The sequence below is a fragment of the Edaphovirga cremea genome (assembly GCF_003332275.1).
Taxonomy (GTDB): Bacteria; Pseudomonadota; Gammaproteobacteria; order Enterobacterales; family Enterobacteriaceae; genus Edaphovirga; species Edaphovirga cremea.
This window is the reverse complement of record NZ_QOVA01000008.1, coordinates 1-222,130: the sequence shown is the minus strand read 5'-3', so window position 1 is coordinate 222,130 and position 222,130 is coordinate 1. Positions and strand designations below refer to the sequence as shown.

Genomic DNA, 222,130 nt, shown 5'->3' with positions numbered 1-222,130 from the left:
TTCTCACGGCTGAGCACCTGCCCGTTGCGGTTCACCAGGCGGATTTCCACGCTGTAGAAGCCGCCGGGCAGCAGGTTGTAGTCAATCTCGTTACGGCCAATCACCGCCGGTACCCGGCGAATAAGCCGCCCGTCGCGGTAGAACTCGTAGTCACCGTCGCTGGTGGCGAACAGCACCAGCTTGCCGGCTGATTTTTTATCCTGGTTGAGGTTGTCCTGGCTGCCCAGGGTGACAAACTGGTCAAAGCTCGGGTTCAGCGAGGTATTGACGCTGCCCGCCGCCGCATCCCGGGTGTCCTGACGGCCACCGCGCAGGTAGGTGGAGGCAAAGTTTTTCTGCAGATACCAGGTACTGATCCCCTGATCTGTCTGTCGGGTGTTGTAGTTTCGGTTCTGGCTGTAGTACCAGCTCAGGTAGCCGTAGCTCTGCGCGGGTAGCCCCAGGTAGCCCTGGCCGAAAGCGGACACCGCACGGTATTCCTGCGAAGACGCACGCAAATCCAGCGACTGGTTGTGGATAAAGCTCAACATGGTCACGGGTTGGACATAGCGCGAACTGCCATTGCTGATGGTCAGGGACTTTTTCACCTTGTCCAGCGACACGTTCTGGCCACTGAGGGTGTAGTCACAGCCATTTTCGCAGACGGCATAGGGAATTTGGGGGAGCACCTTGTTCAGCGTAGCGATCTGCCCGGCTGAGATACCGTTCTGGCGGTAAAGGTTTTCATCAAACGTGAGCTGATTTTTCTCTATAGACCAGCTTACCGGCCCTGGCAACGGCGTACCGTCCAGTGTGGCCAGAAACTGCATGGATTTGTCCTGATCGGATTCGGAAAACCCTGCGGGCACCTGATATTCAATCTGGACATCATTTGCATATGTTGCGGCTGACGGTGCCAATAGCAATAAGGAAGTTGCCCATCCTGAGATAACTTTTGCCATGGAGAATCCGTTCCATAAGTAGAGTAAACAACACTGCCAATAATTAATGTGTTAACAATCGACAGAACTGGCACTCTTAATAATTAACATAATAACAACCAACCAGGATAAAGGGCTTAATAAGCAATATAATAATTAACCCATATGCCGTATTGGATCCCAATGATGAGTCAGATCGTAAGTAAACTGGCAATATCTGTTAATATGTTTACGGTACTTTAATTAATGCCTGGTTCCTGGCTTTAACCTAAACACTGTAAGAGGAGACACGATACCCATTGAGATAAATAATAGGGTCATTATGCATAACCCTATTATTATCAAAACCATTGCTCAGGATATTACAGCAAGATCAGATTATACCGTAGGTTCAAACAGCATGACCAGTTCACCCTGGTATTGGCCATTGTTTGACTCAACAGTCGAGGCGCCAGGTGCATCAGCCAGGATTTGCAGGTCATAGATGTTGTCATAACCGCCGTTTAACGAGGTAGTCTGGGTAATGGTCGTGACATTACCCGGTTCAGGCAGCTCTGCACCCGCGAAGTTGACTACAACGTTCTGGAACTCGGCACCGTTATCCTTATGAATAACAACCGCCTGCACCAGAGAAACAGCTACTTTTTCAGCTTTGCTGAAAATACGCACTGGCAGAACGTTTGATGCAAATTCAGTCTGGGTATAGTCCTTGGCATAAAGCTCTTCTGTAGTATACCAGGATTTGCCATCAGGCTTGGAAACATAGATTGCGTCGTTAATGGTAGCAACGAGGTTAATCTTTTTTTCCACGCCATCAGCGGCATGCGCCATACCGGTAGACAGAATTGCAGCGGCAACAACAGACAGAAGAATCTTTTTCATTATAACTTCCCTTATTATATCAATTAGTACGACGCCCTTAATCATTAAGAAACGCCAATAATTATCCGTTCCATAATGAACTTTATTCAAATAACCCTTTGGAAAAGGTTATTTGGAAGCAATCCATAAATGAACAGATTCAGACTCAGAGGTTAACTATAAAAGCCGTAAAAAATGTCACCAATATAAGTCAGTTTATGTACCAATGGCTTCATCATAGAGAAAATTCTTAGTCCGAGGGAGATGCGTTTTGTTTATAGACTATGCGTGTTTGTTATTTCATCAGCAAAAAAATTAGGAATTTTCTCAAGAAAAAACCTACAAAACCTTACCCAGAGCCACTCTCTATGATTTATCTCAGAAAAACAGGAAAACTCATTTCACATCAATTTAAGTCGTTTTTTTAAAAACTTTACAAATGATAGGGATATTCCTTCCCTGAAAGGAAGAAATTGTGTGATGTCGATCCATCTGACTTTTAGGGATAAACATCGTCAATCGCCATTTGACGCACTATGCATTCAATGAGAAACCATAGAATCCACAAAAGCAAGAGTAGATCAATTTACATTGTTTATCGCTCACGGAGGTCGCTATCGGAGAGAAAAAATGCCTCAGCATAAACGGCGGTTACAGAATGAAAATGTGTATACCGCTACCACTGAGACAAAACCCGCCCACTCGATTAAAAAGGAGGGGCAGGTTCGGGATGACAAAGTAGAGGGAAATGAATGGGGAAATATCAGGATATTTTATGGGATATGCTCTCCACCTACCTGATTGGCGAAAACTGCCACCAGGTTTAAGGAATCGCAGTTTTGTAGAAAGACCCTCAGCATGCCCTCTCAGTTCAATGTGAAACCGCTGATCGGATCATCGAGCAAAACTATGCAAAAAGTCGGCTAACTTATTGCATGCAATTGTTTTTACGATTATATATTAATAACATTGATAGACTAACAACGTCAGGCACAGGAATTGCGAGGGATTAAAATGAAAGGGAAACGTCTGCATGTTACCGGGTTAGCATGTCTCATCTTACTGAGCGCATGCACTCCCCAAACTAGCGCAGAACGTCATGCACGGAGCTATATCTATAAGGCAAAAGATGATTTTGATCCAAACTTCCGCACTGATATCTCGGGTTCGGTGAAACTCATGGCACCGGTCTTTGAGGGTTTCTATCAGGAAGGTAAGAAGGATCGTGCCGCTGGCATGTCTCTCGCGGATGCAAAAACCAAAACCACGGAATTACTGAATAACGAAAGTCACTCCAATACTGAGCGCTATCATATATTTATGGGAAAAAGTTACTCCATGGGTTCAGATGCCAAAAAAGAGAAACTTTTGATCAAGGAATGCATTGATGCCTACTGGGATGGCTTCAATAATAATTAAGTAAGACAATTCCAATTCACTGACTTACGCGCTGGCATAGATCCTATGCCAGCACAGGCCAAAGATTATTTTCTATAGAAGCCAGATCCCGCGCCTGAACGATTGATACTTTTTTTACCCTCAACCATTCACGACAGCTTCGTGATGGAATCCTGCAATATAGTCGATGAAAAAAGACATATTCTCGGCATTACGATTTTCAAGATCGTAGAGATTTAACATCAGTTGCATTTCATAGCCGGGTGACTGACTGATGGTTCTTATTTTTCGGTCATTAATGAAGAAATCAATTTTTTCACCTGTCCACTCAATGGCATAGGTATTGAATATTGTGACATCAAGATCAAAGGTCTCTTCGTAGAACTCTTCGACAATTCTCGCATCGCCAAAAGGATGTACGCCATAGCCAATTTTGGCGCATTCGTCATTTACGTTCGTGCCTTTGAGCTCGAAGATACAAATCTCTGCCGATCTCTCCGGCAGATCCTCATAGCCTATCAGCCATAAGGCCGCGACATTGTTCGCTGAAATCTTACATTTGGCTCGCAGTTCGAGATAGCCATAGCGGGGAAGGTACTTTTTCTCAGCAATCTGTTCTTCGCGTACCAGACATTGCGGCGAGAAGCGATGCTGTCCAATCCGTGAGCCAACTGAACCGGAGTAAACCCCTGTTTGTAACGAGGAAACCCTGACATTCCCGTTGAACTCCGGGCACCACGGTTTTTGATCTTTTTGAATTTTCAGAACAAATCCATCATCAGAAAATTCGAATCGAGGCGCAGACAATTCCCGACTGCTCCACTGAGGGAGGTAATAGGGAAGCCAGTGCGTTTCCTCGATATAGCCGCGATCAAAGCCATCATAAAATTCCAGCGTGTATGTTTTTCCATCAATGATTTTGCAGGGTGCTACTTTCATTCTCATCTGCCTGAAGTAAAGACGTTACCTGAGGCTAAATAATAATCCCTGGCGTAAATTAACCAAATCATATTTTTGGGGGAGTTAATTCAGGTCTTTTGGTCCTGTTATTTTTATTAATACGTTGATTACGAAAAAGAAAAAGCCAGAGAGATAAGCGTGTGAGATAGGCAAATAAAATCGTAACGGCAAAGAAATCCAGATAGAAAAGTTTCTTTGACTCTTCAAAGTCGAAAAAAGCAAAGTCCACCTGGATGAGGAGATAGGGCAGCAGGTTGCGATGAATAAAAACATGCAGGCCGTAAACGGCAATGCTGAGGAAAAAAGCGGGCATCAGACGTGTCGCCAGAAGAGAATAGGGCGAAATATTCCAGACTTTACAAAAAAAGTTGGCCAGCATTTTCCAGTGCATGCCCAAATGAACGGCAATGATAATTTGCCCCCAATGAACACTGGTCATGTGGATCTTTCTGACGACATCGGATGAACTGTGAATCGGCAAATCGGGCAATACATGCTTTGAAAGCATCAGCCCACTGATAATGGCGGATGAAAGTAGCAGTATCAGTAAGAGATTAACGGTGACTTGCATGAGCCTGAAAGCAGAATATTCTCCCTGGGAGAGTTTCCTGAACCATTGAAAATTCAGGCCATTATGGAGCAAGATGAACAATAAAAATGCAATGCCCAACCACTCATGGGTACTTTCTCCCCACAGGTGAAAGCCCATCAGTGATAACAGAATAATCATCATCACTGTGTCCTGCACCACCTGGAGTTTATATTTTGCTTTCATTCACTGGCCTGCTATCACGGCATGTTCGGTAATGTATTTAGCCAGTCAATGATTTCCTTTGGCGTATCATCATCTGTCACATCATCTCTTGAGATGGCGAGGCCCTGCATGAGCAATTGTGCGTTGGGCTGAAGGCGTTTGATTTCGCGCAGAGAGTCAGAGAATCGACTGCCGCCATGGGTGGTAAAAGGAATAAGCGTTTTTCCACTAAAATCATGCTGTTCAAAAAAGCTGTACATCACCATCGGCATCTTGTACCACCAAATGGGATAACCAATGAAAATCTGGTCATAGTCAGCAAGATTTTGTATTTTGGCTTTCAGTACTGGCCGAACCCCGTCTTTCAGTTCTCGTTCAGCATATTTCAATAAGGGGTCATGCTGGCGCGGGTAGGGTTTAACCGTTTCAATGCGGAACAAATCACCACCGGTTTCTTTCTGGATAATCTGGGCCACATACTGGGTACTTCCCATAACAACACTGTTTTTTTGCAATATGCTCGCACCTGAAACACCATCCACCCCGTCTAATTTCACCTCCTCAGGTTGAGAAAAATAGACAATCAGGATCCGCCGGGCATTGTTGTCTGCCGCCTCGGCTAGCGCACTCAGGCTACTGAAAGCAATCGCCAGAAATATAAGCAGATGTTTAGTCAGTGAAGTGAATCGTAATTTATTCATAGCGTTCGCCAAGGGTTAAAGTGAGTTATTCGTTATTAACAATTTTCTTCGTGGTTCAGCCGTAAAACTTACCGTGCGGATGCCACAGAGATAACGGTGGCATCCGGCATGACTTACGACGGTATACATCTCTGCGCTAGAGTTGGCGCTGGGTAAAAGATGATTCAACAACGTTTTTTCTTATAAGTTTTTCCCGTAGAACTGATCCAGTTTACCCATCGCCTGATTCACATATTCCGGCTTCCAATAGGTTTCAATATGGGTGGCACCGTCAATCAGGAACAGTTCTTTATCTTTCGCATTGCTGGCACCTTTAAATGCCTTTTCACTCATATACAGGGAATCGGCTTTACTGCCTGCTATCATCAGTAACGGCTTATCAATTAAATCCATATTGCTTGCCGCATCGAATCTCATTAAGTCGAGCAAACTGCTGGCGGTGTATCTGAAGGTTGAGTTGGGATGAGCGTGCGTCTTGCCATAGTACTCAAAACCCTGCCGATAGAGGTCAAACGGCAGCTTGGCAATTTGCTCGTCCGTCAGTTTGGCATCCCCGACATAGGTCACTTCACCGCCCGCCGCTTCTTTTGCTCGCGCATCAGAGGCTTGCTTTAAACGTTCTTGTATCGTGGATATCTGCGAATCCTGATAGCCGTTACGCCTTACCAAACCGGAATCAAACATGCTCAACGTGGCGATGGCGCTGAAGCGTTTATCGGTTTGCCCGGCCTTCAAGGAGTAGCCTCCCCCACCACAAATACCCAGCAGACCTAAACGGACCGTGTCCACACCGGGATATTGGGTGATGAAGTCTGCCATGCCGTGTATGTCTTCAATCCGGTAAGCCGGTTTGTCTACATTACGGGGCAAACCGCCGCTTGCACCCTGAAACACCGCATCCGCAGTAATGGTGATGTAGCCTTGTTCTGCCAGACGCTGGGCATACAGACCAGCAACCTGTTCTTTCACGCCGCCATTGGGGTGAGCCACCACCACGGTCGGGTATTTTTTAGCGGGGTCATAATTCGCAGGGGTATATACGTTGGCAGCAATGTCCAAACCATTCAGTTTGTAAGTGACCGGATGAATATTGACTTTACCTTTCACATTTTCGGTAATCGCGCCATCATAGGTCAACGTAAACGGATTTGATTTATAGTCTGCTGCCATTGCGCCCCCTGTTGAAAGAGTGATAACTGCCGCTAACAATGTTGTTTTAAAAACCGAAGTTGTTTTAAAAACCGAAGCTGTTTTAAAAACCGATGCTGTTATAAAAACCGATGGTGCGTTGAAAACGTTGTGTTTCATTTATAAAACCCTCCAGATATGGAAAATAAACAACGTATGACCTTGATGCTCTCCTGGTTCTTATTCGTTAGGGGAACAGGCTTAGAGGGAGTTTAGGAGTGACGCGCTGACATCAACATGACGGCCAGATAACATTTCTGTCAGGTGGAGAGAAATTTTTCCCTGACAAAAATGTCAGGGAAATGTCAGTCTGGTGTTGGTCGAGCATGGGTAAAATAGCAGTAACATGCGTAATATTGCCCGCAGGGCAAAGGGAGAAACAGACATGCGGCTACTCTTGGTGGAAGATGAGGAGAAAACCTCTTCTTATATCAATCGCGCACTCAGTGAGTTGGGCTTTACCGTAGACATCGCGGCCAACGGCACGGAGGGCCTGTATCTGGCTCTCGAGTACGATTACGATGCGATTGTGCTGGATGTTATGCTGCCCGGCATGGATGGTTACAGTGTTCTGCAGGGCCTGCGGGCCAGCAAGCAGACTCCCGTCTTGATGTTATCTGCGCGTGGTTCCGTGGATGAGCGCGTCAAGGGGTTGCGCCATGGCGCTGATGATTATCTGCCTAAACCTTTTTCCCTGATTGAGCTGGTTGCCCGTATACAGGCGTTGTTGAGGCGTCGTCCCAGCGACGGCGCGGATGTCACGCAATTACATATTAACGATCTGCATCTCGATCTCCTGGCAAGACGCGTCACCCGAGCCGGGGATCGTCTTGAGCTCACGGCAAAGGAGTTTGCCCTGCTGAGCCTGCTGGCCAGACATCAGGGAGAAATTCTGTCAAAAATGATGATTGCAGAACAGGTCTGGGACATGAATTTTGACAGCGATGCCAACGTCGTTGAAGTGGCGATAAAACGTCTCAGGGCGAAAATTGATGCGCCCTACGCGGTCAAACTGCTGCATACGGTACGCGGCATGGGGTATGTCCTTGAAACCCGCCCCGAGCACCAGACAAAATAGAGAGGATTGTCATGATTAAACGTTCCATCTCAGGACGGCTGGCGCTGATGTTTGCGCTTGCCTCCGTCATGATAGTCTCAGCATTCGGTATTGTGCTGAGGGGCTCCCTGCATGACTCATTGCAAAAGCAGATGCATAACGAATTGCAGTTCAGGGAGTCGCTGATTGAGCCCTGGATCCTCTCGCGCATCACGCTGGATGGCTGGCAGACACTGGCAGCTAAATTCACCGATTTGGCCGCGGCTGAAGGTGGACGCGTGCAGTACTGGATCCTCAGTGATAACCCTGAACTTCAGGTGGGCGGGCCACCGCCAAGCGGCGTAACCTGGGCTTCGCTGAGCAACGGATTCAGTAAAGTTCCCGGAGCAACAGAAGAGTCATGCTCTCTGTTCCTGCTGATGTCGGAAATTCCGGCCCAGGGTGAGCGCCCCGCTTTGCGCTATGTGGTTGCCATCGACTCCACGCCGTATATGGGTACCCTGAATGAATTTACCCGCACGCTGATCGTCATTAGCGCGATTGGCGTCTTATTGGTGGCCCTGCTGGGATTTGTGATTGCCAGAATAGGCATGCGACCCGTCAACAAACTTAGCGATCAGGCACATCACCTTGCTCCCGGGAATCACGGACAGCGTCTGGATACCTCTACCCTGCCGGATGAATTGCAAAAGCTGGCCGTCGCGTTCAACGGTGTGCTCGAACGGCAGGAAATTGCCTGGCGACAGCTTGAGAGTTTTAATGCCGATGTCGCACACGAACTGAGGACGCCGTTGACCAACCTCATGGGACAAACCCAACTGGCCCTGTCATGTCAACGCGAAACGCATGAACTTGAGGAGTTGCTGGAATCCAATCTGGAAGAGCTTGAGCGCATGACTTCAATCGTCAACGACATGCTGTTCCTTTCCCATGCCCAGGCCGGGGAACACGCAACCCAGTTAACGGAAGTCTCCCTTCGTGAAGAGACGTACAAGACCACGGAATACGTAGAACCTTCATTTGCGGAAAAAAACCTGTCTATCCATGTGGAGGGGGATATCACTGCACGTATCGACCGGCGACTGTTCCACCGCTCTCTGGCGAATCTGCTGGAGAACAGCGCCCGCCATGCTGTTCCAGGCACCACCGTTACGGTGACAATCGCAAAAGAGAATGATCTGGCATCAATAGCGGTCGCCAATATTGGGGAACCCCTTGCTACGGAACACCTGAAACGGGTATTTGAGCGTTTTTATCGCGCGGATCCCTCCCGTACCCGCAGTGATACACACCATGGACTCGGGCTTTCAATAGTCAGGGCGGTGGCGATCATGCATCGGGGAGATGTCTTTGCCAGTAGCCAGAATGGAATTAATACCTTTGGCCTGACCCTCGCAATGGGAAATGTTTCTACTGGGAGAGAAAAAGGCACTGACCGCGTTGTGAAGTCTGGCATAGCCGAACAGGTTAAAATCTAATATCGCCGAATAGCAAAGTTACGTGTGAATTCCTCAACAATTCACATATCGAAAATATCGCTGACGGGAATTCTGACAAGCATGTCAGGGTACTGTCAGCCTGACGACATGAACCCTCCGGTAAACTCAATTCATTCTGAATGACACGACATACTCTTTTTCACAGTGCCAATAACAAAGGAATGAATGATGAAAAAAATGATTCAGCAGTCTCTTTTTTGCACCTCCATCCTGTTTGCGGGTTCAATCGCCTCCATCGCCTACGCGCAGGATACGACAGAAAAGAAACCGTCACGGGCGCAGCAGTTGATGGGTGATATCGCCCCCAAGATGGCGCAACTCACTGACGATGTCCTGTATGCCGATATCTGGGAGCGCCCGCAGCTCTCCAAGCGTGACCGGAGTCTGGTGACGGTCAGTGCACTGGTGGCGATGGATCGCCCCGACCAGTTGCGATCTCATCTGCGTCTCGCTCGTCAGAACGGTGTCACAGAGGAAGAGTTGGTTGAAGCTATCACCCAGCTTGCCTTCTACTCAGGCTGGCCGACAGCGGTAACAGCGATCTCCATTGCAAAAGAGGTATTTAAAGAAGGGAAATAATTTTTATCTTCAATGGATTAATTGGATCTCACGCGTTAAAGGATGGATTGAATATGAAAGTTTTCCTTATCAAACTCGCTGCACTTTTACTGCCTGGAACGCAGGCTATCGCCGCAACGCAGGAGGCGGTGACTGTCAGTCCTGCGGGCTCACAACCCACAACTATTGGTGCACCAGAGTATTTTACCGGTACGGCAAAGATACCGCCTAATCGATACCGCCGCCTCTTATCAGAATGAGACACAAGTGGGTAATGCACTGAAACAGAGCGGTATTGCACGCAATGAACTCTTTGTTACCACCAAGCTCTGGCTGCAAGACACCAGTTAATACGCCAAGAGTGTCGGCCAGGTAATCCTGCGCTGGATCTACCAACGTGGCATTGTTTCGCTGGCTAAATCCGTTCGCAAAGAACGCATGATAGAAAACTTCAACATCCTGGATTTTGAACTCAGCGCGATGGAAATGACGCAGATAGCGGCAATGGATACGGCCACCAGTGCCTTCTTTTCCCATCGCGATCCGGCAATGGTTGAGTGGCTGGCCCATCGGAAACTGGATGTTTAATCACCAACAAATTCCGTTCCACAAGAAGGATTCATCACATGCAAAAACGTATTCTTGGCAACTCAGGTCTTGAAGTCTCTGCATTAGGATTGGGATGCATGGGGCTGAGTCATGGTTATGGCCCTGCAACTGACACCCGTCAGGCGATAGCGTTGATTCGAGCCGCTGTCGATCGCGGCGTCACCTTTTTTGATACCGCTGAAGTGTATGGGCCTTATATCAATGAAGACGTTGTCGGTGAAGCGCTGAAACCTGTGCGCGATCGGGTAGTGATTGCCACAAAGTTTGGTTTTACCTTTGGTGAGGACAACAAACAGCAAATCCTGAACAGCCGCCCCGAACATATCCGCATGGCCGTTGAAGGTTCCCTCCGCCGGTTGAAAACGGATGTGATTGATTTGCTCTACCAGCACCGCGTTGATCCGGATGTGCCTATTGAAGACGTTGCCGGGACAGTAAAAGATCTGATTGCGGAAGGGAAAGTGAAGCACTTCGGTTTGTCAGAGGCGGGCGCGCAGACCATCCGTCGGGCCCACGCCGTTCAACCGGTCACTGCGTTACAGAGTGAGTATTCGATGTGGTGGCGTGAACCCGAGCAGGAGATCCTGCCAACGCTTGAAGAACTTGGTATAGGTTTCGTTCCGTTCAGTCCCTTGGGCAAAGGTTTTTTAACGGGGACGATTCAGGCGGGTTCCACGTTTGGCAATGACGATTTCAGAAGCCAGGTACCGCGTTTTGCTACCGAAGCACTCGACGCGAACCAGCGCTTGGTGGCTCTGCTCAATGGCATTGCCAGCGCAAGAGCTGTCACACCCGCACAAATTGCCCTGGCATGGTTACTGGCGCAAAAACCCTGGATCGTGCCGATCCCGGGAACAACCAAGCTCCACCGCCTGCAAGAAAACCTCGGCGCGGTTGAGATAGTGCTGAATGAACGCGATCTTCAAAGTATTACCGCCGCCCTGGAAACCGTTCACGTTGAAGGGGAACGTTATCCTGCCGCATTGCAGGCGCGAGTCGGACGTTAATCACGGAGAAATACCCTAACGTTGATGCCCATCTATTATTGATGGGCGCCACAGGGATCATCACTGTTTTTTTACACCGAAAATTCAGGGACTAACCGTCGACCCCGGTTCAAAAAATTGCCGTTCTTAGAATTTCTTTTCTCACCGGCCATACTTCAAACATATTCCTTCCACCCAGTTTAAGGAAAGCATTGCGTCGGTGTGCATACACTGTTTTTATTGAAATACGCAAAAACTGACCAATGGAGTAGGCATTCATTCCATTAATGGTATGAAGCAGGATGACTTTTTCTCTTTCGGTCAATTTATCTCGCATAAAATCCAATGCAGAGACCTCATCTACCTGACTTTTAGTTATCTTATCCCTAATAATTTCAATGCCGGCATAAGCATCCAGAAAAGTATGTCTCCTAAAGGCGCTATTAAACTTTACCTTGCTGTTCGTTGGAATGAAAATCAGCCGCCCTGCGAAAGAATCCCTTGAAATCAGGAAGGAAAGCTCATCAAGATAATTTGACGTGTAAAAAATAAAGATATCCTCCTCCTTAAATCTGCTTCCTGGGAGGTTTTTTAATTCATCCGGATTGATCCTGCTCACCATCCAGTCATCGTCCTGGAGATGTTCCTTAATCCCGATATAAAAATAGGCGTTTTCAGTCACTATATTAATATTTATGGTCATATCCATAGTCCTTTTTTAGATACCCTGATATCCATTGATAGCAACACTACTCAGACAGCGTTGCCAATACCCCCCATGTATTGAGTTTTTATAATAAGTGACGATACGCAGACGCTTTATCTTGCTGGTATCGTCTTTTATTTATTAATAATAGTTAATGGTGAACTCCACTTTGCCATTCGCTTTTCCCGGCGTCGGTGTTGTCGCCGTTTGAATATAGCGGGCCGACAGCGGCACGCGGATCGTCGAGGTACCGTCTTTAGGTAGCGTCATGGTTTTTTCTGCTAAAAAATCAAACAGTATTGGTGTTTGGCTATTTGATCCCCACCCGAGTTGTATACCCACGCCCGATGCGGCACCAGAGACTGTCGGGTCAATAGCCATGATCCCATTGGCTGAATTAATAGTATCGCCTACGGGTGTCAACCGCACACCAATACTATTACTTGTTGATGTCGCGACTATTCCCTTGCCGGTGCTGTAGTCAAACATGAGCGTGCTGTTGGCCGCATTATAAAAACCATAGAATTTAGGGCAATTGGTCAACATGATCGATGCATCAATCCACGGCGTTGTTGAGCCTGTACCGGTAAAATTATGCTGTATATCATAACTCCCCAAATTAACATTTACGTGCGGCGTGGTGCAGGTTTGGGTATTTACCGTCATTTGTCCCTGAAACTTGACGATAATCGCCTTGATGGGGAGCCCAGTCGATGTTATCGGATGCCTCAGCGGATTAATAAGCGTTATATTGGCGCTGGGCAGTTTCACTGCTTCAAGGTTATGACTTCCCGCGTTCATGGGACCGATTTTAATCAGCGAAACAAAGATGTTGTTATCAGCCAAATAAGGCTGATAAAATCCCGACGTTAATAGAGTGTTAAAATCGTTGGGGTATTTATAAACCGGTTGTCCCAATGTTGCCCCACGGCCATCACTGCCTTGCGAAATTGCAATGCCTACGCCTTGAATACCCGTCTCGTACACCGCGCTACCAAAAGAACTGCCCGTCCAAGAGGAAAGCGGCAAAGGTGCATTCTCGAGACCCCAGGCAACATTAAGCCAAAACGAGGTATCCACAGGTGATGCGCAACTTATGACACTTTTACCAACGATAGCACCGCTATACCAGCGCCCCTGATAAATCACCGTTCCCAGGGGAATATCTTCACCCGCTGAAATATTGCCCGGGCTCAGTTGAACGATATCGGTTCGCGGTGAGCCATTCATTGGTGTACAGACGATCGCAGCCCATGTGGTTTCAGTGGTTGCCAGAAGTAAAAGCAGCCCGAAAGTACTCTGTATTATTCTCTTCATTGGGTTCACCCTAGTCGGCCTCGCAAACGGTGTTGAAGCGTTGAATAGTCAAGTCGATACTGTTTTTGGCTCGCGGCATCAGCCTGTAACCCACGGTGCACTGCGCTTCGCTATTTTGACCCCATTTCACCTGCAACCGGCCCTGATCTTCCGCCACCCGTGCATACAACTGCCCGCCCTGACCCACCGAGCCCACGCTGTTGCCTTTGCCGTCAAAGATATCCGCCCCAAACGGCACCGGTTCACCCTGATAGGTGGAATTGATCAGAATAAGCGTCCCCTGCCTGGCGTTGTATTTCACTTTCACCACCGCCCCGGAATACGGCGCCACTTTCTGGCTGGTGTTGTCCAGCTCCACGCCCGCCGCCGTCCCCTGCGGATCGATGATAATGTCATTCATCTGGTACGGGTTCAGGTAAGGCACCACCGCGTAGCCGCGTGAATCAACCGCCACCCCCGGATACGACGACACGCCCGCCCCTTCCGCCCCTTTGGCCTCAATCAGCGCGAAGGTATCTGAGGTGTATGGCGTAAAGGTCAGGCCACCCGCATGCCCAATCACCGTGCCGTTCAGGCCAGCGGAGGCGCTGTGGTAGCCTTCCCCGGTGCTGTAGGTGCCGCTCATCGCGGTCGCCGGACTGCGGTAGTTGCCGTTTACCGACCCGCTGGTGCCGACCCCCTGATTGGCGTTCATCGCCGTCACGCCGTAGCTGAACTGGTTATCAGCGCCGCCCGTACCGGACACGGTTGCCTGCTGCCCATAACGGCCACTGCTGTCATGGGAAAGATCCATACGCAACTGCGGGATATTTCGCTGGTCATCACGTCCCAGCGGCACGCTGAAACTGAGCAGGTAGTTGGTCTGGGTCGAGCCCAGGCTGGAATAGCTGCGGCCCACGCTCAGCCCGTAGGACAGGCTCTTGTAGCGGTTGTTGTAGCCCATCTGGTATTGCTTCTCGGTGCCCTCTTTGTTCCAGTAGTTCTGCACCGAGCCACTCAGATACAACTGCCCCCACGCTTCGGGAAGCCCCTGCCCGTAGGTGACCGTCAGCCGGTTTTTGGCCCGCCATATCGAGTCCGCTGGGAAGCCCTGTTCCACCGCTTCGCGGGTCTGCATCGCGGTCATGAAGTCCATGTAGCCGTCGGTGGAGAAACGGTAGGCCGCCAGCGACAGGTTGCTGTTGGTCTCGGTGATCATCTTGCTGTAGCTGATCTGATAGCTCTGGCCGCTCATCGCCTTGTCATGCCTGTTCGGTCCATCAGTGCCTTTACCCAGATGCATGCGGGCCTGGGTGGCATCAAACGCCACTGCGCCGATCGGCGTACCGATCGCGGCACCGACCTGCAGGGCATAGTAGTTCTGGCTGAGTTGCATGCCGCCGTAACCGGTAACGCTGTTGGTCAGCCCACGCTGGTAGGTCGCCTGGTAGAGCGCCGAATTATGCCGCAGGATTTCACTGCGCAGTTCACCCATGGTCAGCGAATAACGCGACGACCCCGGCCGCAGCAGTTGTGCTACCGAGGCATACGGCACCAGGAATGTCTGCTGCGTGCCGTCAGACTCCCGCACGGTGACCTCCAGATCCCCGCCGTACCCGGTCGGGTACAGGTCATTGATCAGGAACTCGCCGGGGGTGACGGTGGTTTCATACAGCACCTGGCCGCCCTGGCGCACGGTGACCCGCGCATTGGTGCGGGCAATCCCGCGGATCTCCGGCGCATAGCCGCGCACCGACTCCGGCAGCATCCGCTCGTCGCTGGCCAGTTGGATACCGGTGAACGGCAATGTATCGAAAAGCATCCCCAGCGTGTTGGACTGGCCCATCAGCACGCGACCCTTGATGATCGGAATATCGCGCTGCACGTAGGTATTGAGGGTGTTGTACTTCTTCGGCCCCTTGTTCGATCCGCTGTAGGCGCCGTTATGGCGTAAATACCAGGCACCGACGTTCAGCCCGGCGTTCACGCCGGCATACAGGGAGTTGTAATTCGTGCCGCGCGATTCACTGGTGTAGCCATTGACGTTATAGCCGAGCAACAGTGCCGGGACGCCACTGTCCCACAATTCGGGGCTCACCGTGCCCCGGGCCGTCGTCAGCATATATATCTGCGGAATAACGATATCCAGGCGCTGTTCATTACTGTCATAAGTGACCCGCGCCTGCGGCAACTTCTTTTCCAGGTCAAGACACTGGTCAGCGTTGCCTGACGGAATTAAAAAATCCGCCGGCAGTTTCTCGTAATTGAACGCAATGTTTTTAATAATCTCACGGGTCAGGCAGGGATATACCGACTTGTCTGCCCGCATCTTGAATTCAATATCGGTATTGCGCACCAGTTGGCTGTTAATATACAGGGCGGTTTTGTACACGCCGGGCAGCGCCGAGGAACCATGGGCAAAGCGGCTGAGGTCCACTGAGCTTTGATCATCAACATTCAGGAATGAAGAATCAAACTCCAGATTCTTTGCGGTCTCTGGCTGGGGGGTGACTGTATTTTCAGCGCGCGCATTCCCCACGAAAAAAGTCGATAGAATGGCTAGCGCCAGAGGGGAGAATTTACTCTGCGATCCACGTTGCAAAGATTTTGACATAAAGCATCCCTTCAGAATTCATTCCTGAATATTGACAATCCTGTCTTTTTAAACAGAGCGCTAATTTATACGGAATTATTATTTAATGATGGCGTCAAAAGAATTGACTGCCCCGTAATCATTAACGAACTCCCCACTCACTTTATTGCCCGCATTCGCCGGCAAAGCAAATATCTGGTTTCCCCGGGGTGCCACCATCAGACCGTCAACTTTTTTACTGTTCACCATCACATTCGCAAAAGAGACATAATAGGGTGTCGGATTGGTGGCCTGGAGTGTATTCCCTTTTGCGCTCCAGGTGACGGCTTTGGCGGCATCATTGGCGTTACCCGTCAGCCCGGCGGGGCGATAAAACAGCTTGATGCGCGAGCGGAAGGCCATCTGCAGCGTATTCTCATCGGCTTTGGCCGCATTCTTTGCCGGGACTTCAAGGACGTTGAGCCAGAATACCGACTCTTTGTCCATCGGCAGTGCGCCACCGGCATAGCTGATACGCAGGGTCTGGCCTTTACTGGGCTCAACGCGGTTTATCGGCGGGGTCAACACAAAAGGCACCCGAATGGCGGACGGTTTGGCCGTGGAATCACCGGTATCGATCCAGCTCTGGATCAGCACGGGGGTCGAACCGACATTGCTGAGTTTGACGCTCACCTCTCTGGCATCAGACGGATAGATCACCCGCGTACCGCTAATCACCACGCTGGCCAGGCTGCTGGTACTGAAAAGAACCACGGTCGCCAGGCAGAAGACCTGATGGGGGATCCGGGAAAAAAAAGACATGATAAGCTCCCTGCAAACAGTCTAAATGGGGAGGGTTGTGCCCTCCCCCAAACGTATTACTTGTACTGAATGGAATAAACAACATTACTGGCTACGGTACCGGCGGTGGTCTCACCTTCGGCATAGTATTCCACGGCATACGGCAGGGTGGCGGTGCCTGAAGTGGTGTTATAAGCCACATACTCGGTATCGTCTATTTGACTCTGATCACCGGCTTTGATCACCGCCTGGGAAGTACTTGACCCGTCACGCAGTTGCAGGCTTACCAAGCCAGCAGTTCCGGTCATGTTTTTCAGACGCCCGGTGGTCTGCTCAACAGAGCTACCCGCTTCGAAGAAAGCAGAGGCCGTGGGTAGCGTGCCTGCACAGTCGCTCAGTGCCATAACGAAGCCGGTACGACCTGCAGTCTGGGTGGCGCCTGACAGTTGGCTGGTACTGATGGTTGGCAGGGTGATTGTCGCGTCCGCACCTTGACCGTCAACATTGACGTTGCAGGTGGTTGCAGTCAGTTCACCATTGAACGTGATAGTACCGGTAGATGCAGCCTGAACCATACCAACAGAACCAAATACAGTGACCAGAGATGCAACGATTGCTAACTTTTTCATATATATTCCTACATACCTTGTATTATTAATACCATTCTAATATCCATTAAAATGGTGGTGGCTATCCATGTCATATGGATATATTGATATCTGCTCTATGAATTACAGAACAAAAATTACTTTATGAATAACGACATGACCCTGCGGTTATCTACGGAGTAACCAATGCCGTGTACATTCGTTATAAAATCTTCCGGGAGCCCCATAGCCGAAAGTTTTTTCTTTAATTCGTTTAATGCGTGCCACAAACGCTGATTGGAAGATGATAAATTAATTTCATCCCAAACGTGTTTCATTATGTCACTCTTATATATGATGGCATCTTGGCTATTGGCTAGTAAAAAGTTCAATAATCGCGTTTGAATCTCATTCAAGGAAATAACTTTAAAAAAAAGAGTATGCTCAGAAATCTCCTCGTAATAACGAAAAATTCTCCGATTACAAATATCGAACTGAATATCACTGTCTATCAAGAATCCATAAGCTTTACTTTCCATATATATCTCGAATTATTATTTCGTTTAAAAAACAATAATAACAAGCTCCCCTTTGCCGCCCATTATAGGATCATTCCTATCGATGGCAACCTTGCTATACCTATCACTTTGGCACTTGCAATAACTCGATAACAGTTATTAATATCATAAGAATATTAATTCTTAGAGTTTAAAACTAACAAAACAAGGTTTTCTTAGGGTTTTTAATAGGAGTTTCCTTAGAAAATTTCAAGTAGTCATAACTTTCAAAGAAAAAATATACTCAACATTAATGACTGAAATTATTTTTTATTATTAATATTCAACAACATATCAGATTTTTCCCTTTTAGAAAAAATTAAGCAAATAGTTCGTTAAAAAGACCGTCCAGATCAATTTTCATTAAAAATGCGCCAAAATTGGGGGTGACGTTACGTGTTCATTCTGCTTTTAACAAGGACAAGGAAAACATCAAACACTGTAGCTTAGCTGGGTAAACCGTAAGTAAGGATGACTTAAAAGACTTTCGTACCTGATAAATTTAGCGCTCTCACGCCAGCCAGAGGAAAGTAGAATATTCACAGTACGATTCCTTCTTGTTGATGGAGAGTCAAAATGGAAAAAATCACGCTAGGCTATATCGGGCAACGCCAGTCAGTACTGAAACAGCACTATCTTCTTGGGAATGGCTACCGAGCTTTTAATCCCTTGTTGAAACGCTTTTCTGCATGGGATAGTGCGAGCCCATTTGGTGTTGGCGGAACGAATGGTTATGCATAGAGGTCTGACGCTCAGTGGAACGAAAACTCACGTTAAGTAGTATCTTCCTCCTCTGACGTCTCTTTTAATTGCCTCAGATGGCCCTTTATCACCTGTTCTGCCAGCGTAAAGGAATAATGGCCGAGCATATTTACATGCCCGTGGCAGTCCGGTTCATCGATGACGGGCTCGGCACCGATGGAGAAATGGGAAAAATGGTGGTCACTATTCTGTCAGCTGTAGCCCAGGCAGAACGTCAGCGCATACTGGAGCGTACAAATGAAGGGCGACAGGAAGCTAAATTAAAAGGTATTAAGTTTGGTCGAAGACGTACAATCGGCAATAATGATAATAAATGTTTTTCAGGCATCAGGTGGCACTTCTCGGGGAAATGCGCGCGAAACCTCTTTATTGATGCCTGAGTTGTGCGTCATTGTGCCATTTAGAATAAACACTATACTGAGCGGCAATGGATCCCTTCTCAGGAAAGAGCGAACATGCCATTAACCATCAGTGTGTTACTGGAAAACCGGCGCACCGGTAGCGTAAAAAAATCGCTGCGGGCTAAAGCCGGATTAAGTCTGTTGATTCAGGATGAAACTACCGCAATTTTGTTCGATACCGGCCCTGATGGCAGTTTCCTGCATAATGCGGCTCTGATGGGCGTCGATCTGTCCAGGTTAACCGCTACGGTGCTCTCACATGGTCATTATGACCATTGTGGTGGTGTCCCATGGTTACCTGATAACAGCCGAATCATCTGCCATCCACAGATAGCCAATGAGCGCTACTCGACAGTAAGATTTGCTGGTTATACTAGAAAAATCAAAAAATTATCGTTGGAAATTGATTACTCGCGTCACCGTATGGAGTATACCTGTACGCCATTGCATATCAGCGAACGCTTTATGTGGTCAGGGGAGATCACGGTGGCCAAACCGCAGGCATACGGTGTTATTAGCGGCAAAACTGCGGCTTTAGACTATGTCATTGACGAGGGGGTACTGATTTATAAATCCGATCGGGGGTTGGTGATTATTATCGGTTGTGGGCATCGTGGGATCATTAATATCGTACGCCATTGTCAAAAAGTCACGGGGATAAATCATATCCATGCATTATTCGGTGGTTTCCATCTACGCTGTGCGTCACCGCATGTATTATGGCAAGTTAGGCAGTTCCTGAATCAGCAAAAGCCAGATAAAATAATGGGTTGCCATTGTACCGGTGCATGGGGCCGGTTGTGGTTGCCGGAGGTAATAACTCCAGCAACAGGGGAAACTTTTGTTTTGGAATGAAATGTAATATGCACCTTAAATAAGCAGGGTGGTCTACGTTTTATCGATTTGATAAAGAATCCGGTTTTCATTCCAGGTCAACGCCTGAGAGTAAATGGCAACCTATCGCCAGATTAGATCCCATAACCAGAATGATTTATGAATCAAGACTTCTTGCTTAGAGCCGAGGACACCGGAGCTTAAATCGGAAAGTTCAGTATGGTATGCGTCTCCCTTAATTAAAGGTCACCAGCACTTCTGCTGAAGCATCGACGGGACCGGTAGGCAAGCTTGCCCCGCCAGAACATAGCCGCCAGGTCACCTGATTACTGAGGATCCTGGTGGCATCAGCCAGACCAATACTCCCTACCTGAAGCTGGGTACCGTCAAGAGGGATCCCGGCAGTTCCGTTGCAGGCCCCGCTACCCGTGACACCATTATTGATTTCACCGGTGATATAGCCCCCACCCTGCCTCAGCGTCAGCCGGGTAGGCGCGCCCTCATGCAGGCCGGTGATAGCCCGGAATTGCACATTAATGTTGGCGTTAATCCGGTCTGAAAGCTGTGAACAGGTGACAGTGAGCGGATAAGACAAAATACCCAGTTCGGATCCGAACTGGGTATTACGCCGGACACTGCCAAAGTTGATATTTGTCGTTGTTTCAACCGCGCAGGACAATGTCGAGATACGCAGTGTGATTGCGGACGGTAAAATAACCGCAAACCGGTCTCCGCTAAGCACTTGAGAATAACTGCCGGCATACATGGCCGGAATGATGATTTCGCTGCTGGTCTGAGTACCATCCGTCACCATGACCCAGTTTCCCGACAGCGTCGCCGTTCGGTTGGCGTTCACGTAGAAAAAATTCGCCTGAGCGGTCATTCGTGGCGGAATGCACCATGTTGTGTCCGCGATGGGGTTGGTAATGATGAACCCTGAACTTGTTTGCCCGCGACTTTCAGGTAATCCAATCGTGCCCACCAACGTTTCCAGCCATCCGCTGGCCAGATAGTATTGCGCGGAGCCCGTTGCCCGGGGGATTAACCCCACACCCGGAGCAATTCTTAAAGCCTGATAGCCCGCAATGGTCGTGAGGTTGGAGGGATTCAGGCACGTGTAATTGAGATTGGATATGGCTATCAATCCGAATCTGTTTATACCCCATATGTCCCCCAAATACGCGCTGTCCATCGGGCCACTCATCGTCACATTAAACGGCAACCCCTCCCAGATTATCCCCACGCCCTTCCCTATCGTGACCATCTCGGCCCGGGATGGCGGTGCCGTTACCATCAGCAGAAGCATGAGTAGGCACTGTCCGATCCTGCCAGGGCGACGCTGACGCCATGTTGCGCATGTTCCTTTCATCATTTTCCTGCTCCTGTATTCACATCCTGCGCCAGTGTCTTCCATTGCGGGGAGAACTCAATCTGCCAGCCCTCACTCACAGCGTGCTGCCAATAGACGTATCGGATTGTTTGGCGAAGATGCCGAAACGTTAATCAGGCTGAACGACGCCGCGCACTGTTGGCTCGCGCCATTCCCCCATTTGACCCGCAACCGCCCCTGTTCCGGTAACCCGCTCAGGTAAACCTGACCTGCATCGCCTACAATCCCGGTATTGGGTTCACTGCCTGTTGTGTTTTCGACCGTCACCAGCGCACCGAACGGTACTGGCGTCTCTCCCTGCTGCAATGTCACCAGCGCCTGATAACCAATTCGCGTGGTGAAGTTCGCCATCACCACCGCCCCTTTGGTCGGATATACGTTCAGACTCGACTGGGTGATATCCACATCATCCGGCAATGTCGAGGGGTTCAGGCTGATGCTGTTACTTTGGTAATTCGACAGATAAGGCACCACGGCATACCCGCGGCTATCCGTTTGTATGTTGCCGTTCATCACACGGACACCCGCCGCGCCCGGAGCACTCACCACGACGATGGAACTGCCCAGCATCTGGCTTAACGTCACCCCTTCGGGGTGCACGACGATGGCACCGTTGCCGCCCATATTCAGCGAACGATTCTGGCTGCTGTAGCTATAACCCAGATTCGCCATGCCCTTGCTGCCCTGATAACCGGCATTCAGTGTGCTGGTACTCTTGGTCTGACTATTGGACCAACCCTGCATCACGCTATAAGACAGTCGGTCATCCAGGGCACTGCCATTGATGCCGGTCTGCTGTTGCACTTGCCCCTCGTTATTGTGGGTCATCTGGTAACTGGCATAGGTGTTGTTGAGCGCAGGTGTGGGACTGAATAGCCTGAGTGGGATCTGCACGTTCAGCGACAACTGGCGGTTCTCCGGCCAACTGCCATCATCACGTTTAATCCGGTCAATGCTGTAAGCCACGCCGTAACTGATCCCGCGAAAGCTGGCGTTATAGCCCGCTGAAACCGTGTTCATGACTTTGTCATTGCCCCAGTAATCATTGCGCGTTCCCGACAGGTAGAGCGATCCCAATGAACCCAACTGTTGGCTGAGTCGCACCTGGAAGCTGGATCGCTGGCGCTCCAGAGCCCATGGCACCTGATCCTCATTGAGCTGGTAGCCCAGGTTGTTGAAGTCGGCAAAACTGTAATAATGACGGGTGGAATAACGGTAGGCCGTCAGGTCAACCGAGGTGCCGGTGCTCAACAGGCTTTTGGCGTAGCGCACCCGGTATGAGGTGCCCTGCTGGCGCTCATTTTGCCCCTGCAATTTGGCGCTTGACGTCGTGACATCCGTTGACAGCGCGCCAAATTTCCCCAGCGATAACCCGGTTCCCGCCACCAGCGACGTGTAATCCCTGGCCAGCAAGGCACCGCCATACAGGGTCACATCATACGGCAGGCCATAAATAGCCGTGCCCGACACGAAAGTCGCCTCCTTCGAACCGACGGTTATCCCACCGTTATACCGCCCCGCCGTCAGTTCATATTTAAGGCTGCCCGGACGTCGCATCACCGGTAACGATGAAAATGCCACCGACTGAGTACGGACCGTGCCATCAGCCTCGGTAATGGTCACCGTCATGTCACCACTCTGACCGTTCTGGAACAAATCATTGATGCGAAAAGGCCCCGGAGCCACATAGGTCTGGTAAACGACGTTGCCGTTCTGGCTCACCGTCACCCGCGCATTGGTCTGGGCAATGCCGCTGATGACGGGGGCAAAACCGCGCAGGCTGTTGGGCAACATATCTTCGCTGGAGTTGAGCCTGATCCCACGGAAAGGGATGCCGTCAAACACATCACTGTCGGTACTGTTCTCACCCGCCAGCACTTCCGAGCGCCAGACCGGGATATCGCGTTGCACGAAAGTATTGGAAAAATCCGTTCGTTGGGTAGTCTGCGACCCCCCATTCATCAGGTCGCTGGTATTGCGGGTATACGTCATATCACTGCGCAGCCGCCAGGCCTGCAAGTTGATGCCGCCGCGCACGCTGGCAAACAGGTTGGTCTGGGTACTCTTGTCTATCCCTGCCTGGGCATTCTGCCAGTTTCTCCCCCCGTTCAGGTTGTAATTGAGCAGCATGGCGGGCACCCCGTTATCCCACAACGCCGGGTCAGCCGAACCCTGGGCATTCGGCTGCATCGCTATCTGTGGAATACTGAGTTCCAGACGCAACTGGGCAAAATCGAAGCGGATCTGTGACTCAGGAATAAGGGCAGCAAGATCCTTCACCGGCACCTCTTGCGGCAGACCGGCAAAGGCCGGCAGTGCCTGGGTATTGATACCCAACTCATGCAGGAAAGCGGGCGTCAAATCGGGTTGTATTTTCCCATGACCCTCTTCGCGAAATTCCAGCTTGTGCTGCCCCTGATCCCTTTGATTGACAAACAAGCTCACCAGATAGGTACCCGGCGGGATTTGCCCTGCCGTTTCAAAAGCACTCAAATCTGTCGTAGCGGATTGTGCACCTCCCAATGACAGCAGTCCGGGATCAAAATAGTCCCGGGCGATTGCAGGACCACCGCCAGCAAGCAAAACCGCTCCAGCCAGCACAGGAAAGAGTGAGAATTCAGTATGTTGTGATTTAATGGTTTTCATTGTTATCGCGTCCATAACGAAAATCCGGGTGTCACCTTCCCGTGAGCCGTTTTAAAAGAACTACAAAGGGCGCTCCTCAACTGGCGTATCCCAGCCATCTTCATCAATCAGTTGCCAGGCCACGCTGGCCGAATTACCGGCTGGCAGGACGTAGCTCTGCTGCCCTTTGGGCGGCACCATCAGGCGCAGTTGCTCCTTGTCGAGCGCATGTTCACCCACTATCAAGCGGGAAAAGGTCAGCCAATAGGGGGTAGGGTTGCTGGCGATCAATCGGTTCCCTTCACGCCGGAAACGCAGTTGCGTGGCTACATCAGCCACCGCTCGCCTGGCAAGTCCTTGCGGGCGATAAAACACTTTGAGGTTATTGACCAGCGTCAGCACCATCGTCCCGGTCTGTCCGGTCTTGTCGGAAGGGTCCTGCGCGGGAATAGCCTTCATCGAGATAAAGAACACCGACTCACGGTCTGCCGGTAACGGCTCGCCATTGCGGCGGATGCGCAGTGTCAGTTCACCCTTTGCCTCCAGACGCGCCAAAGGTGGGGTGACGATAAGCGGCATGGTCGGGAGTCCTGTCGTGGTCAGATCCACGTTGCCGGTCGCCATCTCGACGGGACGTATCCAGGACTGCATCAGAAATGGCCCCGACGTTTTGTTGTAGGCTGTCAGGGTGACGCCCTTTTTTTCACCCTCGGGATAAACCACCCGCAGCACATAAAAAGTGATGCCCGCGGGTTCAACAGCAGGCATCCGGGCAAGGACCAGACTGAAATTGGCCGTTAACATACATAATGCCAACGCGACCAGGGGAGAGAAAACGAAAGAACTCAGGCTCATAGTGTTTCCTGTATAGATGAAACCGTCTGCTGACACTGAACGGATAAACCACCGTAATCGGTGATGGTCTGCCATTCTGCCGATGTCACTGCACCCGCCGATGAATAGGTCTGCGCGCTCAACGGAGCCAGCATGTCGGGCTCGGTGTTCAGGTTGACCGCGACGCGATTGAGCGACAATTTTGCCAACGTCTGAAAATAAGGGGTGGGGTTGTCGATGCGGATCCCCTGCGGTGTCCGGCTAATACGCAGGCTGCAAGCCTTCTCCTCGGGATCCATCACCAATCCTGCCGGGCGATAAAACAGCTTGAGCATAAAACGCACACCCATGGATAACTGTACGGGGGCGTTTTCCTTGTCTGCCTTGGCGGGAATGGCCAAAATCGTAATGTAAAACAGCGACTCCCTGTCAGCTGGCAAGGATGCCTCCTGTGACACAATGCGTAATAGTTGACGGCTGTCAGACTTAAGTGGAAACAGCGGTGGCGTCACAATGAAAGGCGCGGGCGCAGTATCGTCGGGTGAACGCTGCACGCGACTCTGAATCAGGAAGGTTTGGCTCCCGGTGTTTTTCACCGTCATTGTTTGCGCCTTGTCCGTGGAGAGAAAAACCACCCGGGTTTGCCCCAGGCTGACACCGCCACTTTCAGCGGCCAGCGCAACGAACGGCAATATCAACAGGTTCGCCATGGCAACGGGCATCAGATTACGCAAAAAAGACATCTCCACCTCAACGATAAGCGAGGTTAAACAGAACCCGCGCTGTCAGTGTTCCCGCGCCCAATTGCGCACTGGCACACCCGCTACTGCCGCCGCAGGTGACCCCGGCATAAAACGTGAGATTCTGGTTGAGTGGATCGACCCCCACGCCCGCCAACGGGATGCCATCACCGTTTTTTATTTCGGTATCGCTGTAGCTGGGAGGGGTGCTTTTATTCACCAGCATAACGCCCACACCAGAGGCAGAAGAGTCGCCGCTGCGAAACAGCCATTTACTGTCCCGGGTTATTCCATCACCGCTGACGTTGACCACCGGGGTCAAACTGGCGTCGGTTCCGCTGCAATCCTGAACGATTAAGGTAAAGGGTCTGGTCACCAGCAGGGTCGCGGGCTGCAGTTGTGACAGCGACAGACTTCCCAGCACCAGCGTGCTTTTGTCCAGACTGAAAGTGCACGTGCCCGGTGTGAGCGTGGCGGAGAAGTTGAGCACCAGCGCCTGTAACGGATTAACGATCACCGCAGACAGGCACAGCACGCCCAGCAAAAAAAAAGCCTTACGGCAGTTCACGACTGAACGCATTGATGCCTCCCTCGTCATTAATGGTCTGCCACTTCACGGGACCCCGCAGGGCGGTGGCCGGATAAGTGTGCGAACCGAACGGCATCAGCATCAGCGCCTCGGAGGTGTCCAGCCTGAGTTTCTTGCCCCCCACGCTAATGCTGGCGAAGCTGACAAAATAGGGCGAAGGATTACTGACCTGAAGTCCCCCTTGAGCCCGCGAGAACTGCAAGTCCTGCTGCGCGGCGGTCGATGATGAAGGCAGGTCGGCAGGACGATAGAAAAGCTTGATAATATTGCCCACGCCAAATTGGGCAGTCCCATGCACCCCGCCGCCCTGATTGCCTGACGTTGGCGCGGTACTGGCCGGAATGGCACTGGCCTGAAAATAGAATACTGATTCACGGTCTGCTGGCAGTCGGCCTCCCTGTATAGCAATGCGCACCTGATTGACGCTGCCCGGTTCCAGACGAAATAACGGCGGCGTGACCAGAAAGGGGGCGGAGACATGCCCGCTCTGCGCGCAACTCACCCCGACCTGCACCAAATAGGGGGCGGTGGTCAGGGTATTACGCAACGTAACACTGATACTGCGCGCCTCCTGCGGATAAATCAGTCGGGTGGCATTGATACCAAAACCGCTGGCCTGCACCAGAACGGGGGTCGCCAGCAAAGCGATCAGCACGGAAAACAGCGAAACAAAACTGGGCATCCAACCCCTCCTGAGCAGCAAAAAAGGCGAGCCTAGGCCCGCCTGCGAAGGAAGAAAATCAGTTGTAGGCAAAGCTGAACAGGATAGGCGCGTTCACTGCACCAATATTGACGCCGTTAGCGGTGGCATTAGACGCCAAACCGGCCTGTAAACTCAGGGATTTGCCGTTAAAGTCGCCAGCTTCCGGGGTTAAACCCGCCGTTGCCAACAACAGTTTGTCACCGTTGCTGATATAAGTCGTTGGCGTGGCAATCTGGCTCAACATCACACCGGTGTTTGTGCCGGTGCTGTTAAACATGTTGGCGTTTCCCCCCAGGGTCTGGCCAGTGACCACCAGGTTGGCAGTATCGTTTGCAGCTAAAGGGGCCTGACAGTTATTGACACCTACTGTGAACTGTTTCTGGCTGGCAGCAACAGGTGTCGCCACGGCGGTAAACTGCGCAGGGGTGTAGTTACCCAGATCCAGGTTATTGGTGGACAGGCTGACGTCGCAGGTAGCAGCAACCACGGTACCCGTAATCGTGATTTGGGCGTTGGAGGCTGCGTAAGCACCCCCGGTCACAGCAAGAAGTAACAGCGCAACCGGAGTAAGAGTGGGAAGAGTTTTGCGCATCATATTTCCTCATTTAGATAGATCATGATATTTCCGATTTTCCGGAAAGTTTGTGGCATAAATAAACCACGAACTACATGCATAACATCCATCAACCCCGAAGGAGTATTTTAATGAGAACTATTTTCGGAAAAACAACATTTCACAAAAATAGGAAACTACTTATCTTTACCTTCGGTTTTTATTCATTTTAATCGCCCATAGAATATCTAACGCCATGAGAATCACCTTGGATTTTCAATGGGTGACGCCTATTATTCAGAACGCGCCTATAGATATTTTATCTTTAAAAACATCACCTTGCATAATCACCTTCTTATTAACTCCGTGATGGATAGCTCATTTTACATTGTTATATAAAAAGGACTTTCAGAAAATACACTTAATTAGAAATGACTATTGGAAAAGATCGTTCATTACTATCAATAGGGTGAACGTTATAAAATGAATTATGCGAAATCCCCCTAAGATGTTTCCAATATTACTTGATGACCCATCAAAAGTTAAATTATTTATAACTTGCAATGAATTATTTTCCACAGGAAAAGCAAATAAACACCCCCACTGCAAGTGAACTGCACCCCAAAAGCGGTGGTTATAGATCTTTTTACCCGTAACGTGGGGCGCTGATCGATGACGCGCGAACTGGCACTGGTGCGTATGTATTGACGTGTTTTACAATCGTACCCGGCGCCACAGTCATCTGGGGGGCGTCAGCCCAGAGGCCTTCGAAAAGGCCTCACCGTGAGGACAGAAAATGTCTAGCGGTATGGGGCACTCCATTTCACAATGACATTATTCTCTTGGCCAAGATTGATCGGATACTACCGCACCAATTTTGCCATTCAAAAAATCATCCTGAGTATCCCCAAACAACTCAGGCAAAAATATGCCCAATTCGTCAACAGTGACAGGCTGATTATGTTCTGGTGACAAATAGCATACTGCATTTTGTGGGTTCCCCTTCCAATCAGATGCCGGATCCCGATACCTAATCACAATCGCATGGTTCGGATCTCCTAACAGATAACCTTTATAATTACCCCATGTCATAACAGGTGGTGTTCTTGGAGGGGTACCTTGATCTATCACTTGCTGTTGAGTAAATGAAGTTGGGGCAAAGAAGACATAGGCATAACCATCATTATCAACATATTCATTTAGCATCCGACTGCTAACCGTCCAAAAATCAAGGAGGGGATCGACGCTGGTTGTAGATTCAATATTTGCACCCACACTCACTTGCCTGCATTGGTAGCAGCCGAATGTTAAATCAGGCGTGGCACTTCCAATAAACGTTGTTGGCATCTTAATCCTTAAAATTAGCACTTGCTGGTTTTCTGGATCATCTTTAGTTGCTGAAAGATATCCTTTACTGCATCCATCAGAGGCCATTTCATCAGAGAATCCCATAGCAGAACGTTCAGCATCGGCACGGAAAAACAATATCTCACCCTCTCGCTTTCCCACGTTAATAGAGCATTGATTATGGGAAGAAAGTGGCGACATTTCTTTTTTGTTACTATCCCATTCAGACTCAGTATAATATATTACACTTGGATTACCTTCTATATATGGATTTGAATCACAGGGGATGGATTTCATTTCCCTATCCAACATTTCATACTGGAATCGACCTTCAGCACCAAAATCAAGCCCCAAGTAAACGGTAATACTAAAATATCCCGCAATTTGATAATTACCCGTAACAATTAATTTGGCATCATAAGGAAGGGCATTGAATGACTGCTGGTAATACTGAGAATGTTGATCAAATCCCCCTTGGCTTTGACCATTAATATAGTCTTCCTGATTAAATCCATCAGGCTCTACCTTGGAGACGCTGTTTGCCGAGAACCAGAGAGCAAGTTCGATGACGTCACCATCCAGAATAACGTGAGGCGGAGTAACAGGCTGTTGCCATCCATCGAGAGAACCATCCCCCCAGACATCATAAAAGCGTGCAACAATAATACCTCGCTGTCCCGCTGGAATGGTAAATTCAGATTTATATTCTGGTGTCATAATGTTATTCATAAATTATCCTTGGTGATTAATGGAAAGTTTTTTCATTCGATGAAATATAATTCTTCCATAAATCCCATGCAGACAATCGTGAATTTTTTGAAGAAATAGCACGCATTGATTGCATTTTCGGTTTTATCCTTAAAGTACCGAACTTTCACTCCCGAAAAACAATAGGTACTCTTAGCTCATTCATGAGTGTTAATTGAACGCTTATATGATTTTTTCAGCTCAGAATAAACATGAAATAAAAGATAATTTATAAAAAACCATGGTGGAAATTAAAAACAAAATAAATCATTAAGGAGCATAAAAGGGAAACACCGCCATGTTTCCCTTTTTACTTTTGGAGGGTATCAACGCATTAACAATGAAGAATGATTCGATTTCCTGGGACTAATTCACTTCACCTGTGGCTTCGTCCTTATTCTTGCTCTCATCACTCCCCTCTTTCCTGGTTTCCTGTTCCTCCTGGGTTTTGAATTTTCCATGTTGTTCAAACCAGGCAAATTGTTCTGCACCGTACGCCGACATTTTCTCACCGTTATGCCCAACGCCTTTCAATGTGGTGAATTCCCAATTGAACGGAACCTTGTAGCGCTTGGCTTTCTGCTTGGCGGTCAGGAAATAGGTTTCTGCACGGGTCAGTCTGCTATCGCCCTGGGTCATCGCGGCGTAAGAACGACGCAGCAACGGATGGTACGGATCGTTATCCTTGCTGCCCACCGTAATTAACACCGGTTGAGCAAAGTAATCGGCCAGCTGTTTTTGGGTAACGTCAACCGGGGCACCATCCAGGCCATAGGGCCATGGATTCTCGATGTCAGGCATGGTCCACCAGCCCGCCGCCGCACACATCGCCGCTTTCACCTTCGCTTCGGGAACAAACGTCAGCATCCGGTGCGCAAACTGGCAGCCCGCGCTGTTACCAAACAGATAGTACTCTTTCTGCTGGGTAATCCCTTGTTTTTGCAAGTTAGCAAACAGATCGTCGATCACCGTAAACGCCCACTCCCCGCGAGGATTGACCTTACCGGTTTTCGCGTTTACCAGATTGCCCAGATTGTAACCATCATTGCCCGGATAATCTTTCTCGCTGTAACGCGGAGCGATCACGATCAGTTTGTTCTTGGTCGCGTTCTCGACCCAGGAATCGCGATATTTGTCCGCATCACGGTTCAGACCGGCGAGAATAAAGACTACCGGGGTCTGGGCATTGGCGCCCGGCGGTTGATAGGTGAAGACCTCCATCTTTTTCTGGGTCTGTGGCACAACAAATTCAAAACTTCCGCTCCCCTGCGGTAATGAAGCCGCATGACCCAGTCCGCAGGATAATAATAATGCGCTCAATACACTTAATTTAATTTTCATGGTATTTTTCCTGATGGGTAGTTATCCTTGATGAGTAGTTATCCATGATGGAAAGTTATCCATGATGGAAAGTTATCCATGATGGGCTGCTATTCATAATGGACAGTTAGAAATCGTAACGCACGCCGAGAACCCATAAATTCTCTGGGGACTCATAATCGTCACGCTCATCGCGGATATAGGTCGTTGACAGATGAATATCCTTCTTCAACTTATACTCTGCTTCTATCAACCATTGTTTCCGGTGGGCGTAGTCGTCGTTTTCTTTCTCGATCAGTTGTGAATAACCACCGCGCAAGGCGACTTGTTTGGTGAACCAATATTCTGCCAACGTATCCAATGCATCATATTTTCGATCGGACGCATTCAACCGTTCATATTTCTGCTTACCTACGTTCACCCCTAAATAGGCTTTATCATAGCTAACACGAACACCGACACCTTCCTGGATATAATCGGTATAATTACCCGACAAGGTGGTGTTTTTAGGATCTTTGGTTAACTTCTGCCAGGCAATAACCGGTTTAATCGTCAATGCCTTATCAAAAAGTGTGGTTTTAATGGTGTAACCAAGGCTTCCCATATAGCCGTTATCAACGGTACTGTCACCCGCGCCATTACCCATCAGGTAGGCCGCGCGCAAGTCCACGTTGTGCCCCAGATATTCATACTGGATGGTGCCATCCTGACGGTTCCACTGGTAGGAGGAATCGATACGGGTCCCAACCCAGTTGGAGTAGACGTTGGAAGTAAAATTCATGTAGCGATCGGTGATACTCATCCATTGATACATGGGGTTACGCGTTCTCCCGATCATGGCTTTACCGTATTTATTCGCCTCGACACCGGCATAGGCGTAGCGAATTTTCCAGGTATCATCAGAGGATTCAGTATCATTTTTTTGCGTATTCACCTGCCATTCCATCTTACCCAGCACGGTAAATGTATCATCTATTTTTTGCTGTGCGTCGACGCCTAAACGCCCGGTAAGATTCGCTGCACTGTTATGCTCGGTGGTCCATTCATTGCCTATTTTTGCTTCCACGCGGCCATAAAGATCCAGCTTGGTACCTTCTTTATTGCTATATACCGTCGCTGCCTCAGCAAAGCCCGTCATAATTAATGAAGGGACGAGAACCGGTAATAATATCTTTTTCATGGACTATTCCTTTGAGGTAAACATTCCCGCACCTCTTTTTGTAGAGGTGTTTTTATACACACGATTCTTTCGATCACTGCTTTACTTTATTTTTTTCAATATAATCCCCGACGAAAGATAAAATCGTCAAAAATATATCATGAGACAGAAAAGAGTGATCTCCTTAAAAAACACGACAACGATTTCATTGCCATTTATTTATTGAAGAAATCAAACTTACCCCACTGCTTTTACGGATAGTACATTCAGAGGAATACCATTTGAAAAGGGAATCAAAAATTCCCATGACGAATTTGTGAGCAATCACACATGAAAGGAATTTATTATGCGTTTAAGAAGGGGATATAAATTTTTTTCTCGGAAAATTCTGTAAAAAAATAACGATCGCCATCAAATTTTTATGCAACTACACTCTGCTGGCATTTACGAATAGTCTTGTTTTGCTATTTAACGTCCATGCGTTATCCTTTAATGCGCGGTTAAAGAGAGATAACGCGTTCGCATAAACGCTCACTCAGCGCCCTATTGTGTGTTACGACCAACACCCCCATCCCTCTTTGCTCGGCGACCGTCATGATCCACCGCCACAGCTGCGCCTGAGTGATCACATCCAGCATGGTTGAAATCTCATCGGCTATCAGAATCCGCGTTTGCGGACTCAGGGCGCGGGCGATGCAAATGCGCTGCAATTCACCCGCAGAAAGCTCGTTCGGCCAGCGATCCAGCCAGGCGGGTTCAATCCCCAACGACAGCAACGTCTGCTCGTCGCATTCCCAGCCCTCATTTAGGGTATCGCGCAAGCGCCAACGCGGGTTCACTGCCTGTTCAGGATGCTGATAGATCAATTGAACCGGGCGGTAACCCTGGGTCGGCAACGGCGTGCCATTCCACAGAATCTCCCCGCGATGCGGCGTCAGCATACCGGCCAGCATTTTACACAGTGTCGACTTGCCGCAGCCAGATGCACCGACCAACGCCACGCGCTCCCCGCAACGGATACTGAGATCAAAATCATCGATCACGGATGCGCGATGTTCGTAACCAAAACCCAGCCCGCGTGCCTCAAGTTGCATGTAAACACCTCACCAGCCCCTGACGCAGCGGACGCAAAGAAACCGACGCATAGTGGCACTGTGTCGAGCGTTGGGAACAGCGTGGAGCAAAGAGACACCCTTGCGGGTGTTGTCCGGCACAAGGCTGTACGCCCGGCAACGGCATAAAACCATTCTGCGGTAACGCCGCGATCATTGCCTTGCTGTATGGGTGGCGCAACGCCTCTGCTCCCGCCTCGAAATCCTGGCGCGGTGCCAGTTCCAGAATAGTGCCCGCATAAAATACAGCAATGTTATCAGCGACCTGCATCGCCAAATCCAGATCATGGGTAATGAGGATCACTCCGCGCCCTTCGTCAGCCAAGCGACGAAAATTCTGCATCACCTCCAGCGCCATTTCATGGCTCAGACCGGGCGTAGGCTCATCGGCAATCACCAGTTCGGCATTCTCAATCAACGCAGTGGCAAACAGCACGCGGCGCGCCATGCCACCCGACAGGGCAAAAGGATACAGGTTAGCGACATCCGGCCCGAGTCCGTACTGTTCGAACACTGCCTGTTGCGCCGCCTCACTGCCGCGAATACCGCGCACCTGTTTGCCTACTTTCATCATCGGATCGAGGTATTGCACCGACTGCGGTACCAGCGCTATTTTTTCACCGCGTAACGCCCGTAACGTCGACGATGACAGAGGCTCACCCTGATAGTGCAGCGCACCACTCACCGTCGCATTATGCGGTAACAACCCCAGCACGGCATGGGCGAGAAGGCTTTTACCGGAACCGCTGGAGCCAACAATAGCCAGCATTTCCCCTGCTTTCACCGTCAGACTGAGATCGTCGATCACCCGGGTCGTGCGTTGTTGCAACCCTTTTTCGTACTGTAGGAAATCAATCGACAGGTGCTCAATGGATAACAGCGGCACATCGTGATTCTGGGAACGTGTTTTCATCAGCATCACCTATGCGCGCTGCGCGGATCGGTCAGCAGGCGGACATTGCTGCCGAGGGCATTAAACAGCAGGACAACCATCAGCAGCGCCAGCCCAGGAAACAGCGCCAGCCACCACATGCCGGTTGCAAGATGCTTCATGGATTCCGCGAGGATTGAGCCAACGGCGGGCATATCCAGCGGCACACCAAATCCGACAAACGTAATCGCCGCTTCATGCAGGATGGCATGGGGGAACATCAGAATCAGACCGACGATGCATTGCGGAAGTATCTGAGGGAATATGTGTTTCCTCGCCACCCAAAAGCGGCCACGCCCCAGCCCACGCGAGATGTGGACGTAGGGAGCAGAAAGGATCTGCATGACCTCTGCGCGGATAATGCGGGTCAGCGGGGGCCAGTGGGTGACCGCGACGGCGATGGCGACCCCTTTTATTCCCCCGCCAAGCATGAAGGAGATCAGGATCAGTTGCAGCAGGTGCGGGATCCCCATGGAGAGATCGACCAGCCAATTGACCAAGCGGTCAACGCCGCGACCCAGCGTCGCCGCCAGAATTCCCAGGGTGATCGCAATGGTCGCGCTGACCAGCGACGCCGCAAAACCGATCTGCATACTCACTGACAACCCTTTCAGGGTGCGGGCAAACATATCACGCCCCATAAAATCGGTGCCAAACAGATGGGAAAGTGAGGGCCATAACTTCTTGGCGGCATAGTTCGGCGCATAGTCATCTGCATTCATCAAACCGCCGACGATCACCACCGTCGCCAATACCAGTAACGTTAAGGCGATCAATCCCAGCGTGCGCGTGCGCAGATTTATCCGCAACATGTCACGCCGGACTTTGGCGATACCGGGCAGGCTAATGAGTGACATCGCGCCTCCCCTGAGAAATTCGTGGATCCACCAGCCCGTAAATCACGTTGGCCAGCAGATTGCCGGTAAATACAAACAGTGCGCTGAACAACGTCACGCCCAGCAGCAGAGGAATATCGCCTTTCAAACCTGCCAGCGTGGCGGCACTGCCCAGCCCAGGATAAGAAAATACCTGCTCAGCCAGAATACTGCCGCCGAACAGCTCCGAAAAAGAGGCAAACTGTAACGTGATCGCCGGTAGCGCGATATTTCTCAGCCCGTGGCGCATGACTGACCGCCACCGCGATTCCCCCCGCGCCCAGGCAAATAGCATGTAATCACTGTTCAGCGCCGAGATCATTTTTTCCCGCGTATGCAGCGTAATGTTGGCGATGCCCCCCACGCTCAGTACCAGCGCCGGTAACACTAAATGGTATAACCGATCACCCCATGTCACCTCGGACGCCAATTTACCGGCGGGAACCGCCATCCCCATGGGAAACCATTGCAGGCTGACCGAAAAAATCATCAGGGCCAATAGCGCCAGCCAGAAGATCGGTGCGCTCGCCAGTGCCAACGCGATGGCGTTAATCAGGCGATCCGGCCAGCGCTGGCGATAAAAACCCGAGACCACGCCAAGGGTAAATCCCAGCACGCCAGATAAAACCCATGCCGTTCCCATCAGCATCATCGACGCAGAAAACCGTTCAGCCAACACTTCACTGACCGGTTTGTGGAATATGACTGAGGTGCCCATCTCTCCTTGCAGCAAATTCCCCATCCACTTCAGGTATCGCACCGGGCCGGGATCGTTGAACCCCCAATGTTCCGCGATATTTTCTTTCTGCGCTTCACTCACTGTGGCATCGGCCCCGACATACGCCGTGACCGGATCGAAAGGTGAATAGCTGATCAGGGTAAACGTAATCAAGGTGACGGCCAGCAGCAAGCTGACCATGCGCAGCAGGCTTTGCACGATGAACCCCAGCCGACCCTTGGGGCGAATCCGGCCAGATAGAGGCAAAATCATCAAGCGTCCCATGTCCAATACTGCAAGTTGCCCACCACCGGCCAACCGTGTCCGTGTGGATGCAACCGTTGGTTGCCAAGTTTCAGTCCCTCAGCAACAAAATAGGTGTGATCGATATTTACCAGCCAAAGGAAAGGCATATCGCCCTGCTCACCATCCGGGCCGGTTTTGCCATCCCATTGGCAGCGCTGCCACTCTTCTATGGCCTTCGCATGATTGGTCGATGCCAGCGCTTTATCGATCCACGCATCCACCACCGGATTGGCGTAGTGAGAAAAATTATAGCTGCCCTGACTGTGATAACCACTGTACAGATCCTGCGGATTGTAGTCGCCGAATCCCCAACAGCAGGGTTCGTAGGCGGCTTTCTCTTTGCATTCGCTCCATGGCCGCGCCTGCGCATGCAGCAGAATACCGAGTTCACGCACGTTCTCCGCCAGTGCCAGCGCCAGGTTGTAGCGCTGTAAATCGTCGGTACGGGCGTTGAAGGTGATTTCGGCGCGCAGGCCATTCTTCACCCTGACGCCATCGCTGCCACGTTGCCAGCCCGCCGCGTCGAGCAACGCGTTGGCCTCGTGGATGCGATTATCCTTGAAGTGTGTCGCCGCATTCGACCAGGGCAATTGATCCACCCGGGAAAACGCCGGGGTGCCGATGCCATTCAGCGCATTGTTGATAATCCACTGGCGATCGATACCGATATTCATTGCCTTGCGGATAGCGTGATCGCACAACACATCATTGCCGATGGGCTTACCGCTCTTATCGCTGCCGCGCGGGATAACGGGCAGGTTAAAACCGCGATTATCCACGGTACGCACGGTCAGTAATTGCATGCCTGCCACGGACTCTTTGGCGTATTCCGGATTGACCATCACCACGTCCAGTTGCCCGGATTTGGCATTGGCCAGCGCCGTCTCTTCATCAAGAAACAGCAGGGTGATTTTTTTGAAGGGCGAAGGGACGCCATAATAGTGCGGATTGGGCTCAATGATAATCTGCTGGCCTTTATCCCACTGCACCAGTTGGAAAGGTCCGCTGCCTACAGGTTCCTCGCGGTAACGGCCCGCATGATAGCGTTTGGCTGGCACGATACCGAGCTGTGCGGTCAGCGTCACAAAGGTCGACCACGGCTTATTCAGGGTAAACACCACCGTGTGGCTATCCAGCGCTTCCACGCTGCGCAGCATGGTCAGGTCGACCACCGATCCGCTGTTTTTTGCGGTCTGGTAGGTGAACACCACATCAGCGGCGGTTAATGGCGTGCCGTCAGAAAACAGCACATCCCGGCGTAATGTGTAGGTGTACGTCAGCCCGCTATCAGCGACCTGATACCCCGTCGCCAGATCGGTGATCAGGTTGATGTTGGCATCAAAATCCAGCAAGGCCGATTGGAACAGGCGATAGCCGTTAAATCCCCAGCCAGTGCAAGGGTCGAAACCGGCTTCCGGCTCGGCACCCACGGAGATCATCAGGGACTCTTTCGCGGGACGTGGCGTCTTTTTACGGGCATAAACCCACGAAAACGGTTGAGCAAATCCCGCCATTATGCCGGTGGCGACAGCGCCTTTGATCAAACTGCGTCGACGAAGGCTGAAAGCATTTTTTTTATACATTCTGGTTTTCCCGGTTCGTCAAATTGGCGGCGGCAATCAGCGCCTGACCCAACGCAATACCGCCGTCTCCAGCGGGTAAATTCACATGCTGCAAAACCTGTAATCCCTGCAATTGTTCTGTCAGTAATTGGCGCAATAACACGTTATGCATTACCCCGCCGGACAACACGATGGTGTTGACGCCAAACTGTTGTGCCGCCCGCCGGGCCAATACGGTAAAACCTTGCGCCAACGCATAATGAAAGGCGTATGCACGTTCGGCGGGTTCTGCACGATAACCCAGCCATTCTCGCCAAAAAGTCGCAAGATCAAGTTCATCCCCGAGCAGTGGCATCGTCACGGGTGGCGTATGTGGCCGACTTTGCTGCGCCAACGCCTCCAACTGACAGGCTGCGCCCCCCTCCCATCCCACATGATCAGGGGAAATATTCAACGCCGCCGCGACCGCATCAAATAACCGCCCGGCAGACGACGCCAGCGGGGCGTTGATTCCCCGGCTTATGGCGCGCGCCAGCACCTCGGCTTGCGGGCGGGGAATCGCGTGCGCCTCAGGCAACGAGGCCCAGTCAGGGACGAAACGCAGCAGATGGGCGAGCAGATTGCGCCAGGGCTGTTGTGATGCCAGATCGCCGCCGGGGAGTGCCACCGCAGGCAATCCACCCAGATGCTGGCAACGGGCGTAATCCACCAGCAGGCATTCTCCGCCCCACAGGCGGCCATCGCTGCCATATCCCAGACCGTCCAGCGCCAGCCCAATCACCGGTCCCGCATTGCGCGGCCACTGCCGTTCGGCCAGACAGGAAACAATGTGCGCGTGGTGATGAAAAACCGCCACGCAGGGAATTGCCCACTGCGCCGCGAGCGCATGGCCCATCTGATGGCTGACATACCCTGGATGCGCATCCACCACCAGTTGCTGGGGAGTGAAGTCGTACAGTGAGCGGAACAGCGCCAGCAATTGCGCCTGCTGCCGCTGGATATCCAGATCGTCCAAATCACCGAGATGCTGACTAAGAACAGCGTGGTTATCGCGCAATAGACAAAACGTATTCTTCAGATCGGCACCCAATGCCAGAATCGAAGGTTGCTGCGCAAATCCCGGCGGCAATCCCAAGGCATCAGGAACATAGCCACGGGCGCGACGGAGCATCTCCGCGCCTTGCGGGGTGAACCGCACCAGTGAATCATCCGCGCGCTGAACAATGTCACGGTTATGCATCAGCCAGAGATCGGCGATCGGCTGTAACTGATCCAACGCCTGCGCATTGCTTAATGCGGGTGGTTTGCCGCTGGCGTTGCCAGAGGTCATCACCAGAGGACGCGCAACGCGCTGCATAAGCAGGTGTTGCAACGGATTGGCGGGCAGCATGACGCCAATTTCGCTCAGTCCCGGCGCAATGGCCGAACACAACGGCGAGGATTCACGCAGCGGTACCAGAACAATCGGTGCTGCCGGGCTTTTCAGCAGCGAAATCAGCGCCGACAGGTTCGGTTTGGACACGCAGCGTTGCAGCCATTCGACGTCAGGAACCATAACCGCCAACGGTTTATCGCGGCGATGCTTGCGCTGACGCAGACGTTGCACGGCGGTCAGATTGGTGGCATCACAGGCCAGATGAAAGCCGCCGATACCTTTAATGGCAACAATCTCACCCGCCAAAAGCGCCCGTTCAGTCTGTTGCATGGCGGCTTCCCCACTCGCCAGCTCGTCGCCATGTCTGTCACATAGCCAAACGTGCGGCCCACAATCGGCACAGGCATTGGGTTGGGCATGGAAACGACGATCGCCGGGATCCTGATACTCCGCCAGGCATTGCGGGCAAAGCGGGAAATCGCGCATTGAGGTATAGGGGCGATCGTAAGGCATGGAGTGAATGACGCTGAAACGCGGACCGCAGTGGGTGCAGTTGATGAACGGATAGTGATAGCGGCGGTTATCGGCAGCGTTCAGTTCTCGCAGACAGGCATCGCACGTAGCGGCATCCGGCACCACCTGCGTATCCATCTGCCCATGACCGCTGTGAACAATAGTGAAATCCTGTGGCGGTTCCGGCCAATTGAACGGTGACGTCTCCACACTGTCGATCTGCGCCAGCGGTGGACAATCGGCGTGCAATTGCTCAAGGAAAATCGCCACATCCGGCGTTTGCCACAAATGAATGTCGACACCCGCACCATCATTACTGACATCCCCCAGCAGACCGAGACGGTGGGCTAATTGCCAGACGAAGGGTCGGAACCCCACGCCCTGCACTTTCCCTTTGATGCGTAATTGTAAACCGTTAGGATTCACTCGTTCATCCTGCTGTATGGGTATTCATTTACTGTTTGCGCGGAGGCTAGCAAATCCTGGGTAGAGGCTCAAAATGCGGAAGTTCCAATCGTCTCGACACGCCAAACATGCCACATAACCTGACCTGTCTGGCCTCGATCACTTCACCGATGGCTATCGCGTCATGCCCCAATGGATGGGCATGCAGCGCCGCCAGCACCTCGGCTTCTGCCTCGGGGGCAACAACGATCACCAATTTGCCTTCATTGGCGAAATTCAGGGCATCCAGTCCAAGCAATTCGCAGATCCCGCGTACAGCCGTTTTCATCGGCAACGCCGGTTCGTGGATCTGCATGCCGTAACCGCTGGCCTGGGAAAATTCGTGCAAAATTGCCGTCACGCCGCCGCGCGTCGCGTCGCGCATGGCGCGTACCCCGGCAATGGCGCGCAAAGGAGCAATCATCGGCGCAAGCGAGGCGCAATCGCTCATCAATTCGGATTCCAGCCCCAGCTTCTCGCGCAGATTGAGGATGGTGGCACCGTGATCGCCGAGCGTGCCGCTGACGATAATCCGGTCGCCCGGACGAAGATCGGCTGCCGCCCAACGCACGTCAGCCGGTATGACACCAATCCCCGCCGTGTTGATGAAAATCTTGTCCGCTGCGCCACGGGGTACCACTTTGGTGTCCCCGGTGACGATCTGCATCCCGGCGTCACTTGCCGCCTGGGCCATGGATTGGACAATCCGTTGCAGGTCAGCCAGCGGGAATCCTTCTTCAAGAATAAACCCGCAAGAGAGATAAAGCGGTACCGCGCCACTGACGGCGACGTCGTTGGCCGTGCCGCACACCGCCAGTTTGCCGATGTCGCCACCGGGAAAAAAGATCGGGTCGATCACGTAGCTGTCGGTGGAAAACGCCAGGCGATCGCCCAAGGCGTTCAGCAGGCTGAGTGGCAGACGCGCCTGATCTTCGCGTTCGTTGAGTGCCGGATTGGAAAAGGCATCGAGAAACAGGCTCTCTATGAGCGTCTGCATCGCTTGCCCGCCGCTGCCGTGCGCCAGCGTGATTTGTGGTTCATTTCCCTGACGCATTTATGCTGCCCCACGACGATATTGATAATAAGCAGCGCAGGCACCTTCAGAAGAGACCATCAGGGCACCAAACGCATTTTGCGGTGAACACCGGTTGCCAAACAGCGGGCAATCGGCAGGTTTACACCGTCCGGTCAGAACATCACCACAGCGTGATTGCGGATCGTCGGCCACTTTCTGTTGCAGAGGGTTAAAGCGTATTTCGGCATCGAACTGGCGATAATTCTCTGCAAGTTGCACACCTGAATTTTCGATTTCGCCAAGCCCACGCCATTCGCTGAGCGCTTTTATCGAAAATACCTCGTCCATCGCCTGTTGCGCCAGCACATTGCCCACGTCAGGCACGATGCGCCGGTACTGATTCTCCACCAGGCAACGTTCGTCACGCATTTGTTCAAGCAGCATCACTATCCCCTGCAGGATATCGAGCGGCTCAAACCCCGTGACCACCAGCGGTTTATGGAATTCATCACTGATAAAATGGTACGGCGTAGTGCCGATCACCATGCTGACGTGACCCGGTGCCAGAAAACCATCGATGCGCACATCGGGTTGCTGCAACAGGCTGCGTAACGTCGGGATGATGGTGATGTGTTGGCAGAAAACCGTGAAATTGGTGATCCCGCGCAGGCGCGCCTGTTGCAAGGTCAGCGCGGTGGCGGGCTGGGTAGTTTCAAACCCCAGCGCGAAAAAGACCACCTGGCGATCGGGATTCTGCTCCGCCATCGCCAGCGCATCCAGCGGTGAATAGACCACCCGCACATCGGCACCCTGCCGTTTCGCATCAAGTAGCGAGCCGCCGCGCCCCGGAACGCGCATCGCGTCGCCGAACGTACAGAAAATCACTTCAGGATGCGCCGCAATCTCCAGACAGGCGTCGATCCGCCCCATCGGCAGTACGCACACCGGACAACCCGGCCCATGAACGAATTCGATGTCGTCTGGCAATAACTGGTCGATGCCAAATTTGAAAATGGCATGGGTATGCCCGCCGCACACTTCCATGATTTGCAGCGGACGCCGATAGTGTGTTGGGATTTGCGGCACCAGCTCGGCAATACGCTCGAACAAGCTTTTTGCCAGCGCCGGATCGCGAAATTCATCCACAAAACGCATCGTTATCCTCCAACCCGTGAGGACTCGTGATCCAAATCCAGACCGACAGCCTGCATGCTTTGTAGCGCCGCCAACGTGTCCTGCGCTTCCTGTTCATCAAGCAAACTCATGGCAAAACCCACATGTACCAACACCCATTGTCCCAGAAGCTCGTGCGGGTCGCCTTCGCAGACCAGCCCGATATTGATCGCCCGTTTTACGCCGCACACATCAACCCAGGCCAATTGGTGAATATCGTCGCCAACTTCCACGACTTTGCCAGGAACACCTAAGCACATTGTTGAGCCTCCAGCCAACGGAACCAGTCGGCCATGCCTTCGCCGGTTGTGGCAGAAAGTTTGATCACCTGAATATCAGGATTGACCTGACGTGCAAAGGCGATGCAACTCTCAATATCGAAATCCAGATACGGCAGCAGATCGACCTTGTTGATGATCATCAGCGTCGCGGCGGCAAACATATGGGGGTATTTCAGCGGCTTGTCTTCACCTTCCGTCACCGACAGCACCGCCACCTTATGGCGCTCACCCAGATCAAATCCTGCCGGGCAGACCAGATTGCCGACGTTCTCGATAAACAACAGGCTGTTGTTTTGCAGCGGCAAGTGTTTGGTTGCATCCATAATCATCTGCGCATCAAGGTGACAGCCTTTGCCAGTATTCACCTGAATCGCGGGGACACCCGTCGCACGAATACGGTCGGCATCGTGGGTGGTTTGCTGATCGCCTTCAATAACCGCACAAGGAATTTGCGAGGCCAACTGCAATAACGTTGTCGTCAACAGCGTGGTTTTGCCCGAGCCCGGACTGGAAACCAGATTCAGCGCCAGAATATTGCGCGCCGCGAAATCCTCGCGGTTATGCGCCGCCAGATGATTGTTCTTGCCCAATACATCCATTTCAATTTGCAGCATACGGCGCTGGCTCATACCCGGTGCATGGGTGCCCGCTTCACCTTTTCCGTAGTGCAAATCCTGTTGCTGCTGGCCATTATTCTGTTGACCATTTCTTTGACCATTTTGTTGCACTTCTGGAACCTGGCGCTCCGCCAAAGGCGAGGACTCAGTGGTTTTTTCCGGTGGCAGCGTGTGGTAGTGATGATGCACGTCACCCGTGTGGTGATAATGGTGATGCACAATCGTTGTTCCGGGCGCAGACGCGATCATGGCGTGCGAATCCAGCTTTAAGCTTTTGAGTTTCTTTAAATGTTTCAGGTTCTTGAGTGGGCCGCGAACGCAGGCATGGTCATGAGCATGTGAATGGTGATGATCGTTTTCATGGCCGTGATCATGGTCATGATCGTGGCTGTGATTATGGCCATGCGAATGACTGTGATCGTGTGCATGGTGATGATCGTGCTGGTGGTCATGTGGATGCTCGTGATCAGCGTCGTGATGATCATCCACCCCTTCAATACTTCTCTCCCCGCTACCGCAACCGCAAGTCGTACACATAGGAAATCACTCCTCAATTATTCCACTTCCATCTGTTTAATCTGCAAACTGTCACCGCCTTCAATGCGCAGACGGTGACCACTACAGACAGGACACGGTGCATCGTGGCGGGTAACTGCGACTTCTTGACTGCAATCCCAACACCAGGCGCGCGCATTCCGGTAACTCAGATGTAATTGACATCCCTCCGCCACGGTGTGGCGGCAGACGCTTTCAAAACAAAAGGCCAGCGCACTCTCTTCAACACAGGAAAGTACGCCAATTTCTATCCACACCGCCGTCACCCGTTGTGCACCATGGTTTTGTGCCTGCTGTTCAATCAGCTCCAACGCGCTCTGGCAAAGGGATATTTCATGCATCAGCTCATGCTCCGCTTAGGACTGAATAATGCACGGCGACTGCGATTGACGGGATGATCCGCATCAACCAAAGGCAAAGAGAGCGCCATTTTGGCACTTTGTGTTGCCAGCAATACCGCCTGCTCCGCCGACATCCCTTCTTCCAGCGGTGACATCAGGGAACGGCTCAGGTATTGACCGCCGGCCTGCGTTTCACTGACGGTAAAACTGACATTCCCACACGGCAGCGCCAGCGCCTGACGCTCACCGACGACCCGGCGGACCCAGAGTTGCCCCGGCCCCGGTAAAATCACCAGGCTTAGCATCCACGGCGTCAACATCGCACCAAACCACTGGCCTTCAAAGAGTGCCATTCCGCAGGCACGAACCGGAATGTGTCCCTGATAAAAAGGCAGGGAATACATCTGGTCGTCAGCGATCTCGGTGAAGATATTTTCCAGCAGCGTGGCGGGGTTTTCTTCATGCCCCAATACGTCGTCAGACATGATCGACCTCCTTCTCAGTCACCGTTACGCCGCTGGTACGCAAGGCAGCGACAACCTGATCAAGCGCGGCATCAAGGGAACGCGATATCGTTCCGGTCAAGCCGATACCTACTGCCAGTGATTCAGGCTCGACACCAACGAGAGTCAGGCGCTGCGGGAATTCACCGGTCATGTGCAAAGCCATCAGTACATCGGCCAGCCCCAACTGGTGCGGAGAAATTTTGCGGGTATAAAGCGCAGGCACTTCACCGTCGCGCAGCACCGTGACGGTACCGGGAGGACTTCCGGTAAGTATAGCGTCAGCCACGATCAGATGTTCGCGGCACGCCATATCACCCATCAATTCCATTCCCGAGGTGCCGCCATCCATCACGTCAACCTGCGGGGAAAGGTTGAAGCGCTGTTCCAGCGCTTCAACAATTCGAACACCAATAGCTTCATCACTGAGTAGCAAATTGCCTATACCCAGTACCAATATATTCATTACAACACCTTAACCTTGGTGACTTCACCGCCGGTAGCATCAACGACGTGAACCGCGCACGACATGCAAGGGTCAAACGAGTGAATGGTTCTGACCACCTCAAGCGGTTTGGTGATGTCTGCAACCGGGGTGCCAATCAGCGATCGTTCATACGGCCCCGGCACTTCATCATTGTTGCGCGGCCCGGCGTTCCAGGTCGAAGGAACCACGGCCTGATAGTTCTCGATCTTGCCGTCCTTGATCACCACCCAGTGCGACAACATGCCGCGCGGAGCCTCTTCGAAACCCACACCGCGGATTTCGCCTTTCAGCGGGATATCCGGTTTGATGAAGGTCTGGTGATCGCCGTTACCGATATTGGTAACAAGCGCCTGCCACTGTTCCGCCAGCGTATCTTTCAATACGCTACAGTGAACGGTACGGCCAATGATGCGCCCGAGGGTGGAATGGAGATGCTCGACGCCGAGCGTATTGCCGGTCACCGCTTTGTACGCCTTGGCGACCTGATTAAAGTGCTCGGTGGTGCTCTTGTGACCCGCTGCCAGCCCACAAAGCAGGAATGCAACCGGCCCCACTTCAACCGCTTTACCGTAGAAAGTCGGTGCCTTGACCCAGGAGTATTTACCGTCTTCCTGCCAGCCGGTGTATTTAGGGCGCGTCAGCCCTTCCCACGGCGCCAGCGGCTCGTCGTCCTCATACCAGGCGTGTTTGCCACTCTCTTTGATTCCGTCCATCAGGAATTTGTCCTGATGCGTTTCGATAGGACGGTAGCGCGAGAAGTCACCATTTTCGAGGTAACCGCCTGGCAGCAGGAATTTCTGGTTTTTACCGTCGATAGGCAGTTCAGGGACGCTGAGATAATGATCCGCGCCTTTCCCCAGCGACAACCATTCCGGGTAGTGCGCAGCAATAACCACGGCATCAACTTTATAAACCTGCTCGATAAAGTCACCCAGCCGATCGATAAAGGATTTGATGTACATCAGGCGCTCAAGGTTGAGCACGCTCGGCGCATCAAGATTGATCGGGTTGGCTACACCGCCCACCGCCAGGTTCTGGATGTGCGGGGTCTTGCCACCAAGAATGGCGACGATGCGGTTGGCATCACGCTGGCATTCAAGTGCTTGCAGGTAGTGCGCCACCGCAATCAGGTTAATCTCCGGCGGCAATTTCATTGCCGGATGACCCCAATAACCGTTGGCGAAAATACCCAGTTGACCACTGGCAACCAGATCCTTGATTTTCTGCTGGGTCTTGCTGAATTCTGCCGCGCTGTTCAGCGGCCAGGTGGAGAGCCCCTTCAGAATGGCTGCCGCTTTTTCAGGATCGGCTTTCAGCGCGGAGGTCACGTCAACCCAATCCAGCGCCGACAGTTGGTAAAAGTGAACGATGTGATCATGGATGCTGTGCGCCGCCACGATCAGGTTGCGGATATATTGCGCGTTGATCGGAATAGCCATATCAAGCGCATTCTCCACTGCCCGCACGGAGGCAATGGCGTGAATGGTGGTACAAACACCGCAGATACGCTGCACGATCATCCAGGCATCGCGCGGGTCGTTCCCCTTGAGGATCTCTTCCATCCCGCGCCACATGGTGCCCGATGACCAGGCTTTGACAACTTTGCCCTGCTCAATTTCGCAGTCAATCCGCAGGTGTCCCTCGATTCGGGTTACGGGATCAATGGTGATTCGTTGGCTCATGCTCTACCTCAACCTTATAGTTTTTATGGTCGCGTTCCATCGCTGGAAGCACCGGCAACAGCCGGATCAATAATATGTATGCACAGATCTCGATGGCGACGAAGCTAATGGAGATCAGGATTTCTGGTGTGGTGGGGAAATAGTGGTAACCGGCACCGGGGTCCAATGCCAACAGTGAATAGTTGATGCGCCACAGCGCGCCACCAAACACCATGCTCAAGGCACCGAGGAACAGCATGCGGGAATCCTCGCGGCTGCGCTTCCAACGGAACACCACCAGCGGGAACAGCATGAACAGGGTTTCTACCCAGAACATCACGGAGTAGCGATCGAGATGCGCCAGATAACCCAACTTGCCGTGCATTGCCAGTTCGCCGAAACGCAGGCAGATAAACACAATGAGGAACACCTCAATGAGACGCATCAGCCGGGAGAACAGCGATCTTTCATCAGGGCCGCGGCCCAGTAAACCGGCCTGGGTCAGCGAGCCTTCGAAAACCACCATTGAAAAGCCAAGAATAAAGGCAGTCAACAGCGAGTAGACCGGCAGCAGCTCGTAACTTTGCCACAGTGGATGTACTTTCACGCCAGCAACAATCATCAGTGAACCCATCGATGACTGGTGCATTGTCGGTAACAGCGCGCCCAGGGCGATGATCAGGAACATCACTTTGTTGATCCGCTTGAGTGAGACTTTCCACCCCAGCCTTTCAAACAGCACCGGTGCAAATTCCAACGCCATGACACCGATATAGATCGTCATACAGACGGCCGTTTCAAACAGTACCGAGGCAGTATTGAAGTGGCCCGGCAGAAAGAAGTACGGCAAGTTCCAGTAACGGCCTACGTCGATGGTGATTGACAGTCCACCCAGTGAATAACCGAACAGGCTGGCCAGCAGGGCCGGGCGCACCAACGGATGGTATTCACCGCGGTTGAAGACGTAAACGGCCCATGCCAGCGCCCAGCCACCGCACGCAAGGCCGGTGCCGATCAGTAGGTCAAACGATATCCATAACCCCCACGGATAGCCGCCATTCAAACCTGCGACCGAACCGATACCCATCACCAAACGTCGGATAATCAGCATGACGCCAATGATGACGAACGGTCCAAAAAACATCATCGGCCAATTGACCAGGCGTCCACCCAGCGGGCTGGTTTTATGCGTCGTCATGATCATCCTCCTTATTGTCATGATCGCGGGTATTGCGGTGCACCAGTACGGAGAGACCGGCAAGAACCGCCAGAGGTAAAACCATGCCTTTATACAGCGTGTGCTGGACGTATTCCGAACGCGCACCCGTGGAGAGATCGGCCAGAGGCGGGAGATCCAGATTCTGGGAAGGGACACCTGCCAATACCAGAACCTGTGTTCCACCGCCCTCTTTTTCACCATAGACGTGAAGATCGTACTTGGCGACCGGGTGTTCGTAGGTGTCGTTGGCACTCAGTGTCTGGCGCGGATAACGGTAGTTTTCCCCGCTCTTCAGCGTCAGCCGGTGTTTGGCTTCGGCCAGCAATTCCTCGCGGGTGCCATAAATCACCGCACCGGTTGGACAGACTTCCACGCACCCCGGCAATCCGCCCTGATCGAGCCGCTCAAGCCCTTTCTGGTTGCACAGTTCGCACTTGTGGATTTTGCCAAAGGGATTTTCGTAGTCGTATTTGGGCACGTTGAACGGGCAACCGATCATGCAGTAGCGACAGCCGGTGCATACATCGGGATCGTAATGAACGATACCGGTTTTGGGATCTTTCTTCAGCGCAGTTACCGGGCAAACGGAGACACAGTTGGGATCAACACAGTGCATGCACTGCTTTTTGATGTAGGCGTAGCCATTTTCCAGCTGATCCTTTTGTGTGCCGTCGCCGCTCGTCCAAACCTGAATAATATTGTTGGTATAAGGACTCAGCTTGTCGTTGTTCGACCAGATCGCCTCACCCCCGGCATAAATCTTACTCTCCGGGTTGTATTCAGACTGGTTGAGTTGCTGGCATTTACTGACGCATGCCTGACACCCCACGCATAAGGTAGAGTCATAGAGCATGCCCAGTGAACCGGGAATGGGCGGTCTATTCTCCGCGCCCGCCCGGCTGACCGACGGCGTTCCGACCAGCAGGGCACCGGCAGAAGCGAGTTTAAAAAAGTTGCGTCTGTTCACAGCTACTCCTCCCGAGAAGAGCGTTCGGCATCCTTGCGGCGCTGTTTTTGTTGTCGGCCCAGTTCACGGACTGTCATCAGGCTAACCCCAACCACCACCCCAATCGCCCCGCCAATCAGACCGACAGCGGTTGTCGATACCTCCCCGCCTTCGCGCATCTGCACATTCGGTTTATTGTCTCGCGGAGTAGGATTCACCACGCCGGCAAGTTGGAAAATACCTTTGGTGAAACCGATTCCCTCCTCATTGCAGCCGTAACAAGGGTGGCCGATACCGACAGGCCAGATACCACCGCCCACATCGCAAAACTCCAGCGTGGAGCAGTTGCCGTAGGTTTCCGGTCCTTTACATCCCAAATGGTAGAGACACCAGCCCTGACGATGCCCGTAATCGCCAAACTCCTTGGCGAAACGACCGGCGTCAAAATGCGGGCGGCGTTCGCAGTTTTCATGGATCAAGCGGCCATAGGCAAAGGTTGGTCGCCCTTTACTGTCCAGTTCAGGCGGACGCTGGTAGGTGATGATATGCGCCACGGTGGCGAGGAAGTTATGCGGGTTGGGAGGACATCCTGGGATGTTGATCACCGTTTTACCCGGCAGGACATCTTGCAGGCTGACCGCACCGGTCGGATTGCCACCGGTGGCTGGGACACCGCCCCAGGCAGAACAGGAACCGATCGCAATGATCGCAGCCGCATGCTCGGCAGCCTCACGGATATGATCCACAATCGGCTTACCCGCCACCATGCAGTAGATGCCCTTATCCTTCAGAGGAATAGAGCCGTCTACGACCAGAACATATTTGCCCTTGTACTGTTCTATCGCACGGTGTTTGTTTTCCTCGGCCTGATCGCCAAATGCAGCGGACAGCACTTCGTGATATTCCATCGAAATCACGTTGAGGAGCAGGTTTTCTATGGTCGGATGGGTGGCCCGTAACAGGGATTCAGTGCAACCCGTACACTCCTGGGCACCGATCCAGATTACCGGGGGACGCTGGGGCGAACTGACAGACTTGGCCATTTCCGCCGCAGCCGTTCGACTCAGACCCATGGTGGCAGCCATGGCTGCACAAAGCTTCATAAAATCCCTGCGGCGCAACCGCGGGAGAAGTAGGTGATTGCTCAAGGTGTACATCTCCTTCATTATTATATTACAGCGACTCCGCGCTATTTTTTCGGCTTCGCCGTTTCTACTGGCTGATTTAAGCAATATGACTTAGAAAATTCTTAGAAAGCCCCTGCAAAACTCCCGCATGAACCAAATCAAAAACTTCGAGTCAATCCCGGTTCTTTGACCGTTTATTTGTCATTTGCATTTATGCAATAAGTCGTGAGTCCTCTACGTTGTGAGCGCTTCACCTGCGCCAGAATCCTTTCCTGATAACGAAATAATAGATCTCTTGAATGCGCGCATCTTTGTCTAAAGTCGTCTTTTCATACCTTTCTTAAAATTGTTTTCACCATTACATTGACGTCACTTATGGAGTAGTCAAAGCCTTATCTCGCACCGTAACGGGTAACTTATTGATCCTTTGGTTGTTCACCGCTAAGCCCTTCAATACCCAGTTCAGCCAACATCCGGGAACATTCTGCGGCACAATAGCCAGTTGTTAGATCAATTACCGTGATTGCCGCCAAAGGGTTTATCACCTTTCCCTATAGAAGCTAAGGTTATTCATCAAGAAGCGTTTCAGCTCTCTTTCCAATAGTTTTTTGGCGGGAAATGTGGTCGATTTTTAGTCAACCGACCATGCCGTTAACTACATGGTGGTTTTCCATAAGCCGTGCTCATTGCAATAGGCATAAGCGGTGAAACCACGCTTACAGTTGAATTTGCAGCGATTGCCCTTGCACACCAGGCGATCGCAATAGACATAGGCATCTTTGTCTGACAACGCAAAGGTGGCTCCGGCCACGTTTTCCGTTGAGATGAATTTGATTTGCCCACCCTGGAAGGTATGCAGGTAGATCCATTCCAGATGATGTTCGGCCTGCATCGGGTGTGCCGGTTCACCCACGGTGACCGTCATGACGTTGGCATCAAACCCGCCGGAAATCACCATATCGACACGGTGTGCGGCGGCATCAGCATCCGTTTCATCGCGGGCAGTCAGTTTTTGCATCGACTGACCGCAGCAGCGAATATCGAGATCGCTGTCGGACGGGTTTTCCTCAACGAGCAACCGATGGCATGCATCACAAAGATAAAATGCTGGCTCGGCCACGACGAATTTGGGCTTGGTGCTGTTTTTGATGCGGGTGGAAACCCGCGGTGGCCGGTGAGTACGCTGTTCTGTGCGGTTTTCCATCCACTGCCTCCCCCTACTGTTGTGTCCAATGGAGGCTATGTGGCTGGAGGGAAACGCTTGTTGCCAGGCATTCCGACGCGTCACCTTTCTCCTGTTCAAGCTTGCAGAAAATATCTTGCCGCAGCTGGAATTTTTTAATCTTTCCCGATCCGGTGCGCGGCAACTGTTCCACCAACTCCAGACGTTCCGGGTATTTGTATTTCGCCACCCGTTTGCGGCGGAAAAAGTCCACCATCTCCTCAAACGTCAGTGGCGTTTCATCCTCTTTCAGCACCACGTAGGCGCAGGCCCGCTCGCCGAGCCGCTCATCGGGCATGGCGACAACCCCGGCATCACGAACTTTGGGGTGCTGCAACAGAATCTCTTCCACTTCCCGGCTGCTGATGTTCTCCCCGCCACGGATGATCATGTCCTTTTTGCGGCCCGTGATCTTGATATAACCGTCGGCGTCTTTGCGACACAAATCACCGCTGTAATACCAGCCGTCCTCATCCAGCATCCGTGCGGTCAACTCCGGTTCATGCAGGTAGCCGACGAACACATTGGGCCCGCGCGACGCCTCTTCGCCTTCGATGCCGTCCGCCACGTTTTGCCTCACCCTGTCGACCACTTTGACCTCGATTCCGGGTGCGGCAATACCATCCGTGTTAATCATCCGGGAGAGGGGATCGTCGAGTTTCACCATCGTATGCGGTGCACTTTCCGTCGCGCCATACACGCTCAATACTTTGAATCCGGCTTTCAGGCACTCTTTCACCATTTGCCGTGGCACCGTCGCGCCGCCACTGAGGAAAAAGCGCAGCGATGAAATGTCATAAGGGTGTTTCTTTAACTCACAAAGTACGTCGAAAACGAACGGCGTCGCGCCCATGATGCAGGTGCACTTTTCCCTTTCGAGCAGCGTCAGGCAAGCCTGTGGCGTGAAGATATCGAGAATGACACTGCGCGCGCCAATCAGGAAAGGAGCCGTTACGCCGTGCAAAAAACCCGTGGCATGCGCCAGCGGTGCAGGCATCAGAATCGTGTCGAGATAGGTGATATTCAGCGCCGCGCAGTAGGCCCGCTCGCTGGCAATAATGGTGTTATGGGTCAGCATCACCCCTTTCGGGACACCTTCGGTGCCGGAGGTAAATAACACTGCCGCCAGATCGTCACCGTGTGTTTTTACACAGCCGTCCATCGGTTCATACGCTTGCAGCAGTTGGCTCAGGGTCGTGAAGTCACAGGCTTTGGGCGTCTTGTCCACTGCAATCACCCGTTGCAGATGCGGCAATTCCGGCAGCAGCATGCGGATTGTTGCCGGTGGGTCATATTTTTTGAATTCGACAGGGATAAACAGAACGCGCGCGGCACATTTATTCAGAATGTAGGCCAGCTCGGTTTCGAGATAATTCGGCATCAGCGGCACCGCCACCGCGCCGACTTTGAGACAGGCGATATAAATCGCAGTGAACTCCGCCCAGCCCGGCAGTTGAAAAGCAACGCATTCGCCAGGCGCGATACCGAAGTCCAGCAGGCTGGTGGCAATCCGCGCAGCCATCTGATCCAGTTCAGCGTAGGTGTATTCGCTGCCCTGCCAATCCGTGACGGCGACTTTATCGGGTGAAACACGCACCGCCATCTGCCAGTAATCCGCCAGCGATGCGTCCCCCCAATGCCCTTCTTTACGGTACTGCGCTCTTCGCGCTTCATTTAACCTGACGGTGACGGACATATCCTCAGTCTCCTTGAATTAACGCCAGAACGAGACAACAGCTCGTCTGGCGTTAATAACGTCAATGACGGAGTTAGCCGAAGCGAAACTCAACGCCTAGGGTACCTTGCGGATACTCCCACTTTTGCAGGATGGTATTGCCACAAAGCACCCGGCAGGTTCCGCACTCCAGACATCCGGCATAGTCAAAATGCACCGTTCCGTCCTCGGTCAGTTTGTAGAGGTTTGCCGGACAGGCTTTAATCAGCTTGGCCAGTTCCTTGCGATCGGGGTTATCCACCAGCACGATGTGAGGATTCTCTTCATCCACCCGGAATTTATTCACCCCCAGTTTCACATCCACATTCAGCGCACTCATAGCGATCGCACCCCTCTGAAACCGTCTTTCAATAGATTGAACAGACCCACTTGCTTGCCATGACCCAGCATCTTGTTGAGGATTGGACGGCTCGGTTGACCATCAATCACGAACAGATCGGCCATCAGTCCAGCCGCCATTTGTGGGTACTGGGTGAACATGCGCGGGTTTTCCAGGAAAGCAGGCAATTTTTGATACAACTTCATATCTTTCAATACGAAACTCTTTTCCAGACGCTTGCGATACCCCGCCAACCCTGACGCGGTGAAATCCTGTTTTTCTTTAGCGTCGATCGCCGTCAGCGCGGCTGCTTCGGCAGAGGCGATCGCCAGATCCATGCCGCGAATGGTATAGCCGAGATTGAGGCACATTCCTGCCGCATCACCGACCACCATCGCCCCGTTGGCACTGAGAATCGGCAGCATGTTCATCCCGGCTTCCGGCACCATGTGCGCAGAGTATTCCACCATTTTTCCACCCTGAATCAGCGGACGGATTGCCGGATGCTGTTTGAAATCTTCCAGCATCTGCGGGACGCTTTTGCTCGAATTTTCAATGCCTCCCAGACCGCATACCACGCCAAGGGAGATCGAATCGCGGTTGGTATACAGGAATCCGCCACCCAGCATTCCATCGGTTGGCGAACCGGCAAACATCCACGCCGTGCCTTCACCCGGTGCCAGATTGAAGCGATCCTCCAACTGCGACTGTGGCAACTCGATTAACTCTTTCACGCCGACGGCGACGCTATGCGGCGAGATATCGCCCACCATGCCCGCCGCTTTGCCCAGCAACGAGTTCACGCCATCCGCCAGAATCACAATGTTGGCTTCCAGCGCGTCATCACCGGCCTGCACGCCATAAATCTGGCCGTTTTCCATCAGCAGCGAATCAACCCTGACGCCCGGAATAAATTGCGCCCCGGCGGCTTCTGCCTGTTCCATCAGCCATGAATCGAAACGGCTGCGCAACACGGTGTAGGACGCCTGGAGCGGCACATCCGGTTGCTCTGAGTGATAATCGAGCGTGACGGCACTGTCCTGAGTCAAAAAGGATATTTTTTCCCGGGTGACTTTACGTTCGATGGGTGCCTCTGCGGCAAAACCTGGCATGATCTTTTCCAGACTGTGCGCATAAAGGCGACCGCCGGTCATGTTTTTGCTGCCCGCAAAGTTACCGCGCTCGATAACCAGGACGTCAAGTCCGGCCTTCGCCATCACATAACCCGCAACACAGCCTGCCACCCCGGCTCCCACCACGATGGCATCAAATCTATCTTCTGACATATTGTTTACCTCGGGAGCGGTAGCGACTGCCGGTGTAGGTCAGTCGCTACCCTTGCTAACGGATGCTTGCAAAAAAACGCTTAGCGTTTGAGTTGCTCAACCAGCGCAGGAACCACCTTGTAGATGTCACCCACCAGGCCATAATCAGCAAACTGGAAAATCGGGGCGTTTTTATCTTTATTGATCGCCACGATAGTGCGTGCGCCGTTGCCGCCCACCATGTGTTGGATTTGACCGGAGATCCCCAGCGCAAGGTAGAGATCGGCCTTGAGCAGCACGCCGGAAACGCCGATATAGCGTTCGCGTTCCATCCAATGTTCCCCTTCCGCGATGGGGCGTGAACAACCCAATTCGGCTTCCAGGACATCGGCCAGCGCCTGTACCATCTTCAGATCGTCCTGGGCAGCCAGGCCGCGCCCAATTCCCACTACGCGTTTTGCTTTGCTCAGATCGACACTGCTGCCCTGTTTGGCGCGACGCTCCTTGCACACCAGCGCGTTGGCGGGCGTCACGTAGTCAGCCTGGACAACCTGCGCTTTACGTTGCGGATCTTCTGCCAGCGGCTCAAAGACGCCCGGCATCAGGGTGACAATCGCCAATGGCGACGACATGACTTCGTTGCCAAACGCCAACCCACCATAAAGCCGGTGTTGCGCGCAGATACCGCCCGCATCCAGACTTAACGTGGTTGCATCGTTGACCAGCGCCACATCCAGCAACACACTCAGTCGGGCCGCCAGCGCCTTGCATCTTTTGGTGGCGCTGAACAGTAACAATGTGGGCTGGGGCGAACACTGGCGCACAATGGTCGCGAGGGTTTCGGCATAATTTTCAACCATCGGTTGCGAGGCTTTTTCCCCCAAGGCATAGACACAACTTGCGCCCTGACGTGCCGCCATGGCGACATCGTCATCTGATCCAAATACCGCCGCAGTGACGTTGTCACTTAGTTGCGTGGCGGCCGCCAGAAGTTCGGCATAGCGATCTTTCAAATCGCTGAAAACCAATACGTTTGCCAATTTGCTCATTACGTTTTCTCCTCTGGCTTAATTCAGCGCTTTGCGCAGATGTTCCGCCAGCGCGCTAATGGCTTCTGGTGAATCACCTTCAATCATCACCCGTTTACGATCTGTCTGTTCCGGGGCATACACTTTGGCAAGCCGAACCTGCTCGGCAACCGGTGCCCAGCCAACGTCCGCCGCGCTCCATAGGGTTACCGGCTTCTTGCCTGCACCCAGAATCGCCTTCATGGTGGGAATCTTCGGTGTATTGATGTCTGACGTGACGCAAAGCACTGCCGGAAGCGGTACTTCGATGACTTCAATCTCATCTTCCAGGGTGCGTTCTACCAACACTCCGCCGTCAATGGCGGTAATGCGGCTGACCGCATTCAACGTAGGGAGCTTCAGCAGTTCGCCTACCAGCAACCCCACCTGTTGGGCATAGAGATCGCCAGAACCTTCGCCGCACAGCAGGAGATCAAACTCTACTTTGCTCGCCGCTGCCGCCAGCGCCCTGGCCGTTTGATACGGCAACGCCTGTTCCAGTTGGGCGTCCTGTACCAGATACAGCGCCTGCGGCCCGCGCGAGAGGATGTCTTTGCGCGCTTTGGTGTTATCCAGCGCTTTGCCGCCGGCACTCAGGGCGATAACTTCACCTCCTTCGCCCGCCAACTGCACGCCCGCTTCTACCGCGTTCAGGTCAAACTGACTGATTTTTGTTTCGGCACGGTCGAAATTGAGGCTGCGATCGCCAGCCACGACAATGTCCTGCTCTTCTGGCACCAACTTGTAGCAAGTGATTATTTTCATCGTGTCCCCTACTTATTTTCGTATTGTTTGAGGATTTGCCGACCGGCGATATAGACCATGATTTCGTCGGTGCCGCCGCCAATACGGTTAACACGGGTATCACGCCAGAAGCGCGAAATACGGCTGTCGTCGGTATAACCCAGGCCACCGAGGATCTGCATGGCATCGTCAATAACTTCGCAGGCTGACTGCGCACAATAGATTTTGCACATTGGCGAGGAGAGTCGCATCGGCAGGCCGTTGTCGCATTCCCATGCCACTTTGTAGACAAAGTTTTTCATGTTCTGAATTTTGATCGCCATTTGGGTCAGCTTGAGTTGAATCATCTGGAACTGACCAATGGTTTTACCGAATTGAACGCGTTGATTGGCATACTTGGCTGCATCTTCAAAAGCACATTCCGCCACGCCCAGTGAGTGCGCAGCGATAACCAGCCGCTCGATGTCGAAGTTTTGCATCATGTGGATGAAGCCAAAGCCTTCTTTACCCACCATGGCGCTCTCTTCTACTTCCACATTGTCCAGGAACACTTCGCAGTTGCTGACCATGTGCCAACCCACTTTGTGCAGGTTGTTGAGCTTGACGCCCGGTGCCGTAGGTTCGATCCACCACAGCGTAAAGCAGCGTTTGGGATCTTCAGGTTCAGGGTTACGTGCCAGAACCAGCATGTAAGGGAAGTCCTTCGCGCCGGTGATGAAGGTTTTCTGACCGTTGAGATAAACTTTGCCGTTTTTACGGGTATAGGTGGTGGCAATGCGATTGTTGTCCGATCCCGCCTGCGGTTCAGTGAAGGCCAGCGAATAGGCTGGAATGCCCGTCAGCCCGGCTTCTGCGGTTTTTGCCAACTGCTCTGGGCTGCCAAAGGTCTCCATGTTATGAATACATTGGCCTTCAGTCATTATGTAGGCAGGGGCACCCATACGGGCGATCTCTTCCAACACCAATACCTGAGTCATCATGTCTGCAGGTACGCCGCCCAATTCCTCAGGGATGCCGAGTAAACCAATGCCGCTCTCAGCCAGTGCTTCGAAAAATTCACGCGGGAATTTGCGTGCTTCGTCACAGGATCTGAAATATTCATCGGGAAAATCACGCGTGATTAATTCGCGAATACTCGCTAGCAGTAATTCTTGCTCTTCGGTTAAACTGAAATCCATGTTACCCCCTGTTTATTGCCTATTTTGGAAGCCCATTACGTCTCCACTCGATAAATGGCAATGGTGATGGCGAGATGTTGGTTTTATTAGTGGTAAAGTGACATGCGAAGATATTCAATGAAGCAACAGGCAAGCATGCAGATTAAATTAACCAGCGCGCTTACTCGTTAATCTGGCGGGTTCATTGAGTTATTTTTGCATATCCTCCTCAATAATATGGCTGCGAGTATATGTCCCATGAAAAAAATCCAACACTGACAATTCCAGCCATTAGCAGGACAAAACGCACACCCGGTTAAAACCGGCCTGCTTTTATTTATCTGGCCATTATTACGTGTATTTGAAAACAGCAAATAAATCAATTAAATTACTTAAATTTCAATCACATAACACACATCATTGACGCAAGTATGAAAAAGTTGATCTCTGTCGCATTACGCTAAAAAAGAGGATAATTCGAACTCATCACGTTTTTACGGGGAAGTTTTCAACATTTGAATTAAAAGCCGTACAGATCACTTAACGTCACCTTTGCACGATTTGTCCTTCTATTTGCTTAATATGTCAATTCTTTATCTGTCAATGACGAGCCTATACTCACTGCGAATTGCACCACACCTCAATTTAATGGATTTAAAACCGAGATCAATATAGAGGTTAAACATGGCCATATTATCAGCGAAAGAACTTGCTGCGTTAAAGATGAAAGTCCGCAACGTTACCGAAACCGAACTCGAAGAATTACAACTCGAAGTTGAAAGAACTAACGTATTTCCAGACGCCTATTATGATGTCTGCCGTAAAAACGATCTATTCCGTTTAGCAATCCCTGAAGAATATGGTGGTTTGGGCCTCAACTGCGAACAATTCTTTTCTGTGATGGAAGAGTTCTGCCGCGGCCCTGGCGGTATGCGTATGAACCTGCACCACGCCAACGGCCTTAACTGGCGCATCCTGCGCGACCATGGCCCAGAAGATCTGAAAGCAAAATGGTTACCGCTGCTGGCCAACAAAGATTTCTATATTAACTTCGCGTTGACGGAAGCAGACTGCGGTTCTGGTGCCGATATTCGCACCACCGCCGTGAAGAAAGGCGACCATTATGTACTGAACGGCACCAAGACACTGATCTCGCACACGGATATCTCCGATGCCAGCTACGTGATTGCCGTGACTGACGAAACAAAACGCAAGAAAGGCGGCTTGACGGCGTTCCTGATTGAAACCAAATCGCCGGGTTATTACATCGACCCAATGCCACACATGATGGGTTGCCGCGGCGCAGGTCATGCTTATCTGCGTTTTGAAAACCTGGAAGTGCCTGCGCATAACATTATGGGTAAAGAAGGCGACGGTCTGGATATCTTTATGGATGCCCTCGCCCACTCCCGCGCCATGATTGCCGTCACCTGTCTGGGTATGTCACAACGCTTCCTTGAGTTGGCGATTGCCAGAGCGAAAGATCGCGTTACTTTCGGCAAACCACTGGTTGCGCGTCAGGCTATTCAGCAGACTCTCGCCGACATGGGAACCCAGGTACACGCCCTGCGTACCATGCTGACAGATTGCGCCCGCAAGTTTGACCGCGGGGAAGATATCGAAATGGTCTCCGCAATGTGCAAATTGCACGGCATCGACACGGTTCGTACCGTCTCCGATGGTTGCCTGGAGATCTTCGGCGGTATCGGCTACTTCGAAGATAACCCGTATGGCCCGGTAGAAAGAATGTACCGCGACGCCCGCGCATTATGGTTCGAAGAGGGTCCACGCACCGTACAACGTTTGACTATCGCCCGCCCACTGATTGCCTGTGGTGGCGATATTAAATAACGCGTACGTGTCCACATGAACCTACAGACTGCAACGGCTACATCTCTCTCACTAAGGTGTAGCCTTTTCTGTTTTTACTTATCCGTTGTTAACTTTTCCGTTTTGAACAAACGGGGAGCCACAAATGAGTACATCGATTGGTAATAGACGCTGGGGCATTGCCGTACTGCTGATTATTGACTATTTCGTTATGTTCGTGGCCAGAACCGGTATGTCAATGTGCGGACCGGCACTCATGGCCGAGTATGGCTGGACCGCTACCCAATTTGGTTGGGTCTCCACCGCATTTTTCATCGGCTACGCAGTGACCATGCTGCCCGCAGGTGCGCTGGCAGACCGCTTCGGTGGCGGTATTGTGCTGGTCACCGGTACCCTCTGGTGGGCCTTCTTCACCTTCCTCACCCCTTTCGGCGAGACCCTCGGTTTAATGATGCTGGTGCGTATTTTTGTCGGGATCGGCCAGGGATTACTGGTGCCCGCAAACTTCTCACTGCTGGCGAACTGGGTGCCGAAAAGCGAATCCGGCAAGGCGACGGGGCTTTTGCAGATTGGTTGTCCGGCAGGGATTGCGGCCTCCATGTTAATCGCCGCCTGGATTATCCAGATGTGGGGCTGGCGCACCGTGTTTTACTCTTTCTCGGTGCTGGGTCCCATCTGGTGTCTGCTCTGGTGGCGTTTGGGCAAAAACAGTCCGGCACTTGATCCCAATATCAGTGCGGCTGAATTGGCCTATATCCAGGCCGGTCAGGGGAAAACGGCGCAGAGCCCGGTCTCAACGGCACCTGTTCTGTCGAAAAAAGATATCTTCACTACCCCTTCCGTCTGGGGATGTGCAATGTGCTATTTCTGCACAAACTATCTGTTCTTCCTGTTCATGACCTGGCTACCCACCTATTTCGCGATGGGTCGCGGTATCGATCTCAAACAGAGTGCCATTTACTCGATGATGCCGTATCTGGTGGCAATATTCGCTTACCCTCTGGGCGGATTGATCGCCGATAAAGCAGCCAAAATGTTTGGTGAAAACGCGGGTCGTAAATTGTGCCCACTGATCGGCCTGCTCCTCGCTGGCGTGTTCCTGGTTCTGGGAACCCGCGCAAGCAGCTTGTGGACGGCAACCGGTCTGATCTCCGCTTCCAACTTCTTCTTGTGTTTAACCATGGCTTCGCACTTCTCCATTCCCATGGTTTTCTCGCAGAAAAATACCGGAATCATTGTGGGTCTGAATGGATTCTTTGGTACCGCCGCAGGGATCCTCTCCCCGGTGTTCTCAGGCTTGATTATTGATATATCAGGTAAATATGAATACGCACTGTATCTGGGAGCGACCATGGCCATTATCGGTGCGGCCATTATGCTGATGACCCGAATACGGCCAGTAGAGCGGCGGGAAGAGCGGCACTCTGGTGGTGTGACAGCAAGTTCATAACGTCGGTTAGCCGGGAACCCGATAGACCGGGCCACAAAAATGCGATGACTGTCCTCAATTCTGCTGACAGGTTCGATTTGTCCATTTACTGGCTCGGTTTGTCGGTGTTTTAAGCGAATCAGACAATTCTATACTTCAACTACCTCTCTGACCCACCTTTGTAGTGTCAAGACTGGATGCGACAGGGCGTGGTCAGCTCAGGTGTTTAATCATTGTAAGGAGTAGATTCAATGCGACCACTGGAAGGCATCAAGATCATTGACCTGACTTCGTTTCTTGCTGCGCCAACCGTTCCCCGGATCCTGGGGGATTGGGGCGCAGACGTCATTAAAATTGAGCCACCCGCCGGCGATCCCGGGCGTACGCAAGCCTCAGTATTCAACATGCCGTACAGTGATGAGGAAAATCCGGCGTTTGATATTGCCAACGCCAACAAACGTTTCCTCTGCCTTAATCTGAAAAATGAAAAAGCCAAAAGTGTCGCCTATGAACTGCTGGCAACGGCTGACGTTATCGTCACCAACTATCGAACCAATGCGCTGAAAAGATTGGGTTTCTCGTATGAAGAATTGAGCCTGCGTTTTCCGCAGATTATTTTTGCGCAAATTTTGGGCTACGGTGAAAATGGGCCGGAGAAAGATACTGCCGGTTTCGATGCCACTGCCTATGTGTGTCGCGGCGGTATTTTGGGCTCCACCAACGAACGCGGTGAAACGCCTATTAACTCTGTCAACGGATTCGGTGATTTCCAGGCGTCGATGTGCCTGGCTGCGGGTATCTGTGCTGCACTGGTCTCCCGTCAGAAAACCGGCAAAGGCGATAAAGTGACGGTGAGTTTGCACCACACCGCGCTGTTTATGATGAGTATTGCCGTCACCTCTTCGCAATATGGCAACGTTTACCCCAAATCACGCAAAGAAGTCGCCAACCCGTTCAACAACACCTATAAGACCAAAGACGACCGCTGGATGGTTATCTGTATTCCTGAATACGATCGCTACTTCAATAAATTCATGACGCTGCTTGAAAGAGAAGATCTGCACGATAATCCGGATTATTGCCGTATCGGCGATGTGAACCTGCATGGCAAGAACAGCGAAATCATTGAGATCATCAGCCAGCAGGTGGCGAAAAAGACGTTGGCCGAAATCACCGCCCTGCTTAAAGCCAATGACTTTGCTCATGAGAAAGGTTACACACCGGATGAAATTCTGCAGGATGAACAAGCCTGGGCCAATGATTGTCTGCGCTGGGTTGAATATCCTACCGGCAATAAACGCATCATGACCACGCCACCGGTAAACATCAAAAGCATGGGGGAAGCCCGCATTATTCCTTCACGTAAACTTGGTTACCATTCGCAGGATATCCTTCTTGAATACGGGTATTCGCAAGCAGATATTGACCTCCTTAGAGAAGAAGGTGCTGTCGTTATTTCATAATAAATGGCCTCATCGCCCTACTTTGTAAGTAGGGCGATGAATTTTTCAACCAGTTCTTTCTATCAACCTTTTCTTATTAATAGTAAGTGATACTTGGGAGGGTGACCTCCGTAACACCTGTAGACCGTAAAATTTTATAGCATGACGTGTTCCACGCGTAACCTGGGCTGCGAGTTTTGATGGGGCTTAATAAGTTGAAATAAAACGAATTACTATCTCCTACCTGTATTCAATGATAATTAACCGAACGCTCGGACAGAGAAAAAGGGAGAAATGCCATGACTACGACGATACCGACGTATGCACTATATGGTGAGCCGTCTGAACTAAGCTGGGATAATTTTTTCAATCTTGAATGGATTTCCGAGCGATCCAAAATACATAACTGGAAAATTCATCCCCACGTCCACGAAAATCTTATCCAGGTTCTGTTCTTGCAGCGCGGCAGCGTAGATGTGCTGCTTAATTATTCCAAGCAGACCGCCGTCTCCCCTTGTCTGATTCTGATCCCGGCACAAACTGTCCATAGCCTGCACTACACGTCAGACACCGAAGGTCTGACGGTAACCATTTCGCAGAAGGCATTGGAATCGATGATTCATTTGCTGATCCCTAATCTGTTGCCGCTGATCCACGAACCGCGCATCACGCCGCTCAATAGAAATGGGCATAACGATGAGCGCGTTTTGCAGTTGTACATGGCCATTGAACAAGAATTATCGATGCCTGCGCTGGGCCAGACCGCGATGTGTATGTCGTTGGTATCGGCACTTTTTATCCAGATACTGCGCCTCAGCGATATTTTACCCAAGGCCAACCAGCAAGCGTTGTTTTCCCGCAAGGCAGAACAGATCGATAAATTTCTGAAAATCGTTGAGCAGAAATTCAGGATGCGGCTCTCTATTGATGACTACGCCAACGAGATGGGAATGACACCGGGACATCTGTCGCGACTGTGCCGTTTGGCTCTGGGGATTTCGAGCCTTGACGTGATCAATATGCGGGTCATTCAGGAAGCGCAGCGGGAATTGGTCTATACCTCAAAAACCATCAAGCAGCTCGCAGCGTCATTGGGGTTTGTTGATGAAGCCTACTTCACCCGTTTCTTCCGCAAGCACGTGGGTGTGAGTCCTAAAAAATTCCGCTCTTTGGCCATCACTCAAATTTTTCAGGCTGACGAGAGCCAGCCAGTGGAGAGCCGTACTCCGCATGAATCAGATGTAAAAATGTTCGGGCATATTTTCTGATTGGGTTATCGGGACCAAAATTACCTCATCTGATTTTTTGCAATAAGCCCTTTGATGTTGGTGTCGATACGTTCCTGAATAGTACGGAGTGTTGCACCTGAGATCTGCTTTCGGAACATCCCTTCCGCCTTTAATGAAAAGCTGGCGGCGACATCGCAGATTCTCTCAATGATGGAGGCTATCTGTTGAACTGTAAGTTCCGTCTCCTCTTCCCCTAGGGACATGATGTGTTTTCGTCTGATTTCCAGCGCTTCCCCCATCACGTCCATCTGATGATAGCCCCCAGGGCCTTCACAATAGGTAACGTCGTAGGCTGGTGCCAGTTTCCATTGGCCAGCAGATGACATGAGGTACGAGAAATTTTTGGGGTGATCGTCGCGGTTGTTGAAAGCGATGTTAAAGACGATCCGTTCAAATGCCAGTGACTTCTCACGCACGTCGTTAGTACACATCTGTGTCGCGCGCAAAAAATTGCTGTAATCGAGAGCCCCAGGAGACTGGTAATCCGCGCTGGTGAAAGCCGCGAGGCTTTGCATGGGAACCCTCATACCCCTATGTCGATCGAAACGTTTTGTGGCGAATGCTGCCTGCCCGTTGGGCAAACTAAAATATTGCGTGTCTGGGGTTTGGATATTGCAGTCCCGCAAGCATTGCGCATATACAGCCTCGATCGCACAAACTTCCGGATGCTCTTGTCGAGCCGGAAACTTGATTAACCAGTTTTCGAAACCGGCTACAGATTTTGTCGTGAATTTCCCTGATTGAGGATCTCGACAAAGTAGGGCTTTTGGTCTGGCGCCCTGGGGAGAGCCGCCAATTTGTATCAGCCTTTGCAAAAACTCGCCCCCCTCACCATCAAGCACCTCCTGAACTTCTGAGGCTAACTGGTTGAGAGGAATATCCTTTTGCGGGGGGGATGCTTCGGGTTCCGCGGGCTGGAATGACATCGCCCCCATCGCATTGGCTCCGACATAGGTCAATCGTTCCAACGGACCGATTCGTGCAGCATTAAGACCCCGCTGCTTAAATAAGCGATCCATCAGCAGCATGCCCCACCCATCAGGGAGCGCATCATAAACCGGCCCTGGAAGCCCTAGCTGATGAGAAGGAAAGTCTCTGCGTAACTTGGGGCCACGCAAAGGTAATCTGAATGAGGACAATTCGATCCCTTGCCGTATCGCTTCATCACTGTATTCAAACATGATGAGTGGGCGACCGGTGAGTGCGGTTGAGGACATCAATGTCCCCCATTTCCAATGTTCTCCCCAACCTTCGTAATAGACATCGACTTTATTAGGCATTATGGGTCTTCTTTTTTACACGCTGACGCTTGGCGCTTTCCTCATAACGAAGAATGTCATCCAGAGTGTCTACCTTTGGTTTGAATAGCTCTTCAAGCTCTTTGACCCGTCCAAGCACCATCGCCACTCTTACGACATTATCGAATCCCACATTCCGTCCGGATTCAAGATTGGACACGGTGTTCACTCCGATACCAGCCCGCGCAGCGACTTCAGCCTGCGTCATCTGCTGTAACAGGCGCTCCTTACGTAGTCGATCACAAAGGAGTTTAACAATTTCGCTTGGCTTACTGAGGCTTAAATCCATCATATCGTGTTCTATCCAAGAATAGTTGACTTAATATACAATATTACAGATTTAATGGCATCGACACCGATGGATTACATAAAACACTAAATTCTGTATTTAACATCTATCAGTGACAGATAAGTCACAGCTTAATGGAGTTATGTACGATAAAAAATTGAGTATTGGCCGCAAACACAGCGACTTTCGTTAAGCGAAACGCTTCATGGTGTGTAATACATTCTCAATGAGGTAAGGAGTTAAAGAGTTTCTGACAGACGACCCTCCCAACTTCCATGCTTTTGAGGAGCACGGTTAGTTAATTTGGCCTGCAACGATTTTTTCACGTCGGGCCATTCTGTATCGATGATACTGAAGCGAACTGAATTGCGCTTTCTGCCATCCGGCATGATGCGTTCATGGCGAACAATCCCTTCCTGTTTAGCGCCGATGCGCAATATTGCTGCCCTGGATTTTTCATTCAGCTCATCTGTGGTGAATTGAACGCGAATGCAATCCATCACTTCAAACGCATGCATCAAGAGCAAATACTTCATTTCAGTGTTGATGCCAGAGCGCTGCACCGATTCACTCAGCCACGTGTGCCCTATTTCCAGTTTTCGATTGATGCGATCGACCTTCCAAAAACGCGTGCTACCTACGATGCGACCACTTTCGCGTTGGATAATGACAAAAGGTATCACGGTACCGCTCGCTCTCGCGGCCAGAGCAGTGGAAATATACTGTTCCACTGTTTCTGGCCCGGGTATCGCGGTTACCTTCAGATTCCACAACGAACCGTCTGCGGCAGCTTCCAGCAAACCTGGCGCGTGCTCACGGTGCAGTGGCTGAAGTTCGACGATATCTCCTGAAAGCGAAAATTCTTCCTTTTTATCTGAATAACTCATTCTGTCGATAACTCCTTCTTACATTAATCTTCGCTAAAGTCGATCGCACCGCGTAGATAGCTATCTTTAAAGCTGGACGAGTTCAGGGATCTCTACGTTAGCGGCTACATCAGCCTCGTAATCGACACCTTCAATGCCGAATCCGAACAAGTGCAAAAACTCTTTCTTGTAGCCAGCGAAATCCGTTATTTCATAGAGATTTTCGTTGTTCACTTTATCCCAAAGTTGCTGAACGCTATTTTGAATTTGCGTATCAAGCTCTTTGTAATCTGCGCGCAAGCGGCCCTCTTCATCTATTAACGGTGCACTGCCATAGAGACTTTCTTTGTAGAGACCGTACACCTGCTCAATACACCCTTCGTGGGTTCCTTGCTCTTTCATCACTTTAAATAACAGGGAAAGATACAACGGCATCATGGGAATAGCAGAGCTGGCCTGGGTAACAACAGCTTTCAATACAGAAACCCGAGCGTCACCACCCTTTGCATTTAAGCGGTCGCGAATGGTGAGAACTCTTTTATCGAGGTCTTTTTTGGCCGCACCAATCGAACCGTTCCAATAGATGTCGTGGGTGATTTTTTCACCAAGATAAGTGAATGCCGTGGTCTTGGCACCTTCAGCCAATACATCTGCATCAAGCAGCGCATCAATCCACATCTGCCAATCTTCACCGCCCATAACGGCGACAGTACTGTTAATCTCTTCCTGCGTCGCAGGTTGCAGAACCGAGTCTTTGATAACTTCTTTGTCAGTATCCAGACCACGGATGCTGATCTCTTTGCCGATAGGTTTTAACGTTGAGTTAAAGACCTCACCCGTTTTCGGATGTGTGCGTCTTGGTGATGCCAGGCTATACACCACGAGATCAACCTTGCCCATATCACGCTTGATGATTTCAATTGTCTTCTTTTTGAGCTCATCTGAAAAAGCATCGCCATTGATGCTTTTGGCGTACAGACCTTCTGATTTGGCAAATTTTTCGAAGGCCGCTGAGTTATACCAACCGGCTGTGGCAGGTTTGTTCTCTTCGCCAGCACGTTCAAAAAAGACGCCCAGCGTATCAGCATCACAACCAAAGGCCGCTGTGATTCGAGCTGCAAGGCCGTATCCCGTTGAGGCTCCAATGACCAAAACCTTTTTAGGTCCTGACGTGATTTTTCCATTTTCTTTGACGTAGTCTATCTGCTTCTTAACGTTGGCTTCGCAACCAGCAGGGTGTGCCGTAACACAGATGAAGCCACGTATACGCGGTTTTATAATCATTTTTGCCTCAACAATAAAATCCAATAATTAAATGTCATGAGTAGGATACCGCTTGATTCATTTTCAGCAAAGTCTAATACCCGCCCTACCCTTCATGCAGCAGATATCTTGTTCAGTATGGTTTTTTTTCAGTGAAGATATAGGGGGTGCTAAAATCTTGAAATCTTGAAATCTTGAAATCTTGAAATCTTGAAATCTTGAAATCTTGAAATCTTGAAATCTTAGGATTATAGAATCACGTATGGCAACTCAATAATTACAGCAATTTCAATACATAACAAAAGAATCATGGGATTATATAATCCTGAAATCTTTGTATCTTTGTATCTTTGTATCTTTGTATCTTTGTATCTTTGTATCTTTGTATCTTTGTATCTTTGTATCTTTGTATCTTTGTATCTTTGTATCTTGGGAGCTTGGGAGCTTGGGAGCTTGGGAGCTTGGGAGCTTGGGAGCTTGGGAGCTTGGGAGCTTGGGAGCTTGGGAGCTTGGGAGCTTGGGAGCTTGGGAGCAAGCGTTCCTGCGATCGAATGCCGTGTCAAACGTTTTTGCAAGTCTTCTGTTCAAGGCCAGTTGGGCTATGTGATAATTTTGAAATCTCAGGATTACAAAATCCTTTAATCCTTTAATCCTTTAATCCTTTAATCCTTTAATCCTTTAATCCTTTAATCCTTTAATCCTTTAATCCTAGCATTTTGAATATATAGTTGATAAACAAGTATTTTTTACAAATCATGTCACAACACCTCGAATAAATAGCCGACGCGCCACCATCTCAACATCTCAACATCTCAACATCTCAACATCTCAACATCTCAACATCTTGTGATTCCAGGCTCTTAGGATGCAAGAAGTGGTGGCTTTGAATAACGACACGACACAATCTAAAGATTGGGAGATGTCAGGATGTTGAGATTATAGGATTCTATAACCCTGTGATTCTACAATCCCCATGTGATGAGAATGAGCTCATGGACTCATGGGTTAGTAAAAAACAAAATTAGAATCCTGTGATTGTACTATCCCAAGATTATGCAATTAAAGTAGTAGGAAGATTTTATAATTACGTAATCACAGGATTATGAAATCACAAGATTCAAGGATTAGCACATGCCTAATCTTGTAATCTTGTAATCTTGTAATCTTGTAATCTTGTAATTCGAGCATCATGGAAATTTAATATAACTCAATGGTATTCAATTACTTAATCATAATAAAACCAGAATGATTAGAAGGGCAGGGGGCTTAACTCACTTTTTACCAGAGAATTATGCAAATTTCTCCTTCTTGAAAAGCAGTGAGAGCGTCTGAATAACACCACGCGAAATCATCAATTATCATCCGGTCTGTTGCAAGAAGAATGCTATCTGATCGGCAAAACTTGCTGCTGTATAAACATAACGACGGGAGCCGTGAACTGAGACGACAAGAAATGCCGACGGGAGTTCGGGATAGGCAGGAAAGCAGGGATGACCTTCTGGATTGAAGAAACCATCAGCAGAACGACATCCGCCAGGGTTTTCCTTTCGATCCCTATGCCAGCAACTTGTCGCAATATATCTCGATTCTTTTACCTACGAGTAGCACTCATCGCAGGTTAGTCGTGGTATGAAAACGTCGCGCAAAGCCAAATCCCAGAATCCTGAGATTATATGATTTTATAATCATATGCATTGAACTCTCTTTTTTCAATGGTATAGTAGCGAGATTCAGTAATCCTATAATTATAGGATTTAATAATTTCACAATCCTAGAATCCTAAGATTCGCGAGGTGTCCTCCATGGCAACCAAGATTATTTCTTTTCTGAACGGTAAAGGCGGGGTAGGTAAAACAACAACATCAATCAATATTGCAACATGCCTTGCGCGCAAGGGACACAAGGTTGTAATGGTTGATACCGACCCACAAGGCAGCATCAGCAACTGGTACGAAGAAGGGAAGTGTCTCTTTGATCTGGCTGAAGCAGCTTCCGAAAAAGAAGTCTATACAGTACGTAAGCAACTTAAAGAATATGATTTCGTCGTAATCGACGGAGCAGCAGCGATATCCGCTATTTCTTCCGCAGCGGTCATGGTGAGCGATTTGGTGCTTATCCCTGTTACTCCATCACCTTTGGACTTTGCGGCCTGTGGTGCGATTCTGGCGGTCGTAGAAGCACGTGAAAACTTACAGCCTGTGATTGCCCGCTTTCTCATTACGAAAAAAGTCGCTTCTGCAAAAATGCTGTCGGTGCTGAAAGACTCAATTGCCGATACCGGTGTTCCTGCTTTGAGAACAGGAACAACACAGCGGCAGATTTACATCAGAACAATGCTTGATGGCGGCACAGTGTTCGATACGACTGACGGCAATGCCAGGGGTGAAATTGAAATCATGACTAATGAAATCCTGGAGTTATTGAAATGAAAATGAAGCTTGGTACTCACAAACAGTTGTCTTCAGCGCTTGATGCTGTTTCAAAACCCCCAGTGGCAATGAAAAAGCTTCAAACCAACATTGATGAAGATCTCCACAAACGCTTTAAAACGTCATGTTTTCTGCAAGACCGTGAAATGAAAGATGTTCTAACAGAACTGATTGAAGCCTGGCTAGTCAACAATGAAAAAAAGTGAGTAGACCCTCCGTGGAAAGGATCGCATCTGAGATAGGTTCAACCGATCCGCTTTTTGGATCCTGCCATCAATGCGATCCGGCTGGATCTCGGTACTTCGTGGGAAAACAGTTAGTAGATGTCGTCAGTAAACAATTGCAGGATAAGAGGTTTTGTTGATATTAGCGTCAAATTCAGGGGAGGGGAAAGGGAGTTGATCTGTATTTGGATCCAAAGATCAAAAATAGATCCTTTGTTTCTTTTTAAGTTTAAGATCTTTAAACCTTTAAGGGGGGTTTTTTCTGTTAATTTTCAAGATATTACAAGAAAATTTGTGGAGTGATTTCCTGATGAATGTGGATATATTTCCTGAACTAAGTGGAATGATTTCCTGAGAAATGTAGAGTTTTTTCCTGTGGGTAACTTTAGCATTATCAAAACGTTATGAATGTGGAGACTTTTCCTGTGGATAACATATTGATCTCCACCTGCTCTGGATCCTCCGATAACTCTCTTTTCACTTCTTTTGTGATCCTGATCCCGATTAAACGTGGAAAGATTTCCTGTAGTAATAAACACGCTAGAAACAGCTAAAATCTGCAAGTGCAAAAAATGTGACACCGTCACGCCATCACTTATGCGATATGTGGAGCAATTTCCTGTTACTCCCTATTGTCCAAAGCACTCATTCTTCCGATAAATTAACCAATCTCATACCCAATACTGATTTTACTAACGTGGAAGGATTTCCTGTTACGCATTTTTTGCGTCAGCCAACCTGCATGTTGCAATGTCCAGGATAGTCAAATGTGGAGTAATTTCCTGTTGCGATTTCAAGATTAAAATTATTATAAATCATATACATAATTCTTATTCGTCATATGCTGAATCTACATGTGGAATGATTTCCTATCATTGGGACTTCGCATATGTGGAGTGATTTCCTGTTTGTCTTTTTATGGTCAGGGGGAGGCAAAAAAGGACACTGTCACCTCTTATGTGGAGTAATTTCCTGTACCTTGCGATCACCTTTAATGTGGAATGATTTCCTGAACGGATAGGGCGGTACGAAGTAAGGATCTTAAAAATTCACAGTTGATGGGCTGAGTTCCCTTGATTAGAGCGAGAAGCGCTACCCGTTTTCGACTTATCTTATGTGTGGAATGATTTCCTGTATCTATAGTAGGGAAGGTGGAGTGGATGCCGCAAGACAATGCTGGCCTGAATAACCCCTATGTGGAAGGATTTTATGTAGTGATGGAAGATCAAAATTCATTGAAAACATATATTTATGAATAATTTTTCGAAAAAATGTTCAATGTTTTTAGCTTTGAATATGCTGTGACAGCCTAAAAAGATGCGCTGATCCACATTTATCATATGTGGAGAAATTTCCTGCCAAGCCAAAATAAAGTGATTGAAATCAAAGAAGTGACGATGTCACTTTTACGAGGCGTTCTTCTGCTTATGTGGAGTAATTATCTGTTTAATGTATACGTTTCAATAAGGCGAAAAGGCGGGTCAGATTGACCAGGAAAAAGCATATGTGGAGAAATTTCCTGTTCCTATTTTTTCATTTTCCTTTTTAATGTATATTAATCAATAACTTATTTGATAACATTTTTGCTTTACCTTCATATTTTTTATGTGGAATAATTAAAACTCATTCCACCTATGGATCCTGCTACATGGAACTCAATAAACTTACCGTTGTTCAAGGTAACGACCTTTTGGAGGGTGCATATAGCGTCACGCTCGATGAGATGCGTTTACTGAACCTCGCTTTGGCACAAATTGATAGCAGGAAACCTCAACCCGATGCCTTGTACCTCCTTTACCCGAATGATTATCAGCGGATCTATGGTGTGAATCCGACGAGTAGCCATCGCCAATTGCGTGAAGCTGCAGAGAGTCTGATGAAAAAACCTGTAACGATCTACAAACCTGATATCAAGACGGGAAAGATCCGCACTGTGCAGCTCTCTTGGTTCTCCCGCCTGGAATATGTCAGTAATGATGAGCATAGCGCGGTTGTACTTCGTTTCGGGCAGGACGTTGCGCCTTATCTGTATGAGTTAAAAGAGTCATTCACCAAACTCAATTTTGCCAATATCGCCAAGCTGGATACGCCATTCTCAGTCCGGCTGTATGGTTGGTTGATTAAAGCAAAAAATCTCTATGGACGCCGTTCCGGTAAAGCGATTGAAGTTACCCTGGAACTGGAATGGATGAGAGAGAAGGCGGGCCTGACGGGTAAATATGAAGATTACCGCGATTTTCGCCAGAAACTGTTGGAGCCAACCATTAACCGTATAAATGCCAATACGGATATCTCTGTGATATGGGAGCCCGTTAAAAAGGGCAGAACGGTTATTGCCATCCAGTTTTCTTACATTGATGAATCCTGTCCCGAAGCCAGCAAACCGCTTCGCCCAAGGCTGCCACGCCGCCCTAAAGTGGTTGCAGGTTCGGATCTCGAAGGAAAGTGGGCGCGTCGCTGCATAGAGATCTTCGCCGAATATCGCACCAAATTAGATGCTTACGACGTTGATGAGAAATTGGCGCTGACCGATCTTCGAAAACTGGTCGACTGGTACAAGGTAATTGGCGACAAAGCGGGGATGAAGGAAACAATGGCGGAAATCACCGCACGGAAGAAAAGAACGCCTGCAAAAAATACCTAATTGATTTTTAAAGGAATTCATTTTATCCCTGATGTCTACGCAATAATCATTCACAGGGTTATCCCCCGTTTCTGTGGGTAACTTTGCGTAGCGTCTCGCGGATTTGGAACAGTTCACTCCTTTTTTGCCCAATCACCGCGCAGGAAATTACTCCACATTAGTCCTCAAAAGCCAACAAACGAAAAGTCACCTTCAGTAAAAAAAACGAAACGCCTGCACTTTGATATCCATGATCCTTTTTGTTTTGTTCTCAAAGATCGAAAGCATTTATCTCTCCGAATGGTAAGTGAGCACTTACATTTATTGTTTTTTTGCTATGGAGTGGCTAACAAACCACTCGGCAAATTTTCTTTGAAGAGGTGAACATCAGCCAGGACGTTTGAGAGCATTCTTATCTACGTTTCTGATGTCGCCAGCCGGACAGCCAGTGAGTCTTTATCTTTAACATTTAAGCCACAACTCATACCAGGTAAACGTGCGAAACTGTATGAAAAATATTGCTATTCTGAATGATTAGCACGGCTTAGAAAGTATTTACGGTGTATATTAGTAAGCTTGGTTTACTAAGTGACCGCTATATGGATGGTGCTGTCTCTTGCTGATGCATTTGTTGTTAATTTAATGAATAACTTTGAGGGGAATATATGGATATATTGTTAACTATCTTGGTCTTAGCTTTGGTCGTATCTTTATCAAGCATTATTACACGCATCGCTCCCTTCAATATCCCATTACCTTTAATGCAGATAGCTGCAGGCACGCTGCTGGCGATGCCTATTTTTGGCCTTCACGTTGAATTCAATCCTGAACTGTTCCTGTTATTGTTTATTCCCCCATTACTGTTCTCGGAAAGTTCACGCATACAGACCAAAGATTTCATTAAGCATGGCCGTGAGATCGTCGGGCTTGCCTTGATACTCGTACTCATCACGATTTTTGGGGTCGGCTATGTCATTCATATGATATTGCCGAACATCCCTCTTATTGCAGCATTTGCACTTGCGGCGGTATTGTCGCCGACTGATGCTGTAGCGCTGTTGGGGATCGTGGGTAAGGGCAAAATACACAAGAACATACAGGAGATACTGGAAGGTGAGGCATTGATGAATGATGCTTCGGGTCTGGTCGCTCTGAAATTTGCTATTGCTATTACCATGGGCACGATGGAGTTCAGCATCCATGGCGCAACGATTGAATTCTTCTGGGTCGCATTGGGGGGAATAGTCGTTGGTGTCGCGATTACCTGGCTCTATGGCAAAATCCTTTTGTTGATTAGCCGCTATGCACAGGATGAGCCGTCGATTCAAATCGTGTTGATGTTATTGCTGCCTTTCATTGTCTATTTGGTGGCCGAGCATGCGGGATTATCTGGTATTTTGGCGGCAGTAGCTGCTGGATTAACCATGAGTAGTATCGGTGTCGTGCATCACGCGCCGTTACGTTTGCGTCTGAAAGCGCGAAGTACCTGGTCGATGCTTGAGTATATTTTCAATGGCATGGTGTTCCTGATCCTGGGGTTGCAATTACCCGAGATCGTAGCTGAATCCTTTACGCGTGCTGAAATCGATCCCACGGTTGAGACCTGGTATTTGGTTCTGGATATCATCTGGATCTATTGTGCCTTGATGTTTTTACGATTCAGCTGGTTGTGGGTGATGCGTCAATACAGCCTTAAAGTGAAAAGCAAACATCCGATGATTTTTGCCCATTACAGTACCCGCGACTTACTGGTAGCGACATTTGCTGGCGTGCGTGGTGCGATTACTTTGGCGGGCGTGCTCTCAATTCCTCTGTTACTTCCTGACGGTGAACTTTTCCCCGCACGTTATCAATTGGTTTTCCTCGCCGCAGGGGTGATCGTGTTTTCATTGCTTTGCGGCGTGGTTTTGTTGCCGCTGTTACTGGGTAAGAACGTCACGATCATCAGCGATAAACTGCAAAAAGAGGAGAAAGCGGCGCGGATGTTCATGGCCAAAGTAGCCATTGTTACCGTACAGAAGAAGCAGGAACGCCTGCTCACTGACAGCACGGAAAATATCGATAACGATATCATTCTGGAGACGGGGGCGCGGGTGATTGGTTATCTGCGGCGCGGCGAAGATGAAAGTATCACTGAGGAGATTAATCACCAACGTGAAAAGTTGGAACGTGCGTTTACCCTTGCTGCACTCAATGCCAAACGGGCTGCTATCTACCAATTGAGAGCTAAACAGGAAGTGAGTGACGAGACAATGGCCAAGATTGTTCAGGAGATCGATCTGCTCGAAGTACTTATCGCTGAACATTGAGTTTGGATTCCCCCGGCAACACGGTGTCGGGGGATATCCTGAAACTCTGGAACGTTACGTCTGCTTTTCAGGGCGATAACGCCATAGCCAACGACCCGTGGCCATTCGTCGATAAAACAGGATGCCGCGCACGATCCAGTCAGCAAACATTCCCATCCAGACGCCAATAACACCAAATCCCAGCATCACGCCGAGAACATAACCTACAACCACGCGACATCCCCACATGCCAGCCAGCGCAACCCACATGGTATAACGGGCATCTTTTGCCCCTTTCAGTCCTGCAGGCAGCACCCAAGCCGCAGCCCAGACCGGTGTAAACAGCGCATTGAGCCATATCAGGTGCTTAACAATCCTTATCACTCCGGGCTCGTCGGTATACAGGGAAGCCAGAAATCCTGCGGTCGGAATGGAAAGGAAAGCCACAAAACAGACACCAACATTGGAAAGCCAAAAGATATGCTTTATCTGGCGGATTGCCTGCAGGAGCTGACCTTTACCCAAGCGGGTACCGATAATAATCGTCGACGTCGAACCCAAGGCATTTCCTGGCAGGTTGATCAGCGCCACGATCGAAAATGCGATAAAGTTTCCCGCAATGATCTCGGTTCCCATGCCCGCAACAAAACGTTGGGTAATCAATTTGCCGATACTGAACATCACAGACTCAATACTGGCGGGGATCCCAATACTTAACACCTCCAGAAGAATAGCGGGGGTGAAGGGGGAGAAATAGGCTTTGAGTGGGATCCTTAGCGCATTTTTAACGCCGCTCATCAACACCAGAATGATGATGAGTGCGCCTATATAGCGGGAAATCGCAATGCCAATTGCAGCACCGATAAAACCCATTCCTTCCCATCCCAGACAGCCGTAAATAAGGAGGTAACTGATCGCAATATTAAGGATGTTCATACCGATATTGATGAACATCGGAATCTTGGTGTTACCTGCTCCCCGTAATGCAGCACATCCCACCAGCGTTATCGCCATTGCTGGATAGGCCCAAACGGTAATCTGGAGATAGATCAGGGCCATTATTTTGACCGGTTCATCGGCCTGGAACGCGATGAGATCAATGATCCCCTCACCAAAAAACTCAACCAGCAGCACCAGCAGAAAAGAAACCAGAACCAACATCGATATTGATTGCCTTGATGCCGATCTGGCCTGTTTTCGGTTTCGCTGACCTAGACTGAAGGCGACAACCACCGATGTTCCCAGGGCTACCGACATGAAAAATGCACCCACCAACATATTGAAACTGTCTGCGAGTCCCACTGCCGCCATGGATTCTTTACCCAACCAGCTCACTAGCAGTGTGCTGAAAACCCCCATTAAAACGACGCATAGCCCTTCAACGAAAATCGGTACCGCAAGAGGGCTGATTTCACGCCAGAATAGAACTCGGTTAGAACGTCGTTTTTTGTACCATGCACTGTCCCGGAAGAAATTCTTGCTTGCTATCCCGGAAATCCCTTCCATTTGACCAGACCTCGTATCCCTAAGTTAGGGTATGACATATTTAGTTACAGGGCGGAGATAATAACACAGCTCACCACCATAAGAAGTCAGGTTGCTGGGCGTGCTATTCTCTACAAAAAACTTTGCATAGTTGCGCATCTCTTATCATCCTGATTTAAGTCACTTCTCGTTTTTCACAAGCTGGAACCATCTTGCAAAACCTCAGAGTCTCTCTGCACCACGCTATCGCGCGTACGCCGTGGTATCAGAAGCGTCATTCCTATCGGGTACTTTTCTGGCGCGAAATTACCCCATTGGCTGTACCCATCTTCTTCGAAAATATGTGTGTTCTGTTGATGGGCGTCCTGAGCACATTCCTTGTGAGTTGGTTAGGTAAAGAGGCGATGGCTGGCGTAGGGCTGGCGGACAGCTTTAATATGGTCGTCATCTCATTTTTTGCGGCGATTGATCTTGGTACCACGGTGGTGGTGGCATTTAGTCTGGGGAAACTCAACCGAGAAAGGGCGCGTGCTGCTGCCCGCCAGTCTTTGGTATTGATGACCCTCTTTTCAGTTGCGCTCGCACTGGCTATTGAGCTTTCCGGGCAAACGATCATTAATTTGATAGCGGGCAATGCATCACCGGAGGTGAGGAGGCTGGCATTAAGTTATTTGCGGGTAACCATATGGAGCTATCCAGCCGCAGCGATCGCGCTGATTGGATGCGGAGCCCTGCGCGGGGCGGGCAATACTAAAATCCCCATGCTAATCAATGGTGGGATGAACATCCTGAATATCGCGATTAGCAGCGTACTGATCTATGGTTGCTTTTCGTGGCACGGTTTGGGTTTTGTTGGTGCTGGGCTCGGGCTGACGATTTCCCGCTACATTGGCGCGGCAGCGGTCATTTACGTGTTAATGATTGGCTTCAATCCGGCGCTAAAAATTTCGCTTAAAAGTTATTTCACTCGGCTGAACACCAACATACTGAGGGAGGTTTTAAGCATTGGCATTCCGGCCAGCATTGAATCGGTTCTGTTTAATGGCGGAAAACTGTTGACGCAAATTTTCGTGGCAGGAATGGGCACCAACGTTATAGCGGGGAATTTTATCGCTTTTTCGATCGTTTCACTGATCAATTTACCCGGGAATTCGCTGGGTTCGGCGTTAACCATCATTGTTGGTACTCGCCTGGGGAAAGGGCAAATCGGGCAGTCTGAGCGTTTACTCAGGTATATATTCTGGTTGTCCACCATCGGGTTGTGCGTGCTTGCTTTTATATCCGTTCCCTTTGCGGGTCTCTTTGCGTCGTTTTACACCCGCGAGGAAGACGTTATTGAAGTGGTGAAAACGCTCGTCTGGTTAAATGCCGCATTCATGCCTTTCTGGGCTGCATCCTGGGTCTTGCCGGCATGTTTGAAAGGCGCTCGCGATGCGCGATTCACCATGTGGGTATCGATGTTAGGGATGTGGGGATGCCGCATTGTATTCGGATATATATTGGGCATTGTGTTGGGATTTGGTGTTGTCGGCATTTGGCTGGGCATGTGTCTTGACTGGATCGTCCGCGCGCTGTTTTTCTATTGGCGCATGGCCAGTGGTCGCTGGCTGTGGAAGTATCCGAAGCCCGTAAAGCCATCGAATACATAAATATTCACTCAAGGATGTTGACGGCTCCCCCGATCACGGGGGAATACAGCCGATGTTTTTAATGATGATAAAAAACTCTAACAAGAAAAAATTAAAAAAGCAGAAATTAATGTAAGGAATGGTGTATTTGATCATTTATTCTCTAGAGAGGATAGATAATTTAATAACCTCAACTCACAAAAAAATTAGTATTTACAGTGTGGTAAAAATATAAATCCGTGGTTAAATAAAACCCCGATTAATTATTGGTAATATTATGCATACATAGAGAGAAATAATGCGAAGAATTTACAATAATATTTCCACCTAACATATGCCCGTTTATTTTGGAAATTTACCGCCCGCTTTTTTGTCTCGTGATTATCCTCTAAATAATTTAATCATCTCTAATATTTTTGATCATATCCAACAATAAAGAACTTCCTCCCATTTCCAAGAAATTGCTCACCCCCTGCGTGCGCATATAAATTATCGATTGTCGCCATAAAACCGGTTTATTCATATGTTCTGAAAGATTTTGCATCACAGATTGTAGACTATATGGTCGGCCCGTTCTATTTGCAATGACAGGTATTAGTGGGTCTGAAAATGAGAAGTTTTTCACATATTCACTAAATTTTACAGCTGCAGCATTTAGCATTGAACTATGAAACGCACCGCTCACTTTCAGTACAACATATTTAACTGCGTTGTTGTCATAAAACACGTCCTCTGCAAGATGAATACTCTCAATGGGTCCTGATATAACTATCTGAAAGTCAGAGTTTAAATTGGCAATTGAGAGGTCAAGGTGACGATTTTCAGCAATAATGTGCATCACTTCTTCTTCATTAAGCCCCATCACAGCAGCCATGCCGCCGCCCATAATTTCAGACATTAGCTGTGCTCGTTTATTTACAATACGTAATCCAGTTTCAAAATCGAATACACCGGCAGATTGTAATGCATTAAATTCCCCAAGTGAATGACCAGCCAGAAAAATGGGGGTGGTTTTACATTTTTCAATATATTGTAGATAATACAAGGCATTAATGGTGTATAATGCAGGTTGAACGTAACGAGTATTCATGAATTGCTCGGTGGGGCAATGCAGAAAGAAATCCCGAATACTAAATCCTGAGAGCTCTTCAGCCTTTTCCAGTAATTCTGGCCAGATATCAAAGACTACTGTCTCCATCCCTGAGCGTTGTGCTCCCTGACCTGGGAATAATATTGCCTGGTTTGAAGTCACATTCAGCTCTCCCCGTCCGTCGTAACGCTGCATTGTAAAAACTCTAATCATTGAGGATATATTTATCCTTATTTATGAAGCTCTTGCACCTCTGAACTGCTTGTTACAAACAGATCTATCAAGCCATTGATAGATTTGATGTTTTTGAGTTCCGTACGTGGGACTTTTATTTTCAACTCCCTCATGCTCCCCGAGACAACGGAAACAATATCTAAACTACTTGCTCCATAGTCTGCCATCGATTTTTGTAAATCAATTTCCGATTCATTGATGTCGTTGACTGCGTTGATAATATGCTTTTTTACAACTTCAACGATGTGTTCTCTGTTCATGCTATCCCCCTGACTCATTACATTATTCATTGCGATCTCATTATTTATAGTCGTTTTTTTTGTAACTATCAACCTGTCGATACTTATTTCTTTTTTTGCTGAAAATCCTTTAATATTCAATATTTTTAGAGGATATCATCACTGATAAGTGCAGTTATTTCACAATTTTTACAAAATACGCCATTGGCATTTCTGATAACGCACTATATACTTTTTGAATGCAAGAAGCTGATCATCTGCAAGGACATGCTCCCTAACTAATCAGACAAGATGAATATCATGTCCACTGTTACCTGCTACTCTATTTATGCTGTCTGTGGAACTTGTGACCACAGTTTATTTGTTGATTATGTAGATGGGTCGCTTTATACCCATGAAACCGATTTACTGCAGCAAATAGAACGCTGTTCACACCAGACACTCCACGCTTGGCAAATGCAACATCATCCTCAAATTTCTGAAATATTTGAAATAGAAAATGTTTTTTCTAAAGAAGCTGCTGAAGAAGCAGTCTCATTTTGGAAGGCCTATTTTAGTTCGCTTGGAAAAAATGTTATTGACAGTACGCACGTATGTGAGGTGTTCAATGGATACCAATAACAGGAATGCTTCGCACAAAGACGGCAGCATAATGGAAAATAGGCTCCTCTCAATTTATGATGCAACATATCCCAACCCTCAGGATTTAAAACAAATTCAACTCAATCAGTTGAAAGTGAAGTTATTGTTTTCCGACAATGTCGCTAATGATCTGAAACAATCATTCGACCAGCGACAGATAAAAAAAATGATACCGCACCGAGAACCATTTCTCCTGGTCGACAATGTGGAGTTAGTTAATCTCCAACTCAGATTAATCAAAGCCACAAGAAAAATAGATAAAGAAGATCCGGTGTTTAGGGGACACTTCCCTGATTATCCCGTATATCCTGGGGTGTTGCAGCAAGAAAGTATGTTTCAAACCGCCCTTATATTATTGTATTTCCTACTCAATGAAACTGCCGAGCCTCCTGTAGAGGAGCAGGTTACTAATGCTGTTGGCACACGCATATATGATGTTTTTCATTTGTCAGCGGTGCATCCTGGGGACTTAATGACTATTCGATGCGGCATCATTGAATATGATTCACTGATTGCGACCGCCATTGTTCAGATCACAGTCAACGATAAAATCGTCACCATCGGAAAAGGAGAATTTTGTGTCATCTAACCGCATAGTAATAACAGGAATCGCCATTAATACCCCTCTTGGTGACACATTAGATAATGTGGGCAATAATTTATTGTCTGGAAAATCAGCCATTGGTTACTGGCGCAGTGTCGATACCAGCAAAATCTATTCCAAGATTGGTGGGCAACTCCCTGAGTATGATACTGAAGACAAGCTGCGCGCATTTGATGGTCGCATTTCCGATGCCGTAGTTGCTCGTGCTGAGCGGGTCTTTAAGCAGACCAACAAGAACGTGCAACTCTCCGTATTGATGGCAATGGATGCCTGGCTTGACGCCGGGCTATTCGAGCAAACCCTTGACCCCTACGAATGTGGAGTAATTTGTGGGGGGCATAATCTGTCTGATCACTATTTACTTACTCAACAAGCTGTTTTTCTCGATGAACCTGAATTTATTGATGCCTTTTGTGGATTGAATTCGCTCGATACTGACCATTCATCCTCTGTGGCTCAAGTGTTGAATGCAAAAGGACTGGCCTATCTCATCGGGGGCACCTGTGCTACAGGAAACGTCGCTATGCAGGCGGCAATCAATGCGATCAAAGTGGATAAAAAACAGGTGGTGGCCGTCGTTTGCCCAATGGCATCTTTCCACCCGCTGATGCTGCACTCCTTAACGATTTTGGAAGCTATCTGTTATAGCCAGTATCAGGATGCGCCAACCAAAGCCAGTCGTCCTTATGACATAAACCGGAGCGGTTTCCTGCCCAGTGAGGGAGGGGCAGTGTTAATCCTTGAAGAGGCCGAACATGCCAAAAGCCGTGGCGCGGAAATTTATGCAGAACTTCTCGGTGCAAGTATTAACTCGGATGCTAACCACCTGGGTGATCCTTCTCATGAAGGGCAAGTTCGAGTCATTCAGGATGTACTGAAAAAATGTCATATTGCCACAGAGCAGGTCGATTATGTCAGCGCCCATGCCACTTCCACAAAAATAGGTGACATCGTTGAACTTAATTCGATTAGAAAAGTGTTTGGCAGCCATGCGGAAAAACTGATTATCAATGCACCTAAATCCTTGCTTGGACATACCATGTGGGCGTCTGGTGCCGTGGAAGCGGCCATTGCTATCTGGCAAATGAAACGTGGGGAATTTCATCAATCACATAATATTGAAACCCTCGATCCCGCTGTCGATCTGAATGTTTGCGCTACCGGCAATGTAAAAAAAGACGTTGATATTTTTCTGAACAACTCTTTTGGTATGGGGGGCATTAACAGTGCCAGCCTGTTCAGGCGGTATTATGACTGACATGAGCCTTTTTATCAGTGGCGGAGCCAGTGGTATTGGGCGAGCGGTGGTCATTGCCGCGCTGAGCAAAGGTTGGAATGTCGGTTTTAGCTACCACCGCAACAAAGAGGGTGCACAGCAGATCCTTGAGATTGCGCGAGCAGAATTTCCTCAGCAATTATGTCATGCCTATCCGCTAGATGTGGTGGACAGCGAAGCAGTGGAGTCGACGGGCGATTGCGTTATTGCTGATTTTACGAATATTGATGCGGTAATTTGCAATGCAGGCATGGATTTACCCTGCAATCTGGTGTCAATGACTGATGAGGATTGGGCACTGGTGCTCAATACCAACTTAAGCGGTACCTTTTATCTTATTCGTTACTTTCTACCGCTATTTATTACCAATAAATATGGACGGATTGTCACTGTTTCCTCTCTCGCTAAAGATGGATCGTCAGGACAAGCGGCTTACGCTGCATCAAAGGCTGGCCTGGTCGGATTAACCGGAACTACAGCCAAGGAGTATGGCCGTTTTGGTATTACAGCCAACGTGTTGGTACCCGGCTTAATTGATACTGAAATTATTGGTAATGACGTTAAAGGTATCTCACAGTTTTTTGCGCAGCACTCTCCGGTAAGGAGACTTGGCTCAACCAGTGAAGTAGCGGAAGCCATTTTGTTTCTTGCCAGCAGAGAGAGCAGTTATATCAACGGGGCTGTCTTCAATGTGACGGGTGGGATTGATTGGGTTTATTAATTGCCGGGGGATCAGATGAACGATATTGGTATTGAAAAAATAAGTATTTACCCCAGCAGCCTTGCCTTGGAGATGTCTGAACTGGCGCAAGCACGAGGTGGAGACAGAAAATATATTCAGGAAACGTTGATGGTTTCGACGCGTAGCTTGGTGCCTTTGTGTGAAGATGCCGTCACCCTTGCCGTTAATAGCGCCAGAGAGATGCTAACCGATGTGGATCGCTCGGATATCGGCTTGTTTATCATTGCAACAGAGTCTGGTTTAGACCAGGAAAAGGCATTAAGTACCTGGGCCCATCGCTATCTGGATTTACCTGCTGCTTGTCGTGTTTTTGAATTGAAATCTGCCTGTCATGCCGGTGCCGCTGCGTTGAAGGTGGCTGAATCATGGATATCCTCCGGTCTGAATCGCGACAAAAAGGTTCTACTGATCAACGTCGACATCAGTAATAACATGACCCGTCACGGAATGATGGAATATAGTCTTGGCGCTGGGGCCATTGCGTTACTCATTTCAAATAAGCCACTTTTTGCCGTGATTGAAACGGGTAAATCGGGTGTTCATACTCATGAAGTCACCGATGTCATACGCCCTCTTCCCTGGAAAGAGATTGCCTTTGATGTAGAGGCGAGTCTTTTTTCCTATATGGATGGCGTCGAAAGTGCTTTCGCAGAATATTGCCAGCAAACACCAGAAGCGAGGGATCCTGTTTATTTCGATTATAATATTTATCACCTGCCTTTCCCTGGAATTAGCAAAGAAGCACATAAAGTCTTGCTCGAGCTACAAGGCGTATTTGAAAAAGAGGCATTCGTCACTTCATTTAAACAAAAGGTCGTGCCTTCCTTGTATTATTCGCAGCAAATCGGTGCGACTTATTGCGGCAGTATTTTTCTTTCCCTGTTCTCGCTTATATCGCAGGCACCAAAACTTAAATCAGGGGAACGCATAGGAATCTACTCCTATGGTTCGGGTTCCTGCGCGGAATACTTTAGCATGCTTGTCGGGGAGCAAGCGTCAGAGATCGCACAGCAACAAGCCATGAGCCTCGATGCACTACTGGCTCAGCGGCAAGTTATGGATGTGACAGCATACGAGCAGTTGGAAGAAGCCCGAAGTGCACAAATGCAAGGGCAAAGTTACCGAGCAGACAGAGACAATTTGCAGGACTGGTATGCTCACCACTACGGCGGGAGCGGCCATCTCATTCTTGAACGTATCGATAATTACTTGAGGAGTTATCGCTATGCATGAATATGTCATGGTACCCATAAAATTTAACCCCGACTTATTAGCCGACTTCGAAAGCCGGTTTACCTCCGCGTTAAATAACGAGCAATGTCATGTTATCGTGCTCACTGGGGATCTCAACTGGTTTAGTATGGGCATGGATCTTGATTATATCTCTACAGATTACGAACCGCTCTTTATTTCGCAATTCTGTAATATACTGAAAATGGTCAAAAATAGTCCAAAACCCGTTTTAGCCAGAGTTGAAGGAGATGTTATTGCAGGGGGAATAGCGCTGATGTGTGTCGCGGATTATATTATTTCTTGCGAAACAGTTTCGTTTAGCTTGCCAGAATCCACCTTTGGAATAACGCCAACAATCGCGATGTCCTGTTTACTTGAACGTATCACTCCTCATCATCTTAAATTCCTCGTATGGAGCGCAACGGCTATTTCTGCCAGAAAAGCCCTTGAGTGGGGCATAGTAGACAAAATAAGCACGACGGAAACAATAGAGCAGGATGTTCGGGCGATGAGCAATAAACTTTCCCATATCCCGGCGTCCATTATACGAGAAAGTAAGCTGCTTTTGGACTGGCATTCCTCTTTTGATAAAACATTGGATCTGGGTTCTCATCTTCTTGGGGAGAAATTAAGTGATCCCCAGATTATTGAAAAAACACGTCATTATCTGGAATGCATCAGTTTGTTTAATGATGAATATGCGGATCATCAATATGAACAAAATTAATTTAGAAGTTCATTCTGAGGGGGTTGTTTTTTTCCATATTAACGACCCGGTAAACAAAAATGCAATTGATGATGAATTCTGCTTGCAACTTTATAGTATTGTAGAAACGATAAAAAAAGACAAAAGCATCAAGGTCATTATCCTGACCGGGTTACCCGATATATTTTGCACCGGTGGAACGGAAGCGTTTTTACAAAGCCTGATAACTCACTACAAAACCAATATTGAGCACGAGTATGCGAACCATCTCAAGCATCTTTTGGATATACCCATTCCCGTGATTGCAGCGATGGAAGGAAGCGCTACCGGCGGTGGATTGATATTAGGCTTATATGCAGATATTTTAATCGCAGCAGAAGAGAGTCGTTATGGACTCTCGTTTATGAACATGGGTTTCACTCCAGGGATGGGTTCAACCGCTATGAGTCAAGCGGCTTTTGGTTACTATACGGGTTTTGAGATGATGGTCACTGGTAATTATCTCAAAGGCAATGAGCTGAAAGGAAAATGCTGTTTTAACTATATATTACCCCGCGCCGAGGTCTTGGATAAGGCGATTGAATTGGCCACAGCCATTGCTGAGAAGCCTCGCCATAGCTTGGAGTTACTGAAAAAATACCTGTCAATAGAAAGACGTAAAGCCCTTGAGGAAACGAGCACTATCGAAGCATTTATGCATCATATTTCATTTAATCAGCTTGATATTGAAAAAAATCTACACGACAATTATACGGGTTAATTATGATGAATAACTTCACTGAAATGGTTGTATTAATCACTGGTGGCACAAAAGGCATCGGCCATGCCACTGTTGAAAGTTTTGTGAAAGCCGGTGCGAAGGTATATGGTACTTATTACTGGGGTGATAATTTAAATGAGCTTGAAAAATATTTTTCTCACTATTCCAATCCTCCCGTTTTTGTACAGGCAGATGTTCGTGATGAAGATGCCACGCGCCGTTTAATTGAAACTATCGCGAAGGAAAACAAAGGTCTTGACATTCTCATTGCCAATGCTGCTTTTGCTCCTCAATTTAAAGATAGTTATGAATACCGCGATTTTCTGGATAGCGTTGAACACAACGCCTGGCCTCTCATCAGTTATATCGATACTATTAAAAAGTGCTTTGGCCAATTTCCCCGTTATGTTGTGGCAATAACGTCAGAAGGTCACCGCAGTTGTCATATAGGAGGATATGATTATGTCGCGGCATCGAAATCCGCGCTGGAAACATTTACTAAATATATTGCAGCGCGAGATAATATTATTATTAACTGCGTTTCACCTGGTGTGGTTGACACTGAAGCCTTTGAATTGGTTTTTGGCAAAAAGGCACAAACTTTTCTCAGAAAATTTGATCCGGATTTTATTGTGCAACCTGAAGCCGTCGCAAATGTGATAGTTGCCCTGTGCAGCGGCTTAATGGATGCAGTCCGCGGACAGGTCATCATGGTAGACAATGGCAAAATGTTTACCGATAATTTCACAAAATGGATTAAAATGATTGGTGTACATTTCGATGATAAATAATTCAGGCGCACCTTGGTTTCGACATTATTTAGCCTGATTTGGTAATAACACTATTTATTGTATGTAAAAAGGGGGAAATTATGTCTGATATCAGCAATAATCCATTTTTAGGCCGCTGGAAACTGGTGTCCTGTATAGGAAAAAATGGCGCTAAAAATATCTATCCCTTAGGGGAACTCCCTTTTGGTATGCTAATATATACAGAACAATATATGATGGTTTTTATTTCATCCAATGAGAGAAAGAAATTTAGTACGAATGATATTCGTGCAATAGAACCTGAGCAGGTAATGTCAGATTTCTCCAGGTTTGAGACGTATTGTGGTAGTTATGATATCAATTTTAATAAAAAAATTGTTACTCATTTTGTAGAGAACAGCAAAATCCCCAATCAAATTGGTACACAACTTTGCCGATATTTTAGCTTTGAGCAGCAAAAACTAATGCTAAGATCTACCGATAGTCTGTTGCTTAATGGCGAGCCATGGTTGGTTGAACTTATTTGGGACAAGCAGGAATGAACCACCGCCGCCTTATCACTATCAACGCTTGCTTTTCTTTAATAGTAGGCCCCGCGGTGGTGTAACTGCCAAAACTCCCCGTCTGTGCGCGAGGGTTTACGGGACAAATGCTAAATGCTCCCTTTACCTCACAACCAACACTGACGTCATCGCGTGGCGTACAATCGCTGAGGCATTTGAGCCGAGTAAGTAAGTGGTTACGCTCGGTCGACGAGAACCGACGACAATCAGATCCGCGCCTATTTCCTGAGCCAGTTCCAGCACGCTGTCACGGGCAGCGCCAAAACTTACGCTGCACGTCACCCGGTCAGAGGGAATATTTACGTTCTTGATCATCTCTTCAAGGGATAGTTTCGAATGTTTTTCAATGTCATCCCGGGATACCAAAGGAATTAAACCTCGTTCACCGACATACGCTGATATGTCATAAATTGCGTAAAAGAAATGGACCTTTGCCTGTGAGAATTCTGCCAGTTTTTCTACATGGCGTAGAGCTTTTGCGGTGAGTTTGTCTTCACTAATATCAACTGGCACTAAAATGGTTGTATACATAACACCCCCTTCTTTTTGGCACGTTGAACCTGACTGTTAATAGGATTATTAATCAATCAATTATTCTTTACTGTGATGGGCTTCAGCGTAACGTAAAACACCTACACCTACACCAAAAGACAAAATGGAGGCATTGGTCGTTAAGAGTCAATCGGTTAGCTTGGCACGAAGCAAACGGAAGAGCGTGGTTTTAGGTGTAGAAATAGCAATGTGTCCAGATTTATTATCGTAAATGGTAAAGATTCAACCAAAAGGGGAGGAATAATAGAGAGGAACCCACTACAGTTGCAAAGGGTAAATGCATTTTTAATGGCATTCAGGCTTACGCCCGTTGGGCTCTCTGCTGCGAAGTCAGGCTGTTGCAAAGTTAGGTAATTGAACAGCAAATTAATTAGCCTGCGTAATATTTGGCGTTACTATCATAGCGTCTTATTAAGTGTGATTTCCTGTAATGGGCTATGAGTCGATTCTATGTTTCTGAATGATGGTAACTACTTAGTCGTAGCGTATTTTGAGGAAACAATATGTTGAGACATTTGAGCGCGGATGAAAACAAACGCGTGCAGGCTCTTGATGAGTTACAGATTTTTAACTCAACTCAGGATGAGATCCTTGACAAAATCACCTCACTGACGTGCCAGTTGCTGGATATGCCGACCAGTCTGATAACCCTGATCAGTTCTAACAAACAGACGATAAAAGCCAAGCAGCATTTCCATCTTGATGAGACAGAAAGAGAGGATGCTTTCTGTAAGTACACTATTCAGGCAAAGGAAGTGGTGGTGTGCCATGACACCGCGACAGATTCTCGTTTCAGTCAAAACCCCCTTGCGGCGGGCACAACACATATCCGTTTTTATGCCGGTGCGCCGCTGGTGACGACTGAAGGCTATGCTATCGGTGGTTTGTGTGTGCTCGATACCAAACCCAGGGAATTCTCTGCGGAGCAACAGAACCAGCTTCGTGATATGGCTGCGGTATTGATGTCATTGATTGAATCAAGAAACGCGATCGGTTTTGTTGATGCAGTGACCCATCTCCCTAACAGGCAACGGCTGATAGAAGATCTCTCGCAGATGGTGGATATCAATCAGGGCTATGCGTTGATCCTTATCGACAGTATTGATATCACTTATGCCTACGAAATGGGCCGTTCGCTAGGAATGCCGACCGTAGAAAAAGTGTTGAGGGAAGTGGGTACGTTTCTGCGGGTCACTTTCCACGATCTCGAAAAGATATATTGCGTCGCAACAGGCCGTTTTGCCCTGCTGGTCAAGACGGAAAGAAAAGAACATGTCCTGAACGATCTGGCACGTTGTGCCGGACAAATACAAGATAGTCTCAGCAGCCATTTGCCGATTAAACTCGAGATGTACATTGGTTACAGCGAGTTCAGCGCACCGGGAAGGGATCCTCAACGTTTATTGCGTGAGGCAATGAGTGCCTTGCACGACGCAATCAGTCTGAATGTCCGGGTTCGCTCTTACAGCGAGGACAGCGATCGCACGCGTAAACTGGCGTTTACCTTATTAAGCGACCTGGGTGATTGTCTTCATCATGGTGTGGATCTTTATCTGGTCTACCAACCCAAACTTAACGTGAAAACCGGCGATGTGGTCGGCGTTGAGGCTCTGATCCGCTGGAAACATCCCGACCTTGGTGAAATTTCCCCGGCAGAATTTATTCCTTTGGCTGAAAACACCACGCTCATTACTCCGCTGACAGAATGGGTAATTGTCCAGACATTGCGCCAAATTAAAATCTGGCGAGCCGCGGGTATTCTTATTCCTGTGTCGGTAAATGTGAGTGCCAGTAATTTTGCGGAATTTGAATTTGTTGAACGATTGCAAAAGCATCTAAACGATCATGGACTAACGTCCACTGACATTGAGCTCGAATGCCTCGAAACACAAAAGATCCTCGGCAGTCCAGATGCTCTGGCTTGTCTGCATAATTTGAAAAGACAAGGGTTCACGTTGGCTCTGGATGATTTTGGATCGGGTTACAGCAACCTCAGTTACCTGAAAAAAATCCCTGCCGAGGTGATCAAACTCGATCAGTCTTTGATCAGGGACTTGACCGAGCAAAAAGACAGCCAGGTGATCGTCGAGCAGGTCATCGCCATGCTGCATAAACTGGATTTCCTGGTCATCGCTGAGGGCGTCGAGGATCGGGAAACGTTGCATTTCCTTGAGCGATACGGTTGTGATGAAGTCCAGGGTTACTATTTTTCCCGCCCACTGATGCCGGAAGTGTTGGTTTCATGGTTAGTGGGAAGAGAAGAATCAGCGGTTTAACCTAACTGCGCAAACATCGGTAGCAATAGAGACAGCTTGATCACTATGGCATTGACGATGTCCATAAAGAAAGCACCCACCATCGGTACAATGAGAAACGCAACGTGTGAGGGGCCGAAACGCTCAGTGATCGCTTGCATATTGGCAATGGCGGTGGGGGTCGCCCCCAACCCTAAACCGCAGTGACCCGCAGCTAAAACCGCCGCATCATAGTTCTTTCCCATCACTCTGTAAGTGACAAATATTGCGTACAATGCCATCAACAGCGTTTGCACCAACAGAATAGCCAACATCGGTAGCGCCAGAGAGGCCAACTCCCACAATCGTAGACTCATCAACGCGATTGCCAGAAACAGAGAGAGGCTAACGTTACCTACTATAGAAACCGCATGCGCAAAAACCTGATAAAAGCCCGTATAACTCAGGAGATTACTGAGGATCACCCCGACAAACAGGACATAGACAAAAACCGGCAATTCGAATAAAGATCCTGCCAATAATCCCATGATATAGCGGCCTGCCATCAAACAAATGGCAATCATGGCGAGGGTTTCTACCAGAACCAATGTTGTGATGACACGCCCTGATTGTGGCTTTTCGAATGTAGTGGGCTGTATTGCATCTTCTGGCCTCCCATTCGGGGCGGCTGAATGCTTAATCAGATAAAGTGCAACAGGACCTGCGATCAATCCCCCCAATACCAGGCCGAAAGTTGCGCAGGCCATTGCCACTTCAGTGGCATTGCTTAAGCCATAATTTTCGACAAATACACTGCTCCAGGCTGCACCCGTACCATGCCCGCCAGACAGCGTGATGACCCCGACAAGTAACCCCATCAACGGCTCCAGCCCCAGCATTTTAGCCATGCCGATGCCAACCATATTCTGGAGCAACAATAAACCAATAACGACCACGATAAATTTTACCAGTACTCTGCCACCGGCCTTTAAACTGGCCAGATTGGCATTAAGACCTATTGAGGCAAAAAATGTCAGCATCAGCGGGTCACGTAAGGATGTGTCAAAGCGGGTTTCCATACCTGTTGTCTGATGAATAAGCAGGAACAGCAAGGCGAACAGCAAACCGCCAGCGATGGGTTCGGGGATAGCATATCTTTGCAGTAAAGGAATTTTCTGGACGCATTGCCTGCCTAGCAAGAGGACCAACGTTGCAGCGACGAGCGTGCCATAAATATCTAGTTGGAACATTTCGAAACCCCCGCATGTAAAAGCAATGACCCGATACCTACATTGTTCTTTTAAGTTTGCTCAAAGCGCATATAAAGGAGGATTCACAATAAAGCTCCAAATAAAGAGGGTGATGCTTAACTTATTGATTTGTTGTTTTTATTACACCGCTATACAGAGAAGTTATTTGAGAGCAATCAACAGCGATAACATCATTGTTGCTAACTAAAGCGTAGCACGACTTTTTTCTGGCATTGCTCTTGCGACACTCATTTTTTCTGTATAACGCGTTATTTAGAGGATGGAGAATGGAAAGCAGAGTAGGTCTGGAGTGCAGTGAAAGATGATTTTGGTGAACAACCCTGCGCATTGTAAAAAACGTGCAATTTATATACAGTGATTGGTGTTAAGCCACATAATCTAAAGGGTTTCATGGATGAAAAAAATACTCCTCATTCTGCTGATTGGAGCCGCAGTGCATCATGTTGCCTGGGCAAAGAATGCTTCTATAAAGTTACCCGAAGGCGTTCGAAATGGGATTGCGGATGATTGTGTTTCGGATGCATTGAATGCATTCCTTCACGCGGATAATCAACCGGCGCTGAGCCTTGGCAATTTTCAGCTCAACGAAGTGACGTGCAGTTCTGATGGTGCAAGACTGGTTTATCAAAAGTCTGAAAATACACTGAGCATGACGATAAGAGTCAATCAGAGCGGTGGTGGGCTCGCTGAAAGACTGGTGAAAATGCAGAGAGCAGTAATAAAAACGTATGAGTCCCATATCCAGGCATTTGATGAATTACAGAAAAAACTCCCTGAAGTCGCGGCAAGCCAAGAGAAAAGAGAACCTCCCCCAGGGAAATATCTTTTACCGACGGGAGACACTCTCTATTTTCGTCGCCAGATTTGTGATGACGCCTGTGGCTCGGTGCAGGCAAATGCAATGCTCAGTGGAGAGCGCTATTTTTTTGAAGTTGTCGCCGAGAATAACGACGCCTTCCGCTCTCAACAAGCGGCAGAAAAATTTGTTCAGAGTGTAACTGACAGCGTGCAGTGGGCAAGGCTACGGTAGCTTTATTGACATTCTCCGCCGCCAGGTGCAGTTTTAAATTCCTGACAAGTGTCATATTTGAACCTTTCCATTTGTATCCCCGTTTTTTTAGACATTGAGCGCGCAAAGTCAATGCACATAAGTTCAAATATGACACTTTCCCTTCAAGAAAAAGAGGGCGCTAGGGTAAATCATGATAGAGCCAAATAGCCGGTATCTGACTAGTTACGCTCACTCACGGCCTGCTCCTTGTGGCGAATCCACCCGAAAGATCGAAGCCCTCGTTAATGGTCAAGGTAGAGGTAATGCATCCAGCTAGTCATGCGCAGCAACACCTTACGCATAACGGAAACATGGGTGAAATGGTCGGAATAAACGGCTACCTGAGCAAATATACCGTCAGGCAGTACTTCAATTTCAGCATTCTCTTGCAGCTCTATAATGGCAAGGACCCCGTCAGTGCCAGGAACAATGTTCAGCGATTGCAGCGTTCCCTGTGCCTGATATGTTCCGCCAGATACAACAGGGACAATGGTGAGTAATTTCCCCAGGAATACCTGCCCAGGTAACGCATTGAATACCACCTCAGCGTCATCTCCAGGAAGCAGGCGCAATAGCGAGTTTTGCCTGAATTGGGCGATTATCAGCCTTTTTTGTTCCGGTATAAAAACCATTACCGGGCGAAGCGGCAAAGCGGCCGCGTAGGTTCCAGGACGAATGAGTACCTGCGTGACATAGCCGTTACTTGGGGCACGGATCACCGTTTGTTCGAGATCATATTTGGCTTCAGCCAACTGCGCCCTGAGGCTGACTACCTGGGATTGTTCTCCGTTAACTACGCTGTCTATCTGACTTTTTATTTGTGACTGCTCGGCAATGGAGCTTTTTACCAGCGCATCCTGCGCCATGAAGTTCTGTCTTGCGTTATCAATATCACTTTCGGAGAACGGATTGACCTTCGCTTGACTCCCTCTGACATAACGCTGGTAGTCTTTATACAATCTATCGCGCTCGGCAGTAACATGAGACGTATTGGCGATGGCCTCATCCAATTGTCCCTTGAGCACATAGGTATTGTGTATTGCCGTGACTAAATCCGCCTGAAGCCTGTTAACACGGGCCTCATATCGGGTAGCATCTATTTTAAAGAGTACTTCGCCTTTTTTGATTAATACGTTTGATTTGTCAGTGACTTCGGTAACAACGCCTGTTACCTGGGGCGTAATCGGAATGCTAACAACGGCCTTCTGGGCTTGAAAAGTATAAGGATGATTGTAATTCATCAACAAAATTAACCCGCTAATTAAAAAAACACCGCCCAGTGCGGCGGTGGGTACGGTCCATTTATTGACGGGTATTTTAAATATTTTAAATATGGCCCAGGCAAATGCGACATACGTCAGTATAATGAGTAAATCCATGATATTACTCCGATGAAGTCGTTTGATTATCACCCAGTTTTTGTTCCAACTCGGTTACTCTTTGCTGCAACTGTGCAAAGGAGTCTGGCTGGCCTTGCATTCCCCAGCCACGTTCCGGGCGATACAACGTGGCCCAGATCCATAAAAACGGCCATATGACATGTAAAGTAAACAAGCTCACCCAACCTGCGACATGAATAGCATCCGCATGGGGATGGTTGCGTGATTTTGCGATCAAATAGGGGATGTCATGAAGAATAATGATCCCGTAAAAGATGATGAGGAAGACAAGAATGAGTACGCCTAGCGCAAAATAATTAAGGAACATAGCTGCCTCGAGTAAACGAATTGCTGTTCAATAGTAAAGATAGACGCTATTTGCCCCAATTGTAATGTCACCAGAAAATACCCATTACATTATCGTTATCTCAAGCCGGTGACCGGTTCAGTGGCCCTTTGAGAGCAACGCGCGTGCGTGGGTCAGTATGTTTTCGACGGTAAAACCAAACATCTCAAACAATTGATCCGCTGGTGCAGATTCGCCAAAGCTATGCATACCGATGATTTTGCCCTTCAAGCCGACATACTTGAACCAGAAATCTGCAATACCCGCTTCAATGGCGATGCGAGCGGTGATGTTTGATGGCAGTACCGATTCACGATAATGCGCATCCTGGCGATCGAAAGTCTCGGTCGATGGCATCGAGACAACCCGTACGTGGCGACCTTCCGCGTTCAGTTGGTCGGCTGCATCAACCGCCAGACTCACTTCTGAACCGGTGGCAATCAGGATGAGCTCAGGTGTGGCGTTACACTCTTTCAGCACGTAACCACCACGGGCAATGTCTGCCAGTTGCTGTTGGTTGCGAGGCTGTTGGGGTAAATTTTGGCGCGAGAAGATTAATGCGCACGGACCATCAATACGTTCGATGGCATGTATCCAGGCAACGGCTGATTCAACTTGATCACAAGGACGCCATGTGCTCATGTTGGGCGTCAGGCGCAGGCTGGCCATCTGTTCTACGGGTTGATGGGTAGGTCCGTCCTCACCCAGACCAATTGAATCATGGGTATAGACGAAGATACTGCGAATTTTCATCAAGGCGGCCATGCGTACCGCATTGCGCGCATACTCCATAAACATGAGGAATGTCGCGCCATAAGGCAAAAATCCGCCATGCAGAGCTATACCATTCATGATGGCTGACATACCAAACTCGCGCACGCCGTAATGGATGTAGTTGCCTCCCCGATCATCCACAATGGATTTTGAACCTGACCACATCGTCAAATTACTCGGTGCCAGGTCGGCTGAACCCCCAAGGAATTCAGGGAGCAGTGTGCCGAATCTTTCCAACGTGTTTTGTGAGGCCTTGCGTGTGGCAATATTGGCAGGGTTATCCTGCAAATATTCAATGAAAAGTTGAGATTCCCGCTGCCAGTCAGCCGGTAATTCATTGCTCGTGCGGCGTTTGAGTTCTGCGGCTAACTCGGGATATTTATCTGCATAGGCAGCAAACTGTTTGTCCCAAGCCAACTCTTTGGCGTGACCCGTCACCTTGGCATTCCAGGCAGAATAAATTTCCTGGGGGATGAAAAACGGCGGGTGTTTCCAGCCCAGCGCGTTGCGTGTGGCGGCAACTTCAGCATCGCCTAAAGGCGCTCCGTGACTTTCATGACTTCCTGCTTTGTTGGGGGAGCCGAAACCAATAATCGTTTTACACATCAATAGGGAAGGCTTGCCTGTCTCGCGTTTGGCCTGCTCAATTGCTGTGCGGATAGCGTTCGCATCGTGTCCGTCGATAGCTGAAATTACGTGCCAGCCGTAGGCTTCAAAGCGTTTGGCGGTATCATCAGTAAACCAGCCGTCAACATGACCATCAATGGAGATCCCATTGTCATCATAAAATGCAATCAACTTCCCTAATTGCAGGGTACCCGCCAGTGAGCATACCTCATGGGACACCCCCTCCATCATGCAGCCGTCACCCATAAAAGTATAAGTAAAATGGTCAATTATTTCATGATCTTGCCGATTGAATTGTCTAGCCAACGTTCGTTCGGCAATCGCCATGCCCACGGCGTTGCCAATGCCTTGCCCCAAGGGTCCGGTGGTGGTTTCTACCCCTGGGGTATAACGGTATTCAGGGTGGCCGGGGGTACGGGAATGAAGCTGGCGAAACTGCTTTAAATCTTCGATCGACAAGTCATAACCTGTGAGATGCAGCAGACTGTACAGTAGCATCGAGCCATGGCCGTTGGAGAGAATAAAGCGGTCGCGGTTAGCCCACTGCGGATTCTCCGGGTTATGGCTAAGGAAATCCCACCATAAGACCTGCGCGATATCCGCCATACCCATCGGGGCACCCGGATGTCCGGAATTGGCTTTTTGTACCGCGTCCATACTCAACGCGCGAATAGCGTCTGCGAGCTCTTTATGAGAAGGCATAGTTAACTCCATGTAGGTGAAATTTCTTGGGGGATGAATAAACGTTCACTGGCTAATCGAGTCTCCGTCTGATGAGACTTTCTTTATGAAATACCTATCCCGACAACGTAATGTCGCGGGACAGGTTTATGAATACGTTTTTCATTCATATATATTCATTTTGGGGAGGGGTTTTAGAGTTGCGCCGCGATCATCCGTTCCAGTTTTTCCTGATCTGCGGCAAACAGACGAATACCTTCGGCAAGTTTATCGATAGCCATAGGATCCATATTATGCAGCCAGCGGAATTCGGCTTCAGTCATCCTATTTGGACGATGCAAAACTTCTTTGGCAGGGGAAAGCTTACGTTCAACCGGGCCATGACTCTCCTGCAATTGCTCCAGCAGGGCAGGAGAAATGGTTAAGCGATCGCATCCGGCCAAGGCAAGTACTTGTTCAATACGCCTGAAACTTGCACCCATGATCACCGTCGAATAACGGTGCTGTTTATAGTAATGATATATCTCCCTGACAGAGGTCACGCCCGGGTCACTTTCAGCGTCGTATTCCATGCCCGGTTGTTTTGCCTGATACCAATCATAGATTCGGCCTACAAACGGTGAGATCAAATAGGCACCTGCTTCAGCACAAGCACGAGCCTGAGCAAAAGAGAACAATAATGTCAGGTTGCAATTGATACCCTCTTTTTCCAACTGTTCCGCCGCGCGTATACCTTCCCAGGTCGATGCCAGCTTGATCAGAATACGTGATTTATCGATACCTATACTTTTATAAAGCGAAATGATTTTACGTGCTTTTTCTACGCACAGTTCGCTGTTATAAGACAATCTGGCATCCACCTCGGTAGAAATTCTACCTGGAATGGTTTTAACAATTTCTGCGCCGATATACACAGCCAGACGATCGCAGACGTTGACTAACAGTGTGTCCTTATCGCCATCCTGTTCCCGGGCGTCTTTAATCGCGGCATCAATCAAATATTTGTATTGGGGGAGTTCGGCAGCTTTGAGAATGAGTGAGGGATTCGTCGTTGCATCTTCTGGTGAGAAGTTGCGGATCGACTCCAAATCACCACTATCCGCCACAACGGTGGTGACTTTTTTTAGTTCATCAAGTTGATTCATAAAAAATTTCCTTTTGAAATATAATCCGACACCCCCAGCCATTTACTGGATGCAAGCCCGGATAACGATCAACTATCTCTCTTAAGAAAGGAGATGCTGGATATTCTCGTAATGACTGATTCGCTCAACTTTTTCCGCTGAACCCCCGCCATCGAACTCGGAATCTAACCAGGCATCAACCAGCACTTTGGCCAATTCGGTACCAATAACCCGCGCGCCTAAACAGATGATTTGCGCATTATTGCTTTTTCTGGCGCGCTGGGCAGAGAAGGTGTCGTGGCATAGGGCAGCCCGAATTCCCCGCACTTTATTTGCGGTAATACTCATGCCAATACCCGTCCCACAGATCAGAATGCCTCGCTCATGTTCCCCCTCTTTGATCGCCTGAGCGACTCGCATGGCGATATCTGGGTACATCGTAAGTTCAGGGTACTGATCGCAACTGTAGTCGACGACAGTAATACCTTTATTTTTAATAAATTCAACAAGTTGGTTTTTCATATCAATAGCCGCGTCATCACAGCCGATTGCAATAGACAACATATTTCACCCCTTAACAAATGGAACTGTAATCGCGTTAATCACGATTTTGCTGCTGAAGAGCAACAGTTAACGACCTGAAAACCTGGGATGAGCATTGAGAAAAAATGCAGATAACACAAATGCTCATTGATTGTTCATATGTTTTGCATGTTCGTTGATTTCATCTGTCAAGTCAATAAACTTATGTTCACTTCGTGGCTTACTCTGTTGCTCGCCATTATATCTGCCCGTATTTCGCGGCTTTTACATTCCTCATCAGAAACAAGTAATTATAAAATTCTTGGTTTAATTTATGATCTCTCTCACAGCCTGAACATTTTTAGATAGCCTGAAATGGGGTCATGGACGTACTGTTCAATAGCACGGCAATAGATCTTATGTTCATAGTACCCACAAAGAGAATCAGTATTTCTAATAAAAATGGTTTTTAAAGGAGTCCGGCATGTGTAACAAATGTTCTAACGATATTCAGATGGTTGCAGGAATTCCCGAAAAAATGCGTGCTGTTGTCGCGTATGCGCCGGGCGATTATCGATTTGAGATAGTCCCGGTTCCGACAATTGATTCGAAAGAGATTTTGGTTAAGGTCGAAGGTTGCGGTATCTGCGCTGGCGATACCAAGGCCTTCGGCGGTGCCCCCAGTTTCTGGGGAGATGATAAGCAACCTTCCTATATAAAAGCGCCGATGATTCCAGGTCACGAATTTATCGGGCACGTTGTAGGTTTAGGAAGTGAGGTTGAAGGATTCAAATTAGGCGACAGGGTAACGTCAGAACAAATCGTTCCTTGTTGGGAGTGCCGTTTCTGTAAGCGTGGTCAGTACTGGATGTGTGAAAAACACGACCTTTATGGTTTCCAGAGTAACGTTAATGGTGCGATGGCTGAATATTTGAAATTCCCCAAAGAAGCGATTAATTATCATGTGCCTGACAGTCTCTCGCTCGAAGAGGCTATTCTGATAGAGCCTTACGCCTGCTCTTTTCACGCCGTACAGCGTGCCAATATAAAACTCGGTGACGTGGTAGTGCTTGCCGGTGCGGGTACGTTAGGGCTGGGCATGATCGGTGCGATTAAAATGTCTGGGCCAGCCAAGCTTATTGTTCTGGATTTGTCTGATGAACGTTTGGCATTGGCGAAAGAATTTGGTGCCGACTTAATTTTTAACCCGAGTCGTGACGATGTCATTTCCATCATCAAAGAAATGACCGGTGGCTATGGCTGTGATATCTACATTGAAGCCACTGGTGCTCAGAAAGCCGTGGACCAAGGTTTGACGCTGTTGCGTAAGCTGGGTACGTTCGTTGAATTCTCCGTGTTTAAAGATCCCGTCACCGTTGACTGGAGCATCATCAGCGATCGCAAAGAACTTGATGTTCTGGGCTCACACCTGGGTCCTTACTGTTATCCACTGGTCATCGAGGGTATTTCCAACGGCAATTTACCTACCAAGGGGGTTGTGACTCACATTTTGCCTCTGGAGAAATATGCTGAAGGATTTGCTTTGGTAGAAAAAGGCAAGGGTTCGCTGAAGGTTGTGCTTGATCCAAATATGAAATAATCAGAGTACTTACTTTCAATATAAGGCAGGTTTTCCCGTTGGGAAAATTTGCCTGATTTAGCGCAGGTAGGTTTGATACTGACAATTAACCTCGATTAATCATCCTTATTTAAAGAATGTGTTATTAAAAAACGGGTTAATTTTAAATCATAGGTGATACAACCATGTTAAACAGTTTGGTTAAAAGGATCGGGCTACCTAAGAAGATATTATTAGGATATCTCGGCGTACTGATATTTATGGCCGGCGAAGGTCTGGAGCAGAGCTGGCTGTCAGACTTTATTATTCGTCGTGGTCTCACGGTGGAAGAATCTGGACTGATGTTCAGTGTTTATGGCTTTGCCGTCGCCATTGCTGCCTGGCTTTCGGGTGTTCTGGCTGAGATGTTTACCGCCAAAAGAGTCATGGCCGCCGGGGTAGTTATTTTCTTGATTGGCTCGGTACTGTTTTTATCCGTTGGGTTACCGAGTAATAATCTGTCGATTATGATCCCGACGTATGCACTTCGTGGACTGGGTTATCCCTTGTTCGCCTATGGTTTTTTAGTGTGGGTGGCGTATGAGGCGCCCAAGGCCAAACTGGGTTCGGCAGTGGGTATTTTCTGGTTCGTATTTACCGGCGGATTAAGCGTTATTGGTGTTTTCTATGCGAGCGTCGCGCTGCCGCTGCTGGGCGAGATGCTGACACTCTGGAGCGGTATTATCTTTGTGCTGATCGGCGCGATTATTGGTCTGATGCTAAGTAAAGATACCAAAATAGATGCGCCATCAGATGAGCCGCCTAAAACGTTTTCCTATCTTTTCAAAGGGGTATCGATCGCCTTTGAAAATTACAAAATTGGGCTGGGTGGTATCGTTCGTACCATCAATCTGTCGTTCGCTTTCGGTCTGATCGTATTTCTTCCTACTTATTTTCAGAACGTTATCGGTTTTACCCGTGACCAATGGCTGTCAATTTATGCGTTCATGTGGACTATCAATATCATCTTCAACCTGCTTTCTGGCGTAATCAGCGATCGTTGCGGGTGGACCAATACCGTCATGTGGTTTGGTTGTGTGGGCAGTGCCATCTGTGTGCTGTTGATTTATTACATCCCAACGCACTTCGGCGTTGAGGGTTACACCTACACCATGTTGGCGGCGGGTGCATTGGGTGCTTGCTTTGCAGGGTTCGTACCACTTTCAGCGATTATGCCTACCCTTGCACCGAATGATAAAGGTGCCGCCATGTCAGTGCTCAATCTTGGTGCGGGGCTTTGCGCGTTCGTCGGGCCACTGATCGTTACGCTATTTATAACCCCTCTGGGTATTGAAGGTATTATTTGGCTCTTCTCAGGTCTGTATATATTTGGCGCAATTCTAATGAAATTTGTCACTTTGCCTGAAGATAAACCAATAGGGCTGTTGAGCGAAAAAGATCGCGTTTTTGAAGTAAAGGAAGTGCCGTAGTCTTTTTCTTACCTCAAATAAATACCTATTACTAAAGATTGACTGTTAAGGTGTCTTAAAATGAAAAATGAATATTGCGGATTCGATACTGATTTTTCTTTAACAGGTAAAGTGGCAGCGATTACTGGCGGTGCTGCGGGTATTGGCCTTGCGATTGCCGAGCTTTTTTTAGCCAAGGGCGCGAAAGTCGTATTGATCGATCGCAGCGAAAATGTCGGCGACACGGCAAAAAAGTTACATGGCGAAAGCGCTGCGGGTTTCTACTGTGATGTCAGTAACGGTGATTCTGTCAGAAATACGGTCGACAAGGCTATCAGCGCCTTTGGCACAGTAGATATTTTGGTTAACAGTGCCGGTATTGTCGCGCTGGATCCCGCCGAAAAAGTGAGTGAGGAAGACTGGGACAAAACGATCGCCGTCAATCTCAAAGGCGTATTTTTAATGAGCCAGGAAGTGGGAAAATATTTTATCAAGCAGGGCCACGGAAAAATCGTCAATATGGCTTCGCAGGCTGGCGTTGTCGCCTTACCCAATCATTTGGCTTATTGCAGCAGTAAAGCCGCGGTTATCGGTATGACCAAGGTATTGGCGCTGGAGTGGGGGCCATTGGGTATACAAGTTAATGCGATCTCACCCACTGTTGTATTAACCGAGTTGGGAAAAAAAGCGTGGTCAGGTCAGGTCGCTGAAGAGATGAAATTGAAAATTCCCGCTCGACGTTTTGCTTATCCGCCGGAGGTTGCCGCATGCGCATTATTCCTGGCAAGTGACGCCGCAAATATGATTACCGGTGCAAATTTGGTGATAGACGGCGGATATACCATTCAATAGTAAAACGAGAAGACATTATTTTCGGGTTAAAGACCTTAATATATTTGATATTTTCAGGAGATTACCATGAACCGAATTATTAACGATCCCGACCATGTGGTAGAAGATGCGATAAAAGGTTACTTGTCTGCCCATCCCAATTTTTTTGCCAAAACAGCGCATGAAAAAGTGCTGAAACATCCTGAGGCTCCGCGTAAAGGGAAAGTGGGCGTCGTCACTGGCGGAGGGTCAGGTCATGAACCCGCATTTTTAGGCTACATTGGCAAAAATATGCTTGATGCCGTGGCGATCGGTGAGATTTTCTCATCACCGGCGGCAGGTGCTTTTTTAGAAGCATTTAAAGCTGCCGATGGTGGTGCGGGCGTTGCTTGTCTGTACGGCAATTACGCCGGAGACAACATGAACGTCAAAATGGCCACAAAAAAAGCCGAGGCAATGGGCATCAAAGTGAGAACCGTTGTTGCCAATGATGATGTGGCTTCTGCACCATCGACGGAAAAGGAAAAACGTCGTGGCGTTGCGGGTGAAATTTTCATGTGGAAGATTGGCGCTGCCGCCGCTGCCCAGGATTACGGCCTGGACGCCGTGATCGATGTTGCCCAGAAGGCCATCGATAATTGCCGCTCAGTGGGGGTGGGTTTGACATCCTGCACCATTCCCGCTGTAGGCAAGCCCAATTTCCATATCGAAGATGGCATGATGGAAGTCGGTATTGGTCACCACGGTGAACCGGGTATCAGGGTCGAGCCATTGAAAAGCGCTAACCAGATAGCAAAAACCATGGTGGATCTGGTGGTCGCTGATGTGCCTTTTGTTGACGGTGATGATGTCGCCGTGTTGATTTCTGGGCTTGGTGCGACACCAACCGTTGAGCTGTATATCTATTACGCTGAAGTGGTCAGATTATTGGTGGAAAAGGGAATCAAGGTTTATCGTCCCTATATCGGCAACTATTTTACTTCTTTGGACATGATGGGTGTCACGCTGACACTGATGAAACTGGATGATGAACTAAAGACGTTAATCGATGTACCTACCCATTCTTTAGGCTTAACCCAGGTGGAGTAAGGGAATATGAAAGCATTAAGTATAAATGACGGAACCCCGATCGTTGAGGACCTGGTTGAGACAATTATTGCCAACCGCGAATATCTGAGCGAAATAGATGGTGCCATCGGCGATGGGGATCACGGTATTAATATGGCCAAAGGCTTCAATATTTGTGCTGATAATATCAAAGGTAAAAATCTGACGGTCGCAGAAGCGCTTGATGTATTGTCGGATTCTCTGATGGAAGGTATCGGGGGATCGATGGGGCCGCTTTATGGCAGCATTTTTATGGGAATGGCGGACAGCGTCCGTCGCTGCGATAAAATCGATGCAACAGCCTTTGGTGGGATGTTACGAGGCGGCCTTTCCTGCCTGCAGGATGTCAGCAACGCCAATGTGGGTGATAAGTGCATTATGGATACGCTTATTCCTACCGTTGAAGCATTTGAAAAGGCGCAACAGCAGAATAAATCCTTTGTTGAATCGCTCCAACTGATGAAAAGCGCTGCGGATGCAGGACGTGATTCGACCCTTGATTTAGTGGCCAGAATTGGCCGCGCAAGCCGTCTGGGTGAGCGTTCCCGTGGTGTTTTGGATGCGGGGGCAACCTCATGCTGTTTAATATTGAATCGTCTGGCTGATTCAGTAGAGCAACGCCTGGTATAGTGAATGTTCACAACGATACGGTCAGCAGGAATGCTGGCCGTTGTGTGCGTTTGTGGCTGTCAGTAAAGGCGGTTACGGTTGCTGAATCATCTTCAAGATTGTTCGTGCATTCGACGCACTGGTCGCGATGATATCGATTGCCCCAGTACGTAGTGCGCCGAGGATGGCGAATGCTTTGGTATTTTCAGCGGCAATGGCAATAACACAGGGGATTTGGCTAAGTTCTCGCGTACTGAGGCCGATAACCCGATCGTTCATTACCGTGTCGGCTGGCTTACCTTGGGCATCAAAAAAGTCATATCCGGCAATTTCACCCGTTACACCCTGATGCAGGCTCGCATTAACAATTTCCTGCGGCGTGAACCAACCCAGTTTCACCATATAGCTATTTTCATTCATATCGCCAATACCAACGAGAGCGATATCAGCTTTGCGCGCGCGATCCAACGTCTCTTTAATCGTACCGTTTTGCATGAAGGCTTCTTTTAACGCGCGATTTTCCACGTAGGCGGGTGCATAAAGGCTTTCACTGGTCCCTCCAAATTTTTTGGCTAAGCGGCGACTAATGTGGTCGGCGTTTATTGCATCACCTGGGCGATGTGTGCCACCTATCCCGCAGATAAACTTACAGTGCCTTGAGGGAACAATACTGACATGATCGGCGACGGCAGCAATATTGCGGCCCTGACCCACGGCCAATACCGTGTTGTCTTTCAGATTCGAGGCCAAATAGGCGGAGACCAGCGAGGCAACCTGACGGCGTTGTTCGTCTTCATCTTGATAATCAAGCGCGATCAGCGCCCGCTTCAGGCCAAAATGCTCTTTCAGTTGTTGCTCAAGGCGGGTACTGAATACGGGGTGATAACGAACGGTAATTTCAACAATACCTTCGGTTTTGGCCCGCTTAAGCAGACGACCGACCTTGATTCTTGAAATACCGAACTTTTGCGAGATTTCTTCCTGGGTCATCTCATCCTGGTAATAAGAAACCGCAATTTCAGTTAATAGTTCATTGTCTGGTGGAATGTTTTGCTTTTCCATGCCTTATGCCCTCGGCTTGATAATACTCGTTTTTTTATAGTTCTTATTGATAGCCCAAGTAAAAAGTTATCACCTCGAATTGGTTTAAATATTAGAACATTTGTTTGGGGGCTCGAACAGAAAAATTCTCGATTATCCGTTTATATCCGTAATAATTTCCTTGGGAAAGCTGTTTTTATGCCGTGAAGTTTAAAAAAAGCGGATGCAACTCAGTTTGTGGATAAAATTTATTCATTTTCGCTTGGTTCTTTACGTTATCGTTTAAACAAAAGTTCATAAAGTGGTCTTTTGTTTGGGTGCGTACAGTGCAGAATGAATGGGAGCGTATTTATTGTGCTCTCCTTCTTTTTTAAGTGTTGCCCGCTTCACGTCATTGTCGCGCGGCTCTTTCTGAGCAACGGTGGATAAGGTATAGTCCGCCTTTTTACGAAGGTATCATGCTGACCAACTCATCGATTCGTCTTAACAAATACATCAGCGAGAGCGGTATCTGTTCTCGTCGCGATGCTGATCGTTACATCGAACAAGGAAATGTTTTTATTAACGGCAAGCGGGCCGGGATTGGTGCCCAGGTATTTGCCGGGGATGTGGTGAAAGTTAATGGTCAGCTTATCGAGCCGCGTAACGAAGAAGACTTGGTGCTTATCGCGCTGAATAAACCGGTTGGTATCATCACCACGATGGAAGAGGGTGAGCGGGATAACATCAGAGATTTTGTTAACCACAGCAAACGAGTCTTTCCGATAGGGCGTCTGGATAAAGATTCGCAGGGGCTGATTTTACTAACGAATCACGGTGATTTGGTCAACAAGATCCTTCGCGCTGGCAACGATCACGAAAAAGAGTACATCGTGACCGTCGACAAGCCGGTGACTGACGAGTTTATTCTCGGCCTGGGTGCGGGCGTACCCATGCTGGGAACGATGACCAAAAAATGCAAAGTGAAGAAAGAGGCGACCTTTGTCTTTCGTATCACGCTGGTGCAAGGACTTAACCGTCAGATTCGCCGCATGTGTAAGCACTTTGGCTATGAAGTCACCAAACTTGAACGCACACGCATCATGAACATCAACCTGAAAGGACTGCCACAGGGCGAGTGGCGAGATTTGACCGACGATGAACTGACAGAGTTATTTAAACTGATTGAAAACTCATCTTCGGAAGGCAAAACGGTGAAAAAATCCCCAGCCAAATCCGTGGCAGCGAAGAAAACGGTCATTAAGGGAGCCCAAAAGGGCGAAAAATCCGACGGTAACTCTGCATCCCGAAAGCGCTTTACCCAGCCGGGGCGTAAGAAGAAGGGGCGTTAAGCTCGAGCCAATCTCGCCTGCCGCCGCCAACAATCGGACATAGCGCTCTCTTAAGAAAGTATGGTTATCTGTTATAACTGAGTTCAACATTTTGAGCGCTTGATTGAGATGGCCCTTTGTTGATGGCGTGGAAAAGTTGATACTTACCCCGCTCGCCAACCAGTTGCAGATGGTTTAATGCCGCGGCAGGCAAATCGCTTCTCTTCTCACTGTCGATAGCCACAAAGATATTTCCACTGGCAATGCGCCGATCCAGAGTGGTCAGGTCCAGTTCCTGTTGCGCTTTTCCCTGACTATAAAAAGAGGCGGAGAACGGACGTTTGCCATAATAAACCAGTTGCTCATCATTACTTCGCTGCTGGCTCTGATACAACGCGACCAGCGATTTAGCGGATTTATTATCATTCACTCCCAGTAGCGGCAGGGAGAACACGATCAGTAATGTAATCAAGCTGGTAAACGTCAATCCGGCAAAAAGCAGCTTATTTCTGCTTTGCTCATCGACAGCCTGTTGATTATTAAACCAGGCGGATAACCACAGTGCCAGTCCAGGGAAACCAGGTAATACGTACGGCCAAAGAATATTGCCAGCAAATGAAAAGAATATTGCCGGAGTCAGGCCCCAAATCAGTAAATATCGCTGCCAGTCGCGGTCGGTTGCGGGCGATTTGGTTATTTTACCTTTGCACCACAGCCACAACAGTAACGCTGGAAACAGGAATGACCAAGGCAACCAGTCGGCGATCATTAATAACCAGATAGTTCCTCTGGGGAAATTATGCGCTGAACCATAAAGATCGCCTTGCCAGCCGGGCGTAACAAAACGATGAAAGTTTTCACCTATCAAGAAATAATACAGATAGCCAGGGGTGTGTAATTCGGCAATAACATACCAGGGCAATGCAATTGCAGCGGTTAATAAACTGCCAGAGATCCAGGGAATCGATTTCCAAACCACAGAGTATTTATTGCAGACGACCATCCACAGGAATATAGGTAAACCGGTCAATACCACGGCGATGGGGCCTTTCGCCAACAACCCGACAGCCAGACCGACAAACAGCAGCCATTTTTCGGCATTCCTTTCTGCACTGACCGCTGCCCAGAAGCCGCGCATTGACAAGGTGGTGCCCAACAACAGCCACATATCGGTCATCACCATTCCTGATGAGGTGAAAAACAGGAAAGCACCGCTGAGTAATACGACCGCGTAGAACGCCTGAGCACGGGAGCGTTGAGCGACCCATTGCCAGATCAGCCAGATAACGAACAAACCACACAGATAATGAGGAAGCCTGGCAGCCAATTCATTGACACCAAATAGCTTAAAACTGAGTGCGGTAGCCCAGAAAGAGAGCGGGGGTTTACCCCAAAAAGGAACAGCATAATCTGACCACGGAGTTACCCAGTCATTCAATTCCAGCATTTTACGGGATATTTCAGCGTAACGGGCTTCTGTGTTATCCGTTAATGGATATAAATTGAGGGTTATCAATCTGAATAGAGCTATTAACAACATAAAAATTAAGAGATTAAATTTAGTTGTATATTTATTCATTATTGCTCGCATATTATTGCCTTACGCTTTTTTACCGAGAATGATTCCAAGTGTAAAAATCTTACGTTCACATGATCAAAATGGTCATAACGTATATTGCGACACACAAACACTGCTTCTTTTTTGCAGCATAAATATTCTTTTCATCAACAGCCGTTGCATTGAGCCGCAAACTATGGCGTCCGGCGAGTCAGAATTATTGGATTATAGGCAGCGAAATATTAAGTTAACCTTAAGAAGGCAGTGCTTTGACAAATGAATTATTTAGGCGAGTAAATGCTGGGAACGTTAATATCCCTATTAAATAGGCTGCCCCCCTTTAGCAGTGAGAAACGAGGACTCTTTTTGGCAGAGCATCCGCTACTACGTGGAGATTTCTGGAGCAACAGGTTGCTTCAGGCGGAAAAATTTGCTGACCGGGATGAGAGGATTACGTCGTTGCGCCGTGAGATTGTTGGGATGCGACTGAATCCTGTTTTTGAGTACTCAATTCAAAAAATTTTATTTTTTTTGCACAATTGTTTAGCTCTACTTTAATAGAAACAGATATATTATTTCTTTCTACTTAATTTATGTACTCCAGGTAAGACACAGTATGGATAGTCTTGAATTGGCTCTGCAAATCATTGTGCATACGCCGGTGTGGGTTTACCTCATCTTCGTTTATCTTGTTTTTCAGGGTATACGTGCACGCCATCCGGCGGACATCTCCCCGTATAGATTGATCGTCTTGCCCGTTTTACTCACTCTCTGGGGCATCTGGGATCTGGTGAGCGTATTTGGTATCCGGCCCGCTAACCTGACGACGTGGCTGGTGGCGCTGATCACCGGTGTGATGGGGGGGATGGCATTTTATCAACGCCTGAAATTGTCTGCCGGTGCAAGAGTGGGGGTTATTCATCGTGAGGCCGATTTCACCCTGTTGCCATTGCTGCTCTTCACGTTTGGCGTCAAATATATTTTTGCCGTTATGCTAGCCATAGCGCCGACACTGGCTCACGGTTTACCGTGCCAACTGCCCAACGTGGCGTTTTCGGGTTTCTTTGCCGGGGTCTTTATCGGAAAATCATCGATTTATATGCAAGCATATCGGGCTATTTGGGCCAAATGATGTGGCTTGGTCAACGTTAAGGGAGTGGGGAATGGGCATTACGACGCGGGAAGTCGGTCTGATAGACGTTCAGGCCGGTGAAAATGTCACGGTAGTACAACCATCAAATCTCTATGGCTGCCGATTGGGAGATAATGTATTCATTGGCCCTTTCGTGGAGATCCAGAAAAACAGCGCTGTTGGTCGTCGTTCACGGATTCAATCCCACGCCTTTATTTGCGAATTTGTCGAGATTGGTGAGGATTGTTTTATTGGTCATGGCGTGATGTTTGCCAACGATATGTTCAGCGACGGTGGCCCTAATCCTGATCCGGCTTCATGGGGTAAAATTCGGATTGGCAACGGCGTCAGCATTGGTTCAGGTGCGACAATATTGGCCGTCAGCGTGTGTGACGGCGTGGTGATCGGCGCAGGTGCCGTGGTAACCAAAGATATTGTCAGGCGCGGCATTTACGCAGGCAATCCGGCACGCCTGATTCGGGATTTGTAATGGTTCGACGTGATATTCACAGAATCCCAAGATTTCAGGATTCTGTGATTACTATAATAAAAAGTTATACTTATCCCGGTTCATTCCACTAATCCAGCGCATTTTCCCGCATTACCCACGGCGATTTCCCAATCTGGCTGACAGTGAAGCCGCGATATCCACCAGTTTACTGCCGATAGTATCGACATTCGATTCCGTCGCTTCCTGTTCCAACATACTTACCGCCAGACCCGCGACCACCTGTCCTGAAAAATCATGCACGGGAGCGCCAATACAGAACATCCCTTCACGGATCTGCCCATCATCAACTGAATAACCGCGCTGGCGTGCGAGTGCCAATTCCTGCAACAACATCTCAATGGATGCCACGCTGTGCACCGTCAGTGGTTGCGGCCAGCCTGCTGCAAAGCGATGGCAGATATCCTCATCATCGAGGGTGCTGAGTATTGCCTTACCGGTGGCGGTGAAAGGGGCGGGTAAACGCATACCGATCCGGAATGTAAATCCCAGCGCCGCTTTGCTGTTGGAGCAGGCAACGTAAACCACCTGCTGACCATCCAGTACCGTCAGGGTTACGCTGAAATCACTCAATTCACGCCGGTCTTGCAACAACCGCTGAAATTCCTCCACCAGATCGGTTTGACCAAGAAAGGCGTTGGCCCAATTCATGACATGCGCACCCACGCGATAGGTGCCTGCGTCGGTTCTCACCAGCATTCCCAAATCCACCAGCGCGGCGCATAGGCCGTGCGCAGAACTTTTCGGCAGGCCGAGTTTTGTCACGATCTCTGTAAAGGTCGGGGGATGTGGAAGTTCGCTCACGGCATCCAGAATCTGTACTGCGCGGCGTAATGCGGGTGCATTATTCCCAGATGTGTCTATCTCTGCATTTTTCGGCATGGCTCTCACTTTTTTAACAGTAATTTGACGTTAGCTCAAATTTTGTGCCACAATTCAATATAATGAATTTAGTTCAATATGTTGAACTTGTAAATATAAATTCCCATGGGAGGGAACATGCTCGATTTACGTGATCCATCGTTGTTCAAGGATACCTGTCTGCTCGCGGGAGAGTGGCGTCCTGCTGCCGACGGCGCAACGTTTCCAGTAACGAACCCGGCCACTGACGAGATATTGGCCTATGTCCCTCAGCTTGAACAGGCAGCTATCGAAGAGGCTATCTGTGCAGCACAGCAGGCTTTTTTACTCTGGCGTGAAAAAACCGCCAAAGAACGTTGCGTCGTTTTACGCCGTTGGTTTGATCTTATCACTGAAAACAGCGCTGACCTCGCAGCAATCATGACTGCGGAGCAAGGTAAACCCCTGGCCGAGTCCCGCGGTGAAGTGGCGTATGCGGCGTCATTCATTGACTGGTTTGCCGAGGAAGGCAAACGCACTTACGGCGATGTGATCCCTTCGCCACAGGCCGACAAGCGGTTGGTGGTGTTGAAACAACCTGTGGGTGTCTGCGCAGCCATTACCCCGTGGAATTTCCCGGCAGCGATGATCACCCGTAAAGCCGCGCCAGCGCTGGCTGCGGGTTGCGTGATGATTGTCAAACCGGCTGAGCAAACGCCGTTGACTGCATTGGCGCTGGGTGAATTGGCGATACGTGCGGGTATTCCGGCAGGCGTGCTGCAAATCGTCACGGGCGAAGCAAAAATCATCGGCGGCGTGCTGACCAAAAGTGATGTGGTCAGAAAACTCTCTTTCACCGGGTCAACGCCAATCGGCCGTCTGCTGATGGCGCAATGCGCACAGACGATAAAACGTGTTTCCCTTGAACTGGGTGGCAACGCGCCATTTATTGTTTTTGATGACGCTGACATCGAAGCCGCCGTCGAAGGTGCTGTCCAATCCAAGTTTCGTAACGCGGGTCAGACCTGCGTCTGTACCAATCGTTTTCTGGTGCAGTCCGGTATCTACGATCGGTTTGCACAGCGTCTGGCGGCGCGCGTCAGGGGTCTGACTGTGGGTAACGGCGTTGATGAAGGCGTTCTGGTCGGTCCGTTAATCGACGAAAATGCCGTGGCGAAAGTTGAAAGCCACATTCAGGATGCAAAAAGCAAGGGCGGTGAAGTGCTGGTGGGCGGCCATCGCCATGCGTTAGGTGGGCTGTTTGTTGAACCTACCGTGATTGCCAACGTGACCCGCGATATGTTGATTGCGCGGGAAGAGACATTTGGTCCTGTTGCTCCGCTGTTCCGGTTTGATACGGAAGAGGAGGCTGTGGCAATGGCCAATGATACGGAGTTCGGCTTGGCCGCTTACTTTTTCACCGAAAACAGTAAAAGAATGTGGCGGGTTGCAGAGGCGCTGGAATATGGCATGGTCGGTCATAACACCGGACTCATCTCCAACGAAGTCGCGCCGTTTGGCGGAATGAAACAGTCAGGAATTGGCAGGGAAGGCTCAAAATACGGGATCGACGAATACCTTGAGATCAAATATTTCTGCACATCGGTAGGGTGAGTAGTCACTCAGTCTGGCGGTGAATCATGATGCCCGCCAACTTCCTGAGTATTAACCCAGCCGGATAGGTGGGCTGGGTCGGTTTTCGGATGCTGATGAACACCCTGAGTCTACTCAAGGGAAGAGAAATGCCACCGGGTATCGAGCGTAAGAGGGGAGTGTGGCGTCACGATATGTGGCTGGGTGTTGACCCCGTTTGGCGGCCCGGACAACGGTTCGACGCACGCTGCATCGGGTTGTTTATCGAAAATAACCATCGACTTGGCGGGAGACGTCATATCCAGCCGGATTTTTCTCGGCCATAGCAGGGAGGCGTGCATTGACTCGGCAAAACCAAAACAGTCATCCCATGGACCGGGCTGTGGCGCAATCCGTTTGCCGGTCGGAAGTTCATTTGTGCCGGGCTCCTCCTGCCAATCTGGCTGGGTGACGATGCGCAATTCACCTTCGCTATTCCCAGGGAGGGCCGAAGGGGCAACTCCTGTCCATTTATTGAACCATGGGTGCCAGCCAGCCGCCGCCGGGAAGCGATCTCCTTCACTGCGAATCGTCAGTGAAAGAAGTAGCGCGTCACCCGATAACGCAATTTTTTGTGTGACGGTACAAGGCCACGGCCAGCATTCGGTAATCTCCATTTGGCATTCGACGGCGCTTGCTGATGAAGAAATAACCTGCCATGCGCCATAACAGGCCATGCCGTGCAGCGCGTGCGGGGGTTTATTGGCGGGTAACGCGTAGTGATTATTTTCAAAATCCAACGTGGCATTGCCCAATCGCCCAACCCACGGGATCATGGGGAAGCAGCCATATTGAAATGCCCGGCGCAGCGGATTCCACTGGCGCAGCAATTCATAGCCAAAAGCCGTCAGTGACGTTATGCGGCACCCATCTTCAGGAAAGAGAGTGACGCTGAGATTCTGGTTCTCAAGGGTTACGGATTTTCCGCGCGGTCCGGGCCATGGCGCATCAAACGCCTCTCGTACTGCCAGATAGGGATTATTTTCTGTCATTGTTGTCATGATCCATGTCCACTTCTTTTCGTTAAAATAAAAGTCCCGTAAAAATAAAGGCGTCAGCAAAATAATTGCGTTGATGGAATCCCATCAGCCGGTGACTGGGGGCCGCTGTCTGACAGGATCATCGCGATTGATCAATCTGACGCAGAAGAATGAAATTGCCGAGATCACGGCCAGATACGCGGCGACGTACCAAGGTTTTCCACCCCCTAGAATCAGCAAGGAAGAGGCGATAAGCGGAGTCATTCCGCCCAGAATGGCCGAAAATTGGTACGCGAAGGACAAACCGGTATAGCGCACGCGGGTACCGAACATGCGGGTAAACAGCGTCGGCTGAACGGCAAACATCATGGTCGGACCGAAGTTATAACCGAGGATCATGGCCAACCAGATAATCCAGATCTCGCGTGTTTCCAGCAATTGGAAGAAGGGGAAGGCGAACAACATCGAAAATGCCGCGCCAGCCATATAGAGACGGCGTTGCCCCCAGCGGTCGGAAAGCCAGCCAATAATCGGGCAACTGACAATACCGATCGTCGAGGCGATCAGCATCCCGGTTAAGGGAATCTGCCGATCCATCGCCAACTGCGTTGAGATGTAGACAATGCCGAACGTATTGATAGTATTCGATGAAACGGTCTCTGCGAGCCGTGCCCCCAGCGCCAGAAGAATGTTGCGGGGATGGCGTCGGAACAGTTCAATAATCGGCAGCGACGATTTTTCTGGGTTATCGGCAGGCGTATTCTTGCGGGTCTCGCGCGCCCGTTGGAAATCAGGGGTCTCTTCCGTATGCAAACGGATGTACATACCGACCATCAGCATTAGCGCCGACAACAAGAATGGGATCCGCCATCCCCAATTCATAAACTGTTCTGGCGTCAGCAACCAGCTACAGAGGGCAAAAATCCCGGTCGCCAGCATGATCCCCACCGATGCCGCTGTTTGTGGCAGTGAACCGAGAAAACCGCGCCGCGCTTCGGGGGCGGATTCAATGGTCATCAGCGCCGCACCGCCATATTCGCCTCCCAGACCAAATCCCTGGATCAAACGTAAAATGACCAGCGCGATCGGTGCCCAGACGCCCGCCGTTTCATACGTCGGCAGCACGCCGACCAGAAACGTAGAGGTGCCGACAATGATGAGCGTCCAGATCAACGTGACTTTACGTCCCACGCGATCGCCATAATGACCAAAGACGATGCCGCCAAGGGGGCGGGCCAAAAAGCCAACGCCAAAGGTAGCAAAGGAGGCAATGGTGCCGACCAGCGGATCGGATTGTGGGAAAAACAGCGGCGCGAAAATCAGCCCAGCCGCCGTACCAAAAATAAAAAAGTCGTACCATTCAAGCAGTGCGCCGGCAAAACTCCCGGCCACGACTTTGCGCATTGATTTACCCGATAAGCCGGGCGCTAATGCAGCCTGTGTTCCGTCATTCATACCTGTTCCCACCGGATAATGTTGCGGGAGGTTGCAGGGTAATCCCCTGCAACCGTTCGTTATTTTTTCGTTTCAGCCCGCGGATATCAGCGTTCACGCTGGCGGGAAAGCAGGGCCAGAACCTGTTCATCTTCGGCATCGACGTTGGCACCTACCGGTTCCCACTTAATCAGCAGGCAGGCAAGGAAACCGATGAAGGGCACGATGGCCAGCCAGTAAAACGCCGCAGTATTCAGGCTTCCCCACAGCATCGGCCAAAAAATCAGACCCGCGATGGCCCCGGTTCGCATGATGGCGCGGGCAAAACCGACGCCAGCTGGGCGAATACTGGGTGGATACGACAGCGTTGCGATGGTCATCCCTAACCCGCCGGGTCCTGCGGAGTGGAAAAAGATGATGGCACCCAGCAAACCGAGAGACAGCCATGGATTGGTTTTTGCCAGAAAGCCCAGGGCGAGGAGGGCGGCGGCGACCACCATGAAACCGTACATCGACTGTTTGCGCGATCCGAAGCGGCTGACAAGCAGTGAGCCTATCGCGCCACCCGTGACGCCGCACAAGGCGTTGACGACCGCCGATCCCGACAGTGCGCCCGTCAACCCGCCACTCAGGATCCCCGCCAGCGTCAAGGGCAGATAGACCCCAACAGCGTTGTACTGCCAGGCTTGCATCGTTGCGACCACGCAGCCCAGAATGGTGCGTTTACGGTATTGGCTGTTGAAGAGAATGCGGTAGACACCCTCCGTTTTAATCGCGGTTTTTTCTTCTTCTTTCACCACGGTTTCGGCAGGAATGGCATCGACGCCATAGCGTTTCTTGAGAATTTTGCAGGCCTGATCGTACTTGCCAACCCGGGCAGACCACATCGCAGACTCGCCAATAAAGACATAACGTAGAATCATAATCAGCACGGCAAACAGTGCCCCGATGAAAATGCCGTAACGCCAGAGCTGGTTATCCGCAATATCTGCCAGATGCAGGGGTAGCAAGACCAGATAGACCACGGTGGTGGAGATATACCAGGCCATTTGCCAGAGGTTGACCGAAGTACCGGATTTTTTCGACGAGGAGCCACGCAGTTCAGCCACTGCGTTGGTCGCCAGTGGGAAATCAATCCCCAATCCAAAACCCATCACAATCCGACAGACCAGCACCCACCAAATATTGGGGGCAATAGCCACGGCAGCGGCACCGAGGGTACATAGCGCCATGCCAATTAAAAAAGCATGTTTTTGACCGAAGCGATTGATGACGCGGTTGGCGAGCAAGCCACCGATCAGGGCTGCAACCAGCACTGACGCGTTGACCGTTGCAGCCAGACCTGGGGAGATACCGAACTGCTCGGCGATGAATTTATTGCCAAATCCTACCATGGCGGCTTGATAGGCATCGATCAGGATGCCACCCAGCGCAATCAGAATGATTCCCACGTTGGATTTCAACGCCGAGTGTTTATTCACGATATCTATGACGTCTTGCGGTCGCTTAATTTTGTAGGGCGAATGCATCACTATTTGCGACATAATATATCCTTTATATCTATTTGATTATCAGAGGATAAGTGCGTGTGCCGGGCGGTGACGCCAATGAGTAGAACGGCACAGGTTAAAACTTCCCTGGTATTGTCTGGTAAAGGCATCAGTCGGACTGATGCCGTCATACTTACGATCTATGCATCAAACTGAATCAGCACTTTTATTGATGAAGGTTCTTTTGCCCTCTGGAATGCCTTATCGGCCTGATCGATTGGAAACACATCCGTGACCAAATCGCGGGTGTCGAAACGGCCATCGGTGAGCCAGGCAATGACCTCGTCGAAATCTTCGGGGATATACATCCCTGAATTCAGCAGGTCACGTTCGAAACGCTGCATGCTTGGCAATGGAATTTCGCGCGGGCCATTGGGAACGCCCATGCACACGACGACGCCGCCAGCCAGAACACGGGTACATGCTTCGTTGATCGTCGCCTGGGCTGCGACCACATCAATCACTCCCGTGAATCGTTCATCAGCGCCCAATTCACCGGGTGCGAGTGCCCGTAATGCACCGAATTTCACTGCCAATTCACGTTTGTGTGCATCCGGTTCAACCACGGTAATGACGCCAGCGCCCATGATCCTTAATGCCTGAACAATAGAGAGCCCGATGGTGCCCGCGCCAATGACCAGTACCTCTTCCAGGGCACTTTTCGGCAGGCGATTAACGCAATGACGGGCGCAGGCCGCCGGTTCAGCAAAAGCCAGCACGTTCATTGGCAATGATTGCGGGGCGACATGGCAATTGCGGGCGGGTACCACATGTGAGGAGCGGGCAAAACCGGCAGCGCGGAAACCGGCGACTTGCGGTGGTTCACATAAATTGAAACGACCGGCCTTGCAGGCGCGGCATTCCATACACGCCATGATCGGATCGACCACCACATGATCGCCGACGCTGACCCGATCAACATCTGCACCAATTTCCGTGACGACTGCGGCAATCTCATGACCGGGAACCAGTGGCGGTTTGGCGAAGGGGTGGCCGCCCGCCAGGACGTGCAGATCCGAACCGCAGATACCAAAGAATGCTGGAGCAATCCGCACTTCATGGGCCTTGAGCGGCGGTAATTCGGTTTCATTATGTTCGGTCGTTACCTTGCCTATATCGGTAAAGACTACGCGTGTGATCTTGTTCATCTTACCTTCCTTTTGAAACTGTCAATGTTCGGTATGGAGGGCGGGTTAGCGCTGGGCCATCGCTTCATCCACAATCTCTGCCAATCGTTGCAAACGGGGAACAGAGACGTCGCGCAGCATCATGGGCATATCAGGTGCACCGATCACCGACGCCCAAACCGCACGCCCAGCCAGGAAACCAGAAGCGCCAGCCGCCATGGCTATGCGTACAGCGCGACCAAACAGATTGGCATCGACACCGGAACTGAGAATTACCCACGGCATGTTCATCTGATCATTCAGCCGCTGTGCTGCCGCCAATAAATCTTTCTCCGCGCCTTTGCCACCCAAGGGCATTTCGGCTTTATAGAGATCAGCCTCGGTAGAACCCAGTTCAGCGGCGGCTTGCACGATGGCTTCTTCGCGATCAAATACCCAGCCCCGGCGAGGCGGGCGAACCACGGGTTCAATAATGCTCACCAATCCGGCTGAACGGCACATCGCGACAAAGTCAGCGACCATATCGAGCCGCGTTTGCGGATCCTCATCCGGACGCCATAACACCAGGAGCTTCAGCGCCTTGGCACCACTGGCACGCACAGCGTGGGGATCGACAGTGCGATCGAGTTGCACGCTATCCACAGGAATGCCATTGCCGGGCAAGAAGTCATCGGCGGCGACAATTAAACCGCAGGTCCTGGCAACGGCATTTTGCTTGACGATTTCATCCAGGCAGTACTGTTGATCGGCCAATACCGCTGAGGCATAAGGCGAGAGAATACGCGTTGCCTCAACTTTAAAATCCGTCAGCACCTGATCGGCTATTGGACTGGGTGTGCCTGCGGCAGCAAACATCAATCTCATGGCCTCGCGCTGATCAACGGCCAGCATGGCAAAACCACCTGAAGGTCGCGAAATATCGGCCAATGAGTAGGGCGTAAGTAATGAAGACATCGGATACTCCTTTAAGTAAGAATATGTCATAAAAAGGACAACGGCTGACCGGTTACAGAGAATCCGGACGCCCGGAAATGCTGCGGACCTGCGAGAGTATGGCGGTCCAATCCTGACGACCGCGTCCGCTGGCCCGAGCCTGACTGTAGACCTCGCGGGCGGCGGCACCCATTGGCATGGCGACATGCAATTGGTTGGCAACGTCGAGGGCGATTCCCAAATCCTTATGTGCCAGATCGATCATGAAAGCCGGTGTGAGATCCCCCTTCAGCACCTTATTTGGCCAACTGGTGGTGAAATGGCCTTTTCCTGCCGGGGTGGAAGACATTACGTCGATGGCGACATCCAGTGACAACCCCAGCGCTTCGCACATTACTGCGGCTTCTGCCGAGAGCGCATTCAGCGCTATGCTCATGTAGTTGTTAATTATTTTTACCCGGATACCCATTCCTGGCCCGCCCGCATTGACCAGTTCTGACCCCATGCACATCAAGATTGGGCGAGCTTTCTCGACCTGTCGTTGGTCGCCTCCGGCCAGAATCAATAAGGTTCCGGCAATGGCGTGATCTGACGTTCTGCCAACGGGGGCATCCATATAACTGAAACCGCACTCAGCCATGCGGCGACACATGGCATCACTTTGCAGGGGGTGAATGGTGGACATGTCAATCACCAGTGCGTCTTTGCTGAGCGTTTTTGTCACTCCGTGAGCACCGAACAACACGCTTTCCACTAAATCGCCATTGGGCAACATGGTGATAACCACGCTGGCACCTGTTACACATTCTGCGGGCGTTGCCGCAGCGTTTGCGCCGAGATCAACCAACGTCTTGACCGCCTGTGGGTTAATGTCGTACACCCTGAGTTGATGTCCGTGCTTGATCAGGTTCGTCGCCATTGGCGAACCCATTTGTCCCAATCCGATAAATGCCACTGACGCCATGGTGCTTCTCCTCAGAGCGAATGTAATCATGAGTAATGTTTGATGTTCATTTCAGTTCGGTTTTGATGTTATTTGTAATTATGAGTAATTAAAGTGACATGCATCACTAATTTAATATTCTCAGTGATTAAAATGGACATAAATTGACATTAAGTGACAGAAATGAAAAGGAGAGCCTCTATGCTGAAAATTGCCTGTATAGGAATCGCTGTTCAGGATCGTTTGTATTATGTGGAGCAACTTCCTGATGCCAGCGGTAAGTTTGTCGCTCAGGACTACCGGGAGATTGGCGGTGGACCCGCGGCCACGGCGGCGGTTGCTGCCGCGCGGCTGGGTGCCTATGTCGATTTCATTGGCCGCGTGGGGGATGATGCAGCAGGGAAAACCATTGTTGCCGATCTGGAGAAAGAGGGCGTTGATACGCGCTTTGTCCGAGTTTGTCATCAGGCGCGCTCTTCACAGTCGGCCATTATTGTTGATGCGCAGGGTGAACGGATCATCATCAATCATCCCAGCCCCGATTTGTCCAATGAGGCTGATTGGCTGAATGACATTACGTTTGAGCACTACGACGTCGTGCTTGCTGACGTGCGCTGGCATCAGGGTGCCGAGCGCGGATTCACCTTGGCGCGGGAAGCGGGTGTGGTCACGGTCCTGGACGCGGACGTTACGCCGCAAGATATTGCCCCCTTGGTCAAGCTGGCCGATCATGCCGCGTTTTCTGCTCCCGGCTTGGTGAAGGCTACCGGTGAAACCGAATGGGAAAAGGCACTGTTATTGGCGCAGGCGATGACAGCCGGAAAAGTTTACCTTACACAGGGAAAAGCAGGTTGTTACTGGCTTGACGAGAACCGTCAGCAGCATCGTCCCGGCTTTAAGGTTGACGTTGTGGATACCACGGGAGCCGGGGATGTTTTTCATGGCGCATTGGCCTTTGCGATTGCCAGTAAACAGGGTGTAAGCGAGGCAGTTCACTTTGCAAATGCGGTTGCTGCATTGAAATGTACGCGACCAGGTGGACGGGAAGGGATCCCGGATTATCATCAGACCAGAGCATTTTTGTCACTTTATGGGTAATATGAACAAAAAAGGTGCTTATTTATGAGAGGTGTGCGATGAGCCTGACGGATATTACAGGTAATCCACGGCACGATCACTTGATCACATTGATAGCCGATCGTGGTTATATGAATATTGATGAATTGGCGCAGATTCTGGATGTCTCGACGCAAACGGTACGAAGGGACATCCGCAAGCTCAGTGATTTGGGTTTGGTCTCTCGCCATCATGGCGGCGCCGGACGGGCATCGAGTGTAATGAATACCTCCTTTGAGCAGCGGGAAATTTCTTACACCGAAGAGAAAATGGCGATCGCGCGCGACGTCGTGGAGTCAATTCCTGACGGTTGTACGCTTTTTGTCACTATCGGTACAACGGTGGAGCATATTGCCCGGGCACTGGAGAGCAGAAAAAATCTGCGGGTGATCACCAACAGCCTGCGGGTGGCACATATTCTCTACAAACATACTGGATTTGAAGTGATGGTTCCGGGCGGTATTATCCGACCCCATAACGGCGGCATTATTGGCCCAAGCGCAGTCTCTTTTGTTGAAGGTTTTCGCGCTGATTATATGATTACCAGCATGGGAGCTATCGAAGGGGATGGCAGTATTCTGGAGTTTGATGTGAATGAAGCCGCCGTTGCCAAGGCGATGATTGCCCATTCACGTTATCTGCTGCTCGCCGCCGATCATACCAAATTCCGCGCCTCGGCCGCCGTAGAGATCGGTAATGTGAAACAGGCATCAACGCTTTTTACCGACGACACCCCGCCAGCACAATTGGCCAGCTATCTGAAACAGAATCAGGTAGAAGTTCGCATCTCGGCGATAGGTCTCGCGCCATGAAATGATATATTCCTATCGCGGATTTATATCGCACGAAGATGAGGATCAGTGACTGCGCCCGCCATTGAAAATGGCGGGCGCAGTGGCGAAAATCTGTTAACAACTCGCCATGCTATTCGTGGAGAATAAATAACGAACGTCCGATATTTGCAGCAGGGTTAAATAATATTTTTTGCGTAACGCGAATGACGTGTTTCTTTTTGCAACTTTCATTCCTTCCAAATGCACCCCCGAGAGACATATTACCCGCTATTATTAACTTCCCTTACTTAATATTAACAAGTGAAGGGGCGTCACTCATTCAAATTAAGGATTTTTTTATGAAAGAAAATAAAACTATGGCTTCTGGTAATGCATCACTCGCTGATATTTCTTCATTGACCTCGCAAAAAACGGGTGTGCATGAATACGGCGACTCTACAACCTTGACAGCGACTGTAGTCGATATGATAACCGGCGCACCTATGGAAGGGGAAGTCGTTTCCTGGAGTGTAAATGTAGGAAATTTGACACAATCCACTGTCACCGATATCAATGGGCAAGCATTGAATACTTACAGTACGCCGTCGGATATTGCGACGGGCGGTCTGGCAAATATCACGGCTACCCTCAGCAATGGCAATAGTGCGCAATTAAGCCTGCACATTCTTCCTGCACCACCACGTTAAGCTGCCGAGTAACCCGATCTATTAAATAAACAGTCACCCACATTCTCGATTAAGGGGATGTGGGTTTAGAAAGTTCCTTTGGATTGTTACATTTCAATACTGCCCCACTTTATTTTCCCCCTCTTGGAAATATCCGGTCGATACTTTATGACCGGATAATTTTCATTATCCGGTTTTTGCTGCTACTGCCACTCGCTGTATTATTTCACCTTCTGATCCGCGGCGTTAAAACTGAATGTCGCATGCTGGGAGGTGTTGGCAGGCAACGTGACTTTAACGATAGGCACGATAATTTTCGTATCGTTATAGAAATTCTGCTGATCTTTTTGCGCTACCGCGAGACCATCAGAGATATAGAAAAAGGCCTGTAACGGCAGTTGAGAGGCGATGCTGGTACTGCCCGACCAGGTTGCGAGACGTAATTCATTTTGTTCATTAATGGATTCTGCCGAAATCAAACTCATTGCCCGGATGTTTTGGTAGAAAGCATCGGCGACGTCATAGCCACTGTAGTTCCGTTCATCAAATCCACACTGATTACTGTGCGAATTGTTTCCTTGTTGGTAATGGGTCTTCCACTGCTCTGCGGTAAAAATCCCTTGTGTGCGGCAGAGATCGCTATTGATGGTTTGATTGGAAGAGACACCACAACCCTTATCAGCGCGGTTATTGGTCGCCGCATCGATGGGGAATGCACACAATACCGGGACATCCAGTTTTCCACCTGGACGATTTGCTGTGGGATAAAATATCAACCCGTTCTTGCGGCCATAGGCGAGTCTGGAAAATTTGGCATCATCGCGCAAATAGGAGAATGACACGCCACCACTGGTGACAGATGCGGGTGAAGGGAGCCACGGTTTGTCCACGTCAGCACTGGTGACTCTAAGCATGACCCCAGAGCACATAAATGCGGGTTTTTCCGCGCTTCCACAGTCTTTTCTCATATCGTTATACTGGTCAGTTAATTCCTTCGCAATGCCTGCGGGAGGGGGAGGTGGAATATCAGACAGCGGGGGAATATAGACATTTCCGCAACTTCGTTTACCGGTCTGACTGATATCATAATTACACGCAAGATTGCCTCCTCCCCAGGTTCCTGACGCCATATTGAGATTTTTTACGGAAATGTAGGTAGTTAAACTGTCTGTACTGCAACGATTAAAGGCACTGGACATTGAGGGTTTCAAGTTAGTGTTATCGACAGCAGTTTTTGTGGAAATAATAAGACAAGAGGGCGCATTGGTGGTGACTGATAATGTCGCGCCTCCCGGATTGCCGCCGGTTATTGGCGTATGGTTAAACGTCATATCATATGAATTGCCAGCCATCATGCAGTTATTGCACGAACTCAGGTCAAAGCTGATTGAGCCGCTGGTATCGCCTGCCCGGACATTGGTGGCGGTAAAAGACATTGCGGCAGACACCAGACTGGGTGGGAAGAGTGCTGCGGTGATTAAACAAAATTGAATCGAGGTCTTATTCATATTTTATTTCCGTATTTATTAAATGGAATAGGATAATTTTTTAAATAAATAGAGTGCGCAAAAGATTATTCGGAAGGGTAAAAATAACAGCCAAATGCTGAGATTATGACGGTAATAATTGCGTGGAAAAATGTCGTTTTATAAAAATAAATGAGAGGGGAAGGGAAATTATTTGGTCCACCGAACAGTCCGTGGTAATTCAGGAAGCGATTCTTAAAGGGTGGTGATTGTGTCGGCAGCAAAGCGGAAAAATAACGCCATCACTTTCGAGCAAATAGCGATAGAGAAAAATAAATGGCACAGAATAAATGTGGTTTTCAGATTGATGACAAACTCTTCTGCAAAAAGCCAGGGCCTTGAATCTAATAGCAACAGGCTAAAAACTGCTGATTTAACTTAATTGTCTGTTGCCAGCAAATGGGAGAAAAAGCATGATGTAGTTCGTTCCCATTATTATGCCTTATGGATAATATATGACGTTGAAATCCCTCCAGAGTATGACTCCCGGCCTGATGAACCTGCTTGCTTATGAGCGAAGCTGGCTGAAACCTGATATCCGTGCTGGCCTTTCAGTCGCGGCGGTTGCACTGCCGGTCGCTATCGCCTACGCCGAATTGGCGGGTGTCAGTGCGATTGTCGGACTTTATTCCTGCATTCTGCCGATGATCGCCTACGCAATTTTTGGATCATCGCGCCAGCTGATCGTCGGCCCTGATGCGGCCACCTGCGCGGTCATTGCCGCGGTAGTGACGCCGCTGGCCGCGGGCAAAACCGAACTCCACTGGCAATTGACGATCGTTATGACCCTGATGATGGGGACATGGTGTCTGATTGCCAGCCGTTTCAAGCTGGGCGCGATTGCGGACCTGCTGTCGCGTCCGATCTTGAATGGGTTGCTGAACGGTGTTGCGCTGACCATTATCGTAAACCAGATCAGCAAGGTATTTGGATTTGCGTCGCCCTCAAGTGAACTGATTGAGCGCATTTACGCTCTGCCCGCAAATTTGCTCAACAGTCACTGGCCCACGGTGGGTATCTCACTGCTGACGCTGTTGATCCTGTTTGGGGTCCGCTATGTCCGGCCTAATTGGCCAGCACCGTTGTTTGCCGTGGTGTTGATTACAGCGTTGACCTGGGCGGCAGATTTGTCGCGTTTTGGCATCGAAACGGTATCAGGGGATACCGGTGGTGGGTTACCGATGGTGACATGGCCTGATTTTAAACCAGGACTGCTGCGCGATCTGGTGATCCCTGCGTTAAACCTGGCGGTCGTCAGCTTTGTCAGTATGATGCTGACCGCGCGCAGCTTTGCGGCGAAAAATGGCTACGAAGTTGATGCTGACGCCGAGTTTCGCGCGCTGGGGTTGGTGAATATCGTCTCCGGGCTTTCGCAGGGGTTTGCCATCAGTGGTGCAAACTCCCGTACCGCTGTTAACGATGCCAACGGTGGCAAGAGCCAGTTGGTTTCAGTGATCGCCGCGCTGGCGATCGCTCTGGTGGTGATATTTTTTGCCGAGCCACTGCAGTTTATTCCCATCGCCGTGCTGGGTGTGGTGCTGATTTATGCTTCGTGGTCGCTGCTTGATATGCGCAGCATTTTCCGGCTGCGTAAGCGCAATCGCCCCGCGTTCAGTCTGGCGTTGTTTACTTTCCTGAGTGTGCTGCTGGTGGGGATCATTCCCGGTATTGGGCTGGCGGTTCTGCTGGGCCTGCTGCAATTTCTGCACACTGTTTTCCGGCCTACCGAGCAACTGTTGGGGGTGAATGATGACGGTATGATCCACTCGATTGATAACGGTAACGGGATAAAACCTGTCGACGGCGTCATGATGTACCGCTTTAATTCGCCGTTGACCTATTTCAATGTTGCCTATTTTAAACGGCGGATCACCAGTTTGGTGGAGAGTATGCCTTCCCAACCGCGCTGGGTGGTGATTGACGCGGTGGCCAGTTTCACCCATGCGGATATCAGCGTGCTCGCGGCTGTCGACGAGTTGAAGCGGGATCTTAAGCAGCGTGGCATCAGCCTGGTGCTCGCAGGCCGGCGTACCGAACTGACGCGTTGGTTTCATATGAGTCGCTCCAGCAATAAAGAGCGTGATCTGATTCTGGTGCCTGACTTATATCTGGCGTTGAAGCTGATTCATAGCAAGGAGCTCAAGGCGGAAGGGGACCGAAACACCGAAACTGCCCCATCAGAGCCGAAAGAGTAAGACAATCGGCAGCAAGAGGACCGTTTCAGCGGCCTCTCTTGCTGTTGGTCAGTTCCCGCACGAGAATTCAACGCTGCCTGACAGTGAACTGTCCCCAATTGTTGCGGCCCGTAATCTGAGTCTGTGATTCTCTGCCCAGCAGGAAGCATGACGAGCCTTTATGATGCTGGGAAATAAAACAGCGAGTACATCGGCAGGGTTTGCAGAAAACACTCGTCAAAGGGGACGTTATGGATATCCATCACTTTAAGACTTTCAACCAGGTGGTTATAAGCGGCAGCTTCACTAAAGCGGCGCAGGCCCTTTTCCTTTCCCAACCCGCGATCAGTATGCAGATTCAGGCCCTGGAATCCTTCCTGAAGGTCAATCTGTTCGATCGTTCCCGACGCCAGGTCAGCCTGACAAAAGAAGGCGAGGTGTTGTTTGAATATACCCAACGCATATTTCAGTTGTTTGAGGAAGTGCAGAGCGTATTTCAGGACATCAGTAAACTTCAGGTCGGGCGTTTGAGAATTGGTGCAACGGGCGTGATGGGTACGTACTACCTTACCCGTTTTATTCGTCGTTTCCATGAACGCTTTCCGGGGATCGAGCTTGAGATTCTGGCAGGGAATTCGTGGCGCATAGCGGAATTGGTCTCCAGTGGCGAGGTGGAGCTGGGATTCGCCGGACGATCGGTGATCCGTTCACAGGTTCAGCAAATGTTGCTGCATCGGGAGAATTACAAAATTGTCGTGGGTAAAAGCTCACCGCTCGCTTGTCGGGCTGCGGAAATACTGCCGCCGGAAGTCCTGCTGGAAATGCCGTTTGTCATGCGTGAAAAAGGTACGCGCATGCGCGCAAAAATGAGCTCGTGGTTTAAACGCCATACCAGCACGCTTGCCCCAGAGAATACGGTGACGATTTCCAATATTGAGGCGACCAAACGGCTAATAAGCAGCGGCTACGGTGTGACGGCTATCCCGCACCTGGCGGTTTTCGACGAGCTTGAGCAAGGAGAAATGGTAGAGCTTACTGTGAAAGGATTTAATCTTGCCGTTGATTACTACCTGGTTTGCCACAGCGAGCGAAAACTTTCTCACGCCGCTCTGGGTTTTATCTCATTAATGCATGAAGACGCACCGAATATTAACTGGGGAGACATTCCGGAACTGCTTGATAACATCTTTGGTCACTCTCGTTAATGTTTAATACCATTAATATGATTTCGTGACCGGGTAATTATTTACAGCGTGTTCCGTTACAGAAAAGACCAAAAAAACCAAATCGGTAACATAGGTGATTCGATCATTTAAATAATCGCTGAAAAATCCGCATTACTCCTTTCAGTCTACCCTCTTCCTTTGCTCATTAAAAATTGTTTTTGTCGTGAAACAAAAAAATCGCACTATAACCCTTTGTTTTTATTTCTTTAATTTGTTTATGAGATCGCCGTCAACCTATAAGTCTGTCTTATGGGTCCGATATCTTAATACGATTTCCAAAATATTTAAAAGCTAATTACTATGAATTCAATAAGGCAGTGACTACCGTTTTCTTGGCAGTAATTTAATTCAGCAAGGAGTAAATAATGGGCAAAGAAATAGAGCGTAAGTTTTTATTATCTGGCGATGAATGGCGCGGATTGGCATCGGGTACCCATTACCGTCAGGGATATCTTAACAGCACCAAAGAACGCACGGTGCGCATCCGGACGATTAATGATAAAGCTTTTCTTACCGTTAAAGGCATTACCGTTTCAGCAACCCGTGCGGAATATGAATATGAGATCCCACTGGCTGATTGTACGGAGATGCTCGATGGTCTCGCTGAACGTCCCATTATTGAGAAAAAACGCTACAAAATCCCTTATGCAGGGCTGGTGTGGGAAGTCGATGAGTTCTTTGGCGTCAACGAAGGGCTAATCGTTGCAGAGGTGGAGTTGCAAAGTGAAGATCAGGTCTTTGAAAAACCGGTATGGGTGGGTGAAGAGGTGAGCGGCGATCCGCGTTACTTCAATTCAAATCTGGTCACGCATCCTTATACCACTTGGGAAAAATAACGTTCACGCCGTCTCTGACTGACCACGCAACAGGAAGGATATCATGAGTACACATATGGATAAAAACGTCGCCACCTCCGCCAGTGATGCCGATAAAATAGTACCACGCGCGGAATTCCGGGTATTCGGACACGGGATTATAGACGGTGTCAAAGATAAAATGTGGGAGGCGAAAGCCACGTTGTTCAAAGCACGGAAAATGCCGCAGGAAACGTACTTTCTCTCTGTGCATACGGATGCCGTGAACGTAAAAGTACGCGATGGATTGCTGGATATTAAAACCAAAACCGGCGAAACCCCGGAAGGGTACGAGATTTTCCAACCCCGTGGCAAATTCCAGTTTCCGGTTCAACGTGAAGAGCTTGAAACCATACTGGATCATCTTCAGGTATCGCTCCCGCTTGAGCAGGACAGTTATACGCTTGAGGCGTTTATCGCACTGGCAAAAGCAAGCAGCGAACTGGTGCCGGTAAGCATTGAGAAAATGCGTTACGGTTTTAGCGTCAACGGCATCATCAGTGAGTATGCGTTGGTGTGGTTTAACGGGGCATTGCTGGAAACTGTCTGTTGTGAAAGTGAAAACTACGAGGGCATCAAAACCGCCGTTGCAGCACTTGGGATAGAGGAGCTACCCAACACCAATTATCTTAAAGCTGCCAGACAGGTGGTTGGCATGTGATTTATCACGCCCCGGCAAGCAGGGATATCCTCTTGCCGGAGCTTAAGGAGATACGACCATGTCGAAAAAGGACACCACACAGTCGTTCGATCCTCTGGATATGCGTAATTATTCCCTGGAGAAATTCAAGGAAATCAAATCCGGCGTCTGGATGGAGCGCATCAAGTTTATTGGTATGCCATTAGCCATTCTACTGTTTTTGATGTTTCATTTTCAGTGGGTTGGTCCCATCGAGATGTTTGACACACAAACCAAAGTTCCTCCAGCCAACTGCTACAGTGCAACCGGAATATTCATTGCCTCACTGGTACTCTGGTTGACCGAATCCATCCCCAATTATCTGACATCACTTATTGTGGTGGTGGTGGTGATTCTCACCGAAACAATGAAGATGCGGCCCGCATTTGCCATGCTGGGTGAGCCGGTCATGATCCTGAATATCGCCAGTTTTATCATGGCGAGCGCGCTGGTCGTAACCGGTCTGGCAAAACGCATGTCGGTCTGGCTTCTGGTACGCATGGGCAATAATATCGGCTTGCTCTTCTGGAGCTTTATCCTGCTCAACCTGATTCTGGGTGCCTTTATCAGTGCAACATCCGCCAAAACCGCGCTGTTATTACCCCTGTTCATGGTGATTTCTGCAATTTATGGCGCGACGGGTGGCGAAAAGCGTAACAACGTCGGTCGTAACATGGTGTTGCTGAACCTGTTGGCAAACAACGTGTCGGCGAGTGCGTTCATCACCGGTTCTGCGGCTAACCTGCTGGCGGTTGCGATGATCGAACAGGCAGGATACAAAATTTTCTACGGCGACTGGTTTATCGCGCTGTTTCCGCTGGCATTAATCCAGTGTGCCATTGCCTGGTACACCGGTACGCGTTGGATTTTCCCGATAAAAAAAGAGGATTCCATTCCTAAAATTGAAGGGGGAATGTCACGCTTACATGACGAACTGAAGCAGCTTGGACCAATCTCTACTGCGGAAATCAGAGCCGCGCTCACCTTTCTGGTTGTGCTGCTGCTATGGGCAACCGACCGTCTGCACGGGATGCGTGCCGAGGTTATCGCCGTGGCCGGTGCCTGCGTGGTGCTGATGCCTTCTGTCTGTAAACTGCCTCGCCTTGGGGTGATGAAATGGAATGACGCCGATATTCCCTGGCATATGCTGATGTTCAGCTTTGGTGCCTACGTTCTCGGTGGCATGGTGGATCAAACCGACATCGTTGGTCTCTACATCCACAGTTTGTTTGATAAATGGCAGATAGATCCCGCAGGCGGTGGCAAACTGCTGGTATTTGCGGTGATGAGTGGCGTATTTGCCATCACTACGCTGGTCAGTGAAAGTAAAACGGCGCGTACCATCATCATGTTCCCGATTATTATCAGTATTGCCAAGAAATTTGGTTGGGACGTGGTCGGGTTCTGCTTGCCGATGGCCTTCCTGATTAACCAGGTCTACGTGCTCTATTTCAACTCAAAACCAGCCAACATCAGTTACTTGCTTGACCACTACTCAACGGGTGAGTCTTTCAAATACGGCATGATACAGATGATCATCATCTGGTTCCTGCTGATTCTCTGGACACAATATGTGATGCCGCTGATGGGGTTCAATAGCGCCCTCTGGTAAGCATGATAAGGCGGCAACACAAGTGGGTTGCCGCCACCTACGCAGGAGGCGGGGATGATCGGGGAAACAGTCAAAGCGGCGGGCAAGCGCAGTATCGAGATAAAACAGCGCATCTCATTGCCGGTGCGAAAAAGCGGTAGAGGCATTCAAACAGAAAATTATCATATTGAAACCTGGCTGTTCTTTCCTTCCAGTTTGCAAATAAATCGCTGGAACTTTCCTCCCCAGATTTTTCAGCAAAGCCTGAAGAACTATATCCGCCTGCGTCCGCCCACGCTCATGTTGCGCAAGTTTGCCCACTCCTGTCAGCAGACGCTGGCAGAGATTGAATGTTTAATTACTTCCGGTGACAGCGATACGGCGTCGAGCGTTGGCTATGAATACCGTCTGAAAATGTTTTGCCTGACCTTCAAGCGCGCGTTGCATCTGGAAGTGCGTTATATCAATAAAGTGGACGGAGAAAAGCGTGAGTTGGCGCTGATTAATTTCAGTACCACTGCCGCAGAGATCTTGTCCCACTATCGACGCATGCGTGATAACGTCGGTTCACTGGCCCCAGAAAATGCCAAACGTGTCGTGGATTATTGCGATGAATATATGGCCCTCATTGCCACTCGCTATGGCCGTCAGGTACTCAACAGTTTGCCACCGAGTCCCGCCCACAGCGAGTTACGCGATTTTTGGCGTAAGGAGATGTTTTATCGCAAGGCGAATTATCCCGCGACGTTCCCGTCGCCTACCACGGATAATGAATTGGTGGTGTATCGGCTGAATACGCTAAAAAAATATATCAGTAGCCCGATGTTTCTGGATATCCGCCGCAAGCATGGCGAAACGTTCCTGGCCCACACCATTGCGGGTTTTGCCGCAGCAATTGCGATGATATTCGCTACCGGCGTCGCTTTTTTGTGGCAAGGAAAATATGGTGCGTTGAGCACACAACTGTTCCTCGCCATGGTGATCGGTTACATCTTCAAAGATCGAATGAAAGAGAGTTTTCGCGCCCGGCTGTTTTCAACGTTCCGTCGTTGGCTGCCAGACCGCCAGCAGATGATCTATAAAAATCTTCGTCAGGCGATCGGTAAATGCAGTGAATCTTTTGTCTTTGTGAATGAGCGGCATTTACCCGCAGATGTGAGTGCCATGCGGCGAAAAGTTCATCTTCTGGATATCCAGAATTATTACCTGAGTGAAGACGTCCTGCATTACTCAAAGCACGTCCGGCTCTGGCACTGTAATCAACTCTTCTCGGGGATGAATCGTTCCGTAATGGATATCACCCGGCTGGATATCACCCCGTTTCTCAAGCATACCGATGAACTGTTGGATGAGTTGCCAACGCTTGAGGGCGAGAGTGTGATTTACAGTGGAAAAGTCTATCACATCAATATGATTCGCCGCGTGACGGATGGGAAGGAAAGCTCGCTGGAGCGTGCGCGGATTGTGGTAAATAACGAAGGGATAAAACGTATCGAACCGGTCTTTATGACAGAAAACCCGGAGAAGGGCTGAAGGTAAACTTCGCCGCGTCCTCCGGTCAGAGGGATCTTTATTTATTTATTGCTGTGAAAGGGCTATGAATAAGGATGCGAATAGACGCGAGGCGACTCATCAAGAAAGCGTGAAATATGGGGTTCGTTACGCTGCCGTTTCTTCAACTGTTTTTTCAACGCAGATAAACTGGTGATTTCCATCAACTGTTGGCGAATATGCGCGATTTGCTGAGCGCGTCGATGGCAATAACGGTCGATGTTTTCCCCAACCTTTTCATGATCGTTTGAACCAAACAGCATCCACAGCGCATTGCTGCACGACGCCGTCTTCTGGACAGTAAGTGGTTCATTGTCGCCGACTGCATGACTCTTCAGCGTTCTCTGCAGTTCGGTTACCCAGGAAGACAATTCGCTCCGCTGATCTTGTTCCAACTCATGTTCCAACCCGGGTTCCTGCAACAGTTGACGGAGTTTCGTGTACTGGCAGGAAAGAAGCAGGCAATACTGGCGCTCAAGAGGCATTACACGTTGGGTAACTGCCTCATAGAGCGTTCGTTGGGATTCAGATTCCACTATTTCCGGCAGTGGATATTTCCTTTCCAGAAAGATCATCAGTTTCCCTCCCTGTCGATGAATTAACCGGCGATGCTGCCTAAAACGCTAAATGACACATCGTGCAAGTCGTTTTATGGCTTTGCTCATTTTCAAGGTAACAGAGGCTGACGAGGACTAAAAATCGATAATTGCGATACTTCCCATAACGTTTATTGATAACACCGCTAGCGGGATGTTTTCCGCGCGACTTTCTCGCTATCAACTGAGAATGTGTTTCCCTTTTTTTCTAAAGAAGGTCGCAGCGGATAACGTTGCGGCTTCTTTTTTACTGCTCAGGTAAAGCGTCGCTTGTTTGAATCCTGTCTACAGTCCAGCCTGTGGCCAGCTCGGTGAATTGCTGTTTGAGCCAGTTGCAGGCGGCGGGCCGTCCGTTTTTGCGATGCAGATAGATTTTGATTGTATAGGCAGGGATCGTGAATGGCAGGGGATGGATCTCTAATGCTGCCGACCGTTGCAATTGCCTGGCTGCGTAATGTGGAATGCTCATCAGCAATTCGCTGGCCGCAATAATAAAGGGGGAACCCAACAATGAAGGGGTTTTCAACGCAATATCTCGCTGCAATCCCTGTTTCTCCAACTGATAATCAATAACCCCTCGTTGCTCATTCCAGGGAGTAACCACGACGTGACGCGCCTGTAGATAACGCTCCTGCGTCAATGCACCATATTTTTGCGTAAAAATCGGGGAGCATATCGCGACATAGTCGTCCTCAAGCCAGTCGATCTCTTCAATTTCCGGGTAGATCTCATCCGTGGATTCGGTAAAACCCAGTGCGAAATCAATCTTGCCTGCCAGCAGGTCGTTTAACGCCACTTTACGTTCCGAGTAACAAAGCTGGAACGAGATATGGGGAGCCATCTCCTGCAGATGGGCCATCAGCATAGGGAAAACGGCAAAAGCGGTGTAATCGGTAATGGCAAAGGTGAAGGTTTCGCGGCTGGTGGCCGGAAGAAAAGGGGGGCGCGGGTTCAATCCCTTGGTTAATAGCGTGAGGCTTTCGCCGATCGCCGGTGCCAGGTTTTCTGCAAATACCGTTGGCAGCATATCGTTACCCACCCGGTAAAACAGTTCATCTGAGAGGCTTTTACGCAGCCTGGTCAACGCATGGCTGAGTGCCGATGTGCTCAGCGCCAGCTCCGCAGCGGCGCGGGTGACTGAACGCAGACGGTAGACCGCTTCAAACACCAGTAACAGGTTGAGATCGATACGTCGCAAATTCAGATGCATGATATTCATTATATGTTGAGGAAAATGCAGTTCATACAATATCGGTTCGGTATTATGCTGGCAAGCAGGCTAATTCACTCAACTAGGAAAAACGATGACCATTGAAATCCGCCCAGCGGTACAAGCTGACGCCAGGCTAATCCTGGATATGATTATTGAGCTGGCGGTATATGAAAAAGCCCGTGATGAGGTAGTCACTAACCGGGCTGAAATTGAAGAGAGCCTGTTTGGCCCCAATGCCTGCGCAGAGGCGCTGATTTGCAGTGTCAACGGCGAACCAGCAGGTTATGCGGTGTTCTTTATGAGCTATTCGACCTGGCTGGGCAAGAACGGCATCTACCTGGAAGATCTCTACATCACGCCAAAATTCCGCGGTGCGGGCACGGGCAAAGCCTTGCTGCGTCATATCGCCCAGTTGGCCTATGAACGCCGTTGCGGCCGTTTGGAATGGAGCGTATTGGACTGGAACCAGCCAGCGATCGACTTCTATTTAAGTATTGGAGCCACACCGCAGGATGAATGGGTGCGCTACCGTATGGAAGGGAAGGTGCTTGAGCAGTTTGCCATGTCCTGATATGGGCACGAGCCGGGGGAGGCAATCTCCTCCAGCGGCCTTCACTGGGCTACTTATTTCTTCGCCAACGCCGCTGCAATATGGAAACGCATATTTTCCGTGATCTGCTCAACCAACAAACTTTTCGGAATTTGTGGCGGATAGAGCGCCAGGTAGGCGATCGTTATCTCGGGCAAAAACGGTTTGATAATAATATTCCCCTGGTAATTGAGGGCGGTCATCGAATCGACAATACCAATTCCCGAATTATTGGCGGCCAATGTGCAACAGTTGGCCAATGAAGTTTCGATCGGGCTGTGCAAATACAGCTGTTGCTGAATCACCTGTTGCTCAATCTGTTCACGCAACGGCGTTTTACGACCGGGAATAATGGATCGATAGCGCGTGAGATCGTCAAGGGTGATGGCATCTGCACCGGCCAATACATGTTCCGCCGACAGCACCGCCACCGCATTGGCTTGCGCCAGCAGTTCCGCCTCCAATCCTTTTACGCCCGCCTGACCAAAAACAAACCCGATGTCGTATTGATTGCCGGCGATCACGTCAGTGATATGGTTGGTACTTTCGATGTCCAGAAAAAGCGAAATATCCGCGACTTTTTCCAGCAACGTCGGAAATATTTCATTGGCACAAAGCGTGGAGAGGGCGTGAACCGTCGCGATGCGCAAGACACTGCCTTTTGAGTGACGGATTTCATCGGCAATTCTGGCGATGTGCTCCAGACCCAGATACAAGCGTTCCACCTCCCGGTAGAGTTTCATCGCCTCATCCCGCGGCACCAGACCACGACCATCCCGATTGAAAAGTTTGAGGTTCACCGCATACTCGAAATCCCTGATTAGCCTGCTAACCGCGGGTTGCGTTATGTTCATCATGTTGGCGGCCGATGTGACGCCGCCCGTCAGGATGACTTTGTGAAACGCTTCAACTTGTCTGGGATTAATGCGCATGATCAATTCTCAAAGCCCATAACATTTTGTTATGTGTGCAACACAAAATACAATTTTTAATTATTCTGTCCACCCCATAGACTCGAAAATAAGATCTTCAGCACATCCCATAAAATGGACTACATATAAAGGGTAATTTGAATGAAGAAATCCACTCTGGCAGCGATATTCGCTACCCTATTTGCCTCACTCCCCCTGGCTTACGGTGCAGATCTGAACGTCGGTCTCGCCTCCTCAACAACGTCCATGGATCCACAATTTTATGTCGGCGGCCCAAACAGCGCGATGGCCCGCAATATTTTTGACGGATTGGTTATTCAGGACGAAAAACAGCAGATCACGCCCGCACTCGCCGTCTCGTGGAAAGTGATCGACGATACAACCTGGGAATTCAAGCTACGCCCAAACGTGAAATTCCACGACGGCACGGATTTTGGCGCGAAGGATGTGATTGCCAGCATTAAGCGCGTGGCACTGGCCTCCAAAAACAGCCCGAGTTCATACGCACCTTATGTCAGTGATATTACCGAGGTCACGGAAGTCGATCCGCTGACGGTCAAAATCACCACCAAAACCGCCGCACCTCTGCTACTGAATAACCTCAGCCGTATTTCCATTATGCCTGCCCGTCTTGAGAATGTGTCTTCACAAACGCTCAATTCCGGTAAAGACGTGATTGGCACCGGGCCGTTTAAATTTGTTTCGTGGACGCCAGATGACAACGTGGTTCTCGAACGTTTCGACGATTACTGGGCAGGGAAGGCCGCCTGGGAAAAAGTCACCATCCGCGTGTTCAAAAACAGCAGCGCCCGCGTAGCGGCGATGTTATCCGGCGATGTGGATCTTATCGAGAACGTCCCTACCGCAGATAACCGCAACATCGAGAAAAATACGGCGTTGCGCAGCGTGTCGACACCGGGCAACCGCATCATGTATCTGCATATGGATCAGGAGCGTGATGTATCACCTTTTGCTGCCGGTCCAGATGGTAAAAACCCATTGCTGAAGACGGATGTGCGCCAGGCGATGTCACTGGCGATTAACCGTCAGGCGTTGGTTGACCGGATTATGGATGGGCAGGGCGTTCCGGCCTCACAACTGGTTCCGCAAGGCTATTTCGGCTACTCCGCCAATATCCCGGCACCGGTTTATGATCCCGTCAAGGCCAAACAGAAACTGGCCGCAGCCGGATATCCTGATGGCTTTACGCTGACTTTCCACGCCTCCAACGATCGCTATCCCAATGACTCCAAACTCGCGCAGGCGATAGGCCAGATGTTCAGCCGCGTCGGGATTAAAACGGATGTGGTGACGATGCCGGGTAGCGTCTATTTCTCCCGTGCCTCCAAACTCGAGTTCAGCTTGATTATGGGCGGGGCGGCGGTCGAAACGGGCGAAGCTTCTGGCGTATTGGGGCCGTTGCTCGAGACCTTTGGACCGAATGCCGGGCAGGGAAACCGGGGGCGTTACTCCAGTGAAGCCTTTGACAAGGCACTGATCGCCGCACGTTCCACGTTGGATGATGCGAAACGCGAGCAGTTATTGGTAGCTGCAACCGACATCGCCATGAAAGATGTGGGAGTGATTCCAGTTCTGTTCCTTTCCAACACCTGGGCGATGAAAAAACAGTATAACTACGTCGGTCGTTCTGACGGTTATACGCTGCCGTACTTTGTTACAGAGAATAAATAGTCAGTAAAACATCAAGTTAAGCAGTGGCAAATTGCATTACAGAGCAACGTTTACAACAACTGAACCTTACCACCGGCTAAATAAGCCTGTTGGTATCAACCGTAACAGACGAGGAGGGAAAGTATGTCTTCATTGCGTGGTGTCTTTCCCTACCTGGTTTCGCCAGTGACGAAAGAAGGTCTGATTGACAGGCCCGTACTGGCAGAGTTGGTTGAGCACCTTATTGCCAGTGGTGTTCATGGCCTCACGCCGCTCGGCAGCACCGGGGAATTTGCCTATCTCTCGCCGCAGCAGCGCACAGACGTCGTCGAAACCGTCATAGAAACGGTTCGTGGGCGGGTTCCGGTGGTGGTGGGGGTTGCCTCGACCACCATCCAGGACGCTGTGGAACAAACAGAACGTTATATATCGATGGGAGCGGATGGAATTCTGGCGATACTGGAAGCCTATTTCCCGTTGAACGACGAAGGGATCGAGCGCTATTTCCGGGCCATTGCCGACGCCGCGCAGGGAAAACCGCTGGTGCTGTATACCAATCCGCAATTCCAGCGTGTCGATCTCAGTCTGCCGGTTATCGAAAGACTGAGCCACGTAGAGAATATCCGCTATATCAAAGACGCATCGACCAATACGGGTCGGCTGCTTTCCATCATTGAACGAACCAAAGGGCGGATGGAAGTCTTCGCCGCCTCCGCACATATTCCAGCTTGCGTCATGCTGATTGGCGGCGTGGGCTGGATGGCAGGCCCGGCCTGCATTGTACCAAAGCAGAGCATTGCACTTTATGACGCCGCGCAGTCTGGGGACTGGGCGCTGGCGATGGAATTACAACGCCCTTTATGGCGGATCAACGAGATATTCGCCAAATATTCCATTGCAGGATGCATCAAAACCGCCCTGCAATTGCAGGGATTTGCCGTCGGTGACCCGTTGGCACCGCAGTCGCCGTTGACTGAACAGGCGCGTGCCGAAATCGCCGATGTTTTACGTTCCGTGGGAGCTCTGTGAATGGCACTGCCTATTATCATCGATTGTGATCCGGGAATTGACGACGCCATTGCGCTGCTGAGCGCTTTTGTCTCGCCGGAACTCAATATTCTCGGTATTTGTGCCGTCTGCGGGAATCAGCCGCTAGAAAGAACCGTGCGCAATGCGCTGCAAATTACTGAACTGGGCGGTCGCAGCGATATCCCGGTATACGCCGGATGTTATCGCCCTATGTTCCGCGCCCCGATTCACGGTCAGTTCCATGGTGAGAATGGTCTGGGGAAAACCGAATTGCCGCCGCCGGTCAAAGAAGTGGAATCGCTGCATGCGGTCAATTTTCTGATTGAATCCTGTGAATCGGCCATTGCCCGTCAGGAAAAGATCACCCTGTGTTCGCTGGGACCGTTGACCAATCTGGCGACCGCGCTGAGCATGAAACCGTCCATTGCCGGAGGGATTGAACGTCTGGTACTGATGGGCGGCGCATACCGCGAAGCCGGAAACCGCAGCATGACTTCAGAGTTCAATATGCTGGCCGACCCCCATGCCGCGCACGTCGTGTTCTCCAGCCAGATCCCTACTGTTGTCCTGTCGTTGGATGCAACGCATCAGGTGATTTTAACTCCCGAGCATGTTGCACGCTTTATCGCCGTTTCCGGCCGGATTTCGCAACCGCTGGGTGAATTGATGGCGTTCTGGGATCGCAATGATGTCCGCCGTTATGGTTCGCGCGGCGGGCCGCTGCACGATCCGCTGGTTATCGCCTATTTGTTGGCTCCCGCACTTTTTGCAACAGAAAAAGCCAGGGTTTTTGTCGAACATGAAAGTGAGCTCTGTATGGGGCAGACGGTGGCTGACTGGTACGGTAAATCCGGCCAGGAACCTAACGTTGAGATTGTGACCCACGTCAACGCGGAAAAAGTCTTCGCGCTATTTTACGGACTCTTGGCCCGATATGCGGAGAATTCCTGAGATGCCTCGTCAACGCATTATTATTGATACCGATCCGGGCGTCGATGATGCCATCGCCATCTGGCTGGCATTAGCCTCACCCGAGATCGACGTCATGGGTATTTCCGTGGTGGCGGGCAATGTGCCGCTTGAGGCAACGGTACGTAACGCGTGCAAGATCGTGGCACTTTCTGGCCGTGATGTCCCGGTTTTTGCGGGTGCGGCTGGCCCCTTGTTCCGCAATCAGGTCTACGGCAAATATGCCCATATCGGTGCATTCAGTGACGATCTGGTTCCGGCGGCAACGTTGCAGCCACAAGCGGAACATGCGGTCGATTTTCTGGTGCGCACGTTGCGACAGGCGGCGCAGGACAACGATCCTATTACCGTTTGCGCTATCGGCCCGATGACCAATCTCGCCCTGGCGTTGGTGCAACATCCTGATGTCGCGCGGGGGATCCGCCAGATTGTCACGATGAGTTGTGCGTTTACCGCGCTGGGGCATCGCGTGCCTTGGGCGGAATTCAATATTTATGCCGATCCGCATGCCGCAGAAACAGTATTTACTGCCGGGATCCCGCTGTTCATCATGCCGCTGGACATGACGTTTCAGGCGTTGATCGGCAATGAACAAACCAGTGGACTGCGTCAACGCGCAGGCAAACCAGGAAAGGCGATCGAAGCACTTTTACAGGCTTTTGATCGCAGCGACAAAGCGCGGTTTGGCCGCGATGGGGGTCCGGTCCACGACGCCACGACGGTCGCATGGCTTTTACAGCCAGAATTATTCCGTGGCAGCGCTGCTACCGTCGGTGTGCAGGTGACCGGTAAAACCGCCGGGTATACCTACGCGGATTTCTACGGGAAATTGGCGCAGCCAACCAATGCCACCGTGATGCAACAGATTGATGAAGCTGGATTCTTCGCGTTGCTGGATCGCACGCTGAGTGTTTATGGCGATATTGAAGGAGATGCCAGATGAGTGCCTACCTGCTGAGCCGGATCGGACAAACCATGTTGACACTGTTGGTCATGTCAGTGCTGGTGTTCGTGGGGGTTTATATGGTAGGCAATCCGGTGGATCTGTTGCTGGGCACCAATGCCACGCCTGCGGAACGGCAGGCGGTCATTGAGTCCTTCGGCCTGGATAAGTCGGTGTGGGAACAATATTGGCTGTTTCTCTCCAATGCCCTGCAGGGCGATATGGGTAATTCGTTCATTTTCAACCAGCCTGCGCTGGATCTGATTTTCCAACGCATGCCCGCCACGCTCGAACTGGCGATGACCGCCTTTGTCATGGCGCTGGTCGTGGGTATTCCGCTTGGTATCTACGCTGGACTTCGTCCACAAGGCAAACTCTCAAAATCGATCATGACGTTCTCGATTTTGGGTTTCAGTTTGCCCACGTTCTGGATTGGGCTGGTGATGATTATGTTTTTCAGCGTCAAGCTGGGCTGGTTACCGGCGTCGGGTCGCGGCCAGACGGTCGATGTGCTGGGGGTTCCGATCAGTTTCCTGACGCTTGACGGCCTGTCGCACCTGATTCTTCCGGCATTCAATTTGGCGCTGTTCAAAATCTCACTGATTATCCGCCTGACCCGTGCCGGGGTGATGGAGTGCCTGCAACAGGATTTCGTTCAGTTCGCCCGCGCCAAAGGGCTGTCTGAGACGCGGATCGTGTTGGTCCACGTCCTGAAGAATACGCTGATTCCACTGATTACTGTTATCGGACTGGAGTTGGGGTCGTTGATCGCGTTTGCGGTGGTCACCGAGACAATCTATGCCTGGCCAGGAATGGGCAAACTGATTATTGATTCCATCGCGGTGCTCGATCGCCCGGTTATTCTCGCCTACCTGATGATCACCGTTGTGATGTTCAGCCTGATCAATCTGCTGGTGGATATTTTGTATGTCCTTGTCGACCCGCGGGTACGAATCGGAGGTAACGCCTAATGTCCAATAGCGTTCACACCCGCAAGACGCAGACCGTTGTCGCGGTACCGCGATCGGCATTTGTGAATACGATGAATGCGCTGGTACACGACAAACTGGCGCTCATCGGGCTGATTATTCTCGGCATTGCCCTCTTTTTGGCGGTGTTTGCACCGCTTATCTCGCCGCAGAATCCTTACGATCTGATGCAACTCGACATCATGGATGGGCGGTTAACGCCGGGGTCAACCAGTCTGAATGGCATGAGCTACTGGCTGGGGACTGACGATCAGGGGCGCGATTTGTTCAGCGCCATTCTCTACGGCACACGGACCAGCCTGCTGGTGGGCGTGTCGAGTGCGGTGTTTGCGCTATTAATCGGGGCGTCGCTGGGGCTGATCAGTGCCTATGCCGGGGGAAAAGTCGATTCGCTGATCATGCGCATTGTGGATATCCAGCTCAGTTTCCCACCGATTCTGATTGCGTTGATCTTCCTGGCCGTCATTGGGCAGGGCGTGGATAAAATCATTCTGGCGCTGGTCGTGACCCAGTGGGCGTACTATGCGCGAACCATTCGCGGCTCCGCGCTGGTTGAACGCCGCCGCAGCTATGTCGATGCCGCGCGCAGCATGGCGCTGCCCGATAACCGCATCCTGTTCCGACACATTTTGCCGAACTGCCTGGCGCCGTTGATCGTTGTGGCGACCATGCGTATCGCCTACGCGATCATGCTTGAGGCAACGCTCTCGTTCCTCGGAATTGGTCTGCCGGTGACAGAACCTTCTTTGGGACTGCTGATTTCGAATGGTTTTGAATACCTGATGTCGGGAGATTACTGGATCAGTCTTTATCCCGGAATAACGCTGCTGTTGCTGATTGTGGCCATCAATCTGGTGGGGGACGCCCTTCGCGATATCCTCAACCCGCGGAATAAGGATTAAGCCATGGCTGAGCCGATTTTAACCGTATCGAATCTCCATACCGCCTTTCAGGTGAAAGGTGAATGGATGAACGTGTTGCGCGATCTCTCATTTACCGTGGGTGAACGGGAAACGGTGGCGGTAGTCGGTGAATCCGGCTCGGGTAAAAGCGTGATGGCGATGTCGATCATGCGGTTGTTATCCGCACAGCATACGCAGCATCAGGGCGTGATTAATTTTGAAGGAACCGATCTCCTGTCGCTGACCCAGAAGCAGATGCAGGATGTCCGTGGCAATCGGATAGGCATGATTTTTCAGGAGCCGATGACAAGTTTGAACCCGGTCCTGAAAGTCGGCTATCAGATTACCGAAGTGCTGAAGCGTCATCGCGGTATGAATGATGCCCAGGCGCAGGTGGAGGCGATCCGCCTGTTGGAAAAAGTGCGCATACCCGGGGCCAAATCCCGGCTGAATGAATACCCGATGAGTTTTTCGGGGGGTATGCGTCAACGGGTGGTCATTGCCATCGCATTAGCCTGCAATCCGCGTTTATTGATTGCAGACGAACCGACGACCGCTCTGGATGTAACGATACAGGCGCAAATTCTTACGCTGATAAAAACGCTTCAAGAAGAAGAAGGGATGTCCGTGCTTTTTATTACCCACGATATGGGGGTAGTCGCGGAAGTCTCCGATCGCACGTTAGTAATGTATCGCGGTGAAATGGTTGAAAACGCCTCCACCAGGGAAATTTTCAAACATGCACAGCACCCTTACACGCATGCATTGCTTTCGGCAGTCCCAAAATTGGGTTCGATGTCTGGGACCCAATGGCCGCAACGTTTTCCTCTGGTAGATATTCAGACTGGCGCTATACAGCCGGCAAAAGAGACGGTTAACACGGTGCAACGTGATAAACCGATACTGGAGGTGAGGAATCTGGTCACCCGATTTGATATCAAGTCGGGTTTTTTCCGCCGGGTTTCTGGACGTGTCCACGCGGTAGAGGATGTCTCGTTCGATCTCTTTGCGGGCGAAACGCTCTCGTTGGTGGGTGAGTCAGGCTGTGGGAAATCAACCACCGGACGGTCGATTATCCGGCTGACTCCGGCCTGTCAGGGTGAAATACTGATTCAGGGGCAGGATATCCGTCATGCGAACAGTGCGTCGCTGGCCGGCAGTCGCCGACAGGCGCAGATGATATTCCAGGATCCTTACGAAAGCCTGAATCCACGCATGCGCATTGGGGATGCCATTGCAGAACCGATGATCAGCCATGGGCTGGTGACAGCGAAAGAAGCGAAAGGACGTGTGGCTGAGTTATTGCAACAGGTGGGTCTGGACGACTGGATGGCGGAGCGTTTTCCGCATCAGTTTTCCGGCGGACAGCGCCAACGTATCTGTATTGCCAGGGCATTGGCGCTGGAACCCAAAATTATCATTGCCGACGAATCGGTATCGGCACTGGATGTGTCGGTCAAGGCGCAGGTGATTAACCTGATGCTTGATCTGCAACAGCAACTCGGGTTGTCTTATCTTTTTATCTCGCACGATATGGCGGTGGTAGAACGCATCAGTCATCGCGTCGCGGTCATGTATTTAGGTGAAATCGTGGAGATCGGTCCGCGCAGCGCCATTTTCGAAAATCCACAACATCCTTATACCCGCCGGTTGATCGCCGCCGTACCTATCCCTGATCCTGAGAAAAGGCAAATTCGGGTAGTGGACGCGCAGGAAGTGAAAAGCCCGATACGCGCTGCGGATTTCATTGTACCGCAACGTCAGTATCGGGAAGTTTCCGCCGGTCATTTCGTCCAACTGTGACTGCCCTGCTTCGCAGACAGTTGAAAGTGTCAATTAACGGCTGCCGACTCGATCCCTTGATCAGTGCACCCACAACGTGACCGGGATACGTCACGTCTAATCGTCACGTTTACTCTATTGCGTAATGCCAACCGAGTGGGCTAATTGACTGACCTCACCAAAAACCTCATCTATGGATATCGACATGACGTTCTCGTCATCCTTTTGTATGACTTTATGTGGCACTGCCCAAGGGGCCCAATGAACAGGGTCGCTATTGCCGAATAATGCCACAATAGGTTTATTGAGGGCGGCCGCGACGTGCATCGCCCCGCCATCGCTACAGATCAGGAAGTTGCACAGTTGCGTTGCGACGATCATCTCTTCAAGTTGATGCGTTGGGACGGCAGTGATCGGCAGCCCTTCACATAGGGACATCACTTTTGCCGCTTTGGCATCATCACCGGGGTGCCGTGGATTGTTTTCATCGCCTGGCGACCAGAGAAGCATCAGGTGGCATGGCGTCATTGCAGCAATTCGATGCGCCAAAGCGGCAAAGTTTTCGGCTGACCAGCGTTGCCTTTCTTTGCGTGAGCTGATGTGCAACGCGAATACCGGCAGGGTAGCGGGAATTCCATACTTTTCGCGTGCAGCAAGAACCCGTTGCGGATCCGCCATCATCTCCAACGGTCCGGGTGCTTCCTTCGTATCGAATGGCTCAAGCAAGCGGTGCATGCGTACTACGCAGTGTTCATTGCCGTCACCCGGTGGAATAACCAGATCGGTGATGAGCGGGTGATCGTGATCGCCCAGGGCAACCACTTTGGCAGGGCGAATCAGTGGAACCCAGCGCAATACCCGTTTGTCCCAGCGACCTTTGGCGATGAAGACCACGTCGTAACGCTGCCGTCTCAATTTGACCAGCAAAGCGAGGCGATTCAAGAGTATTTTTACCACAGATTCATTGGCTTCGCGGTGATGGGTCTTCTTATACGTATAGACATTATTTATATTTGAATTACCATCCAATACAGCGGCGTTATAACTATTGGCGAGGACGTCCACCTCAAAGTTAAGCTCTTCAGAGACACTTCTAATCAAAGGCGTGGTGACTATAGTATCGCCGATATTATCCCGGCATATAATTAACGCTTTCAATACTGACTCCTGGGCAAATTGTTAGCATTCCAATTCGTACATGATAAATTATTCTCTTAACTGCGACCAGTAGACTCGTTCGTCTAGAATTGGTTCACTTGAATATATGTAAATAATTTGAAATTATTTTGTTAATGCAGTGTGTTTTCGCCTCGTTACTGGCAACTATTTCCAGAATCAGTCGCTTATCACTGCGCTTTCAGGCTGACATCCTCAGCACCAAAGCGATGGGTGAACGTTGCGCTATCAAGTCTGAGAGGAGCGCCGCAGTTTGCGATACCGGGGGTAACTTCTTCAGAGTGACATAATCGGACCCGTTTTTCCGCTCGGTCACTTTTCATTTCTCCGACAGGGGCGTCTGTTTTGTGTTGAAATAAAGATCGCGTGGTGGGGATTATTTAAATAACCTTTCAAAATGAATCATATTCACAGGCGAATAATGCGATATCCAATGATTTATTATCCTACCAAAATTGACGTTAGCCAAGTTTATTAAATCAACACTTAATAAGCTACGCGCTAATAAACGATCTATTAATTAGCTATCTGTTAATAAACTCTCCTTTAATAAACCCAGCCTGAATAAAAAAGAAGAATTATGATGAAAAATTTAGCGAATGAAGCATTACTTGTTATGGGCTCAAGACGAACTTATGGAATTTCATATACAGCATCTCCGACTCGATTGGCCGCTTTGGATCCTATTACCCGACAACCCATTGTTGCCATCTGGACTTATGATGGTGACGTGAAAGGTAGTGAAGGCGATGCTTTCATTGATATCTCACCAATGCGATTGCTCACCGTTTCCTCTGCGGGTTATTTACCCGTTACGTTGAATGTGGGGAACGCAATAGGCTGTAGTAACTTAATGAATATCCGAACGGATGATGGCAGCGTCACTTTTTTCGGCGTTGAAGGTTTTCTGCCCCCACAACCAGCTGATAATCATGATGTTATCGGAATTTTCAGCAGCACTAACTCGGCTGTTGCCTTGAGGTCCGACGGTGCGTCATTTCCTGGGGAGAACCGCAATATGGCGCGTCGTTGCCATATTCTGTTACCGAGCGTCGGGACATCATCCAATTGACCTCAGATGGTGGCGCATTTGTACTCCTCGGTACCACAGCACCTTAGGTAGAAAGTTGGGGATATGACAGTATTCCTATTGCTCCAGACAGTATTGCTGCAATGACGGATTTAGTGGTAGTTCATGCAACCTGGGGCGCATGTTGTGTACGCAATAACCAAGGGGAAATATTTGCGTGGGGGGAATCTTCCTACGGTGCTATTCCTCCTGCTATCAGTGAATTGAAAGATGTTGTCGATATTATCCCAGGCGGAACTGGATTCGCTATTTTAAGAAGTACGGGACAAGTTATGCAGTGGGGCATGGAAAACCAGCAGGGCATGCTTCCCCCAGAAATTGCCGCGTTGACTGATATCGTCCGTGTTATTGGCATGTCGGGCTGTTATGTCGCCTTGCGATCCAATGGTTCGATTGTTGCCTGGGGGAATATTCATTCTGGCGGTGATAATCGAGACATCCCAGAAGGTGTGCAAGGCAATATCTCCTATATAAAAAGCATCGGCTGATATTCAAATATGCTGGTTATGTCTTGAGGGTGACCGCCATGGGTCAACCTTTTTTAATCCATTCATACTGGTTTGTGATAGAGAAAACAGCATGGCAAGCTGGGCAAAATCCCCGGCACAAAATTTTGTCTCAAATTGTTCAAAAGTTACCAGTGTTTACAACTATTCATAAATAGATCCTATAATGATTTGAAATTTATGAAGAGTAAAGCAAACCCAAATATCTCACGTTGAAAACGTTAGAGCTATTTTGAACAAAGGAAGTAGAGATGAGATTAAGAAAAAAACGCGTAGAACCGATGCAAATCAATGATATTACTATCATTGATGACACAAAGCTCAAAAAAGCCATCACGGCGGCGGCATTGGGTAACGCGATGGAGTGGTTCGATTTTGGCGTCTATGGATTTGTGGCATTTGCCTTGGGTCAGGTATTTTTCCCAGGCGCAGATCCCGGTGTACAGATGATCGCGGCGCTGGCAACTTTCTCCGTTCCATTTCTGGTCAGGCCGCTGGGTGGTCTTTTTTTTGGCGCATTAGGCGACAAATTCGGGCGGCAAAAAGTCTTGTCCGTCACCATCATCATCATGTCAGTAAGTACATTCTGTATCGGTCTGATACCTTCGTATGCCTCAATAGGAATTTGGGCACCGATACTGTTGTTGCTTGCCAAACTGGCGCAGGGTTTTTCCGTCGGCGGGGAATATACCGGGGCAGCAATTTTTGTCGCAGAGTACTCACCGGACAGAAAACGTGGCTTCCTGGGCAGTTGGCTAGATTTCGGTTCCATTGCCGGATTCGTGCTGGGTGCGGGTGTTGTTATCCTGATTTCCAGCATTGTCGGTGAAGCGAACTTCCTTGAGTGGGGGTGGCGTATTCCGTTCTTCGTCGCGGCTCCACTGGGATTGATTGGTATTTATCTGCGTCATGCCCTTGAAGAAACCCCGACCTTCCAGCAGCACGTTGACCAAATTGACAGCGATTCGCGCAACCAGATAGCTCAACCACCGAAGGTCTCCTTCCGTGAAATTATCACCAAACAGTGGAAGAATCTGATCGTTTGTATGGGTATCGTGATCGCCACCAACGTTACGTACTACATGCTGCTCACGTATATGCCAAGCTATCTGTCGCATAGCTTGCATTACTCCGAGGATCACGGCGTGTTAATTATCATTGCCATCATGTTGGGGATGCTGTTTGTCCAACCGGTCATGGGGTTGATGAGTGACAAATTTGGCCGCAAGCCCTTCATAATTTTTGGGAGTGTCGGGTTGTTTATTCTGGCCATCCCCAGCTTTATTCTGATTAACAGTGGCGTGATTGGCCTGATATTTTGTGGATTGCTGATCCTCGCGGTATTGCTCAACTGCTTTACCGGCGTGATGGCCTCGACCTTACCGGCAATGTTCCCCACGCACATTCGCTACAGCGCACTGGCCATCGCGTTCAACGTGTCGGTATTGGTGGCCGGTCTGACGCCAACGCTGGCGGCCTGGCTGGTGGAATCCACGCAGAATCTCTACATGCCAGCCTATTATCTGATGGTGGTGGCATTGATTGGCCTGGCGACCGGTGTCTTCATGAAAGAGACGGCGAATCGACCGCTGAAAGGTGCCACCCCGGCCGCGTCTGACCGGGCTGAGGCCAAAGAGATACTGCAAGAACATCACGATAATATCGAGCATAAAATTGAAGATATTGATGAACAAATTGCTGAACTTGAGAAGAAAAGAAAGAACCTGATCGACCAGCATCCTGAAATCAATTGATCGCCACGAATTGCCTGAGATAAGCGAGCCCGCCAGCGATAACCGGCGGGCATTTTTTTGGATTTTTCATTCCGCCCCCTCGCTTTTTTCTTGTGGGAAAGTTGAGAGGCGGGTCGGTTTTTCCAGAGAAAAATCTTGATTTTAACTGGATATAAATACAGTATTGCTCGGCGTGAAATGCGTTGCGCTACATTTTGGCAATGGATGTTTAAATACAGGAAAGTACCCATGATCATTGAAATTGTTACCTTTGAAACCGCTGGAGATATCTCTACTGAAACGGTGATCGCCTGCGCAGAAGAATCCCTGGTGTTTCTGAATACCTGCCCGGGCTATCTTGGCCGAAAATTGCTCAAAGGGGAGGGCGCGCATTGGATTGACTACGTGCAATGGGCAACGCTGGGAAAAGCACTGGCCGCAGCAAAAGAGTTCAACTTCTCTCCCCATACAGAAAAATTCAACCAATGCATCAAACCCGGAACGGTCACAATGAAGCACCTTGAGGTAGCGTTGTCAGACTGACGGCTGAGCAAGCGAGTCCCCCCGCAGGCTCTTCTAAATCAGAAGAATCGCATGACAAGATCATCGGTTGGTGTCTGACCATTCATCATTATCAGCAGATTGACGTCAATACCGGGATTTTTGCGGGGATTTCTTGTCAACGTGTAGGCATAGATGTTGTCTTCGTTATTGTGACCTATAGGAAATGCGAACAGCAGGAAATATAATCCTATAATGAAATGGCAGCATTAATTTTTGCTATTTAAATTTACTTGAGATGATTACACTCCACGCCAGTTTTATGTGTTTTTTTACCTTTTTTTTTGTTGTTTTATTTTAGGCGATCTATGTTTTGCCAGGGTTTAATATTCATTTCTGATATGCGGCGTTTTTTATTTCACACATACTATTATTGATAGTGATTTATTATGTGTGAATGAAAAAATCATAAATCTATTTTCTAGTAAAGCAAAATAAGCACTATTGACATTAATTGTGTAATAATGATTACATGTGCTTATCAATGAATTGTCGGGAAGCGGATGTCCTGATGCTGATAACATATTTTCAATATGGATGAATGTATGAAGTATGATGGTATAGGAACTTACGAATTAATTGAAAGGAACGAAAAAAGGTTTTACACATATTCTTTGTCGGCTGTCCCTCTTCAAGCAATAGCCTACATACTTTATGTGAAAGAAGTTAATGCGGTGCTTTCTTGGGTTTCTATTGTCTTGTTTGTCGTTGTAATATTCAATTCTCTTTTCTGTTTTTATACTATAGTTTTTCCTAAAATATTGAAATATACATATGGAAGAGACGATATATCTAACGATGTTTTTGGCGGCTCGTTATATATTGTTGAGGCTGTGATTGTAATTATTGGTGTAATTATTACCAATGTGTCATTAATGCGCAAAATTTTATCGAGATAAATAATAAATGTCAAACCATCCACAATATTATATTTCTGGGGATATGGCCGTATCAATTACGAATGTAATTCAACTGGTAGTTGAACCGTTTTTAAATAGGAAATTACCTAAAAATTTTATTCAAGTTATGAGTGGAAATTTGGTGCTTTAGCTTCTTTTACAAATCTAATGCATAAATATAAACATGGAACGGATACCGTTAGCAATCGGCTAGCGGTGAGTGCGGGTCCTACAAAACTTGTAGCAGGATATACAGGGAATCCCGTCATGTCAGGCATTGCTATGGTTACAGGTTCACCATTGTCAATGGAAGACTTTTTATTAACAGGAGAGAGTGATGAAATATGATGGTGTTGCAACTGATGTTTTATTGAAAGAGAATAGCACAAAGTTAATGTATTTTTTTATTTCTATCCTTGCGTTTGAGCTTATTGGCCTCGCATTTAATAGGCTGCTTTCACCAAGAATCACCACGGATATATTAGCCGTTATTTCATTTTTTCTTGCGACCCTACTTGGTGTCTTGGCTTATCGACAGATTACATTCCCCAAAAGATTACAAAAAAAATATAAAAGAGAAGTTCCAGAAGAAAAAAGTACGCATATCTTCCTTGTAATAAAATACGTCATCGCTATTTTAACTATAACGAAATTCAACGTAACTTTTATCTGCGATATAATAGCAAGGTGGTGATTTATGATTAAAAAAAGAAGTAATTTAATGGCAGAAAGCACTGACGGAGACGTGGTTGTTAGTACTACGGATCTTGTTCAAATCCTTTTTGAGATATTTCTTGCAGATAAGTATCCCAACAGTAAACAATTCATCAACGTTATGAGCGGTAAGTTGGGTGCAACAACTACAGTAATTAATGTGCTGACTAAATATAAAGCAGGCACTGATACGGTCAGTGACTGGTTAGCGGCCGGAGCCGATATCGCGACAATCGTTGCGGGCTATACACGGAACCCCATTGTTGCTGGCACGGCTGTTGTCCTTACCTTTGCGACGTTCCTGACATCAGATGCGGCAGAGGACATGGCGAAAGCCATTTTGGATGGCGTACAAAAATATGGATTGGTTGATCCGGAGACTGGCCAGTCGTTATTACCTCCTGGATTATATGACCCTTCAGTGCCTGGAGCCGGTCCTGATACGTCAGGAGCTGCCAAGGTGGCCTCTCCTATCATTATTGATCTTGATGGTGACGGTATTGAAACATTACCCATAGAGAGGGGTATCTTTTTTGATCACAATGGGGATTATTTCGCTGAAAATACCGGATGGGTGGCCCCTGATGACGGACTTCTCGTAATAGACCGTGACGGTAACGGTCTTATCGATACCGGAAGTGAACTTTTTGGTAACAACTTCATTTTGCAGAGCGGTAAACTTGCTGCAAATGGTTATCAAGCCCTGCAGGAGCTTGATGAAAACCAGGACGGAATACTTGACAGTAATGATGCTCTCTGGCAACAACTTCGGATCTGGCAGGATAGCAACAGCAATGGCGTGGTCGATAATGATGAGTTGCTTTCCATGGATGATGCCGGGGTATTGTCACTCAGTACGGAATATAGCAATTCTACATATATTGATGAACATGGGAATGCTCATAAACAGCAAGGAAGCATTACTTATACGGACGGGAGAGCCGGGATATCGGCTGATGTCTGGTTTAATACCAACAAAGGATATTCGCTTTATAAAGGCAAAATTGAAATTAGCCAAGCTATTAGAGACCTCCCCTTTATTCGCGGATTCGGTAACATGGCCGATTTGCATATCTCAATGAGCCTGAATGCTGAATTAACCTCCCTAATTCTGGCGTATGTTGCAGATCCGATAGCTGCCAAAAGATCTGATTTCATACAGAATATTCTTTTTACCTGGGCTGGAGTTAAAGACGTGGATCCTGGCAGTCGAGGCAGCTATATCGATGCCCGTTGGTTGGCGGTGCTGGAGGTAGCCACAGGCGAGGGTTTTAAGAGTGATATCAGTAATTGGGTGGATCCGGGTTCAAATGCAGCGACTATTCTGAAAGATGAGTTCGCGCAGTTTGCTGCATATGTAGAGGCACATTTATTAGCCCAGACAGTGTACAGCAGCGACTTCGACCTGATTAGTCTTGAGTTGATACCAGATCTTAAGGGAGTGACCTTCAATTTTGATGTTTTTGAAAAACATCTGGAGAGCCTGAAGGTAACGGATATGAAACGTTACCTCGAATTGAGCAATGTACTTTATGCGTACCTGGCATACATGCCATCTTTCAGTAATGAGAGGGAACGTCTTGGAATACCAGAAGCACAGACATTTTTCGGTAGTGAAAGTAATGATGTATTGACCGGAAAAACTACAGACGATGTGCTTTGGGGAGGGGCAGGCAATGACACACTGGAGGGTGGTGCTGGTAGTGACACCTATCTGTTCAATCCGGGGGACGGGCAGGACACCATTTACAATAACGACGCCGGTCTGGCGAAGACCGATACCCTGCAGTTAGGTGGGGGACTCCGTCCCGACGAGGTGATCCTTTCACGCTATATCACGACCGGCATGATGAGCAGCCAGGACAGTCTGGTGATCACTTTCGCCAACAGCAGCGATAAAATCACGGTCAAAGACTATTTTTTCAATGACGGCATGCAACTGAACCAGATTGTCTTTGCCGACGGCACGAGCTGGGACCGTGAGACCATTAAATCCCAACTCCTGCTGGGCACCGCTGAGGCGCAGACGCTGCGTGCCTACAACGAAGGCAGCGAGATTTTTGCCGGAGGTAGCAACGATACGTTGCACGGTGCGGCGGGCAGGGATGTATTGTCCGGTGAAGACGGCAATGACCTGCTGTATGGCAACGCTGGCGATGACCATCTGTACGGCGGTGAGGGCGACGACAAACTGTACGGCGAAGCCGGAAATGATGTGCTGATCGGGGGAGGCGGCAATGACTACCTTGAGGGCGGAGCAGGCAGTGATACCTATCTGTTCAACCCGGGTGATGGGCAGGACACCATTTACAATAACGACAGCGGTCTGGCGAAGACCGATACCCTGCAACTTGGTGAAGGGCTTCGTCCCGACGAGGTGATCCTATCGCGCTATATCACGACCGGTATGCTGAGTGGTCAGGACAGTCTGGTGATCGCTTTCGCCAACAGCAGCGATAAAATCACGGTCAAAGACTATTTTTTCAATGACGGCATGCAACTGAACCAGATTGTCTTTGCCGACGGTACGAGCTGGGACCGTGAGACCATCAAGTCCCAACTCCTGCTGGGCACCGCTGAGGCGCAGACGCTGCGTGCCTACAACGAAGGCAGCGAGATTTTTGCCGGCGGAGGCAACGATACGCTGCATGGTGCAGCGGGCAAGGATGTATTGTCCGGTGAAGACGGCAATGACCTGCTGTATGGCAACGCTGGCAATGACCAACTGTCCGGCGGTGAGGGCGACGACAAGCTGTACGGCGAAGCCGGAAATGATGTGCTGATCGGGGGAGGCGGCAATGACTACCTTGAGGGCGGAGCAGGCAGTGACACCTATCTGTTCAACCCGGGTGATGGGCAGGACACCATTTACAATAATGACACTGGTCTGGCGAAGAGCGATACCCTGCAACTTGGTGAAGGGCTTCGTCCCGACGAGGTGATCCTCTCGCGCTATATCACGACCGGTATGCTGAGTGGTCAGGACAGTCTGGTGATCGCTTTCGCCAACAGCAGCGATAAAATCACGGTCAAAGACTATTTTTTCAATGACGGCATGCAACTGAACCAGATTGTCTTTGCCGACGGTACGAGCTGGGACCGTGAGACCATCAAGTCCCAACTCCTGCTGGGCACCGCTGAGGCGCAGACGCTGCGTGCCTACAACGAAGGCAGCGAGATTTTTGCCGGCGGAGGCAACGATACGCTGCATGGTGCAGCGGGCAAGGATGTATTGTCCGGTGAAGACGGCAATGACCTGCTGTATGGCAACGCTGGCAATGACCAACTGTCCGGCGGTGAGGGCGACGACAAGCTGTACGGCGAAGCCGGAAATGATGTGCTGATCGGGGGGCAGGGCAATGACTACCTTGAGGGTGGTGCAGGCAGTGACACCTATCTGTTTAATGCGGGTGATGGGCAGGACACCATTTACAATAACGACACCGGTCTGGCGAAGACCGATACCCTGCAATTTGGTGAGGGGTTTAGTCCCGAAGAGGTCATCCTCTCACGCTATATCACGACCGGTATGCTGAGTGGTCAGGACAGTCTGGTGATCGCTTTCGCCAACAGCAGCGATAAAATCACGGTCAAAGACTATTTTTTCAATGACGGCATGAAACTGAACGAGATCTCCTTTGCGGACGGCACGAAATGGCTACCAGAAGATATCGTTAACTATCTGAATTACGGTATTCCACTTCCGGTTATAGCTTCTTCTGAGATGAACTACTCTAGCCAATTGATGCGGCAAGAAATTTGCCAATTCCTCAGCACCGATGACAGCGACAGTAGCGACGGAGTTAATATGTCTGCTCCACTGACGCTCTCTTCCCAGAGGATCCCAAGTTTTAACCCGTCGACTTATTCTTAATTTTACATCATGGATAACCGCTGGACCTATTGGGTTCAGCGGCCTTAAGCATGCGCACAAGGAAATGTGATTAATGCCAGATTCGCATCAGAACCTATGGCACGGTTTTTCGCTGATCGCTCGTTATTGGGGCATAGCCGTGAATATTCCTGCTTTGCAGGAGCAGTTTTATGTCGACCAGCAGCACGAGATTCAGGTGCAATTTGTTCGGGCAGTCCGAAGTTGTGGGTTAAAGTGCCGTTACGTCAAAAATCTGAGCGGCCAGGCGAAAAAAATGCCCTTACCCTCTATCGTTTTCATGCCGGATCGCGGCTATGTGGTGGTACTGGCGATTAAAGAGGGGAAGTGGCTGATTCAGGGTAGGGATCAGCATAAACCCGACATTATTCAACCCGATCCCGGGCAGTACTTCAGCGGTTTTTTATTCACCCGCCGCTTCTCGTGGGAGAGTTTGGAACGGGAATTCAACCTGCGTTGGTTCGCCCACGCTTTTTTTCGCTATAAAAAACTGGTGGGCGAAGTCTTGCTGGCCTCCTTTTTTATCCAGTTACTGGCGCTGGTAACACCGCTGTTTTTTCAGGTTGTCGTAGATAAAGTCTTGGCGCACCAAAGTTTAACCACGCTGGATGTGCTGGCGCTGGGTATGCTGACTATCGCGTTTTTTGATGTGGTTCTCGGTGGCTTGCGTAACTATCAGTTGGCGCACACCTCGCAACGCATTGATGTCACGCTGAGTTCACTGCTGTATAAACACCTGCTGGCGTTGCCACTGGGCTATTTCAAGCAGCGGCAGGTTGGGGTGACGGTTGCGCGCGTGCATGAACTGAAAACTGTCCGTGAGTTCCTTACGGGCAGCGCGCTGACACTCTGTCTGGATCTGCTATTTACGATCGTATTTTTCATCGTTATGGCTTTTTATAGCGTACCGCTCACTCTGATTGTCATCGCCTCGCTCATTCCCTACATCATCTTGTCAGCGGCAATTACACCGGTATTGCGTCGTCGATTGGATGAACAATTTCAGCAGGGTGCCAAGAATCAGGCTTTTCTGGTGGAGAGTATTACGGGTATTGAACCGGTAAAAGCGATGGCGGTGGAAAATCATATGACCCGCCGTTGGGATGAGCAGGTTGCGGCGTTTGTAACCAGCTGTTTTAAAACGCAGAATCTCGGTAATATCGCCGGGCAAATCTCGCAACTGGTAAGCAAAATAACCAGCGTTGCCATCCTCTGGTACGGTGCCGACCAGGTGATCCAGGGGGAACTTACGGTCGGCGCACTGATTGCCTTCAATATGTTCGCCGGTCAGGTTACCGCGCCCGTATTGCGGTTGGTCCAACTGTGGCAGGATTTTCAGCAGGTCTCCATCTCAGTCAAACGCCTGGGCGACATTCTTAATGTGCCGCCGGAACACCAGCAGAGCAGCGGTAATGTGCTGTCGGAAGTGAAGGGAGCGGTTCGTTTCGCCAACGTCAGTTTCGCCTATCGTCCTGATGCCGCACCGGTTGTAGCGGAGGTGAATCTTGCCATTCGTCCCGGCGAGATAATCGGTATCGTTGGCCGTTCTGGCTCAGGGAAAAGTACCCTGACCCGTCTGATTCAGCGTCTCTATTTTCCTTCCAGCGGGCAGATTTTCATTGATGGCATTGATATCGCCCAAACAGACCCGCACTGGCTGAGAAAGCAAATCGGTGTTGTGCTGCAAGAAACCCAACTCTTCAATGGTTCGATCCGCGACAACATCTCGCTGGCACTGCCGGACGCTTCTTTGGAACAGGTGATTGACGTTGCCAGGCTTGCGGGGGCCCATGATTTTATCAGTGAGTTTCCCCTTGGCTATGACACGCCGGTAGGCGAGCAGGGAGGGCAACTTTCAGGCGGGCAGAAACAGCGTATCGGTATTGCCAGAGCGTTAATGACCAAACCCAAGCTACTGATTTTTGACGAGGCGACCAGCGCACTCGACTACGAATCAGAGGAGATTATCCAGCGAAATATGGCGGACATCTGTCGTGACCGGACGGTATTTATCATTGCCCATCGCCTTTCTACCGTGCGTCAGGCGCATCGGATTGTGGTGATGGAGCGGGGACGCATTATTGAGCAGGGGCCACACCAGCAACTCCTGCAACAGAAAGGCATGTATGCCAGATTGCACTATTTACAGAGCGGAGTGAGACATGAAAGCTAAACACCATGACTTTCTGCCTGCGGTACTTGAAGTCCAGGAGACTCCCCCTTCACCCTTGGGGCGGATCATTATGTGGGTGGTGATGACACTGCTCGTCATATCGGTGGTTTGGGCAGCATTGGGTAAAGTGGACATTGTAGCGATCACCCGTGGAAAGCTGGTCGTCAATCTCCTTTCCCGTCCGGTTCACAGCGCGGTGACCGCAGAGATTGCCCAGGTTTTCGTCAAGGAAGGTGAACGCGTTGAAAAAGGTCAGGTGTTGGTGCGCCTGAACGATACGTCCCTTGTGGCACAGAGGGAAGAGAACATTCTGCGTCAGCGATTGAACACGCTGAATATCCAGCGGCTGGATATTTTACTCAAGCAGTATACCGATATACTAATTGATGGCGCTGAACATGACGCTGAAAACCTGCTTAATCAACAGGATGCCTTGAGTATTCCTGTTTCGGCACATTTGCACGCAGAGATAGCGGCTGACAGGCAGGAAAAGCAGCGTTACCGCAATAATCAACTGACGCTGCAAGCGCAATTGCAGGGTTTTGAAGCTCAACAAGGTATGGCGCAGGGGCAGTTGCCTATCTATCAGAAACAGTACAACGCATTGCAGTCATTATATCAGCGCGGTGGTACCAGCGAAGACAGTTTGCTTGAGGTTCGAAAACGTTTGCTGGAGGCGAATTACAGCGCACAGTCTGCATTAGCCAAGGTACGTGAAGCGCAGGCCGCTTATCAGTTATCAAAAGTCGAACTGAGCGCTTATCAGGCGGATAAAATCCAGAAATTGCAGCAGGAGCGGGTGGAGCGCTTAACGGAGAACGCGTTGCTGGCTACTCAACTGAGTCAGCTTGAGGCGGTACTTCGACAGTATCAGTTGCGTGCGCCGGTGACTGGAACCGTGGAATCCCTGGTCTTCCGTGATGCGGGAGCGGCGGTGGAAGCGCCTCAGGAGGTGTTGAAAATCGTGCCGGATGGCGAGAAATTGAGCGCGGAAGTGTGGGTCAGCAATCAGGATGTCGGTTTTCTGCGTCTTGGTCAGCGGGTAACGGTGAAGATCGATACCTTTGATTTTACCCGTTACGGCTGGGTAACCGGCACATTGAGTCAACTCTCGACAGATGCCATTGAAGATAAAGAGTTGGGACTGGTCTATAAGGCGGTGATCCAGCTCGAACAGGAACTGATGAATATAGAAGGGGCCCAACGCTCACTCGAGCCGGGTATGTCGGTATCCGCTGAAATCAAAACCGGTAAACGGACGATCCTCAGTTATCTGCTCAGTCCGATGCTTGAAGCGTTGGATGATGTCGGTAAGCAGCGTTGAATGAAAAACACTGCAATTCATGCCAGGAATCATGTCGGCAAGAAAGAGGGGACAAAACGTCTGGCCGGGCGAAGAGGGCGGAGCAGGGCATGGCCAGTCTCTTCACCCGAGTCCGAATTTATTGTAAATGATAATCATTATCTATAATATTCCGAGCATATATTGATTTCGGATAATAGATTACATGTTGAAAATCTGGGTTTTATTTTCTGCCATGCTGCTGTCGGCATGCAGCCAGACGGCACCGGATTCCTTGGAAAAAGGGTCTTCTGCTCCGGTTGCAGATTCGATCGTTGATTTGCGTAGCGGAAAAACAATCACGTCGGGAGAGTTGCTCGAACAGTTGGCGGCGGCGCCGCGAGTGATTGTCGGGGAAAAACATGACAATGCCAGTCACCATAAAATAGAGCAGTGGCTGGTGGAGAACCTGGCGCAGCAACGTCCGCAAGGTAGCGTCCTGATGGAAATGCTCACGCCAAATCAGCAAGACAGGGTTAATAAATCCAGGTTGTGGTTACAGAGTCACCCAGACGGCAACGCCAACGAGATCGCAGAACAACTCGACTGGAAGAAAAGTTGGGATTGGTCGATGTACAACGGTGTGGTGATGGCCGCCATGAGGGGGAATTATCCGCTGCTTTCCGCCAATCTCGATCGTGATGAAATCCTGTCGCTCTATCAAACCCCTGTTTTTCCGGCAGGAAATTATTCCAGTCAACCCGATGTCAGAGCGGCGATAGCAGAAACGATCCGTGTTTCTCATGGTGGCAAAATAGAGCCCGATCAACAAAAATCGATGCTGGCGATTCAGCAGCAGCGCGATCGACGTATGGCCGAGCGGTTGCTGGCAGCACCAACGCCCGCGTTGTTGATTGTTGGTGGATATCACGCGTCAAAAAAACTGGGTGTTCCTTTGCATATCCGCGACCTTGATTCTCAGGCGACGTCGGTGGTGCTGATGCTGGCGGAGCAGGGCACCGTCGTGACGGCTGAAAGCGCAGATTTTGTTTGGACTACACAGTAGGTAGAAAACCGTGCCTTGTATTCCCAGACTCAAGGCAGCGGTTTTACGGCAGACCTGATAAAAGTGAAAAAAAGCGGGATGATAAATATAAGAATAATTATTATCCCGCGAGGTCAAGTACGAGGTCACGTATAACGTCGTTATAGAATCGTCAAGGACAATGCCATCATCAGTACATAAGCGATTCCCAGTTGCACACAATTTCGTTTTATAATTTCGAAGGGGGTTACGCCGACAAAACCTGACACGGCAATAATGACGCCTGAAATGGGAGAAAAACTACGGCCTAAACTCGCAGAAAAATGCAAAGGAACCAGCATCTTAAATACAGAAATCCCTGCTCCTTTGGCTACCTCTGCGCTTAAAGGGGCAAAGGCATTAAAAACGGTCGCCGTACCCATAATCACGGAACCAAAGAAAATCAACAGACTGAATATGATAACAATCAGGTAAGCATAATGTCCCTCTTTGGGAATAAATCCAAAGAGCGTATCAATAAATCCAATTTTGATGATCCCGGCAACAAGTACCTGAGCACAAAGCAGAATTGATACGACAGTAATAAACGACTGACCCATTTGATCAAAGAGCCCCACGACTTTATCCGTTGACTTTCTCAGGTCAAACGTTCTGAATGAGTCGATAATAAAGGCAATGAAGAATGAAAGGATAATTGCAGAGACGACATCGATTTTAAAATGCAGCGCAGACGGTAGATATTCTTCAATAATACTGGAAAAGACAAAAAGAACGATCATCGGTACCACTGGCAGTAGGGCGTAATAGGTAGGAATATCGTCATTTTTCTTGATCTCACCGCTTTCAACGTGACTCTCTACCGCGCTGGCCTGCTCTTTTCTATCCCAGTAAGCCTGCATGAACATATGCGATACGCCAATGACGAGAAATAAAATGGCGACTATAGGCACTTGTTTATCAACGAATACTGAAAACAGATCATAACCTGTCAGCTCTGAAATAAGAACGCTTCCCGTGGCTGCCGGGCCGTAATCGATACAAATCCCCGATGCAATAACTGCTGCCACCGCCGCCTTTGTACATCCGATAGATCTCAGGACCGGATATAACGTTGTCATCATCAATAAGGCCAGACCCGAGGGACTTGATATAAAGAGAGCCAGTATCTGCATTAGGATGTAACAGGCGCCAAGGAGCACATATTTCGCATTGATCCTTTTAAGCGGCGTGACACACAGTTCCACGAGCTTTGCCGATGCGCCAATGTCGTTCATATATCTCGAAAAGCCGGCGATCACCATAATAATCAATCCCAACTTGGAAATACTGTCAGAAAAAAGCGATTTTACTTCAATGAATATATCGAGGAACCTGGAGCCGGATCCTGCCTTCGTTATGCTAATTTCCGGAAAAGCAACCGATGTGATAATTAAAAGTGCAATCCCCCCGGAAATAATCACCGCCTGGGCATAGTACTTTCTGGCAATGCCCATACAAACCAAAACGATGACCAGGAAAGACGTCGCCAGAATGAAAGCCTTATCGCCAAAGGAAAATTTCAGCGCGAACAGGGCAATGATGCTGACTGTCATAAAAACAATAGTTTTTGCTTTTTTTACCATTAACTCATGCATGTCGTTTCACCTGATGTCATAGTATTACTTTTATGATATGATCACATAACATACAAATCATGTGACTATGATCTCAAAAAGAAAAAATCGCAGAAGTAAATGATTAATCCGTTGACCTGTCAGGAGATAACTAATATTAATAAATAGGTGATATATACATAACCTATTGGTAATACGGAGTGAGCTATGAACACTGGCATGTTTGAATCCTGCATTACAGGGCACTGGTTTAACTTAGAAGCAAAAGATATCTGGTCAGATGTTAATACCATTCAGGCTTGGCTTGACGTAGAAGCTGCATTGGCCCAGGCGCAGGCCGAATTGAAGATGATCCCACACTCTGCGGCTGACAGAATTTTTGCCACGGGGAAAGCAGATTTGCTTAATCTTGACAGGATTAAGGCGGGGATACGTGAAACCTGCCACCCGTTTGTTCCGGTCCTGAAAGAGTTTGAGCGGGTATGCGGTAAGGAGGCTGCCGGGTATTTACACTGGGGAGCGACCACCCAGAATATTTTCGATACTGGTGCGGTACTGCAACTTAGAAAAAGTCATCTACTGATCAGTGAGTTTATAGATAAGGCACTCATTTCACTTGGAAATTTGGCCTTGCAATCCAAAAGTTACACACAAGCAGGCAGAACACATGGTCAGCATGCCCTTCCTGTCACTTTCGGTTTTAAAGTCGCTGGCTGGTATGCGGAATTACACCGAATCAATAAACGATTGGCTGCTGCCACCCATGACGCTTTCATTGTCAGTATGGGCGGGGCGGTCGGCACCTATTCGGCGATGGAGGGTAAAGGTCGTCAGGTTCAGGAGACGATGGCGAGTATTCTGAGCCTTGAATCCAATCCGATCCCGGTGAGAACATCGTGCGATTCTCTGACTCATTATGTCTCAGTGCTCGGGCAGCTTGCTGCCGCGGCAGAAAAAATAGCCCAGGAAATTATATTTTTACAACGCACAGAATTGGCTGAAGTAGAGGAAAATTTCCACCACGGGAAAGTGGGGAGCTCGACGATGGCCCAAAAGAGAAACCCGCAGAATGCGCAAAATATTGTCGGGCTTTGCCAATTACTCAGGGCGCGCGTTCCTCTGTCATTGATGTCAATGATTCGCATGAACGAGGGTGATGCTGCCGAAAGTAATGTGATGGATGTTACGCTTCCGGAAGTTGCTATTCTGAGCATATCCGTTGCAGAGAATCTATATAAATTGATAGAGGGGCTACAGGTTTACCCTGAAAAAATGCTTGAAAACATCAAGAAGACCAAAGGGCTTATTCTTTCCGAGTCCATTATGATGGCGTTAGCCAGGGACATAGGGCGTTCCGATGCGCACCATGTGTTGTACGAAGCGGCCATGGAGTCTGTCAGGACGCAGGCACCGTTTTCTGATTGTATTAGAAATCAATTGGTTAGTGGTGATATAAACATAACTATCGACATCGAAACGCTACTTGATGAAACCAGCTACATTGGTGAAGCTGAGGACTGCGTTGACTTTGTACTGAAAAATACCAGCCTGTAGTTATAATAGTGATAGTTACAATGGTGATAGTTATAATAGTGATAGTTACGCGGATGATGGTTCTGCGGATGATCGTTACGCGGCTATTTCCAGTACTTGCCCGTCACTTCATTGATTAATCAATAGAGTATTTCATTACTGTAGCAGTCTGAAATACTCTATTTATCCCATCCCTGGACATACTCGATATAATCAATGCAGTAGGGATTGAGTGAATTATTCAAAACCAGCAGCATCATTTCATCATAAATATCCATGTCGATTTGCTTCACAATTATATTTTCATCAAACAAATTGCACGTCGGAAATTCCGGAACCAGACTAATACCGATATTTTCCCTCACGAAGTGCAGTGCCGCCATGGAATCGGATACCTCTGCGATAATGTTTGGTTCGACACCATTAACCGAAAATATTTTTCTAAGTTTGGATGACAGTATGTTTCTTGCTGTGTACATGATCAAATTTCTGTAGTTAAGATCATGGATGGTTAACTTTTCTTTGTCTGCCAGTTCATGGTTTTTATGCAGGATGCAGATAATTTTAGACTTAAAAAGCGGGTATTCCTTAAGATCGGCAAGGTTATTGTTTATATTTGCATTGCCTAATGCAATGTCAGCCCTGCCTTCCCTGATTTCATTCAGCATATCAACCGAGTTGACAACAGAAAAAATCACTTTGATATTACCCCTTTCTTTCATATAGTTAGCCGTTAAGGGGGCAAGAAATGAATAAGCGATAGTGGGGGTGGTGATGATTCTGATCACTTGTTTCGAATCAATATTCCAGTTGCTGTCATCAATCCTTTCGAGCGACGTGAAAATATTCTGGATCTCTTCATAAACAAATAACGCATCTTTGGTCGGGATTAACTTCCCTTTCTCTCTGAGAAACAGCGTTTTCCCTGACTTACCTTCAATGTTGGCTATTGCTTTACTTACCGCCGGTTGGCTTATTCCGAGGATTTCCGCTGCCAGCGTGACAGATCCCTTTTCGATGAGAGTCTTTACTATTTCGAAGTCCCTGAAGGAGGCCCATCTGATAGATAAATTTTGTTTCATCAACCCTTCCTGCAATTTATATTCAACCAATTTATATTCAACTCGCCCCGTTTCCAGACCTGGCGACGCCTTGTCTTGTCATCGCTATCACTGGATGGGGTGTTCAGCGCTAATCTGCCGAAAGCTGACCTGGCTAAGATTATTGGTTCAACTATAACAGGAATTAAACCCCGTTTCGCATAGTCGATTGATTTTCGTATTGCACCTGCAACCCCTCGCTCTCCCATTCTACCTGGGGACAATACCGCCAAGGTGAAATCTGCGCAAAACGCACCTTTAACGTCGGATTTTCTCTCTTTAAATACTATCCTTAGACGTTAACAACGGTGGAAGTCTCAGATAACCGCCGTTTCAAGAGAACCGCAATGGTCAGTTTGTCGCCGCGACTGATTTAACAGACTCGATCACACCTTTCCCCAAGAGGATTGTTATGTTTACTGAATCTGAATTTCCGATCACTTCCCGCTGGCCTGCACAGCACCCTGACCGCCTGCAACTCTATTCTTTGCCCACACCAAACGGGGTAAAAGTATCGATTATGCTTGAAGAGATCGGCTTGCCCTATGAGGCGCATTTGATCGATATCGGCAAGAATGAAACCTGGACTCCGGAGTTTTTGTCGCTGAATCCCAATGGCAAAATACCGGCAATACTCGACCCCAATGGCCCAGAGGGTAAACCTTTTGCACTGTTTGAGTCCGGTGCAATCCTGTTGTATCTCGCCGAGAAAACGTCGCAATTGCTGCCTTTGCAACCTGAAAGGCGCTACGAAACCATCGAATGGGTGTTCTTCCAGATGGCAGCCGTCGGGCCAATGTTTGGGCAACTCGGTTTTTTCCATAAATTTGCCGGACGGGAATATGAGGACAAGCGGCCGTTGGAGCGATATCAGGCGGAGTCACAGCGTTTGCTGGGTGTTCTCGAACGTCGGCTGGAAGGCGGCGATTGGATCATGGGCGCGGAATACACCATTGCCGACATCTCCCTGCTTGGTTGGGTGCGTAATCTGATCGGCTTCTACGAAGCACGTGAATTGGTTGAGTTTGATCGCTTCACCCGCGTGGGCGAATGGCTGGAACGAGGTCTCGCGCGCCCGGCCGTACAGCGCGGGTTGAACATTCCGGCCAGACCGGAATAAGTCGGGATTATCAGAGATAAAAAAGCCCCCGTCGCATAAATAAAACGGGGGCTGTCGATCGGTTGTTGCTATTTCAATGGACGATCGCTTGCCAGGCGACGGTGTGGCTGGGTACGACGACCCAACGCACCGGCGGCACCGGCGATAACGCCACCAATGATCAGCAGGAAGAAACTGAACCAACTTGCCTTGGCCGTTGCGGCAGCCGCTTCATCGGCAGCTTCACGCGCTTTCTGTTCCGCCTCAGCTTTCAGTTCCTGATACTTCTGATAAGCCTGTTGGTACGTTTTTTCAGCTTGCTGTACGATTTGTTCAACTTCTGCATCGGTCTTACCGGTACGGGCTTTAATGATATTTTTCAGGGCATCACGATCAGCCGCTTGCAGCGTTTGATCACCCCGGCTTATCACCCCTTGCAGCCATTTGGCTACATCGGTGTCTGCCGTTTGCGGATGGTTGGCCGTTGCCTGCGCCTGATTCTGCGCATTATTGGCTTCAGACTGGACTTGCCCCTGAAGATTTTCTGGCTGCAGTTGGGGTTTACCCGTTTGGCGTAGCGTGGTTTCCAACTCATTCTGTAACTGATCCAGATTGATATTATTTTCCTGCAACTTCTCCTTCGCCATTTGCGTCGCTCGCGGAGCAATGCTGGATATTCCGCTACCAATAGCTTGCAATCCCGAACCGGCGATATTCGCTGCGCCACTGATTGCACTGGAAAATACCACCACAATCAGCCAGGCGCAGATCAGGGTATTTACACCCCACATCAATACACCATGCAGCGCACCTTCACGTTGCGCGAGACGACCAGCAACATATCCGCCAATGGCACAGGAAATAAGCATATTGGCGATCATCCATATGCCCGCTCCTATGCCAATACCATCAAGGGGATTCTGTTCTTTCAAGGGGTCAATAGTGCCTGCGCCGATAGCAGTACCAAGCATGGCAATTAATATATAGGCGACAATGGATAATATCACACCTGCCATTACCGCACTCCAGGATATGCGCTTCAAAGGCACGGCTGAATGGGTGTTGATATATCCATCGGCAGTAACTGGCCGGCTATTTACATCATAATCTGTCATAACGTACTCCCTCATCACGTTTGAACAGCGATATTCAGCAGCAGGCATGAATACGCAATGTTGACGATATTTTTAACGCGCGCCATCGGGCAGAAAAGCGTGGAAAACACACCTGCCAAACGAAGTGACGCAAAGAATAATCTTCCGTAGTAATGTCTCTCTGACCTTAATAAGGGTAGACAGCTAACCAGAATTTCACCACTTTGCAGCGTATGAAATTGCTATAACGAAAATGGACAGAATAAAAGATTGCTCATCGCGATATTATCCCTAACATAATCAGGTGTAATAAAACCTATAAGATCAAGCATCAACAGGAGTATTCAGGGACAACCATGTCCTCCAGGCTTTGGATACTCTACGTTGACTCCCAGCGCCCCTAACGACCATTGCGGACTGATTTCCCCTGATAGAAACCCCGCCTGCTTCATCAACTCATTGTGGTCGCCGAAGAGTTGCATTTTCATCGCGCTGCAGCAGGGCTGAACATGGCTCAATCTCCGCTGATGCAGTCGCAGGCCGATTTCAGCGATCTACCCTCAGATATTTGTGCGTAAGTATCATTCAGCGCGTGGTAAGGTAAGTTGCTGGTTCTTGCCACCGTCAGATTGCTGTTGTTCGATCGGCTGGCGTAAAAACAGGATGCCCTTTTCATCAAAGCGCAGTAACCATAACTGCACAAGTGCTCTCCTTTTATGTGTTAGCTTTAGCGCAACAAAACAGCAAAAATTATCATTCAAGGAACTGACAACAAGGAAGATCATCAAAATGAGAAGATTACCATTTAAAAAGTGCGGTTTATTTTTGTTTGTGCTGGTTTCTTTCAGAGCGTTATCGACTGACGGTTATACAGAAACTGCGCAAACTGGCTCACCAGATAGTTGGAGAACAAACGAGTTTAATAATCAATGGGCACTCGAATATATAGGTGCTCATTACGCCTACGCAAGGGGATATAATGGTGAAGGCGTAAGCATCGGCATATTTGATGAGTCTGTCTTTACGCATCCGGAGTTTGCAGGAAAACTTAATAAAATTGATGCAGCTGATCCGTATAATTTTTCAGATCACCCTAATTTCCCGAACCTGGGTGATTATATTTTTGGCGACCATGGGACACATGTAGCAGGGATAGCCGCAGCAGCTCGCAATGGTCAAGGTATGCATGGCGTAGCTTATAATTCAGAACTGGTTTCAGCTAAACTCCTGGGGTCAAATAATAATTATTTTGAATATCTAATACAAAGCAATACGCGTATTTTTAGTAACAGTTGGGGACCTGATGTTCCTATCTATGAGGATGAAAATGGTAACGAGATATTCCTTCCCGACGGTACGCCGTTCTACGTTGAAGTGACGAAGCAAGACGCCATCGACGAATTCACAGCAGAAGATATCAATATCATTAATGCTTTAAGCAATAGCCCTGTACCATCATCAGAACTTGATTCTGACAATTCCGAACATGCTGCTTTAGTACGAAGCGCGCGTTTTGGAAAACTGATTGTATTTGCTGCGGGTAATGAAAATAACTACAATGTGCCATTAGGCGAATCCTCCCTCCCTTATTTGTTCCCTGATGTATTAAATAACTTCATTATCGCAGCTAACTTGACCCAGAATGACATGCTGGATGCTTCTTCCACAAGTTGTGGATATACGGCAAGTTACTGTATTTCTGCACCTGGTACCGATATTTATAGTACCACGGCACAAACGGACTATGCGCTCTATATTCAGACAGGTGAAAAAGAGATTTTACCAAAATATGGATTAAAAACCGGAACATCGATGGCTGCACCGATGGTTTCAGGTACGGCGGCTGTGCTCATGCAGCGATTTCCTTACATGACGACGTCTCAAATAACCACAGTGTTACTTACCACCGCCACTGACCTTGGTGAAAAGGGAATAGATGCTGTATACGGATGGGGAAAACTCAATTTAGGAAGTGCTATTGATGGCCCAAAAATGTTTGTTACAGCAGATGATATTCCAAAGGATTTATATATTGATGGCTCCTATACGCAAACGCAATTTATCGCCAATATCCCCGGTGTTGGTGCAGTCATTGAATCCGGAACCAGTAATCAGCGTATCTGCAGCAGTACCGAATGTGGTTATGATAATTGGGTAAATGATATTGGCGGGCATGGCGGTTTAACAAAAACGGGGATTGGTGCACTGGCGTTAACCGGAAAAAACACCTACCTCGGACCGACCCTGATTAATCAGGGTTCTTTGATAGTTAATGGTTCAGTTTCCTCTGACGTTAGTGTGCACAACGGCGGCATCCTCGGCGGCGCCGGCAGCGTCGGCTCGCTGACCGCTCATCGCGGTGGCACCGTGGTGCCGGGCAACTCGATCGGCACTCTGAACGTGATCAACAACGTCAGCTTCGAGCCAGGTTCGCACTACGAAGTGGAAGTGGGGCCGAATGGACGGAGCGATCGGATCGAGAGCGGCGGCTCAGCAGCGATCGGCGGTGGTGAAGTCGCCGTATCGTTGGAAAACAGCAGTAATTTGTTGTCGCAAAGCGAAGTGCATAGCCTTTTGGAGCAACAGTACAACATCCTGAGCGCGCAGCAGGGCGTGAGCGGGCAGTTTGACTCGGTGGCACCGAACTACCTGTTCCTCGGCACCGGGCTGAGCTATCAACCGAACCAGGTGACGCTGAATATCGGGCGCAACGACACGGCCTTCGCCAGCGTAGCGCAGACGCAAAACGAGCGCGCGGTGGCGGCGGCGGCAGATGCGCTGGCTGCGGGCAACCCCGTGTATGAGAGTATTCTCAATAGTGGCACAGCGGCGGATGCGCGGCAGGCGTTCCGCCAGTTGTCGGGGCAAATTCACGCGGACATCGCCTCGGCGCTGGTGAACGACAGCCGCTATCTGCGCGAGGCGCTGAATGGGCGCCTGCGTCAGGCGGAAGGGCTGGTGGCGTCATCGGGCATCAAGGCGGATGACGGCGGGGCTTGGGCGCAGTTGCTGGGGGCGTGGGACCACGCATCAGGCGATGCCAACGCGACCGGATATCAGGCCTCGACCTACGGGGTGCTGATAGGATTGGACTCGGCGCTGGCGGACGACTGGCGGCTGGGGGTGGCAACGGGTTATACCCGCACCTCGCTGGACGGTGGTTATGTGTCGAATGCAGACAGCGACAACTACCACCTGGCGGCCTACGGCGATAAGCAAATCGGTGCGTTGGCGCTGCGTGCGGGAGCGGGTTACACCTGGCATCGCATCGACACCTCGCGCTCGGTGAACTACGGTGCGCAGTCGGACCGTGAAACGGCGAAGTACAGCGCGCGCACCGAGCAGCTATTCGCCGAGGCGGGGTACAGCGTGCAGGGCGGTTGGTTGAACCTGGAGCCGTTCGCCAATCTGGCTTACGTGAACTTCGAAAACAACGGCATCGAGGAAAACGGCGGCGCTGCGGCGCTGCACGGCGACAAACAGCACACGGACGCGACGGTATCGACGCTGGGCCTGCGTGCAGACACCGAGTGGCAGGGGAGCAAAGGCACGAAGGTGGCGCTGCGCAGCGAGCTGGGTTGGCAGCATCAGTACGGCGAGCTGGAACGCGGCACCGGGCTGAGGTTCAACGGCGGCAACGCGCCGTTCGTGGTGAACAGTGTGCCGGTATCTCGTGACGGCATGGTGCTGAAGGCCGGGGCGGAAGTGGTGGTGAACGACAACGCCACGCTGTCGCTGGGCTACGGCGGTCTACTGTCGAAAAACCATCAGGACAACAGCGTCAACGCCGGTTTTACCTGGCGATTTTGATCGGTGAGTGAAAGGGAGGCAGCCGTGAAAGCCTTGCAGCTGCCTCCTGTTCAGGCAAGATCCTCGCGCAAAAGCCAGGTGTAATTGGCGAGTTGCAGCATAATCGGCGCTGAAAGCGTACCGTAGTCAACATGCGGATGCTGGCGTCGGTTGTTAATAATTTGTGGTATTTTAAGCAAATTACCCCGGTGGTACGGATCCTCTTTACCACGTTGATTAAAAAGCGTAAATCGATCTATGACCCGTTTCCGTTCGCTGAAAATGCTTCTGCCCTATGTCTGGCCGAAAGAAAACCTGAAGTTGCGTTACTACCTCAGCGCGGCTTTCGTGTTTATGATCGTCGCCAAGGTGAGTACGGCGTTTGTGCCGTTGGCCTATAAATCGATGGTAGACACATTAAGCGGTGAACACGGTCAATTGATCGCCATTCCCCTGGGTTTTATTGTGATTTATGGTATTGCGCGCATCAGTGGTTCGCTGTTTGAGGAGCTGCGCAACGTGATGTTTGTGCATGTCAGCCAGAACGCCACCCGCCTGCTGGGGATCCGGGTGTTCAAACAACTGCATGCGCTTAGTCTGCGTTTTCACCTTGAACGCCAGACGGGCGGTCTGTCGTTGTCGATTGAGCGGGGCACACAGGCAGTTGCCGCTGTACTGTCACGCTTGTTGTTTTCAGTTCTGCCGATTCTGTTCGAGATTACGCTGGTCGCCGTGATTCTGTGGCGATTGTTAAGTGTCTGGTTTGCCGTGGCGATTGTGGTTACGGTGACGTGCTATATCCTTTTTACCATTGCCGCTGTGGGATGGCGGACGCGTTTTCGACGTGAACTGAATCAGGCCAACGCCGATGCCAATAATAAATCCATCGACAGCCTGTTGAATTATGAAACCGTTAAATATTTTGGCAATGAAGATTTCGAAGCCCGGCGTTTCGACCAATCACGCCAGCTTTATGAATTTGCCGCCATCAAAAATCAGATCAGTTTTACCGTATTGAGCCTTGGCCAGACGGCAATTATTTCTGTGGGTTTGGTGGTGATGATGGCGATGGCCGCACAGGGCATACTTCGCGGGCAAATGACGGTGGGTGATTTTGTTTTGGTCAATGCCTATCTGTTGCAGTTGTATCAGCCACTCAATTTCTTCGGGTTTATTTATGGCGAGGTTCGTCAGGCGCTGATTGATATGGATAACATGTTTGATCTTCTTGAACTGGATCGTGAAATTGAAGATCGGCCCGGCGCGAAATCCCTGCATTTGACCAAAGGGGAGGTTGTTTTTGACCAGGTGAATTTCGGTTACGATCCCCGTCGCCCTATTTTGAAAGACATCAGTTTCTCTATACCTGCGGGTAAAACGGTGGCCATTGTCGGCGCATCGGGCGCGGGAAAATCGACGCTTTCACGCCTGTTATTCCGTTTCTATGAGGTAACCGACGGTGCCATTTTACTGGACGGTCAGGATATCCGCCACGTGACGCAGGCCAGCCTGCGCCAGGCGATCGGCATCGTGCCGCAGGATACGGTGCTGTTCAATGATTCACTGCGTTATAACATTGGTTATGGCAATACGGACGCGAGCAAAGAGGAGATCGAACGCGCTGCCAAACTGGCCTATATCCATGATTTTATCGTCAGTTTGCCGGATGGCTATGACACCCGCGTAGGCGAGCGTGGGCTCAAGCTTTCCGGTGGCGAAAAGCAGCGTGTCGCCATCGCCCGCACCATCCTGAAAAACCCAATGATCCTGGTGTTCGACGAAGCCACCAGCGCATTGGATACCCACACCGAACGCGAAATTCAAGCCCATTTACATGAAGTGAGCCGCAATCACACTACGCTGGTCATTGCCCATCGGCTCTCAACGATCGTGGATGCCGATGAAATCATCGTCCTTGACGCAGGAGTTATTGTTGAGCGTGGGGATCACGGCGATCTGCTGTCGCAAAATGGCCGTTATGCCGCAATGTGGCAGCATCAACGGCGAGAAGAGGATGAAAAAGGGGAATAAATTCAGCTTGATGGCGGAATAATTGGTCTATTCTGATAATAGCGAGACGGAATCTCTCTTATAAATGATTTATGCCAACCCATTTCCTCTAAAAATGAGAATTATCATGGCTACCACAACAATAAAAAAATTGTCTATTTGGTCATTAACGTCGTTGGTTGTGGGGTCGATGATTGGCGCGGGGATTTTTTCATTACCTGCGACGTTTGGCCGGGCCACGGGTGGACTGGGTGCCCTTATTGCCTGGGTGATTGCGGGTGGAGGTATGCTCATGCTGGCGTTGGTGTTTCAGTCGCTGGCGCTGAGAAAACCTGAATTGAATTCGGGTGTCTATATTTACGCGCAGAAGGGCTTCGGCGATTATGCCGGTTTCGCCTCGGCAATTGGTTTCTGGGCGGGAGCCTGCATTGGTAGTGTCTCTTATTTTGTGCTGATTAAATCAACGTTGGGGGCCTTTTTCCCTGCACTGGGTGAGGGAAATACGCTGCCCGCGGTGTTGATCGCCTCCGCTGTTTTATGGAGTTTTCATTTTCTGGTGTTGCGTGGTGTTAAAGAGGCGGCAGCCATCAATACCGTTGCCACTATTGCTAAAGTTATTCCTATCTTCATTTTTATTATCGTGTTGGTTTTTGCGTTTAAAAGTGACGTATTTATGCTGAATTTCTGGGGGGATTTGCCCGTTAGTGCGGCGGCGGATCTCACGCATCTGGATGATTACGGCTACGTTGGGCATGCGGCGACGGATATAGCGCCTGTCGTCGGCACTGAATCCCTCTTTACGCAAATTCGCAGCACGATGCTGGTGACTGTTTTCGTATTTGTGGGCATTGAAGGCGCAAGCGTCTATTCCCGCTATGCGCAGAACAGAAAACATGTGGGTATCGCTACTGTTCTGGGATTTATTGGCGTGTTGTGTTTGTTGATTCTGGTAACGGTACTTTCGTATGGCGTACTGTTACGGCCCGAATTGGCAGCACTCCGCCAGCCTTCGATGGCGGGTGTCCTGGAATATATCGTTGGCCCGTGGGGTGCGGTGTTTATCAGCGTTGGCTTGATTATTTCAGTCATGGGCGCGTACCTGTCATGGACGCTGCTGGCGGCGGAAGTGCTTTTTTCTGCTGCACAGAGCGGCTTGATTCCAAAGGTTTTCACCACTGAAAATCGCAATGGCGTCCCCTCATCGGCAGTGTGGATGACCAATATTTTTATTCAGGTGTTCTTACTTATCACCCTGTTTACTGACTATGCTTTCCAGTTGGCGCTGGAGTTAACCAGTTCCCTCGTCCTGATCCCTTATCTGCTGGTGGCGGCCTATGGCGTAAAACTCGCCAAAACGGGCGAGGGATACGCCCCTACCGAGGTGTCGGCGCAGAAAAAAGAGTGGGTGATAGCGGTCATCGCGATGCTTTATGCCGTTCTCATGGTGTATGCCGGTGGCCTGAAATACATTTTACTTTCGGCGGTGATTTATGGACCGGGCACGCTGCTGTTTATTATGGCGAAACGTGAACAGAATCAAGCGGTATTTACTCCGGTGGAAAGAGGGTTCTTTATTATCGCGCTGGCCGCTGCGGCTATTGCGATTTACTGTCTTTATAGTGGGGTTATTAATGTTTAAAGGCTTCTGTGTCGACAACAGTTTCGAGGTGTATTGCGTGCACTATTGCAGGCAATAAATGAACCTGCTGCGGTCATCCATTGGGCTGGCTTTATATATCATCAAGTTAGAGCAGGATATTAAATGGCCGTGACTCAGGAGCAATAAAATTTTTTTGTATATATAGTAATAACCCATGCCATGTCCTATCCTTTAGCAGTACATATTTTTTAATGTTATTTAAAGGGGGGGAAATCATGGCACCGTTAACTGAAGAGCAAAAAGCAAGTATCAGGGAACGTTTCGCTGAAGAAGATCTTAATCACGATGGTTATATCACTGTGGCTGATTTCAAAGAGTTTCTTAATAGAAAGGGCGGGAAATTTACAGAAGAAGACGCCGCAGGGTTTCTTGAGGAATGCGATTTTGCCCATGATGGCAAAGTCACTCTGGAAGAGGTTTTGAAGGCTTCAGAATAGGAGTAGATCCATTGGCTATGCAACTACAAAGACATCACCCGAGAGAGACCGCTTTCTTTGGTGATGTTTTTGTTGGTCACACTATTTGTTCGCACTATGTTGGTCGCACTATGGCAACTTTGGGTATCCTTGCCCCGTCCTTTAGGACGAGGCGCAGTGACCCCTTTGCGAAATCTACGCTATGTTCTATGAACTTTCTTAGGATTTCTTTACGGTTCTCGCGATAGAAAGAACCGTAGAGAAAGTGATCAGCGCTTAGCCAGGTTTTGCGGTAAGCATCAGACACAGCCGGACAACCTGGAACGTCGGAAAGTTACAAGCTGCTACTTTCAATAATTCTATCCCCTCTAACGATTTCTATTGACCAGACGGTTCAGTTCATTAATGCTCGATACACCCATTTTTACAGTCAAGGAATTTTTCCTGTTATAAATCTGACTGTAATTTGCACCCATTTTTTTGGCTACTGACGTCATGGAATCACCTTTCAGGAGTTGCTTCAGCAAGGCAATTTCATCAGTATTCAAAGAGAGAAGGTTATTGGTATTCATATTCAACGCCTCCTCAACAACATCACATTTCGATGCTTTGGAAACTTCATTTTCAAGCATCTTCACCGGGATTGAAGTATGCAAAACGGAGAAAAACCCGTCGTGTTTACGCTGATAAAATCTCGCCAGAGGTATCATGTATCTATCTGAAATAACAATCAATTTCCTTCCTTTCAGGTAGGATAACCAGTGTGTGGTAATAAATCTATTGATATGGCAGACTCTGAAATCCACGAGGGTCACGTCATTCGTGGCTTTATCCAATGCTGCTGAGTTAATGACTTCAAGCACTCCCTTACCGAAATAGTTATTAACCTTTGGATAGGAAAAATAATCAGAGTTCTGCTTATTTCTTAAAGATCTGGGATTTGTTTCGACATTATATAATTTAAAACCATTACTATCCATAAAGTGATTCCTTATGAAAAGACAATAATAGAATTTAAAAATAAAATGACTGATTTTAATTTTTCATTAAAATAAATAACGATTGGCGATTTTAAACGTCAATATGCTATTTAAAAAAACGATATGTTTTTCTCCACAGATTATCCATCTGCTGAAGAAACGAACTTCCAGTTCTTTTCTGATTTATTCCAAAAGGTTCTTGCTGGGGAGGGGGTCCTTTCCGATTCCAATGCACTTACACTCTTTTAGGCTCTGACTTGAATGTAATTACATATTTACGATTATAAACGTGTTAATTTGTTTTGATACCAAAAAGAAAAATATTTCATTGAATTTATAATTCAACTTTCGAGAACAATAATGGATAAACTAACCGCGATGGCGACGTTTGTTAAGGTTGTTGAAACCAGGAGCTTTACTCTTGCGGCAAAAATTCTCGAATTGCCAAAAGCCCGTGTCTCCCAGCGGATTGCCGATCTGGAGCGGGTTTTGGAAGTCAGATTGATCAACCGCACAACCCGCACCCTGAGCCTGACTGAAGAGGGGAAAAGTTATTATGAGCGATGTCTGCACATTTTGCATGAGCTTGGTGATATCGAGGGGACACTTCGCTTAAAAAAAACCAATCCCAAGGGCAAGGTTCGGGTGGAAATCCTGGCCGCTATTGGCCAGCATGTTATCGTGCCAAACCTGCATGAGTTCAAGGATAAGTTCCCGGATATTTCACTGAGGATCGGTTGCAGTAACCGAATCAGCAATCTCTATGAGGAAGATATTGATTGTGCAATCCGCGGGGGAACGCTTGTGGACTCGAGCCTGGTTGCCAAAAACGTTTGCAATGTGCACTTTGGACTCTACGCATCTCCCGGCTATCTAAAGGCGAGTCCTCCTATAAACACCCCTGATGACCTGGCGGCTCATAGAAAAATAAACTGGTTCTTCTCCGAGAGCCATCGCCCCCTCATCTGGCAATTGAATTTGGCAGATGAAAACATCGAGGTGCCAGGCCCCTATGATTTGCTTTTCGATGAGAGCGAACTCGCAATATCAGCGTGTGTCGCTGGGGCGGGCATTTGTCCCGGCGCACCTTTTGTTGTTGCATCGCGGGTTGCATCAGGAGAGCTGTGCCCGGTACTTCCGCAATGGTGTTTCCCACCGAGACAGATCAATATTATTTACCCAAGTAATAAATACCTGCCCATTCGAGTCAGAAGCTTCCTTGATTGGGCTTTCGATGTCCTGAAAACAAATGACACTCTGAATCTGATGCCTCGCGATCTCACCCGCTAATGGCAGATGGTGAGACAGGAATGTAGTAGCGTTAAAAAAAACGAATCCAGAAATCTCTCCTATAATTATTTTTCACCTTCCGAAAAAGGTGATCATGACCCCTATAGCAATTTGTTTTCCCTGATAACAGATTGCTATCAGATGAAGCTTCAAAATAGTTCAAAATTCTTATTTTCACTGGGAATTCTATTTCAATTAGTTTGCTCATCTAAGAATTCATCTTAAAATTCCTAAAATAAAATATGGCTAATTGGCAATGTTTCCATATTTAATGTCGACATATTCAGATTAAAGCAAATAAAATTCACCAATCAGTAACCTTCTGACTCGCAGACAGTAACATGCCTTAATGCAAGTAAATCCCTTATTAATCAAATGGGTATTTTAATTATCCCGTAATATTTGTAAGGATTTAAATTTATCGAGAGGCATTTATGTTGAAATTTAAGCCCCATAAATCTGCTTCATGGCATCGCTGACAAATTGCTTGTTATGCAAAAAGCAATAAACCTAGAATAGCGCAGCACTAACATTCCTTGTATTTGATTATTTTTTAAATGTACGCGTCTTTCTAATAAATCCTTGCAGTGCCGTTTGTAGAATATAGAGAAATAGAGTCTGGATAATCGATGAGTTGCATCAGCACATATGTGTGGGGGCACATATAGATTATATTCCGACACCTTTTAACAATCATTAATGGAATAACTACTTATGAAAAAGTCTGCTTTAGTCGCCTCAATTGCCCTGGTCATGGGCGTATCCTCTTTTGCTGACGCCGCGTCAACCGGAACCATCTCCTTCAGCGGTCGCGTCACAGACAACACCTGTAACGTTGATATCAACGGATCAGGCTCCGATGCAGTAGTCACTCTGCCAACCGTTAGCGCCGACCAACTGGTACAACCGGGTGATGTGACTGGTCGTACCGTGTTCAACATGAATGTTTCCGGCTGTGAAACAGGTCATGCGTATTCCCGCGTTGCTGCCTATTTCCAACCGGGCGAGACCGTTGACATGTCTACCGGTCGTCTGAAAACCACCCCTGGCGGTGCCGCTAACGTTGATCTGCAACTGCTGGACGTGGCCGGTGGTTACAGCGTGATCAACGTGGGTAATACGGACCAGATAGGCAGTGCGACATTTGCTGATACGGCGACCACTGGCGCCGCCACCCTGCGGTATGCCGTTGAGTACTATTCCAAAGGTAGCGCTGGAGCCGGTACGGTGGCAAGCAGCGTCGTTTATAACCTGCAATACGAATAATCTTCCCGACTAATCAATTAAATAAGACCGGAGCCCGTTCGGGTTTCGGTCTGTTTACGCAGGATAACAACCATGAAAACTTGCAACGTTTCTTCCCGTATTGCTCTGTTGTTCAGCGCTTTTGTGTTGTCCACCCTTTCACTGCAGGCCGCAGCCAGCGTAGTGATCGGCGGTACGCGTGTGATTTATCAGGAAAAAGAGCGGGAGGTCACGGTAAAACTCACCAATGCCGGTAAGTCCCCGGTTCTGGCGCAAAGCTGGATCGACGACGGCAATGTGGACAGCAAACCCGACAATATCAGCGTGCCGTTCTTGCTGACGCCGCCGATTAACCGCATTGACGCCGCCAAAAGCCAGACCCTGCGTATCAGTTATACCGGCGCCAATTTGCCGCAAGATCGGGAGTCGGTTTTCTGGTTGAACGTGTTGGAAATTCCCCAAATGACTAAAGCGATGGCGGGCCAGAATAAATTGCAGGTGGCTTTCCGCTCGCGCATCAAACTGTTCTTCCGCCCGCAGGCGCTGACTGGTGACACGTCTGATGCGGCCAAGATCCTGACGTTTACCCCCCAGGGAAACAACGTGGTGGTGAAAAATCCCGCGGCCTATTACGTTTCACTGCTGTCGCTGACGGTGGGTGTGGGTACGCAAAAAGAAGGGGTTGCCGGTACGCTGGTGCCGCCTTTTGGCTCCATTTCCCTGCCGTTCAAATACCCCAACCTGTTACGGGCCGGGGCGAACGTTGAATATGAATATATTAATGACTGGGGTGCGACTATTACGCTGACTTCCACACTCTGAAACTTGTTGTTTACGGAGTAACGTCACGCCTTCGCGCAAATGTCAGCCCCGACGAGGTTGAGTACCTATGCCACCCTTCAAATTATCACGTTTGACTTTGCTTATTCTGGTCGCATCGCTGCCTGTCGAGTTACTGGCTGACGACACGCTGACGCAGGATACAGCACCAAGTACCGCAGGAGCGATGGACGACGAACAGGGCGCACAGTTTGACCCGATTTTCCTAAGTCAAACCCAGCGGGGTAATATTGATCTGACTCGTTTTGAACATGGAGCCTCGGTGCTGCCCGGCATTTATAAGGCCGATATCAGCATCAACGGGTTACTGGTGGGCAATGAGAATATCCAGTTTACCGAGCAGCCGGACAGGTCGGTACAGCCTTGCCTGACGCGCGACATGCTCAAAAGCATTGACTTTAATTATGACAAGCTGCCCGCCAGCTTCAACGATGCCCTGAAATCTGACCAGACCTGCTTTCCGCTGAAGGCCCTGTTACCACAGGCGCAGAGCGAGTTTGACTCCGGCTTGCAACAACTGAATATCACCGTACCGCAACTCTACATGAACAATACGGCGCGCGGTTATGTCAGCCCGGCACTGTGGGACAAAGGCGTTCCGGCCGGAATTCTCGGTTATAGCATTAATGGCAATACCCAGCGTTCACGCGGACAGACCAGCAATTCGGCCTTTGGCGGGATCAATTCCGGGCTGAACGTGGGCGGCTGGTACCTGCGCCACAACGGTTCCTATAACTGGCAGGAAAACTACGGCGGACACTACGAGTCGCTGAATACCTATGTGCAGCGGGATATCCCGGCCATCATGGGGCGGGTGATTGTTGGCGAGAGCAACACTCAGGGGCAGGTATTCGATACGCTGGCCTACCGCGGCGTTGAACTGCTCAGCGAAGACCGCATGCTGCCGAGTTCACAGCGCGGTTATGCGCCAACGGTGCGCGGTATCGCGCGGACCAACGCCCGCGTCACCATCCGTCAGAATGGCCGGGTAATTAATGAAGTCAACGTGCCACCGGGTGCGTTTGAAATCAATGACCTGTATCCCACCGGTTATGGCGGTACGCTGGACGTCACCGTGACCGAAGCCGATGGCAGCATCCAGAATTTCTCGGTGCCGTTTGCCTCGGTGGCCAACCTGCTGCGTCCCGGTTCCCACCGCTACAATCTGGTGGCCGGTAAGCTCAGGGACAATAACCTAAGCAAAGATTATGCCCTGTATCAGGCCACCTACCAGCGTGGCATGAGCAACCTGATCACCAGCTATGGCGGTTTGCAGGCCAGCCAGAACTACTATTCGCTGCAACTGGGATCGGCGCTGAGTACCGCCATCGGGGCTTTCTCCGCCGACGTCTCTCATGCCCGCACCCACCTGAACAGCGAGCCAACCAACCGCATGAGCGGAGAGAGTTATCAGTTGGGCTACAGCAAGTTCCTGCCGGAGACCAAAAGCAGCCTGAGCATCGCCGCCTATCGCTTCTCCACCTCGGGCTATATGGATTTCCAGACTGCGGTACGCGCCCAGGATGCTGAGGCCAACGGGCTTTCAATAAAAAATATCCGCCGTCCGAAGAGCCGTTTTAACGTTACGGTCAGCCAGGGACTGCCCGATCGTTGGGGGCAAATCTACGTCACCGGCTATACCCAGGATTACTGGAATTACGGTAACTCGGATTTGCAATACCAGATGGGCTACAGCAACAGCTACAAGATGGTGACCTACAACCTGACTGCCGGGCGCAGTCGCAATGGCGTTGGGGCGATGGAAAACAACGTCCTGTTCAGCCTGAGTGTGCCGCTGGGACGACAGGACCGGAGCAACGTGCCGCAACTGACGGCCAGCCTGAATCGCAACAGTAACGGACAGAGCGGACAGCAGGTCGGGGTGTCCGGCTCAGCGGGTGAGGACTCACGTTACAGCTACGGCGTGACCGGCACCAACTACAACCAGGGTATCGGCAGCAGCATGGCGCTGAACGGGCAGTTCCGCAGCCCGGTGAGCAACATGACGGCAGGGTACAGCACCGGCAGAAACTACCAGAGTGCGTCGGCTGGATTGAGCGGCACGCTGCTGGCCTATCAGGGTGGATTAGTGATGACCCCGTATAGCGGCGACACCTTTGCCATCGTTGAGGCCAAAGGGGCTGCCGGTGCGAAGGTCGGTAACTATTCCGGGCTACGCGTAGACCGTTGGGGCCATGCGGCAGTGCCGTACCTGAACCCGTATGAGTTGAACGAAATCATTATCGATCCCAAAGGACTGCCGTATGACGTGGAGCTGCAAAGCACCAGCCAGAAAGTGGCCCCTTACGCCGGGGCAGTGGTGCACCTGAAATACAACACCCAGCAGGGTTATCCGCTGCTCATAACCACAACATTAAGCGATGGCGGTCCGGTGCCGTTCGGCGCGAGCGTGTTCGACAGCAAAGGCAACAACGTGGGGACGGTCGGGCAGATGGGGCAAATCTATGCCCGGGTGGAGAATGAGCGGGATCAACTTAGCGTGAAGTGGGGTCAGGACGGGGCGCAGCAGTGCAGCGTGTCATACCTGATGCCGCCGCAACCGAAAGGCAAGCGTATGGAGTCACTGATGCGTTTCGCATCGGTATGCCAAGGGTAATGGATATGGAGTCAGATATCTTGCAACAGCAACATAGCGAGAAGGTAAGCGTGATGATGAAGAGAATGATCCATATCGTGCTTTGGGGATTACTGTCTGTCACCGGCAGCCATAGCGCTTGGGCGGCGATCAACTGTACGCCGCTGCCAGGGATCCCGCGTACGGATACCGTGACATTAGCCCCGGCCAATATCTCGGCCGGTATGGATATGCCCGATGGTACCGTCATTTATCAGGGGGAATGGAGTACCATTTTAAGTGGGACTACATTGGGGGTGATTAGCTGTACGTCAAACGCACCTTCGACGGCGCAGACTTTTTATGCGCAAGTTTATGTTGGCGTACAGAGTCCTCCTAAGCCACTGTCGGGGTGGATACACCCACAGTATGGCAACGTGGTCTATGAAACCGGTATTAAAGGCATCGGGGTGATGGTCAGCTTTGGTGCGACGGAAGCGAATTTTGATACGAATTTTTCACCACTTCTTCCGGTTGATGCCAATTCTGCAGGGCGCATCAACTATAATATTAGAAGATGGATCAGTTTGATTAAGATAGGCCCGCTTGAGCCGGGGAGCTATCCATTGAACGGTAGCAACTTGCCCACCATGACAATAGGCACGCGGTGGGTTTCGGGCCTGCCGGTAACGGGGTTGCCGAAAGTGACGAATATCATCCCGTTTCAGGGGGTATTGAATATCTCGGCACAGACCTGTAAATCACCGGATGTGAATGTTGATATGGGGAGTTATGAGAAGCGGCAATATTTTACCGGTCCCGACTCCACGACCCCGTGGGTTGATGCGTCTATCATTCTGACTGACTGCCCTGCTTTTCACGGATACTATGACTCATCAAATTTAGTAACATTATTTAACTACCAAGGCTCACCGATAACTCCTGCGTCAAAAAATAACAATCTGGGCGTTCGACTTACTCCTTCAACGCCGGTCATTAATTCTGCTAACGGTATTATGGCGATAGATACCACTACCACCAATGCGGCGTCAGGGATAGGGATCCAGCTTGGATGGGGGAATACCAGTGGTAACCCTGCGTTAGTTAATTTTGCCAATGAGCAGATATTTCAGCTATCGAAAGATGGCCGCACAGAAATAAAAATCCCTCTGGTAGCCCGTTATATCCAGACAGACGTTATGGTGACACCGGGAATGGCTGACGGCAAAGCGGTGTTTGTTATTAATTATTATTAACCACAGGGAAGTATCGCATCTGGGGGAATGAATGAAGAGAATAAAACAGGCTGCTGCCGGACTGTTTTTACTTATGGCCGCCACTGAAACCACGTGGGCGGCGATCACTTGTTCGCCGGCGAACGGTTCACCGCGTACCGATATCGTGCAACTGAGCCCACCCAATATTTCAGCGGGTGCGGATATTCCCGTGGGAACGGTGATTTATCAGGGGCGATGGTATAGCGGTACTACCGGCAGCAGTGTCATAGACTGCAGATCACCTGTGGATACCTGGTTCTGGCTCAATCTGGCATGGGGTGTTGAAAGTGCGCCGTTGGGTCTTTCCTCGTGGACAGGCAGTCCATTTGGTGGCGCGGTATACAAGACCGATATTGACGGCGTAGGCATTGCAATCTCCCGCAGCAATAATGGTGATGCAGCAATACTGAACCGACCGAATTATGTATACGCTACCGATCTGCATAGACAGATAGCCTCGGGGAGTTATCGGCCTTATATGAATGATACCACCATCTATGTCTCATTGATTAAAATCGGCACTATTAATCCTGGAAGTTACACCCTCAATGCATCGAAACTGCCCGCTGCCAATATCGTTATTACTAATCCGCTGACTCACGAGACAACACCCGGATTACCCATTAAGACTAATGTGGTCAAGTTTCAGGGGCAAATGACGGTGTCTACCCAGACCTGTAAAACACCGGATGTGAATGTTGACATGGGGAGTTATGAGAAACGGCAATACTTTACCGGTATCGACTCCACGACCCCGTGGGTTGATGCCTCTATTGTGTTGACAGAGTGCCCCGCCTTCCACGGTTTTTATAATGCTGCTAATAGCACGCTCATGTTTAATTACAGTACAGGCACAGGCTTGGTGGCGAATTCTACCGGCAACAGCGTCGGCGTAAGATTAACTCCCTCAACGTCGGTCATAGATTACCCAAGAGGGATTATGTCCACCGATACATCTTTACCTGGTTCCGCCTTGGGTGTGGGTATTCAATTGGGCTGGGGGAGTACCAGCGGTAACCCAGCTTTGTTTGACTTTGCGACAGAAAAGCTGTTCCAACTGCCAAAAGATGGCCGCACACAAATCAAGATCCCTCTGGCGGCCCGTTATATCCAAACGGATCTGATGGTGACACCGGGAACGGCTGACGGCAAAGCGGTGTTTGTTATTAATTATTATTAATTACAGGGAAGTATCGCATCTGGGGAAAAGAATGAAGAGAATAAAACAGGCTGCTACCGGGCTGTTTTTACTTATGGCCGTCAGTCATGGCGCATGGGCTGCATTAACGTGTCGTCCAAGTTCCGCAGATGTTCCGCGTACTGATACGGTTCAGTTGACGCCGGGGCCGATTTCGGCCGGAGTGGATATGCCGAATGGTACGATCCTCTTTCAGGGGAGATGGTCTGGTTCAGAGTTTAATGGTACACAAGCATTTTGCACCACTAACCTGGGGCAAGCAGAGGTGCTGTATTATAACTATGCATCTCTTCTTCACAGTACGCCAAAGGGACTATCAGACTGGGCGGGTTATCCTTTCGGTGGTGCAGTATATGAAACCAATGTTAAAGGTGTGGGTATTGCAATCTCATGAGGAAATACCAGCAATGCTTTTACGGCAGGATCGCCGATAATTACCATGGTTAACGAGGCTGCTAATATTTCTGCCGGAGGTGGGGGAATCACAGTAGTTAATCCGATCCGATATATTTCCTTGATTAAAATAGGTGATATAACGCCGGGATCCTACAGTCTTTCCGCAGCGGATCTGCCTAGCTTCAAGTTATTTTATACCAATCCATCAAACGGAATGCTTGTTTCAGGATTTCCTATTACAACGAATATCGTGCAGTTCCAGGGGCAACTGAAAGTAACAACAAATACCTGTAAGACGACAGACGTGAATGTTGATATGGGAAGTCATGAAAAATTAACTGTATTCAAATGATTAGGCTCAACAACGCCATGGAAAGATGCCTCCATTACTCTGACTGATTGCCCGGCCTTCGCGGGTTATTATAATGACAGTAACAGTGTATTGCTCTTTGATTACAGTACGGGAACAGGGGGGGCGGTACCTGCATCTACGAATAATAATATTGGTGTGAGATTCACACCTTCTACTTCAGTGATTGATTCTGCCAATGGGATTATGGCGACAGATACCTCCTCACCCAATGCCGCCTTGGGTGTCGGTATTCAATTGGGGTGGGGGAGTACCAGCGGTAACCCTGCGTTAGTTAATTTTGCCAATGAGAAGATATATCAGCTCCCGAAAAGTGGCTCTAGTACCCTTCGAATCCCTCTGGTGGCTCGTTATATCCAGACAGACGTTATGGTGACACCGGGAACGGCTGACGGCAAAGCGGTGTTTGTGATTAATTATTATTGAACTGAGAAAAAGCCAGCACGGTAGACAGATTACCGTGCTGGCTTTTTACCTTACTAAATATGTTCCCTGGCCAAACAGAATGACGGTCACAACAGACCGTCTTTCCCCATCCGAATCAAACCTCCGCTTGCTGCTTCAACCACAAAATCCCGCGTTCCGGTGAGGTGAGAACCGGTACCGGCGGCGTTGGCAGCGAAGATAACACCCGAGCCATCGACGCCTGTGCCAGCATCACTACGTCACTGTTGGCAAAAGCGTTTTTCAACCCTTCAGCAACGATCCTGTCGTGAGTGACGTTGTCACCATCTAGCAATGCCGTGAAGGCTTCTGGCATCAGGGTTGGAACTATCTCCAGATCTTTACCGGCTTCACTCGCCTTGCGGCGGACAAATTCCAGCGTAGGTTCCAGCGTGGTTGCGACGGTAGCCAGCACGGCAATACGCCCGCCGAGCGCAATGGCTTCATCAACCATCGCGCAATCGATACGCGTCAGTTGCAACGGCGTCATGAACTGGCATTGCTCAACGGCACCGCCGATGGATGAACACGCCGTCATGAAGATCTCGCATCCGGCTTTCTGGGCAATATCAATGTAGCCAGCGATACGGGCACTGATCGCGGGGCTGATGCCGCCGTGTTTCATCACCTGCTTGATCATCGAATCTTCAACGATGTGCATCACTTCCGCCTGCGGCATATGATCGGCGATCAGGTTTTGCATCATGCCCAGCGTGGCACTGCTGGTGTGAAAAATAGCTATCTTTTTCATGGTAAATTCCTTCTCGGTAAATAGGGTGAGCGGGTGACTACGCCAGCTCATGCAAAAATTGTGCGACGCTAACCGCAGCTTCGTGATCTTCCTTGGCGGAGAGACCGCCCACGGCCACTGCGCCAATGCACTGTTTATTCTCATCCAGTAGCGGGATGCCACCGGGCAGCGCGGTAAAGCGATCATCGCCAAAATAGCTGATGTCGAGTTGTTCTTTCTGCAAACGCAGCAAGAAGGCGTCGGTCTGACAGCCCATCCGGCTGCTGGTATAGGCTTTGCGCTGCGTCAGCTCTATGGTCAGTAATTTGGCGGCATCCATGCGGGCGAAGGCGAGTAAAAAACCTTGTTTGTCGCACACCGCGACGCTCAGTGGCCGATTCTGGTAAACCATCTCTGACAGTTCAAGAGCATGGTTCACCGCACGTTGCGCATTTGCTAATGTCAGTTTAGTCAACATAATCTTTCCTTTATGCAGAGTGAGTTTTAGAGATTGAAGAAGCCACTTTCGCTGCGGAGTTTTTTGCCGCCGCCCGCTCACGGTTCAAGTCTTTTTTGCGCCAGTAGTTGGCCAGCAGTGAGCCAGTCACGTTACCCAGCGGGGTCATGACGGCAGAGGCCAGACCGACGGTCGCCAGTTTGCCCATCGCCGCAGCCAGGCCAGAGGCCATGCCACCGTTCTGTAATCCGACCTCAAAGGCGATGGTGCGTGAGGATTCCACATCCAGACGGAACACCCAGCGACTCATGCAGTAGCCGATCAGGAAACCGCCGCAGTTGTGAATCAGCATTGCGACGCATAACAGGATACCCACTTGCATCAGGTTGTCCCGGCCCGCAGCCGCTGCCGTGGTGGTGAAGAAGATAATGCCCATCATGGAGATCTTTGGCATCGCTTTCAGAACCTTGTCGGACTTGGTGGTTAACCAGGTGTAGAACAGGCTCCAGATAATACCGCCAGCAAAGAAGTTTGCGACCACGGCCAGCATCTGTGCATCCGCTGATGCCGTTTCAAACAGGCTGTTCCAGCCGCCAAATATCATGTAGATCAGCCACACCGCACAGACACCCGCAATCGATTTGACGACGTTTTTCGCGGTGGCACCGGCATAAGTCTTGAGATAGTCATGCAGGATAGCGGCACCAATCGGGATCATCACAATCTTGATGACGTCCATAATCATCGACATCAGATGCACTTCAATCAGCGATCCGGCGAGGATATTCACCCACAGCGGCGTCATGACGGTAGCGGCCAGCGTAGAGACGGCGGTGACCGAGATTGCCAGTGCCAGATTGGCGTTGGCAATATAGACCATTACTGTCGATGACAACCCGCTGGAGCACGACCCAATCAAGATAATCCCGACCGCCACCTCAGGTGGGAAGTTGAAGATGATCGTCAGGGCATAGCCAAGCAGTGGCATGATCAGGAAGTGACAGAACGTACCGACAAACACCGCCCAAGGCATTTTTGCGACGTCAGCAAAGTCCTTGATGGTCAACTTGGTACCCATACTGAACATGGTGGCCTGAATAACCAGGAACACGATCCATTTATGGGTAATATTGAACCCGCCCCAGATAATCAAATCCTTGGAGTAAATCATTGCCGCGACGAAACCCGCAATAATCCACAGCGTAAATTGGTAACTGCGCAGTCCCGGCCAGTAACCGGCACCTACCGCAAAGCCAGTGATAAAAATCACCAATCCAGGGTGCCATAAATCGCTGGATTGTGTAATTAGCCCGGCCACTGAAATGAGTACCCCCAATGCAGAAATTACCAGCCCGGCTTTATAAACGGAATTACTGATTGCCATGTAAGACCTCACTTGCCGCATTAGGAATACGGCATCTTAAGTAGTAGGTTTTTAATTAAATGAATTACTTATTGGTAATATTTAACATACGCCGGGCTTCTTCCGGTGTTGCCACTTTTTTGTCCATACTGGTAATAATATTGGCCAGTTTTTTCACCAGGGGAACATTATTCTCCACGGTGTGGTCTGCATCAATATAACGGCTGTCTTCAAAGCCGATACGGACTTCTGACGCGCCCATTCCGACCGCAGCGGCAATTAATGAGAAGTCCCTGCGACCATAGTGGGTAATGGCCCACAGTGCATCGCGCGGAATAAATTGGCGCATGGCAATCAATGCATCGATAGTCGCGGGTGTGGAACCGCGATGACCCAATACGATATTAAACAGCATCGGCTGCGTGAAGTTTATTTTCTCCTGGAGCGCAATGATGTTATTAATCATCCCAATTTCAAAGACTTCAAATTCCGGGATAATGTTCTTCTCAACAATCAGCCGTGAACAGTATTCGACATCCGGCGTAGGGTTGAAATAGACGCTGTCACCGAGATTGACGGAGCCGACGTTGAGCGACGCCATGCCGATACCCTGAAGGTGCAGCGGGGCGCAGCGTTGCTCGATGGTCATTTGCGATACGCCGCCGGTGGAGGCCTGGATAATCAGGTCTGAGTGCTGGCGGACGGGATTGATGGTGGCTTCAAAGTCGCTGACATCTGGCGTCAGTTTGCCCTGACGATCGCGGACATGAAGATGAACAACGGATGCCCCAACTTCTGCGCAGGCTAAAATATCCTGGGCAACTTCGGCGGGTTCGACGCGGGGTGAGTCCGCCGCGACGGGTGCTAATGAAATAATAACGTGACTCGACATAATAGTTTCCTGCGCGTAAGGTTAAAGTATTTATTGGAATTTCTTTTATATTAAAGGATATTGACCGCTTTATTCTCTTTAAACCAACCCAGTCCTGCAAAAGTGTCTGTTTCGGGTCGATATTCACAGCCGAGCCAGCCTTGATAACCTTGCAATTCCAGTTGTTGGAATAACCACGGGTAATTCAATTCCCCTTTATTGGGTTCATTACGGTTTGGCACTGACGCTATCTGTATATGGGCGATCAAGGGCCAATAACGTTGTACATTTGCCCACAGGTTGCCATGAATTTTCTGGCAGTGATAAAAATCAAACTGTAAGGCAATATTTTCTCTTTCACAGTCGCGGATTATTTTTTCGGCCAGTGGGAATGACGGGATAAAATAACCGGGCATATTTTCATTATTTAATGGTTCAATCAGGACCCTGATGTTGTCTGTATTTAAAAAGTCTGCGGCATAACGTAATCTTTCAATAAGTAAAACGTATTGCTCATCGAAGGTGATGCTTTCCTCCCTGTTGCCCGCCATGATATGAATCTGTTTACATCCCAATGCCAGGGCGTATTCACGCGCTTGCTGCACACTACGCTGAAATTGCGTTTCTGCATCAGGCAGTGAGGCAAGTCCCCGCTGGCCGCTCTCCCATACGCCAGCCGGTGCATTGATCAGCACCACCGGCAGGCCGCTCTCTTTTTGCGCCCGCTGCACAGCGCCGAGCTCTTCCTCATAGGGGAAGAGGCACTCCACCGCCGGGAATCCGGCCTCTGCCGCCAGGGCAAAGCGTTGTAGAAATGGCACCTCGGTGAATAACCAGGTCAGATTTGCTGCGAATTTGAGCATGGCACTCTTACCTCTTTATTGACCAGATGCAATTTAACGCCGGACTCTTCGATTTGTTTCTGCGCGGCGGGCGGCAGATTGACGTCGGAAATAATGTCGGTCAGTTCCTGCAGATTGCAGATGTGAAACATACCGTATTTGCCGAATTTGCTGCTGTCCGACACCAGAATGTTACGCCGTGACGCCCGCATCACTGCCGCCTTGACCATGGCTTTACCTTCGCTGGGCGTCGACATTCCGCGATCGATGTCCCAGGAACTGCTGCTGAGAAACGCCACATCGATATTGATCGCGTTAAAGAAATTGGCGGCGCTGTTTCCCAGACAGGAGCGGTTGCGCCGGTCAACCAGTCCTCCCGTGTGGTAAAGGCTGATGTGTGGCATATCCATCAGATAACCGCTGATGGTGAAATCATTGGTGACCACCGTCAGGTTAAAACAGTTACTGGCGGCGATCGCCTTGGCAACTTCAAACAGCGTCGTGCCCGCGTCCAGATAGAGGGTCTGTCCAGGCTCGCTCAACATGGCAGCCAGTGCCCCGATATTCTGTTTCAGCCCATGATTCAGTGATGCTTTTTCGTTATAGGCCAGTTCAAGCTTGAGCATGTTGTTGAGCTTTACACCGCCATTGATAGCCACCACTTTTCCTTCTGCTTCCAGCATCTGGATATCCCTGCGCACCGTCATGTGCGACACATTCATCATCTCTGCCAGATCCTTGAAGGATGCGACATTCTGCTCATGCACATAGCGGTAGATAAAGTCACGACGCTGTTCAGGGATCATTATCATTATCCTATTCGGTTGCGGTACGTCTGGGTCAGTTCATCGACGGCTGATGGCGCTAACTGGTTGTACTCATAAGGTTTCAGCAGAAAGTATAGCCGGGCGGTATCTTCAAGCTCTTCGGCGTTGAACACAGCTTCCCGCAAGGTTGAGCCCGTGACCACCGGGCCGTGGTTGGCCAGCAGGACTGCATTATGGTCACGGGCGGTCTCTGCCAGCGCGACAGCAATGGCCGGATCGCCCGGTTTCATGTAGGGCAGTAAAGGAAGCCGTCCGATACGCATCACATAGTATGGCGTAATTGATGGCAGACAATTCTCACTATCGATATTTGTGAGGCACGACAGCGCAGTCAGGTAGGGCGAATGCAAATGCACCACGGCACCGCAAGCGGGTCTGGCCCGGTACATCGCCAAATGCATCGGTACTTCCTTCGACGGCTTGTCACCGCTCAAATAATTGCCTTCGGCATCGAGTTTACTCAGGGTCTGGCTATCCAATTCACCCAGACAGGAGTTGGTGGGTGTCACCAGAAAGCCGCCGTCCGGGAGTTTGGCGCTGATGTTGCCGGAACCGCCGCTGCTCAGGCCCCGTTGAAATAATGAGCGAGCGTAGATCACCAGATCATCACGCAATTGTTGCTCTGAAAACGGGATACTGTTCACTCTGTATACTCCTGTGCCGTTACAAAAAAGTCTTCGTTGCCAAAATTGCCGGATTTAAGTGCCAGCATCAAACCGCGTTGTGGGTCGCGAACCCACGGCACCCCAGGTGCAATTGATTTGCCAATTTCGAGCGTCTGTACGTCAAGCTGTTTGACCACCGTGCCAGAGGTTTCGCCACCCGCGACGATAAATGTGTTGACGCCGCGCCCCAGCAAGTCGGTGGCCAAACGGGCGAAAGTCTCTTCCACCGCGGCACTGGCCTGCTGTTCACCGTATTTTTGCTGGATGTCACGGATGATTTCCGGCGGTTGCGTGGCATACACCAACGGCGCCAAATCGTCGCTGACATGGGCCAGCACCCAATCGGCGATTTCGCGGATATAGGCTGCATCCAGATTGATACAGCGCCCAACATCCAGGGCAAAATGCGCCGCCCGCTGGCAGTAGGCATTGACCTGCCGGTTGGTCATGGCCGAGCAACTGCCCGACAGCACGACGGCTTTTTTCTCCGCAGGGAAAGTGAATACCTTCGCACCAGAACCGGCAACAGAAGGGCGGTGTTTAGCCAGCGCACCGCCTAAACCTGAGCCGCCAGCCAGCAGCGGCTGATCTGCCAGCGCGTCAGCCAGACTCACCAGATCGGCGGGGGTCAGCGTGTCGGCAATGACGTGGCTAACGCCCTGGGTGGTTAACGCGGCCAGTTGCTGGTGGATGGCGGGCGTTCCCTGTTGAATCGTCTCAAGGTTAAGCGACCCCACCGCACCATGAACCTGTGGCGCAAGCACCCGCCGCAGATCGGCATCACGCATGGGATTCAGCGGATGATTCTCCATGCCGGACTGGTTAAGCAGTACGCCATTGACAAAAAGGTGGGCATGAACCACGGTGCGTTTATTCTGCGGCAGCGCCGGGCAGTGAATTAATTGCTGCACACCGACGGCAGACATTAATGCGTCGCTGACCTGGCCGATATTGCCTGCTGGCGTGGAGTCAAACGTTGAGCAGTATTTGAAATAGATCTGCCGTGCCTGAGCACTCTCTTTTAACCACTGCAAACAGGCCAGTGATTGTGCCACTGCGTCAGCGGCGGGTATTGAGCGGCTCTTCAACGAGATCACGACAGCGTCGGTATCGGCTGGGCACACGTTTTCTGGCGAGGGAACCCCAATAAATTGCACAACTTTCCAGCCGTTGTCAGACATAAAACTGGCAATGTCCGTCGCGCCGGTAAAATCATCTGCAATCACGCCAAGTTGGATAGACATCTCAACCACTCCTGTGAAACCGTTTCTAATTGACACCATTGTTAGGTTTTGGGCTTCACATTGAGATGACAATTATCACAAACTTTAAAATAGTGAATTGGTGAATATTCGACGTAATGCCCTGTAATGAAAGGCGTTGATGGGAAATTGACTAAAATAGTACGTCACAAGAAACTGTGAAAATTTGTGTCGCGGGGATTGTGTTCCTCATATGATCACACTTTATGCTGACTCCCGAAAGCCTCACCTCAGTTTACGGGTTGCAGTGATTGAATAATTTTCTCATAGGTTAAGGGGCTGACAAAAAGTCAGCCCCTTAAACGTTATCGCTTTCTACCTGAATTAACCGTTACACCAGGAACAGGGAAATTGCCGGGATGTAGGTGACCAGCAACAGCATAAATAGCAGGGCGGCCAGCAGCGGCAGCGATTTCTTGAAGAATTCGCCCACCGAGACCTGCGTGATATTACACACCAACAACATCACGGTTCCCACCGGCGGGGTAAAGGCACCGATCGAGAGGTTGAAGATCATGATAATACCAAAATGTACCGGGTCGATGCCGAAGTGCTCAACGATCGGCTTCAGCAGAGGCACCAGAATCAGCAGGATGGCATTTCCCTCAAGGAACATCCCCAGCGTCAGCAGCAGCACGTTGATGATCAGCAGGAACATGTACTTGTTTTCGGTCAGCGAAGTAACAAAATTGGCAACCGCAACGCCTGCGTGTTCCATCGAGAAGATCCAGCCCAGCGCGGCGCTCGCCATGATCACCAGCATCACGGAGGCGGTCGAACGCGCCGTTTCCCCGAGTGCCTTCACCACGTCAGAGATTGTCATCTCGCGGTAGATAAAGAAACCGATAATCAACACGATAAATACTGCCGCTGCGCCCGCTTCGGTCGGGGTAAAGATATTGGCACGGATACCGCCAACCACGGCGACAATCAGGAACAGCGCTGGCCACGCCTGGCCCAGCGATACCGCCACTTCTCTTCCCGTCGGCCAGGTATCACGCGAGGGTTTGAAGTCCCCGTTTCTGGCGACCAGATAGACGGTAAACATCAGTACTACGGCGCAGATCAGACCCGGCACCAGACCCGCCATAAACATTTTACCGATGGAGACATCAGCAACCAGACCGTAAATAATCAACGCAATGCCCGGCGGAATAATCGGTGTAACCAGTGAACCCCCCGCCGTAATCGCCGCAGCAAATGCCCGGTTATAACCCTTGCGCTCCATTTCCGGTACCATCATGCGCGACAGCATGGCCGCGTCCGCCAGGTTGGAAGCACTGACCCCACCCATCATGGTGCTGACCATGATGTTGGCAACACCAAGGCCGCCGCGCATCTTGCCGACCAGCACGTTGGCGATTTGCAGGATGCGCTCAGCGATACCGGTATAGCTCATCAGCGTACCCAGCAATATAAAGAACGGGATAGCCAGCAATGACGGACTCTGGGTGGGTGCAATCAGGCGTTGGATGGCGATTTCCAGCGGCACCGACGAGTAAAACAAAAAGTAGGCGATAATTCCGGTGAACATTGCCAGGTACACGCGCATGTTCAGGAACAGGCAGGCGATCATAATAGGAATAATTAACAACCAACTCATGATTTCTCCTCCGCTGAGACGTTCTTCTTCAGGTCGCTAATTAACCAGTGCAGGGTAAAATAGGCGGTGGCCAAGGCACCTACCGGAACGGCAAGATCGATCCAAAACCAGGAAATCTTCAGGATTTGTGTCACTTTGAACTGCGCCATTTCCGCCAGACGATAGCCCAGCCAGGCCATGTACAGCAGCAGGCCGATCGAGGCGATGGACACCAGCGTGGCGACGATGGTTTTTATTTTGGCTGGCAGCATATCCACGACGAAGGGAATGGTTAAATGCGCTTTTTCCCGTTCGGCAACCACGCCGCCCAGCATGACCACCCAAATCATCAACAACCCGGACATCTCTTCAGTCCATTGAATGGGTTGTGCCATAAAATAACGCATGAATACGCCAGCAATTGTCATGACTACCAGGATAAACAGCGCCAATGCGGCGCATAATTCCGCAAGCTTGCCAAAAACGCGCATGAACCTCTCCTATGTGACGTGCATGTCCACGGTGCAATTGCACCGTGGGTGGCATCCATCCCATCTCGTTTATTGAAGTTGCTTTTGAATGGTTTCGTACAGGTTGGGGGACCACTCAGGGAACTGCGAGTAGACGGCCAACGCTTTTTTACGGAAGGGTTCCACGTCTGGATAGATGATCTCAACGCCTTCCGCTTCCATGCTTTTCAGCATTTCAGCGTCGCGTTCCAGCGTTAGCTTCTGACTGTACACACCGGCTTCGAAGCCCGTCTGGTGGATCATGTCCAACTGTGCTTGTGGCAGATTACCGAAGAAGGCTTCACCGCCAACCCAGACGGAGGTATTGGTCAGATAGTTAACCATCGACAGGTATTTTGCCTGCTCAAACAGCTTTTGCCCTTGCAGTACGGAGATCGGGTTTTCAACGCCATCGATCATCCCCTGGGTCAGCGCCGGATAAACCTCACCCAGCGGCATTGGCGTCGGAGTGGCACCCATTGCCTGTATGGCTTTGATCTGCATAACGTTGTTTGGAACGCGGATTTTCATTCCTGCCAGATCTTCCGGCGTGCGAATCGGTTTTTTGGCGATAATCTGTCGGGTTCCGTACAGGTAGTTGCTCATGACGATATGAATACCTTTTTTCTTCAGGTCTTCATTCTTTTGCTTGAACCAGTCGCTTTCATAGATCTTGAACAGTTTCTGCGGATCGTCGGTCAGATAGGGTCCGAACAGGATGCCCAGGTCTGGCTCATAGTCGGCCAGAAAGGCAACGTCGCTCAGTGTAATGACGTTCATACCCATCATCGCCTGCTCGGTCACATCCTGTTTGGAACCAAGTTGCGAGCTGGGATAGAGCACGAGTGTGATTTCGCCCTTGCTGCGCTCTTTAAGCAAATCGGCCCAGTACCGCATGACCAGATCCAGCGGCTCGCCCGGATTATTTTCATAGGCGACTTTAATTGACAGAGGTTTCGCCAGAACGGTCACTGGCGCTAACAGACTGCATGCCAAGGTACATACGGTAAACAATGTTCCAATTGCTTTAATCATATTTTTATCTCTCTCCAGTGTAGAAGTTCGATCGATCCAGAAAGTTAATCTAAAGCGCAAACAACCCTGTTATGCACCTTCTGCCGGGTCTCTGACATTCTCTGGCTGGTGTCGATCAGCGATCAATCCGCCAAGATAATGCCATAAAACAATTTATTGTTTTACAATAAGTTAGCGCCGTAAATTTGTGGTTTTATTCTGTCTGGCATGCTTGCTTTTAGTGCTGGAGGGATAGTAAGAGGGAAAAATCGTAACGTATGCTGTTGATTACTGTTTTCGTGGCATAGATTGCCTTTTACCGCTTTTTATCAGATTTTAATCTGATTTTTATTTGGCTTTTTATCCGCTGTATCGGTTTTTAATGGCGAGAAAAGGCGGATTTCATTCGGGGTTTTAAAAATTCTATCGCCTGTAATTACGACTATAGTTAATTAATGAGTCTGAAAATCACCCTATAACAATCAGTCCTTTCACCGCAGGAGAAGACTATCAATACCTTAACCTGCTCAATGTTGCTACTTGTGGTTGCGATGATTCCCGGCTTCACTGCTTTTGCGGCTAACGAAACTGACAAGATACGCCTCCCCCCACGCAGTGATAACACGACTGATCCGATTATTCTTGCGCAGCAACATTTTGATCAGATGGGGTCTTATCAGGTGCGGATACTTTCCACGTCTGCCAAAGGTGAAAGAAATAATATTCGCTACAGCTATCGTAAACCGGGATATGTACGGATGGATTTTACTGAACCCCATCCCGGTGCCGTGTTGGTCTATAACCCAAGTACCAATGCCGTTCGCCTGTGGCCGTTCGGTATCGGTAAATTTCCGGTTCTCAATCTTTCCCCAACAAATTCGCTGATCCGCGATCAAAGTGGTCATCGCGTAGACCAGTCCGATATTGGCACATTACTGCGCAATATTCACAGCTTGCAGCAGTCGGGTGGTAAAACGACCGTCATTGGTAATGAAACCTTGCCAGAACAGTCTGCTTCCTCAAAACAGTCTATTTCCTCAAAACAGTCTGTTTCATCAAAACAATCCATATCCTCAAACCAATCCGCATTGCATGTATCAATAAGGGGGCCGCAGGGTGTCACCGTAAGTAATGTCCATCGCTATGAGATCTGGTTGGAGAGCAGCCATGATTTCCCTCTCAAAGTGGTCAGCTATGACGTTAATGATCAACTCATGGAAAGCGTCCTTATGGATGCGATAGTGGTTAACGTGCATTTTCCCGCTGATTTTTTTACGCCTTGATGCGGAGTTTGTCGTTATGGCTGAGTATCAATTTTCAACCACCTGGCGAATCAAAGCACCGTTGCAGGACGTATGGGATGTGCTTTACCATCCCGATGTCTGGCCCGAGTGGTGGATAAACGTGGTGCGGATTGTTGAGATAGAAAAGGGCGATGAGTACGGTATCGGGGCGTTACATCGCTATACCTGGAAAGGCGTGCTCCCATATCGGATAACGTTTGATATTCGTGTAATGGATATCGTGCCATTGCAACTGCTGGAGGGACAAGCCAGCGGGGAGGTTGAGGGTATCGGGCAGTGGTTTTTCTCTTATGACGGCACGTATACCCTCGCTCGTTACCATTGGCACATCCGAACCAAAGCGCTGTGGATGAACTGTCTGGCACCGCTGACGGCACCTTTATTCCGCTGGAATCATCACTCGGTGATGCGCGAAGGAGCCAGAGGTCTGGCTCGGAAATTAGGCACCCACGTTGAGGTCGACTTGCAGGCATCAACCGTAAATGGGGAATTTTTATAAACCTTTATTTATGAGGCGATATTAGCGCCTCTCTTCAGGAAAAACCAACTCAGTAAAGTCGGATATCGTCTCCGATCCACTCTTTCAGTTTCATCGAGTCAGGATCATGCTTCCCATCGAACGCTCTGTGACCGATACCAATTCCTGCTCGTCCTCCCACGCCCTTCAAACCAATAACGTGATGAGTATTCAGCAGATACTTGTTCTTGAATCCACGCCACAAATCCATATCGATGTAGGTGGATTTCTTATCACAGGCTATGCGGAAACTGTCTATAGCATTCCCAACCATGGCTGTTGAGCATAAACTGGAATGCGTTTTATTTCCTAGCTGCAACCACATATGTGTCGCTACATTATAATAGCGAGCCATGGTTTCACCGATCAAAGGTGCTTTGTGGATATTATCCATCACTACCTGGAGCCATTGACATGAATACCAGTCATCATCTTCAATAATGGCTAACGGAATACGCGAGTCGATATAGGGCAACATATGCTGCATGTTCCGTGCCTGGGTATTTTCATCAAGATGCGTTAAACGGTGATATACCAGTTCGTACCCAAATTTGTTGAAGTTAATAGCGCTCTCTTCTTTACCGTCATCGGTGACATGCCAAATAACCTTGCCGGAAAAAGTTTGCCGTTCCATATATTTTTGACAGATTTCCCATGCCTTGGGGCGATCTCCGGTCGGGGTCATCAACTGTAAATCATAATCCATTCTGCATTGCCTCTTCTAATGTGCCGCAGGGGAAGGCCATGAGTTCTGTATGGCGGGAGCAATTGATAACGGTTTCGGCGGGGAGACTCTTTGCCAGCCGGGAAAATTGCTCTTTCCAGCGTATGATATTGTTATTTGTGGGATTTTTTAGTCCTGTAACATGGTTTCCATGCCAGTGTGTTCCATGTTCTATTGAACAGTCATACCCCAGGAGAAGGATCCGCTCAGCACCAAGGTGTTTAGCCAAAAGGATCGCGCGCTGTCCTGAATTAAAGCCGCCATTGAGCGGAGAGGGGAAAAAGCTCAGCCCATAGCGTGATGCGACACCCTGAACACTGGTCCATTTCTTTGCCGTACAGGAAACGTCGGCATGATGTTTGTCCCACCACTGTCGGTCATTGGCGTAAAGATGCTGACAGTCGGGTACCCGTTGCCATGATGAATTCACCGCAATGATGGGAAAGCCCGATGCGGCCGCTGTAATACAATCCTCTTGAGTCAGCGAGGGGCCAGAAGCAACACAAATAAAGGTTTGCATGAGTTGACGCTCTGAATTAAATGCCAATTTTATTGAAATGTAATTAAGTAATAGAAATCCGATGTGATGTTTAAATCCTTAAAAGAGGATATAAAACAAGTCTGATTAAAGGAAGTTTTTGCGGAGTGCCATTAACGCCTTGATGAGGGGCATAAAATGCCCAGCAAAATAAATAAGTGCGTTAAACGCCTGTCGACCGAAGGATGGAATGAAAGGGAGTCATTATTTCTGCGGGTGGCTTTTGCAAAGTGAGATGAGATTTTTAATGAAAAGCGCATAAGAAATCTCATCTCTGCTCGTCAACCAAAGAGGTTATTCTTCAGTTGCCAGGGCTTGCGCGAGAAAACGTCCGGCGATTTGTGCCCCTTCGGCGGATACCGTATGGCCGAGGTGGGGTTGGATAATCGTTGTGACGTTGAATCCTTCGCCCTGCAAAATCTCTGCCGCCAGAGTACTTTCACTCGGTGGAATGACCGGATCTTCTTCGCCGTGGATCAGTAGCAGCGGAATGTCAGTCAGTGGGGTCAGTGGTGTGGGTGAGGAGAGCCGGCCCGAAAATGCCACCACGGCGGCGATCGGCCAGCGGCCTGAAACCACGGCGTCCAGCGCCATAATCGAGCCCTGAGAAAAACCAACGAAGGCGACGCGGTCCAGACGATCGCTGAATCCCCAGTCACCGACGAGCTGATTCAGGGTGCGATCAAAAGCTTCCCTGGCGTCTTTTACTCGCTGCGCGCGGTTGTGTTCTGTCACACCCGTCAGACCGAACCATTCATAGCCTGGGCCGTATTCGAAAGGAAACGGTGCGTTAGGGGATATAAATTGGGTATTGGACAGGGTCTTCTTCCATAACTGCCCCAATGGCGCAAGATCGTCGCCATTGCTGCCTACTCCATGCAGCATGATTACCAGATTCTGGTTCATATCAAGTCCTTAATTTATCAGCAGAAACCGGCTGGGAAAATATCCGCAGCCGGAATCCCTGCGCACATTGCAGCGACCACGCATTCAGGTCCGGGCCTGTGGGGACCATGCGGTTTGGGTTCAGGGACGTAATCGAATAATAACCATGTTTTATATGATTAATGTTCACTGTATCACGAATCCCGGGGATGTTTGGCAACATTGGGATTTCACCTTTAATGTGACGGCGTGAACGGCGATACGATTGAGATCACGCTGATCGACATAAACTGCAGGTGATGCATAAACTCCCTAAGGATCAACAAAGTCGCCGCAAAGGTATTTTCGGTTGGCAACCCTTCCCACGAGGCCGGTCGGCCCTGAATCACCACGGCCAGCCGGTCAAATGTGCGCTCCATCGAATCCAGCGTCATGACCATTTCGGCGCTTTCTGGTACTCCCGCCAGTAATGCAATGTCATGTATTGCGCGGTCACGGGTATAAAGCAACGAACCGGGCGTAATGGCGCTGCGTATACGGATGATTTCATCCTCCACCGACATAATTGCATTTTCCATTTCAGCGGGCGTCGGGGGCTGGTGGATGAAAAACTCTTCAGCGGTACTGTGTGAACCGACGTCCAGCGCCAAACGTTGATATTGGTGCTGCGTACCGCTCAATACCTCGGTTATTTTTTTGCCAATTTGCAGAAAGGTTACTGACTCATCACCGGTAAATGCGTTGCTGATCGTGGCAAACTGCTGATCAATATCATCCTGTGGATCCCTGGGCATGCCAACATCTTCGATGGGCAACTCAGATTGACTAGCCATATATAACCCCGCCTATGCATATAAAGTTTATTGCAGATAGACCACTTTAAACTTCGCTGCGTCCACGTCAACCAGAGTGAGGGTCCGAAGGAGTTATTGTTTCGCGGGATCCCAGATACCATCAAAGCGTTTGGCATTGCTGGCCGTGTATATCACGGTATTGCGGATATTGCGGTGACCGAGATAGTCCTGAATCAGGCGTGTATCAATACCCAAATCTGCCAGGGCGAAGCCGCATGCATGCCTGAACATGTGCGGGTGGACGTTGACACTGATATGCGCTTTTTGGCCGAGTTCCTGGTAGATAGCGTGGACACGGCTGCGTGATAATTTACCGCCGCGCTTGGACAAGAATAGCCAGTCACTATTTGCGCCCAGCATTTCGCCCCGCTGCGTCAGCCATTTTTGGATAGGGATTATTTCCCGCTCGGTAATGGGGTGGATGGTGGAAAATCCATTCTTGAGCCGTTTGATATTGATGCTCCGGCTGTTCAGATCAATATCAGAGATGAGCAAGTTACATATTTCACTGACGCGAAATCCATGAATGAAGGACATGACCAATAACAGATAATTTCTCTCAGGGAAGATGTTTTCCAAAGAAACGGCCAGCAATGATTCAATTTCGTGGTTGGTGAGGTATTTTCTTTGTCCCACGATAGGCTCCTGCAGAATGTCATATGGACAATGTCACAAAGATCAGCTCCACGATATGGCAAGCCTGTTACCAGCAATGTACTCTCATTTTTTTTAAAATCTGTCCAATCAAGGACTCCTGCATACTGCATCATTTAGTTACAACTAAAAACCTATTGCCAACTTATTATTTTGGCGTATAAGAATTATTCTTATAATATATTGATGCATTTTCAATATATCTATTATCGCCCAATAAACGCAATGGAAACCTCATGAAACAACGAAAACATCTGATGCAAAATGAAGTTAAAATAATTTTGGACGCCGCGCTGAAGAGCGTGAATCCAGAGAGGGATTATTGTCTGATCTATATGAGTTTTTTACACGGTTGCCGCGTGAGTGAAATCAGTCAAATGCAGATATCTGATATTAATATTGCCGGCTCCTGCCTCTATCTGCGCAGACTGAAGAATGGTTTATCGACGATGCATCCGATGATTAAATCCGAAATTGTTGCCCTGCAACGCTGGCTGAAAATTCGCGCTTCATTCAAGGGAGCGGAAACGGACTGGTTATTTTTGTCCAAAAAAGGAAATCACCTTTCCCGTCAGCGTATTTATGCGCTATTACGTTATTATGGTGAATTGGCCGGATTGACGGTTAAAGCCCATCCCCATATGTTACGACATGCCTGTGGGTATGCGTTGGCTGACAAGGGAGTAGACACCCGGCTTATTCAGGACTATCTCGGACACAGGAATATTGCCCATACCGTAAGGTATACGGCCAGTAATTCTTATCGATTCCGCACCATTTGGCAGTCTGGGGAAGTGGTTTTTGACGAAAGTTAACAGGACAGTTTGGCTCAAACTGTTCACTAGTATTAATATGAGCATCTCCGCTGTCAATTTTACGCTGCTATAAATTTACACCCTTGAAAAATCCTGTTGATTCCATTGATAAATACCCAGCCAGTTCCCCTTTCTGAATATTTTCACCTTGTTATGTTTTTCTCTTCACATTGGCAAAAATAGCCTTTGACATTATTACCCCCTCATTACTGCAACCTATAGTCAGAGTTTTTTCCTTAGAACAGTCATTGCATAAGGAAAAACTCTGATTATTGCTCCCCAGGCTACCTAAAGTTCTAACAGGACATTTTGAGCCAATTTGACTTGTTAGATGTTTTATTTTTGAGCAGGTGATTGACTCAACAGATACTGACCAGAACATCCTGGCGACAGGATACGGGTTAATCAAATAGTCATAAGTGAGCCGTATTTGTATGAAAAAATCTCTGTTATCAACAACCTTGGCGCTAGCGCTGAGCATGGGTTATATCGCCATCGCCAATGCAAGTGGTTCAGGAACCATTACTTTCAACGGAGAACTGACCGATACCACCTGTGATGTGACGGTCAATGGCGAAGCTGCCGATGCCACCGTCAAACTGCCAACGGTCGGGGTCAGCCAACTGAATGCTGACGGTGCCATCACCGGGCGCGAAAGATTCAATATGGAGCTGACGAACTGTGCTGTCGTGACTGAAGGAGGGAAAAATCAGGTTTCCGTATTCTTCCAACAAGGGGCGACAGTAGACAGTAAAGGTCATTTAATCAATACCTTGACTGATGCAACCGCTGCAACTCTCGTCGATTTGCAACTGTTGGACGCCTCCAATAATTACCTGCCAATTAACGCAGGTGATGCGTCCCAGACCACCACCACAGCGTATGCGCCAATCCCCGATGGCGGGAGTTTGACACTGCCCTATGCTGTCCAATATTACGCCAATGGCCAGGCTACTCCGGGCCTGTTCTCCAGCAGCGTGATGTATAACCTGCAATACCAGTAATCCCCAAAAAACAATGCACCGGGACTCCCCTGTTCTGGTGCATTTCTATGGTCTTATCGGGACACAAAAATAATGAAAAAATGGATGGAATTAGGATCCGTTTTATTTTGCGGACTCTTCATTTCAGGCAGTGCTTTAGCCAACGTTATTATTGGTGGAACGCGGGTTATATATCCTGAAAGCGAAAAAGAAGTGACGGTGAAATTAAGCAACGTTGGAACGGTTCCTGTACTGATACAGAGTTGGTTGGATAACGGCAATATCGACGCCAAACCAGATAATATCGATGTACCTTTTATACTGTCGCCCCCAATCAACCGTGTTGAACCCAATAAAGGCCAGACGCTGCGACTGAGTTATACCGGTACCGCGTTACCCAAAGATCGGGAAAGTATTTTCTGGCTGAATGTGCTGGAAATTCCCCCCACAGAAAAATCTGCGGAGAAACAAAATCACTTACAGGTGGCTTTTCGCTCGCGCATCAAAGTCTTCTTTCGACCAACGGGTTTGACAGGTGACGTTATTACGTCAGCGAAATCGCTTACCTGGACCTCGTCATCCAGCGGTTTGCAGGCCAGCAACCACTCTCCCTACTACATCACCGTTCCTTCAGCGGCAGTGATTCACGGGAGCAGTAAAAAAACTGCCGATGGAAAGATGATCGCCCCCTTTAGCTCGGAAGTTTTTGGTTCCGGGAAAGAATTTACCGCCAGTGCGGGCGATAAAGTGAATTATGAGTTCATTAATGATTGGGGCGCGGTAAAAATGCTGAGCTCTTCTATTAACTGATTGATGTGTTCCGTTTGGCACCTCATACGTAGCAAGAGTTTGTGATTATATGTTATCGACCAAACCATCTCGATTAGCGTTATTTATCCTCACCTCATTGACATCCAGTTATGCGCAGAGTGAGACACCTCCGCTCCCCGCAAACAGTACTTCATCGGCAGGGTCAGACGACGGATATCATTTTGATCCTTCGTTCCTGACGGTTGACGGAAAATCGACTATCGATCTCAGCCGTTTCGAAAGAAAAGGGGCGATATTACCTGGCAGTTATCTGGTCGATATTTATGTCAACAGTGAAAAAGTGGGCAGGGAGACCGTTGAGTTTCAGGAGCAACCGGATAAATCGGTGCAGACCTGTCTGAATGCTGCGACGTTCAAACGTATTAATTTGCGCTATGACCAATTACCCGCGGATCTCTTGACGGCTATCAAGGCTGACAGCGGCTGCGTAAAAATAAATCAGGCATTGCCACAGATAGGCGTTGCTTACGATTCGGGTGAACAGCGGCTGGATCTCAGCATTCCACAGGCATTACTCAATAATACTGCCCGGGGCTATGTCAGCCCTGAACTTTGGGATAGCGGCGTGCCGGCCGCCATGCTGGGGTATTCGCTCAATGGCTTCACCATGCGAACGCAGGGTGAAACCACCAATTCAGCGTCGGGTGCAATCAATGCCGGGGTCAATATTGGCGGATGGTATTTCCGGCATAACGGTTTCTATACCTGGCAGGAGGACGGCGATAAGGGCTACGACAGTACCAATACCTACGTCCAGCGCGATATCCCGGTGATTAAGGGACGCATTATTCTTGGCGAAACCAACACCCAGGGGCAACTGTTTGATACGGTACCTTTCCGCGGCGCGCAACTGGTCGATGACGATCGCATGTTGCCCGAGTCGCAGCGGGGATATGCGCCTGATATTCGCGGCATCGCCCGAACCAATGCCAGGGTGACCGTCCGGCAGAATGGCCGGGTGATCTATGAAACCACGGTCTCACCGGGTGCCTTCTCCATCAACGATCTCTATCCGACAGGTTACGGGGGCAATCTTGATGTCACAGTGACGGAAGCCGATGGTTCCACGCAGAATTTCCAGGTTCCCTATGCATCAGTGACGCAGCTTTTGCGTCCCGGCTCGCATCATTACAGCGTCACGGCGGGTCAACTGAATGACAGCTCGATCAGCAGTCATCCCGCTTTCTATCAGGGAACCTATCAGCGCGGCCTGACCAACATTATCACCGGTTACGGTGGGTTTCAGGCCAGCAATGATTACTATGCGATTCAGATCGGTAGTGCACTCAGCACCCCTGCTGGCGCGATCTCTTTTGACGTGACCCAGTCACGTACCCATGTCAGTTCGCTCGAAGAAGGGGGGATGAGTGGGCAAAGTTACCAGGTCGGTTACAGCAAATTCATTCCTGATACTGACAGTAATCTGACCATCGCCGCCTACCGCTTCTCCACTGATGGTTATATGGATTTCATGACGGCCATGCGTATGCGCGATGCGGATGCAGCAGGTCGCGATATCGATTCGATTTGGCGGGCGAAGAATAAACTGACTGTTACCGCCAATCAGGGATTACCGGGGAATTGGGGGCAGTTTTATGTTACTGGCTATGAGCAAAACTATTGGAACCAGGATGAAACCGATCTGCAATTCCAGGCCGGATACAGCAACAATTACGGCAATATCAGCTACAGCGTCAGCGCAGGACGGGTGCGCAATGACGATGGCGACATGGAAACCAGTTTTCTCTTCAATCTCAGTATGCCGCTGGGGCGTTCCGACAGTGGCAACGTGCCGCAACTCAACGCCAGTGTAAATCGTGATGGCAATGGCAATGTCGGTGAGCAACTCGGTATTTCTGGCACGGCGGGCAGTGATAATCAATACAGCTACGGGATTTCTGCGGCGAATTACAATAATGGCGTGGGTTCCAGCGGCAACGCCAACGGTGAATACCGCAGCCCGTATACCAACGTTACCGCCAGTTATGGACTGGGAGAAGGCTATCAAAATGGCTCGGTCGGTTTGAGTGGAACCATCATTGGCTATCAGGATGGCGTCGTACTCACCCCTTACACCAGCGATACCTTTGCCATTGTTGAAGCTGACGGAGCCAGCGGTGCGAAAGTGGGCAGCTACGCCGGCGTCAAACTTGATCACTGGGGCCATGCCGCGGTGCCTTACCTGAATCCTTATGAAATGAATGAGATCACCCTCGATCCCAAAGGGATTCCTTATAACGTCGAACTGGAAAACACCAGCCAGAAAGTCGCACCAAACTATGGCGCGGTTGTGCGCCTGAAGTATGCGACCCAGCATGGTTACCCGATTCTGATTGCGGCAACGATGCCTGACGGAACTAGCGTACCTTTCGGTGCCAGCGTCAGCGATCATCTGGGAAATACAGTTGGGGCAGTTGGACAGATGGGACAGGTATATGCGCGGGTGACAGATGAGCGCGATACGTTACGGGTGAGTTGGGGGAAAAGCAGTAACCAGCAGTGTCAACTTACCTATGTCCTCATGCCGCAGAGTGACAAAGGGCAATCGGCAGAGCTGACACGTTTTGCGTCGGTATGTACACCGCAAAGCGCATCCACCACTCAACCCCTCGATCTGGCCAGCAAATGATGAATATTCCGCAGAAGACAATGATGGCACGCAAACGCGGGCAGGTGAGAGGGATGATCACCTTAATCGTACTGATCGTGTCTGGCTTGATGACTCATGAGGCAATGGCGCAGGCGGTTTGTCAACTCGCCTCTGGCACACCGGCAATAAATGCCAACATGCCGTTGGCATTGTCAAATATCACCGCGGGCCCGGATATGCCGGTTGGCACCGTGATTTATCATGAAAAGTTTGTGCCAACCTACCAGCCGACCATGAATTGCAGCGCGTCACCTGCCGGATCCTACGTTCTCAATCAGGTTCTGAGTTTGTCCAGCACACCAAAACCGCTCTCTGCCTATGGCGGCAGCCCGTTTGGCGGTCAGGTGTATGAAACGAATATCCCTGGATTGGGTGTCGCGATCTGGGCCGATAATCAGGCCGTCACCACGGCGACGCCCTATATTCGGCAAAGTTTTTCACCACCGGATGGCGATCCCCAGAGTTGGTATGCAGATACATCGTTTGATATTTCCCTGATTAAAACGGGCAATATTTTACCCGGTACCCTGAGCTCGGCGTCATTGCCGAGTGTGGTCTGGCAACTTCAGGCGACATCAGGAGCCGTGCAGGGGCTGCCTGTGGCGATTGCCAGCCTGAACTTCAAGAGTTCAATTAATATCGTTTCACAAAGCTGTACCACCAGTGATTTCACGGTACAGATGGGGAGTTATGAAAAGGATCGTTATTTCAGTGGGGTCAGCAGTGCAACACCTTGGGTGGACTCCTCCATTACGTTGAATAACTGCCCGCAATTCTGGGGCTATTATGATGCCACGCCAGTGCAATGGTCGAATAACTATATTTTGAATGTGCCGAACGCCACCCAAAATATGCTCAGCGTCCAGTTAACGCCCTCAACCCCTATTATTGATGCAACACAGGGCATTATGTCCGTTGATGGGGGTGAAGAGGGGAGCGCTGCCACAGGAATTGGTATTCAATTGGCGTGGGGCAGCGCCTCAGGTTCCCCGGCTCCTTTTAATTTTGCCATACCCCAGAATTATACTGCGCCGAGCGACGGTCGAACGTCATTACAAATTCCACTGGCTGCACGTTATTACCAGACTGAGGAAAAAGTGACGTCTGGGAAGGCGAATGGCAAAGCCGTTTTTGTCATCAATTATTATTGAATGAATAGCAAATGTAAGGCAGGGCGCGGTTTTCCTGTTTTACCCTATGAGGGATTTGCAGTGAAAAAAAATCACTACCTGATGCGATTACCTATATTGCTTGGCACGGGGGCAGTTCTGATAAGTCTGGCGGGTTACAATCATGACGCTTACGCCGATACTCATTGCACGCCCTCACAGAAATATCCTGCTTACACGACGACAGTCCCCATTAATACCAGCATTACCGTCGGTGCGGACACACCGAATGGGACCGTTATCTACCGGTCAAATATAATTCCAGATAAGTATTCTGGTATTACTTGCGACCAGCCCATTAGCGGTGTTCCAGTGATGTTGGATGTCACCAATCCAAAGACAGCGTTAACGCCATGGAATACGCCGCCGTTTGGTGGCAGCGTGTATGCGACATCCGTTCCAGGAATTGGCGTGGTCGGCTGGCGTAAACAGCAGGGTACGCCGGTTCAAACGGACACTTTAGCCAATACAGAACCCGGTGACACGCTGTTAAGCACCGGTTTTGCCCTGTCGTTTATCAAGATTGGTGATATTGCACCCGGTGAGGTGCAATTGTCCCTGGTACCGAATATGACGCTGGATATTCCTTCCTTGCCGGGATATAGAGGATTTCCGATCAATTTGGGAAAAGTGAGTTTTACCGGAACGTTGCACGTTGTTTCGCAAACCTGTCAGACACCTGACGTGAATGTTGATTTGGGACAGCGTGAAATTCGGCAGTATTTCAACGGGATTGGATCAGCGACGCCGTGGGTGGATTCTTCTATCACTTTACAGGATTGCCCCCGATTCTATGGTACCTATGATGACAATCATTATCAGGAGTCATGGGGTGGTGAGGCGCCAACCGGCTCGCCAGGGGAGAACCTGTTGACGGTGACGATCACCCCCAACAGTGACATTATCGATGCAACAAATGGAATTATGGCGTTGGAGTCATCCGATAACGATTGCTCTGCGCTGGGAGTGGGTATCCAGATCGGCTGGGGAGAGGCAGGAAATTCTCCGGTTCCGTTCAATTTCATGTTGCCACAGCAGTTTTATTTGCCAAATAGCGGGGTAAGCAGTTTCAGAATTCCGCTTGCTGCACGCTATATCCAGACTGAACAAGCCATAGCGCCTGGGCGCGGCGACGCCAAAGCGACATTTTTGATCAGTTACTATTGATCCGAACCTGTTTATAACAGGTCGGGATAGACAAGAAGGGCGTTCTTTCATTACCCGTCTAACGATTCCCGGGTAATGAAAGGAAAAAGCCTAGAACTCCATGGGGAGATGAGCCAGTTGGACAAGGCAGCCTTTATCCAGCGTAATATATTGTCCTTTCTTGAGCTCGGCAAAAATCTTGAGTATTCCACTTCTGGAGAGTACCGTTCTTTGCTGGATGTATTTTATTGCCGTGATTTTCATACGGAAACTTTCGGGGAGATTCATTAATTCAATCAGTTTACTGCGCACCGTAATATAGGCGCGGCTTTGAATTAATTGGTTCTCAAGGTAACATAAATAAGATATATGATAAGCCAGGAGTAACGAAATGTCCTGCCAAAGGAACTCCTTTTCTATTACGGTAAATGCATCCTGAGATTCTATCTTTAACAATGAAGCATCGGTATCTACCCGCATCTGATAAATATTATCCCGATGCAACGCCTCTACAACCCCCAGAATATGGGGTGGACGAAAGGTTGCAAGCAATAGGTTGTCGTGATTTCGATAAACAGAGATCTCACCGTTTTTCAATAAATATATCTGCGATTTCCCCTTTGCATTTAACCAGGGGAGTCTTGTTCCGGCTTTCTTTGTCATCAATGTACACTGCGTAGCCAGAGAACTGTATAAATTACTAATCGCCCGGAGCGGCTTCTTGGGATACATCGTCTCATTCATCACTTTCATTCCATGAATTACTGCTTAATTAAGCCAGTGTTGGCTGTAATATTAGTGATGAGTATTGTCCTGTTTCCATAAATAGTCAATAAAACAGACCTGTCTATATTTGGTTCTAAAGAACTCTGCACGTAATTAATAGGCGTGCAATTAATTACGTGTATTAATAAAACAAACCGCTAACAACTTCTTAAGGAAAACGCTCTAATTACTTAAAGTTGTTCAGTTATTGGTGACATTGTAGACAAATTAACGGTTTGTTTTATTATGCAGGCTCGCATTAGTTATTCAAGTAAAAATGAATTGTTCAAAATGCGGTGTAGATCATTTTAAGGAAAAGAGCAGCGCGAACCAAAAGAGGTGCTGCTCATTGAAGGTTGATCTTTAATAGGAACGAATATGACGCAAGGGGACATTAATCGATGCGATTTATACCTTTATCAAATCATTATTAGTTACAACATACAAAATAGTTATCATACTACGCCCGACTTCAGCTTGGGTGCTTGCAATCTGGCCTGGTAGACAAAGCCTACCCCGATAACGGGTTAGGCTACTCAACTCAAACGGCCTTTGCGCCTATGTTGCCAATGCTGACGTATCTGATGAAGATTCCAGGTTTGCTTTGCGCACCAATGTGTCTACCATACTCCTGCTGTTATCGCACATGATCAGACGATGTAATGAGCGAATCCCCAGTTTATGCAGTGCTGATCGCTTGTGATGACTGACTGTTTTGTTGTGAATGCGCAATTTCTGAGCGACATCATGTGTCGAATTCCCTTGCAGCAAAAAGCCCAGCACGTTGAGTTCCTGATGGCTCAGAGATGCCGCCATAGATTTGTGCGGTCTCATCATGTTCAGGGGAAGCATCAAGATTTCTTTTAACTGCATTTGAAATTCTTGCAAAGGGCTCGCCCTATCCAGAACAGCATGTACGTTATGTAACCCCAACAGATGGTTTCTTAAATGGCCTACTGAGAACGTCGGCGCGATAATAATGACCTTGGCGTCGGGGGAAAACACAGGGAGCCGTTCAACAATAAAACTCAATGTTTTACTGGGGTTACTTCCATTGCCCTGCATCCCGAGAATAAAAATATCCGTATCCGATGTATTCTTTCTTGGATAGCGACTGGAATTCAGGTCCTCGATATCTGTAATCACGTTGACCGGACAGTCACAGTCCATATTTTCCAGTAACGACTTTATCCCCACTCTGGTGTACATGCAGGCATGTTGCAGAAAAATATTATTTCCCATGGTTAATTCCTTCTAAAATAAATCCTTGCACAGGCTGAACTCTTTAAACTTGATTGAGTCATTTCTGCTAAAAGCGCGGTGATAATCGCCAGGATGGGAATAATATTACTGGTAAGAATTTCTTCGTGTCAAAATTCCACTCCACGCCATTGAAAACTTGATTTTTTCTTTATATTCAATTGGATAAATGAGTATCCCACTATAATTTCGGTTTATTCTTACATGAAAGGCTGATTTTGCACTGGGTTTTAGTTTCCCCAATGAAATAAAAATCAGCATATAATAATGAAAAAATAGAAAATAAAAGTATATAAATCCAATTAATCAATAGAAATTGCGCTTAATCTCTTTAATTGATTTAAACACTAAAAACACCAAAATAAGAAGTTTATGAAAGTAAATTTTAATCAATTTACTGAAAATATTAACTTTCTTTTGTGCAATATTAATGCTGGCGACGGCAGTGCTGGAATTGACTTATCAGTAAAAAATAACGCGGAGACCGGCCAGTTACACTTTGTCATAAAGTGTACAAAAAACAACAAAGGCATAACTAAAGTCGCCTACTAAGAATCCAAAATATCAGTAATCTGTACGCATCAGGTAAAGGATGATTACCCCTGAATTGCGTGTGATAGCCCCTCACTTCTGACCGATATGGCTATAAAGGTGGGCAGGGTGAAATGATGAAAGAGTTCGATATCCGCGCATTGAATTAAATGAAAAGGAATTAACCCTAACCCTGTTATTAATTAAATAGAGATTTTATGATGAAGAAGAATTTACTTGCTGTTGCCCTGCTGTCCTCTGTTGTTGCTGCTCCTGCCGTATTTGCTGCAGACGGTACAATCAACTTTGTCGGTGAAATCACAGACGTTGCCTGCACCGTTGATACCAACTCGCAGAACCTGACGGTCACCCTGGGCAAAGTGGCCTCCACGGCATTTACCGGGGTTGGTTCGACGGCTGCCCCGACGGCATTCCAACTGATCCTGAAAGATTGCCCGGTTGCGGCGAGCAGTGCTGTGGTGAAGTTTGACGGTACCAGCGTGGCGGGCGACAACAGCCTGCTGGCAATAGGCGACGGAGTAGATACGGCAACGGGCGTCGCAATTCAACTGACAGACGCCAGCCAGCAGATCGTGAGATTATTTGAAAATTCACAGCCTTATGCCCTGGTCTCCGGTGCAGATAACCTCCTGGAGTTTGTTGCCCGCTACAAGGCGACGTCCGGTGCGGTAACGGCGGGTATTGCCAATGCCAGCGCCCAGTTTACGGTGATATATCAGTAAAAAGAGCGGATAAGGAATAACGTGGTTCGATGCACATCCATGTCTTGTATTTAGCCTTGTAAATAAAGAGGCTGGAAAGCATAAATGCAATGAACCACGCCATCCTTTTAAATAGGTAATTTATTGCTGGTTGAGAATAATTAATTACCCATGACGCAGGCAGGAATTGGAATAACGGAGGGTGAGGCAATGATGAAATTGAAACCGTCAGTCAAATTGGCATATGGCAGCGTAATACTGTTAGTCACGTATAGCATGGGACTTAACGCAGCGGATGTCAGTACAATCAATATTACGGGAAATGTCATCGCCTCTCCTTGTGTTGTTGACAGCAGCAACTCGGTCATCAATGTCGATCTGCAGCAGATCCAGGCGACGACTCTGGCGACAGCGGGAACCGGGAGTGAGTGGAAGTCTTTCCAGATAGTCCTGAGAGACTGCCCGGCATCCACCACCAAGGTACAGGCCACCTTTGCTGGCACTCAGGATGGCGCAGATGCCGAACGCTACAAGAACCAGGGCACGGCAACCAATCTCTCGATCGAATTAACCGGGAGCGATGGAATGAACTATGGCAATGGCAAGACGGCCACAGTTGATGTAAACAGCGGCAGCCAAACTGCCACGTTTTCACTGCGAACCCGCGCTTACACCGCGAGTGGCGGGGTTACGCCCGGCTCAATCAATGCCTCGGTCGTCGCCTCGTTTACCTACAATTGATAGACTTTACGCGGCAGCAAAGTCTATCGCCTCTCTTCAGAAAAGCGCCGCCTGTTGCCAGGCGGCGCTCTCATCGTTCAGATTCATTGAACAATATTTCTCATAAGCAATTGTAACCAATCCTTTCTATCGGTTAATATCCGCACACTTTTCTTTTACCCAGACCACTGGGGTGCTCTTTTTTATCAATCTGACAAAGACCGTTTGCTGACATGGATGGCATGAAAAAGCCCTCTGTGCCTATTTGCATGCATTGTGCTGAGTTGAATTTACCAAGGGTTACAGGGATGAACCGTAATAATGACCGCTGTCGGGCGCTGTTTTTCAACGCCTGTCTTTTCTGTCTGGCAACACACCCCGCGGCGCGGGTGTCTGCCGCTATGCTCCCACCGTCCTTGTCTCAGGACGCGGCCGCCATTGATGCCCAGGAACAAATGCGGCAGCAGGAAAGGGAACGGGCTTTACAGCAGCAAAATACCCCACAAACCGACATCCGGCTCACCCGGCCAAGCGTCTCGTTGCCGGATTACCCCGCCAATGAATCCCCATGCTTTACCCTTACTACCTTCACATTGGCAGGGGACTCCGCCAGCCGTTTTCAATGGGCGCTTGATGCCGTCAAGGACGCCAAAGGCCGCTGTCTAGGATCGCAAGGGATCCTGTTGGCGATCAATAAAGTCCAGAATGCCATTCTGGAAAAAGGCTACGTCACCACGCGCGTCATGGCCCAGGAGCAGGATCTCACCCAGGGTGTATTGACGCTCACACTGCAGCCAGGCCGCATTGCCCAGATCCGTTTTGTGGAGCCGGTGTCTTATCGTGCCAGATTATGGAATGCCGTCCCGGCCCGTTCCGGGGACATCCTCAACCTGCGCGATATTGAACAGGCGCTGGAGAACTTCAAGCGTGTCCCGAACGTTGAGGCGGACATTCAGATTGTGCCGGGCACCCAGGAGGCGACCAGCGATCTGCTGATCGCCTGGAAAGAGAGCCGCCCGATCCATCTCAGCCTCGGGCTGGATGACAGCGGCTCTGAAAGCACCGGCAGGTACCAGGGGTCAGCCACCCTGTCGATTGATGCCCCCTTTGCCCAGAACGACCTTTTCTATGCCAACATCGGCAGAAGCCTCTTTCGCGATGGGCCGTATGACAGCCGTTCCAACACGGTGAACTACAGCATTCCCGTGGGGGACTGGGGCTTTTCCGCCAACTACAACGACTACGATTATTACCAGAGTATCCCCAATGCCAACGAGACCCTCCGCTACAGCGGCAAAAGCGAAAGTGCCCAATTAACGGTTTCCCGTTTGCTGTTTCGTAATCAGTCACACAAAACCACACTCAATATGCGCGTTTATCGCCGTCATTCAACCAACGCCGTAGAGGACATTGAGTTTGCAGATCAACGGCGCCGCACGGCGGGCTGGGAGCTGGGGTTCAATCAACGCAGTTATCTGGGTGACAACACGCTCGATGCCAATCTCAACTGGCGGCAGGGGACCGGGGCATTTGGCGCCCTGCCTGCGCCGGAAGAAGCCTATGACGGCGGCACGGCCCGCCCCAGCATGCTCATGGGGGATGTCAGCCTGAACCTGCCTTTCCAATGGGCCAGTCAAGCCTGGCGCTACAACACCAGTGTGCGTGGGCAATGGAGCAACGAGCCACTGACCCCCCAGGATCGTCTGGCCATCGCCGGGCGTTACACCGTGCGCGGGTTTGATGGCGAACAGAGTCTATCCGGTGAAAAAGGCCTGATTTGGCGTAACGAAGTGGCCTGGAATATGTTCTCGCGCGGTCATGAACTCTATTGGGGGGCGGATTATGGCCGTGTTGATGGGCCCGGAACCCGACATCTGGTTGGGCAACAGCTGGCAGGCACCGTGCTGGGGGTGAGAGGCGCATTCTGGCAGCGCGTCAGTTACGACCTGTTTGCCGGCGTCCCGCTCTATAAGCCGGAAGGCTTCCACACCTCGGGTGTGACCACCGGTTTCAGCATTAACCTGCAAATCTAGCGGTGAAGAGCGGGCAGTGACGGCAAACGTTTTTTATTGAATGGGATCATTTTTATCAGGGAAGTTGCTCATGAACAAACAGTGCTACCGCATCATTTTCAGCCGTACTCAAGGTGAATTGAGGGTGGTGTCAGAACTGGCCCGCAGTTGCAGTAGCCAGCCAGGGCAAAGCCGCGGTACCGGCGGTGCCCGCCTGTGGGTGACGGTGCGCCGCGCCCTGTGGCTGATTGGGCTGGCGTTGTTCGTCGAACCCGTGCTGGCCAACGGCATCGTGGCCGACGGCCAGCTTGCGCCCGCGCAGCGCCCGGAAGTGATCAACACCCAGAACGGGCTGCAGCAGGTGAATATCAATGCGCCGAATCAGGCCGGTATCTCGCACAACCAGTACCAGCAATTTGATGTCGGCCAGCAAGGGGCGATCCTCAACAACTCGGCGGTGATGACCTCCACCCAACTGGCGGGTTACATCCAGGGCAATGCCAAACTCAATCCGAATGCGGCACCCGCCAGCGTCATCATCAATGAAGTGAACAGCAACAACCCCAGCCAGTTACGCGGTTTTCTGGAAGTGGCGGGGGGCAAGGCGCAGGTCGTGGTGGCTAACCCGTCAGGCATTGTGTGTGACGGCTGCGGCACCATCAATGCCGGGCGTATGACGCTGACCACCGGTAAACCGCAATTGAATGCGGATGGCAGTCTGGCGGGCTATCAGGTCGAACGTGGGCTGATCCGGATTGAGGGCGGGGGCCTGAATGGGGACTCCCGCCACGACACCGAGTATGTCGATATTCTGGCCCAGGCGGTGCAAGTGAACGCCGGGGTCTGGGCGCGTGAAGGTATCTCCGTGGTGGCGGGGCGCAACCAGGTCAGCGCCGATGGCAAGACCGCCAGCGCGCTGGCTGCCGTGGGCGACAATGCGCCTGAACTGGCGATCGACATGGGCCAGATGGGCGGCATGTACAGCGGCCATATCCGGATGGTCGGCACCGAGGCCGGGGTGGGCGTTCGCAACCAGGGCGGGCATCTGCAGGCTGACAAAACCCTGACGGTGAGCAGCGAAGGCAAACTCACCTGGCAGGCGGGCACGGCGGAGCCTTACACCCAGGCCGGGGGTGACATCACCTTGACCGCCAGGGACAGCATTGAACACCAGGGCAAACTGTACAGCGGTGGCCAGCTTGTGGTGCAAAGCCGCCAGGGCGACATCCGGCAATCCGGCACCCTGGCGGCGGCAGGCAACGTCACGCTGCGCGCCGGGCAAGGGATCCAGAGCAGCGGCAATCTGCTGGCGGGCAGTGATGCCAACAGCACCCTGATCCGCCCGGCGGATTTGACGCTTGAAAGCCAGGCGGATATTCGTGCCAGCGGCAGCTTGCTGAGCCAGAAAAAGGTCAGCGTTACCGGTCGCCAGGTGGATTTAAGCCAGAGCCGCCTGGCAGCCGGGCAGGCCGTGTTGACCGCGCAGGCCGGGGACGTCGTGCTGCAACAGGCGCAGGTGGACAGTGAACAACTCACCATCAACAGCCAGGGACATCTCTACACCCAGCAGGCACAAATCCGCGCCGGAAACTGGCACATCACCGCCGACAGCCTGTTCAACCAGGCGGGCGTCTGGTCACAGGTGGGGGCGGGGGAAAGCCGTTTTGCCCTGACCGGCATGCTGGATAACACCGATGGCAGCATTGAAACACAACAGCTCAGCCTGGATACCGCCAGCCTCACTAACCTGCGTGGGCGGCTGGTGGCCCTGGACGGCACGGCGCAGCATTGGCGGGTGAGTGGGGTGTTGACCAACCAGTCCGGCGTCATGGGCAGCAACGGCAGTTTGCAACTGGATGTCGGGGCGTTGACTAACCAGCAGGGCACGCTGCAAAGCCAGTCATCCCTGGTCGTCACGGCGCAAAATGGGCTGGATAACAGCCAGGGCAAGTTACTGTCCGGCGGCAACCTGACCCTGAACAGTCAGGGCACGCTCAACAACCGTGCCGGTGAGATCCGTGGCCAGAGCCTGTACCTCGCGGCACAGGCAGTGAACAACGCGCAGGGGATGATGGTCAGCCAGGGACAATTGCGCCTTGATGCCCGCCAGTCGATTGACAATCAGCAAGGGCTGATAGACGCGGGCGATGGGCTGGAAATCACCACCGAAGGGCGCTGGGATAACCGTCAGGGCACCGCACTGGGTGGCAGTCAGGCCCGGATCGTGGCGGGCAGCCTGGACAACGCGGCAGGCAGGTTGCAGTCAGGCGGTGAACTCACCCTCACTACCGCTGGTGATGTCAATAACCAGGCGGGCACCCTGACGGCGCAGCAGGATCTCTCCTGGCAAGGCGGCGCACTCAGCCTGTTCAATAACGATGAGGGCAAACTGTTAAGCGGAGGGTCGCTGTCACTGAACGGCGGACAGCTGAACAACCGGCAGCAGGGGCTGGTCCAGAGCCAGCAGGCGCTGGCATTGAACCTCTCCGGGGCCTGGGACAACCAGGGGGGCAAACTGGCCAGCGGTGGCAGCAGCACGGTGCGTGCGCTCAGCCTCGTCAATACCCAGGGTGAAATCCAGGCGCTGGACGCGCTGGACATGCAGTTCACCCGCGCGCTGGATAACCGCAGTGGCAACATCATCAGCCAGCGGGCGCAGCGGTTGCAGGCCGAGAACATTTTTAATACCCAGGGCTGGATCGGCAGCCTGGGCACGCTGACGGCAGTCAGCCAACGTTTTGATAACCAGCAGGGTGAAGTCGTCAGCCAGCAGGACGCCAGCCTGACCGTCACCATCTGGAACAACCAGTACGGCATACTGCAGTCTGCGACCAACCTGGTGCTGCGTGCGGCTCAGGACGTCTACAACCAGGGCGGAAAAATCAGTGCGCAAACGCGCCTGTTGCTGCAAGGGGTCACCAACGTGACCCCGGCCGGGACTTTACACAATGCGGGCGGGCAACTGCTGGCGGGTGAACAGTTACAGATCCAGGCTCAGGGCATCGATAACCAGCAAAACGGCCTGCTCTATAGCCAGAAACAGCTGCAACTGACCTTGAACGATCAGTTGGATAACCGCCTGGGCAAGGTGCAAAGTGGCGAAGGGATGCAGATCAGCGCCGCACAACTGCTGAATGCCCAGGGGGTCATTGACAGCCAGCAGCAACTCAGCGTGCAACTCGCGGGCTTGTTGGACAATACCCAGGGTACCGTGCGTACCAATCAGGGCCTGCAACTCTCTGCCGACCGCGTACAGAATGCCCAGGGTGTGATGAGCAGCCTGGGCAGCCTCCAGCTTACGGCCCGTCAACTGGACAACAGTGCAGGCACCCTGATAAGCCAGGGGGCGGGCGACTACCGGTTCACCACGCTCAACAACCAGCAGGGAAAAATTCACAGTGGTGACAGCCTGAGTCTGGACGGCAGTACAGTGAACAATCAGGGCGGCCAGCTGGTGTCCACGCTGGCACTGACACTGAACAGCGACAGCGTGGATAACAGCACCCAGGGGATCATCAGCAGTCAGGGGGCGTTGAGCCTGAACACCCGGCAGGTGAACAACCGCGACGGTGGCCTGCTGATGGGCACCACCGATACCACGATCAGGGCGCAAACCCTCGATAACACCGCAGGCCGTATACAGAGTGCTGGCACATTGACGCTGTCACAACTGGACTGGCTGGATAATCATCAGGGTTATCTGTTAGCCAACAATAACCTGAGTATCAGCGGCAGTGCGGTCCCGGCGCTGGCGTTGTCCAATCAGGGGGGTACCATTCAAAGCGGTGGCGCGCTCACCGTCTCGACACAGACGTTGAACAATCTCGGCGGCACCCTGCTGAGCCGGGGGGCCCTGACGCTGGATCTCCAGCAGGATTACACCCATCAGGCGACCGATATACTCAGCAGTAACACCTCGGTCACCTTCCGCTTATCGGGCATTTTCACCAATCTGGCCGACTGGTTGCTCCCCGGAGAGTTAATCCTCTCTGGCCGCGCCGTGAACAATCTGGCTACCCTGGTGGCGGGCACCCTGACGCTCACCACCGGCGCGCTGACCAATCAGGGGCGCATCGAAGCCGATACGCTGACTCTCGACGTCGACAGCCTGGATAACCAGGCCACGCTGATGGCCGACACCCTGTCAGTCAACAGCCGCACCCTTGACAACCACGGCAGCCAGGCGGTGATAGCCGCCACTGAAAACATCAGCCTGATAACCGGTGAAACGATGACCAACCGGGATGGCGCACTGATTTACAGTGCCGGCAATCTCTCCCTCACCAGTGGGGATATGATTGAAAACCGGGCCAGCCAGATCCAGGCACAAGGGGAGGTGACGATAGCGGCCCAACGCCTGCATAACCTGCGTGAAGGGCTGGATATTGCCCGTGACGCCCAGACCCGCACCGAGGATCTGCATCTTTACAACTACTACTGGCGCTCTTACGGGGAAGACGTCAATACCGATGTCAGCTCCATGGCACCGGTGACCCAGCGCCTGACCTTTAACGACGCCACCGCCGCCAACAGCAATCCGTATGGGACGATCCTGGCGATGGATGCCGCCAGCAAACAGGCGCAAGTCCAGGTAAAAGACGCTACAGGGAGCCTGATCAGCCTGTGGGTAAACTACCTGGCCCTGATCCCGAATGCCGATGGCAGTTATGACATGACCTTCTATGGCACTCAGGGGTGGCGGCAGCGAACTGTCCCCACCCCGTATCAAAACACCGTCTGGTGGAATGCCACCGACAGCGAAAGGATAGAGCTGTGGAGCCCCGATCGGTTTATTGATATTGCCAGTGCGCCCTATGTGACGGATTACAACAACCTGCGTGAGCGCAGCATCACCGGGACCGTCACGACGGATCAACTGATCTCTGCCGGTGTCGGGGCATCCCTGCTGTCCGGCGGTAACATGACGCTGCACATTGGCGCACAACTGCTCAATGATGCCAGCACCCTCAGCAGCAATGGCAACCTGACCATTGACGGGACCGCCAACATTGTCAATCAGGGTTATTCGGTCAATGAACGCCGTCAGGGAGTCATTGTCGATCACTATGACCGGGCGGAAGGACACTGGTATCCCACCTACAATCTGGATGAGACCACCGCATTGACCACCCTTGATGGCATCATCAGCGGGTATGGCAACGTCAGCATCCAGGGCGTCAGCCTCGCAAACACCACCGTCAATCAGGCGCAGATAAGCGCCGTGGACGCAGCCCGGAACGCCGCTGCCGCCGAGCGTGCCGAATGGGAACGCAACCCCCTGGCGGTCAACATCGAGGGGGGTGACTGGCAGGCGGCAGATACCGGCCTGGCAGGGGGTAGTCAGCCGCTGACACCGGGTGAGCTGGCGTTAACCGACCTGCAGCATCTGGCGAACGTGGCGACCACTATCCCCAATAACGGCCTGTTCCGCCAACAAACCGAGCCGGACAGCCCTTTCCTGGTGGTGACCGATCCGCGCTTTGCCAACAAAAGCAACTTCCTCAGCAGTGATTACCTGCTGCAACGGGTGGGCTATGACCCCAGCCAGGTGATGAAGCGCCTGGGGGACGGGTATTACGAACAACAGGTGGTCACGCAGCAATTGCTGGCGTTAACCGGCCGTCAGTCATTGCAGGGTGACAATGCGATGGCGCAATACCAGGCCCTGATGAACAACGGCATCAAGGTGGCGGAAGATTTCCATCTGGTGCCCGGCGTGGCCCTCACCCCGTCACAAATTGCCGCCTTGCAGCAGGATATCGTCTGGCTGGTAAGCGAAACGGTACAAACCGCTGACGGCCCGCAGACTGTGTGGGTGCCGCAAGTCTATCTGGCCAACACCACGGTGCGCGTGAGTGGTGATGGTGCGGTGATTGCCGGGGGCAACCTGCAGTTGTCAACCGACAGCCTCAGCAATGCGGCGAATCTGTTTGCCGATAAGGCGCTGGGTATTGATACCGGTAGCTTCCTGCACCAGGGCGGCGATATCCGCGCAGATACGATCAATGTGCAGGCCGACAGCACCAGCCTGAGTACCAACCTGCAGGATGCGTTGCGTCAGGCGGGCATGAATGCCCGGGAACTCAGCCTGAGCGGCGGCGATATCAGCCTGCAGGGGGCGAAACTGAGTGCCACCGAGAGCCTCAGCCTGAGCGCCAGCAACAGCCTGAGCATCACCACCGCGCGCAGCAGTTATACCGCCGATCTGAACATCCTGTCCGGGGCGATGGGAAGTCGTACCAGCGAAAGCATCGACATGGCGGATGGGCGGATGGCGCAAGTGAGTGGCGAATGGCAGCAGGCACTGGGCAGCAGCGTGACGTCTGGCGGCAACCTCAGTCTCAAGGCGGGGCAGGATATCACCGTACAAGGCAGCCAGGTCCAGGCCGGGGGGCAACTGGGATTACTGGCTGGCGGGGATATCTCGCTGTTGGCGGACACCACCACCAATAACACCCATCTGGAGGCCAACAGCCGTACCTCGACGGTGAGCAACAGCCGGCAGGCCGACACCCTGCACACCACGACCCTGAGCGGCAGCGACGGGGTGACGATGCTGGCGGGAGGGGACTTTGTCGCCGAGGGCGCACAGGTTGAGAGTGCGTCGGGCAGTATTGGCCTGAGTGCGCAACAGGTGACCATCGAGGAAGCGCGCCAGCAACTGAGCGAAAGCGACAGCGAACAGAGCAAGGTCGGCAAAACGCAAAGCCAGCGCGAGACCGAGAGTTCGAGCGATGTCTCGCTGGGGAGCGTATTCAGCGCCAAAGAGGGGATCACCGTCATCGCCGGGCAGGGTGATATCACCGTGCAAGGCAGCACGCTGCAAAGTGAGCAAGGGTCGCTGGGGCTCAAGGCGGCCGGGGATATCACGCTCACTGCCAGCCAGGATGAACAGCACTTCAAGCAACAGGGCAGCAGCAGCAGTAAAGGGGTTCTGAGCAGCAGCCAGAGTGCCTACCAGCGGGAAGAGCACAGCAGCACGGCCAATGGCAGCCTGCTGAGCGGTGACAACGTAACACTGCAAGCCGGGAATGACCTGCGTATACGGGGTTCCGCCGTGGCGGCTGACGGAGATATCACCCTGAATGCCAAAAATAATGTGACGGTAGAGGCCGCGACCAATACCACCAGTTATTACGAAATGAACAGCACCAAAAAGAGCGGTGTGTTCAGTGGTGGCAACCTTGGTGTCACGGTGGGTTCACAGTCCAGCAAGTCTGAGCGTAAAGGCGCAGAAGTGACTGAAAGTGACTCCCGCAGCATCATCGGCACCACGGGCGGTAACGTGATTATCAACGCCGGCGATCAGGTGACACTCAGTGCCACAGATGTGGTAGCAGGGCGCGCCGCCGGGGATAATGAGCGTAAAACCGGTCATATCGACATCACGGGCAGTGACATCGCTATTCTGCCGGGCCGTGACAGCATTACGCAGGATACGAAACAATCCAGCAAGAGCAGCGGCCTGACGATTTCCGTCGCCGACCCCATTATCAACGGTATCCGTAATATCCGCGACATCGTCAACTCTGACAGCGACGGCATCACCAAAGTCAGACAACTGGCCAATGAAATAGGCGCGACCAGTGTCGATATGGGGATGGGCGCTGCACTACCCATGACCTATGGCCGCTCATCGTCGAACAGTGAGAGCCATTACGAAGGCACCTTCAATTCCGGGAGTACCCTGAATGCGTCAGGCAACGTTCAGTTAACGGCCACCGGCGAAAAGGGCCAGGGCGATATCCTGATCCGCGGTAGCCAGGTCAGTGCCGGTGAAGCGGTGATTATGGATGCGAAGCGTGATGTGGCCATCGTCACCTCTACCGACTCGGAGCATCTGAGCAGCAGCGCCAGTAGCAAAGGCTGGAGTGTGACCGATGGTATGCCAGGTTTGGGGGCGGTAGCACGCGCCGTCAATGGAGCGCCGAACAATGGTAACGATGTCCTCCCGTTTGCCATGGATAAGTCCAACAGCACGGCAGACCGCACCAGTACAACGGAAAATGCCTCACTGATCAGTGGCTCTGATATTTACATCAACAGCCGTGAAGGCAGCGTGGCCATCGCAGGGAGTTCACTGACCTCGGTTAACGACCTGCTGATAGGTGCCGATAAAGGCAATATCACCGTCACCACCGGTAATAACACGATTCACGAGGCACAGTCGGGTAGCCATACCATGGTGGGTAATCTTGGCGGGGATGGCTACAGCGGTACCGTCGGCTGGCAGAAGGACGATTTTAGCTCAACGGCAGACAGCAACCAGCAGAGCACCTTGCGTAGCCAGATTGTGAGCCAGAATGGCAATGTCTCGCTCCAGGCCGGAGAAGATGTCTCCATCCATGGTGCTGATATCAGCGCCGGAAAATCGTTGCTCGTCAGCGGTAATAACGTCCTGTTTGATGTGAGTGAAGACAGCCTGAAGACCCACAGCGAGTCCTCATCAACGCAGTACGGTGTCAAGGGACAGGTGTCCGGTTGGGTGGCCAGTGCCGCGCAGACAGCAGAAAAAGCGGCCCGCTCGGCCCAGGATGGCGATGATCCGCGTCTGACCGGGATTTACGCGGCGCAGACCGGGTTGACTGTTGCCACGCAGACCATGCAGTCGAACATGAACCCGTCAGCCTTCAAGGTGAGCGCCAGCGCGACAGCGGGCAAATCGGCTCAGGAGCAGGATTACAGTCACCAGCAGCAACAGGGGAGTACCTTGCAAGCCGGCGACGCGGTGGTGATTAAGGCCCGTAACGATATTGTGGGCCAGGGCGTGGATATCAGCGGCAAGAGTGTGGTGCTGGACGCTGGGCGGGATATTGTCCTGAACGCCTCGCAAGATAGCGAGTCCCAGAAAAGCAGCACCAGCGGCAACTCGGTGAGCGCGGGCGTCGGTTTCTCAATGGGCGGCAGCCAGAATGGCTTTACCGGTGAGCTGGGTTACAGCCAGAACCAGAGCCGAGAGGACGGTAGCAGCCAGAGCAATAACAACAGCAAGGTACATGCCGATGACACGTTGACTATCATCAGCGGGCGCGACACGACGCTCACCGGTGCAGAACTCAGTGCTGACAAGGTGATTGCGGATATCGGACGCGACCTGAGCATCGCCAGCGTGCAGGACAGTGCGAGGTATGACAGCAAGTCCACATCGTCTGGCATGAATCTGAGCGTCTGCATCCCACCGGTTTGTTATGGTTCGGTAGTCGAAGGCAGTGTGAGCGCGAATGCAGGGAAGCTGCACAACAACTTCACCTCGGTTACAGACCAGAGCGGGATTTACGCCGGGCAAGGCGGCTTTGATATCACGGTGGGCAATCATACCCAACTGGACGGAGCGGTACTGGCCTCTGAGGCCACGGCGGATAAAAATCATCTGGATACCGGCACGCTTGGCTGGAGTGAGCTGAAAAATGAATCGGAGTGGAGTGGTAAACAGGGCGGATTTACGGTGTCTGGGGGGGCTGGACTCAATAAAGACACCCAGCAGTACGCACCGAGCTCACAGGGCTTGCCTTCTACGGGTCTCGCTCAGGTCTCCGGCAAGGAGAGTGGCATAACGCAAAGTGCCATTGCCGACGGCACCATCACCATCCGGGATAAAGAGGGTCAGCAGCAGGATGTCGCGGAACTGAGCCGAGATACCGCGAATGCGAACCACAGCGTGGAGGATGGCTTTGACAAGGATAAGGTCCAGGACAAGCTGGATATCCAGAAGGAAGCGGTCGCGCTGGGCATTCAGGCGGCAGATGCGTACAAGACGTCGATGGAGCAGCAGGCAGCCGCTAAAAACGCGCAGTTGAGAGAGGAATTGGGTCAGGCATATCCTGAGGCTACCAAAGAGCAACTCGATGCGGCAGTGAAGAGTGACAGCCGCTATATTGACGCCGAGAAAGAATACGGGCCGGGCAGTGACTTCTGGCGAGAGACCTCGGCAGCGACGGGGCTCCTTGCCGGTATTCTGGGGGGTAACCTCCAGGGCGGTTTGGCGGCAGGAGCCGCGCCCTATATGTCGAAGCTGGTGAAGGATGCGGCGGGAGAGAACGAAGCGGCGCGAATTGCGTTGCACGGTATTGTCTCGGCCGCCCTGACGCAGTTACAGGGCGGGGATGCGCTGGCGGGTGCCGCAGGAGGTATGGCCTCTGCGGCGTTAATGGGCAATACTCTGTCGAAGGCGTTCTACGGCAAGAACGTAGACGAGCTGGATGCAGAGCAACGGACCTTTATCAGCAACCTTGCCACCGCAGTGGGCGTAGCGGCAGGCGGTAGCGTGGGCGGAGACACGTTCTCGGCGTCCAGTGGAGCGAATGCTGCACGGGTGGAGGTGGAGAATAACTCGCTGTCGTTGGTGCTGAAAGTCTGTGGAGTCGCTGCATCATGCCGTAACAAGGTTGCAGAGCAGTTACTGGAGATCGGTGCCAAGGCAGGTATTGTGGGTCTTGCTGGAGCGACTCTCAAGGACGTGGCAGATAATATAACGTCCGATGAACTGGATCATCTAATTATGTTACAGATGATGGGCACCAGCGAGATCACTGAGAAGTATCTCAATTCGCTTCAGGATAAATATGCACCGGATGCAGCTTCGAACCCGAATATAGGTAAGGATCTGACGGATGAGCAGAAGAAAGAGCTGGGTGGAACGGGTTCAGGTACGCCGGGCGGTTGGGGGCCAGAGGACGAGGAGAATGCTAGGAATAGTGAACAAAAAACAACTGTTGATGATCTGATGTCTTCATCATCAAAAGGCCAAGAAACTACAGGGCGATCAAAGCTCTTTGAAAGAACTGGTGGTAGTGACGCCGCTAATAAAGAATTTGATTCATTAGCACCTACTGAAATTAAAGATATCCCGGGTGGCCGAGTTGGTAAACTTCCTGATGGCCGAACAGTTATTGTCAGAGAGCGCAGCACTGATGGCAGGCCAACATTAGAAATCCAGTCTGGCAAGAATAGAATTAAATTTAGATATGATGAGTGATGGTATATGACTGAAAAATTAGTGAATATTGCTTGCGAAGAGCATTGCTTGCAGCATAACCAATTATCCGATTTTAGATATTTATTTGGAACTCTTGAGCTAGTTTTAGCTTCAAGTCATGCAGATAAAACTAAAAAAATCCGTGTTGTATTTGACTGGATACATTCTTTTCGTGTCACTGATGAAGGTGACTTGTTAAAAATGCAAGATGAACTGAATGGCCAAATGTTGACAGGGATCTACAAAGTAGAAGGATCTTATTATTTAACATGGTTTAACGAGCAAAGTGCCAATATACATGATGGAGATCCTATCGATCATTACCTCATAGTTACAGGTGATGATGTTATCGATGTCCTGTCTTCAGTCAGTCCAATAATATCATCTTGTTGATGAATAAATATCCTCCGGCATAGCCGGAGGTTTTTCATATGCGCCTATAAGGCTCTCTTGCCAGCCGCGCCCTAACAGGCGCATCGCGATCTGACATTTGCATCTATGGATTACTTACGG

188 protein-coding genes and 3 pseudogenes are annotated in these 222,130 nt (G+C 50.0%); 94 read left to right on the top strand and 97 right to left on the bottom strand.

Annotated features, from left to right (window positions below):
* On the bottom strand, nt 1-941 hold a 941-nt coding region (locus DRI82_RS13580; protein WP_211317661.1), incomplete at its 3' end, for a TcfC E-set like domain-containing protein.
* A 357-nt stretch (nt 942-1,298) separates the two neighbouring features.
* A complete protein-coding gene (locus tag DRI82_RS13575; protein WP_114194443.1) occupies nt 1,299-1,802 on the bottom strand; it encodes a CS1 type fimbrial major subunit in 504 nt (167 codons plus the stop codon).
* A 993-nt stretch (nt 1,803-2,795) separates the two neighbouring features.
* Between DRI82_RS13575 and DRI82_RS13570 the strand changes: the two genes are divergently transcribed.
* Nucleotides 2,796-3,200 (top strand): Exc2 family lipoprotein, encoded by a 405-nt coding sequence (locus DRI82_RS13570; protein WP_114194442.1) that lies wholly within the window; start codon nt 2,796-2,798, stop codon nt 3,198-3,200.
* 120 nt (nt 3,201-3,320) lie between these two features.
* Here DRI82_RS13570 and DRI82_RS13565 read toward each other — a convergent pair whose 3' ends face one another.
* The 4 genes from DRI82_RS13565 to DRI82_RS13550 form a co-directional block, all read right to left on the bottom strand.
* Nucleotides 3,321-4,118 carry a glycoside hydrolase family 16 protein gene (locus DRI82_RS13565; RefSeq protein ID WP_157968071.1) on the bottom strand — a complete coding sequence of 266 codons (798 nt, stop codon included), beginning with the start codon at nt 4,116-4,118 and terminating at the stop codon, nt 3,321-3,323.
* A gap of 67 nt (nt 4,119-4,185) precedes the next feature.
* A complete protein-coding gene (locus DRI82_RS13560) occupies nt 4,186-4,914 on the bottom strand; it encodes a DUF4405 domain-containing protein (protein WP_114194440.1) in 729 nt (242 codons plus the stop codon).
* 14 nt (nt 4,915-4,928) lie between these two features.
* Nucleotides 4,929-5,594, bottom strand: a complete 666-nt coding sequence (locus DRI82_RS13555; RefSeq protein WP_114194439.1) for a flavodoxin — start codon at nt 5,592-5,594, stop codon at nt 4,929-4,931.
* Between the two features lie 180 nt (nt 5,595-5,774).
* On the bottom strand, nt 5,775-6,902 hold the full coding sequence (locus DRI82_RS13550; RefSeq protein WP_425452657.1) for an alpha/beta hydrolase: 1,128 nt from the start codon (nt 6,900-6,902) through the stop codon (nt 5,775-5,777).
* Between the two features lie 265 nt (nt 6,903-7,167).
* Here DRI82_RS13550 and DRI82_RS13545 point away from each other — a divergent pair, with 265 nt between their 5' ends.
* The 6 genes and pseudogenes from DRI82_RS13545 (at nt 7,168) to DRI82_RS13520 (ending at nt 11,512) form a co-directional block, all read left to right on the top strand.
* Nucleotides 7,168-7,860, top strand: coding sequence for a heavy metal response regulator transcription factor (locus tag DRI82_RS13545; RefSeq protein WP_114194438.1), 693 nt, complete (start codon nt 7,168-7,170; stop codon nt 7,858-7,860).
* Nucleotides 7,861-7,871: 11 nt separating this feature from the next.
* Nucleotides 7,872-9,317: a heavy metal sensor histidine kinase gene (locus tag DRI82_RS13540; RefSeq protein WP_245956840.1), complete on the top strand. Its 1,446-nt coding sequence runs from the start codon at nt 7,872-7,874 to the stop codon at nt 9,315-9,317.
* A 186-nt stretch (nt 9,318-9,503) separates the two neighbouring features.
* Nucleotides 9,504-9,917, top strand: coding sequence for a carboxymuconolactone decarboxylase family protein (locus tag DRI82_RS13535; RefSeq protein ID WP_114194437.1), 414 nt, complete (start codon nt 9,504-9,506; stop codon nt 9,915-9,917).
* Nucleotides 9,918-9,970: 53 nt separating this feature from the next.
* Nucleotides 9,971-10,120 (top strand): annotated as a pseudogene (locus tag DRI82_RS13530) ((R)-mandelonitrile lyase); the annotation flags it as partial.
* Nucleotides 10,119-10,484: pseudogene (locus DRI82_RS13525) on the top strand (aldo/keto reductase); the annotation flags it as partial. The pseudogenes DRI82_RS13530 and DRI82_RS13525, both read left to right, overlap by 2 nt.
* A 38-nt stretch (nt 10,485-10,522) precedes the next feature.
* Nucleotides 10,523-11,512: an aldo/keto reductase gene (locus tag DRI82_RS13520; protein ID WP_114194436.1), complete on the top strand. Its 990-nt coding sequence runs from the start codon at nt 10,523-10,525 to the stop codon at nt 11,510-11,512.
* A gap of 109 nt (nt 11,513-11,621) precedes the next feature.
* On the opposite strand, the gene DRI82_RS13515 is transcribed toward DRI82_RS13520, so the two are convergent.
* From DRI82_RS13515 to DRI82_RS13490, 6 genes are all read right to left on the bottom strand, one after another.
* A complete protein-coding gene (locus tag DRI82_RS13515; protein WP_157968070.1) occupies nt 11,622-12,194 on the bottom strand; it encodes a helix-turn-helix domain-containing protein in 573 nt (190 codons plus the stop codon).
* A gap of 144 nt (nt 12,195-12,338) precedes the next feature.
* A complete protein-coding gene (locus tag DRI82_RS13510) occupies nt 12,339-13,514 on the bottom strand; it encodes a fimbrial protein (protein ID WP_114194434.1) in 1,176 nt (391 codons plus the stop codon).
* A gap of 10 nt (nt 13,515-13,524) precedes the next feature.
* Nucleotides 13,525-16,107: a fimbria/pilus outer membrane usher protein gene (locus DRI82_RS13505; RefSeq protein ID WP_114194433.1), complete on the bottom strand. Its 2,583-nt coding sequence runs from the start codon at nt 16,105-16,107 to the stop codon at nt 13,525-13,527.
* Between the two features lie 78 nt (nt 16,108-16,185).
* Nucleotides 16,186-16,887, bottom strand: a complete 702-nt coding sequence (locus DRI82_RS13500; protein WP_114194432.1) for a fimbria/pilus periplasmic chaperone — start codon at nt 16,885-16,887, stop codon at nt 16,186-16,188.
* 56 nt (nt 16,888-16,943) lie between these two features.
* Nucleotides 16,944-17,495, bottom strand: a complete 552-nt coding sequence (locus DRI82_RS13495) for a fimbrial protein (protein WP_114194431.1) — start codon at nt 17,493-17,495, stop codon at nt 16,944-16,946.
* A gap of 116 nt (nt 17,496-17,611) precedes the next feature.
* Entirely contained in the window at nt 17,612-17,992 is a 381-nt protein-coding gene (locus DRI82_RS13490) for a winged helix-turn-helix domain-containing protein (protein ID WP_114194430.1), read from the bottom strand.
* A 594-nt stretch (nt 17,993-18,586) separates the two neighbouring features.
* On the opposite strand from DRI82_RS13490, the gene DRI82_RS23870 reads away from it, so the two are divergent.
* The 3 genes and pseudogenes from DRI82_RS23870 to DRI82_RS13480 all read left to right on the top strand — a co-directional run bounded on the left by DRI82_RS23870 (nt 18,587) and on the right by DRI82_RS13480 (nt 20,028).
* Nucleotides 18,587-18,751: a hypothetical protein gene (locus DRI82_RS23870; protein ID WP_157968069.1), complete on the top strand. Its 165-nt coding sequence runs from the start codon at nt 18,587-18,589 to the stop codon at nt 18,749-18,751.
* A 140-nt stretch (nt 18,752-18,891) separates the two neighbouring features.
* Nucleotides 18,892-19,077: pseudogene (locus tag DRI82_RS13485) on the top strand (recombinase family protein); the annotation flags it as partial.
* Nucleotides 19,078-19,227: 150 nt separating this feature from the next.
* Nucleotides 19,228-20,028 carry an MBL fold metallo-hydrolase gene (locus DRI82_RS13480; protein WP_114194428.1) on the top strand — a complete coding sequence of 267 codons (801 nt, stop codon included), beginning with the start codon at nt 19,228-19,230 and terminating at the stop codon, nt 20,026-20,028.
* Nucleotides 20,029-20,242: 214 nt separating this feature from the next.
* On the opposite strand, the gene DRI82_RS13475 is transcribed toward DRI82_RS13480, so the two are convergent.
* The 34 genes from DRI82_RS13475 to DRI82_RS13310 form a co-directional block, all read right to left on the bottom strand.
* Entirely contained in the window at nt 20,243-21,379 is a 1,137-nt protein-coding gene (locus DRI82_RS13475; RefSeq protein WP_245956839.1) for a hypothetical protein, read from the bottom strand.
* Between the two features lie 69 nt (nt 21,380-21,448).
* The gene (locus tag DRI82_RS13470; RefSeq protein WP_245956838.1) at nt 21,449-24,058 is read right to left on the bottom strand and encodes a fimbria/pilus outer membrane usher protein; all 2,610 of its coding nucleotides are present in this window, start codon (nt 24,056-24,058) and stop codon (nt 21,449-21,451) included.
* Between the two features lie 45 nt (nt 24,059-24,103).
* On the bottom strand, nt 24,104-24,877 hold the full coding sequence (locus DRI82_RS13465; protein ID WP_114194427.1) for a fimbrial biogenesis chaperone: 774 nt from the start codon (nt 24,875-24,877) through the stop codon (nt 24,104-24,106).
* Nucleotides 24,874-25,599: a fimbrial biogenesis chaperone gene (locus tag DRI82_RS13460; RefSeq protein ID WP_245956837.1), complete on the bottom strand. Its 726-nt coding sequence runs from the start codon at nt 25,597-25,599 to the stop codon at nt 24,874-24,876. The genes DRI82_RS13465 and DRI82_RS13460 overlap by 4 nt, the downstream gene beginning before the upstream one ends.
* Nucleotides 25,600-25,606: 7 nt before the next feature.
* Nucleotides 25,607-26,176 carry a fimbrial protein gene (locus DRI82_RS13455; protein WP_114194426.1) on the bottom strand — a complete coding sequence of 190 codons (570 nt, stop codon included), beginning with the start codon at nt 26,174-26,176 and terminating at the stop codon, nt 25,607-25,609.
* Nucleotides 26,151-26,867: a fimbrial biogenesis chaperone gene (locus tag DRI82_RS13450; protein ID WP_114194425.1), complete on the bottom strand. Its 717-nt coding sequence runs from the start codon at nt 26,865-26,867 to the stop codon at nt 26,151-26,153. Before DRI82_RS13450 ends, DRI82_RS13455 begins: the two co-directional genes overlap by 26 nt.
* 58 nt (nt 26,868-26,925) lie before the next feature.
* Nucleotides 26,926-27,483, bottom strand: a complete 558-nt coding sequence (locus DRI82_RS13445) for a fimbrial protein (RefSeq protein ID WP_245956836.1) — start codon at nt 27,481-27,483, stop codon at nt 26,926-26,928.
* Between the two features lie 792 nt (nt 27,484-28,275).
* Nucleotides 28,276-29,517, bottom strand: coding sequence for a hypothetical protein (locus DRI82_RS13440; RefSeq protein ID WP_114194424.1), 1,242 nt, complete (start codon nt 29,515-29,517; stop codon nt 28,276-28,278).
* 384 nt (nt 29,518-29,901) lie between these two features.
* Nucleotides 29,902-30,876 (bottom strand): hypothetical protein, encoded by a 975-nt coding sequence (locus DRI82_RS13435; RefSeq protein WP_245956835.1) that lies wholly within the window; start codon nt 30,874-30,876, stop codon nt 29,902-29,904.
* A 106-nt stretch (nt 30,877-30,982) separates the two neighbouring features.
* Nucleotides 30,983-32,035 carry a porin gene (locus DRI82_RS13430; protein WP_114194423.1) on the bottom strand — a complete coding sequence of 351 codons (1,053 nt, stop codon included), beginning with the start codon at nt 32,033-32,035 and terminating at the stop codon, nt 30,983-30,985.
* A gap of 479 nt (nt 32,036-32,514) precedes the next feature.
* Nucleotides 32,515-33,108, bottom strand: a complete 594-nt coding sequence (locus tag DRI82_RS13425; RefSeq protein ID WP_114194422.1) for an ABC transporter ATP-binding protein — start codon at nt 33,106-33,108, stop codon at nt 32,515-32,517.
* Entirely contained in the window at nt 33,098-34,039 is a 942-nt protein-coding gene (locus DRI82_RS13420) for an oligopeptide/dipeptide ABC transporter ATP-binding protein (RefSeq protein WP_114194457.1), read from the bottom strand. Before DRI82_RS13420 ends, DRI82_RS13425 begins: the two co-directional genes overlap by 11 nt.
* A gap of 5 nt (nt 34,040-34,044) precedes the next feature.
* Complete coding sequence (locus DRI82_RS13415) at nt 34,045-34,914, bottom strand: ABC transporter permease (RefSeq protein ID WP_211317660.1); 870 nt, start codon at nt 34,912-34,914, stop codon at nt 34,045-34,047.
* Nucleotides 34,901-35,923: an ABC transporter permease gene (locus tag DRI82_RS13410; protein ID WP_211317659.1), complete on the bottom strand. Its 1,023-nt coding sequence runs from the start codon at nt 35,921-35,923 to the stop codon at nt 34,901-34,903. Before DRI82_RS13410 ends, DRI82_RS13415 begins: the two co-directional genes overlap by 14 nt.
* Nucleotides 35,923-37,539 carry an ABC transporter substrate-binding protein gene (locus DRI82_RS13405; RefSeq protein WP_211317658.1) on the bottom strand — a complete coding sequence of 539 codons (1,617 nt, stop codon included), beginning with the start codon at nt 37,537-37,539 and terminating at the stop codon, nt 35,923-35,925. Before DRI82_RS13405 ends, DRI82_RS13410 begins: the two co-directional genes overlap by 1 nt.
* Nucleotides 37,532-39,832 (bottom strand): carbamoyltransferase HypF, encoded by a 2,301-nt coding sequence (gene hypF / locus DRI82_RS13400; protein WP_114194421.1) that lies wholly within the window; start codon nt 39,830-39,832, stop codon nt 37,532-37,534. The genes DRI82_RS13405 and hypF overlap by 8 nt, the downstream gene beginning before the upstream one ends.
* Before the next feature lie 46 nt (nt 39,833-39,878).
* Complete coding sequence (gene hypE, locus DRI82_RS13395; RefSeq protein ID WP_114194420.1) at nt 39,879-40,904, bottom strand: hydrogenase expression/formation protein HypE; 1,026 nt, start codon at nt 40,902-40,904, stop codon at nt 39,879-39,881.
* Nucleotides 40,905-42,020: a hydrogenase formation protein HypD gene (hypD, locus tag DRI82_RS13390; protein WP_114194419.1), complete on the bottom strand. Its 1,116-nt coding sequence runs from the start codon at nt 42,018-42,020 to the stop codon at nt 40,905-40,907.
* Between the two features lie 2 nt (nt 42,021-42,022).
* On the bottom strand, nt 42,023-42,298 hold the full coding sequence (gene hybG, locus DRI82_RS13385; protein WP_114194418.1) for a hydrogenase maturation factor HybG: 276 nt from the start codon (nt 42,296-42,298) through the stop codon (nt 42,023-42,025).
* Entirely contained in the window at nt 42,289-43,473 is a 1,185-nt protein-coding gene (gene hypB, locus DRI82_RS13380) for a hydrogenase nickel incorporation protein HypB (RefSeq protein ID WP_114194417.1), read from the bottom strand. Before hypB ends, hybG begins: the two co-directional genes overlap by 10 nt.
* 17 nt (nt 43,474-43,490) lie before the next feature.
* Nucleotides 43,491-43,832 carry a hydrogenase maturation nickel metallochaperone HypA gene (hypA, locus tag DRI82_RS13375; protein WP_114194416.1) on the bottom strand — a complete coding sequence of 114 codons (342 nt, stop codon included), beginning with the start codon at nt 43,830-43,832 and terminating at the stop codon, nt 43,491-43,493.
* Nucleotides 43,832-44,317, bottom strand: coding sequence for a hydrogenase-2 assembly chaperone (hybE, locus tag DRI82_RS13370; protein ID WP_114194415.1), 486 nt, complete (start codon nt 44,315-44,317; stop codon nt 43,832-43,834). Before hybE ends, hypA begins: the two co-directional genes overlap by 1 nt.
* Nucleotides 44,310-44,801 (bottom strand): HyaD/HybD family hydrogenase maturation endopeptidase, encoded by a 492-nt coding sequence (locus DRI82_RS13365; protein WP_114194414.1) that lies wholly within the window; start codon nt 44,799-44,801, stop codon nt 44,310-44,312. The genes hybE and DRI82_RS13365 overlap by 8 nt, the downstream gene beginning before the upstream one ends.
* Nucleotides 44,801-46,504: a hydrogenase 2 large subunit gene (gene hybC, locus DRI82_RS13360; protein ID WP_114194413.1), complete on the bottom strand. Its 1,704-nt coding sequence runs from the start codon at nt 46,502-46,504 to the stop codon at nt 44,801-44,803. Before hybC ends, DRI82_RS13365 begins: the two co-directional genes overlap by 1 nt.
* Nucleotides 46,482-47,681 (bottom strand): Ni/Fe-hydrogenase cytochrome b subunit, encoded by a 1,200-nt coding sequence (gene hybB, locus DRI82_RS13355; protein WP_114194412.1) that lies wholly within the window; start codon nt 47,679-47,681, stop codon nt 46,482-46,484. The genes hybC and hybB overlap by 23 nt, the downstream gene beginning before the upstream one ends.
* Nucleotides 47,668-48,669: a hydrogenase 2 operon protein HybA gene (gene hybA / locus DRI82_RS13350; protein ID WP_114194411.1), complete on the bottom strand. Its 1,002-nt coding sequence runs from the start codon at nt 48,667-48,669 to the stop codon at nt 47,668-47,670. Before hybA ends, hybB begins: the two co-directional genes overlap by 14 nt.
* A gap of 2 nt (nt 48,670-48,671) precedes the next feature.
* The gene (gene hybO / locus DRI82_RS13345; RefSeq protein ID WP_114194410.1) at nt 48,672-49,805 is read right to left on the bottom strand and encodes a hydrogenase 2 small subunit; all 1,134 of its coding nucleotides are present in this window, start codon (nt 49,803-49,805) and stop codon (nt 48,672-48,674) included.
* A gap of 625 nt (nt 49,806-50,430) precedes the next feature.
* Nucleotides 50,431-50,979, bottom strand: coding sequence for a desulfoferrodoxin family protein (locus DRI82_RS13340; protein ID WP_114194409.1), 549 nt, complete (start codon nt 50,977-50,979; stop codon nt 50,431-50,433).
* 13 nt (nt 50,980-50,992) lie between these two features.
* Nucleotides 50,993-52,693, bottom strand: coding sequence for a medium-chain fatty-acid--CoA ligase (gene fadK, locus DRI82_RS13335; RefSeq protein ID WP_114194408.1), 1,701 nt, complete (start codon nt 52,691-52,693; stop codon nt 50,993-50,995).
* Between the two features lie 73 nt (nt 52,694-52,766).
* Complete coding sequence (locus DRI82_RS13330; protein ID WP_114194407.1) at nt 52,767-53,051, bottom strand: ferredoxin family protein; 285 nt, start codon at nt 53,049-53,051, stop codon at nt 52,767-52,769.
* Entirely contained in the window at nt 53,048-54,337 is a 1,290-nt protein-coding gene (locus DRI82_RS13325) for an FAD-dependent oxidoreductase (RefSeq protein WP_114194406.1), read from the bottom strand. Before DRI82_RS13325 ends, DRI82_RS13330 begins: the two co-directional genes overlap by 4 nt.
* Nucleotides 54,338-54,417: 80 nt before the next feature.
* On the bottom strand, nt 54,418-55,365 hold the full coding sequence (locus DRI82_RS13320) for an FAD-binding protein (RefSeq protein WP_114194405.1): 948 nt from the start codon (nt 55,363-55,365) through the stop codon (nt 54,418-54,420).
* An 18-nt stretch (nt 55,366-55,383) separates the two neighbouring features.
* Nucleotides 55,384-56,148 carry an electron transfer flavoprotein gene (locus tag DRI82_RS13315; protein WP_114194404.1) on the bottom strand — a complete coding sequence of 255 codons (765 nt, stop codon included), beginning with the start codon at nt 56,146-56,148 and terminating at the stop codon, nt 55,384-55,386.
* 8 nt (nt 56,149-56,156) lie between these two features.
* Complete coding sequence (locus DRI82_RS13310) at nt 56,157-57,305, bottom strand: acyl-CoA dehydrogenase (RefSeq protein ID WP_114194403.1); 1,149 nt, start codon at nt 57,303-57,305, stop codon at nt 56,157-56,159.
* A 663-nt stretch (nt 57,306-57,968) separates the two neighbouring features.
* Here DRI82_RS13310 and DRI82_RS13305 point away from each other — a divergent pair.
* From DRI82_RS13305 to DRI82_RS13290, 4 genes are all read left to right on the top strand, one after another.
* On the top strand, nt 57,969-59,135 hold the full coding sequence (locus DRI82_RS13305) for an acyl-CoA dehydrogenase family protein (protein WP_114194402.1): 1,167 nt from the start codon (nt 57,969-57,971) through the stop codon (nt 59,133-59,135).
* Between the two features lie 124 nt (nt 59,136-59,259).
* Nucleotides 59,260-60,564, top strand: a complete 1,305-nt coding sequence (locus DRI82_RS13300; RefSeq protein ID WP_114194401.1) for an MFS transporter — start codon at nt 59,260-59,262, stop codon at nt 60,562-60,564.
* 230 nt (nt 60,565-60,794) lie between these two features.
* Nucleotides 60,795-62,006 (top strand): CaiB/BaiF CoA transferase family protein, encoded by a 1,212-nt coding sequence (locus DRI82_RS13295; RefSeq protein ID WP_114194400.1) that lies wholly within the window; start codon nt 60,795-60,797, stop codon nt 62,004-62,006.
* Between the two features lie 278 nt (nt 62,007-62,284).
* A complete protein-coding gene (locus DRI82_RS13290) occupies nt 62,285-63,253 on the top strand; it encodes a helix-turn-helix domain-containing protein (protein WP_114194399.1) in 969 nt (322 codons plus the stop codon).
* Between the two features lie 20 nt (nt 63,254-63,273).
* On the opposite strand, the gene DRI82_RS13285 is transcribed toward DRI82_RS13290, so the two are convergent.
* From DRI82_RS13285 to fabV, 4 genes are all read right to left on the bottom strand, one after another.
* Nucleotides 63,274-64,554, bottom strand: a complete 1,281-nt coding sequence (locus DRI82_RS13285) for a type II toxin-antitoxin system HipA family toxin (RefSeq protein WP_114194398.1) — start codon at nt 64,552-64,554, stop codon at nt 63,274-63,276.
* Nucleotides 64,547-64,861: a helix-turn-helix domain-containing protein gene (locus DRI82_RS13280; RefSeq protein WP_211317664.1), complete on the bottom strand. Its 315-nt coding sequence runs from the start codon at nt 64,859-64,861 to the stop codon at nt 64,547-64,549. Before DRI82_RS13280 ends, DRI82_RS13285 begins: the two co-directional genes overlap by 8 nt.
* Nucleotides 64,862-65,100: 239 nt before the next feature.
* Nucleotides 65,101-65,748, bottom strand: a complete 648-nt coding sequence (locus DRI82_RS13275; RefSeq protein WP_114194396.1) for a GNAT family N-acetyltransferase — start codon at nt 65,746-65,748, stop codon at nt 65,101-65,103.
* Between the two features lie 66 nt (nt 65,749-65,814).
* Complete coding sequence (gene fabV / locus DRI82_RS13270; protein ID WP_114194453.1) at nt 65,815-67,011, bottom strand: enoyl-ACP reductase FabV; 1,197 nt, start codon at nt 67,009-67,011, stop codon at nt 65,815-65,817.
* A 1,781-nt stretch (nt 67,012-68,792) separates the two neighbouring features.
* Between fabV and DRI82_RS13260 the strand changes: the two genes are divergently transcribed.
* From DRI82_RS13260 to DRI82_RS13245, 4 genes are all read left to right on the top strand, one after another.
* Nucleotides 68,793-69,419 (top strand): AAA family ATPase, encoded by a 627-nt coding sequence (locus tag DRI82_RS13260; protein WP_114194394.1) that lies wholly within the window; start codon nt 68,793-68,795, stop codon nt 69,417-69,419.
* Complete coding sequence (locus DRI82_RS13255) at nt 69,416-69,625, top strand: plasmid partition protein ParG (RefSeq protein WP_114194393.1); 210 nt, start codon at nt 69,416-69,418, stop codon at nt 69,623-69,625. Before DRI82_RS13260 ends, DRI82_RS13255 begins: the two co-directional genes overlap by 4 nt.
* A gap of 1,666 nt (nt 69,626-71,291) precedes the next feature.
* Complete coding sequence (locus DRI82_RS13250; RefSeq protein ID WP_114194392.1) at nt 71,292-72,287, top strand: replication initiation protein; 996 nt, start codon at nt 71,292-71,294, stop codon at nt 72,285-72,287.
* 644 nt (nt 72,288-72,931) lie between these two features.
* The gene (locus DRI82_RS13245; RefSeq protein WP_114194391.1) at nt 72,932-74,575 is read left to right on the top strand and encodes a Na+/H+ antiporter; all 1,644 of its coding nucleotides are present in this window, start codon (nt 72,932-72,934) and stop codon (nt 74,573-74,575) included.
* Between the two features lie 54 nt (nt 74,576-74,629).
* Here the strand turns inward: DRI82_RS13245 and DRI82_RS13240 are convergent, their stop codons facing one another.
* Nucleotides 74,630-76,060: an EmmdR/YeeO family multidrug/toxin efflux MATE transporter gene (locus DRI82_RS13240; RefSeq protein WP_114194390.1), complete on the bottom strand. Its 1,431-nt coding sequence runs from the start codon at nt 76,058-76,060 to the stop codon at nt 74,630-74,632.
* Nucleotides 76,061-76,251: 191 nt separating this feature from the next.
* Between DRI82_RS13240 and DRI82_RS13235 the strand changes: the two genes are divergently transcribed.
* Nucleotides 76,252-77,688 carry an EmmdR/YeeO family multidrug/toxin efflux MATE transporter gene (locus tag DRI82_RS13235; protein WP_114194389.1) on the top strand — a complete coding sequence of 479 codons (1,437 nt, stop codon included), beginning with the start codon at nt 76,252-76,254 and terminating at the stop codon, nt 77,686-77,688.
* Nucleotides 77,689-78,064: 376 nt separating this feature from the next.
* Here the strand turns inward: DRI82_RS13235 and fabD are convergent, their stop codons facing one another.
* A complete protein-coding gene (gene fabD / locus DRI82_RS13230) occupies nt 78,065-78,919 on the bottom strand; it encodes an ACP S-malonyltransferase (protein ID WP_114194452.1) in 855 nt (284 codons plus the stop codon).
* A 68-nt stretch (nt 78,920-78,987) separates the two neighbouring features.
* On the bottom strand, nt 78,988-79,251 hold the full coding sequence (locus DRI82_RS13225) for a phosphopantetheine-binding protein (RefSeq protein ID WP_114194451.1): 264 nt from the start codon (nt 79,249-79,251) through the stop codon (nt 78,988-78,990).
* Nucleotides 79,252-79,530: 279 nt separating this feature from the next.
* Here DRI82_RS13225 and DRI82_RS13220 point away from each other — a divergent pair, with 279 nt between their 5' ends.
* The 9 genes from DRI82_RS13220 (at nt 79,531) to DRI82_RS13180 (ending at nt 86,505) form a co-directional block, all read left to right on the top strand.
* Entirely contained in the window at nt 79,531-79,851 is a 321-nt protein-coding gene (locus tag DRI82_RS13220; RefSeq protein ID WP_157968068.1) for a hypothetical protein, read from the top strand.
* Nucleotides 79,852-79,882: 31 nt separating this feature from the next.
* Nucleotides 79,883-80,461, top strand: a complete 579-nt coding sequence (locus DRI82_RS13215) for a 3-hydroxyacyl-ACP dehydratase FabZ family protein (RefSeq protein WP_170138710.1) — start codon at nt 79,883-79,885, stop codon at nt 80,459-80,461.
* Complete coding sequence (locus DRI82_RS13210; RefSeq protein WP_114194387.1) at nt 80,451-81,734, top strand: beta-ketoacyl-[acyl-carrier-protein] synthase family protein; 1,284 nt, start codon at nt 80,451-80,453, stop codon at nt 81,732-81,734. Before DRI82_RS13215 ends, DRI82_RS13210 begins: the two co-directional genes overlap by 11 nt.
* Before the next feature lies 1 nt (nt 81,735).
* Nucleotides 81,736-82,473 (top strand): SDR family NAD(P)-dependent oxidoreductase, encoded by a 738-nt coding sequence (locus DRI82_RS13205; RefSeq protein ID WP_170138709.1) that lies wholly within the window; start codon nt 81,736-81,738, stop codon nt 82,471-82,473.
* A gap of 15 nt (nt 82,474-82,488) precedes the next feature.
* On the top strand, nt 82,489-83,727 hold the full coding sequence (locus tag DRI82_RS13200) for a hydroxymethylglutaryl-CoA synthase family protein (RefSeq protein ID WP_114194385.1): 1,239 nt from the start codon (nt 82,489-82,491) through the stop codon (nt 83,725-83,727).
* Nucleotides 83,720-84,454: an enoyl-CoA hydratase/isomerase family protein gene (locus tag DRI82_RS13195; protein ID WP_114194384.1), complete on the top strand. Its 735-nt coding sequence runs from the start codon at nt 83,720-83,722 to the stop codon at nt 84,452-84,454. The genes DRI82_RS13200 and DRI82_RS13195 overlap by 8 nt, the downstream gene beginning before the upstream one ends.
* Nucleotides 84,441-85,193: a polyketide synthase gene (locus DRI82_RS13190; protein ID WP_114194382.1), complete on the top strand. Its 753-nt coding sequence runs from the start codon at nt 84,441-84,443 to the stop codon at nt 85,191-85,193. Before DRI82_RS13195 ends, DRI82_RS13190 begins: the two co-directional genes overlap by 14 nt.
* A 2-nt stretch (nt 85,194-85,195) precedes the next feature.
* Nucleotides 85,196-85,984 (top strand): SDR family oxidoreductase, encoded by a 789-nt coding sequence (locus DRI82_RS13185; protein ID WP_114194380.1) that lies wholly within the window; start codon nt 85,196-85,198, stop codon nt 85,982-85,984.
* An 80-nt stretch (nt 85,985-86,064) separates the two neighbouring features.
* Nucleotides 86,065-86,505 carry a lipocalin-like domain-containing protein gene (locus tag DRI82_RS13180; RefSeq protein ID WP_114194378.1) on the top strand — a complete coding sequence of 147 codons (441 nt, stop codon included), beginning with the start codon at nt 86,065-86,067 and terminating at the stop codon, nt 86,503-86,505.
* A 123-nt stretch (nt 86,506-86,628) separates the two neighbouring features.
* On the opposite strand, the gene DRI82_RS13175 is transcribed toward DRI82_RS13180, so the two are convergent.
* A complete protein-coding gene (locus DRI82_RS13175; RefSeq protein ID WP_114194376.1) occupies nt 86,629-87,057 on the bottom strand; it encodes a universal stress protein in 429 nt (142 codons plus the stop codon).
* Between the two features lie 524 nt (nt 87,058-87,581).
* Between DRI82_RS13175 and DRI82_RS13170 the strand changes: the two genes are divergently transcribed.
* Nucleotides 87,582-89,354, top strand: a complete 1,773-nt coding sequence (locus tag DRI82_RS13170; RefSeq protein ID WP_114194374.1) for a sensor domain-containing phosphodiesterase — start codon at nt 87,582-87,584, stop codon at nt 89,352-89,354.
* Here the strand turns inward: DRI82_RS13170 and gltS are convergent.
* Nucleotides 89,351-90,562, bottom strand: a complete 1,212-nt coding sequence (gene gltS, locus DRI82_RS13165; protein WP_114194372.1) for a sodium/glutamate symporter — start codon at nt 90,560-90,562, stop codon at nt 89,351-89,353. The genes DRI82_RS13170 and gltS overlap by 4 nt on opposite strands.
* Nucleotides 90,563-90,977: 415 nt before the next feature.
* On the opposite strand from gltS, the gene DRI82_RS13160 reads away from it, so the two are divergent.
* Nucleotides 90,978-91,613 carry a hypothetical protein gene (locus DRI82_RS13160; RefSeq protein ID WP_114194370.1) on the top strand — a complete coding sequence of 212 codons (636 nt, stop codon included), beginning with the start codon at nt 90,978-90,980 and terminating at the stop codon, nt 91,611-91,613.
* Nucleotides 91,614-91,876: 263 nt separating this feature from the next.
* On the opposite strand, the gene DRI82_RS13155 is transcribed toward DRI82_RS13160, so the two are convergent.
* From DRI82_RS13155 to rpiB, 5 genes are all read right to left on the bottom strand, one after another.
* On the bottom strand, nt 91,877-93,013 hold the full coding sequence (locus DRI82_RS13155; RefSeq protein WP_114194368.1) for an HlyD family secretion protein: 1,137 nt from the start codon (nt 93,011-93,013) through the stop codon (nt 91,877-91,879).
* 4 nt (nt 93,014-93,017) lie between these two features.
* Nucleotides 93,018-93,341: a DUF3302 domain-containing protein gene (locus DRI82_RS13150; protein ID WP_114194366.1), complete on the bottom strand. Its 324-nt coding sequence runs from the start codon at nt 93,339-93,341 to the stop codon at nt 93,018-93,020.
* Between the two features lie 117 nt (nt 93,342-93,458).
* Nucleotides 93,459-95,462, bottom strand: coding sequence for a transketolase (gene tkt, locus DRI82_RS13145; RefSeq protein WP_114194364.1), 2,004 nt, complete (start codon nt 95,460-95,462; stop codon nt 93,459-93,461).
* A 173-nt stretch (nt 95,463-95,635) separates the two neighbouring features.
* Nucleotides 95,636-96,586, bottom strand: coding sequence for a transaldolase (gene tal, locus DRI82_RS13140; protein ID WP_114194362.1), 951 nt, complete (start codon nt 96,584-96,586; stop codon nt 95,636-95,638).
* Nucleotides 96,587-96,667: 81 nt separating this feature from the next.
* Nucleotides 96,668-97,129: a ribose 5-phosphate isomerase B gene (gene rpiB, locus DRI82_RS13135; RefSeq protein ID WP_114194360.1), complete on the bottom strand. Its 462-nt coding sequence runs from the start codon at nt 97,127-97,129 to the stop codon at nt 96,668-96,670.
* 442 nt (nt 97,130-97,571) lie between these two features.
* Between rpiB and DRI82_RS13130 the strand changes: the two genes are divergently transcribed.
* The 5 genes from DRI82_RS13130 to dhaL all read left to right on the top strand — a co-directional run bounded on the left by DRI82_RS13130 (nt 97,572) and on the right by dhaL (nt 102,682).
* Nucleotides 97,572-98,687, top strand: a complete 1,116-nt coding sequence (locus tag DRI82_RS13130) for an MDR/zinc-dependent alcohol dehydrogenase-like family protein (RefSeq protein WP_114194358.1) — start codon at nt 97,572-97,574, stop codon at nt 98,685-98,687.
* A gap of 164 nt (nt 98,688-98,851) precedes the next feature.
* Nucleotides 98,852-100,135 (top strand): MFS transporter, encoded by a 1,284-nt coding sequence (locus DRI82_RS13125; protein WP_114194356.1) that lies wholly within the window; start codon nt 98,852-98,854, stop codon nt 100,133-100,135.
* Between the two features lie 60 nt (nt 100,136-100,195).
* A complete protein-coding gene (locus tag DRI82_RS13120; protein WP_114194354.1) occupies nt 100,196-100,966 on the top strand; it encodes an SDR family oxidoreductase in 771 nt (256 codons plus the stop codon).
* Between the two features lie 66 nt (nt 100,967-101,032).
* Nucleotides 101,033-102,034, top strand: coding sequence for a dihydroxyacetone kinase subunit DhaK (locus DRI82_RS13115; protein ID WP_114194352.1), 1,002 nt, complete (start codon nt 101,033-101,035; stop codon nt 102,032-102,034).
* 6 nt (nt 102,035-102,040) lie between these two features.
* Nucleotides 102,041-102,682, top strand: a complete 642-nt coding sequence (gene dhaL / locus DRI82_RS13110) for a dihydroxyacetone kinase subunit DhaL (RefSeq protein ID WP_114194350.1) — start codon at nt 102,041-102,043, stop codon at nt 102,680-102,682.
* A gap of 72 nt (nt 102,683-102,754) precedes the next feature.
* On the opposite strand, the gene DRI82_RS13105 is transcribed toward dhaL, so the two are convergent.
* Nucleotides 102,755-103,723 (bottom strand): sugar-binding transcriptional regulator, encoded by a 969-nt coding sequence (locus DRI82_RS13105; RefSeq protein WP_114194348.1) that lies wholly within the window; start codon nt 103,721-103,723, stop codon nt 102,755-102,757.
* A 437-nt stretch (nt 103,724-104,160) separates the two neighbouring features.
* Between DRI82_RS13105 and rluF the strand changes: the two genes are divergently transcribed.
* Entirely contained in the window at nt 104,161-105,033 is an 873-nt protein-coding gene (gene rluF / locus DRI82_RS13100; RefSeq protein WP_114194346.1) for a 23S rRNA pseudouridine(2604) synthase RluF, read from the top strand.
* A gap of 64 nt (nt 105,034-105,097) precedes the next feature.
* Here the strand turns inward: rluF and DRI82_RS13095 are convergent, their stop codons facing one another.
* Complete coding sequence (locus tag DRI82_RS13095; RefSeq protein WP_281269781.1) at nt 105,098-106,591, bottom strand: ArnT family glycosyltransferase; 1,494 nt, start codon at nt 106,589-106,591, stop codon at nt 105,098-105,100.
* 595 nt (nt 106,592-107,186) lie between these two features.
* On the opposite strand from DRI82_RS13095, the gene DRI82_RS13085 reads away from it, so the two are divergent.
* Nucleotides 107,187-107,702 (top strand): DUF6622 family protein, encoded by a 516-nt coding sequence (locus DRI82_RS13085; RefSeq protein ID WP_114194340.1) that lies wholly within the window; start codon nt 107,187-107,189, stop codon nt 107,700-107,702.
* Between the two features lie 31 nt (nt 107,703-107,733).
* Nucleotides 107,734-108,192 carry an acyltransferase gene (locus tag DRI82_RS13080; RefSeq protein WP_114194338.1) on the top strand — a complete coding sequence of 153 codons (459 nt, stop codon included), beginning with the start codon at nt 107,734-107,736 and terminating at the stop codon, nt 108,190-108,192.
* Nucleotides 108,193-108,303: 111 nt separating this feature from the next.
* Here DRI82_RS13080 and DRI82_RS13075 read toward each other — a convergent pair whose 3' ends face one another.
* The gene (locus tag DRI82_RS13075; protein WP_114194336.1) at nt 108,304-109,092 is read right to left on the bottom strand and encodes an IclR family transcriptional regulator; all 789 of its coding nucleotides are present in this window, start codon (nt 109,090-109,092) and stop codon (nt 108,304-108,306) included.
* Between the two features lie 117 nt (nt 109,093-109,209).
* Between DRI82_RS13075 and DRI82_RS13070 the strand changes: the two genes are divergently transcribed.
* Nucleotides 109,210-110,664, top strand: a complete 1,455-nt coding sequence (locus DRI82_RS13070) for an NAD-dependent succinate-semialdehyde dehydrogenase (protein WP_114194334.1) — start codon at nt 109,210-109,212, stop codon at nt 110,662-110,664.
* A 110-nt stretch (nt 110,665-110,774) separates the two neighbouring features.
* On the opposite strand, the gene DRI82_RS13065 is transcribed toward DRI82_RS13070, so the two are convergent.
* From DRI82_RS13065 to yihU, 6 genes are all read right to left on the bottom strand, one after another.
* Nucleotides 110,775-111,683, bottom strand: coding sequence for an aldose epimerase family protein (locus DRI82_RS13065; protein WP_114194332.1), 909 nt, complete (start codon nt 111,681-111,683; stop codon nt 110,775-110,777).
* 84 nt (nt 111,684-111,767) lie between these two features.
* Nucleotides 111,768-113,117, bottom strand: a complete 1,350-nt coding sequence (locus tag DRI82_RS13060) for an MFS transporter (protein ID WP_114194330.1) — start codon at nt 113,115-113,117, stop codon at nt 111,768-111,770.
* A gap of 86 nt (nt 113,118-113,203) precedes the next feature.
* Complete coding sequence (locus DRI82_RS13055; protein ID WP_114194328.1) at nt 113,204-114,640, bottom strand: MFS transporter; 1,437 nt, start codon at nt 114,638-114,640, stop codon at nt 113,204-113,206.
* A 146-nt stretch (nt 114,641-114,786) separates the two neighbouring features.
* Nucleotides 114,787-115,794, bottom strand: a complete 1,008-nt coding sequence (locus DRI82_RS13050; protein WP_114194326.1) for a zinc-dependent alcohol dehydrogenase — start codon at nt 115,792-115,794, stop codon at nt 114,787-114,789.
* Between the two features lie 45 nt (nt 115,795-115,839).
* On the bottom strand, nt 115,840-116,727 hold the full coding sequence (locus DRI82_RS13045; protein ID WP_114194324.1) for an aldolase: 888 nt from the start codon (nt 116,725-116,727) through the stop codon (nt 115,840-115,842).
* A 52-nt stretch (nt 116,728-116,779) separates the two neighbouring features.
* Complete coding sequence (yihU, locus tag DRI82_RS13040; protein ID WP_114194322.1) at nt 116,780-117,670, bottom strand: sulfolactaldehyde 3-reductase; 891 nt, start codon at nt 117,668-117,670, stop codon at nt 116,780-116,782.
* A gap of 180 nt (nt 117,671-117,850) precedes the next feature.
* On the opposite strand from yihU, the gene DRI82_RS13035 reads away from it, so the two are divergent.
* The 3 genes from DRI82_RS13035 to DRI82_RS13025 all read left to right on the top strand — a co-directional run bounded on the left by DRI82_RS13035 (nt 117,851) and on the right by DRI82_RS13025 (nt 120,245).
* Nucleotides 117,851-118,747 (top strand): sugar kinase, encoded by an 897-nt coding sequence (locus tag DRI82_RS13035; protein ID WP_114194320.1) that lies wholly within the window; start codon nt 117,851-117,853, stop codon nt 118,745-118,747.
* Between the two features lie 38 nt (nt 118,748-118,785).
* Nucleotides 118,786-119,577, top strand: coding sequence for a DeoR/GlpR family DNA-binding transcription regulator (locus DRI82_RS13030; RefSeq protein WP_114194318.1), 792 nt, complete (start codon nt 118,786-118,788; stop codon nt 119,575-119,577).
* Nucleotides 119,578-119,897: 320 nt separating this feature from the next.
* A complete protein-coding gene (locus tag DRI82_RS13025; protein WP_114194316.1) occupies nt 119,898-120,245 on the top strand; it encodes an Ig-like domain-containing protein in 348 nt (115 codons plus the stop codon).
* Between the two features lie 200 nt (nt 120,246-120,445).
* On the opposite strand, the gene DRI82_RS13020 is transcribed toward DRI82_RS13025, so the two are convergent.
* Nucleotides 120,446-121,732: a hypothetical protein gene (locus tag DRI82_RS13020; protein ID WP_114194314.1), complete on the bottom strand. Its 1,287-nt coding sequence runs from the start codon at nt 121,730-121,732 to the stop codon at nt 120,446-120,448.
* Nucleotides 121,733-122,205: 473 nt separating this feature from the next.
* On the opposite strand from DRI82_RS13020, the gene DRI82_RS13010 reads away from it, so the two are divergent.
* The 6 genes from DRI82_RS13010 (at nt 122,206) to DRI82_RS12985 (ending at nt 129,807) form a co-directional block, all read left to right on the top strand.
* Nucleotides 122,206-123,945, top strand: a complete 1,740-nt coding sequence (locus DRI82_RS13010) for a SulP family inorganic anion transporter (RefSeq protein WP_114194310.1) — start codon at nt 122,206-122,208, stop codon at nt 123,943-123,945.
* Nucleotides 123,946-124,175: 230 nt separating this feature from the next.
* Nucleotides 124,176-125,129, top strand: coding sequence for a LysR family transcriptional regulator (locus DRI82_RS13005; RefSeq protein WP_114194308.1), 954 nt, complete (start codon nt 124,176-124,178; stop codon nt 125,127-125,129).
* Between the two features lie 386 nt (nt 125,130-125,515).
* Nucleotides 125,516-125,986, top strand: coding sequence for a CYTH domain-containing protein (locus tag DRI82_RS13000; protein ID WP_114194306.1), 471 nt, complete (start codon nt 125,516-125,518; stop codon nt 125,984-125,986).
* 43 nt (nt 125,987-126,029) lie between these two features.
* Nucleotides 126,030-126,665 (top strand): hypothetical protein, encoded by a 636-nt coding sequence (locus DRI82_RS12995; protein WP_114194304.1) that lies wholly within the window; start codon nt 126,030-126,032, stop codon nt 126,663-126,665.
* Between the two features lie 58 nt (nt 126,666-126,723).
* Nucleotides 126,724-128,295: an SLC13 family permease gene (locus DRI82_RS12990; protein ID WP_114194302.1), complete on the top strand. Its 1,572-nt coding sequence runs from the start codon at nt 126,724-126,726 to the stop codon at nt 128,293-128,295.
* 54 nt (nt 128,296-128,349) lie between these two features.
* Nucleotides 128,350-129,807: a hypothetical protein gene (locus DRI82_RS12985; protein ID WP_114194300.1), complete on the top strand. Its 1,458-nt coding sequence runs from the start codon at nt 128,350-128,352 to the stop codon at nt 129,805-129,807.
* Between the two features lie 62 nt (nt 129,808-129,869).
* On the opposite strand, the gene DRI82_RS12980 is transcribed toward DRI82_RS12985, so the two are convergent.
* Together DRI82_RS12980 and DRI82_RS12975 are read right to left on the bottom strand one after the other, a co-directional pair.
* Complete coding sequence (locus DRI82_RS12980; RefSeq protein WP_114194298.1) at nt 129,870-130,400, bottom strand: hypothetical protein; 531 nt, start codon at nt 130,398-130,400, stop codon at nt 129,870-129,872.
* A 268-nt stretch (nt 130,401-130,668) separates the two neighbouring features.
* Nucleotides 130,669-131,640, bottom strand: coding sequence for a LysR family transcriptional regulator (locus DRI82_RS12975; RefSeq protein WP_114194296.1), 972 nt, complete (start codon nt 131,638-131,640; stop codon nt 130,669-130,671).
* A gap of 85 nt (nt 131,641-131,725) precedes the next feature.
* Between DRI82_RS12975 and DRI82_RS12970 the strand changes: the two genes are divergently transcribed.
* Nucleotides 131,726-132,205, top strand: coding sequence for a GNAT family N-acetyltransferase (locus tag DRI82_RS12970; RefSeq protein WP_114194294.1), 480 nt, complete (start codon nt 131,726-131,728; stop codon nt 132,203-132,205).
* A 53-nt stretch (nt 132,206-132,258) separates the two neighbouring features.
* Here DRI82_RS12970 and DRI82_RS12965 read toward each other — a convergent pair whose 3' ends face one another.
* Nucleotides 132,259-133,155: a LysR family transcriptional regulator gene (locus tag DRI82_RS12965; protein ID WP_114194292.1), complete on the bottom strand. Its 897-nt coding sequence runs from the start codon at nt 133,153-133,155 to the stop codon at nt 132,259-132,261.
* 141 nt (nt 133,156-133,296) lie between these two features.
* On the opposite strand from DRI82_RS12965, the gene DRI82_RS12960 reads away from it, so the two are divergent.
* The 7 genes from DRI82_RS12960 to DRI82_RS12930 all read left to right on the top strand — a co-directional run bounded on the left by DRI82_RS12960 (nt 133,297) and on the right by DRI82_RS12930 (nt 141,461).
* The gene (locus DRI82_RS12960; RefSeq protein ID WP_114194290.1) at nt 133,297-134,847 is read left to right on the top strand and encodes an ABC transporter substrate-binding protein; all 1,551 of its coding nucleotides are present in this window, start codon (nt 133,297-133,299) and stop codon (nt 134,845-134,847) included.
* A 123-nt stretch (nt 134,848-134,970) separates the two neighbouring features.
* Nucleotides 134,971-135,855, top strand: a complete 885-nt coding sequence (locus DRI82_RS12955) for a dihydrodipicolinate synthase family protein (protein WP_114194288.1) — start codon at nt 134,971-134,973, stop codon at nt 135,853-135,855.
* Nucleotides 135,856-136,806 (top strand): nucleoside hydrolase, encoded by a 951-nt coding sequence (locus DRI82_RS12950; RefSeq protein ID WP_114194286.1) that lies wholly within the window; start codon nt 135,856-135,858, stop codon nt 136,804-136,806.
* Between the two features lies 1 nt (nt 136,807).
* Complete coding sequence (locus tag DRI82_RS12945; RefSeq protein ID WP_114194284.1) at nt 136,808-137,767, top strand: nucleoside hydrolase; 960 nt, start codon at nt 136,808-136,810, stop codon at nt 137,765-137,767.
* Nucleotides 137,764-138,738, top strand: a complete 975-nt coding sequence (locus DRI82_RS12940) for an ABC transporter permease (protein WP_114194282.1) — start codon at nt 137,764-137,766, stop codon at nt 138,736-138,738. The genes DRI82_RS12945 and DRI82_RS12940 overlap by 4 nt, the downstream gene beginning before the upstream one ends.
* A gap of 71 nt (nt 138,739-138,809) precedes the next feature.
* Nucleotides 138,810-139,658, top strand: coding sequence for an ABC transporter permease (locus DRI82_RS12935; protein WP_245956845.1), 849 nt, complete (start codon nt 138,810-138,812; stop codon nt 139,656-139,658).
* A 3-nt stretch (nt 139,659-139,661) separates the two neighbouring features.
* On the top strand, nt 139,662-141,461 hold the full coding sequence (locus DRI82_RS12930; RefSeq protein WP_114194278.1) for an ABC transporter ATP-binding protein: 1,800 nt from the start codon (nt 139,662-139,664) through the stop codon (nt 141,459-141,461).
* A 114-nt stretch (nt 141,462-141,575) separates the two neighbouring features.
* Here the strand turns inward: DRI82_RS12930 and DRI82_RS12925 are convergent, their stop codons facing one another.
* Nucleotides 141,576-142,598 carry a glycosyltransferase family 9 protein gene (locus tag DRI82_RS12925; RefSeq protein WP_114194276.1) on the bottom strand — a complete coding sequence of 341 codons (1,023 nt, stop codon included), beginning with the start codon at nt 142,596-142,598 and terminating at the stop codon, nt 141,576-141,578.
* A 598-nt stretch (nt 142,599-143,196) separates the two neighbouring features.
* Between DRI82_RS12925 and DRI82_RS12920 the strand changes: the two genes are divergently transcribed.
* The 10 genes from DRI82_RS12920 to DRI82_RS12875 all read left to right on the top strand — a co-directional run bounded on the left by DRI82_RS12920 (nt 143,197) and on the right by DRI82_RS12875 (nt 156,532).
* Complete coding sequence (locus DRI82_RS12920; RefSeq protein WP_157968066.1) at nt 143,197-143,688, top strand: hypothetical protein; 492 nt, start codon at nt 143,197-143,199, stop codon at nt 143,686-143,688.
* Nucleotides 143,689-143,789: 101 nt separating this feature from the next.
* Nucleotides 143,790-144,194, top strand: coding sequence for an RCC1 domain-containing protein (locus DRI82_RS23865; RefSeq protein WP_157968065.1), 405 nt, complete (start codon nt 143,790-143,792; stop codon nt 144,192-144,194).
* Between the two features lie 269 nt (nt 144,195-144,463).
* Nucleotides 144,464-145,966: a glycine betaine/L-proline transporter ProP gene (proP, locus tag DRI82_RS12910; protein WP_114194270.1), complete on the top strand. Its 1,503-nt coding sequence runs from the start codon at nt 144,464-144,466 to the stop codon at nt 145,964-145,966.
* 228 nt (nt 145,967-146,194) lie between these two features.
* The gene (locus DRI82_RS12905) at nt 146,195-146,488 is read left to right on the top strand and encodes a hypothetical protein (RefSeq protein ID WP_114194268.1); all 294 of its coding nucleotides are present in this window, start codon (nt 146,195-146,197) and stop codon (nt 146,486-146,488) included.
* A 563-nt stretch (nt 146,489-147,051) separates the two neighbouring features.
* Complete coding sequence (locus DRI82_RS12900; RefSeq protein ID WP_114194266.1) at nt 147,052-147,405, top strand: hypothetical protein; 354 nt, start codon at nt 147,052-147,054, stop codon at nt 147,403-147,405.
* Nucleotides 147,406-147,742: 337 nt separating this feature from the next.
* Entirely contained in the window at nt 147,743-148,099 is a 357-nt protein-coding gene (locus tag DRI82_RS12895) for a hypothetical protein (RefSeq protein WP_114194264.1), read from the top strand.
* A 27-nt stretch (nt 148,100-148,126) separates the two neighbouring features.
* A complete protein-coding gene (locus DRI82_RS12890; RefSeq protein ID WP_170138706.1) occupies nt 148,127-151,993 on the top strand; it encodes a calcium-binding protein in 3,867 nt (1,288 codons plus the stop codon).
* 73 nt (nt 151,994-152,066) lie between these two features.
* On the top strand, nt 152,067-154,184 hold the full coding sequence (locus DRI82_RS12885) for a type I secretion system permease/ATPase (RefSeq protein WP_114194260.1): 2,118 nt from the start codon (nt 152,067-152,069) through the stop codon (nt 154,182-154,184).
* A complete protein-coding gene (locus DRI82_RS12880; protein ID WP_114194258.1) occupies nt 154,174-155,508 on the top strand; it encodes an HlyD family type I secretion periplasmic adaptor subunit in 1,335 nt (444 codons plus the stop codon). The genes DRI82_RS12885 and DRI82_RS12880 overlap by 11 nt, the downstream gene beginning before the upstream one ends.
* 187 nt (nt 155,509-155,695) lie before the next feature.
* The gene (locus DRI82_RS12875) at nt 155,696-156,532 is read left to right on the top strand and encodes a ChaN family lipoprotein (RefSeq protein WP_211317662.1); all 837 of its coding nucleotides are present in this window, start codon (nt 155,696-155,698) and stop codon (nt 156,530-156,532) included.
* A 140-nt stretch (nt 156,533-156,672) separates the two neighbouring features.
* On the opposite strand, the gene dcuC is transcribed toward DRI82_RS12875, so the two are convergent.
* A complete protein-coding gene (dcuC, locus tag DRI82_RS12870; protein WP_114194254.1) occupies nt 156,673-158,145 on the bottom strand; it encodes a C4-dicarboxylate transporter DcuC in 1,473 nt (490 codons plus the stop codon).
* A gap of 186 nt (nt 158,146-158,331) precedes the next feature.
* On the opposite strand from dcuC, the gene DRI82_RS12865 reads away from it, so the two are divergent.
* Nucleotides 158,332-159,678, top strand: coding sequence for a class-II fumarase/aspartase family protein (locus DRI82_RS12865; RefSeq protein ID WP_114194252.1), 1,347 nt, complete (start codon nt 158,332-158,334; stop codon nt 159,676-159,678).
* A 158-nt stretch (nt 159,679-159,836) separates the two neighbouring features.
* On the opposite strand, the gene DRI82_RS12860 is transcribed toward DRI82_RS12865, so the two are convergent.
* Nucleotides 159,837-160,739, bottom strand: a complete 903-nt coding sequence (locus DRI82_RS12860) for a LysR family transcriptional regulator (protein ID WP_114194250.1) — start codon at nt 160,737-160,739, stop codon at nt 159,837-159,839.
* A 430-nt stretch (nt 160,740-161,169) separates the two neighbouring features.
* On the opposite strand from DRI82_RS12860, the gene DRI82_RS12855 reads away from it, so the two are divergent.
* Nucleotides 161,170-161,877 (top strand): glutathione S-transferase N-terminal domain-containing protein, encoded by a 708-nt coding sequence (locus tag DRI82_RS12855; RefSeq protein WP_114194248.1) that lies wholly within the window; start codon nt 161,170-161,172, stop codon nt 161,875-161,877.
* A 68-nt stretch (nt 161,878-161,945) separates the two neighbouring features.
* Here the strand turns inward: DRI82_RS12855 and DRI82_RS12850 are convergent, their stop codons facing one another.
* Nucleotides 161,946-162,971, bottom strand: coding sequence for a TIGR04086 family membrane protein (locus DRI82_RS12850; protein ID WP_245956834.1), 1,026 nt, complete (start codon nt 162,969-162,971; stop codon nt 161,946-161,948).
* 768 nt (nt 162,972-163,739) lie between these two features.
* Between DRI82_RS12850 and DRI82_RS12845 the strand changes: the two genes are divergently transcribed.
* A complete protein-coding gene (locus DRI82_RS12845; protein WP_114194246.1) occupies nt 163,740-166,760 on the top strand; it encodes an autotransporter outer membrane beta-barrel domain-containing protein in 3,021 nt (1,006 codons plus the stop codon).
* Between the two features lie 50 nt (nt 166,761-166,810).
* Here the strand turns inward: DRI82_RS12845 and DRI82_RS24540 are convergent, their stop codons facing one another.
* Nucleotides 166,811-166,939 (bottom strand): hypothetical protein, encoded by a 129-nt coding sequence (locus DRI82_RS24540; RefSeq protein ID WP_281269780.1) that lies wholly within the window; start codon nt 166,937-166,939, stop codon nt 166,811-166,813.
* A gap of 58 nt (nt 166,940-166,997) precedes the next feature.
* Here DRI82_RS24540 and DRI82_RS12840 point away from each other — a divergent pair, with 58 nt between their 5' ends.
* The 3 genes from DRI82_RS12840 (at nt 166,998) to DRI82_RS12830 (ending at nt 170,846) form a co-directional block, all read left to right on the top strand.
* Entirely contained in the window at nt 166,998-168,770 is a 1,773-nt protein-coding gene (locus DRI82_RS12840) for an ABCB family ABC transporter ATP-binding protein/permease (RefSeq protein ID WP_114194244.1), read from the top strand.
* Between the two features lie 106 nt (nt 168,771-168,876).
* Nucleotides 168,877-170,388, top strand: a complete 1,512-nt coding sequence (locus DRI82_RS12835) for a basic amino acid/polyamine antiporter (RefSeq protein WP_114194242.1) — start codon at nt 168,877-168,879, stop codon at nt 170,386-170,388.
* Between the two features lie 236 nt (nt 170,389-170,624).
* Nucleotides 170,625-170,846 carry an EF-hand domain-containing protein gene (locus DRI82_RS12830; RefSeq protein WP_157968064.1) on the top strand — a complete coding sequence of 74 codons (222 nt, stop codon included), beginning with the start codon at nt 170,625-170,627 and terminating at the stop codon, nt 170,844-170,846.
* A gap of 347 nt (nt 170,847-171,193) precedes the next feature.
* Here DRI82_RS12830 and DRI82_RS12825 read toward each other — a convergent pair whose 3' ends face one another.
* Entirely contained in the window at nt 171,194-171,805 is a 612-nt protein-coding gene (locus DRI82_RS12825; RefSeq protein WP_114194238.1) for a hypothetical protein, read from the bottom strand.
* Between the two features lie 360 nt (nt 171,806-172,165).
* Between DRI82_RS12825 and DRI82_RS12820 the strand changes: the two genes are divergently transcribed.
* From DRI82_RS12820 to DRI82_RS12780, 9 genes are all read left to right on the top strand, one after another.
* A complete protein-coding gene (locus tag DRI82_RS12820; RefSeq protein ID WP_114194236.1) occupies nt 172,166-173,095 on the top strand; it encodes a LysR family transcriptional regulator in 930 nt (309 codons plus the stop codon).
* A gap of 714 nt (nt 173,096-173,809) precedes the next feature.
* A complete protein-coding gene (locus tag DRI82_RS12815) occupies nt 173,810-174,361 on the top strand; it encodes a fimbrial protein (RefSeq protein WP_114194234.1) in 552 nt (183 codons plus the stop codon).
* A gap of 72 nt (nt 174,362-174,433) precedes the next feature.
* Nucleotides 174,434-175,162, top strand: a complete 729-nt coding sequence (locus DRI82_RS12810; RefSeq protein WP_114194232.1) for a fimbrial biogenesis chaperone — start codon at nt 174,434-174,436, stop codon at nt 175,160-175,162.
* Between the two features lie 67 nt (nt 175,163-175,229).
* Entirely contained in the window at nt 175,230-177,797 is a 2,568-nt protein-coding gene (locus tag DRI82_RS12805) for a fimbria/pilus outer membrane usher protein (RefSeq protein WP_114194230.1), read from the top strand.
* 5 nt (nt 177,798-177,802) lie between these two features.
* Nucleotides 177,803-179,011, top strand: coding sequence for a fimbrial protein (locus tag DRI82_RS12800; protein WP_157968063.1), 1,209 nt, complete (start codon nt 177,803-177,805; stop codon nt 179,009-179,011).
* Nucleotides 179,012-179,042: 31 nt separating this feature from the next.
* A complete protein-coding gene (locus DRI82_RS12795; RefSeq protein ID WP_114194226.1) occupies nt 179,043-180,212 on the top strand; it encodes a fimbrial protein in 1,170 nt (389 codons plus the stop codon).
* A gap of 31 nt (nt 180,213-180,243) precedes the next feature.
* The gene (locus DRI82_RS12790) at nt 180,244-180,624 is read left to right on the top strand and encodes a hypothetical protein (protein WP_114194224.1); all 381 of its coding nucleotides are present in this window, start codon (nt 180,244-180,246) and stop codon (nt 180,622-180,624) included.
* 45 nt (nt 180,625-180,669) lie between these two features.
* Nucleotides 180,670-180,978, top strand: coding sequence for a hypothetical protein (locus tag DRI82_RS12785; protein ID WP_114194222.1), 309 nt, complete (start codon nt 180,670-180,672; stop codon nt 180,976-180,978).
* A gap of 33 nt (nt 180,979-181,011) precedes the next feature.
* A complete protein-coding gene (locus DRI82_RS12780) occupies nt 181,012-181,422 on the top strand; it encodes a fimbrial protein (RefSeq protein ID WP_425452659.1) in 411 nt (136 codons plus the stop codon).
* A gap of 115 nt (nt 181,423-181,537) precedes the next feature.
* On the opposite strand, the gene DRI82_RS12775 is transcribed toward DRI82_RS12780, so the two are convergent.
* From DRI82_RS12775 to DRI82_RS12725, 11 genes are all read right to left on the bottom strand, one after another.
* Nucleotides 181,538-182,191 (bottom strand): aspartate/glutamate racemase family protein, encoded by a 654-nt coding sequence (locus tag DRI82_RS12775; protein ID WP_114194218.1) that lies wholly within the window; start codon nt 182,189-182,191, stop codon nt 181,538-181,540.
* A 37-nt stretch (nt 182,192-182,228) separates the two neighbouring features.
* A complete protein-coding gene (locus DRI82_RS12770) occupies nt 182,229-182,648 on the bottom strand; it encodes a GlcG/HbpS family heme-binding protein (RefSeq protein ID WP_245956833.1) in 420 nt (139 codons plus the stop codon).
* Nucleotides 182,649-182,658: 10 nt separating this feature from the next.
* Nucleotides 182,659-184,011, bottom strand: coding sequence for a bile acid:sodium symporter family protein (locus DRI82_RS12765; protein ID WP_114194216.1), 1,353 nt, complete (start codon nt 184,009-184,011; stop codon nt 182,659-182,661).
* Between the two features lie 64 nt (nt 184,012-184,075).
* The gene (locus DRI82_RS12760; RefSeq protein WP_114194214.1) at nt 184,076-184,882 is read right to left on the bottom strand and encodes a beta-keto acid cleavage family enzyme; all 807 of its coding nucleotides are present in this window, start codon (nt 184,880-184,882) and stop codon (nt 184,076-184,078) included.
* Between the two features lie 50 nt (nt 184,883-184,932).
* Nucleotides 184,933-185,724: a 2-oxo-tetronate isomerase gene (gene otnI / locus DRI82_RS12755; RefSeq protein ID WP_170138705.1), complete on the bottom strand. Its 792-nt coding sequence runs from the start codon at nt 185,722-185,724 to the stop codon at nt 184,933-184,935.
* A complete protein-coding gene (locus DRI82_RS12750) occupies nt 185,700-186,515 on the bottom strand; it encodes a DeoR/GlpR family DNA-binding transcription regulator (RefSeq protein WP_114194212.1) in 816 nt (271 codons plus the stop codon). The genes otnI and DRI82_RS12750 overlap by 25 nt, the downstream gene beginning before the upstream one ends.
* On the bottom strand, nt 186,515-187,174 hold the full coding sequence (gene otnC, locus DRI82_RS12745) for a 3-oxo-tetronate 4-phosphate decarboxylase (protein ID WP_170138703.1): 660 nt from the start codon (nt 187,172-187,174) through the stop codon (nt 186,515-186,517). The genes DRI82_RS12750 and otnC overlap by 1 nt, the downstream gene beginning before the upstream one ends.
* Nucleotides 187,171-188,439, bottom strand: a complete 1,269-nt coding sequence (otnK, locus tag DRI82_RS12740; protein WP_170138702.1) for a 3-oxo-tetronate kinase — start codon at nt 188,437-188,439, stop codon at nt 187,171-187,173. The genes otnC and otnK overlap by 4 nt, the downstream gene beginning before the upstream one ends.
* Nucleotides 188,440-188,788: 349 nt before the next feature.
* Complete coding sequence (locus DRI82_RS12735) at nt 188,789-190,060, bottom strand: TRAP transporter large permease (protein WP_114194206.1); 1,272 nt, start codon at nt 190,058-190,060, stop codon at nt 188,789-188,791.
* Nucleotides 190,057-190,530 (bottom strand): TRAP transporter small permease, encoded by a 474-nt coding sequence (locus tag DRI82_RS12730; protein WP_114194204.1) that lies wholly within the window; start codon nt 190,528-190,530, stop codon nt 190,057-190,059. The genes DRI82_RS12735 and DRI82_RS12730 overlap by 4 nt, the downstream gene beginning before the upstream one ends.
* A 69-nt stretch (nt 190,531-190,599) precedes the next feature.
* The gene (locus DRI82_RS12725; RefSeq protein WP_114194202.1) at nt 190,600-191,583 is read right to left on the bottom strand and encodes a C4-dicarboxylate TRAP transporter substrate-binding protein; all 984 of its coding nucleotides are present in this window, start codon (nt 191,581-191,583) and stop codon (nt 190,600-190,602) included.
* Between the two features lie 530 nt (nt 191,584-192,113).
* Here DRI82_RS12725 and DRI82_RS12720 point away from each other — a divergent pair.
* Together DRI82_RS12720 and DRI82_RS12715 are read left to right on the top strand one after the other, a co-directional pair.
* Nucleotides 192,114-192,845, top strand: coding sequence for a DUF1571 domain-containing protein (locus tag DRI82_RS12720; RefSeq protein WP_245956843.1), 732 nt, complete (start codon nt 192,114-192,116; stop codon nt 192,843-192,845).
* A 16-nt stretch (nt 192,846-192,861) separates the two neighbouring features.
* Complete coding sequence (locus tag DRI82_RS12715) at nt 192,862-193,365, top strand: SRPBCC family protein (RefSeq protein WP_114194200.1); 504 nt, start codon at nt 192,862-192,864, stop codon at nt 193,363-193,365.
* A gap of 49 nt (nt 193,366-193,414) precedes the next feature.
* Here DRI82_RS12715 and DRI82_RS12710 read toward each other — a convergent pair whose 3' ends face one another.
* The 5 genes from DRI82_RS12710 to DRI82_RS12685 form a co-directional block, all read right to left on the bottom strand.
* Nucleotides 193,415-194,089: a hypothetical protein gene (locus tag DRI82_RS12710; RefSeq protein ID WP_114194198.1), complete on the bottom strand. Its 675-nt coding sequence runs from the start codon at nt 194,087-194,089 to the stop codon at nt 193,415-193,417.
* A complete protein-coding gene (locus tag DRI82_RS12705) occupies nt 194,079-194,627 on the bottom strand; it encodes a motility associated factor glycosyltransferase family protein (protein WP_114194196.1) in 549 nt (182 codons plus the stop codon). Before DRI82_RS12705 ends, DRI82_RS12710 begins: the two co-directional genes overlap by 11 nt.
* Before the next feature lie 312 nt (nt 194,628-194,939).
* On the bottom strand, nt 194,940-195,551 hold the full coding sequence (locus tag DRI82_RS12700) for an alpha/beta hydrolase (RefSeq protein ID WP_114194194.1): 612 nt from the start codon (nt 195,549-195,551) through the stop codon (nt 194,940-194,942).
* Between the two features lie 215 nt (nt 195,552-195,766).
* Nucleotides 195,767-196,363: a hypothetical protein gene (locus DRI82_RS12690; protein WP_245956832.1), complete on the bottom strand. Its 597-nt coding sequence runs from the start codon at nt 196,361-196,363 to the stop codon at nt 195,767-195,769.
* 93 nt (nt 196,364-196,456) lie between these two features.
* Nucleotides 196,457-197,020 carry a tyrosine-type DNA invertase gene (locus DRI82_RS12685; protein ID WP_114194192.1) on the bottom strand — a complete coding sequence of 188 codons (564 nt, stop codon included), beginning with the start codon at nt 197,018-197,020 and terminating at the stop codon, nt 196,457-196,459.
* 254 nt (nt 197,021-197,274) lie between these two features.
* On the opposite strand from DRI82_RS12685, the gene DRI82_RS12680 reads away from it, so the two are divergent.
* The 6 genes from DRI82_RS12680 (at nt 197,275) to DRI82_RS12655 (ending at nt 204,653) form a co-directional block, all read left to right on the top strand.
* Complete coding sequence (locus tag DRI82_RS12680) at nt 197,275-197,853, top strand: tyrosine-type DNA invertase (protein ID WP_114194190.1); 579 nt, start codon at nt 197,275-197,277, stop codon at nt 197,851-197,853.
* Between the two features lie 434 nt (nt 197,854-198,287).
* A complete protein-coding gene (locus DRI82_RS12675) occupies nt 198,288-198,857 on the top strand; it encodes a fimbrial protein (RefSeq protein WP_114194188.1) in 570 nt (189 codons plus the stop codon).
* A gap of 84 nt (nt 198,858-198,941) precedes the next feature.
* On the top strand, nt 198,942-199,646 hold the full coding sequence (locus tag DRI82_RS12670) for a fimbrial biogenesis chaperone (protein WP_245956831.1): 705 nt from the start codon (nt 198,942-198,944) through the stop codon (nt 199,644-199,646).
* Nucleotides 199,647-199,695: 49 nt separating this feature from the next.
* The gene (locus tag DRI82_RS12665) at nt 199,696-202,296 is read left to right on the top strand and encodes a fimbria/pilus outer membrane usher protein (protein ID WP_114194184.1); all 2,601 of its coding nucleotides are present in this window, start codon (nt 199,696-199,698) and stop codon (nt 202,294-202,296) included.
* 53 nt (nt 202,297-202,349) lie between these two features.
* Complete coding sequence (locus tag DRI82_RS12660) at nt 202,350-203,468, top strand: fimbrial protein (RefSeq protein WP_157968061.1); 1,119 nt, start codon at nt 202,350-202,352, stop codon at nt 203,466-203,468.
* A gap of 60 nt (nt 203,469-203,528) precedes the next feature.
* Nucleotides 203,529-204,653 (top strand): fimbrial protein, encoded by a 1,125-nt coding sequence (locus tag DRI82_RS12655; RefSeq protein ID WP_157968060.1) that lies wholly within the window; start codon nt 203,529-203,531, stop codon nt 204,651-204,653.
* A 90-nt stretch (nt 204,654-204,743) separates the two neighbouring features.
* On the opposite strand, the gene DRI82_RS12650 is transcribed toward DRI82_RS12655, so the two are convergent.
* Both DRI82_RS12650 and DRI82_RS12645 read right to left on the bottom strand, forming a co-directional pair.
* On the bottom strand, nt 204,744-205,376 hold the full coding sequence (locus DRI82_RS12650; protein WP_157968059.1) for a helix-turn-helix domain-containing protein: 633 nt from the start codon (nt 205,374-205,376) through the stop codon (nt 204,744-204,746).
* Nucleotides 205,377-205,955: 579 nt separating this feature from the next.
* Nucleotides 205,956-206,639, bottom strand: coding sequence for a helix-turn-helix transcriptional regulator (locus tag DRI82_RS12645; protein WP_114194176.1), 684 nt, complete (start codon nt 206,637-206,639; stop codon nt 205,956-205,958).
* 770 nt (nt 206,640-207,409) lie between these two features.
* Here DRI82_RS12645 and DRI82_RS12635 point away from each other — a divergent pair.
* The 5 genes from DRI82_RS12635 to DRI82_RS12615 all read left to right on the top strand — a co-directional run bounded on the left by DRI82_RS12635 (nt 207,410) and on the right by DRI82_RS12615 (nt 222,010).
* Nucleotides 207,410-207,931, top strand: a complete 522-nt coding sequence (locus DRI82_RS12635; protein ID WP_114194444.1) for a fimbrial protein — start codon at nt 207,410-207,412, stop codon at nt 207,929-207,931.
* A gap of 189 nt (nt 207,932-208,120) precedes the next feature.
* Entirely contained in the window at nt 208,121-208,651 is a 531-nt protein-coding gene (locus tag DRI82_RS12630; RefSeq protein WP_114194172.1) for a fimbrial protein, read from the top strand.
* Between the two features lie 380 nt (nt 208,652-209,031).
* The gene (locus DRI82_RS12625; protein ID WP_245956842.1) at nt 209,032-210,663 is read left to right on the top strand and encodes a ShlB/FhaC/HecB family hemolysin secretion/activation protein; all 1,632 of its coding nucleotides are present in this window, start codon (nt 209,032-209,034) and stop codon (nt 210,661-210,663) included.
* Nucleotides 210,664-210,733: 70 nt separating this feature from the next.
* Nucleotides 210,734-221,617, top strand: coding sequence for a hemagglutinin repeat-containing protein (locus tag DRI82_RS12620; RefSeq protein ID WP_114194168.1), 10,884 nt, complete (start codon nt 210,734-210,736; stop codon nt 221,615-221,617).
* A gap of 6 nt (nt 221,618-221,623) precedes the next feature.
* The gene (locus DRI82_RS12615) at nt 221,624-222,010 is read left to right on the top strand and encodes a hypothetical protein (protein WP_114194166.1); all 387 of its coding nucleotides are present in this window, start codon (nt 221,624-221,626) and stop codon (nt 222,008-222,010) included.
* The last annotated feature ends 120 nt before the right edge of the window (nt 222,011-222,130 follow it).

Excerpts from the sequence above, each read along its gene's own strand:
- DRI82_RS13575 (WP_114194443.1), bottom strand. The coding sequence starts at position 1,802 with ATGAAAAAGATTCTTCTGTCTGTTGTTGCCGCTGCAATTCTGTCTACC.
- DRI82_RS13570 (WP_114194442.1), top strand. The coding sequence starts at position 2,796 with ATGAAAGGGAAACGTCTGCATGTTACCGGGTTAGCATGTCTCATCTTA.
- DRI82_RS13565 (WP_157968071.1), bottom strand. The coding sequence starts at position 4,118 with ATGAAAGTAGCACCCTGCAAAATCATTGATGGAAAAACATACACGCTG.
- DRI82_RS13560 (WP_114194440.1), bottom strand. The coding sequence starts at position 4,914 with ATGAAAGCAAAATATAAACTCCAGGTGGTGCAGGACACAGTGATGATG.
- DRI82_RS13555 (WP_114194439.1), bottom strand. The coding sequence starts at position 5,594 with ATGAATAAATTACGATTCACTTCACTGACTAAACATCTGCTTATATTT.
- DRI82_RS13550 (WP_425452657.1), bottom strand. The coding sequence starts at position 6,902 with ATGAAACACAACGTTTTCAACGCACCATCGGTTTTTATAACAGCATCG.
- DRI82_RS13545 (WP_114194438.1), top strand. The coding sequence starts at position 7,168 with ATGCGGCTACTCTTGGTGGAAGATGAGGAGAAAACCTCTTCTTATATC.
- DRI82_RS13540 (WP_245956840.1), top strand. The coding sequence starts at position 7,872 with ATGATTAAACGTTCCATCTCAGGACGGCTGGCGCTGATGTTTGCGCTT.
- DRI82_RS13535 (WP_114194437.1), top strand. The coding sequence starts at position 9,504 with ATGATGAAAAAAATGATTCAGCAGTCTCTTTTTTGCACCTCCATCCTG.
- DRI82_RS13520 (WP_114194436.1), top strand. The coding sequence starts at position 10,523 with ATGCAAAAACGTATTCTTGGCAACTCAGGTCTTGAAGTCTCTGCATTA.
- DRI82_RS13515 (WP_157968070.1), bottom strand. The coding sequence starts at position 12,194 with ATGACCATAAATATTAATATAGTGACTGAAAACGCCTATTTTTATATC.
- DRI82_RS13510 (WP_114194434.1), bottom strand. The coding sequence starts at position 13,514 with ATGAAGAGAATAATACAGAGTACTTTCGGGCTGCTTTTACTTCTGGCA.
- DRI82_RS13505 (WP_114194433.1), bottom strand. The coding sequence starts at position 16,107 with ATGTCAAAATCTTTGCAACGTGGATCGCAGAGTAAATTCTCCCCTCTG.
- DRI82_RS13500 (WP_114194432.1), bottom strand. The coding sequence starts at position 16,887 with ATGTCTTTTTTTTCCCGGATCCCCCATCAGGTCTTCTGCCTGGCGACC.
- DRI82_RS13495 (WP_114194431.1), bottom strand. The coding sequence starts at position 17,495 with ATGAAAAAGTTAGCAATCGTTGCATCTCTGGTCACTGTATTTGGTTCT.
- DRI82_RS13490 (WP_114194430.1), bottom strand. The coding sequence starts at position 17,992 with ATGGAAAGTAAAGCTTATGGATTCTTGATAGACAGTGATATTCAGTTC.
- DRI82_RS23870 (WP_157968069.1), top strand. The coding sequence starts at position 18,587 with ATGGAAAAAATCACGCTAGGCTATATCGGGCAACGCCAGTCAGTACTG.
- DRI82_RS13480 (WP_114194428.1), top strand. The coding sequence starts at position 19,228 with ATGCCATTAACCATCAGTGTGTTACTGGAAAACCGGCGCACCGGTAGC.
- DRI82_RS13475 (WP_245956839.1), bottom strand. The coding sequence starts at position 21,379 with ATGATGAAAGGAACATGCGCAACATGGCGTCAGCGTCGCCCTGGCAGG.
- DRI82_RS13470 (WP_245956838.1), bottom strand. The coding sequence starts at position 24,058 with ATGGACGCGATAACAATGAAAACCATTAAATCACAACATACTGAATTC.
- DRI82_RS13465 (WP_114194427.1), bottom strand. The coding sequence starts at position 24,877 with ATGAGCCTGAGTTCTTTCGTTTTCTCTCCCCTGGTCGCGTTGGCATTA.
- DRI82_RS13460 (WP_245956837.1), bottom strand. The coding sequence starts at position 25,599 with ATGTCTTTTTTGCGTAATCTGATGCCCGTTGCCATGGCGAACCTGTTG.
- DRI82_RS13455 (WP_114194426.1), bottom strand. The coding sequence starts at position 26,176 with ATGCGTTCAGTCGTGAACTGCCGTAAGGCTTTTTTTTTGCTGGGCGTG.
- DRI82_RS13450 (WP_114194425.1), bottom strand. The coding sequence starts at position 26,867 with ATGCCCAGTTTTGTTTCGCTGTTTTCCGTGCTGATCGCTTTGCTGGCG.
- DRI82_RS13445 (WP_245956836.1), bottom strand. The coding sequence starts at position 27,483 with ATGATGCGCAAAACTCTTCCCACTCTTACTCCGGTTGCGCTGTTACTT.
- DRI82_RS13440 (WP_114194424.1), bottom strand. The coding sequence starts at position 29,517 with ATGAATAACATTATGACACCAGAATATAAATCTGAATTTACCATTCCA.
- DRI82_RS13435 (WP_245956835.1), bottom strand. The coding sequence starts at position 30,876 with ATGAAAATTAAATTAAGTGTATTGAGCGCATTATTATTATCCTGCGGA.
- DRI82_RS13430 (WP_114194423.1), bottom strand. The coding sequence starts at position 32,035 with ATGAAAAAGATATTATTACCGGTTCTCGTCCCTTCATTAATTATGACG.
- DRI82_RS13425 (WP_114194422.1), bottom strand. The coding sequence starts at position 33,108 with ATGCAACTTGAGGCACGCGGGCTGGGTTTTGGTTACGAACATCGCGCA.
- DRI82_RS13420 (WP_114194457.1), bottom strand. The coding sequence starts at position 34,039 with ATGAAAACACGTTCCCAGAATCACGATGTGCCGCTGTTATCCATTGAG.
- DRI82_RS13415 (WP_211317660.1), bottom strand. The coding sequence starts at position 34,914 with ATGTCACTCATTAGCCTGCCCGGTATCGCCAAAGTCCGGCGTGACATG.
- DRI82_RS13410 (WP_211317659.1), bottom strand. The coding sequence starts at position 35,923 with ATGATTTTGCCTCTATCTGGCCGGATTCGCCCCAAGGGTCGGCTGGGG.
- DRI82_RS13405 (WP_211317658.1), bottom strand. The coding sequence starts at position 37,539 with ATGTATAAAAAAAATGCTTTCAGCCTTCGTCGACGCAGTTTGATCAAA.
- hypE (WP_114194420.1), bottom strand. The coding sequence starts at position 40,904 with ATGCGTCAGGGAAATGAACCACAAATCACGCTGGCGCACGGCAGCGGC.
- hypD (WP_114194419.1), bottom strand. The coding sequence starts at position 42,020 with ATGCGTTTTGTGGATGAATTTCGCGATCCGGCGCTGGCAAAAAGCTTG.
- hybG (WP_114194418.1), bottom strand. The coding sequence starts at position 42,298 with ATGTGCTTAGGTGTTCCTGGCAAAGTCGTGGAAGTTGGCGACGATATT.
- hypB (WP_114194417.1), bottom strand. The coding sequence starts at position 43,473 with ATGTGTACGACTTGCGGTTGCGGTAGCGGGGAGAGAAGTATTGAAGGG.
- hypA (WP_114194416.1), bottom strand. The coding sequence starts at position 43,832 with ATGCATGAAATATCCCTTTGCCAGAGCGCGTTGGAGCTGATTGAACAG.
- hybE (WP_114194415.1), bottom strand. The coding sequence starts at position 44,317 with ATGTCTGACGACGTATTGGGGCATGAAGAAAACCCCGCCACGCTGCTG.
- DRI82_RS13365 (WP_114194414.1), bottom strand. The coding sequence starts at position 44,801 with ATGAATATATTGGTACTGGGTATAGGCAATTTGCTACTCAGTGATGAA.
- hybC (WP_114194413.1), bottom strand. The coding sequence starts at position 46,504 with ATGAGCCAACGAATCACCATTGATCCCGTAACCCGAATCGAGGGACAC.
- hybB (WP_114194412.1), bottom strand. The coding sequence starts at position 47,681 with ATGACGACGCATAAAACCAGCCCGCTGGGTGGACGCCTGGTCAATTGG.
- hybO (WP_114194410.1), bottom strand. The coding sequence starts at position 49,805 with ATGTACACCTTGAGCAATCACCTACTTCTCCCGCGGTTGCGCCGCAGG.
- DRI82_RS13340 (WP_114194409.1), bottom strand. The coding sequence starts at position 50,979 with ATGGAAAACCGCACAGAACAGCGTACTCACCGGCCACCGCGGGTTTCC.
- fadK (WP_114194408.1), bottom strand. The coding sequence starts at position 52,693 with ATGTCCGTCACCGTCAGGTTAAATGAAGCGCGAAGAGCGCAGTACCGT.
- DRI82_RS13330 (WP_114194407.1), bottom strand. The coding sequence starts at position 53,051 with ATGAGTGCGCTGAATGTGGATGTGAAACTGGGGGTGAATAAATTCCGG.
- DRI82_RS13325 (WP_114194406.1), bottom strand. The coding sequence starts at position 54,337 with ATGTCAGAAGATAGATTTGATGCCATCGTGGTGGGAGCCGGGGTGGCA.
- DRI82_RS13320 (WP_114194405.1), bottom strand. The coding sequence starts at position 55,365 with ATGAGCAAATTGGCAAACGTATTGGTTTTCAGCGATTTGAAAGATCGC.
- DRI82_RS13315 (WP_114194404.1), bottom strand. The coding sequence starts at position 56,148 with ATGAAAATAATCACTTGCTACAAGTTGGTGCCAGAAGAGCAGGACATT.
- DRI82_RS13310 (WP_114194403.1), bottom strand. The coding sequence starts at position 57,305 with ATGGATTTCAGTTTAACCGAAGAGCAAGAATTACTGCTAGCGAGTATT.
- DRI82_RS13305 (WP_114194402.1), top strand. The coding sequence starts at position 57,969 with ATGGCCATATTATCAGCGAAAGAACTTGCTGCGTTAAAGATGAAAGTC.
- DRI82_RS13300 (WP_114194401.1), top strand. The coding sequence starts at position 59,260 with ATGAGTACATCGATTGGTAATAGACGCTGGGGCATTGCCGTACTGCTG.
- DRI82_RS13295 (WP_114194400.1), top strand. The coding sequence starts at position 60,795 with ATGCGACCACTGGAAGGCATCAAGATCATTGACCTGACTTCGTTTCTT.
- DRI82_RS13290 (WP_114194399.1), top strand. The coding sequence starts at position 62,285 with ATGACTACGACGATACCGACGTATGCACTATATGGTGAGCCGTCTGAA.
- DRI82_RS13285 (WP_114194398.1), bottom strand. The coding sequence starts at position 64,554 with ATGCCTAATAAAGTCGATGTCTATTACGAAGGTTGGGGAGAACATTGG.
- DRI82_RS13280 (WP_211317664.1), bottom strand. The coding sequence starts at position 64,861 with ATGGATTTAAGCCTCAGTAAGCCAAGCGAAATTGTTAAACTCCTTTGT.
- DRI82_RS13275 (WP_114194396.1), bottom strand. The coding sequence starts at position 65,748 with ATGAGTTATTCAGATAAAAAGGAAGAATTTTCGCTTTCAGGAGATATC.
- fabV (WP_114194453.1), bottom strand. The coding sequence starts at position 67,011 with ATGATTATAAAACCGCGTATACGTGGCTTCATCTGTGTTACGGCACAC.
- DRI82_RS13260 (WP_114194394.1), top strand. The coding sequence starts at position 68,793 with ATGGCAACCAAGATTATTTCTTTTCTGAACGGTAAAGGCGGGGTAGGT.
- DRI82_RS13255 (WP_114194393.1), top strand. The coding sequence starts at position 69,416 with ATGAAAATGAAGCTTGGTACTCACAAACAGTTGTCTTCAGCGCTTGAT.
- DRI82_RS13250 (WP_114194392.1), top strand. The coding sequence starts at position 71,292 with ATGGAACTCAATAAACTTACCGTTGTTCAAGGTAACGACCTTTTGGAG.
- DRI82_RS13245 (WP_114194391.1), top strand. The coding sequence starts at position 72,932 with ATGGATATATTGTTAACTATCTTGGTCTTAGCTTTGGTCGTATCTTTA.
- DRI82_RS13240 (WP_114194390.1), bottom strand. The coding sequence starts at position 76,060 with ATGGAAGGGATTTCCGGGATAGCAAGCAAGAATTTCTTCCGGGACAGT.
- DRI82_RS13225 (WP_114194451.1), bottom strand. The coding sequence starts at position 79,251 with ATGAACAGAGAACACATCGTTGAAGTTGTAAAAAAGCATATTATCAAC.
- DRI82_RS13220 (WP_157968068.1), top strand. The coding sequence starts at position 79,531 with ATGTCCACTGTTACCTGCTACTCTATTTATGCTGTCTGTGGAACTTGT.
- DRI82_RS13215 (WP_170138710.1), top strand. The coding sequence starts at position 79,883 with ATGGAAAATAGGCTCCTCTCAATTTATGATGCAACATATCCCAACCCT.
- DRI82_RS13205 (WP_170138709.1), top strand. The coding sequence starts at position 81,736 with ATGAGCCTTTTTATCAGTGGCGGAGCCAGTGGTATTGGGCGAGCGGTG.
- DRI82_RS13200 (WP_114194385.1), top strand. The coding sequence starts at position 82,489 with ATGAACGATATTGGTATTGAAAAAATAAGTATTTACCCCAGCAGCCTT.
- DRI82_RS13195 (WP_114194384.1), top strand. The coding sequence starts at position 83,720 with ATGCATGAATATGTCATGGTACCCATAAAATTTAACCCCGACTTATTA.
- DRI82_RS13190 (WP_114194382.1), top strand. The coding sequence starts at position 84,441 with ATGAACAAAATTAATTTAGAAGTTCATTCTGAGGGGGTTGTTTTTTTC.
- DRI82_RS13185 (WP_114194380.1), top strand. The coding sequence starts at position 85,196 with ATGATGAATAACTTCACTGAAATGGTTGTATTAATCACTGGTGGCACA.
- DRI82_RS13180 (WP_114194378.1), top strand. The coding sequence starts at position 86,065 with ATGTCTGATATCAGCAATAATCCATTTTTAGGCCGCTGGAAACTGGTG.
- DRI82_RS13175 (WP_114194376.1), bottom strand. The coding sequence starts at position 87,057 with ATGTATACAACCATTTTAGTGCCAGTTGATATTAGTGAAGACAAACTC.
- DRI82_RS13170 (WP_114194374.1), top strand. The coding sequence starts at position 87,582 with ATGTTGAGACATTTGAGCGCGGATGAAAACAAACGCGTGCAGGCTCTT.
- gltS (WP_114194372.1), bottom strand. The coding sequence starts at position 90,562 with ATGTTCCAACTAGATATTTATGGCACGCTCGTCGCTGCAACGTTGGTC.
- DRI82_RS13160 (WP_114194370.1), top strand. The coding sequence starts at position 90,978 with ATGAAAAAAATACTCCTCATTCTGCTGATTGGAGCCGCAGTGCATCAT.
- DRI82_RS13155 (WP_114194368.1), bottom strand. The coding sequence starts at position 93,013 with ATGGATTTACTCATTATACTGACGTATGTCGCATTTGCCTGGGCCATA.
- DRI82_RS13150 (WP_114194366.1), bottom strand. The coding sequence starts at position 93,341 with ATGTTCCTTAATTATTTTGCGCTAGGCGTACTCATTCTTGTCTTCCTC.
- tkt (WP_114194364.1), bottom strand. The coding sequence starts at position 95,462 with ATGCCTTCTCATAAAGAGCTCGCAGACGCTATTCGCGCGTTGAGTATG.
- tal (WP_114194362.1), bottom strand. The coding sequence starts at position 96,586 with ATGAATCAACTTGATGAACTAAAAAAAGTCACCACCGTTGTGGCGGAT.
- rpiB (WP_114194360.1), bottom strand. The coding sequence starts at position 97,129 with ATGTTGTCTATTGCAATCGGCTGTGATGACGCGGCTATTGATATGAAA.
- DRI82_RS13130 (WP_114194358.1), top strand. The coding sequence starts at position 97,572 with ATGTGTAACAAATGTTCTAACGATATTCAGATGGTTGCAGGAATTCCC.
- DRI82_RS13125 (WP_114194356.1), top strand. The coding sequence starts at position 98,852 with ATGTTAAACAGTTTGGTTAAAAGGATCGGGCTACCTAAGAAGATATTA.
- DRI82_RS13120 (WP_114194354.1), top strand. The coding sequence starts at position 100,196 with ATGAAAAATGAATATTGCGGATTCGATACTGATTTTTCTTTAACAGGT.
- DRI82_RS13115 (WP_114194352.1), top strand. The coding sequence starts at position 101,033 with ATGAACCGAATTATTAACGATCCCGACCATGTGGTAGAAGATGCGATA.
- dhaL (WP_114194350.1), top strand. The coding sequence starts at position 102,041 with ATGAAAGCATTAAGTATAAATGACGGAACCCCGATCGTTGAGGACCTG.
- DRI82_RS13105 (WP_114194348.1), bottom strand. The coding sequence starts at position 103,723 with ATGGAAAAGCAAAACATTCCACCAGACAATGAACTATTAACTGAAATT.
- rluF (WP_114194346.1), top strand. The coding sequence starts at position 104,161 with ATGCTGACCAACTCATCGATTCGTCTTAACAAATACATCAGCGAGAGC.
- DRI82_RS13095 (WP_281269781.1), bottom strand. The coding sequence starts at position 106,591 with ATGAATAAATATACAACTAAATTTAATCTCTTAATTTTTATGTTGTTA.
- DRI82_RS13085 (WP_114194340.1), top strand. The coding sequence starts at position 107,187 with ATGGATAGTCTTGAATTGGCTCTGCAAATCATTGTGCATACGCCGGTG.
- DRI82_RS13080 (WP_114194338.1), top strand. The coding sequence starts at position 107,734 with ATGGGCATTACGACGCGGGAAGTCGGTCTGATAGACGTTCAGGCCGGT.
- DRI82_RS13075 (WP_114194336.1), bottom strand. The coding sequence starts at position 109,092 with ATGCCGAAAAATGCAGAGATAGACACATCTGGGAATAATGCACCCGCA.
- DRI82_RS13070 (WP_114194334.1), top strand. The coding sequence starts at position 109,210 with ATGCTCGATTTACGTGATCCATCGTTGTTCAAGGATACCTGTCTGCTC.
- DRI82_RS13065 (WP_114194332.1), bottom strand. The coding sequence starts at position 111,683 with ATGACAACAATGACAGAAAATAATCCCTATCTGGCAGTACGAGAGGCG.
- DRI82_RS13060 (WP_114194330.1), bottom strand. The coding sequence starts at position 113,117 with ATGAATGACGGAACACAGGCTGCATTAGCGCCCGGCTTATCGGGTAAA.
- DRI82_RS13055 (WP_114194328.1), bottom strand. The coding sequence starts at position 114,640 with ATGTCGCAAATAGTGATGCATTCGCCCTACAAAATTAAGCGACCGCAA.
- DRI82_RS13050 (WP_114194326.1), bottom strand. The coding sequence starts at position 115,794 with ATGAACAAGATCACACGCGTAGTCTTTACCGATATAGGCAAGGTAACG.
- DRI82_RS13045 (WP_114194324.1), bottom strand. The coding sequence starts at position 116,727 with ATGTCTTCATTACTTACGCCCTACTCATTGGCCGATATTTCGCGACCT.
- yihU (WP_114194322.1), bottom strand. The coding sequence starts at position 117,670 with ATGGCGTCAGTGGCATTTATCGGATTGGGACAAATGGGTTCGCCAATG.
- DRI82_RS13035 (WP_114194320.1), top strand. The coding sequence starts at position 117,851 with ATGCTGAAAATTGCCTGTATAGGAATCGCTGTTCAGGATCGTTTGTAT.
- DRI82_RS13030 (WP_114194318.1), top strand. The coding sequence starts at position 118,786 with ATGAGCCTGACGGATATTACAGGTAATCCACGGCACGATCACTTGATC.
- DRI82_RS13025 (WP_114194316.1), top strand. The coding sequence starts at position 119,898 with ATGAAAGAAAATAAAACTATGGCTTCTGGTAATGCATCACTCGCTGAT.
- DRI82_RS13020 (WP_114194314.1), bottom strand. The coding sequence starts at position 121,732 with ATGAATAAGACCTCGATTCAATTTTGTTTAATCACCGCAGCACTCTTC.
- DRI82_RS13010 (WP_114194310.1), top strand. The coding sequence starts at position 122,206 with ATGACGTTGAAATCCCTCCAGAGTATGACTCCCGGCCTGATGAACCTG.
- DRI82_RS13005 (WP_114194308.1), top strand. The coding sequence starts at position 124,176 with ATGGATATCCATCACTTTAAGACTTTCAACCAGGTGGTTATAAGCGGC.
- DRI82_RS13000 (WP_114194306.1), top strand. The coding sequence starts at position 125,516 with ATGGGCAAAGAAATAGAGCGTAAGTTTTTATTATCTGGCGATGAATGG.
- DRI82_RS12995 (WP_114194304.1), top strand. The coding sequence starts at position 126,030 with ATGAGTACACATATGGATAAAAACGTCGCCACCTCCGCCAGTGATGCC.
- DRI82_RS12990 (WP_114194302.1), top strand. The coding sequence starts at position 126,724 with ATGTCGAAAAAGGACACCACACAGTCGTTCGATCCTCTGGATATGCGT.
- DRI82_RS12985 (WP_114194300.1), top strand. The coding sequence starts at position 128,350 with ATGATCGGGGAAACAGTCAAAGCGGCGGGCAAGCGCAGTATCGAGATA.
- DRI82_RS12980 (WP_114194298.1), bottom strand. The coding sequence starts at position 130,400 with ATGATCTTTCTGGAAAGGAAATATCCACTGCCGGAAATAGTGGAATCT.
- DRI82_RS12975 (WP_114194296.1), bottom strand. The coding sequence starts at position 131,640 with ATGAATATCATGCATCTGAATTTGCGACGTATCGATCTCAACCTGTTA.
- DRI82_RS12970 (WP_114194294.1), top strand. The coding sequence starts at position 131,726 with ATGACCATTGAAATCCGCCCAGCGGTACAAGCTGACGCCAGGCTAATC.
- DRI82_RS12965 (WP_114194292.1), bottom strand. The coding sequence starts at position 133,155 with ATGCGCATTAATCCCAGACAAGTTGAAGCGTTTCACAAAGTCATCCTG.
- DRI82_RS12960 (WP_114194290.1), top strand. The coding sequence starts at position 133,297 with ATGAAGAAATCCACTCTGGCAGCGATATTCGCTACCCTATTTGCCTCA.
- DRI82_RS12955 (WP_114194288.1), top strand. The coding sequence starts at position 134,971 with ATGTCTTCATTGCGTGGTGTCTTTCCCTACCTGGTTTCGCCAGTGACG.
- DRI82_RS12950 (WP_114194286.1), top strand. The coding sequence starts at position 135,856 with ATGGCACTGCCTATTATCATCGATTGTGATCCGGGAATTGACGACGCC.
- DRI82_RS12945 (WP_114194284.1), top strand. The coding sequence starts at position 136,808 with ATGCCTCGTCAACGCATTATTATTGATACCGATCCGGGCGTCGATGAT.
- DRI82_RS12940 (WP_114194282.1), top strand. The coding sequence starts at position 137,764 with ATGAGTGCCTACCTGCTGAGCCGGATCGGACAAACCATGTTGACACTG.
- DRI82_RS12935 (WP_245956845.1), top strand. The coding sequence starts at position 138,810 with ATGAATGCGCTGGTACACGACAAACTGGCGCTCATCGGGCTGATTATT.
- DRI82_RS12930 (WP_114194278.1), top strand. The coding sequence starts at position 139,662 with ATGGCTGAGCCGATTTTAACCGTATCGAATCTCCATACCGCCTTTCAG.
- DRI82_RS12920 (WP_157968066.1), top strand. The coding sequence starts at position 143,197 with ATGATGAAAAATTTAGCGAATGAAGCATTACTTGTTATGGGCTCAAGA.
- DRI82_RS23865 (WP_157968065.1), top strand. The coding sequence starts at position 143,790 with ATGACGGATTTAGTGGTAGTTCATGCAACCTGGGGCGCATGTTGTGTA.
- proP (WP_114194270.1), top strand. The coding sequence starts at position 144,464 with ATGAGATTAAGAAAAAAACGCGTAGAACCGATGCAAATCAATGATATT.
- DRI82_RS12905 (WP_114194268.1), top strand. The coding sequence starts at position 146,195 with ATGATCATTGAAATTGTTACCTTTGAAACCGCTGGAGATATCTCTACT.
- DRI82_RS12900 (WP_114194266.1), top strand. The coding sequence starts at position 147,052 with ATGAAGTATGATGGTATAGGAACTTACGAATTAATTGAAAGGAACGAA.
- DRI82_RS12895 (WP_114194264.1), top strand. The coding sequence starts at position 147,743 with ATGAAATATGATGGTGTTGCAACTGATGTTTTATTGAAAGAGAATAGC.
- DRI82_RS12890 (WP_170138706.1), top strand. The coding sequence starts at position 148,127 with ATGGCAGAAAGCACTGACGGAGACGTGGTTGTTAGTACTACGGATCTT.
- DRI82_RS12885 (WP_114194260.1), top strand. The coding sequence starts at position 152,067 with ATGCCAGATTCGCATCAGAACCTATGGCACGGTTTTTCGCTGATCGCT.
- DRI82_RS12880 (WP_114194258.1), top strand. The coding sequence starts at position 154,174 with ATGAAAGCTAAACACCATGACTTTCTGCCTGCGGTACTTGAAGTCCAG.
- dcuC (WP_114194254.1), bottom strand. The coding sequence starts at position 158,145 with ATGCATGAGTTAATGGTAAAAAAAGCAAAAACTATTGTTTTTATGACA.
- DRI82_RS12865 (WP_114194252.1), top strand. The coding sequence starts at position 158,332 with ATGAACACTGGCATGTTTGAATCCTGCATTACAGGGCACTGGTTTAAC.
- DRI82_RS12860 (WP_114194250.1), bottom strand. The coding sequence starts at position 160,739 with ATGAAACAAAATTTATCTATCAGATGGGCCTCCTTCAGGGACTTCGAA.
- DRI82_RS12855 (WP_114194248.1), top strand. The coding sequence starts at position 161,170 with ATGTTTACTGAATCTGAATTTCCGATCACTTCCCGCTGGCCTGCACAG.
- DRI82_RS12850 (WP_245956834.1), bottom strand. The coding sequence starts at position 162,971 with ATGACAGATTATGATGTAAATAGCCGGCCAGTTACTGCCGATGGATAT.
- DRI82_RS12845 (WP_114194246.1), top strand. The coding sequence starts at position 163,740 with ATGAGAAGATTACCATTTAAAAAGTGCGGTTTATTTTTGTTTGTGCTG.
- DRI82_RS12840 (WP_114194244.1), top strand. The coding sequence starts at position 166,998 with ATGACCCGTTTCCGTTCGCTGAAAATGCTTCTGCCCTATGTCTGGCCG.
- DRI82_RS12835 (WP_114194242.1), top strand. The coding sequence starts at position 168,877 with ATGGCTACCACAACAATAAAAAAATTGTCTATTTGGTCATTAACGTCG.
- DRI82_RS12830 (WP_157968064.1), top strand. The coding sequence starts at position 170,625 with ATGGCACCGTTAACTGAAGAGCAAAAAGCAAGTATCAGGGAACGTTTC.
- DRI82_RS12825 (WP_114194238.1), bottom strand. The coding sequence starts at position 171,805 with ATGGATAGTAATGGTTTTAAATTATATAATGTCGAAACAAATCCCAGA.
- DRI82_RS12820 (WP_114194236.1), top strand. The coding sequence starts at position 172,166 with ATGGATAAACTAACCGCGATGGCGACGTTTGTTAAGGTTGTTGAAACC.
- DRI82_RS12815 (WP_114194234.1), top strand. The coding sequence starts at position 173,810 with ATGAAAAAGTCTGCTTTAGTCGCCTCAATTGCCCTGGTCATGGGCGTA.
- DRI82_RS12810 (WP_114194232.1), top strand. The coding sequence starts at position 174,434 with ATGAAAACTTGCAACGTTTCTTCCCGTATTGCTCTGTTGTTCAGCGCT.
- DRI82_RS12805 (WP_114194230.1), top strand. The coding sequence starts at position 175,230 with ATGCCACCCTTCAAATTATCACGTTTGACTTTGCTTATTCTGGTCGCA.
- DRI82_RS12800 (WP_157968063.1), top strand. The coding sequence starts at position 177,803 with ATGGAGTCAGATATCTTGCAACAGCAACATAGCGAGAAGGTAAGCGTG.
- DRI82_RS12795 (WP_114194226.1), top strand. The coding sequence starts at position 179,043 with ATGAAGAGAATAAAACAGGCTGCTGCCGGACTGTTTTTACTTATGGCC.
- DRI82_RS12790 (WP_114194224.1), top strand. The coding sequence starts at position 180,244 with ATGAAGAGAATAAAACAGGCTGCTACCGGGCTGTTTTTACTTATGGCC.
- DRI82_RS12785 (WP_114194222.1), top strand. The coding sequence starts at position 180,670 with ATGGTTAACGAGGCTGCTAATATTTCTGCCGGAGGTGGGGGAATCACA.
- DRI82_RS12775 (WP_114194218.1), bottom strand. The coding sequence starts at position 182,191 with ATGAAAAAGATAGCTATTTTTCACACCAGCAGTGCCACGCTGGGCATG.
- DRI82_RS12770 (WP_245956833.1), bottom strand. The coding sequence starts at position 182,648 with ATGTTGACTAAACTGACATTAGCAAATGCGCAACGTGCGGTGAACCAT.
- DRI82_RS12765 (WP_114194216.1), bottom strand. The coding sequence starts at position 184,011 with ATGGCAATCAGTAATTCCGTTTATAAAGCCGGGCTGGTAATTTCTGCA.
- DRI82_RS12760 (WP_114194214.1), bottom strand. The coding sequence starts at position 184,882 with ATGTCGAGTCACGTTATTATTTCATTAGCACCCGTCGCGGCGGACTCA.
- otnI (WP_170138705.1), bottom strand. The coding sequence starts at position 185,724 with ATGCTCAAATTCGCAGCAAATCTGACCTGGTTATTCACCGAGGTGCCA.
- DRI82_RS12750 (WP_114194212.1), bottom strand. The coding sequence starts at position 186,515 with ATGATAATGATCCCTGAACAGCGTCGTGACTTTATCTACCGCTATGTG.
- otnK (WP_170138702.1), bottom strand. The coding sequence starts at position 188,439 with ATGTCTATCCAACTTGGCGTGATTGCAGATGATTTTACCGGCGCGACG.
- DRI82_RS12735 (WP_114194206.1), bottom strand. The coding sequence starts at position 190,060 with ATGAGTTGGTTGTTAATTATTCCTATTATGATCGCCTGCCTGTTCCTG.
- DRI82_RS12730 (WP_114194204.1), bottom strand. The coding sequence starts at position 190,530 with ATGCGCGTTTTTGGCAAGCTTGCGGAATTATGCGCCGCATTGGCGCTG.
- DRI82_RS12725 (WP_114194202.1), bottom strand. The coding sequence starts at position 191,583 with ATGATTAAAGCAATTGGAACATTGTTTACCGTATGTACCTTGGCATGC.
- DRI82_RS12720 (WP_245956843.1), top strand. The coding sequence starts at position 192,114 with ATGATTCCCGGCTTCACTGCTTTTGCGGCTAACGAAACTGACAAGATA.
- DRI82_RS12715 (WP_114194200.1), top strand. The coding sequence starts at position 192,862 with ATGGCTGAGTATCAATTTTCAACCACCTGGCGAATCAAAGCACCGTTG.
- DRI82_RS12710 (WP_114194198.1), bottom strand. The coding sequence starts at position 194,089 with ATGGATTATGATTTACAGTTGATGACCCCGACCGGAGATCGCCCCAAG.
- DRI82_RS12705 (WP_114194196.1), bottom strand. The coding sequence starts at position 194,627 with ATGCAAACCTTTATTTGTGTTGCTTCTGGCCCCTCGCTGACTCAAGAG.
- DRI82_RS12700 (WP_114194194.1), bottom strand. The coding sequence starts at position 195,551 with ATGAACCAGAATCTGGTAATCATGCTGCATGGAGTAGGCAGCAATGGC.
- DRI82_RS12690 (WP_245956832.1), bottom strand. The coding sequence starts at position 196,363 with ATGGCTAGTCAATCTGAGTTGCCCATCGAAGATGTTGGCATGCCCAGG.
- DRI82_RS12680 (WP_114194190.1), top strand. The coding sequence starts at position 197,275 with ATGAAACAACGAAAACATCTGATGCAAAATGAAGTTAAAATAATTTTG.
- DRI82_RS12675 (WP_114194188.1), top strand. The coding sequence starts at position 198,288 with ATGAAAAAATCTCTGTTATCAACAACCTTGGCGCTAGCGCTGAGCATG.
- DRI82_RS12670 (WP_245956831.1), top strand. The coding sequence starts at position 198,942 with ATGGAATTAGGATCCGTTTTATTTTGCGGACTCTTCATTTCAGGCAGT.
- DRI82_RS12665 (WP_114194184.1), top strand. The coding sequence starts at position 199,696 with ATGTTATCGACCAAACCATCTCGATTAGCGTTATTTATCCTCACCTCA.
- DRI82_RS12660 (WP_157968061.1), top strand. The coding sequence starts at position 202,350 with ATGATCACCTTAATCGTACTGATCGTGTCTGGCTTGATGACTCATGAG.
- DRI82_RS12650 (WP_157968059.1), bottom strand. The coding sequence starts at position 205,376 with ATGAATGAGACGATGTATCCCAAGAAGCCGCTCCGGGCGATTAGTAAT.
- DRI82_RS12645 (WP_114194176.1), bottom strand. The coding sequence starts at position 206,639 with ATGGGAAATAATATTTTTCTGCAACATGCCTGCATGTACACCAGAGTG.
- DRI82_RS12635 (WP_114194444.1), top strand. The coding sequence starts at position 207,410 with ATGAAGAAGAATTTACTTGCTGTTGCCCTGCTGTCCTCTGTTGTTGCT.
- DRI82_RS12630 (WP_114194172.1), top strand. The coding sequence starts at position 208,121 with ATGATGAAATTGAAACCGTCAGTCAAATTGGCATATGGCAGCGTAATA.
- DRI82_RS12625 (WP_245956842.1), top strand. The coding sequence starts at position 209,032 with ATGCTCCCACCGTCCTTGTCTCAGGACGCGGCCGCCATTGATGCCCAG.
- DRI82_RS12620 (WP_114194168.1), top strand. The coding sequence starts at position 210,734 with ATGAACAAACAGTGCTACCGCATCATTTTCAGCCGTACTCAAGGTGAA.
- DRI82_RS12615 (WP_114194166.1), top strand. The coding sequence starts at position 221,624 with ATGACTGAAAAATTAGTGAATATTGCTTGCGAAGAGCATTGCTTGCAG.